We start from the raw sequence: 220,908 nt of genomic DNA, 5'->3' as shown, positions 1-220,908 counted from the left end.
AGCGCCGGAGAGGCTTCGACCTCGCCAATCATCGTTTGCCATACACCCGGTTTGCGTAATGCGCCCGATCCCGCCGCAAGAGCGGCCAGACCCAGCAGCAAGCTGCTCCAGGCGGTTGGATCCCAGATTTCCTGCATACCTTCTCCTGTTTTGTATTGTCGTTATGCTTGCCTTTTCTTTGCTCTCGATCGGGAGAAGGGGGGAGCCGGGGCCGGGGTGGGAATGCACACCCATATGGCCAGCCAGACGCTCCCTCCCTCCGCCCGGATTAACGGGTTCAGGTTCTGCGGGTCGTGGGGCGCCCCGAGCATGACGAGCCAGTGGGTCGCCGCGCACGGTACTCCCACCTCTCAGCCACGTGGCTCCCCGGGGGTTCGTCAGGCAGGTTAGGCCAAGCGTCCCGGCTTGGCAAGCGGGCGCTTGTGACAGGGCCAAAGGGGCATGGTGGGGGCGATTACAGCCCCTTGCGGCCGAATTGGCCGGGGCGGCGCAGGCTGCGGGGGATGGAGGGCATCGGGCGCGGCGGGGGGCTGGATGGGCTGCCCTCGAATTCCACGATCAGCGCGGGCGGGGCGGGGTGCTGCGCGCGCGGCGCGCGGCTGGGCCCGTGAAAACAGCGCAACGCACGATCGCTGATGTCCTGCCCGGCGGTGTCGCCATGGCCGATCACCGGGCCATGCGCGATCAAATAGCGCAGCAGGCGGCTGAGAATATCGGCCACCTGCGCCAGGTCGCTCGGCGCGTTCCATGTTTCCAGCTCGTGTCCGGCAAAGGGCAGCAGGCCAGTGGTCGACAGGCTGACCGCGTCTGTCGTCAGGCTGTGAAAGGTGGAATGGACAAACAGTTGCAGCGGCACTTCGTCGGCGTGCAGGGGGGCCAGCAGGCGCGGTAATTGATCTGCGGTAAACAGCGTGCCGCAGGCTGCGTTCATCACGCCAACCACCGCGCCTCCATGGGTCAGGACGGCCAGCGCCATGGCCATCACCTTGGCGCCTTGTCGGCGCAGGGCGGGCCAATCGTGGGCGGCGTCATCAGGCTCCATGCGCAGCGTCAGATAGGCCCCATGGTGGCGCAGTGCCTGCAATGCCGGGCCTGATTCCAGCCAGTGGCTGGCCGGCATGGCCAGTTCCAGCCCATAGGCGGGCAGGGGCGTGTCGCATGGGGTGATGGTCAGCCGTTGATGATGCGCCAAAGAGGCGATCGCGCCTTGGGTCGGCCCAGCGCCATCCACGCAGCGCCAATCGGCCAGCGCGTCAATCGCGGCAATACTCTGGCACAGCAGGGACCAGTCGATCTCGACCGGGTGCTGTAACAGGATGATCAGGCTGGGCAGGCGGTCGGGGCGCGGGGTTTCGTCCAGCACGGGCGGGTGCGGCGTGGGGGCGGCGCAGGCTTCGGCCGAGAGCGCGCGGGCCAGCGCCCTTTCGTTTTCGGCAATGGCCAGCACATCATGCCCCAGCCGGGCCGACCGGTCGGGCGGCAAGGCATCGGCCGCGCCCAAACCCGCCAGCGCGGGGGGGCTGACCGGGCTGTTGGCGGCCAGTGGCGCGGGTAGGGGGGGCGGGGAGTCGGCGCTGTTGGCCAATGTGGCGCACAGCGCGGGCAGAGCGCCGCCATCCTGCAACAGCGCGGGCAGCAATGCCGCGCCACCGGCCGACAGCCATGGGGTGTCGGGGGTGAACCGCACCCAGCCGCGCGCATCGTCGGCGGTCAGCACTTCTGCGGCAAGGATGGCGCGCAGCAGGTCGGCCTGCGCCCGATTGTCCAGCGTCGGGGGGGCAATGATCAGGTGGCTATGGTGGGGTGGGCAATCGTCATGGCCGGGGCCGTCATAGGCTCCCATGCGCCATTCCAGCGTGACGAACACGGGCGGTGGCCCCATGGCCTGATCGGCCCGGCCCATGATCACCTGTCTGGCCTGCCACATCGCCTGTCGATCGGGGCGCGAGCGGTCATCATCCTCGCCACACAGCCAGCGCCATTGCGGCAGACAGGCCTCCAGCCGCCGACGCAGCGCGCCTGCCGGAAAAACACTTGCGGTGCCCAGAAGCAGAATGGCCATGCACAAATCCCAGATCCAGCAGGCGATGCTAAGGCGCAGGGCTTAAGGAATCGCGTAAAGCCATTGATCGGGCATGGCTTGTGTCTGGTAAGGGAGAGGTGCAGGTCGGGGGCGGCCACCCTGACCTTTGGCGCAATCGCGGGGGGCATGCCTTGCCCTTGCAACGTTAAACACGTAACAGTCGAGGGGATGGCACAAGACGATTTCGATCTGGCGATCCTGGGCGCGGGACTGGCCGGCGGGCTGCTGGCGCTGGCGCTGGCGCAACGTCGCCCCGAACTGCGGGTGGTGCTGGTCGAATCCGGCGCGCAACCCGGCGGCAACCACGTATGGTCGTTTTTTTCCAGTGACATCGCGGATGCCGACCGCTGGCTGATTGATCCGCTGATCAGCGTGCAATGGCCCGCCTATACCGTGCGGTTTGACGCCTATGCGCGCCAACTGGACACCCCCTATGCCAGCGTCACCAGCGAGGCCTTGGCCGACCGGCTGGCGCAGCGTTTGCCCGCTGGCGGGCTGATGACGGGGGCGCAGGTGGTGAGCGCCCATCCGCGCGGTTTCACACTGGCCGATGGGCGTGGCTTTACCGCGGGGGCTGTGATCGACGCGCGAGGCTGTGCGGCCTTTCCGCATCTGTCGGGCGGCTGGCAGAAATTTGTCGGGTTGATGCTGCGCACCGATGCGCCCCATGGTCAGGCGATGCCGACAATCATGGACGCACAGGTGGCCCAGACCGACGGCTATCGCTTTGTCTACACCCTGCCTTTTGCCGCCGACCGCCTGTTTGTCGAAGACACCTATTACGCCGACACGCCCGATGTCGATGTGACCGGATGGCGGGCGGCGATCATGGACTATGCCGGGCGTCAGGGCCTGCGCGTTGCGGCGGTTGAGCGGGAAGAGGTGGGCTGTTTGCCGGTGGTGGGCGGTGGCGATTTCGGCGCGTTCTGGCGCGCCACTGATCAGGGGCTGCCCCGGATCGGATCGGCCGCCGCGCTGTTCCATCCGTTGACCGGCTTTTCCCTGCCCAAGGCGGTGGAGACGGCCCGCGTGATTGCCCAGATGCCCGACCTGTCGGCCGGGGCGCTGGCGCGTTTTGCCGATGATTGGGCGCGGGCGCATTGGGATCAGACCGGCTACTATCGCTTGCTGGCCAATATGGCCTTTGCGGCGGCGCTGCCCGAACAGAGGCACCGGGTGTTCCAGCATTTCTATCGGCTGGAGCGCGGGCTGGTTGAACGTTTCTATGCCGGGCGCAGCCGTGCCTATGACCGCGCGCGCATCCTGATGGGCCGCCCGCCGGTGCCGGTGGGCCGCGCGGTGCGGGCGTTGATGGGCCGGGGGCAGGCTTTGGCCCGGCTGGATATTCTGGAACATAACGGCGCGCATCGCGCCAGCAAAGGGACAGCAGCATGAAGCGTGTCGCGGTCATCGGCGCCGGGTTTGGCGGATTGGCGCTGGCCATACGGCTGCAATCATCAGGCATTGCCACCACCATTGTCGAGGCGCGGGACAAGCCCGGCGGCCGCGCCTATGTATGGGAAAAGGACGGCCACACCTTTGACGCTGGACCCACGGTGGTGACCGATCCGGCCTGTCTGGCCGAGCTATGGGCGTTAACCGGGCAGGACATCGCCAAGGACGTCGATCTGATGCCGGTGATGCCGTTTTACCGGCTGCATTGGCCCGATGGCACCCATTTCGATTATTCCAACGACGAAGGCCATCTGCGCAGCGAAATAGCCCGCGTCGCCCCCGGCGATCAACAGGGCTATGACGAATTCGCCGAATATGCCGCCGCCGTCTATGAGGAAGGCTATGTCAAGCTGGGCCATGTGCCCTTCCTTGATTTCAAAAGCATGATCCGCGCCGCCCCCGCTTTGATGAAGCAGCAGGCATGGCGCAGCGTGTATGATTGCGTGGCCGGCTATGTGAAGTCGGAAAAGCTGCGGCAGGCGCTCTCGTTCCACACGTTGTTGGTGGGCGGCAATCCGATGGCCACCAGCAGCATCTATGCCCTGATCCACAAGCTGGAAAAGGATGGCGGCGTGTGGTGGGCGCGCGGAGGCACCAACCGGCTGATCGCCGGCATGGTGGCGCTGTTTGAACGTTTGGGCGGCGAAATCCGGTTGAACGATCCGGCGGTGCGCATCCACACCATCGGCAACCGCGCGACCGAGGTGGAAACCCGCAGCGGCTGGCGCGAACGCTTTGACGCGGTGGCCAGCAATGGCGATCTGATGCACACCTATCGCGACCTGCTGGTCGACAGCCCGCGCGGCGCGGCGCAGGCCAAATCCCTGGCGCGCAAGCGGTGGTCGCCCAGCCTGTTTGTCGTCCATTTCGGGCTGGAGGGCAGCTTCCCGCAAATCCCGCAACACATGATCCTGTTCGGACCCCGGTATAAGGGGCTGCTGGACGATATTTACAACAATGGCGTGCTGCCGCGCGATTTCTCGATCTATCTGCACCATCCCAGCGTCAGCGATCCCTCGATGGCGCCAGAGGGGCGCAGCACCTTCTATGCGCTGGTGCCGGTGGCGCACCGGGGCAAGCTGTCGGTGGACTGGGACGAGGTGGGCCCCATTCTGGCCAAGCGCATTCTGGACGAGGTGGGCCTGCGCCTGATCCCCGACATCCATGACCGTGTCGTCACCAGCTTCCACTATGCCCCCACCGATTTCGAAACCGACCTGTCGGCCTATATGGGCAGCGCCTTCAGTCTGGAGCCGATCCTGACGCAAAGCGCGTTTTTCCGTGGGCATAACCGCGATGACGTGATCCCCAACCTCTATCTGGTGGGGGCTGGCACCCATCCGGGGGCGGGCATTCCCGGCGTTGTCGGCAGCGCCAAGGCGACCGCTGGCCTCATCCTTTCCGATTTGCAGGGACAACCATGAAACACATCGCCGTCTATTGCGGTTCGGCCAGCCCGGCTGATCCGCGCTATGTCGAACTGGCCCGGATGGTGGGCGACACGCTGGCCCGGCGCGGGATTGGCGTGGTCTATGGCGGTGGGCGGCTGGGCCTGATGGGGGCGGTGGCCGATGCCGCGTTGGCCGCCGGGGGTGAGGTGATCGGCGTCATTCCAGAGGCTTTGGTCAATGCCGAGGTGGCGCATCGCGGCTGTACCCAGTTGATCGAGGTGACCACGATGCACCAGCGCAAGGCCGAGTTTACCCGCCTGTGCGATGGGTTTCTGACTCTGCCGGGCGGCACGGGCACCATGGACGAATTGTGGGAGGCGATGAGCTGGGCGCAGCTGGGCTATCACGCCAAGCCGGTGGGCGTGCTCAACAGCTTTGGCTTTTACGACCATCTGATCGCGCTGTGGCGGCACATGATCGAGGTCGGCTTTGTCCGGCCCGCGCACCGTGGCCTGTTGATCGCCGAGCATGAGCTGGACCTGTTGCTGGACCGCATGGCTGCCCATGAACCGGCCGAGCCGATCACCAAGATGGATCCGGCCAGCCTGTGAGCGCGGCCGCGCCCCTGTCTGTAAAGCCCGACCGGGCAGCCCTGGTGGCGGCGGCACGGGACAGCATCGCGCGCGGTTCCAAAAGCTTTGCCGCGGCCAGCAAGCTGTTCGATCCGGTCACGCGTGAGCGGGTGTGGTTGCTGTATGCGTGGTGCCGGGCGTGCGATGATCTGGCCGACGATCAGGACCATGGCGGGGCTTTGGGAGATGGAGCGTCCGATCAGGATCGCTTTGCCCTGATCCGGTCGCTGACGGCGCGCGCGCTGGCGGGGGATGCAACGGGGCATTTCGCCTTTGACGCGCTGGGCGTGGTGGCGGCCGAATGCGGCATTACCGCCGTGCAGACAGGCGATGTGATCGCCGGTTTTGCGCTGGACGCGGCCGGTTGGCGTCCGGCCAGCGAGGTCGAGATGCTGGGCTATTGCTATCACGTTGCCGGGGCGGTCGGGGTGTTGATGGCGATGGTGATGGGGGTGGACCCACAGGACGCCGACACGCTGAACCGCGCCTGCGATCTGGGCATCGCGTTTCAATTGGGCAATATCGCCCGCGACATTGCCGAGGATCAGGCGGGCGGGCGCTGTTACCTGCCGGGCGATTGGTTGGCACAGGCGGGTGTCGCGCCGCAGGACGTGATGGCTCCACAGCACCGCGCCGCCGTGGTGGCGATGGTGGCGCGGATGTGTGATACCGCCGCCGTGTATGAGGCCAGCGCAAGGGCCGGGGCGGCGCGGTTGCCTTGGCGCTGCCGGTGGGCGGTGTTGTCCGCGGCGGGCATCTATGGCGCCATCGCGCGCAAGGTGGCGGCGCGCGGGGGCCATGCGTGGGACACGCGCGTCACCACCTCCAAACCGGAAAAGCTGGGCCATCTGTTGACCGGGCTGATGGGCGCGCTGGGTCCGGCTCCGGCGCAGGTGCCACAGGTGCCCTATCGTCGGGGCGAATTGGCGCGGGCGGTGGCGCGGGTGTGAGGTTTCAGGTGTGACCGCCTTGCCGCGCTGTGACCAAAAGCTTGCGGTGTTTCACAAATCGCGCCTTTGCCTGCCGAGCCATGGCTGACGCGGCGTTCGCTATGTGATATAGCATTCCCACGGAGCGGGCGCGGGGCAAGCCATTCCCGCCCAAGGGAGAGCGAAACATGGTGGAGATCCTGCGCGGCGATCTGATCGCCCAGCGTATCGAGGGCGAGGTGCGCGACCGCATCGTCCAATTGCAGCAACAGCACGATTGTCACCCGGCGCTGGCCGTGGTGCTGGTGGGTGAGGACCCGGCCAGCGCGATCTACGTCGGGCGCAAGAAACGGGCGGCGGCGCGGGTGGGCATCCGCTCGATCGAGCATCGCCTGCCGGCCGACACCGCCGAGAGCGATCTGATGGCGCTGATCGCCGCGTTGAACGCCGATCCTGCGGTGCATGGCATTCTGGTGCAATTGCCTTTGCCGCAGCAGATCTCGTCCGACCGGGTGCTGGGGGCGATTTCGCCGGACAAGGATGTCGATGGGTTCCATCCGGTCAATGTCGGGCGACTGTCCACGGGCACGGGCGGGCTAGTGCCCTGTACGCCGCTGGGCTGCATGATCCTGCTGGATCAGGTGTTCGACGACCTGAAGGGCATGAAGGCCGTGGTCATCGGCAAATCGAACATCGTGGGCAAGCCGGTCGCGCTGTTGCTGCTGGAGCGGGAATGCACCGTGACCGTCACCCATATCCACACGCGCGGCCTGCCCGACATTGCCCGCACCGCCGATATCATCGTCGTGGCGGCGGGGGTGCCGGGATTGGTGCGCGGCGATTGGGTAAAGCCGGGCGCGGTGGTGATTGATGTGGGGATCAACCGGGTTGTCGATGCCGATGGCGCGAAACGCGTGGTGGGCGATGCCTGTGCCGACGAAATGGACCATGCCCGCGTCATCACCCCGGTGCCCGGTGGTGTGGGGCCGATGACCATCGCCTGCCTCTTGTCAAACACGGTGCGGGCGGCAGAAATGGCGCTGGGGCTGGTGGATGCGGCCGCGTCGGACTGAACGGGGCAAAGCTTGCCCGCAGATGAACGGGCGCAAATCCCGTTAGGCATGGGCGCAAGGCTGTATTACACACCCCACTTTCCAGAATGTCAGTAAGGGAACATGCGAAGATGACCACCGCCTCTCGTCGTAAAACAATGCTGGCCCTGTCGATCGCCGTTTCGGCGGTGGGCGCGGCGGTGGCTGTGCCTTTGGCGGCGCAGGGCACGGGGGCGGCGGTGGCCAGCACCGCCAAGGCGGCGTTTGGATCGTGGGGTGTGGATCTGGGCGCGCGCGACACGGCTGTCCGTCCGGGCGATGACTTTGAACGTTACGTCAACGGCCATTGGATCGACACCACCCCGATCGAGGCGGATCGCCCGAACGCGGGCACGTTCTATGACCTGCGCGAGAATGTGCAGGGCCAGATCAAGGGCATCATCACCCAGGCCCCGGCCGGCACCCAATATGGCGCGCTGTATGCCAGCTTCATGGACGAGGCGCGGCTGGAGACGCTGGGGCTCAAGCCGTTAATGGCCGATCTGGCCGTGGTCCGCGCGATCAAGGACAAGACTGCCTTTGCCCGCCACATGGGCGGGACCATGGGGCGGTTCGGCAATTCGCTGATCGGTTTTGACGTGATGCCCGACACGGTGGACCCGACGATCAACGTGCTGGGCGTGGGGCAATCGGGGCTGGGCCTGCCCGAGCGCGACTATTACCTGAACCCGCGGTTCAAGCCGCAGCTGGATGCCTATACCGCCTATGTCGAGCGCACGTTGAAGGCCATTGGCTATGCCGACCCGGCCGCCGGGGCCAAGACCATTCTGGCGTTCGAGACGCAGATCGCCAAGCGCAGCTGGGACATCGCCAGCCGCCGCGATCTGGACAAGCTGAACAACCCGATGTCCAGCGCCGAACTGGCCGCCTATGCGCCGGGGCTGGATTGGGGGGCGCTGTTTGCCGGCGCGCATATCGCCCCGCAAAAGCGCATGATCGTGGGGGAAAAGACCGCCGTGCGCGATCTGGCCGCGCTGTATGGCGAAACGCCGCTGGCCACGCTCAAGCTGTGGCAGATGTTCCATATCGCCAATCAGGCCTCGCCCTATTTGAACAAGGCGATGGTCGACAGCCAGTTCGAATATACCAAGACCCTGTCGGGCGTGCAGCAGATCCGCCCCCGCTGGAAGCGCGGCGTCGATCTGGTCAACGGCAGTCTGGGCGAGATGGTGGGCCAGACCTATGTCGCCAAATATTTCACCCCGCAGGCCAAGGCCAAGATGGAGGTGCTGGTCGCCAATCTGAAGCTGGCGATGGGTGACCGCATCCGCGCCAACAGCTGGATGAGCGCGCCGACCAAGGCGGCCGCGCTGGACAAGCTGTCGCGCATGGATGTGATGGTGGGCTATCCGGACAAGTGGCGCAGCTATGTCGGGCTGAAGATTGTCGCGGGCGATCTGTATGGCAATGTGCAGCGGGCGGGTGCGTTCAACGCCGCCTATTACATGGCCGATCTGGGGCAAAAGGTGGACCGCAAGAAGTGGGCAATGTCGCCCCAGACGGTGAATGCCTATAATGGCGGGTTGGAGAACAAGATCGTGTTCCCCGCCGCCATCCTGCAACCGCCCTTTTTTGACCTGAACGCTGATGACGCGGTGAATTACGGCGCGATTGGCGCGGTGATCGGGCATGAAATCAGCCATGGATTTGACGATCAGGGCCGCAAGATCGACGCCACCGGGGCCGTGCGCGACTGGTGGACGGCCGAGGATGGCAAGCGTTTCGAGGCCGAGGCCAAGGCCTTTGGCGCGCAATATGCCGCCTTCGAGGTGTTGCCGGGCGTGTTCATCAATCCCGATCTGACCATGGGCGAAAACATCGCCGACTTTGCCGGGGTGCAGGTGGCGCTGGATGCCTATCGCCGGTCGCTGAATGGTCAGGCCGCGCCTGCGCTGGATGGCGTCAGCGGTGATCAGCGCTTCTTCCTGGCCTATGCGCAGGTGTGGCGGGCCAAGCGGCGCGAGGACGCACTGCGCAATCAGGTGGCAACCGATCCGCACAGCCCCTCGCGCTATCGCATTCTGGGGCCGCTGCGCAATGTCGAGGCATGGTACACCGCCTTTGGTGTGCAACCGGCGGACAAGATGTTCATCGCGCCTGAAAAGCGTGTGAAGATCTGGTGATCAGCGCGGCGTAAGGCAAAAAAGGGGGCGGGCGGCGACAGGCTGTTCCGCCCCTTTTTGCTGATACGGATCATCGACGCGGCGGATGGGCGCGCGTAGGCTGCGGGCCGCGACCAAAGGGAGGATGGGATGGCCCGGCCGGGATTGTTTGCCGCATTGTTCAGCGATGCGGCGTTGACGCGCAATGGGGTGCTGTGGGGATCGGGCGGGCTGACGCTGGCAACGGTGTTGGCGGGGCTGCACACGCGGCAATGCCTGTGGGGGCTGGTGCTGCTGTTGCCGGTGCTGGCGGTGTGCCTGTACGATCTGACCCAGCGTGAACATGCGCTGCGCCGCAATTTTCCGGGTTCGGCGCGGATGCGCTGGTTCTTTGAATGGCTGCGCCCCTATCTGCACGCCTATATCGTCGAGGGCGAGTTGGATGGCCGCCCGTTCAACCATGACGAGCGCGCGCTGATCTATGCCCGTGCGCATGGGACGGTGGACGCGCATCCCTTTGGCACCGATCTGGACGTCTATTCCGGCGAGTATGAATGGCTGGCCCATTCGATGCAGCCCAACCCTGACGCGCCCAAGGACATGCGGGTGAAGGTGGGGTCGGACCAATGCGCGCGGCCCTATATGGCCTCGCGGCTGAACATTTCGGCGATGAGTTTTGGTGCCTTGGGGGCCAATGCCATTGCCGCGCTGAATCTGGGGGCCAAGACCGCCGGATGTTATCACGACACGGGCGAGGGGGCGATGTCGCCCTATCATCTGGCGCATGGCGGCGATGTGGTGTGGCAGATCGCGTCCGGCTATTTCGGGTGTCGGGACGCGCAGGGGCGGTTTGATCCGGCGATGTTTGCCGACCATGCCGCCGCTGATTCGGTACGCATGATCGAGATCAAGCTGAGCCAGGGCGCCAAGCCGGGCCATGGCGGCATGTTGCCCGCCGCCAAGATCACGCCAGAGATCGCCGCCACGCGCGGCATCGCCATGGGGCAGGATTGCATCAGCCCGCCGGGGCATTCGGCATTCCGTACGCCGCGCGAATTGGTGGAATTTGCCGCCCGGCTGCGTGAGCTGTCAGGGGGGAAGCCCGTGGGACTGAAACTGTGCGTTGGCCTGCCGCATGAATTGTTCGCCATTGCCAAGGCGATGGTGGAAACGGGCATCACGCTGGATTTCATCGTCATCGACGGGGCCGAGGGTGGAACCGGCGCCGCGCCCAAGGAATTGTCCGACCGCATGGGGATGCCCCTGCGCGAAGGGCTGATACTGGCGCGCAACGCGCTGGTGGGGGCCGGGCTGAAGGGGCAGGTGCGGCTGGCCGCCAGTGGCAAGGTGACATCGGGGGCGTCGATCGCCATCAACGCCGCGCTGGGGGCGGATTGGTGTAATGCGGCGCGCGCCTTCATGTTCTCGCTGGGGTGCATTCAGTCGCGCCAGTGCCACACCGGCCATTGCCCCACCGGCATCGCCACACAATCGCCCGCGCGTCAGCGCGCGCTGGTGGTTGAGGAAAAGGCTGAAAGGGTGGCGCGTTTCCACCGTGCAACGGTCCACGCCTTGCACGAAATCGTGGTGGCGGCGGGGTTGGACAGCCCTTCGGATTTCCGCCCTTCGCATCTGCGCCAACGCATCAATGTCGCCGAAATGCGCCAGATGGACGAGATCTATCCCTTTGTTCAGGCGGGCGAATTGTTGAACGGCACCGGGCATGAACAATTGCGCCGGTGGTGGGAGGCGGCCGATCCCGACAGTTTCCGCCGCCGTGATGGAGACCGTCTGGCCCCGGTGCGATAGGAATGTGGCGTCATGACAGGCTTGTAAAGAGCCATATAGGTTATGTCCGTGGTTCAATCCGGTTTGGCAAAGGATTGCGCAAAACTGGCAAGGCACTGTGCCAAGGACGGACGGCAGGGGAGGGGCAGCCGTGATTCGCCGAGCTTTACCGGACTGTCGACGGAAAAACGCCACGAAACGGGCAATTTTAACCCAAATCGGAGGCTCGGTGAGATTTATTATCCTATATGGATTATTTCTTTAATTTCTCCTTGCGTGGAATGCTGCGCCGCAATAAACGGAAAAGGCCTTTCAGGCATCCTCTCCCAAAACTTTCAAAGCCCGGCTTCGGCCGGGTTTTTTTTGTCCGTTGCAGGCACCGCCGTCATGGCTTCGCCCCTGCTGGGGGCGACGGTAAATGCCCACGGCATAACCAATTTCTCAACGCTTTGCCGTTACCCCGCACTGCCAAGGGGGCTTTGGCGTGCGTCACGATTTCATCGATTCTCAGATGAGGCCAGTGGATGGGGACACCATCTATCAGCCCCGGACTCACGCCCTGCACCGCTGCCTTGCGGCGCAAGGGGTGCAACGTGCCTGGCACCAACTGGAAGTGGCCGCCTTTCTGCCAACGCAAAGCCGTCTGTTCACGCAGGCGCTGGCCCGGACAATGTTGCGCGATGTGCCAATGCATGTGGTGATGGTGCGCCGCCCCGGTGGCGTAGGCGGCGTTTTGCCATTGTGCCGCGCGCGTGGCTGGTTCGCGCGTTGGCGCATGGCGGGTGCGCGCGAAGTGTTCGAGCCCGGCGATGCCTTGTATGACAGCCCGCAATCGGCCCGCATGCTGGCCCGTGCGGTGGCGCGGCAACGCCGTCCGGTCGCATTGGACCGGGTGCCGGCCAACTCATTACTGCCAGACGCCCTGCGCGCCGAGATGAAGGGCCGCGGGCTGGTGTTGCAGCGCCCCGCCACGGGGTGTCCCACCATCGCGCTGGACGACAGTTGGCGCGATCCCGAAAGCCATTTCAACCCGGGCCGCCGATCGGATTTTCGCCGCGCCGCCCGCCGGGCACAGGCGCTGGGTCGGGTGTTTTATGAGGTGATCGCCCCCGATCCGGCCGAATTCGACACCTTGTTCGACGAGGCGATCGCGGTGGAACGCGCCGGATGGAAGGAAACGGCAGGCACCGCCATCGCCGCCGATCCGGCCAAGGAAGCATTCTTTCGTGCCTATTTCCGCGATTGCTGCAATGAGGGCACGCTGCGCATCGCGTTCATGCGGATCGATAACCGGCCGGTGGCGGTGCAACTGGCGCTGGAAATGGCCGATCGTTTCTGGCTGTTCAAGATCGGCTTTGACGAGAACTATGCCAAATGTTCGCCCGGCACATTGTTGATGCTACACACGCTGCGCTATGCCGCGCAGGCCAATCTGGCCGCGTATGAATTGATGGGCGGGATGGAGCCGTGGATTGCCGCGTTCTGGACGCGGGAGCATCATGAATGCCTGCGTTTGCGCACCTATCCATGGGGGTTGCGCGGGACGGTGGCGCTGGCGCTGGACGGGGCGGCGTGGGCGCGCGAAAGGCTGCGGCAGCGCTGGATCGGGCGGCAGGCGCGCGGCGCATGAGCCGGGCTTTGGTACAGAGCGTGTGGGCGCGGGCGCGTGATGCGCGCTATGCCCTGCCCGGCTGGATCGAGGCCCATCATGCCGGGCCGGTGGCTGCATCCACCGCCAGCCTGATCGCCCGCCTGACGCGCAGGGGAATTGCGGCCACGCCGGGGTATTTTCAGGCAACCCATGCCGATCCTCAGACAATCGCGCAGGCCAATGCGGCGATGCTGATGTGCCTGACGGGGGATGCCTATCTGTCGGTCAAGGCGCCGCCGATGCGGTTTGATCCGGGCCTGTTGGGCGGGGTGGCGATGTTGGCGCGCGATGTCGGGCGTTCGATCCTGCTGGACGCGCATGCGCCAAAGGACGCCGATGCGACATTGGGCGTGTTGCGGGCGTTGCTGCCCGATCACCCGGCCACGGGGGTGGCGCTGCCCACGCGCTGGGCGCGGACGGCGCGGGATGCGGCGGCCTTGCGCGACACTGGCGCGCGCATCCGGCTGGTGCGGGGCGAATGGGCCGATGCCGATCCGGCGCAGGACGATCCCTCGGCGCAGGCCTATCTGGCGGTGGTGCGGCTATTGGCCGGTCGCCGCGCGCCGGTGGCGGTGGCCACCCATCGCCCCGATGTGGCGCAGGCCGCGCTGCGCCTGTTGCGCGATTCCGGCACGCCGGTGGAATTGGAGCAATTGCGTGGATTGCCCCGTCGCGCGACGATGGCGGTGGCGCGGCATATGGGCGTGGGGGTGCGGGTCTATGTGCCTTTTGGCCCCGGCTGGTGGCCCTATGCCGTGGACAAGGCGCTGGCGCGGCCCGATCTGCCGCTGTGGGCGTTGCGCGATTGGCTGGGCGGGGCGCGTCTGGGACGCGCATTGGCCGCGCTGTAATCCCGTCAGGCGCTGCGGCGCGAGGCATCCGCCGGTTGGGCCAGATCGGCGATGCCCGAGGCCTGTTCGGGCTGGGCAAACAGATAGCCCTGCGCCTCGGTACAGCCTTCGGCGCGCAGGATGTCCAGCTGTTCGGGGCGTTCGACGCCCTCGGCGGTGGTGGCCATGTTCAGGGAATGCGCCAGCGCGATCACCGCCCGCACCATCGGCAAGGCGTCCTCGCGCTGGCCCAGCCCTTCGACAAAGCAGCGGTCGATCTTCATCTTGTGGAAGGGGAACGAGCGCAGGTAGTTGAGCGAGGAATGGCCGGTGCCAAAATCGTCCAGCGCGATCCGCACCCCCATGTTGCGCAGCTTGTGCAACTGGGCCACGCTGGTTTCGTTGTTGTGCAGCGTGGTGCTTTCGGTGATTTCCAGTTCCAGCCGGTGCGGGGCGACATTGCCATGGGCCAGCGCGCGCATGATCGTGCCCAGCACATGGCCGCTGCGCAACTGGCTGGGTGACAGGTTCACCGCAACGCGCAGATGGTCGGGCCAACTGGCCAGATCCTCGACGGCGCGGTTCAGGATCCAGTCGCCCAGTGGCAGGATCAGCCCGGTTTCCTCGGCCAGCGGGATGAAGGCGCCGGGGTAGAGCACGCCGCGCGTCGGGTGGTTCCAGCGCACCAGTGCCTCATACCCCACCGTCTGGCCCGAGGCGATGTCGATGGCCGGTTGGTAATGCAGCAGGAACTCGCCCCGCGTCAGGGCGGCGCGCATGTCGATCTCCATGTCGCGGCGTTCGCGCGCGGCCGCGTCCATGCCCGGTTCGAAATGGGCAAAGCAATTGCGGCCCTGCGCCTTGGCGGCATACAGCGCCAGATCCGATCGCTGCATCAGCGTGGCCGCGTCGCATTCGCCCGGGCGCGCCACCGCGATGCCAATGCTGGTCGAGGTCAACACTTGCACCCCGTCAAACACGCAAGGCTCGCGCACGGCTTCGATGATACGCTGGGCGGCGGTTTCGGCGATGGTATGCGCGGCGGGGGAACGGATGATCAGCGCGAATTCATCGCCGCCCAGACGCGCGACGATATCGTCATGGCGCACCGCCGCCTCCAGCCGCCGGGCGACTTCGCACAGCAGGCGGTCGCCGATGGGGTGGCCCAGCGTGTCGTTCACCGATTTGAACCGGTCCAGATCCAGATACAGCAGCGCCACCGCCGGATCATTTGCCCGCCGCCGTTCCAGCGCCTGGGTCAGCGTCTGGTTGAACAGCACGCGGTTGGCCAGATTGGTCAGGCTGTCATAATGCGCCATGTGGTTGACGCGCTCTTCGGCGCGTTTTTGCGCGGTGACATCGGCGGCAACGCCACGCATGCCGGGCGTATCGTCATCGTGCATCGGCCGGGCCGACAGGCTCCACCACCAGGTTTCCCCGGCAATGGTCAGCGTCAGCACCAGATCGCGGAACGGCGCCCCCGAGGCCAGATGGCGGGCCAAGGTGTCGCGTGCGGGGCCTGGATCAAACAGCGCGATCAGCGCGTGTCCCGCCAGATCGCTTTCCTTGCGCCCGGCGGCCTCGGCAAAGCGGGCGTTGGGGGCAACGATGCGCCCCTGTGCATCCACCTGCCACAACCAGTCGGCGGTCTGCGCCTCGAAATCATTGAGCAGCAATTGCACCGTCGCGGCCGTTTCCCCCAGCGCGCGGTTGGCGTCCAGACGCTGCACGAATTCGGCCTGCCGCTCGTAAGAGCCATAGGCCAGCAGCATCAGATAGGCCATCGCGCAGATCGCCCCAATGCGCACGTCGGCGGGCGGATAGGCCCACCATGCCACCACCGTCCCCAGCGCGATTGGCGTCATGAACAGTACCGCCCCGCGCGCCATGGCGCTGTATGACAGGACGGCCGCGCCCATCATCCCGCCCGACAACAGGGCAATGATGCAAAATTGGGTGGAATTGGCGATAAAGCCGGTGGCCGCGATGCCCACGCCCCAGATCAGGCCGTATATCAGGCTGAGCGTTTCGATTATCAGGCCGTCGCGGGCCGGCTCGATCGTGGTGATGCCGCCCCGGTTGCGCCGCCGCGCCAGATGCAACCGCATGCCGCACACGCCCAGAATGGCCGCATACCAGCTCAGGATCGCGCCATGATGGCCGCTGCTCCACATGGCGGCGGCGCTGGCCAGCGCGTTCATCATCCCGCCCAGCACCGCCATCGGCACATGGGCCAGATTGTCGGCAATCTGTTCTGGCGCCAAAGGACGGCTTGTCCGGTGTGGGGTGGGGGCTGCGGCGGTAGGCATCAAATGCGTGTGGTCCTGCGGGCGGGGGCCACGAGATGTGATGCCCCGCAACATGGCGCCATCAATCCCGAAATCGGCGATGACAGCGCGATATGTCTAGGCGCGGGAATTGAATTTCCGATGCGGGCGAACATCTGTAAAACTACTGATATTCCGTGGAATTCCCTGATTCGCGCCGGATCGGTTGACGCGGGGGAATTGCGCAATTTGCGTTTACCTGCCGCTTGAATGCTGTCCTGTCATGGGACGGTGGTATGGGCGGTGGGCTTTCGGGCTGGCGCTTGTCCAGAAAGGGGACATTTTGCCGGCCATCCTGCTGCCTCGCCACATTGACCGGTGGCGCGGGCTGACAAACACCGGTGGACATGACACAGAAAACCTCCATCACCCACACCGAAATCGCCATGACCCCGGCCGAATGGCGCCTGCGCATGGCTGAATTGTGCCGCGACTGCGCCGGGGCCGAACCGGCCGAGGAAGCCGCCATGCTGGAGCTGGCCCATGCCCTGTTGCTGGCCGCGCCCGGCGGCAACAGCGGGCTGCTGGACCATCTGCCGCCGCGTGCGGGCTATGACCGGCTGATCCAGGTTGGCGCGCATGACAGTGCGGCGCTCTCGCTGATGCCCGAGCTGGCCAGCTATCTGATCTCGCGCGCCGGGGATGGGGGGTGCCTCGCGTCGGTCTATCTGCCCGGCATGGACGAGGAACTGACCTCGGAAGCCGACACGCCCGCGCTGGCGCTGATCTCGGCGTTGGCCGCGGCGCTGGCCAGTGTGACCGATCTGGGCGGTTTGGTGCTGGATGGCGATGATGGGCGGCCCGTGCTGGATGATACCGCCCCCAGCGCCGCCGCGCTGCGCTGTGGCGAGCGGGGCGATGACATGACTGTCTGGCAGCGCCCGTCAGGCTCCAGCCTGCATTGATCCGATCACCGGCGGCTGTGCGCCGGACATGAAAATGCCCCAGCCGGAGGAGGGACGGGCGGCTGGGGCAAGGATCAAACCGACCCGTTTCTGGTTGGACACTTTGGGGGCGCATCCACCATGGGTCGGCGAATCATGGTATAGCAGCGATGTCTTAGCCGCATTTCGCGCTGCTCCTAGGTAGATTTCGGCAGGCCCAAGATGCCGCGCGCGGCCAGATTCAATGCGTCGGCGGCGGGGCAAAGCGAGCCTTCAAAGCCTCGACGTCGATGCTGCCGGCGGCGGCCACCGGACAGTCGGCCCGCAACAGCGTGGATAGCCAGCGCTGTTTTTGCGCGATCAGGTCAATGGACTGCAACGCCGAGATGTGTCGCGCCATAATGTCCGGATCGATGCAGAGCGCCGTGCCCAGTTCCTCGATCTCGCTGGCCAGTTCCAGCAAGATGTCGGACACCGTCAGCAGATGGGCGGCGACATGGCTGTCGGTGGTCATGCTGCCTCGCCGAATTCCGCGCCATCGCCCAAGGCGCCCAGGTTCAACACCATGACCATGCGGTCCTCGATCGCGGCCAAACCTTCCAGAAACACCACGATGCTGTCATTGGCCGTGACTGGAGGCGGTTGCAGCGCTTCTTGCTGAATGGTGACGATGTCCGACACCGAATCAACAATCAGCCCACAGGCCTGACTGCCCAATTGGGTGACGATGATCGCATGGCGAGGGGTGGGCTCGGTCGATTCCCAGCCTAGACGCGCCGCCAGATCAATCACCGGCAACACCGTCCCGCGCAGGTTGACCACACCGGCCACATAATAGGGCACGTGTGGCAGGCGCGTCGTGGGCGTCCAGGCGCGGATTTCGCGGATCGCCATGATGTCGATGCCGAACACCTGGCCACCCACCTCAAAGGTGATCAATTCACGTTGCATGGCCGATACTCCTTCGTGGATCAGAAACGGCGGCAGCCGTCGTGTTTTTAGGCGTCGTGTTTTAGTGCGAGACGCGGCGGACCGCGGCGACCAGCTTTTCCGGATCGAACGGTTTGACGATCCAGCCGGTGGCGCCTGCCTGACGCGCGCGGGCCTTCTTTTCCTCGCTGCTTTCGGTGGTCAGCACCAGAATCGGGCGGTCGCGGTGGCGATTGCCCTGGCGCAGCTTCTCGATCAGGCCAAAGCCGTCCAGACGGGGCATGTTGATGTCGGTGATGACGACATCCACCTCGTTCAGGGCCAGCCATTCAAGGGCGACTTCGCCGTCCTCGGCCTGACTTACGTCAAAACCCTGGCTGGAGAGCGCATGATTCAGCAGGGCGCGCATGCTGGCGCTGTCATCAACCGTCAGAATTCGCGTATTCTTGCTCATTTCTCGGCTCGCTTTCATCAGAACAGTTCGACATCGCCGCGGGCAACGGGCGGGCGGGTCGAAGGACGTGGTTCGGGGGCAAGGGTGTTTTCAACAGTTCGGCAACGCACCTGACCGCGCGCGGGGCGAAAATCCACGCGGCGGGCCTGTGTGCCGCCCAGATCGGCGCGCACCACCGTGATGCGCTCGCTGGCCAGAAAGGCTTTGGCGAATTCGGCATTTTTGGTGCCGATCCGGGCAAAGCCCGAATTCAGGTTCGCGCCGCCATACAGATGTGCGCGCAACCGCGATTTGGCCGCACCATGAGCCAACATCTCGTTGATCAGCAGCTCCATCAGATAGACGCCGTAATGTTCGTCAAAGTCGCCCGTGTGCGCACCGGGCGGTGGCTCCGCGAGCAGAAAATGGTTCATTCCGCCAACCTCAATCTCTGGATCAAACAGGCAGGTGGCGACACAACTGCCCAGAACCGTTGAAAATTCGACCCGAGGACCAGCCGACACGCGTGCCTGACCCTGCAAAATGTTGATTCGGGTGATGGCTGGCATAGGTGAAGGGGCTTCATAGGACATGGACGATCACCTTCAGGAAAATGCGTGTTGGGCGATGCGCCCGATGGGGGCCACAACCCCTGCCGCGCCCAGCGAGATGGCCACGCGCGGCATGCCAAAGACGGTGCAGCTGGCTTCGTCCTGGGCGATGGTGTGGGCACCAGCCTGATGCATCGCCAGCAGGCCCTTGGCACCATCGGCGCCCATGCCGGTCAGCAAAATGCCGATGGCGTTGCGGCCGATCCGCTGCGCGACCGAAAAGAACAGCGCGTCGACGCTGGGCCTGTGTCCCGAAATCGGGTCGCCGGGGCGCAGTTTGACGTGCAGCGTGTTGGTGCCTGCCACCAGCATGTGCCGGTCATCGCCCGGCGCCAGATAGACGTGGCCGCGCTTCATCGGCATGTCGGGTTCGGCCAGCATCACCTTGGCCGGCGAGACTGAATCCAGTGTGCGCGCGATGGCGGGGGCAAAGCGGGAATCGACATGCTGGACGATCATCGCGGGCGGGCAGTCCTCGGGGAAACCGCGGAGCAGCACCTGCAAGGCCTCGACCCCGCCGGTGGACGAGCCGATGGCGATCACCTGGGTGTTGACGCGCCCACCGCCCGCACTGATCGCGCGAACCGGGGCCGACATCTGTTGCAATTCGGGCGCGCGGCGGCGGATCTTGACCTGTGCTGCCTGCCGGACCAGCCCGGCCAGCTTGCCCCCGTCCTGCATCGCGTTGCCGGAAAAGTCGGTCTTGCAATAGCAATCCACCGCCCCCAGCGCCAAGGCGCGCGCCGTCACATCGCTGCCTGCCTGCGTCAGACCTGACACGATGATCACGGGCGTGGGCCGCAAGGTCATGATCTTGTCCAGAAAATCCAGACCGTTCATGCCGGGCATTTCGATGTCCAGCGTCACCACGTCAGGTTGCAATTCCTTGATTGCGGTGCGCCCTTCGTTGGCGTTGTTGGCCAGCCCCACGACTTGAATATCAGGATGCCCCGATAAGCGAGCGGCCAGCACGGCGCGCATGGTGGCAGAATCATCAATGATCAGAACACGGATCGTCACCGGGCTCTCCTGCGATAGATGGTGGGGCCAACCGGTTCCAGCAGCGCTTCGGCGGGGCCGGAGACGCGTTCGGAATGGCCAATGTACAAAAACCCGCCGGGGACGAGCGTGTGGGCAAAGCGCTCTACCAGCCGTTCCTTTGTGGGTTGGTCGAAATAGATCATCACGTTACGGCAAAAGATCACCTGAAACGGGCGTCGCATGGGCCAGTCGCCATGCAGGTTCAGCCGCTTGAACTGCACCAGATTGCGCGCTTCGGGGGCAATGGCGCCGCTTTGGCCCTGCACGTTCACCCATGCCTCGCGCAGGGGGGCAGGCAGACCCTGCATGTCGCGCAGGTCATAAACCCCCTCACTGGCTTTTTTCAGCGCGTGGTCGGCAATGTCGCTGGCCAGAATGCGGATGTCGCGGCTGGCTATCTGGCGGCCTTCGCCCTTGTTTGGGCCCAGCAGCGTCATTGTCAGCGAAAACACCTCTTCGCCGCTGGAACTGCCCGCCGACCACATCCGCACCGCTTCGCGCGCGGCCAGCATCTCCAGCAAGGTGGGGCGCACCTGCTGTTCGAAATGTTCGAAATGATGCTGCTCGCGATAGAAGAACGTGTGGTTGGTGGTCAGCGCGCAGGTGGCCTTGCGGCGTTCGTCGGGGTCTTGCTCGATCAGCTGGATATACGCCGCAAAGGTGCCCCGCCCGCTGGCGCGCACCAGCGGCGAGAGCCGGGAATAGACCAGCATCGCCTTGCCCGGCGGGAGCATGATGCCCGCCTCTTTATAGACAATTGCCGCCACGGCGCGAAAATCGCGCTCGTCATACACACCCGGGCTGATGCCTGGCATGTTGTCGGCAAAGGAGGCCGCCAGGTTCATGCCGCTTCCAGACCGTAACCGGGCGCGACGGCGCTGGCGACCAGCGTGTCGACATTCAGGATCAGCGCCACACGGCCATCACCCAGAATGGTCGCCCCCGCCACGCCATCGACGCTGCGATAATGGGTATCCAGGCTCTTGATGACGAATTGCCGTTGATCCCAGATGTTGTCGACCAGCAGGGCTGCCTGGCCCGCGCTTTCGGTGTCGACCACGATCAGCACACCTTGCGAGGGGTTGCCGACAGCGCCCTTTGCCCCGACGGAGGCGCCCACCGAAACGACCGGGATAAACCGCCCGCGCACGTTCAGCATCTGGCGGTTGGCGCCCAGACCCTGCACATCCTTGGGCTCGGGCCGCAGGCTTTCGACCACATGCGTCAGCGGCACGACCAGCGTCTGGTCACCCACCTTGACGATCATGCCGTCCGAAATCGCCAGCGTCAGCGGCAGCGTCAGGATAAAGGTGGTGCCCTTGCCTTCTTCTGTCTCGATGGTGATGCGTCCGCCCAGATCCTTGACGTTGGAGCGCACCACATCCATGCCCACGCCACGGCCCGACACATTGGTGATCGTCGCCGCGGTCGAGAAACCGGCGGCAAAGATCAGATTGTCGATCTCTTCCTTGGACAATTGGGCGTCGGGGCTGATGATGCCCTTTTCCACCGCCTTGGCAAAGACCTTGGCGCGGTTGATGCCCGCGCCATCGTCGCTGATCTTGATCAGGATGCGGCCCGAACGGTGCTCTGCCGACAGGGTCAGCGTGCCTTCGGGGCTTTTGCCGATGGCCAGGCGGTCCTCGGGCTTTTCGATGCCGTGGTCGACCGCGTTGCGGATCAGGTGCGTCAGCGGCTCGCCCAGGCGTTCGATGACCGTCTTGTCCAGCTCGGTCGTTTCACCGAACACTTGCAGGTTCACATGTTTGCCGGTGCTGGACGCCAGTTCGCGCAGGATGCGCGGCACACGGCTGAACACGCTGCCGATCGGTTGGGCGCGGATCGACATGGCGCTTTCCTGAATGTCGCGCGTCAGGCTTTCCAGCAGCGTCAGCTCTTCGGTCGACTGGACGTTTTCGTTCTGCAACCGCTGGGCCAGCATGGCCTGCGCGATCACCAATTCGCCCACGGTGTCGATCAGCCGGTCCAGCTTGACCAGATCGATGCGGATCGATTGGCCGGGCGAAGGCGCGGCCGGCGGCGCCGAACCATTGGCGGCCGCGACGGGGGCTTCTGCCACGGGTGCGGGCGCGACAGGCGCAGTGACCGCAGGGGCTGCGGCGACGATGGGCGCGGGCGTCTCGGCCACCGGCGCCAGCGGCGCGGGGGCGGGGGGGGGCGGCGCGGCCATGGGCGTGTCGATCTGCAGCGCGGGCATCGTCGCGGATGGGCCGATGGCGATCGGACAATCGTCGCCGACAAAGTCAAAGATATCGCGCACCGCGTTCTCTGACACATCGCTGGGAACAGTGAACGTCCAGCCCAGATAGCCTTGATGCGTGTCCAGATCATCCAGCGAAGGCACCGCGCCAAAGTCGCAATTGGTGCAACGCGCGCCCAGTGCCTGCAATTCGCGCAGCAGCAACAGCGGCTCACCGCCATTGCGCATGGCGCCGGCATGTGCGCGGATGTGTACCTCCCACCCATCGGACTCGTCGGCGGGCATTTCGGCGGGCGGCGCGCCGGCCAGATCGTTCAGCAGATTGTCCAGATCAAAATCGCTGGTCAGCTCGTCCTCGTCATCGCTGCTGGCATAGCTGGCGGTGGGGGCGGGCTCGGGAGCGGCGGCCACAGGCGCGGGCGGCGCGGCGTGGCCACCCCCGGCATTGGCCATGCTGGCTTCCATTTCGGCGATCAGGGCGGCGTCTTCGGGCGGGCTGCCGCCTTCGCGCGCGGCGGTGACGTGATCGGCCAGCACGTCCAGCGCGCGCAGCAACAGATCAATCAGCGTGGGCGTGATCGGCACGAGATTTTCGCGCACATCCGACAACAGCGTTTCAAACGTGTGGGTATAGGCCTGCAACGCGCCAAAACCGAATGCGCCCGCGCCTCCCTTGATCGAGTGGACACCACGGAACACGGCGTTGATCGTGTCGGCATCCTGTGTGCCAGCTTTGCATGCGGCCAGACCCTGTTCGGCGGCGGCCAGCGATTCTTCGCATTCGACGAAGAAAATGCCCTGGATCTCTTCGGGGGTCATGCCACGCTCCCATCAAACAAGGCGGCTTCCAGACCGGTCAGACGCGCGGCCTCGATCAGCGCGGGGCTGGGGTTGATATGGGCGCCATCGCCCGTGCGCCGGGCAGAGACCAGCAGTTGCAGCATCGCCTGACCGATCTGTTTGGCTTCACTGGCGTCAATCGACAGCGCGCCGGCGCCCAATGCGGCCTGAAATTCGGGCAATAGCGCTTCGGCGGCGGCCCGGTCACAGCGCGGAGGCAGTTGAATGGTGCGCATCGGCTTGGGTCCTTTTGTTGGTGGATGCGGCCAGCAGATCAGAATTCGGACCAGTCATCGCCAGAGGCGGCGAGCGGTGCGGGCGAAGGCTGGGTTTGCAAAGCGGCGTTGCCCTGCACCGCGGCCATGGGCGCGGCGGGCGCGGGCCGCGACCGGCGACCGGCGCGGGCAAAGGGCGTGGCGATTGACGCGGCGCTTGCCGCAGGGGCGGTGGCCAGGGCTGGGGTTGCCGTGGCCCCTCCGCTGGTGCGGAAACGGGCGACGATCTGCCCCAGTTCCCGCGCCTCGTCGGCCAGCGAACGGGCGGCGGCGGTCGATTCCTCGACCATGGCGGCGTTTTGCTGCGTCACGCGGTCCATGTCACCCACCGCCGAATTGACCAGTTCCAGACTGCTGGCCTGTACCTCGGCGTTTTGTGCGATTTCGGACACCAGATCGGTGATCTCGCCCACGCGCTGGACGATCTTGCCCAACAGCGCGCCGGTGGCCCGCACCAGTTCGACGCCATCGCTCACCTGTTCGGACGAGGTCGAGATCAGCGCCTTGATGTCCTTGGCCGCATCGGCCGAGCGCTGCGCCAAGGCGCGCACTTCATTGGCCACCACGGCAAAGCCCTTGCCCGCATCGCCCGCACGGGCGGCCTCGACCCCCGCGTTCAGTGCCAACAGGTTGGTCTGGAACGCGATGCCGTCGATCACGCCGATGATCTGGCTGATTTCCTGCGCGGAATGTTCGATCGCGGCCATCGCGTCGATCGCGCGGGTCACAACCTGACCGCCGTCGGTGGCTTCCTGATGGGTCTCGGTGATGGCACGCTGTACTTCGGCGGCACTTTGGGCCGATTCCTTGACGCCGTCGGTCACCTGATTCATCGCCGCGGCGGTTTCTTCCAGCGTGGCGGCTTGCTGCTCGTTGCGCTGTGACAGGTCATCGGTGGCGGTGCGGATCTCGCTGGCACCATTCAGCACCGCGTCCGAGCTGCTGCGCACGGCCATGATCACGCCCGACAGCGAATCGAGCGCGGCGTTGAAATCGCGGCGCAGCGGTTCGTACAGGCCGGACATCTGCTCATCCAGGCGACAGTCCAGCCGGCTCTGGGCCAGTTCGCGCAGCGCAGCGCTCAGCCGATCGACAATGATCTGCTGGTTGCGATGGCTGGCGTCGGCGGCGATCTTGTTGTCGCGGAACACCATCATCGCGCGGGCCATGCGGCCCACACAATCATGGTATTCGGTGCGTTCGATCTGGCTGTCGGTATCGCCGTCGGCCAATGCCTCCATCCGTACAACGGTGTTGACGTAAGGCGTCGCAATCCGGTTGCCGCTCAGATGAATGGTGGTCATCGCCAGAATCAGCGCCAGCAGCGAGACCGCAATAGCGACCGGGGGCGCGACCACAGCATAAGCCGCCAGCACCGTGGCCAGCAGTCCCAGCAAGGATACACCCGTGATCGCCATTTGGATCACCCGGAATTTGGCGCGAATGGGCGCCTGCGTTTCAAACCAATCCAGCATTCGCATCTCCATCAGCACAAAGGGCGAGATGAGGTTCGCGTCTTCATGCGACCGAAGTACCAATCGGGTTGCGACCCATGGCACCAACGGCGACTTTGGTTAATTGTAGCGCGGCAATGGCAACGGCCTGTTTGCAGCGCCCCTCGGAAGTTTGCGTAAGGTCCGGCGCGGGCTGTGGCTGGTGGCCTTGCCTTTGCGAAAAACCGCGCAAGGCACCCAGAACACAGACGCGTCAGGCCAGGCATAATGCCAAGGCAGTCAACGAAAGAATCGCATATGGGCTGTTGTTAACCAAGAATGACGAAGTGCTTGTTAGACCGGGAATAGGGTCCAATACCTAATCCGTGTCAGCCAATTACTATGACATTGGGCGTATATCGCTTTTATCGCGCCAACCGTGCGATACGTGCAAATACAGACCGGGAAGTAAGCCAAGATGAACGATGCGAGAGTGCTGGTCGTCGACGATTCCGCCGCCATGCGCGCGCTGTTTTCGGATATTCTGGATCAGTCCAAGAATGTGACTGTGGTGGGGACAGCGGCCAACGCCGATGAAGCCCGCGACCAGATCGCCGAGCTGAAGCCCAATGTGGTCACGCTGGACGTTGAAATGCCGGGCATGAGCGGCATCGAATTTCTGGCCGAAATCATGAGCACCAACCCATTGCCGGTGGTGATGCTCTCGTCGCTGACGCAAAGCGGGACCGAAACCTCGCTCAAGGCCTATGAACTGGGTGCGGTGGAGTGTTTCCCTAAGCCGCTGAAGGCCACCCCTGAACAGTTCGCCAAAACCGTGGGCAAGCTGGGCAAGATCGTGTTGGCCGCCGCCAATTCCAACGTCAAGGACCGCAAGCCCGCGCACCACCGCGAGGCGCGCACGCATGAGGTGCAATTCACCTGGAACGGCCATTATGTCGCGCTGGCCACCAGCATGGGTGGCATCGACGCGCTGACACAAATGCTGGCCGATTTCCCCGCCGATTGCCCGCCCACCGTGATCATTCTGCAAAGCGAGCCGGCGCTGGTCGACACCTTCATCAACCGCCTGTCGGGCGAGTTGAAGTGCAAGATCATCCCGGCCAAGGACGGCGCGGCGCTGACGGCGGGGACGATTCACGTCGCCGCTGACCCCGAAAAGCATGTCGTGTTCGAACCCGGCAGCCCGCCCAAGCTGCGCATGGTAATGCGTGATCCGGTGGACGGCGCGCGCCCTTCGGCCACGCTGCTGTTTGGCACGATTGCCCGCGCCGGTGTTCCAGCGGTGGGCGCGGTGTTGACCGGCATGGGCGGCGATGGGGCCAAGGGGCTGCGGCTGATGCGTGATGCGGGGTGCCGCACCTTTGTCGAAGATCCAGCCACCGCCACCGTGGGCGAAACTCCCGCCGCCGCCGTTGCGGCCAATGCCGGCGAAAAGGTCCTGCCGCTGGATCAACTGGGCGAAGCGGTCATCGGTTGCTGCAACCAGGCCTGACCCGTTCCTTCATGACGCCAAAAGGGCCGGTCATCCGCGGGGATGGCCGGCCCTTTTGCCATGGCAGATCGCAGGCCGACAATAGAAAGCCGCCCCTTCGGGTGGTATGCCCGAAGGGGCGGTACGGGCTGCCGGCATGGCCGGGCGGCCGCAGCCTGATGATCAGTCACCCGCCCGCGAGGAGGGTCGGGCAGCGTAGCGGATGAAGGCCGGGAGTTGGGCTAATTGGGGGCGATTGCAACCGCCACCTTCTTGTCTGCTCCTGGCTGGTCCGATCATCAGGGATGGACAGCGTGGCGACGCGCGGCCGCCACGCGCATGTTCAACTGACCAGTGATGCCTCAATCGCGATGCGAATCGCCTCTGACGTGTGGTTGGCGCCCATTTTGGTCAACATATTGGCGCGATGGATTTCGACCGTTCGCGGGCTGATCGACAGTTTCTCGCCGATCATCCGGTTCGACAGGCCCCCGGCCACACCGGCCAGCACCTCGCGCTCGCGCTTGGTCAGGCGGTCGACGCGGCTTCGGGCCAGCGCCTCGCGCAGCTTGGTGCTGCCAAACACCTCGGCCTTCTCCTCGGCACTGCGGATCAGGCTGGTGATCTCGTCCCCGGAAAAGGGCCAGGCGATATAGTCGATCGCCCCGTCAAGCACGGCACGCACCACCTGTCGCGTGTTGGGTTCCTGGGCAAAGCCGATGACCGGCAGCCATTGGCCCAGCCGTCCCATCTGGGTCAGCAGTGTGCCGATGGCGCGTCCGTCATCATGCACCAGCAGCAGCCCGTTCTTGGGCCAGCGGCTGATCAGTTCTGAAGCATCCTCGAACGGTTCGACGTGGATACCGCTGCCGGCAAGGCAGTGTGAGATAGCTGCGCGTCGGCGGACATCACCATCGACGAGGAAAAGGCTGGTCATGCTATTCAAGGCTTGGTCCCCCTGGTCCAATGGTTAATGCTTAGCAACAAGTGCGTAGCATTTGACCTTCAGATGTCTCCGTTTCGGGGGTACCCTGAACTGATGCGCTGACGAGATAAGAAAAGATTATGTATTAACCCGTAGTAAAAGCATCGGCGTTGCCGAGTTAGTGAAGTCTTAATAATTTATCTTGTTGTTTGCAGTAATCTTTTGTCCTTGATGAAAGGATCAATCGATTTCCCATTTTGGACCATACTTGAAAAGAAAATCGTGTTTGTCGTCGTGTTTGCGCCGACGCGCGCCGCAAAATTTCCTCAAATCGCCACGGAGTGTTGATGTAACGATTGGGGACTGCCTGCGCCTTACAGTTTGGCTTGTCACGGGCCAACGGCCGGTGCGTCTGCGGACAACAGCACGCGCCTTGCCGCAAGTTGGCGCCGGGGCGGCTGTTCAGGCCCGCGAAATGCTTTCAGCGATATCAATAAAGTCCTGCCGAACCTGTGATATCACCACGGGATCAAAGTTCAGCACCCCGTCCAGCACCGCGCGGCGGGCGGCGGTGTACATATGCAGCAATGCGTCGGCCACCGGGCCATCGCCTGACACGCCCATCTGCAACGCCGTCAGAGCCGAAAGCGCGCGGGTCAGGGCCTGGCTTTTCATCGCATTGTCGCGGCGTTCCTGGGCCAGCAGCGCGCTGCCCAGTGATCCGATCAATTGTTCGTAACATACCGCCAGCAATTCGCGGGGATTGGCGCCCGACACGCGGGCGTCAAAGTCGATGCGGCGATAGACCAGGGTGGGATTGCGCCCTGCCAGCATGGCTCAATCCTCCTTAGCTACTGGTTTTATTCCACGCCGCGATCTGGTTCTTCAGATAGGACAGCGTGGAGTTGAAGGTGGCGACGGCCGCGTTCGAGGCCGAATATTGGGTGATCAACCGTTCGCGCAATTTGGTTTCCTGTGTCGAAAGGTTGGTTTGTTGTGCCGCCACGCGTGTTTGCAGCGCGGTGTAGCGCGTGATCGATCCGGCCAGCGAACTGCTGTCCGAACTGGTGGTCAGGCTGCTGACGGTCGAGAACACCGTGGCATAGACGCCATGGATGCCCTTGGTGAACATGGCTGCGACGGCGCTGGTGTTGCTGCTCAGCGCGCTGGCCAGCTTGGCCGTATCCAGCGAGAAGCTGCCATCACGATTGGTTTTCAGTCCCAGATCGGCCAGCGTGGCCGGCTCGCCGGTGGCCGCGTTGGGCATGATCGTCGTGCCCGCCAGAGCCGAGAACGCGCGTTTCATCGTCTTGATCCCGGCGTCGCCGTTCAGATGGCCGGTGTCGGCCGATCCCACGGTGTTCATTTCGGTCACCAGACTGTTCAGCGCGCTGACCAGATTGGTCATCGTCGTGGTGATGCTGCTGGACGGGTCGGAATAGGTGACTGTCGTCGGGCTGCCGATGTTGGTGCCCGTCAGTTTCAGCGAGAGGCCGGGGGCGGCGCTATCGATCGTGTTGGTGGTGGCGGTGCGGCTGATGCCGTCCAGCTTGTAGGCGGCATCGGTCGAGCTTTGCGCCCGCGTCACCACGCCGCCGGTCGCCCCCGAATAGGCCATGGTCGCCACCGAATAGGCGCTGGTCGAGCTGCCATCATCGGTGTTGTTGGCGGTGATGGTAAAGGCCTTGGCCGCGCCCTCGGTGCCCTTCATCACGATCTGCACGCCATCAGCGTTGGTCGCCAGATAGGCGGTGACGCCCATGTTGGCGTTGTTGATCTTGCTGACGATCGAGCTGACCGTGTCGCCATCGGCAACCGTCAGCGTGTTGGTCGAGGTGGGCGTGCCCAGCGTGGCCCCCGTGAAGGTGCCAAAGCTGAAGGTCAGCGTGCCCGGTTTCAGCGTCGAGGTGGCGCTGGTGAAGGTGCCGGTGGTCAGCACCTGCGGCTTGGCCAATTGCGTCACTTCCAGCGTATAGCTGCCCTTGGTGCCCGAGCTGCCCGTAGGCAGGCTGGCGGTGGCGACATTGCTGTTGGTGACGGTGGGCGCGGGCAGCAGCCCGCCGCTGTCGATCAGACTGGAGAGCGAGGAGGAGAGCGAGAGCAGGTCGCTTTTCAACTGCCCCGCCTCGGAAATCTGCAATTTGAGGTTGGAGAGGCGGGTGGTTACCGCATCGTTCTGCGCGGCATATTCGGCCGTGGCGATGTTGGTCGCCATTTCGGTCATGTCGATGCCGGTCCCCACCCCCAGCGAGGTCAGCAGCTTCGACCCGACCGAGGCACTGCTGGTGCTGGTCGTCGTCGTGGTCGTGGTGCTCGACGTGGAGGAGGTGGTGGTGCTCATGATATCTAGGACGGCTTTCGTGGCGGGGGGTTAAGGCGGGGGCTGCGGTAAATCACGCATGGGTGTTCAGGCGAGCCCGGATGGTGGCGGGGGCGGGGGCGGCACGGTCTCGCGGTTGTCTGGATCGGGGCGGCCCTCGGCGTCAAAGCGCATCTCGGTGGGCACGTCGACATCAGGGGCGGGGCGGGCCTCGCCACGGGTCAGCGCCATGACAAAGGCCAGCACGGCGGCCACCGCCATGTAGAGTTCCTCGCGGATCTGCTGATTTTCGCGCGTGGTGTAATACAGCGCACGGGCAAGGCCGGGATATTCCAGCACCGGCAATCCCTTTTCCCCCGCCAGCTCGCGGATCGCCAGCGCGCGCTCGCCACGCCCGCGCGCCAGCACCACCGGCGCCGGGGCCAGATCGGGGTCATAGGCGATGGCGATGGCGAAATGGGTGGGGTTGGTGACGACAAATTGCGCGTTCTTCATCGCGCCGGCCACCGCGCTCATCGCCACCTGACGCATGCGGCTTTTCTGCGCGCCCTTGGCCTCGGGGCTGCCTTCCTGCTGCTTGTGCTCCTCGCGGATTTCCTCCAGCGACATGCGCAGGCGCTGCATCCGGCGGAACCACTGGATGGGAAAATCGGCCAGCGCGATCACCACCAGCCCCGCGCCCAATTGGTACAGCAGCGAGAGGAAGGCCTCCCACGCAAAGTCCAGCTGCCCGGCCAATTGCGTGCCGTTCAGCTCCATCAGCGCCTCCAGCCGTGAACGCGCCCAGGCAAAGCCGATCGAGCCTAGTAGCGCGAGTTTGAGCAGGCCCTTGCCCACCTCGATCCAGCCGTTCATGCCGAACATGCGCTGCAACCCGTTCATCGGGTTCAGCCGCCCGCCCTTGGGTATCAGATTGTGCGGCACGAACCGGCCCGGCCCGGCCATCGCCAATTGCGTGATCAGCGTGATCAGGATCACGCCAAAGCCCAGCCCCAGAATGGGGGGGGCGATTTCCGCGCCGATCGCAAACAGCAGGCGAGCGGGGTTGAAGTCCTCCAGATCGCCGCGTTCCCATTGCAGGCACAGGCGCATGGCGCGCTCCATGCTGTGGAATGTCCAAGGCCCGGCGATCTGGAAAAAGGCCGCGCCGATGAGGATGCTGCCCGCCACGCCCAGTTCGCGGCTGCGCAGGACGTCGCCTTTCTTGACGGCCTCCTCGATCCGTTTGGGGGTTGGGGCGTGGGTCTTTTCACCACCTTCGGCCATGGCGCGCTCCTATCGCACCAGCAGGCTGCCGCTGGCCGATATGGCGTCCGCGGTCAGCCCCACCATCCGGTCAGAGATCATCGGCGCGCTGACCACCAACGCGACTATGCCGCCGATGATCCCCGCCGGCAGGCCCAGCGAAAACAGGTTCAGCGCCGGGGCCGAGCGCGAGAGCACCCCCGCCAGCGTCTGGATCAGGAACAGCACCAAGACCACCGGCACCGCCATCACCACCGCCGTCACCAGCATCGAGGTGGCAAAAGAGACGATCGTCAGGAACTTGTCCGGCCCGAACGCGCCCAGCACCTGGCCGGGTGGAAAGGCGGTATAGCTTTTGACCAGCAGGCCGATCCATTGCAGATGCGCCCCCAGACCAAAGAACACCAGCGTCAGCATCACCCCGAAATATTGCCCCAGCGCGGGCGACTGGCGGCCGTTTTGCGGATCGACCGTGGCGGCCAGACTCATGCCCATGGCCCCGCCCATCAGTTCGGCCGCGATTGTTGGCGCGGCAAAGGCGAATTGCAGGACAAAGCCCAGCGCGGTGCCGATCAGCACTTCGCCCATGATGGCCAGAAAGCCGGGCAGCGAGAACAGGTTGGGCAGCGCCGGGATCGGTACCCAATTGGCCACCAGCAGCGCGATGGCGGCGGCCGTGATCACCCGGATCTGGGCCGAGACATTGGCCGTGCCGAAAAAGGGCGCGGCCACCAATGCCGCGCCGATGCGGGTCATCAGAAACACCCAGCGCCAGAATTCGGCCTCCAGCGGACCAAAGCCGAAATCAAGCGCGATCACCGCCCAGCCTCTGTGCCCAGACGGGCGATGGCGGCAAAGATGTCTTTGGTGAAATCGCCGATCAGCCCCATCATGCTGGCGCCAAACAGCACCAGCACCAGCGCCGTCACGATCAGTTTGGGGATAAAGGTCAGCGTCTGTTCATTGACCGATGTCGCCGCCTGCAACACCGAGATCACCAACCCTACTGCCAGGGTGGCCAACAGCACCGGCGCGGCGCACAGCATCGCGATCCACAGCATCCGGTCGGCCAGCGCCAGCATCGGGGTGATATCGTCCATTGCCTGTCTCCGCCTAACCGAAACTGGCCGCCAGGCTGCCCATCAACAGCGCCCAGCCATCGACCATCACAAACAGCAACAGCTTGAACGGCATCGAGACAATCGCCGGGCTCATCATCATCATGCCCAGGCTCATCAGGGTGGAGGACACCACCAGATCGATCACCAGAAACGGCAGATACAGCATGAAGCCGATCTGGAACGCGGTTTTCAACTCGGACGTGACAAAGGCGGGCAGCAGGATCGAGAAGGGCACATCCTCTGGCCGGTCAAAGCCGGGGCGTTTGGCCATGTCGACAAACATCGCCAGATCGGCCTTGCGCGTTTGGCGCATCATGAAATGGTGGAATTCCGCGCCCGCCGCGCCGATCGCCTGTTGCGAGTTGATCTGCCCGGCCGAATAGGGGGCGATGGCGGTCTGGTTCACCTTGTCCAGCGTTGGCGACATGACAAACAGCGAGAGGAACAGTGCCAGCCCGATCAGCACCTGATTGGGGGGCGATTGCTGTAAACCCATGGCTTGCCGCAGGATGGAAAACACCACCAGAATGCGGGTAAAGCTGGTCATCATCAGGATCAGGCTGGGCAGGATCGTCAGCAGACCCATCAGGATCAGGATCTGCAGTGACAGCGTCATGCCGCCGCCCGGCCCGCCGTTCATCGCGCCAAAGGCGCGGTCCAGCGCGCCCGGAATGGCCGATCCACCGGCAGGCGCGGGCGGGATCTGGGCCTGCGCCCATGCCGTGGCGGGCATGGCCCACGCCCCCAATGCCGCGATCAGTCGAAGCGGGCGGATCATTTCTGCATCGCCTTCAGTGTTTGCAAAAAGCTGGTCCTGGCGGCCGGATCGGTGGCGGGCACCTCCGGCTCACGCGGGCGGGCGGGGGCTTCGGCCAGACGGGTCAGCCCGTTGCGCCCGGTAGAGACCAGAATCTCGCGCCCGTGGAATTCCAGCACCGCCAGTTTCAGCGTGGGCGATAGCATCACCGTCTCGACAATTCGCACCGAGCGCGTCGCGCCCTGCCCCATGAAGCGGCCCTGCAGATGCTTGGACAGTTTCAGGCTGCCCCAGATCAGGCCGCCAATCAGCGGCAAGAGCACAACCAGCTTGATGATGTACCACAGCATCAGTCGATGTCGCCCAGATCCATCGCGCCTACATCGGCGGCGGCGCGGCCCTCGTCGGGGTCGTTTTCGGCACCGGCCATCTCGACGATGCGCAGGCCGAAACGGTTGCCCTGCGTGACGATCTCGCCTTTGGCGATGATCTTGCCGTTGACCATTACGTCCAGCAATTCATCGGTCAGGCGGTCCAGCATGACGATGCTCTCCTCGCCCAGGCTGAGCACATCCTTCAGCTTCATTTCGGTGCGGCCCAGTTCGACCGACAGGCGCACATCCACATCCTTCAGGAAATCGAACCCCCGCGTGGGGAAACCTGTGAAACTCATGATTGGCTCCTGCTGTTGGCAAAGGCAGAGGTGATCTGGATGGCCATGCGGTCATCCATCGTGCCGATCGCGCCATGGGCGATGGTTGCATCCCCCACCCGCAGCGGCACCTGACGCGCCACCGCCACCGGCAGGATTTGCCCCGGCGCCAGCGACGCGATCGCGGAAAAGGGAATGGTCATGTCGACCAGCACAGCCGCAACCGGGAGCGGTACATCGCCGAACGGGCGCTCCAGCGGGTTGGCCAGAGTGTGGCGGACATTGTTCAGCGTCACGCCTTCGGCATCGACATGGCCGAACAGGCGGGCCAGCGTGCCCATCGGCATGGCAAAGGTCATCAGCCAGGGCAGCACCCCGCCATCATCGACCTCCATGGTCAGCATCGCCAGCACCTGCTCGGCCGGAAAGGGGGCCAGCATCGGCAGGCTGGAATCGCGGCGCATGGCGATGATTGCGGGCACATCGCTGTTGGCCACGCGACCGCTGGTGGCGGCGCAGGCCGTGGTCAGGTGATCGCCCAGCAGCATTTCCAGCCGCGCGATCATCAATTCGGCCGCCATGGGGAATGTGTCAGGCAGGGGGGCGGGGGCCTCACCCTTGCCGCCAAAGGCGCGGTCGACAATGCGCAGCACCGGCTCGGCCTCGATCGAGACCAGCATCGGGGTCGAGGGATCCCCCACCGCCAGCAGGCTGTTGGCGGCCAGTTTGGCCGTCGAACGGGTGATCGATTCAATGTCGCTTTCGCGTGGGGTGGTGCATTGCACCACTGGCGCCTCGCCACCCAGCATCGGGGCCAGCGCGCCCGACAGGCGGCGGGCCAGACGCTCACCCATGCGGGCCAGCAGCGGCAACAGCTCGTCCTTGCCCGGCCCCTTGCGCAACAGTTCGGGGCAGTGCTGGGCCAAGGCGCGTTCGGCGATGAACTGGCGTTGGGGCTTCATGGGCGTGCTTTGCGTGCAGGAGTGGGGCGGTGGGGCGTCACTGAACGATCAGGCTCTTGAAATAGACGTTGTCGACGCCGCCAAAGCCTTCTTCCTCGGTCAGGACGTGGTTGATCGCGGCGGTCAGGCGCTTGCGCATCTTTTCCTTGCCCTCGATCGAGTGGATCTCCTCCTCGGGCGTGTCGGCCAGCACGGCCAGAATCTCGGATCGCATGGCCAGCTCGTGCTTTTTCAACCACATGATGACGCGCCCGTCGCGGCGGGTGGAACAGGCCACCGACACCTGAATCAGCGCGGTCGATTCCTTGAGGTTCGAGGTAAAGTCGTCCTTGAAGTTGAAATAGGTCGTCTTGTACGGGCTGCCGCCTTCGCCCTCGACTTCCTTGGCGCCTTCCTCGCCGCCATGGCCGCCGCCCTCGCCTTTGGGGGCATAGGGGTCTTCCTCGCCCTTCTTGATCAGCTTGGGCAGGTCGGGTTCGTGCGTCTTGGCCTCGCCCCCGCCGATCACGCCCATCTTGACCAGCGCAAAGGCGCCACCGCCGCCCACCGCCAGCATCAGCACGGCGGTAATGAGGATCATCATCATCGGGCTTTTGCCCTTTTTGGGGGCGTCTTCGGTTTCGGGCTTGTCCTTGCTCATCTGCGGTCTCTCATCATGCGGGGTGTGGGCGGCGGGTCAGACCCGCAAAAAGGGGTCAGGCAAAAATGCCGCTGTCATCCTGTGCGGTGGCCGAGGCGGCGGCGGTGCGGCCCGGATCAATCGTCGGCGCGGCAGCCTGACGGGGCTGGCCCTGCGGGTTCTGGCTCTGGCCGTTCCCGCCCTGCCCCTGCCCGGTCAATCCGGTGCCGTGCTGGCCAGAGCTGCTCTGGGGCTGGCCTTGGCTGTTGCTCTGGCCGCGCGGTTGATCGCCGGTCTGGCCGCCATTGTTCTGCCCGGCCGCTGCGCCTTCGGCCGCCGCGATGGTCTGGCCGCTGCGGTTCAGAGCGGCCTGCGCGGTGGGCGCGAAATCGGGATCGGCGCTGCGCAGGGACACGCTGACGTGGTCCTCGTCCTGCGTCAGGGCGATCGAGACGCGGCCAAATTCGGCATGGCTGATCGCGGTGTGCAGTTGCGCGGCCGTGCCGGTCCCGGCCAAAGCGGTGCGCGCGGCCGCGCGGGTTTCGACCAGCCGGTCGACCAGAGCGGCCATGTCCGGGCCGGTGTTGTCGGTCGCACTGACCGGTTGAAGGGTGGCGGCACCACTCGTCGAGCTGAGTGGGGTAGCATCGGCGAGGGTGCCAGCCGACACCGCTTGCGGGATCGGGGTGGAGTGATCCTGCGTTGCGGTGCCATCCGTGGTCGAATGGGGGACCAACGGATTCGAAGAGGTTTGTCCGGTCGGCGTGGCCGGGCGGCTGGCGGCGGCGGCGGCGCGGGCGGGGGCGGCGGGGGCCGTGTGTAGGGGCTGCGCCGGGGTGACATCTACTGGCGCGGCGCTCTCGCCATCGGTCAGCACACTAGCGGTGACGGCGGGGCCTTGGGGCGCGGGGGCGGCAGGGGCGGCATCGGCGCGCAGCGGGGCCGCGCTGCTGACCACTGGCGCGCCGCGTTGCACGATGGCGGCGGCGGGGCGCTGGGGCTGTTGGGCGGTCGCCGCGCCGGTTTGGGTCACAGCCGCCTGCGCCGCGATCATCTGCGCGGTCGAGCTTTGCACCACAGGGGGCGCGGCAGGCGCGGGTGGCGGCGTCTGGCTGGTGGCGACAAGGGCGGGCATTACCATCGCCATGTCGATCAGCGACGCGGCCGTGGTGTCGGTGCTGGCCGGGCTGAGATCGCTGGCCAGCGCGGCTTCGGCCGATGGGTCGGTGCCCTCGCTTGATGTGTCGGCGCGCGGGCCGCGTGCGGCCAAACCGGCAAGCGGCGGCAACAGCTTTGCCGGCAACGGCAAAATATTGCCGGTCTGCGGCAAATCGGCGTTGCCGTCAGGTGCGGCGGGGATCGTGGTCAGGCCGGAGTCGGCCGAGCCGCTGTCCAGCGGCGCTACCGGTGCCACGGGTGCCAAACTGCCAGCGCCCACCGGCAAAGCGGGGGGCAGCAGGGCATTGGTGGCATTGCCCTGTTGCGACAAAACCGCCAGAAATCCGGCATCCGCGCCATTGCTGGCGGGCAAGCCATCGGCCGGGCCGCCCAAACCGATCATGCCGATCACGCCCATCATGCCGCCTCCACTGGCGGCCGTCGCGGACGAGAACAGATCAGTCATGGGCTAGGCTCCGTTGCTGGCGGGTTGATCCAGTCAGAGAGGTTAAGCAGGAGCCGTGCCAAATCGGGAAGCGCGGGCCGCACATGACGAAAATCAGGCGTTTGGACCTGTGCCATCGGTCGAGCCGCCGCTCTTGGCACCATCGCGCGGGGTGCGCCCGGTCAGCGGGGCATATTGCGATTTTGCGGCGATCTGGCGGGCTTGCGCCGTGGCGCGTTCCTCGACGGCGGCGCGGCGGCGTTCGGCGGCGGCCAGATCCTGCTGGCGCTTGTCGGCGATGGCGGCGGCGCGTTCGGCATCAGCCTGTGTCGTCGCGCGAATGCCCTGCAAACCGGCGGCAAAGCGCCCCATGCGCGAGAGTTCGGCGCCTGTCGCCATGTCGGTGCGGCTGGCGTAGTCATTGGCGAGCTGGCCGGTGCGGGTGGCCAGCGTCTGCAATTGCGACAGGGTGCTTTCGGCGCGGGCGGCCTCGGTCACGGCCACCTGTTTGGCGATGGCGCGCACCTTTTCCAGCCGTTGCAGCCGCTTCAGCTTGGCGCGTTCGGCCTTCATCCTATGCGGCCGTCGGCTGCATCAGGCTGGCCAGTTGCAGGATGCTTTGTTCCAGCGTGACGATATTGCCGCCTTCCTGCGTCAGGAAACCGACCAGCGCGGGGTGCATGGCAATCGCCCGGTCCAGTTGCGGATCGGCACCCGCGCGATAGGCCCCCATCAGCACCAGATCACGGTTCGCTTCATAAGCGGCGATCAGGGCGCGGAATTCGCGGGCCAGGCGCTGGTGCTCCTTGCCGGTGATGTCGGTCATCACGCGCGACAAAGAGGCGGCGATGTCGATGGCCGGATATTGTCCGCGCTGGGCCAGATCGCGCGACAGGACGATGTGGCCGTCCAGAATCGAGCGGGCCGTGTCCACCACCGGATCATCCTGTGAATCGCCGTCGGCCAGCACGGTATACAGCCCCGTGATCGACCCGCCGCTTTGCGCCGAATTGCCCGCGCGTTCGACCAGTTTGGTGATCGTGGCCAGCGCCGAAGGGGGATAGCCGCGCGCCGCGCCCGGTTCGCCCAGCAACAGGCCGATCTCGCGCCCGGCGTGCGCCACGCGGGTCAGCGAATCCATGATCAGGCACACCTTGCGCCCCTGCGCGCGGAAATATTCGGCCATGCTGGTGGCCAGCATCGCCCCGCGAATGCGCAGGTTGGGCGCGTGGTCGGCCGGAACGGCGATGACGGCGGTGGTGGCGCGCTTCTTGCCCGCCATGTGCCGTTCGACAAAGTCGGACACTTCGCGGGCGCGTTCGCCGATCAGCCCGACGACGACGATATCCGCGCTGGCGCCATGGGCGATCATGTCCAGCAGCACCGATTTGCCCACGCCCGATCCGGCCATGATGCCAATGCGTTGCCCCACGCCAAAGGTGGTGATGGCGTTCAGCGCCCGCACGCCGGTGTCAAAGGAGTGGCGCACCGGGCTGCGGTCCAGCGCGCCCGCGCGCACGCCGCCCGCCGGCCACAGCGCGCGCGGATGCAGCGGGCCAAGGCCGTCGATCGGGTGGCCCTCGCCATCGACGGCGCGGCCCAGAAAAGCTTCGCCCACAGGCAGCATGCCGGGTTTGCCCACCGGCCGCACCCGCGCGCCGGGGCGCAGCATTACCGTATCGCCCAGCAGCATCATCAGTGTGCGTCCATTGCGGAAACCGATGACTTCGGCCGCCAGACTGCGTTCGCCCTGTCGCGCGTTGCGGCCATGGGTGATGCGGCACAAGGCACCCACCGGCACCGACAGGCCTGTTACCTCCAGCAAGCCGCCATCGCAGGCCACCACCACGCCATAGCGATGCGGGGTGATGTCAACGCGGGCCTGCGCCATATCGGTCAACAGGTCGTCAAACAGGTGCAGCATTATTCGATCCCGCCGATATCCAGCGCCTCGGCGATGGCGCGGCGCCATTGGGCGGGGCCATCCTCGACGCCGCCGCCTTCCTGTCCGCGGCTGCCGGCCTCGACGCGGATGGCGCCACGGCCCAGCGCCGGATCGGGGACATAGGTCCAGTCGGGCGGCAACAGCGCCTGTACCAGCGCGAGATCATCAGGATGCAGGCGGATCACTGTTTCATCGTCGGCGCGGGCGAACATTGCCACGGCACGTTCGACACGGGCAGCCAGCGCATCGCGGTCCAGCGCCAGCGGGGCCAGCGTGGCCTCACACAATGCCACCACCGTGTCCAGCAGGCGCTGGCGCAGCATTTCGGCCATTTCGGCATCGATCCGGGCAAAGGACAGGCGCAACTTGTCGCGCAGCGCGTCATCTTCCATCGCCTGTTGGTGCGAGGCCAGGGTCGCATCGGAAAACCCCTGCGCATAGCCTTCTTCATGCGCCTGGGTCAGAGGGTCTGGGGCGGGGGCAATGTCAGGCTGAGTCTGGGGCTCGGGCTGCGCGGCGGTGGGCGCGGCTGCGGGCGCGGTCTGTCCCATCGTCAGCGCGGCAAAGGGAATGTGCGCGTCATCGGGAGGCGGTCCAAACAAGGGCACAAACCGCGTGTCGCGGGCAAAACCGGCGGCCGGGCGATCGGTTAGCGCCGACAGGTCATTGCTGGCCCGAGGCACCGCGCCGCGCCGCGCCGGTCGGCCCGAATCGGTGGCCAGATCAGACATAATCGTCGTCGCCGCCCGCGCCGAACGCGATCACGCCTTCGGCCGCCAGGCGCCGGGCGATGGCAACGATCTGCTTTTGCGCCTCGATCACATCGGCCATCTTCAGTCGGCCACGACCGGCGATTTCGTCCTTGATGCCATCGGCGGCGCGGCTGGACATGGCGGCAAAGAACACGCCGCGCTGTTCTTCGGGCGTGCCCTTCAGGGCGTTGATCAGAATGTCGCTCTCCACTTCGCGCAGCAGCGAACCCATCGATTTGGAATCCAGCGCAAACAGGTGCTCGAACTTGAACATCTCGTTCTCGATCGCCTTGGCCAGATTCTTGTCCATCTTGGTGATCTCGGGCATGACCCGCTTCTCGACCACCTTGCCGCTGCTGTTGATAAGGTCGGCCGCCGGTTTGGCGCCGCCCATGGCCAACATGCCCTTGCCGTGGAACTGGGCGATCTTGCGGCTCAGCAGCTCTTCCAGCATGCCCATCGCTTCGGGCAGGACGGGGCCCATGGTGGCGACGCGGTGGACGACCTGCGTTTGCGCCTCGGGCGGCAGCGAGTGCAGCACCTGAGCGGCCACTTCGGGTTCCAGCTGGATCAACAGCACGGCAATCGCCTGAGGGTGTTCGCCGCGCACCAGCGGGACAATGGCCGATGGGTTTAGCCAGCGGATGATTTCCAGCCCACTGGCGGCGGGCGCATCGGGGATGATGCGCTCCATCAGGTTATCGGCCTTGACTGGTCCGATGGCGGTTTTCATCAGGGCGTGGACGCGGTCGATCCGGCCATGCGCGTTGATTCCCAGCTTTTCTGTGCGCGCGGCAAAGCCTTCGACGGCCTGCACGATGGCATCGGGGCCGATATCGCCCAGCGCGCACATCTTTTCGCCCAGCAGCTGCAATTCGGCCGGGCCCAATTGTTGCAGGACGCGGCTGGCCTGTTCATCGCCCAGCACCATCACCAGCACAGCGGCCGCATCGGCATCGCTGAGCGGCGGCAGATCATCGTCAGACGGGGTGAGGGCGTCGATTTGGCTCATGGCAGGGGCGTTTCCGTGGGGCGGGGGTTATGATGAGGCGGCCGGATCGGCGGCGGGGGGCTGCAACATTTCGCGCAGGGCAATCACCGCGTTGTCAGGCTTCTGCATGACGATCTGTTGCGCGCGGCTGACGTGTTGGCCCAACAGTTCGGCGTCGATCGGGCGCGGCGGTTCGGCCTGCGGGGTGGCGTCCGGCGCGGCGGCGTCCCCTTCGCCCTCGATCAGGGCGGGGGCGGGCGCGCCCTCGGTCTCGGCCTCGGTGGTGGCTGCGGTCGCTGCGGCGGGTTTGGGCGGGTCGCCCTTGATCGCCTTGACCACCGGGCGCACACCCAGCAACAGCACCATCAGCGTGCCCAGCAACAGCGCGCCATAATGCAGCGCCTGACCAAACCACGGGGCCTCGTAAAAGGGGATCTTTTCGGCGGGGGGCGCGTCAAAGGCGCGCACCACCACGGTCACCTGGTCACCGCGCGCGGGATCGGCCCCGACGGCCGACGAGACAAGTTGCTTGATCTGGTCGATATCGGCCTGTTTGGCCTGTGCCATGGCGGATTTGGACAGGGCGACGGCCACCGTCAGCCGCTTGATCCGGCCGGGGCTGCGGTTTGAAACCGCCACTTCGCGGCCCAGCTCGAAATTGCGTGTGGCGCTGCTTTCGGTGGCGGTGGGGACGGTGGGGCCGGGCGTTGCGCCCGGCGTGGGGGCCGCGCCCGGTGCGGCTGGCGCCGCCGGAACGGGCGTTGCGGCGGCGGGCGGAATGTTTGACGTGACGCCGGGCACGCCGGCGGGGGCGCCGGCCTGCGGCTGGCTGGACTGCGCCTGTTGTTCGCTGCGCAGCACGCCCTGTTTGTCATATGTCTCGCGGGCAGAGGTGATCTGGTCCATGTCCAGCTCCACCTGCACCTCGCTGGTGAAATTCGCTTCGCCGAGCATGGGGGATAGCAGCGCGGACACCTGCCCTTGCAGCTTTTCCTCCAGCCGGCCCTGAATTTCCAGGCGGTCATCGCCCTGCGCCGCCCCGCCCTGACTGAGCAGGCGGCCACGGTGGTCCACCACCTTGACCGCGTCAGGCGACAGGCCGGGAACCGATCCGGCAACCAGGTTGACGATCGCCTGTACCTGTCCCTGCGACAACTGGCGGCCATCGACCAACCGCACCATGACCGATGCCGAAGGCGCGATCTGTTCGCGCACGAACACCGATTTCTGCCCTTCGGCGATATGGACGCGCACCGATTGGACGCCCTCGATCTCCTTGATCGACAGCATCAATTCGCGTTCGCGCGCGGCGCGCAGACGTTCATCTTCCAGCGCGCGGCTGGCGCCGATAGGCAATTGGTTCAAACTGTCGCTGGCCGTGTCGGGCATGGTCAACGACCCGGTCTGGGCCACCACCATGCGCGCCCTGTACACATTGGCCTCGTCCACCGTCAGCGCGCCGGTGGCGGTGTCGATTGTGTAACCGATCTTGGCCTTGTCCAGCGCGTCGACCACACTGGCGCGTTCGCCATCGTCCAGACGGCCGTAAAGCACGCGTTGGGGGGCGGGGGACAGGCTGTTCCATGCCAGCGCGCCCGCGCCCAGAATGGCCACACCTGCAAACCACGGCAGCGCCTTTTTCACCGGGGGCTGTGACAGGAACGCGCCCGCGCGCGCCATGGCTGGCCCACCTGCCGGATCGGTCAGCGGCGCCAGCAGGGAGCCACGGGCGGGCTCGGCGGCGGCACCGGCGGGGACAAGCTCGGCCATCTAGATCATACCCCGAATTTCATGATGTCCTGATAGGCGGACAGCAATTTGTTGCGAACCTGAAGGGTGGCTTCAAAGCCGACAGAGGCTTCCTGACGGGCCAGCATCACCTTGGCGATGTCCTGCGTTTGCCCGGTTTCATAGGCGTTGGTCAGCGCTTCGGCCTGTTTCTGCGTGGCGTTGACCTTGTTCAGCGCGCCTTCGACCGCATTGCCAAAGCCGCCCTGCGCCGTTCCTTGCGCGGGGGCAGCTTGCGGCGCATGGACCTGTTGCAGCACTTGCGAGCGCTCGATGATCTGTTGGCGCAACTGCATGATGTCACGCATATTGCTTGCGCCACCAACGCCAAGGCCCCCAATGCCTCCCACGCTGCTCATCTACGGCCTCCTGCCGCCACGGCGATTCCGGCCTCGCGGAAGGAGGCCAGACGATAGCGCAGCGTGCGTTCCGAAATGCCCAGCGCGCGCGCGGCCGCCAGACGGTTGCCACCACAGGCGGCCAGCGTTTCCAGAATGGCCTTGGCCTCGCTCACCTGCACGATATTGGCCAGACGGCGCCCGCCAGTGGTTTCTGCGGCGGCATGCGACATCGGCGTGATCGCGGCGGGGAGGTCGGCGCCCACCAGGCGGGCGGGACTGTCAAACTGGATGTGTTCGGGGCGGATCTCGTGGCCGCTGGCGCCGGGCTGGTTTTCGGCCAGCAGCAGGGCGCGGCGGATGACATTTTCCAGCTCGCGGACATTGCCCGGCCAGCCATGCATGCGCAGCATCACCAGAGCGGCATCGCTCAGCCAGGGGATCGGCTTGCCCACGGGCGTGTGGCGCAGCACCAGCGCAAAGGCGAGCGGCGCGATATCCTCGGCCCGCTCACGCAGCGGGCGCAGCGACAGGGGGAAAACGTTCAGCCGATAGAATAGGTCGGCGCGGAAACGGCCCTCGGCGACTTCGGTCGGAAGGTCGCGGTTGGCCGCGGCAATGACGCGCACGTCGATCCGGACGGGCTGGGTCGAACCGATTGGCACCACCTCGCCCTCCTGCAGCGTGCGCAGCAGCTTGGCTTGCAGTGCCAGCGGCATTTCGGCGATCTCGTCCAGCAGCAGTGTGCCGCCATGGGCAGCGCGGAAAAAGCCTTCGTTGGCCTGTGCCGCGCCGGTGAACGCGCCCTTGGTGTGGCCGAACAGCAGCGCCTCCAGCATGGCTTCGGGCATGGCGGCGCAGTTGACCGCGACGAACGGCTCCTTGGCGCGGGGGCTGTGTTCATGGATGAAACGGCTCAGCACTTCCTTGCCGGTGCCGGTAGGGCCGCCGATCAGCACGGGAATGTCGCTGGCGGCCAGACGTTCGGCCAGCGCCAGCACCGAAAGGCTTTCGGGATCGGCCGCGATCGGATCTCCGGCGGGCGTGGCACAGGCCAGCAGGGCCGCCAGCGCGCTTTCCGATGCCGGGTCGGCATAGGTCAGGGCATAGCGGGCCGTGACCGGGCCGCGCATGGTGCCACGCGGCTGTCCCGCGTTCAGACGGCTGAGCGCGCTGGTCTCGGCGCGGGCCAGCATGATGTCGGCCAAGGGCAAAGGCGTTGCGTCGGACACAGGGCTGGCGGGATGGCGGGCGTCGCTGATGCGCACCTCGTCCTGCCGGCCCAAAGCGGCGATCACGGCCAGCGCCCGTTGGGCGAGCGGTGCGTGGGCCCGGGCCAGGGCGGTGTCGAACTCGAACTGCTGCATGGTGTCGAAACTTCCCGAAGGCTGCATTGCTTTCGAGACGATTATGGGGGGGGCACGTCAAAGGAGGCGGAAAATTAAGTCCCCGGTAAAACCCGTATTTTTGCATTCTTTTTGCGGGTGTTTGACGGGCAATCAGCAGCGAGTGGCCCGTTCCAGCGGAACATAGACGGAATATGGTAAATATCCGGTTGCTCCCGAATCAGAAGCGGCTGTTCCTCCCGCAAGCCTTATACGCGCGTGATTCGCGCCCGCTCTCGCACACGTGACGCGCAGGCGTGGCCATGCGGGGGCGGGCGGGCGTGATGCGGGGGCGCGCGCCGGGCCTGTCTGATCGGGGTGTGGCAGAGGGCGCCGGAGGACGACAGCACCACCCAATGCGGCCCATCATTGGTTAGCGCGGGTAAACCATGTTGGGTGGTTTGCGGGCGGGCGTCAGGCGTCTGGCCCGCGTCCTCCGTTTGCCCGGGCAAATGGCCCCTTGTGACGCCTTTGAAAAATTCCGCCCTTAAAAATCCCCGCCACCTTCCGCCCTAGTGGATGGCAGCCAGGTCGGATGGGCCGACAGGCTGGCACCTCGGGATTACGAACGGGAGTAGACCATGACTGTCATCAACACCAACGTGAACGCCCTCCAGGCGACCAATGCTTCGAACAGCGCCGCCAACATGACTTCGCAGGCCATGACCCGCCTGTCGACCGGCAAGCGCATCAACTCGGCTGCCGACGATGCCGCGGGCCTGGCCATCGCCACCTCGATGACCAGCCAGATCAACGGCATGAATCAGGGCATCAAGAACGCCAACGACGGCATCTCGCTGGCTCAGACGGCGCAGGGTTCGCTGGACGAAGTCACCAACATGCTGCAGCGCGTTCGTGAGCTGTCGGTCCAGTCGTCTTCGGCCACCTACCAGGATCGTGACCGCTCGGACATGAACCAGGAAGTGACCTCGCTGAAGAACCAGATCACCAGCATTTTGAGCAACACCAAGTTCAACGGCAACGCGCTGTTTGGCACTTCGGGTTCGGGTTCGTCGGGCGCCGTCAGCTTCACCATTCAGGCGGGTGCGAACGCCACCGACACCGTGACGCTGACCTCGAACGGCATTGACTGGGACAACCAGAAGACCAGCCTCGATGTTTCGGACTCGGGCAGCGCCAGCGCCGCCATCGCGGTGGTCGATACGCTGCTGCAACAGGTTTCGACGACGGCGGCCGGTTTGGGCGCAGGCCAGAACCAGTTGCAGTCGGCGGTGAACAACCTGACCGCGAACGTCACCAACCTGTCGGCCGCACGCAGCCGTATTCAGGACACCGACTATTCGGCGGAATCGACGTCCATGGCCAAGGCCCAGATCCTCTCGCAGGCATCGACCGCGATGATCGCTCAGGCCAACCAGAGCCAGCAGAACGTGCTGAGCCTGCTGAAGTAAGCCTCTCCCTCCGGTCGGGCCGCCACACAGGCAGCCCGGCCGGAACGGCCCCGGCCCGGCGCGGCAATCGCGTGTCGGGCCAGAGCCGCATCTACTGGTCACGTGTGTTTGCAGTCCCGAGGAAAGGTGGACGGGAACAGCGCGGCGCAAGGCATATGGCATCAGGGCAGCCCATGTCCGCCATCCCTGCCCCGCAGCGCCCCCGTCCACCGATCCCTCTGGTCACCGGCGACACGACCACCGCGCCTCTGGCGCGATCCGCCAACAAACCGACGACGCGCCGCAGGTGGGCCATGGTTCGCCCCTTGTCCGCAACATCATCGTTGGCTTCCTTATGATCCGTACCGCCGGTGTCGCCACCGGCACACACAGCAAACCGGGCGAAGGATCCTTCGCCCGGTTGCCTGCATTTTCACGATCTGGATCATGTGACCGGCGGGGCGGACCCCGCCACGTGTTACGCCTGTGTGCCAAAGGCCGCGACCGCCGCCGCATTGGCATCCTGCGCGCCCGCGCGCCATGTGACCGGGCGGAACACCACCAACAGCGTCATCGCCGTATTGTCCCCCCGTTCGGGCGGGTTGATCAGGGCAAAGCCGGTTTCGCGCTGGCAATGCCACAGATTGGCCGATACCTGTTCGATCCCGTCCAGAATGGGGTGCAGTGGCACTTCGCGCTGCCATGTGTCGTGCATGTTGTTCAGATGTTCGGCCGAAGGCATCGCCGACACGCTATAAATCTCCATCCAGTCGAACACCGCGCCAAACTGGATCGCGGCGGTAAAGCGGCAATCGCTGATCGGGATGCACAGCGTGTGGAAACCGTCATGTGTGGGCATGGCGTTCAGCCGGGTTTGCACCACTTCCTGACCATTGGAATAGATCGTGGGCACCATGATCCCGCCATTGATGAAATCGCTGACCGTCAGGCCCAGCGCAAAGCGGTTATAGGTCAGATGGGTCAGCCGCGTTGGCAGCCCCTGATTGGCGATTTCGGCCGACAGGAACATGCGCCGCACGCCTTTTTGGTAGAACATGCCCTGCTGGCGCAGACCGCGCTCGGCAATGGCGGAGTCAAACAGGGCGACTTTCTCGTCTGTGCCCAGATTGACGTCATGTTCAAAGCTGGAGAACACCCCCAACTCATAAGGCAGCGGCAGGAACATCAGCCGCATGATCGAGGCCGCGTTGGCGCGCCGCCATTGGGTGATTTCGTCAGGGCGCTGTGCGCGGATGATATGGCCTGCGTGGCTTTCGGCGAAATGGGCACAGCCCTGCTGGCAGGCTTCGCGCACCGCGCTTTGCGTCTGCTTGATGTCGTTGGTCTTGCGGATTGGTTTGCCGTTTTCGTAATAGTCGATGACCGAACCGATGCCGGTGGTGCACATTTGCTCGACCACGGCGATATTGCTGGTCATCGCGTTCAGCGCGCGCATGTCATAATGCGGCGTGTCGAAATAGCCCGCCTTGTCCAGCCCGCTGAATTCCGTTTCGCGCAGCACCAGATAGCGGCCCGCGACCTGCACCTTCAGCGCCTTGGCCAACAAGGCGTCGATGTTGTTCTGGACCGAGCCGTTATAGCCCAGATCGATCAGCATCAGCGTGTCGCCCGCCTCGGGTCGGACGGCCTGGCGCACATGGGTGACGATGCGGTCGGCCATGCGGCGGGCGGCTTTGTGGATGAACTTGCGCGTGGAGGGTTGGTTCAGATGGCGACGCAGCGCAACGGTGCCTTCCAGCGGCGGGACATTGGCGGTCAGGCGGCGCACGTCAGCTTCGGGCAGCATCACCTGCCGGGCCAGAACATCGGGCATCGTGCCCAGATTGACGCCGATATAGTCATCGATCGCCTTGTTGTCGGAGAAGGTGGCCGCAGTGGAGGTAAAGCGGCTGATTTCGACCTGATGTACCGTATCGTCGGGGCAGCGGGCCTGATGCACCACCATCGGCAAATAGCCATCGCGCATCAGGAACAGCCAGTGGACGCGGCCACCATGTCGGGCCTGCAACGCCTTGGCTTCCTGCTCCAGCCAGCGGTCAAAGCCGGTGAACACCGGCCCCAGCACGGCATAGCCGAAATGCTGTGCCTTATCGGTCAATTGCGGCGACCAATGCGCCACCGCCGCCCGGTGCGGCTGGGGCGAGATCAGCTCGCTGTCATTCGGGCATAGCATCGAATCGACGCAGGACTCCAGCCGCAGCTGCTGCTCGATGTCGGCGCCAAACTGTTTCAGGTGCAGCGTGTGCACGCCAAAGGGCATCACGCCCTTGACGTCGGCGCCATGGTTGTCGCCCAGATGCAGGATCGTCGTGGCCGGCAGCTTCAGCGTGTCCAGCACATGCTGATACAGCCCGGCCGCCTTGGGCTTGCGCCAGTGGGACGAGACGAACACATCATCGATCAGCGCGGCCACATCATCGCCCGCCGCCCGCGCGATCAATTCGCGCAGCATGGCTTCGTCCAGATAGGTGTCCGAGACGATGATGACCCGCATCCCCCGCGCCTTGGCCCGGCGCATCAGTTCGACCGTGGGGGCAAAGGCGAAACAGTGCTGCGCCTCGGCGTCCAGCTCGGCGCGGATGGCGGCCTGACGCTCCTGCGCATCGGCGTTGGGCATCAACAGCTGATAGATCTCGTCGATCGGCACATCTTGCCCCCGCCCGCTGAGCGAGGAGGCGCGGCGGGCGTTGTGTTCGGCCCGGCCGCGCTGCATCGTCGTCACTTGCGGCAGCACCGAGAACAGATGCACCGGCGCATGACAGTCGCGCCACAACAGCGTGTCGAAACAGTCGAGGCTGAGTACGGTGCAATCGCCAAAAGCCACCAGCGCGTCGGGCAATTGATGTGGCAACACCTCGGTCGGGCGCTGCACCGGGGGCGCGGGCGGCGGGATCAGCGCGTTGGCGGCCACGCTGCCGGGCAGGCCGGGCAACACGGTCAGCCCACTGGGCGCGGGGGTGAGGGGGGCAAAAGCGGCAGGGGCGATCGGCGCGGTCATGGTGACGATCCTGTCCAGAAAACCAAAGGGTCTGGGCGGGGACCGAACGCCCCCGACCGTTCATGGACAAGACGTAAGCAATCAAGGTGAAGGCTTGGCTGTAAGGGGTATACGTGTTTGCCGCAGGCGTTAATGATGCCCCCCACCGCCATGCGCCGCCGCCGCAGGGGCGGGCACGGGGCGTGCGGGCGGCGCTGGCGGTGGCGCGCCATGGGCGCCGGCCGGAGCGGGCTTTTCGGGCGCAGGCTTTTCCGGTTCGGGTTTTTCGCCGGGGCGCGGCGGCGGCGGGCCGCCATCGGTGTTCATCAGGATCGACATGCGCCGGTTGCGCGCGTCGGCCGGATCATCGCCCACCAGCGGCTCGCGGTCGGCCACGCCCTCGATCCGCTTGAACCTGGTTTCCCCCACGCCCGAACGGATCAGCGCCTGCCGCGTGGCCTCTGCCCGGCCGGCCGAGAGTGACCAGTTGTTGACGCCTGCCCCCGTCGCGCCGTCGCCGCCACGGTATTTCAGCCCGTCGGTGTGGCCGCGGATCACCAGATCGCCTTGCTCGTCCCTGATCACCGCGCCGATGGCGTGCATCAGTTCGACTGCATCAGGCGTCAATACCGTCGTGCCCAGTTGGAACATCGAGAAATTCGCGTCATCCACCATGTCGATGCGGATGCCATCAGGGGTGGCGGTAATCTTCAGGATGCGGGCCAGACGCTTCAGCCGCTCGCTGGCGCTCATGCGCTGTTGCAGCTTTTGCGTCACGGTCGAGACCTTCTTGACGTTGCTGCCGCCTTCCTTGGGCCCGCCGGTGGTGTCGCGCGGAATGGTCATGGCGCGGGTGCCGGTTTGCCCGGCACGGTGCGGATATTTGTCGGCATCGGTCAGCGAGCTGCCGCCCAGCATGCCATTGGACCCGGCGCTTTCCTGGCGCATCTTGACCAGTGTCGGGGTGAAATAGTCGGCGATGCCCTTGCGCTGTTTTTCGGTCGTGGCGCCCAGCAGCCACATCAGCAGAAAGAACGCCATCATTGCCGTCACAAAGTCGGCATAGGCCACCTTCCACGCGCCGCCATGGTGGCCGGCGGCGACCACGGTGATCTTCTTGACGATGATCGGCGCAGGGATCTCCTGCTTGCCGGCCTTTTTCGGCGGAGCCATGGCGATGTGTCCCCGTTACCGGCCGCGCAATGCGTCAAGCAGTTCGGACAGGCCGGGGCGGTAATCGTGGCTCAGCCCGGAACGCGCGCTTTCGACCACCAGCGGCTGGGGCCAGCCGTGCAGCGAGGCGATGATCACCTGCTTGACGCAGTGAAAGATCTGCGCGTCGGCCTCGTTCACCTGTTGCAGGCGGCTGGCCATGGGGCCCACGATGCCATAGGCCATCATCACGCCCATGAACGTGCCCACCAGCGCCGAACCGATCATCGCACCCAGCACGCTGGGCGGCTTGTCGATCGAGCCCATGGTCTTGATCACGCCCAACACCGCAGCCACGATGCCCAGCGCGGGCAAGGCATCCCCCAGCCCCTGGATCGCATGCTGTGGGTGTTCCAGCGCGGTCATGTGGGTCTTGATGGCATTGTCCATCACATCCTCGACGGCGGTCACTTCCAACGTGCCCGACGACACCACGATCAGCGTCAGCGTGTCACAGATCAGGTCGATCAGCTCGTGATTGGCCAGCAGGCGCGGATATTCGGCAAAGATGGGCGAGGACTTGGGGTCTTGCACATGGCTTTCCATCGCCACCGGGCCTTCGGTGCGCAGCAGCTTCATCAGCTTGGTGGTCAGGGCGATGACGTCGATGTGGTCCTGCTTGTTGTGCTTGGGGCCCTTGAACACCTTGCCGAAACCGCCGCCCAGCGCCTTTAGCCCGTGCATGTCGTTGCCGATGATCAGCGCGGCGATGCCCGCCCCGCCGATGGTGGCCATTTCATGCGGGATCGCCTCGAACACCGGGCCGAGCGCGCCGCCGGTCATGGCGAACACGCCAAACACCGCGACGAAAAGGACGACCATGCCAATACCAGCAAACATCTGTACAAATCCCCCGGAACGCCGCTTTGGCGGATTTCCTCATCCATGTGCTCTGCCTGCCGCTCCCGTCGCGGCGGGGCAGGGTGTTTAGTTCAACATCGAAAACAGGCTGAGGTTGGCCAGTTTGACAAAGCTGGACTGGCTGGCCTCGAGCACGGTCATCGTTTCCTGCAGGCGGGCGATGGCGCTGGTCATGTCGGTGCCGCCAATGTCGCTCTGCTGATTTTCGCGCAGGGTTTTCATCTGGGTCTGCATCGTTTCGGTGGTGTTCACCCATGCCAGCCGCGCGCCGATGACCGTTTGTGCGGTGGTGATGGAATCCATCCCGCTGTTCAGTTGTGTCAGCGCTGCATTTGCCGCGCTTGCCAGCGCGCTGGTGCCGGTGGTGGACCCGCCACTGCCCGCCGCCAGCGTGTCGCCCAGTGCCTTGATCGCGTTGAGGAGGTTGGTCGACGAGCTGCCAGATCCTGTCGTGAGGAATTCGGGCCCGGTGATCCCGGCCGTAACCGACAGCCCCGGCCCCAGTGTCAGGTCGGGCGCGCTGCCGGTGCCGTCATACTTGACCGTTCCGTCGGCGTTGTAGCTATAGGCCTGTCCGGTGCCCTGACCGCCAAACAGCGCGTGGCCGTAACTGTCGGTGGTGTTGGCCAGATTGACCAAATTTTGGTAATAGCCCTTCAGTTGGGTGCCGATCGCGGCGCGCTGGGTATCGTTCAGCGTGGCACTGGCGGCCTGCGTCGTCAGCGTCTGCACCTGCGAGAGGATGTCGGCAAATTCGCTCAGCACATCATCGGTCTGGGTCAGCTGCGTCTTGGCGACGGTGATGTTCGACGTGTCGGCCTCCGCCATGGTGTTGGCCAGCGAAAGCGTGCGCAACTGGGCGGCGGCTACCGCGTTTTCATAGGAATGCTGGACCTTCTCGCCGGTCGCGATCTGCGCCTGCAGCGTCTCGCTCTGCTTGCGCAGCGTGGTGAGATTGTTGATCGCCCTTTCGTAAAAGGCGCCCGTGCTCAGCGCGGTCATCGTACAGCTTCCTTCGTCACAGGTTCAGCAACTGGTCAAACAGGGACGAGGCGATCTGGATCACCTTGCCCGAAGCCTGAAAGGCCTGTTGATAGCGCACCAGATTGGCCGCTTCGGTATCCAGGTCGACGCCAGCCTCCTCGCTCAGCGCGGCTTTGGCGTTGGACGCGATCGAGCTGAGCGCGTCACGGGTGGTCGTGTTGCTGGCCACCGCTGCCGACAGGCTGAACAGCAAGTCGTTGGTGTCGCCCGCGATATTGGCGTCCGACAGCGCGGATTGCAGCGCGGTCAGGTTCGACACGTCCTTGCTGCCGGCCAGCGCCGTATTGGGCGCGGTGGCAATGCTGTCGCCAGATGTCATGGCGATGGTCATGCCGCCCGCACCAGAACCGCTGAACATGGCGGCGGCCGGCGTGTTGCCATTCAGATCGACACCGGCGGCCTGTTGGTCGTTGACGGTTTCCATCAACGTGTCGGCGATCGTGTCCAGCTTGGCGCGTGCGCTGGCCGCGGTGGTCAGCGCCTGTTGCTGCCCCGCAAGTGATCCGCCCGACAGCGTCAGCGTCTTGCCGCCCAGCGCATAGGTGATCGTGCCATCCGCGGCCGTCGCCATCGAGACTGTGTTGGCCCCGTTATTGTCCACCAGCATCTGTCCGGTGGCGCCGCCAATCTGCACCTGCACGGTGTTGTCCGATGCCACGGTGGTGGTAATGTCGGCATATTCGCTCATCTGCTGCAGGATCTTGTCCCGCTCGTCCAGCAAGGTGGCGTGGTTCGATTGCGGATCGTTGTCGGCGCGGATGCGGGTGTTCAGCACGGCCAGGCTTTGGGCCAGATCGTTCAAGCTGGTGACGTTGCCATCGGCCGAGAATTGCAGCCCTTGCGTGGCCGCATCCAGCGACTTGCTGGCCGTGTTGAAGCTTTGCGCCATGGTGCGCGCCGATTCCAGCAGGTTGGCCCGCAGCGAGGAATCGGTGGGATTGGCAGTCAGTTTTTGCGCGGCGGCCATGAAGCTGCTGATCGAATTGTAAACGTTCGACTGATCCAGCGCATCGCTGACATTGGTCAGGCCCGAAACCAGCGTGTCGGCGCGGGCCGAATCCGATCCGGTACGGCGCACTTCGGATTGCAGAAAGGCACTGACGTTGCGCGTGATGCCGGTGACGCGCACGCCATATTGCGACACCTCGCCAAAGGAGGCCCCCATGCCGGTCGAGGACAATTCGGACAGGTTGACCGAGCGCCGCACATAGCCGGTGGTATTGGCATTGGCGATATTCTGCGCGGTCACATCCAGCATCGCGCGGGCGGCGCGCGTGCCGCTGGCGGCGATGGTGATCATGTCCGTCGACATGGCTTAGCCTCCCTGACCGGTGCTGGTGGCGCCGCTGGTGGCGGCAGGATCAGCGCTGGCCGTGCCGGTTTGGCGTGCCAGTCGCGCTTCGATGATACGCGCCAGACCAAAAGCATCCGATTGCGATGCTACCTCGGCAAAATGCGCATCCTGCATGTCGCGAAAGGTCTGCGCGCCCGAATCGGTGAACAGCCCATTGTCGAAATGCGTCTTGCGCGCCTCGGCCAGCATCTTGCGCAAAAAGATCGCTTCGAACTGTTCTGCGGCCTGGCGGGCATCGGACTTGTTGGTCGCGGTGGCGCGGGCTGTCCCGTTGGTACCGCTGATCGCGGTGTTGGCGGCGTCAGAGGCGGCGGACAGGGGGCTGGTCATATCACCACCATCTCGGCTTTCAGGGCGCCAGCCTGTTTCAAGGCTTCCAGAATGGCGACCAGATCCGAGGGCGTCACGCCCAGCAGGTTGAGAGCATCGACGATCTTGGACAGCGACGCGCCGCCCTTCATCAAGGCGATGTGGGCCTGATCTTCCTGTGCGGAGATCTGGCTGTTGGGGGTGACGGTGGTCTGTCCGCCCGCCAGCGGGTTGGGCTGGCTGACGCGGGGTTTTTCGTTGATGCGCACGGTCAGTTTGCCGTGGCTGACGGCGGCGGGCAACAGACGCACCGCGCTGTTGATCACCACCGTGCCGGTGCGGCTGTTGATGATGACGCGGGCGGGGGCTTCGGCGGGGACAACATCGATCATCTCGATCGAGGCCAGCAGGCTGGAGCGCGTGTCCGAACCGGGCGGCAGGCGCAGGGCGATGGTCACCGCGTCTTCGGCCACGGCCATGCCGGGGAAACGGGTGTTGATCGCGTCGCGCACGCGCTGCGCCGTCAGGAAATCGGCCGCGTGCAGGTTATAGCGCAGCACATCGCCATTTTCGAAACCGGTGGCAACGGCGCGTTCCACACTGGCCCCTTCGGCAATGCGGCCAACGGTGGGAATGTTGACCGACAATTGCGATCCGTCCTTGGCCGCAACGCCCAGACCGCCCACCGCCAGATTGCCCTGCGCCATGGCATAGATCTGCCCGTCGGCGCCATACAGCGGCGTCAGGATCAGCGCGCCTCCGCGCAGGGACTTGGCCTTGCCGATGGCGGACACGGTGATGTCGATCCGCTGCCCCGGCTTGGCAAAGGCGGGCAGGTCGGCCGTTACCAGCACGGCGGCGGCGTTTTTCAGCGCGGGCGTGACACCGGCGGGCAATTGCAGCCCCATCCGGCCCGACACGCCCTTCATTGCCTGAGTCAGATATTCCAGACTGTCATCGCCCGACCCGTCCAGACCCACGACAATGCCATAGCCGGTCAGCTGGTTTGATCGCACGCCCTGAAACGCGCCAATGTCGCGCACGCGTTCGGCCTGGGCCGGGGCGGTGGCCCCCGCGATCCACGCGATCAGCGCCAGCGCGGCCACAATGCGCCGCCACAGCGGGGCGACCCGCCCGCGCATGGACCGGCGGCGGCGGATGGTGACGGGATAGGCGGTCATCTGGGTTCTCCTGTCCATCAGAACGGGCTGATCATGGTGAAGAACTTGGACAGCCAGCCTTCACGCGCGCTGCGCATGATGGTGCCATTGCCGCCATAGTTGATATGCGCGTCAGCCACCTGCGAGGACAGGACGGAGTTGGTCTGGTCGATGTCGGTCAGGCGGACAATTCCTGAGAATTGCAGCCATTCCTCACCTTGCACCAGTTTCATCCGCTTTTCTCCTCTGACCAAAGCGGTGCCGTTGGGGCGCACTTCGGCGATGGTGACGGCCAGCGTGCCGACAAAGCTGCTGGTCTGGGCGGTATTGCCCTGACCATTGAACGACCCGGAGGCCGAAGCATTAAGGGCATTGGGATCAATCACGAACGGACCGGCCGTTGGCGGGGTGATCTGGCCATTGCCGGTGCGGGTGGTTTTGGTGGCGGCGGTGCGGCTGGTCGATGTGCTTTCGGCCAGAATGATCGTCACCATGTCGCCCACGCCGCGCGCCCGCGCGCCGGTGAACAGCGGGGCATATCCGGCCGCGGCAAAGATCGATCCGTTGGCCTGCGCCGTGGGCAGTGCCGGCGGCGCGCTGGCGGCAAAGCCTGCGGGGGGGCGTCCGGCCTGCGCGGGGCAGGACAGCGCCAGCAGGGCAATGGCCACGATTGGGCGAAGCGATGGGGTGATGCGCGTCATGGCGGATCTCACAGCGTCTGGTTCGCGTTCTTCAGCATCTCGTCGACCGAAGAGATCATCTTGGAGTTGATCTCATAGGCGCGCTGGCATTCGATCATGTCGACCAGCTCGGTCACGATGTTGACGTTCGAGGATTCCAGGAACCCCTGTTTCAGCGTGCCGCGCCCGGTGGTGCCGGGGACCCCGACCTGTGCCACGCCACTGGCGGCGGTTTCCTGATACAGGTTGTTGCCCAGCGCCTGTAGCGCGGTGGGGTTGGCAAAGCTGGCCGTGTTGATCTGGCCCACCTGCGTCGCGGCGGTCTGCCCCTGCAACATGGCCGACACGGTGCCATCGGCCGCAATGGTGATCGCGGTGGCCCCGGTCGGCACAGTGATCGCCGGCTGGATGGGATAGCCATCGGAATTGACCAATTGCCCTTCGGCCGACAGGCTGAAATTGCCCGCGCGGGTATAGGAGGTCTGGCCGTTGGGCATCAGCACCTGATAATATCCATTGCCCGAAATCGCCACGTCCAGCCCGTTGCCGGTGTTCTCCAGCGAGCCTTGCTCATCGATGCGGGTGGTGGAGGAGACGCCAACGCCCGTGCCCAGATTGAGCCCTGTGGCAAACTGGCTTTGCGCCGAGGACAATTGCCCCGCCACGCGCGCATCCTGATAGGCCAGCGTCGAGAAATTGGTGCGGTCGCGCTTGAACGCGGTGGTCGACACGTTGGCCAGATTGTTGGCGATCACCTGCATGCGGGTGTCTTGGGCCGAAAGACCGGTGCGGGCGACCTGAAGGGCAGAGGAGCTCATGGGGCGTTACCTTTGGCTGGGATCAGCGTGTGTGGGGTGGGGGCGATCAACTGCTGCCGGACATGCGCATCAGCGCGGTGCCGGACTGGTCCACTTCCTTGGCGGTGGCGATCAGCTTGGTGCGGATGTCGAACAGGCGCTGGGCCTGCACCATCTGCACCAGCACCTCGCCCGGATCGACGTTGGACTGTTCAACCGAGCCGGGGATGACCTTGGCATCGGCATTGGCGGGCAGGGTGCCGCCGCCAGCGATGCGGAACAGCCCGTCCAGCCCCTTTTGCACCTGCGTGCCGGCGGGGCTGGCCAGCTTGATCCGGTCGACGGGCTGCGGCGGCAGGCCGGGCTGGCCGTCCTGCGCCACCAGCACCGATCCATCCGGGCCAATGCTGACGGTGGCGTCCACCGGCACGGTGATCGGGCCGCCATTGCCGATGACGGGGCGGCCTTCGCCGTTTTCCAATACGCCGGTGGCCGAAATGCTCAGGTCGCCGCGGCGGGTATAGACCTCTGATCCGTCCTGCGCCTGCACCGCGATCAGGTCATTGCCATCCACGGCAATGTCCAGCTTGCGGCCGGTGGGGGTGATGGTGCCGCCGGTCATGTTGACGCCGCGTACTTCGGAATCGGCCATGGCGCGGGCCTCCAGCGGCCCGCCGCGCAGCGTCACGGGGGTGGCATAGATCACCTCGGACCGGAAACCGATGGTTTGCGCGTTGGCCATGTTCGACGCGATCACCCTTTCGCGGGTCATCGAATCGGTCATGCCCGATACGGCGGTGTAGATCAGCCGGTCCATGACCTATTACGACCGCAGGTTGATCACGGCGTCGGCCACCGCGGTCGAGGTATCGATCGCTTTGGCGTTGGCCTGGAAAAAGCGCTGGGCGGTGATCAGGCTGACCATTTCCTCGGACATGTCGACGTTGGACTGTTCCAGACTGCCCGACAGGATGTTGCCCAGCCCGTTGGCGTCCGGCGCGGCATAGGTGGCCGCGCCCGACAGGCCGGTGGCCTGCCAGTCCTGATTGCCCACCTGCAACAGCCCACCTGGCGAGACAAAGCTGGCCAGCGCCACCTTGCCCACGGTGCTGACCGTGCCGTCTGAATAGGAGGCGATGATCGTCCCGTCGGTCTTGATCTGCACCGCAGAGTAATTGCCGCCATTGCCATTGGTGGGCGAAAGCACGCCATCGGACACCGTGGTGGCAAAGCTGCCGCCGCTATAGGCCAGAATTTGCAGCCGGTTGCCGTTCTGGTCGACGATGTTGCCCAAATTGTCGGTGGTGAAATTGCCGTTGCGGGTGTACAGCGTGTCGCCACTGACCGGGGAGGTGACGGCAAAGAAGCCCTCGCCATTGACCGCCAGATCCAGCGCCGAACCGGTCGACATGATCGCGCCCGAGGCAAAGTTCTGGTCGATGGTTTTGACCATCGAGCCGATGCCCTGCACCAGTTTCGGGTTCGAATAGGCCGAACCGGCGACAATGTCCGAGAAGTTCACGCGGCTTTTCTTGAAGCCGGTGGTTTCGGCATTGGCCAGGTTGTTCGAGATCGTGTTGAGTTCGGTCTGGGCGTTGCGCAGGCCGTTGAGCGAGGTGTAAAAGGCCATGGGTGTGTGGTCCTGTGTGGGGGCGGTCTAGGGGAAGGGGCGGATCAGGCGGTGGTGCCGCTGCTGCTGCTGGCGGCCTGTTGCGACGCGATGATCGAATCCAGCTTGGTCGAGATGCCCGACAGGCTGTCATTCAGGCTGGTCAGCGTGGCCAGTTTTGACGCGATGCCGGTGGCCGTGGTGTTCAGGTCCGAAATCCCCGACAGCGTCGAGAATTGCGCCATCTGCGCCACCATCTGGGTGTTGTCGGTCGGCTGGGTCGGATCCTGATACTTCAGCTGCGTGGTCAGCAGGCTGATGTAATCCTTGAACCCCAGCGAGCTGCTGCCGCTCGTGGTGGCGGTGGTGGTGGACGATGTGGTGGTCCCGGTCGTGCCGGTGGTGCTGGTCGAGGTGACGGTGGTCATTATTTCATCCTCACGGTATCGAGCATGAGCTGCTTGGCGGTGGAGAGGGCTTCGACGACGTTCTGGTACTGGCGCGAGCTTTCGAGCATCTCGACCATCTCGGCGTTTTCATCGACAGGGGCGGCCCAGATATCGCCATTGGCATCGGCCAGCGGGTGTCCGGGGCTGTGTTCGCGCACCGCCGCCGCGCCCGATTGCACGACGCGGCTGACGTTGACGGTGGCAAGGCCTGTCGCCTGGTCATATTGGGTGGCAAACACCGCCTTGATCGGGCGATAGGTGTCCTGCGGGTTGCCCGACACCGATCCGGCATTGGCCAGATTGGAGGCGGCCGTGTTCATCCGCACGGTCTGCGCCGACAAAGCGCGCCCGGCGACGTCAAACAGGCTGAGCGGTCTGGCGGAGGTGGTCCCGGCCATTGTCATTCTCCCTTCAGCGAGCGGCGGATGGAATTGACCTTGTCCGTCAGGAAGGTCAGGCTGGACGAATAGGCGACCGCGTTTTGCGAAAAGGCGATCTGTTCGGTGCCCATTTCGACCGTGTTGCCATCCATCGAGGGCAGCACCGGCACGCGGTACACAGTGGCAGCCGTGGAAGCCTGATCGGCGCCGGTACCATTCATCCGCGCCTTTAACGCGGCGGCGAAATCCAGATCGCGCGCCTTGTAATTGGGCGTGGCGGCATTGGCGATGTTCGACGACAACAGCCCCATGCGCTGCGAACGCAATTCCAGCGCCATGCCATGAATGCCAAACAGGCTTCGGTTGCTTGCAGGATCGCTCACGTGTTGCTCCATGCCGCATGGCGGTCTTGTGGACTCCACGACAAAGCAATGGGCGTGCCAGATTGGCGACAAGGGCGAGCAGCGGCGCGGTTTCGCGCGCTTTTGCCCGGTGGGCGCGGGCCAATCCGGCAAGCGGGCGGCAAACCGGCGGCAAGCCCTTGCCGGCAGGCGGCAAATGTTGGCCATGGGGTGAAATTGCGCGCGGCTCTTCCGTTCTGACGGGCTGGAAGGAACCCGATGGCGATGACACTCAGCGGATTTTGGGACGGCACCACCTTTGCCATTGTCGTGGGGGGCACCATGCTGGCGACACTGCTGCGTTGCGGCTGGGGAGATGTGCGCGCAACGCTGGGGGCGCTGGGGCACCTGTTGCCGGGGCGGCCGGCCTTTGACGCGGATGACGTGCGTGCGCGGCTGGCCCGCCAGTTGCAACTGATCGCTCGCGATGGCCTGTTGCGCGCCCGTCCCCATGCGATCGGTGATCCAGAGTTTGACACCGCGCTGGATGTGCTGGTGACGCAACGTTCGGTCCCGGCTGCGCGCGATGTATTGGCGCAGGCCCGCGCGCGGCGGATGCGCCCCATCGAGCAGGCGATCCGCACCCTGTCCCAATCGGTTGAGCTGGCCCCCGTCTTTGGTCTGGCGGGGACGTTGATTTCGCTTTCGTGGCTGCCGCAAAATGGGGTGGACCGGGGGGCATATATGGCGGCAATCGGCATGGCGGTGCATTCCACGCTATATGGCCTGGCATTGGCCAATCTGGTGCTCGCGCCGCTGTACCGCGCCATCGAACGCCACGCCCTGGCCGAGGAAGACCGCCGCCGCGAGATCAGCGAATGGTTCGAGCAGGAACTGGGTCAGGCGTTCCCCACGCGCGCGGGCCATCGCGCGCCAGTGGTGCATCACGGCCCGGTGGCGGCCGATTTCGATCCCGTTTTGCCCGATGTCTTGCCCATCACGGCGCATGAAAGCGGGCCCGGCGGCGCCGCGCCCTCGGTGTCATGAGCATCCGCACCTCGATCGGCTGGCAGACGATGCTGGCCGATTTGTCCCTGATCCTGTTCATGGTGACGGCGGCGGCCATGGCCGATCAGCCGCCACCGCCCAAACCGGCTGCCCCGCCGCCCAAACCCGCGCTGGTTGATCCGGCCCGGGCCGAGCCGCTCGCGCTGTGGCGCGAGGCGGCCGGCGCGCCCTCGATCGCGGCGTGGCTGACCAGCCAGCAGCCCGATCCGCGTCAGCAACTGACCATCACTTTGCATTACGCGCCCGGCGCCGAACAGGCCGCGATGCGCCATGCCATCGCTTTGGCCGGGGATGCGGCGCGTGCGGGCGGGGTGGGTGCGCGCGCGCGCCTGTTGCTGGAGCCATCGGCCAGCCCCGGCACACAACAGGCGGTGGCAACGCTGGCCTATGACCGCGCGCCCGCGCCCTGACGGCGGGCATCTGGCACGGGTTTTGCGTTAATGACCCCGATACCTGCCGCCTCCTTTGGGGATGCGGCCAACGGGACACCGCCTATGCCTTTTGCCTTTGCCACCCTTCGCCCGATGGCGGTGCTGTTGCCGCTGGCGCTGATCGCGCCTATCGCCCATGCGCAGGCCGCCTTTACCGATCTGACCACCATCGACCGCGAAGTCGCCACCTTTACCGGCAAGAGCATCGGACAGGCGGGCGGCGCGACATTGCCGGTCGACCGCCGGCTGCGTCTGGCGGCCTGTCTGGCACCCTTGTCGGTCAATTGGCGCAGCGCCAGCCGCGATACGGTGGTGGTGTCTTGTCCCGATCCGGGCAGTTGGCGGCTGTTCGTCCCGGTGCGCGCGGTCGAAGGCGCGGCGGTTTCGGTCGCCCGGGGCGAGGTCGTCTCGATCGCGGTGGTGGGCGAGGGCTTTACCGTCAGCCAGTCGGGCGAGGCCATGGATTCCGGAGCGATTGGCGACTGGATTCGCGTGCGCGGCCTGCGCGACGGCACGCCCAAGGGTGAACCGATCCGCGCCCGCATCACGCGCCCCGGCGAGGTGGAAGTCCCTTTGCGTGAATGATTTACGCGGATATCGCGGCACCAGGTTGCCGTTTACCGGCAAGGCGGCACAGCGTTTTCTGCAAAATTTTGCCGTTTCGCCGCAAAAAAATGCGTCCAGCCTCTTAAAGCTTCCTTGCCAGAGCCGTTCTTGACCTTGGAAACCCAAGGAGCGGTACCATGGCAAGCATCGGACCCGGCCCTGGCATTGGTAAAGGGCCACAAATCGAAGTAGGTGCGGCGCGGGCGATCAGCTCGACCGATACGCGCGCCGTTTCGACCGATACCCAAGAAACGGCAAAGGCCAGTTCGGCCCCAGCCCAGTCGCAGGCGATGGTCACCACCACCGCGCTGTCGGCCGGTCAGGCGCCGGTGGATTCGGAACGTGTCGCCACGATCCGTAAAGCCATCGAGTCTGGCAATTACCCCGTGATCCCCACCAAGATCAGCGACGCGATGATCGCCGCTGGCATGATCCTGCGAGGCAAAACCGCATGATGCACCCCGGTTCGAGCGCCAACCTGCGCGAGACGCTGCGCCAGATGGTGGATGTCCTGCAAAGCGAGCGTGACGCGCTGGCTGGCATGGATCTGGAGGCGATCATGGGCTGTGCTTATGACAAGTACGAGCTGTGCGGGCGCATGGATGACACCGGCGCCAGCGAGATCGACGAGGAATGCCGCGGGCTGCTGGATGCGGCGCGCCGGTTGAACGAAGTCAATCGCCAGCTGCGCAACCTGATCGCGGCCAATGTCTCGGCCCGGCTCGAGGCGTTGACCGGCAGCCCGGCGTTGTATCGCGCCCGTTCTGCCGCGCCCGCCTATGCCTATACCGGCGCACGCGGCTGACACGGCCCTTGCCGGTTGTCCGGCGCCCCAGCGATGGCGGCGACGGGCGATGGAGCCTGGCGCGCCGCATATGGCCGCTTGGCAGGATGACGCGCCGGGTGACGGCGCTTTGTGCAAAACACGCTGCACCTCTTTTGGCACAGCCTTTGCTTATTCGCTTGCTCACCCCCAACGTGGGAGCAAGGATTGACCACCCCTGACGCTTCGTCGGCCAATTGGCTGGCCGCCATGACCAACCTGACCGGGCCTGCCGCTGGGGCAAGCCCGGCTGCTGGCGTTTTGGCGACGGGCGGTGCGGGATCGCGCGCCGACATCCGCGGCACGGTGGCCCGTGCGGCGCAAACGCAGGGGGTGGATTTCTCCTATCTGCTGGCACAGGCGCGGCTGGAATCGGGCTTTAACCCACAGGCGCGGGCGGCCACGTCGTCGGCCACTGGGTTGTTTCAATTCACCGATTCCACGTGGCTGGGCATGTTGCGCCGCCATGGGGCCGATATGGGCCTGATCGACGGCGCCTCGGCCGGGGCTGGGGGCATGATGGCGGCGCTGGCTGATCCGGCGGCGCGGGCGCGGCTGATGGCGCTGCGTCAGGACCCGCAGGTGTCGGCCATGATGGCCGCGCGTTTGGCCAGCGATAACAAGGAACTGATGACCGCGCGTCTGGGCCGTGCGCCCGATTCCGCCGAACTCTATCTGGCCCATTTTCTGGGCACCGAAGGTGCGATCAAATTCCTTGCCGCGATGAGCAGCGACCCATCGCAAAGCGCGGCCGCGCTGATGCCGGCGGCTGCGGCGGCCAATCGCTCGATCTTCTATAACGCCGATGGCGGCGCCCGCAGCCTGTCCGAGGTGATGGGCCTGATGCGCCAAAAGATCACAGGCGCGATGGCCGCCGAAGGACAGGCCGATCCCACCTTGACCAGTGACGGTCTGCCGCTGCCGGGTGCCTATCTGGCAGGCGCCGCGTCGCTGTCTGGCCCGATGACGTCTGCGCCGGCTCCCGACCCCAACGCCCATCTGGGGCCGATCGCGCGGCAGTTCGCTGCCGCATCGGGGCAGCATCTTGCCGTTGCCGGCAATGGCGGGGGCGACACCACCGCCGCTCTGTCCGACAGTTTCGCCCGCATGGCCGAGGCCACCGGCGCCACCACCCCCGATTATGTGCGCGCGGCCTATGGCCGGTTGCGCGCCATGGGCTTGTAAGGAGCGCGGCGCGTGAAGGGTCTGTTTTCCAAATCCGGTCCGGGCGCGCTGGCGCTGCCGGTGGGTATCCTGACCATCATCGTGTTGATGGTGGTGCCGATCCCGGCGGTGATGCTGGACGTGTTCTTTGTCTTCAACATTGCCCTGTCGGTGGCGGTGCTGATGGCCTCGATGAATGCGGCCCGCCCGCTCGACTTTTCGTCCTTCCCGACGGTGCTGCTGTTTGCCACGCTGCTGCGTCTGGCGCTAAACGTGGCGTCGACCCGCGTCGTGCTGGTCCATGGCCACGAAGGCACCGCCGCCGCCGGTCATGTGATCGAGGCATTTGGCGCGTTTCTGATCGGCGGCAATTTCGCGGTTGGTCTGTTCGTGTTCATGATCCTGATGATCATCAACATGGTGGTGATCACCAAGGGCGCGGGCCGTGTGTCCGAAGTGTCGGCCCGTTTCACGCTGGACGCGATGCCGGGCAAGCAGATGGCGATCGACGCCGACATGGCGGGCGGCCTGATTACCGCCGAGGAAGCCAAGACCCGCCGCCGCGAAGTCTCGACCGAGGCGGATTTCTATGGTTCGATGGATGGCGCCAGCAAGTTTGTGAAGGGCGACGCGGTGGCCGCGTTGCTGATTCTGGGCGTCAACATCATCGCCGGTTTCTGTCTGGGCATGATCAGCCATGGGCTGACCGCCAGCCAGGCTGCCAGCCAATATATCAGCCTGGCCATCGGCGACGCGCTGGTGGCGCAGGTGCCCGCGCTGTTGCTTTCGATTGCAGCCGCCGTGATCGTCACCCGCGTGTCCGATCCGCGCGACCTGTCGGGCCAGATCGGCGGTCAGTTTGCCGATCCGCGCACATGGTTGCCAGTCGGGTTGATCATGGGCGCGATCGGCATGATCCCGGCCATGCCGCAAAGCGTGTTTCTGCCCGCCGCCGGCCTGTCGCTGTGGCTGTGGAAGTCATTGCGCGACCGGGCCAACCGCCAAAAGGTGGTCGAGGATACGCCCGCGCCGCCGCCGCCCGTTGATCCGGGCAAGATCACGCTGGAAGAGGTGTCCGATCACACGCTGGTGACGATCGAGCTGGGCTATGGTCTGGTGCAGATGGTGGATGAAAAGCGCGGCGCGCCGCTGGTCGCCCGCGTCACCGGTGTGCGCAAACAGCTGTCGCAGGCCTTTGGCTTTGTCGTGCCACAGTTCCGGGTGCGCGATTCGCTGGATGTCGGGCCCAATGATTACCGCGTGCTGCTGGGCGGGGTGCCGCTGGGCGGGGCCGGCGTGCGGATGGATCGCGTTTTGGCGATCGACGCCGGAGAGGCCAGCTCGCAGCACAATCTGCGCGGCGAGCCGACCACCGATCCCTCGTTTGGCTGCCCGGCCTTGTGGATTGACCCGGCGCACCGCGATTACGCCATCGCCGAAGGGTTCCTGACCGTGGACGCGGCGACCGTGATCGCCACCCATCTGAACCAGATGCTGTCGGAACGGGCGCAACTGCTGTTGGGCCCGGACGAGGTCAAGGCCTTGATCGAGGGCGTGAAAAACCGCGCGGCCGGGCTGGTCGAGACGGTCTATCCCGCACCCATGTCGCTGGCCGCGATGACGCGCCTGCTGCGCAATCTGCTGGAAGACGGCATCCCCATTGGCCATCCGCTGCCCATTCTGGCCAGCCTGAGCCAAGCCGTGCAGCAAACGCAGGAGCACGACCGGCTGATCGACCTGATGCGGGTGGATCTGGGCGGGTTGATCGTTGGGCGCATCTGTTCGCCCAATGACCGCCTGCCTGTCATCACGCTGGACGCCGCGCTGGAGGCGATGATCGCGCAAGGGATGGTCGATCCCATGACCGGCCAGCCTTTGATCGAGCCGGATCTGGCCCGCACCATCGGCGAGCGCGTCGGCGCGATCATGGCCGAGCGCGGCAATCAGTCTGGCGTCGCGTTGATCGTCCAGCCGCGCCTGCGCCGGTCGCTGGCCTCGCTGTTGCGGCTGCGTGCGCCCGGCTGTGTGGTGATGTCCATAGCCGAATTGCCCGAAACACAACCTGTCGAAGTGATCGCCGTTGTCGGCGGCGAGCCCGCTCCGATGGCTGCCTTGCCTGCCCCTGACGGGGTTTCGCCCAATGTTCAATCCTCTGCCGAGAGCATGGCCGCATGATCCACGATCAGAGACCTTTCACTCCAAAAAATCAAACATCCGCGCCGCGTCCGCGTGGTGGGGCGATACGCTCTGCCGCGGCGGCCTATGGCACGGACCCGGCCGAACGCGTGCGCCGTTTCATGCCGATGGTGCGCCGTCTGGCGTGGCATCTGCAGGGCGGGCGCGACGGTATCGAGGTCGAGGACCTGATGCAGGCGGGGCTGGTCGCACTGACCGAATGTGCCCAGCGTCACAATGGCCCGGGCGAGGACGGCTTTGCCGCCTATGCCAAGATGCGCGTGCGGGGGGCGATGGTCGATCTGATCCGCCGCCACGTGCCGCTGTCACGCGGGGCGGTCGAACGCCGCCGCCTGATGCGCGAAAAGGCGCATGAATTGACCGGCCAGTTAGGGCGCGAGCCCAATGACACCGAATTGGCACAAGCGATGGGTGTGACACTGGCTGAATTGGAGGCCTTGCGCGCCTCTTCCGAACCGTTGCGGTTTGAAACGCTGGACGATGCCTATTCCGACAGCGACATGGCCTTTGCCGATGACACGCCTGACAGTCTGGCTTTGTTGCAGGATCAGGAATTGCGCGGCGCGGTGGCGGCCGCCATCGGCGACTTGCCGGAGCGGCTACAGATGGTCATCCAGCTCTATTTCGTCGAGGAGTTGAATCTGGCCGAAATCGCGCAGGTGCTCTCGGTTTCGATCCCGCGCGTGCATCAGTTGAAGGCGCAGGCCATCGACCGCCTGCGCAGCGCGCTGAAGGACGTGGCCGAGATCATGTAAATCTCCACCTTGCGGCCAAAGTGCTGTTGCCATGCCGTTAAATCAGGGGCTTGGCGCGGTGCCTGTCTTGGGGATGAGACGCTTTGCCCTGTTTTCGCACAGGATCAGGCATTGCCCCAATGCGCATTGCCTGCTAGGCGCTTGCGCATGTCAGCTTGCGACACTTGCTTGGTTCGAAACAGAGCCATCTGCTCCGCCTTGGACAAGGAAGAGATCGGCGCGCTCAACGCGATTGGGCGGCGGCGATCGTTGGTCTCCGGGGAATCCCTGATCTGGGAGGGCGAGGATTCGGTCCTCGTCGCCAATGTGATCGAGGGTGTGCTCAAACTGTCGACCGGCACCGAAGATGGGCGCGAGCAGATCGTCGGTGTGGTTTATCCGTCTGATTTCATTGGGCGTCCTTTTGGTGGCACGACCAACCATGGCGTTACCGCGCTGACCGATGCGCGGGTTTGCGTGTTCAGCCGCAGCGATTTTGACGCCTTTGCGCGTGAGCATCCGGGGCTGGAGCACAAGCTGTTGCAGCGCACCCTTACCGAACTGGACCGCACGCGCCGCTGGATGCTGTTGCTGGGCCGCAAGTCTGCCAGTGAAAAGGTCGCCAGTTTCCTGATGGAGCTGTCGGATCGTCTGTCGCCGATCACTTGCGAGTCGGACGGCAGCAGCAATGCCACCCGTTTCGTCCTGCCGTTCTCGCGTCAGCAGATCGCCGATGTTCTGGGCCTGACGATCGAGACGGTGAGCCGTCAGTTCACCCGGCTCAAGTCGGAAGGGATCATCGACCTGCCCTCGCGCCGTGAGGTGGTGATCCAGGATCGCTTTGCGCTGGTCGCCGAAGCGGGCTGATCCAGATTTTTCCAAAGAGAAGTGCCTGATCGCCCGCCCACTGTTGGGGGGGGGCATGGGCCGCCGCGCGATGGCGCTGCGCCACAAAATGCGGCAGGCAGGAAGCGCCTTCCCGCCCCTGCCTGCCTACGCCCAATCTGACGATATCGAGTGTCTGACGACACCCGGTTTTCCGTGAAGAGCGCCTACGGGCCAGAGCCAATGAACCGGTGGTCACTCTTCACGGAAAGGGTCTATCTTCAGAAGCGATAGGTCACGCCGGCGCTCAGCACCCAGGGATCGATCTTGTGGCGGGTGCTCAGCACTTCGGTGCCGCCGGCATAGAACTTGGCGTTGGTGCCGACCCAGTACTTCTTGGCGTCCAGCGAGATGCCATAGCCATGGCCGATCGCGACATCGACGCCAGCCTGCACGGCCACGCCCAGTTCGCTCGACAGGTGGGTGCGGGTCACGCCCAGACCGCGGACGGCGCTGCTGGGTTCGTCAGCCAGCATGATGAACAGCGTCGGGCCAGCGCCGACATAGGGCTTGATGCCGCCGGGCAGGGGCAGGTGATACTTGGCCGTGAAGGTGGCGGGCACGATCACGACATTGCTGACGGCCTCGGTGCCGGCAAAAGTGCCCGACGAGATGGTGACGTGGTGGCCAGTAGCGCAGCAGATCGTCTCGATCGAGATGTTGGGCGTCACGAAATATTCGATCGCAACGGTCGGCACGACGTTGTCGCTGGCGACAGTGTCACGCACCGCGCCCGAGCTGACCAGGCCTGCAACGTCGCTGTTGACGCGCTTGACGGCGCCATCGGGCAGAACGGCGGTGGCCAGCACTTTGACCTGGATCTTGCCCTCGGGGTTGCCGGCCGCGTGTGCGGTGCCAGCCAGAGCGGTAGTGGCGGCAAAAGCGGTCAGCACGGCCGCAAGCTTCGAGATCTTGACCATATTCCCTCATCCTGCGCCGCGCCGTTCACCCGATGTGAACCAGTCCTGCGCGGCGTTGAGGCTCAATTGCGACGGATAGGGCGGTGCAGCATTGATCATGCGCAAGCGAAGTTTTGCGCGGAATCAAAATAGCGCTTTTGTGGTGACACTGTGTGGCGCTTTTGCATCAAGTTTGCGCACGTACCTGCGAAATCCGTAGTAGCGGATGGGCGCGATCACCGGGGAGCGATTCTGTGCCCCGAGTCGCGCAGGGTGCTTGCTGCCGGCGATTCCTGCGCGCCGTCATCTGCGTCAATGCGTTGCCGCTGGTCTGGAGGCCCGGCGGATGGGCCATATGGCCCCATAATAGGGGCACACCGCCGCATACCCGGCCTCATACCGAAGGATTAAGAGGATTTTGACGGGAATCAATGTGGTTTCCGGGGGCTGGGCCCATGGGCAGCCTAGTGACATCACGTCATGAGAGGGAAGGCTCATGGTTACCGTACTCTCACGAGCCAGCATCTGGCTTGTGCTTTTGCTTGCATCCGTCGTGGCTGTCGTGGTCGCCAAGGATACCGGCTTTGCCATTCAAATGGGCACTGTCGGCCTTGCGTGCCTCGTCGGCCTTTGGTTTTCCATTTCAAAGCCGAACTATAGCCTGCTGGCCAAGGGCCAGTCGGAACCGGCGCCGTCGGAGTCGAAATACTACGACGACGTCATCCGTTGGGGCGTTATCGCCATGGTGTTCTGGGGCTTTGCCGGTTTTCTGGTCGGCGTGCTGATCGCGTTTCAGCTCGCATTTCCCGACCTGAATCTCGAGCCCTGGTTCAACTTTGGCCGTATGCGCCCGCTGCATACTTCGGCGGTCATCTTCGCTTTCGGAGGCAATGTGCTGATCGGGACGTCATTTTACGTCGTTCAGCGCACCTGCCGGGCGAGGCTGGCCTTCCCCGGCCTCGCCCGTTTCGTATTCTGGGGCTACCAGCTGTTTATCGTGCTGGCCGCCACCGGGTACCTGCTGGGCATCAGCCAGGGCAAGGAATATGCCGAGCCTGAATGGTATGTCGACCTGTGGCTCACCGTGGTCTGGGTGGCCTATCTGATCGTTTTTGGGGGCACGATCCTCAAGCGTTCGGAGCCGCACATCTATGTGGCCAACTGGTTCTACCTGTCGATGATCCTGACCGTTGCGCTGCTGCATCTGGTCAATAACGCCGCCATCCCCGTCAGCTTCCTTGGCTCGCAGTCGATCAGCGTTTTCGCTGGCGTTCAAGGTGCCATGGTGCAGTGGTGGTATGGTCATAACGCCGTGGGTTTCTTCCTGACGGCGGGCTTCCTTGGCATGATGTATTACTTTGTGCCCAAGCAGGCCCAGCGTCCGGTCTATTCCTACCGTCTGTCGATCATCCACTTCTGGGCGCTGATCTTCCTGTACATCTGGGCAGGTCCGCACCACTTGCACTATACCGCGCTGCCCGACTGGGCGCAGACGCTGGGCATGGTGTTCTCGGTCATGCTGTGGATGCCCAGCTGGGGCGGCATGATCAACGGCCTGATGACGCTGAATGGCGCCTGGGACAAGCTGCGCACCGATCCGATCCTGCGCATGTTCGTGATGTCCATCGCCTTCTACGGCATGTCGACCTTTGAAGGTCCGATGATGTCGGTGAAGTCGGTGAACTCGCTCTCGCACTACACCAACTGGACGATCGGCCACGTGCACTCGGGTGCGCTGGGTTGGAACGGCATGGTTTCGTTCGGCGCCATCTACTACCTGGTGCCGCGCCTGTGGAACCGCGAGCGCATGTACAGCCTGCGCATGATCAACTGGCACTTCTGGACCGCTACTGTGGGCATCGTGTTCTATGCCGCCAGCATGTGGGTGGCCGGTATCACGCAGGGCCTGATGTGGCGTGAATATGGCGCCACCGGCTATCTGGTGAACAGCTTTGCCGACTCGGTGGCTGCCATCCATCCCATGTATGTTCTGCGTGGTCTGGGCGGTGTGCTGTACCTGTCGGGTGCGGTGTTCATGGTGATCAACGTCTGGAAGACGATCGCCGGCAGCCCGCTGCGTGACGAAGCGCCGATGTACAATGTGGAATACAACCCCGCCGCCGACCAGCCTGTGGTCGCCGCCAACGCAGCGTGAGGGGAAACGCCATGTCTGCTCAAACCAAGCAACCTTTCGCCTGGCACGGTACGCTGGAACGAAATGTCATTATCCTGGGCGTGTGCGCCTTCATCGCGGTGCTGTTTGGCGGTATTGTGGAAATCGCGCCGCTGTTCTGGATCCAGAACACGATCGAGAAGGTGAAAGGGGTTCGCCCCTACACCCCGCTCGAACAGGCGGGCCGCGACATCTACGTCCGCGAGGGCTGTTATCTGTGCCACAGCCAGATGATCCGTCCCTTCCGTGACGAGGTCGAGCGCTATGGCCACTACAGTCTGGCGGCCGAGTCGATGTACGACCACCCCTTCCAGTGGGGTTCGGAACGTACCGGCCCGGATCTGGCCCGCGTGGGCGGCAAATATTCGGATGCCTGGCATGTCCAGCATCTGATGGCGCCGCGCAGCGTTGTGCCTGAATCGATCATGCCCAACTACTCGTTCCTGGCAAAGAAGGATCTGGCCATCGGTGACCGTTCGGCGCAGCTCAAGTCGCTCTTCCTGACCGGCGTGCCTTATACCAAGACCGACATCACCCGCGCCAATGATGATCTCAAGGCGCAGGCGGGCATGGGTGACACGGGCGATCTGGCCACCCGCTATCCCAAGGCGAGCATCCGCGACTTTGACGGCAATCCCAAGCGGTTGACCGAAATGGACGCGCTGGTTGCCTATCTGCAGGTGCTGGGCACGATGGTCGATGTCGACAGCGCGGCTGCGCAGGAACATCTCGCACGGGAGAAGGGTCGATGAATGACGGCGCCCAAACCTATGCGCTCCTGCGCAACTTCGCCGACAGCTGGGGGCTGGTTGGCATGCTGATCAGCTTCACCTTGGCATGCGTGTGGCCGTTCCTGCCCGGCGGTCGCAAGACCGCCGACCACGCCGCCAACATGATTTTCGAGGACGACGAAAATGGCCAATAAGCGTATCGACGAGCCCACCGGCACCGAGACCATGGGCCATGAGTGGGACGGCATCGAGGAACTGAACACGCCCTTGCCGGGGTGGTGGCTCTGGACCTTCTATGCCTGCATCATCTTCGCGATTGCCTACTGCGTGGTTTACCCATCGTGGCCGGGCATGAAGGAAGGGTCGCACGGCGTGTTCGGCTGGACCAGCCGTGGGCAACTGGCGCAGGAAATGGCCGCCGCCAAGGCTGACCGTCAGGTCACGCTGGACGCGATTGCCGCGACCTCGCTGGAGGATCTGCCCGCCAACAAGGACTTGATGGCCAAGGCCGTCGAGGGTGGCAAGGCCGCGTTCAAGGTGAACTGCGTGCCCTGCCATGGTTCGGGCGCGGCTGGCTCCAAGGGCTACCCCAACCTGAACGACAACGACTGGCTGTGGGGCGGTAGCCTGACCGACATCCACACCACCCTGCTGCACGGCATCCGTCAGCCGGGCGATGCGGCCACGCGCATGAGCGCCATGCCTGCCTTTGGCCGGGATGGCATGCTGCAACCGGCGGCGGTGGCCGATGTGGTCAGCTATGTCCGCAGCCTGTCGGGTCTGGAACCTGCCAGCGCCGCCAGCCAGCGCGGTAACGCGGTGTTTGCCGCCAACTGCGTGGCCTGCCACGGTCCTGACGCCAAGGGCGGTCGCATGTTCGGTGCGCCCAATCTGGCTGACAAGATCTGGCTGTATGGCTCCACCCGTGAGGACGTGACCGAAACGGTCACCAACGCACATGCCGGCGTGATGCCTGCGTGGGGTGGACGACTTGACCCAGTGACGATCAAGATGCTCGCGGTGTATGTGCACTCGCTGGGTGGCGGCGAAAAGTTTGCGCAGCCCGCCCCGGCCGGTGCCGCCCCTGCGCCCGCCGGCGCGGCATCTGGAGCGACCAATGGTCAACCTTGACCCCAAAGGTCAACCGAACGCGGGGCAGCCAAAAGCTGCCCCGCAAGGGTTGCATGAAGCACGCAAAGCGGTTTTCCCGCGACAGATTGATGGCAAGTTCCGTCGTCTGAAATGGGCCATCATGGCCTTTTGCCTGGCGGTCTATTACATCACGCCGTGGCTGCGCTGGCACCGTGGGCCTTATTCGCCCGATCAGGCGGTGCTGATCGATCTGGCGCACCGGCGCTTCTACATGTTCTCGATCGAGATCTGGCCGCAGGAGTTCTACTTCGTCGCGGGCCTGCTGATCATGGCCGGTATCGGCCTGTTCCTGATTACATCGGCGGTGGGCCGCGCATGGTGTGGTTACGCCTGCCCGCAAACCGTCTGGACCGACCTGTTCCAGCATGTTGACCGCTGGATCGATGGTGACCGCAACGCGCAGTTCCGTTTGGCCAAACAGCCTTGGAACGTCGAAAAGATCACCAAGCGTCTGAGCAAATGGACGGTCTACCTTCTCATCAGTTTTTCGACTGGTGGCGCGTGGATCCTGTATTTTGCCGATGCGCCGACCCTGTTTGGCGATTTCTTCGCCGGCAAGGCCGCCTCGATCGCCTATTCCACGGTGTTTGTGCTGACTTGCACCACGCTGTGGCTGGGTGCGTTCATGCGCGAACAGGTGTGCATTTACATGTGCCCGTGGCCGCGTGTGCAGTCGGCGATGCTGGATGAAAAGTCGCTGATCGTCACCTACAAGGACTGGCGCGGTGAGCCGCGTGGCAAGAAGGCGGCGCCCGGTGCCGCACCGCTGGGCGATTGCGTCGATTGCGGGCTGTGTACCGCCGTTTGCCCCACCGGCATCGACATCCGCGAAGGGCCGCAGCTGGGTTGTATCACCTGCGCGTTGTGCATTGACGCCTGCGATCAGGTGATGGTCAAGACCGGCCGCCCGCGCGGCCTGATCGACTATGCCACGCTGGAGGACGCCGAGCGCGAAAAGGCCGGCCAGCCCGCCACCGCGCATGCCAAGCTGATCTGGCACCCGCGCACGCTGGTCTATCTGGGCGTGTGGTCGGCGATTGGCCTGGGCCTGCTGTTCATGCTGGGCACCCGTCAGCATATCTCGGTGGCGGTGTCCAAGGACCGCAACCCACCCTATATGCTGCTCTCCGCTGGCGAAGTGCGCAACGCCTATGCCGTCCGGTGGAAGAACATGGAGGGGCGCCCGCGCAAGATGGAGCTGTCGCTGGACGGCGTGCCGGGGGCGAAGATGTGGGCCGAGGACATGCCGATGGCATCGGCTTCGGGCAAGATCATCCGCATCGTGCCTGCCGACAGCACCGATCCGGTGCGCGTCTATGTGCTTGCGCCGCCCACGACCACGGGTGAGCACAAGGTAACCTTTACCCTGCGCGCGCTGGATGCTGATGGCGGTTCGGTCTCTTATGCCGCCCGCTTTGACGCGCCCGAGGCGCAGCCATAAGCCAGGGTGGGGGCTTGGCGGTTCCCATCGCGTAACCCCGATTGATGCCGGTGTTCAGGGCGCATACCCCTGAATGCCGGCATCGGCGTATTTACGGATTTGTGGCTGAATTGATTCTGCGCAAAGCATAAGGCGCCAAGACAGGGCAATCGGGCCCGAACTCAAACGACACGGAGCCCCCGCCATGTCATCCATTGCGCCGATCCCCACTGCCCCGACCGCACCCCATGTCATGGGGGCAAAGCCGCCGTTCCGCTTTACCGGGCGGCATATGGCGATCATCATGGTCGCCTTTTTCGGCGTGGTGATCGCGGTCAATGTCTACATGGCGTCTCTGGCAACCAGCACCTTTTCGGGCGTGGTAGTCAAGAATGCCTATGATGCCAGCCAGGAATTCAACGTCTGGCTGGATGAGGCGGCCAAGGAAAAGGCGCTGGGCTGGTCGGCCAAGGTGGAGCGCCGCGCCGATGGTCGCGTGGCTGTTACGCTAAAGGGCAGCGATGCCGCCGCCATCCCCTCTGACGCCGCACTCAGCGGCGAGGCCTGGCATCCGTTGGGGCAGGAGGCCGATCGCGTCGTCAGTTTCCGCCGTCAGGCCGATGGCAGCTTTGTCTCGTTTGACGCCCTGCCTGCGGGCCGCTGGCGGCTGCGTCTGCGGCTGGATGGCGCTGATGCCAATGGCCGCCATGTGTGGCGGGCGCAGGAATTCCTGTAATGGCCACCCGCGCCCCGCTTGCCACGGCTGAACAGGCATCGGCCTCCACCGTGCTGGTGGTGCCGGGGATGCATTGCGCGGGCTGTCTGGGCAAGGTGGAGCGGGCGCTGACCTCGCGCGCAGGCGTGCAATCGGCGCGCGTCAACCTGTCGGCGCGGCAGGTCAGTGTGACGCATGATCCGGCGCTGGGCGTGCCCGATCTGGTGGCGGCGCTGTCTGACATCGGCTTTGCCAGCCAGCCGCGCGCCGATGATCTGGCGCCGCCCACCAGCGCGGTAAAGCCTTTGCTGGCGCCGCTGGCGGTGGCCGGTTTTGCCTGCATGAACGTCATGCTGCTGTCAGTGTCGATCTGGTCCGGTGCCGAGGGCGCGACAAAGGATCTGTTCCACTGGCTTTCGGCGATGATCGGCGTGCCCGCGATCCTGTATGCCGGACGGGTGTTCTTTGCCTCGGCGTGGCGGGTGCTGCGCCGGGGGACGACCAATATGGACGTGCCGATCTCGATCGGCGTCATTCTGGCCACCGGCCTGTCGATGTATGAAACGCTGACCCATGGCGAGGAAGCGTGGTTCGACGGGACGCTGATGCTGTTGCTGTTCCTGCTGGCGGGCCGGGTGCTGGACGCGCTGATGCGCGATCGCGCGCGCGCCGGGGTGGACGCTTTGCTGCGTCAGGCGGCCACGGGCGCGATGGTGGTGGGCCGCGACGGCAGCGTCGAATGGCTGGCCGCGCGCGATCTGTTGCCTGGCATGATGATGCGTGTGGCGGCAGGTGAACGTTTGGCCGCCGATGGCCAGATCACCACCGGCGAGAGCCGTTTTGACCGCAGCCTGTTGACGGGCGAAAGCGCGGCCGTGACGGGCGCCGTGGGCGATGATGTGCATGCGGGCATGCTGAACATCGACGCGCCGGTGGACGTGCGCGTGACGGCGGCGGGCAAGGACACGACCCTTGCCGAGATCGCTCGTCTGATGGATGCGGCGGGCCAGCATCGCAGCGCCTATGTCCGCATCGCCGACCGCGCCAGCCGCTTGTATGCGCCCGCCGTGCACACACTGGCGGCGTTGTCCTTTGCCGGGTGGATGATCGCCGGTGCGGGGGTGTATACCAGCCTGAAGATCGCCATCGCGGTACTGATCATCACCTGCCCCTGCGCATTGGGGCTGGCGGTGCCGGTGGCGCAGGTGGTGGCCTGTGGCGCGCTGATGCGCAGCGGCATAATGGTCAAGGATGGCGGAGCGTTGGAGCGCATGGCGATGATCAACCGCGCGCTGCTGGACAAGACGGGGTCGCTGACCATGGGGCGGCCTTTGCCCGATCCGGTGGTGATCGCGGCATTGCCGGGCGAGGCGGCGGGCGTGGCGCTGGCGCTGGCCAGCCACAGCCGCCACCCGCTCTCGCGCGCCTTGGTCGAGGCATTGGTGGCGCGCGGCGCAACGGCGGTGGCCGTCGAACAGGTGGAAGAGATCGCGGGATTTGGTCTGCGCGGGGTGTGGCAGGGGCAGGCGGTTGCCTTGCGCCGCCCGGACAGGCCCGCGCGCCAGATCCCGGCACAGAACGGGTTCGGTTCCGGGGGCGGAGCCGATACCCTGGCCGGCAATGGCGGTACCACTGGCAGCGGGGGTATGGCCAGTGTACTCGACATTGCCGGCCATCCCATTTGGCTGATTCCCTTTGCCGACCGTTTGCGGCCGGACGCGCGCGCCGCGATTGGCTGGCTGGGCGCGCTGGGGGTGGAATCCAGCATCCTGTCGGGCGACAATGCCGTGGCCGTGGCCGAAGCCGCCACCGCGCTGAACCTGACGGCGCAATCCAGCGCCAGCCCCACGGACAAGCAGGACGCCATCGCCCGCCTGCAGGGCGCGGGGCGCAAGGTGTTGATGGTGGGCGATGGGCTGAACGATGGCCCGGCGCTGGCGGCGGCGGATGCCTCGGTCGCGCCGGGGACGGCCAGCGATGTCGGACGGCAAGCGGCCGATTTCGTGTTCCTGTCCGATTCGCTGTTGGCCATTCCGCGCAGCATTGCCGGCGCGCGCGACACGATGCGCGTTGTGCGGCAGAATTTCGTGCTGGCGATTGGCTATAATCTGCTGGCGGTGCCGCTGGCGATCATGGGGGTGGTGACGCCCTTGCTGGCGGCGGTGGCGATGTCCACCAGCTCGCTGATCGTGATCGGCAATTCGCTGCGTCTGGCGATGATGGTGCCGGCGCGTCCGCCGCGCGGGACAGAGGCCGCACAATGACCGGCCTTGCCTTTCTGATCCCGGTGGCGTTGGGCATGGGGCTGCTGGGGCTGTTCGCGTTCTTCTGGTCGTTGCGCAATGGCCAGTTCGAGGATTTGGACGGCGCGGCCGCCCGCATTCTGATCGATGACGAGGGCGATGATTTGCCGCCCGTCCTGCCCACCAGCGCGCCCGGCGAATGAGGGGGATCAGCCTGTTTGGCCTGCTGGCGATGATGCCCGCCGCGTTCAACGTCGCGCCGGCCGCCGCGCGCGGCGCGCTGACGGTGGCTCTGTGCACGGGCGATGGCGTGGCGCGCACCGTGCAGGTGCCATCGGGCGCGCAGGATATTCCCGGTGCGCGCGTCCCCGGCTGCTGTGCCAAGGGTTGTCACACCGGGCAATCGCGCAAGCGCAACCGTCGATCACGCGATGTTGATCCGGCGCAATGAACTGATGGCCTGAAAACTTCTACGACAAGCACCATGTGGCCTTATCATCCAGACCTCTTGTCCAAGCCGGTGCCCCGTTACACCAGCTATCCGACCGCAGCCGAATTCACCCCGGCGGTGGGGGCGGGGGCGTTGGATGCGGCGCTGCGCCGGACCAGCGGCGATGTCTCGCTGTATGTCCACATCCCGTTTTGTGAACAGATCTGCTGGTATTGCGGGTGCAACACGGCGGCCAACAACAAGCGCGCCCGCCTGACCAGCTATCTGGAGGCGCTGACGCGCGAGATCGCGATTGTCGGGCCCAAGCTGGACGGGCGGATCAAGGTTAAGCGGATCGCTTTTGGCGGGGGCAGCCCCAATGCCATCACGCCGCTGGATTTTGTCCGGCTGGTCGATGCGATCACCGTGCATTTCAGCCTGGATGACCCGGTGTGGTCGATCGAGCTGGACCCGCGTACCATGACGCCTGAATGGGCCGAGGTGATGCGTTTTGTCGGGATCAGCCGCGCCAGTCTGGGCGTGCAGACGTTCGAGACCGCGTTGCAGGAGCGCATCGGCCGCGTCCAGCCCACGCAGGATATCGAGCGTTGCACCACGCTGTTGCGTGATGCCGGGGTGCGCTCGCTGAATTACGATCTGATGTATGGTCTGCCGGGGCAGGATTGGGCCATGCTGGAGCACAGCCTGTCCGAAGCGCTGCGGCTGGGGGCTGATCGCATCGCGCTGTTCGGCTATGCCCATGTGCCGCATATGTTGCCGCGCCAGCGCCGGATCGACGCCACCGCCCTGCCTGGACAGGACGAGCGGTTCATGATGGCCGCGCGCGGGCATGATTATCTGGTCAATGCCGGCTATGTGCCGGTGGGGTTTGACCATTTCGCCCGACCGGGCGATGCCATCGCACAGGCCACCGTTGCCGGCCGTCTGGGCCGCAATTTTCAGGGCTTTACCGAGGATCAGGCGCCTGTGCTGGTGGGCCTTGGCGCCTCGTCGATCTCGTGTTTTCCCGATGTGATCGTCCAGAACGAGAAGAACGCCGGGCGCTATCGCATGATGATCTCGCAGGATCAGTTGGCCGGCGCTGTGGGCATTGTGCGCAGTGACGAGGACCAGCGCACCGGCCGGATCATCAACGATCTGTTGTGCAAGGGCCATGCCGATATCGGCGGGGCGCTGGCCCTGACGCTGGCCGAAGCGCTGTCGCCTTTCCTGCATCACGGGCTGGCTGAACTTGATTCGGGCCGGTTGACCATCCTGCCGGGCGGCCTGCCCTATGCGCGCACGATTGCCGCGCTGTTTGACCCCTATCGTCAGGATTCGGTGCGCCGTTTCAGCTCGGCGGTGTGATCGGGCGGGGCGGCGTGGGCGCGCCACTGTGGCGCGCGCGCCGCACCCTGTGCCCTTGCGTGCATTCCTGATTATCCGCCTGACGAAGGGGCATTGACCTTTGCCGCGTTTCTGGCACAGTCAAAAAAATGGACGGCTGCCCAAAGGATCAGCCGCCCTAGGTGGGGAGAAAGTTCCACAAACCCAAAACGATGCCACCGGTGAGGATCGGGGCCTCGTTGAGTAAGACGGAAGGGCGAAACCGCTACCGCCTTGCTTGAAGGTGTTTTTATGTGGGATTCCGCCTTCAGACCTTGACCGAAGTCAAATGTCGGCAGGTTTGTTTTCAAAGCGTACAAATTATTTCGCCTGCCCGTCTGGGTGGGCGTTTTTGTGCGAAAAATGGCCGCTTGTGCCCCGCCCGCCAGGGCGCGGGGCTTAACGCCCCTGCGCCAACTGGCTTAAGGAATCGGCAGTCAACACCTGAGGCAGGGGCCGTGCCGCGCCACCACCGGCCGGATACCACAGATACAGCGGCACACCGGCCGCGCCCTGCGCCGTCAGGAACCGGGTGATGACCGGATCGCGCCGGGTCCAATCGCCCTTCAACACCACCACGCCCGCCTTGGCAAAGGCGTCGCGGGTCGATTCGCGCTCGATCGCGACGCGTTCGTTCACCTTGCACGACAGGCACCAGTCGGCGGTAAAATACAGGAACACCGGCTTGCCCCGGCTACGCGCCTGATCTAGCGCGTCTTGTGAAAAAGGCTGCGCATTCAACAGGTCAGGGGTGGAATCCGCGCCGGGCGCGCGCACCGTGCGGGGCAGGATCACCGCCGCGCATACCGCGACTGCCGCCAGCATCCCCAGCGCCAATCGCCCGCGCGCCAGCCCGCGCCGCTGCCCATCGCCCAGCATCGCCAGCACCGCCAGCACGACAATGCCCAGCACCACACTGGCCCCGGCAAACGACATGCCCCCCAATCGCGAGGCCAGCCATGCCAGCGCCAGCGCCGTCAGCCCCATCGGCACGGCCATGATCCGGCGGAACCAACCCATCCAGGCGCCGGGCCTGGGCATCCGGCGGCGCAGTGCGGGCACCACCGCAATTGCCAGAAAAGGCAGGGAAATTCCCAGCCCCAGCGCGACAAACAGCGCCATTGCCTGACCCACCGGCAGCAGCAGGGCGGCGCCCATCGCACTGGCCATGAATGGGCCGGTGCAGGGGGTGGCGACAAAGGCGGCCAACAGCCCCGTGGCAAAGGCGCCATTGACCCCGCCGCGCCCTCCGCCGCCCACCCGGGACACAAATCCCGGCACAGAAAACTCAAACAATCCCAGCAGGTTGGCGGTGATCGCCAGCGCCAGCAGGAACAGCGCGGCGACCACGCCGGGTTCCTGCAATTGGAACGCCCAGCCCACCTGTTCGCCCCCCGCCCGCAGCGCCAGCAGCCCCGCGCCCAGCGCGCTGCACGCCACCACCACGCCTGCCGTATAGGCCAGCCCCTCGGCCCTTGCCTGAGCCTCGGACTCACCCGCGCGGGCCAGAGACAGCGCCTTCAACGACAGGATGGGAAAGACGCAAGGCATGATATTCAACAATAATCCGCCCGCCAGCGCCATCGCCAACAGCACCGGCAGCGGTGGCAGGCTGGCCGCATCGCCCCCCTTGGGCGCGACATCCACCGGCACCCCATCAGGCGGCACCACCCCCGGTTTCAGCGCGAACACCAGCCCGTCCCCGGCCTCGTTCAAACGCAGCACCGCGCCCTTTGGATTGTTGTCAGTGACTACATTATGGGCGCGTTTAAGTGTCACGATCAGCGTGTCACCATTGCGGCTGAAGCTTTGCGGCGCGGCATAGTCCACGACGCGTTCGCCGGCGATGAACAGATGCGCCGCCCCAACCGGCGCGCTGGCCGGATAGGGCACCGCGATCCGCAGTCGGTCGCCCGCCATGGCATAGGTCGCATCGCGGTCCAGCGGGGCGGGCAGGCGGGCGCGCCACCCTTCGAAGCGGGGGTCGGCCGGGCCACTGCCAATGCGGATCGCCACCTGCAGATTTGCCTGTTCGGGCACGCAGGTGGTGTCGGTGCAGGCCAGCCATTCGGCATGCAACCGCAATGGCACGACGCCTTGCCCGCCATCGGGCACCTGGAACGGCACCAGCACCGCATATTCGTGGTTATAGACGTGGTTCATCAGCCCGCCGACCACCAGCGTTTCGGGCACGGGATATTGTTCGGGCCCCGCCGCCCGCACGGCCACATCGAATACCGACCATTCCAGCCGCATGCCAAACCCCGCGTCGCCCGGATTGACCCAATAGCCATGCCAGCCCGGCTGCGGCGTGAAATGCAGCGCCAGCCAGACGATCTCGCCCGGTTTGGCGGGCCTTTCCGCGACCAGTTCGGCGTGGATATGGTTGCGCGCCTGCCCCGGCGCGGGGGTCATCACCTCGCCTTGCGCATGGGCCATCTGCGCTGCCGTCACGCCCGCCAGCATCAGCCCGGCCAGTGCCGCCATCAGCCCATGCCACAAATTTGCAACCGCAACGCGGTAACCGCCGGGGATCAACGTCATGCAGCTTCTGGCCTTTTTGTTCGTGGCAAGTGCGGGTGGGGGCGATCCTACCGGCCTCTTGCGCCGGCAAGGCGGGCTTGCCATGACAGGCTGTGCCGCCGCTGCGGCGATTTTGCAAGGATAGCTACGTGGTCAAGACCAATGCCATTGCCCGACACGCTCTTTCGCGCATGACCGCATTGGCGCTGGGAGGCGCGGTGGCGGCGCTGATCGCCGCGCCGCTGGCCGCCGCCCCGGCCAAGGGCAAACCCGCGCCCGCCGCCAAACCCGCCCCCGCCGCCCAGCCCGCGCCCAAGGGGCCGCCCAAGCTGCTGGTGGCAATCTCGATTGATCAGTTCAGCGCCGATCTGTTTGCCCAATACCGCACGCGTTATACCGGCGGTCTGGCGCGGTTGCAGACCGGCGCGGTGTTTCCCAGCGGATTTCAAAGCCATGCCGCGACCGAAACCTGCCCCGGCCATTCCACCATCCTGACCGGTGCCCATCCCGCGCGCACCGGGATCATCGCCAACACATGGTATGACATGACGCAGGCGCGCGGGGACAAGCGCGTCTATTGCGCCGAAAACGAGCGCGACCCCGACAGCAGCCCCAAGAATCCGGTCGTCTCGCCGCTCCACCTCAAGGTGCCGACGCTGGGCGAGATGATGAAGCAGCAATGGCCCGAAAGCCGCAATGTCGCCGTGTCGTTCAAGGACCGTGCGGTGATGATGATGGGCGGGCACAAGACCGACGCGGCGTTCTGGTATGACGCGCAGGGGTTCTATTCGTATAATGGCACCGCGCTGCCGCCTGCGGTGATGGATGCCAACATGCGCCTGTTGAACCTGATCCGCAAGGGCGCGCCGCCGATGGCCGTGCCCGCGTGGTGCGCCCCGCGCGCCCGTGCGATCAAGGCGGGTGAACGCACCGTGGGTACCGGGCGGTTTCCGATCAATCTGAACGATTACGAGACCAAGCCTGCCGATCAGATGAAATACAGCCCGCGCGCCGATGCCGAAACACTGACGCTGGCGCTGCAACTGGCCAAGGACATGAAGCTGGGCCGCAACGCCAGCGGCGCCCCCGACATGCTCTCGGTCAGCCTGTCGGCAACCGACTATATCGGCCATGCCTATGGCACCGAAGGCTTGGAAATGTGCATCCAGATGCAGCAGCTGGACGAAAAGCTGGGCGTGTTTCTGGCGGGGCTGGACGCGTTGGGGCTGGACTATGCGGTGGTGTTGACCGCCGACCATGGCGGCATCGATACGCCCGAGCGTCTGCGCGAACAGGGCGCGCCGCATGCCGCCCGCCCGCGTGAGATCCACCATGACCATGATCTGGCCGAAGTGCCGCTGGCGCCTGAAACGCTGGGCCGTGCCATCGCGGCCGATCTGAAACTGACACAGTTGTTGCCGCCCTGTTTTGGCAGTGACGCGCCTGCTGCGGCCAATATCGTGTGCAGCGATGGCGTGGGCGGCGACTATTGGATCAGCCCGGCGCTGCCCCCCGAGACCCGTGCCGCGGTTTCGGCCGAATTGGTCAAGCGGTTGAGCGCCGATCCGCAGGTGGAAGCCGTGTTTACCCGCGCGCAGATCATGGCGACGTCGGTTCCGGTCGGGGCGCCACAGGACTGGAGCCTGTTGCAGCGCGCGCGCGCATCATTCGATCCGCAGCGGTCGGGCGATGTCTATGTGGCGCTGAAGCGGGCGGTGGTCGCGGTGCTGACGCCGCGTGCCGATACGGTCACGATTACCGGCCACGGCAGCGTGTGGGATTATGACCGGCGCGTGCCGATGCTGTTCTGGCGCCGGGGCGTGACCGGCATGGAGCAGCCTCAGCCGGTCGAAACGGTGGATATTGCCCCGACGCTGGCAGCGCTGATCGGGCTGAAGACCGCGCCGGGCCAGTTCGACGGGCGCTGTCTGGACGTTGATGGTGGCCCTGCGGACAGTTGCGGGAAATAAGCCATCGGCGTAAGCCGCCCTGCATGAACGACTCTGTGCAGGGCAATGTGGCGGCCGACCGCCGGGATCTGGTGATTCTGGGCGGCGGTCTGGTGGGAATGACGCTGGCGCTGGCGGCGGCGCGGCATGGCATGTCATCGCATGTCGTGGAACGCGCCGACCCCGCCGATCTGACCGCCGATGGCGTCGATGGCCGGGCCAGCGCGATCAGCGCGGCCAGCTGGAACCTGTTCACCAATATTGGCTTGGCCGAGGCGCTGGCCCCGCTGGGCTGCCCGATTGACTCGATTGCCGTGACCGACGGGATGAAGCCGGGGCGGATCGATTTCAAACCGGACGCGGGCGATGGCTCGCTGGGGATGATGTTTGCCAACCGCGACATCCGTCTGGCCCTGTTCGAGGCGGCGCGCAACCAGCCCCTGATCGCGTGGCACACACAGGCCGATGTGGTTAAGCGCGAGCGTGACGCCCATGGCGTGGCGGCGACTTTGGCCGATGGCCGCGTGCTGACCGGCAGCCTGATGGTGGGCGCCGAAGGCCGCCGCAGCCCCACCCGCGACGAGGAAGGCATTGGGCTGGTGGCATGGGATTACCACCACCATGCCATCGTCACCGCGCTGGCCCATGAAAAGCCGCATGATGGCGTGGCATGGGAGATCTTCTATTCCGCCGGGCCGTTCGCGCTGTTGCCCTTGCGCGATTTGCCTGATGGCCGCCACCGCAGCGCGCTGGTCTGGACCGTCCCGGCAAAGGACGGGCCGGGCGTCATGGCGCTGTCGGACGCGGCCTTTCTGGCCGAGGTCGCCAAGCGGATGGACGGGTTGTATGGCGGGCTGGAACTGATCGCTCAGCGCATGTGCTATCCCCTGACCTATCAGAACGCGACGCGCATTGTGGGTGACCGGCTGGCGCTGGTGGGGGACGCCGCGCATGGCATGCATCCCATCGCCGGGCAGGGCCTGAACCTGGGCCTGCGCGATGTGGGCGCCTTGGTCGAGGTGTTGATCGAGGGGATGCGGCTGGGGCTGGAGCCGGGGGACGCGCAATTGCTGACCCGTTATGAACGCTGGCGCGCGCTGGACACCTTTACCGTGATGAGCGTGATGGATGGCATCGTGCGCCTGTTTGGCGTGCCGGGCCGCACCGCCAGCGCGGTGCGCCGCATCGGCATGGGCGCGGTGCAGCGGATGCCGGGCCTGAAACGCTTTTTCATGAACGAGGCGCGCGGCACCAGCGGCCGGTTGCCGCAATTGCTACAGGCGCAATAACGGCGCTCAGGGCGTGGTGCTGACCACCGCCGCGGCTGGGGCCGGGGCGGGCTGCGCCACGCGGGCGGCCTCGGCCTGCTCGGCAGGGGTCAACAGGGCGGTGGTTTCGATGATGTCCAGCGCGTGCTGGATCTCGCCATAGCGGTGGGCGTCGGCGATCCATTGCTCGGCCGCCTTGGCCCCTGGCATCAGGCGGATATCGGCGATGGCGTCATCCACCCGCCCTTCCTGCAGGCATTGGCGCGCATGGGCCAGACGGATGCGCGGATCAGGCGCGGGCCCGCCCACATCCTTGCGCAGGACAAACATGCCCGACAGGTCGCGGCGGATCTTGCTCCATGTCGATTCGGCCGCGCCCTGATCGATCAGGCCCGGGCCCAGCGCGTCCAGCCGCGCGATCAGCCGGTCGCGGGTGATGGGCTGATGCGCGGCGTTGATCAGGGTGGACACCGCCACGCCCTGCGTGTCGCCAAAGCGGTGCTTCAACTGCGCCTCGAGATAGCCCAGCGGCGCGCCGCGATCGATCTGCCGCCGCGTGGCAAAGGCGATCAGCAGCGATTCGGCTCGGCCCGCATTGTCGGCCGCTGTTGCCGCCGTCATGGTGATCTGCGTCAGCTTGGCCTCCAGCGTGGCCAGCCGCGTTTCCAGCCCGGCCTGACGCGCCATGGCGCCATCGCCCACCGGGGCCGCCACCGGAGCGGGGGTGGGCGCGGGCAGGTGGCCGCGCAGCCACAGGACCCCGCCGTTCCAATAGGCCAGCCCCAGACAGCCGCCCAGAATCGCACCCAGACACAACAGGCCCACACCTGTGCGCCGCAAGCAGCCCGATCGGGCCTGCGCGCGCGGCTGGTTGGGGAATTCCTCGATCATGCGCGTTATTGTCCTGAACCCGGATCAGAAGGGAAAACCGATTGCAGTGTCTGGCACATTTGCGCCGCCAGTGCCAGCATCGCCTGATCGGCGGCCACGGGCGCGGTGGCCAGCGCGGCCCAGTCGGCGGGATCGCCACAGGCGGCGGTGACGCGCGGCGCGATGGCGATGGCGGCGATGCGGTGGCGCGGAATATGCAGCCGTTCACATTGCGCGATGAAATGCCGCGCCGCCGCCGCCGAATGCAGCAACAGGACAAAGCCGGGCAAGGCATGGGTCTGCAACAGCCGCCCCAGCGTGTCGGGCATCGGAACGGGGGCGCTGGCATAGACGATCCGCTCGGCAATGGAGACGCCGGGGGGCGGGGTCAGATCCACCCGGTCGCGCGCGGCCAGCCGCAACAGGCGCGGGGTCTCGCCCGCGATCCGCAGGGCATGCGCGTCGATCAGCGGTTGCAGCCCGCCCGCGCCCACGCCCGCCACGCTTAACCCGGCGGCGCGGGCGGCGGCGGCGGTGGCATCGCCCACGCACCATGCCGGTTTCAGTCGCAGCCCATCCAGCCCGTCCCCCGCCAGCCGCACCGCGTTGGCACTGCCCAGCAACAGCGCGTCGCAGGTGTCGGGCGCGGGGGGCGTCCACGCCACGGGCGCGGCCTGAAACAGCGGAAAGGCAAAGGCATCCAGCCCCAGCGCATCGGCGGCGGCCAGACTGGCCGCGTCACCCGGCGCGGGGCGGATGATGATGACCGGCGCGCGCATCACGCCGATGGCGGAGCGAAATGGCGCGTGATGCTGACCGGCGCGCGGGCCAGCAGATCGGCGGCCAGCGCGGAGACGGGGGCGTGGTCAGGCCCGGTGACCTGCGCGCTGCCCTCGACCATGTCGGCGCCATCGGGGCTGAACAGGCGGGCGCGTAGCGTCATGGTGTCACCATCGGCCACCGTATGCACCGCAATCGCGCTGTGGCAATTGCCGCCCAGCGCCGCCAGCAAGGCGCGCTCGGCCAGCACGGCGGCGCGGGTGGGGGTGTCATCAATCGCGGCCAACAGGGCGCGGGTGGCCGCGTCATCGCTGCGGCACTCGATGGCGATGGCCCCCTGTGCCGGCGCGGGCAGCCAGACATCGGCATCCAGCGCCGTCCCCACCGCCGCATTGTCCAGCCGGTTCAGCCCCGCCAGCGCCAGCAGCGTGGCATCCGCCTCTCCGGCCGCCAGCTTGCCCAGACGGGTGGCGACATTGCCGCGAAACGGCACGATGGTCAGATCGGGGCGGGCGTGCAGCATTTGCGCCGCGCGGCGCGGGGCGCAGGTGCCGATGCGCGCGCCGGGGGGCAGATCGGCAATGCTGGCCGCGCCCACCAGCGCGTCACGCACATCCTCGCGCGGGAGGAAAGCGGCGATGGTCAGCCAGTCGGGGCGGATCGTCTCGACATCCTTGCAACTGTGCACCGCCAGATCGATCTCGCCATGGTACAGCCACCCGTCCAACTCCTTGGTCCATAGCGCCTTGCCGCCGATTTCGGCCAGCGGGCGGTCCAGCACCTTGTCCCCGCCGGCCACCACCGGCACCAGCGTGATCGCGTCCTGCGACCAGCCATGCGCGGCGCACAACCGGTCGCGGGTTTCGTGGGCCTGCGCCATCGCAAGCGGCGAATTACGGGTGCCAAGGCGCAACGGCCGGGCAGGGAATACAGGTGAATCAGCCATGGCCGCTTGTGCTAGACGGCAATCTCGTTAAGGGGAAGCGCTTGAAACACCTGAAGGACGCAGGCCGCATCCGTTGAAGATCGTAATGGGCATCGAATCGTCGTGCGACGAAACGGCGGTGGCACTGGTCACCGACGACCGGCAGGTGCTTGCCCAGCGCATCGCCAGTCAGGATGACGAGCATCGCCCGTTTGGCGGTGTGGTGCCCGAAATCGCCGCCCGCGCCCATGCCGATCGTCTGGCGCCGATGGTGCGCGCGGTGCTGGATGATGCGGGGCTGACGCTGGATGCGGTGGACGCGATTGCCGCTACTGCCGGGCCGGGCCTGATCGGCGGGGTGATGGTCGGTCTGGTGACGGGCAAGGCGCTGGCCATGGCCTCGGGCAAGCCTTTGCTGGCGGTCAACCATCTGGAAGGCCATGCCTTGTCGCCCCGGTTGGCCGATGCCTCGCTGGCCTATCCGTACCTGTTGCTGCTGGTGTCGGGCGGGCATTGCCAATTGCTCAAGGTGACGGGCGTGGGGCAATACACTCGCCTTGGCACCACCATCGATGATGCGCTGGGCGAGGCCTTTGACAAGACGGCCAAGATCTTGGGCCTGGGCTATCCGGGCGGGCCGGCGGTTGAACGGCTGGCGGCGCAGGGCAACCCCAAGGCGGTGCCTTTGCCGCGCCCGCTGCTCGGCACGGCCGAGCCGCATTTCTCCTTTGCCGGGCTGAAAAGCGCGGTGCTGCGCGCGCATGAGGCGGGCGTCCATGCCCCCGCCGACATCGCCGCCGGTTTTCAACAGGCGGCCATTGATTGCGTGATCGACCGCACGCGCCGCGCCCTTGCCGCCGCCGGAGAGGTGGGCGCGCTGGTGGTGGCAGGCGGGGTGGCCGCGAACAAGGCGGTGCGCGCCGCGCTGGAGGATCTTGCTGCCGCGCATGGGCTTCGCTTTGTCGCGCCGCCGCTGGCGCTGTGCACCGACAATGCCGCGATGATCGCATGGGCGGGCTGTGAAAAGCTGGCCGCGGGCCATGCGCCCGATCCGCTGGATGTGGCCGCGCGCCCGCGCTGGCCGCTGGACCCGGCGGCAGAGGCCGTGCGCGGCGCGGGGGTCAAGGCATGAGCGGCGGGCAGAACGCAACCATCGGCGCGGGGGCGCCTTTGGCGCCGGTCGGGGTGATCGGCGCAGGCGCTTGGGGCACGGCCCTTGCCTGTATGCTGGCCAGCGATGGCACACCTGTCCGCCTCTGGGCGCGCGAGGGCGCGTTAGTCGACGAGATCAACCAGACCCGCCGCAACACCCCCTATTTGCCTGACGCCACCATCCCGCCCAGCGTCACCGCCACCACCGCCATGGCGGATCTGGCCGATCTGGCCACCGTGCTGGTGGTGTGCCCGGCGCAACATGTGGGATCGGTGTTGGCGCAATTGCCGCCGCGCGCCGGTGGAGCCCCGCGCGATCTGGTGCTGTGCGCCAAGGGGATCGAGGCGGGCACCGGCCGGTTGATGGCCGATGTTGCCCGCGCCGCCGTGCCCGATGCGCGAATCGCGGTGGCCTCTGGCCCGACCTTTGCGCGTGAGGTTGCGCTGGGCATGCCCACGGCGATCACGCTGGCTTGCTCTGGCGGGCAGGACCAATGGCAGCGCCTTGCGCCAGTCATCGCCCGTCCAGCTTTCCGTCCCTATTACTCCGATGATGTGGTGGGTGCCGAGATCGGAGGGGCGGTGAAAAACGTGTTGGCCATCGCTTGTGGCGTGGTCGAGGGGCTGGGGCTGGGCGAGAATGCCCGTGCCGCCCTGATCGCGCGCGGCTTTGCCGAAATGTCGCGTTTTGGCCTGTCGCGCGGCGGCCGGGCAGAGACATTTGCGGGCCTGTGCGGGATGGGGGATCTGGTGCTGACCTGCGCCAGCACGGCCAGCCGCAACTATTCATTGGGTCGCGCCTTGGGACAGGGGCAAAGCGCGCAGCAGGCGCTGGCCGGCAAGGCGACCGTGGCCGAGGGCGCGCATACCGCGCCGGTGCTGCGTGATCTGGCGCGGGCCGCGGGGCTGGCCATGCCGATTGTCGAGGCGGTGTGCAGCCTGCTGGAAGGCAGCGCGCCTGCCCATGCGGTGGTGGCGCAATTGCTGGCGCGGCCGTTGCGCGCCGAAACGGGTATGGCCGGAGGCGCCGCATGACCGAGGCGATCCCCTTGCCGCAGACCCCGCCGCCCGCCGCCGATCGCGGGTCAGAACGCGATATTGCGGCTCTGGCCAAGGGCGGGCGCACCAATTTCTTTGGCTTTCTGCTGCGTCTGGCGGCGCGATTGCCGTTCCTGTTCATTGCCGGGCGGCTGTATGGCGCGGACGCCTTGGGGCGGTTTGCCTCGGCGCTGGTGGTGATCGAACTGGCGGCGCAATTATGCACGCTGGGGCAAAAGCGCGGCATCGCTCAGCGCCTGTCCGAGGATGACCGCGATGCGGCCCATATCATCGCTGACGCGCTGGTGCTGACGCTGTTGATCGCGGTGCCGGTGTCGCTGGGGCTTTATCTGTTCCCCTATCCCATGTTCCCCAGCGATGAGTTCACCGCGCTGGACCGGCTGCTGGTGCTGGCGATCTTCCCCATCGCGCTGACCGATATCGCGCTGGCGGCGCTGGCCTATCGGTTTGACGTGGGGGCAACGGTGCGGGCGCGCTCGGTGGTGGAGCCCTGGACGCTCTCGATCGCGGCCGGGGTGTTCTTTGCCGCCGGCAGCATCGGCTGGACCACGGTGGGGGATAGCGGGTTGTCGCTCTCGTTCATCGCCTCGATCTTTGCGGCGGCGGTGGCAGCGCTGGTGCCGCTGTGGCGCTCGTATGGGCTGCCGCGCCGCTGGACGCCGCATCCGCTGCGCATCGGGCGGCTGGCGCTGGACAACATGCCGCTGGCCGTGGCCGATGCGGTGGAATGGGGCACCCGCCGCATCGACATCGCCATTCTGGGCCAGTTTGCCACCACGACATCGGTGGGCGTCTATTACGTGGCGCAACAGGTGGCCAGCCTGCCGCAAAAGCTGAAAACCAGTTTCGAGCCGATTCTGGGCCCCGTCATCACCCGCAACCTGAAAGAGGGCAAGCTGGCCGCGATCGCCCGCCAGGTCAGCCAGGTGGGGTTCTGGATCACCGCCGCGCAGGCGGGCATCGCGCTGGCGCTGGGCATTCCGGGCGATGGCGTGCTGGGGCTGGTCGGGCCGCAATTTACCGGCGGGATTCTGGCGCTGGCATTCCTGCTGGGCGCCGAAGTGGGCGCGGCCACCGCCGTCGTATCCGAAGCCGCGCTGGTCTATACCGCGCCGATGCGCAATCTGTGGGTGTCGATCGCCACCATCGCCTTGCAGGCGGTGCTGACCTTTGCCGGGATGCTGATCGCGGGCGGTTTCGGCTTTAACGAGATGGATCAGGCGGCATCGGCCGCGGGGGCGCTGATGGTGACGCTGTCCATCGCTTCCTTTGTCAAATCGCGCCTGCTGGCGTGGCAGTTGAAACAGCCGGTCAATACATGGCGCTGGTCGTTGCTGTTGGCGGCGGCGGTGGCCAGCGCGGTCGGCTGGGTGGTGATGCAGTTCCCCGCCGAATGGCAGCGCGTGGGGTTGGGCGTACCGCTGATTCTGGCGGTTTATTGTCTGGTCATCTGGCGCTTTGGCTTTGGCCCCGAGGACCGGGTGTTGTTCCGCAAACAGCCCAAGGCCGAGAGCCAGGCATGACGACGCAACGCGCCGCAACGCATCGGGCAAGGGTGCTGGCGGTGGTGGTGGCAAGCGCTGTTCTGGCCAGTGGCGCGGGGACAGCGGCGGCGATGCGCTGGCGCGCGCCCGCGATGATCGCCCAATTGCAGGAGCAGACGCAGGCCGCGCTGGTGACCGTTGGCGGTCGGGGTGTTGTGGCGCGCTTTACCGATGCGGCCGGGCAGGCGACGCGCCATCCGTTGTTGCTGGGCGGAGCGGGGTTGAGCAACGCGCGCCGGGTGGCGGTGGCTGGGGCCGTGGCGGCGGTGCCGGGCATGGGCGGCGTGCATTGGGCCCCGCGCGCGGGCGTCGTGGCGGCCGAAAACGCCGATCCCCTGCGCGCCTGTCAGGCACAGGTCGAGGGCTTGCTGAAAACCCGCTCCATCCGTTTTGCCGAGGCGAGCGCGGCGATTGACCCGGGCAGCCATGGCCTGATTGCCGAGGTGGCCAATGGCCTGCGCCCCTGTGGCGGGGCGATTATCGCGGTGATCGGCCATACCGATGCCAAGGGTGACGAGGCGGCCAATCTGACGCTTTCGCGTGAGCGGGCTTTGGCGGTGCGCAATGCGCTGGGGCGGCAGGGAATCGATCTGGCGCAGATCCGCGCAAAGGGGCTGGGATCGGCGCGGCCGGTGCCGGGGCTGGCGGCCGATGACCCCGCCAACCGCCGGATCGAATTCGCGCTGATCGCGCCCGTCAGCCCGCAGCCCACGGTGATCGACACCCCCGATCCTGCCGGCAGCCCCGACAGTCCGGGCCAATCCATGCCGCTGTGGCTGGAGATTGCTGTGCTGCTGGGCTTGACCTATGGGCTGGGGATCAGCATCGGTTATGGCGTGTGGGGCGGCAGGCTCCGCGCGGGTGAACAGGTTTCTGCGCAGGATTGATACCGCGATGATGACGATGGTAGAGGCCAATTGGCCGGTGTTCGGGGTGGTGCTGATGGCCGCCCTGCTGGTGGCGTGGCTGATCTGGGGGCGGCGTGGCGCTGCGCGTCAGCGCGCCCATGCCCCCGACATGCTGGACGAGGGCGTTGGCCCCACCCGCCGCAATCAGGCGTTGATCGACGCGCCCAGCGCCGCCGCGCAGGTTTCGTTGAACGAGGCGGCCGTTACGGCCGCAGGTCTGGCTGACAGCGGCCCGGCCGAGATCGTGGGCGGCCTGGGCGCGGTGGTGGCCGCCGGCGCATCTGCCGAAGTCGCGGCCGAAGTGGCAGCGGAAGTGACCGCTCCGCCTGCGGTAGAGGGGCCCGCCGCCGATGGCGATGACCTGACGCGGATCAAGGGGCTGGGGCCGAAACTGCGCGCCCGTCTGGCCGAATTGGGCGTGACGCGTTTTGCCCAGATCGCCGCCTGGACCGAGGCGGACATTGCCACGATCGACGCGCAGTTGGGCAGCTTTGCCGGGCGGGCGACGCGTGACCAGTGGGTGGCGCAGGCCGGTTTTCTGGCCAGTGGTGACACCGCCGGGTATGAGGCGAAATTCGGCAAGTTGTAAGGCCGCGCCGATCCGTATTTTCGCATGAAAAAGGGCGGCGGGGCATATGCCCTGCCGCCCAAATCATGTGCCGGGGTCACGCCCGGCGCAACGGCGCGAATTACTGCGCGTCGTCGAGGTGCTGGACCTCGTGCAGGTCAAAGGCCACCGGCTGGCGGTTGAAGCTGCCCGACACGCCGGTCTTGGTCACGCGCAGTTCAAACGGCACCTTGCCGTTATAGGCCGAGCCGCGCAGGATCTTGGTGCCGTTCTGCACTTCGGTGGTGTAGGTATAGGTCACGCCCTGATAGACGAAGGACTGCTTCGGGGCTTCCTCGGCCGAGGCAACGGCGGGAATGGCGAACAGGGCGGCGGCGGCAAACAGAGTCTTGAACATGGCAATAATCCCTTTGGAAGGAGGAAAGATTGCCTCGGGCACCTCTTATTGTTGTTGACGACAGAAATGCCGGGTGGGCGGATGGGGCGCAATTGCATTCCTGCGGGCGACGATTGCGTTATTCGCAACTGCAAAATTTGACTGTCGAGAAGCTCCGGGTAACTCCCTAAAATACGGCGGAAAATGGCGGTTTTGGGTCAGGCCTCTCCAATATTGCGATGCACCATTTCGGGACACACTGCGCGCATGTATTCGTATGTCGGACAAACAATCGCGCTGCTTGGGCCTGGAATCACGGCATGGAGCGCTCTGGCAATCCATTACACGTTCGGGTAAATGCCGGACCAAAGCGGCACGCCACACCAACGCGCGGGCCGACGGAGGGGGCTAATGAGAATCGCTTATCACGCCAGCCGGATCATCTTTGGTCTGTGGTTCCTGTTTTCGGGATGTGAATATTTCCTGCCGCAATTGGGGCTGCAACCGCTGGGCCATACCGCGCTGGCACAGGAGTTCACGCTGGCGATGATCCATTCGGGCCTGTTCACCGTGGTCAAGATTGCCGAGGTGGTGATCGGTATCGCCTGCCTTGCCAATCGCGCCATGCCGTTGATGATGGCGGCGACCGCCCCGCTCAGCTTTGTCATCGTGTGGTGGAATGTGGTGCTGGATCCGGGCGTGATCGAATGGATCTTTGCCGTGCTGACAGGCGGCATGAACGCGCTGATGCTGTGGGTGCTGCGCGCCTATTACCTGCCGATGTTCGTCTGGCTCAGCCCGGTTCCCAGCCCGGCGCGGCCAGCGTAAACCCGGCAAAGTCAAACCCCGGCGCCACCACGCAACTGACCAGCGCCCAGCCCGCATCGGCGCGGGCGGCCTGCCAGTGGTGCGCCGGGATGACGGCCTGTGCGCATTGCCCGGCCAGAATGTCGTTGCCCAGTGCCAGCGTTTCCACCGGCCCGGCGTCGGATGCGGCGCGTTGCAGGCGCAACGGATGGCCTGCATGCCACAGCCAGATTTCGGCCGCATCCACCTTGTGCCAGTGCGAGGCTTGGGCCCCCTCCAGCAGGAAATAGATGGCGGTTGATCCGGCCCGTTCGCCATCATCGGCAGGCGCGCGCCAAGTTTCCACGTACCAGCCGCCTTCGGGGTGGGGCGCCATGCCCAGTCGTTCGATCAGGGCCACCGCCGCCGGATCGCGGCTCATCGCACATCGCCCAGCGCGGACCATGTGTAGCGCATGGCGTCAGGGTGGGCCAGATCGGTGCCGGGGTTCAGCACTGCGGCCGTGCCCGCCGCCATGCCCCAGCGGAAGGCGCCGGCCGCATCCTCGCCGCGCAGGAAACCATGCACCATGCCGGCGACAAAGCTGTCACCCGCCCCGGTCGCGCTTTTGACCGGGACCTGCAAAGCGGGGCGGATGATCACCCCGCCCGCATGGGCCAGCACCGCGCCCTCGTGCCCCATGGTCACCGCGATATGGGCGGCGCGGCCATCGCGCACCCATTGCATCGCGGCCTCGCCCACGGCGGCGGGGGTGTCCAGCTTCTCGCCGATCAGCGCCTCGAACTCGCCCTGGCTGGGCTTGACCAGATAGAGCCCGCCCGCCTCGAGCGCTGCGGCCAGCGCCGGGCCGCTGGTGTCCACCACCAGCTTCATGTCGCGGTCGGGCATGGCGCGGGCAAGGCGGGCGTAAAAGTCCACCGGCACGCCGCGCGGCAGCGATCCCGATGCCACCAGCCAGCCATGGTCCAGCGTCAGGCAATGGTCATAGGCGGCGCGCCACTCGTCCTCGGCCACCAAGGGGCCTTCCGGGACAAAGCGGAATTCCTTGCCGGTGGAACGTTCAAACACGGCCAGCGACTGGCGCGTGTGGTCGTGGATGGCGATGCGGTGGCGCTCCAGCCCGTTCTGGTCCAGCAATTCGTCCAGCAAGGCGCCGGTTGCCCCGCCCGCCAGATAGACCACCTCGACCACCTCGCCCAATCGGGCCAGCACGCGCGCGACATTGATTCCCCCGCCGCCCGGATCATAGCGTTCGGCGCGGGTGCGGATCTTGTGGGTGGGGAAAACGGCCTCTGCCTCACAGGCGCCGTCGATGGCCGGGTTCAGCGTCAGCGTGGCAACGCGGTGCATGCAGGGCGCCCCTGTGTCAGGAGGCGGGCCGACACATCATCGGCCCGCCACAGTCGGATCAACGCTTCTTCACAAATTCCGCGCGCAAAACCAAGCCCTTGATGCCGTCATAGCGGCAGTCGATTTCCTGCGCATCGCCGGTCAGGCGGATCGACTTGATCAACGTCCCACGCTTCAATGTCTGGCCCGCGCCCTTGACCTCCAGATCCTTGATCAAGGTCACCTGATCGCCATCGGCCAGCAGATTGCCCACCGCGTCGCGCACTTCCACCGCGCCCGCGGCCGCCTGCTTGGCCGCCAGTTCAGAGGCGGCCATCCATTCGCCGCTCTCTTCGTCATACACATAATCTTCGTCGGAACCGCTCATCGGGTATGTCCTGTTGGCGCGCGCCGGGGGCGGATCTGCGCACGCGGGGAAAGGGGATTGCCGCCGCCTTGGCACGGATGGCGGCGCGATGCCAGCCTGTATGCGCCGGGGCGCGCGCGTCAGCTTGTGTTCACACGGGATGTGGCACAGGATGGGCGCAACAGATTGATGAAGGAGCGTGGCATGGTCGAGCGGCGGGACAAGAACGCGGGTATGGCGGGCATGGGCCGGTGGGCGATGGCGGCCGGTGGTCTGGCGATGATCGCCGCCACGCTGGCGCCGGTGGCCGCGCAGGCTCAGATCCGCGATCCCGATGCGATGCCCTATGGCTCTGGTCAGGGAGGCGCGCCGGCCGGGGGCGATTATCGCACCCTGACGCCGCCGCCCGAACCGCAGGCGCCCGCCGGCTATGACGGGTCGCAATTGCCGCCCCCGCCGCCCGGCTATGCGCCGTCGGATCAGGATCAGGCGCAGCGCGCGATGGACCTGCAATACGCGCGTGAGGCACAGCGGTGGGCGCGGGACAATTGCGTCAAGTCCAAGGGCGACACGGCGGCAGGCGCACTGGTTGGCGGCATTCTGGGCGCGATCGTGGGCGGCGGCCTTGCCGGTCGTGGCGACCGTGGCGGCGGCATGGCGGCCGGCGCGGTGATTGGCGCGGTGGGCGGCGCGGCGGTGGCCAGCTCGTCCGGGCGCGAGACCAGCCCTGGCTGTCCTCCCGGCTATGTCACGCGGCGCGATGCGCCCGAATATGCCTATGAACCGGCCGGCTATTACTATGCCGCGCCCAGCTGGTATCGCCCGTGGGTGTTTGTGGATGGCTATTGGTCGTACCGGCCCTATCCCTACCACGCCTATTACTATCGCACGTGGCGTGGCCCGGCCTATGGCGGCCCGGTGTATGAGGGGCCGCGCGGAGGCTATTACGCGCCGCCGCCGCCGCCCCGCCCCGCGCCCTATTACGGCGGAGGCTATCGCGGGCATCGCCACTGAGCGGCATTCAGGTGATGGCACAAGGCCCGGAGGGGGAAACCTTTCCGGGCCTTGTGCTGTTCAGTGGCGTGCCTAGGGGGCTTGGCGAAAGGGTGGGCATGGGCCATGTATCCCCGCCATGAGCCAGACTCCCCACCCGACCATCGCGCCCAAGTGGCTGTTTTTGCTGATCGCCGCAGGGCTGTTCGCCACACTGATGGCGCTGTTGCCGCATCCGCCCGAAATGCCCTCCGACCGGCTGGGCGACAAGTTCAACCATATGGGCGCCTTTGCCACGCTGGCGGTGCTCTCGCGGCTGGCGTTCCCCACGGCGGGGCGCTGGCGGATCGTTGAACGCCTGTCCTTCTTTGGCGCGCTGATCGAGGTGTTTCAGGCCATCCCCGAACTGCACCGCGATTGCCAATGGAGCGACTGGGTGGCTGATACGCTGGCCGCCGGGGTCGCGGTGGTGCTGGCCGAGGCGGCGCTGCGGTGGTGGCGCGCGCGGCGGGGGTGATTGTTTAGGTTCGGGGCGCTTTATGCCTCCGGCGGGTTAAGGGCGTTACGCCCTTAACAATCCCGATAATGGAAGCGTTGACGCGCTGTTCCGGCGTTGTGTGTGGTGGCCGGATTTTAAGGCCTGCGGCGCTGGGTAGTGCTTTGCGGCGCAGCCGCCTTTTCCCGCAATCCTTGCTATCTGGCGCCACCGTTCAGTGCAGGGCGCAAGGCTGACAGTATGGGGAGCGCGAGGGACGAGTCCCTCGCATTTACTTCCGCTTGTTGATCTGTAACCCCAGACCAATCCCTCCCATCACGGCGGCGGTGACGAGCGAGACAAGGGCAATGGTGGCTTCTGGGGTCATATGGCTGCGCTCCGAATCGTGTGGCAGCTATCCAATAAGAGGCTGTCTAAACTCTGCGCAACAGCGGTGGCGACAAAATAGTTAGACGACGCGAATTGCAGCAAATTGAAAATAAATTTTTTCCTTGGTGAGGGAAAGTTGCGTCGCGGCGCAATCGGTTTTCCACACCTCTCCCTCACTTCCCCCACTTCTTCGTCTGCTTCCCATACCGCATCTTGCGCGTTCCCGGCTTGCCTTCGTTCGACCGCCCCACGATTGGCGCTTTGCGATCACCTTCGGGCAGGCCCAGTTCGGTGGCTTCCAGCCGGCGGATTTCGTCGCGGATGCGGCCGGCTTCCTCGAATTCCAGATCGGCGGCGGCGGCGCGCATTTTCTTTTCCAGTTCCTCGATATGGCTGCGCAGGTTGTGTCCGACGAGGTTGTTGCTGCCTTCGGCGTCCACCTCGACCAGCACGCCATCGCGGCTGGCGGTGTCGGCGATGATGTCGGCGATCTGTTTCTTGACGCTGGCGGGGGTGATGCCGTGTTCTTCGTTATAGGCCTGTTGCTTGGCGCGGCGGCGGTCGGTTTCGGCGATGGCGCGTTCCATGCTGCCGGTCATGCGGTCGGCGTACAGGATCACCCGGCCATCGACATTGCGCGCCGCGCGGCCGATGGTTTGTACCAGTGACGTTTCGGACCGCAGGAACCCTTCCTTGTCCGCGTCCAGAATGCAGACCAGCCCGCATTCGGGGATGTCCAGCCCTTCGCGCAGCAGGTTGATGCCGATCAGCACGTCATACACGCCCAATCGCAGGTCGCGGATCAGTTCGATGCGTTCCAGCGTTTCAACGTCACTGTGCATGTAGCGCACCCGCACGCCCGCCTCGTGCATGAATTCGGTCAGGTCCTCGGCCATGCGCTTGGTCAGCGTGGTGACCAGCGTGCGGTATCCGGCCTCGGCCGTCTTGCGGCATTCGTTGATGGCGTCCTGCACCTGATCCTCGACGGGGCGGATTTCCACCGGCGGGTCGATCAGGCCGGTGGGGCGGATCACCTGTTCGGCAAAGACGCCGCCCGATTGCTCCATTTCCCAATTGCCGGGGGTGGCCGATACCGCCACCGTCTGGGGCCGCATCGCGTCCCATTCGTTGAACCGCAGCGGGCGGTTGTCGATGCAGCTGGGCAGGCGAAAGCCATATTCGGCCAGCGTGATTTTCCGCCGGTGGTCGCCACGCGCCATCGCGCCGATCTGCGGCACGGTCTGGTGGCTTTCGTCCACAAACAACAGGGCGTTGTCGGGCAGATATTCGAACAATGTCGGCGGCGGTTCGCCCGGCAGGCGGCCGGTCAGAAAGCGGCTGTAGTTCTCGATCCCCGCGCAAGAGCCGGTGGCCGCGATCATCTCCAGATCGAAATTGGTGCGCTGCTCCAGCCGCTGCGCCTCCAGCAATTTGCCCTCGGCCTGCAATTCCTCCAGCCGCACCTGCAACTCGAAGCGGATGGCTTCCATCGCCTGCTTCATGGTGGGGCCGGGGGTGACGTGGTGGCTGTTGGCATAGACGCGGATCTTGTCCAGCTTGGCGCCCGCCTTGCCGGTCAGCGGGTCAAACTCGCTGATCGCCTCGACCTCGTCCCCGAAAAAGCTGATGCGCCAGGCGATGTCCTCATAGTGGCTGGGAAAGATTTCCAGATTGTCGCCCCGCACGCGGAAGGTGCCGCGCGCGAACGCCACCTCGTTGCGCTTGTACTGCATGGCGACCAGCTTGCGGATGATTTCGCCCTGATCCTGATCCTGCCCGACGGTCAGGTCAAAGATCATCGCCGAATAGGTCTCCACCGAGCCGATGCCATAGAGGCACGAGACCGAGGCGACGATGATCACGTCCTCGCGTTCCAGCAGTGAGCGGGTGGCCGCGTGGCGCATCCGGTCGATGGCCTCGTTCACGCTCGATTCCTTTTCGATATAGGTATCGGAGCGCGCCACATAGGCTTCGGGCTGGTAATAGTCGTAATAGGAGACGAAATATTCCACCGCGTTCTCGGGGAAAAAGCTTTTCATCTCGGCGTATAGCTGCGCGGCCAGGATCTTGTTGGGCGCCAGGATCAGCGCCGGGCGCTGGGTTGCCTGAATGACCTGCGCCATGGTGAAGGTCTTGCCCGAACCAGTCACGCCCAGCAGCACCTGCGTCTTGTCGCCCGCCTGTATGCCTTCGACCAGATCGGCAATCGCGGTCGGCTGATCGCCAGCGGGCGTATAGTCGCTGATGATGCGCAAGGGGGGGCTGTCCGCCACCTTGGCCGGGCGGGCGGGGCGATGCGGGGTAAAGCTGGCGTCGGTTTCGGGCTCGTCCAGCCCTCTGCGGATGATCAGTTCGGCCATCGCGGCTGTATGGCCGTTCGCCAATCGTTCCGCAAGGGTGGCCAAAGGGCATGGGGCCGGGGCGATCTGGGCAGGCGGGCTGATGGTAGAAATTCTGCCTCTTGGCGTCTTATGCGGGTGTAAGGTACACCATGCCTTCGACGCCCGCGCCACGCGGGCAGCACCCGCCAGACCGGCGTCAGACCGGCAGGCGATGGGACAGGGAACAGCGCATGACCAATCTGGATCAGCCCTTAGGCCCGGCCGTGGCCGAGGAATCGGACTTCTCCCCGCGCAAGCTGCGCATTTCGGCCGCGATCATTCTGGGCACGCTGTTTGGATCAACGGTGCTGCCGATGATGGCGATTGGCCTGTTGCTGTTGCCGATGACCGGCGAATTTGGCTGGAGCCGCACGCAATTCTCGCTGGGGATGACGGCGATGATGCTGGGGGGCGCGTGTTCGTCATGGTGGCTGGGCTGGCTGGTCGACCGGCTGGGCGTGCGGGTGATGGTGATCGGCGGCACGGTGTGTGTCGGGCTGATGACGATGGCGCTGTCTTTGCAGAATGGCGCGCTGTGGCAGTTCATCACCGGCTTTGCCGTGTTGGGCGGGCTGGGCTCGACCGCGATCGGCTATCAAAAGGTGCTCTCCAGCCTGTTCACCAAGCACCGGGGCAAGGCGCTGGCGATCTTTGGGGTGGAAAGCTCGCTGGCAGGCGCGGTGTCGATCCCGCTGATCCAGTGGTTGCTGGTTAACCATGGCTGGCGGGGGGTGTTTGTGGGAATGGGCGCGATCATTCTGGCGACGGTCCCGGTCTCGCTGTTGTGGCTGGCCGAGCCGGACGCGCCCGCGCCCGGACCAGAGGCCGGAGCCGATCCGCAGGACATCCCCGGCACGCCGCTGGCACAGGCGCTCAAAACGCGGCAGTTCTGGTTCATCACGCTGGCGGGGGTATTGGCGATCATCCCGGCGATTGGCCTTTCGCCCCATCTGGTACCCTATCTGATCGACCGGGGCGTGCCGATGGGATCGGCGCTGGGCGTGGTGACGGCGATGAGCGTGGCGATGGCGGTGGGGACGCTGGCGGGGGGCTGGTCGCTGGACCATTCGCGCGGGGCGTGGATCGCCGCGCCCTTCAGCCTGATTTCCACGCTGGCGCTGGTGGGGCTGTTGTTCCTGTCGGGCAGCGGTCTTGGGCAGATGGTGATGGTTGCCTCTTTCGTTGCCATGGGCTTTGCCGCCGGGGCGAAACGGCCGATGGCCACCTATTTTCAGCTGCGCTTTTTCGGGCTGCGGGCCTTTGGCGGGATCAGCGGCGCACAGGCCCCGTTTCTGGCGATCGGCATGGGGGTTGCCCCGCCCCTGGTCGGGCTGTGCTTTGACCGGTTTGGCACCTATGTCCCGGCGCTGTGGGCGATGGTGGGGTTGATGGGGCTGACCGTGGCGCTCTATCTGGTGCTGGGGCCGTACCGCTATGACCGGCAATTGGCGCCGATCGCTCGGCCTGACTGATTGGTGCCTCGACTGGACGCGCGCAGATGACACAATTGTAAAAATATCTTCGCACGTGCAGCAAGCCCCCCTTGGCAAGGGCTGCGTATTGTTGCAGCTTTGATTCGCCGGGCCATGATCCAGCGGCCCGGCACCGCAAAGGAGGGGCACGGCTGATGACGTCAACCGCGATCTCGTCATTTGACGAGATGATCGATGACCAGGGAAATGTTCGCCCAGCCTATGCCGGTTATCGCCAGTGGTATGACGCGCAGGATCCGAAATGGATGTCTCGTCAGGGAAAGGAAGCGGAGAGCTTCTTTCGGCGGACCGGAATTACTTTCAACGTCTATGGTGAGGCGGCGGGCGAGGAGCGGTTGATCCCGTTCGACATGATCCCGCGCATTATCACCGCCGATGAATGGAAAAAGCTGTCGCGCGGGATCGAGCAGCGGGTACGCGCGATCAACGCGTTCCTGCACGACCTGTATCACAAGCGCGAGATCATCAAGGCCGGCAAGCTACCTGAGCGGGTGTTGGCGCATAACGACGCCTATCTAAAGCAAATGGTCGGGTTCACGCCGCCGGGCGGGGTCTATACCCATATCGTCGGCATCGATCTGGTACGCACCGGGGCGGATGACTTCATGGTGCTGGAGGACAATGCCCGCACCCCCAGCGGTGTTTCCTATATGCTGGAAAACCGCGAGACGATGATGGCCATGTTCCCCGAACTGTTCACGCGGGTGCAGGTACAGCCGGTCTCGGACTATCCGCGCGCGCTGGCCCGCAGTCTGGCGGCCTGCGCGCCGCCCGCCTTTGCCGGGGACCGGCCAACGGTGGCGGTGCTGACGCCGGGGATCTACAATTCGGCCTATTTCGAACACGCCTTTCTGGCCGACCAGATGGGCGCGCAATTGGTCGAAAGCGGCGATTTGCGCGTGGTCGATGGCCGGGTGTGCATGCGCACCACGCGCGGGTTCAAGGCGATCGATGTGCTGTATCGCCGGGTGGACGATGATTTCCTGGACCCGTTGACCTTCAACCCGGATTCGATGCTGGGCGTGGCTGGGATCATGGATGTGTACCGCAGCGGCGGTATCACCATCGCCAATGCGCCGGGGACCGGGATTGCCGATGACAAGGCGATCTATAGCTTCATGCCCGAGATCGTCGAATTCTATACCGGCGAGAAACCGATCCTGAAGAACGTGCCGACATGGCGTTGTGCCGAGGCGGACAGTCTGGCCTATGTGCTGGACAATCTGGCCGATCTGGTGGTCAAGGAAGTCCATGGTTCGGGCGGCTATGGCATGTTGATCGGCCCGACCAGCAGCAAGGCGGAAATCGCCGCCTTTGAGCGCAAATTGCGCGCCAAGCCCGACAATTACATCGCCCAGCCCACGCTCTCGCTGTCCACCGTGCCGATCTTTACCAAGGCGGGGCTGGCGCCGCGTCACGTCGATCTGCGCCCGTTCGTGCTGGTGTCGCCCGGCGGCATCAACATCACGCCGGGCGGCCTGACGCGCGTTGCGCTGAAAAAGGGATCGCTGGTGGTCAACTCGTCGCAGGGCGGCGGGACCAAGGATAGCTGGGTGCTGGCCGAATGAGGGCCTGCGGGGATCGCGGTACACGCGGCGCGGGCAAGGAAGGATTGCAAGTATGATGCTGGGCCGGTCCGCCTGGGGGGTATTCTGGATGGCGCGCTATCTGGAGCGCGCCGAAAACACCGCGCGCATGCTGGACGCGGGGTTCCGCATGGCGCTGACGCGCGGCAACACTGCCGCCAGTGACGAATGGCGCAGCGTGCTGATCACGTTGGGGCTGGACGATGCCTATGCCGCGCTGGGGGGCGATTACACCGGGCCGGCGGTCACCAATTACATTTTGCGCGGGCATAACAATCTGGGCAGCGTGCTGGCCATGATGGAGGCCGCCCGCACCAACGCGCGCATGGTGCGCACCGCCCTGACGCGCGAGGTATGGGAGGCCACCAACGAGAGCTGGATGATGATCCGCGACATGCTGGCCCGCCCGGTCAGGGAATCGGATCTGGGGCATGTGCTGGATTCGATCCGGCGGCAGGCCAGCCTGGTGCGCGGCGCCATGGAAGGCACGATGCTGCGCAATGACATCTTCAACTTTGCCCGCATCGGCACCCATCTGGAGCGTGCCGACAACACGGCGCGCATTCTGGACGTCAAATACCACGTTCTGCTGCCTTCGCTGGCATGGGTGGGGTCGCGGCTGGACAATGCGCAATGGGAAATGGTGCTGCGCTCGGTTTCGGGCGAACGGGCGTTCCGTTGGCTGAACGCGGGCGCGCTGGACCCGCGCGGCATTGCCCAATTCCTGATTCTGGATGGGCGTTTCCCGCGCTCGCTGGCCTATTGTTATAACAAGCTGGCCTCGAACGTGGTGGCGCTGGCCCGTGAATATGGCGAAACCACCTCGGCCTGCCATCTGGTCGGCGAGGCCGCCGAGAAGCTGGGGCGCACCACGATCGCCGAAATCTTTGACTATGGTCTGCATGAATTCCTGACCGATTCGCTGAACGGCAATTTCCGCATCGCCGACGCCATCGCCACCGATTACCGTTTTACCGAATAAGGCCGGGCCGCCGCGCCCGACGCAACACAGGGACATCAAACCGATGCGCATCGCCATCGAGCACCAGACCCGCTACTGCTTTGACCAGCCGGTGTGGCATGGGGTGAAGCGGTTGCGGCTGCGGCCGCGAAATTGCGCCGTGCAGTCCGTGGTGGATTGGGACATGCAGGTGGAGGGCGGCCTGATCGAGGCCGCCTATGAGGACCACAATCTGAACGCCACCGCGCTGGTGTCATTCGGCAACGGCGAGGGTGAGATCACCATCACCTGTCGCGGCACGGTGGACACGCGCGATGCGGCCGGGGTGGTGGGGGCGCATACCGGCTTTATGCCGCTGTGGCTGCTGTCCAACCACACCGAACTGACCGCGCCGGGGCCGAAACTGCGCGCGCTGGCCAGCCGTTTTGAGCGTCATGCCGGGCGGGAGGACAATCTGATTGGCATGTTGCACGACCTGTCGGCGGCGGTGGCCGATGCTGTGGCATATGCGCCGGGCCACACCAGCGCCACCACCACGGCCGAGCAGGCGCTGGTCGCCGGGCGGGGCGTGTGTCAGGATCATGCGCATGTGTTCATCGGCGCGGCGCGCGAATTGGGGCTGCCGGCGCGCTATGTCTCGGGCTATTTGCTGATGCCTGACCGGGTGGCGCAGGACGCCGGCCATGGCTGGGCCGAGGTTTATGTCGCCGGGTTGGGCTGGCTGGCGTTTGACGTGTCGAACGCGATCTGTCCCAACGACCTGTATGTGCGGCTGGCGGTGGGGGCCGATTACCGCGATGCCGCGCCCGTCACCAGCCTGTCGCAGGGCGGGGGCGATGCGACGTTGAGCGTGACGCTGAATGTGGCCGCCGAGCAGCAGATCCAGCAACAGGCGCAGCAGCAGATGATGTAACGGGCGGCGCGAATCGCGCCGTGGCGGGGTGGTCGCCTGTCTGAAGGGCGGTAAATTGCTATCCAATGGGTGGGGGAGCGGGGGTTTGCCTTGACGGCTCTTCGCAATTTGCTCACTCGCGCCGCATAGATTCGGCGGGCATGGCTGCCACCATGGCAGGGCCGCTCGACAGGGGGCAAAGAGCGTGACGTATTGCGTGGGCATGTTGATGGATGCGGGGCTGGTGTTGATGAGCGACACCCGCACCAATTCGGGCGTCGACAATATCTCCACCTTCCGCAAGATGAACCACTGGGAAGTGCCGGGCGAACGGATCGTCGCGCTGATGAGCAGCGGCAATCTGGCAACGACGCAGGCCGTGGTCTCCAAGCTGGAGGAGCGCACCAAGGCCCCGTCAGAACGGCATAATTGCGTGCTGGAAGCGCCCACCATGTTCCAGATCGCCAGCATCGTGGGCAAGGCGTTGCGCGAAACCATCGCCGAGCGGGACCAGTCGAACGGGTTGCAGGCATCGGGCACCTTTTCGGCCACGCTGATTCTGGCCGGGCAGATCAAGGGGATGGAGCCGCGCCTGTTCCTGATCTACCCCGAAGGCAATTTCATCGAGGCCACGCCCGACACGCCCTTTTTTCAGATCGGCGAGACGAAATATGGCCGCCCCATCCTGATTCGCGGCTATGACCCGGCGATGAGTTTCGAGGATGCGATCAAGCTGTTGATGGTCAGCTTTGATTCGACGTTGAAGGCGAATCTGTCGGTTGGCATGCCGCTGGATCTGCTGGTGATCGAGCGCGACCGGCTGGAGCCCACGCTGGAAACCCGCATCACCGCCACCGACCCGTGGTATCGGGTGATTTCCGCCAGTTGGAGCGACAGTTTGCGCGCCGCGCTGGACGGCTTGCCCGATTTTCCGATGCAGACGCGTCAATCCAAGGCCTGAGGCGCAGCGTTCGGGCGGTCAGTGGCAGATGCCATTGCTGGACAGTTCGACATGGAAATGGTCGCGGTGGGCGGCGTTGTATTCCGGCCCCAGCACTGTCCCGAACCGGCGGCACGCGCTGGTGAATACCGTGCGCAGGAATTGCCGTTCCGCCGGGGTGCCTGCGCTCCAATGCGTCATCAGCGTCAACCGCCGCCCATCGGCCAACACAAAGCCCGAGACGTCAATGGCATTGCCGGTCGAATGGGCGCTGCGTTTGGCAGTGCCCGCGATGTTGCGGCAGTTATAGCTGCCCATGGTCTCGATCCGGGCAACCGGGCTGCCCAGGATTTCGCGCGCGGCGCGGTCGATGCCAAACCGCGCCCATCCGGCAAAGCTGTTGGCCAGCGGGCAGGTCACTGGCCCCAGATGGCTGACCCCCAGCGGCGCGTCGTCGCTGGACAGGCTGATCAGGCGTACCGTGTTAATGGTTGAACAACCCGCGCCGTAGAACTGGTCGGGCAGGGGGGTAAAGTTGGCGGCACGGGCACCTAGATCGTTAATGCATTGTCCGCCGGCAATCGGTGGCTGATAGGCGGGGGCAGCACGATAGGCTGCGCCACCACTTTGGTCATAGGGTGCCGCCGCGCCGCGCCATACCGGGCGATAGCTGGCCTGCCGTTCGGCCTGCGGAATGACGCTACAGCCCGTTGCCAGCAGGCAAAGCAGGGCGATGCCCGCGCTCAACCGCTTTGGGTGGGCGCCTGCGCCATGGGGTCGGCCAAAAGGGATCGCCATACTTGCCTCGGTAAAAGTTCGTATGGCAAGATTTTGCCGCTTTGGGGTGAATATGGCGCTGCGGCAATTGGTTAAGGTGGATTTAATGCCGATTTACGGCGTCCTGCCGCAGGCCTGCGCATTTGTGCGGGGCGGCAAATCGGTGCTTGACATGGCGGCCGCGATGTATAGGGCGGCCGGCGGGCCACGCGGTCCCAACGCCGCGCGTGCTCTCTGTGAGGAGAGTCTACATGACTGTTACTGTTCCGGCTACCAAGCCTGCCCGTCCCTTTTTCTCGTCGGGCCCCTGCGCCAAAGCGCCCACCTTCTCTGCTGACAAGCTGGCTACCGAATCCTTGGGCCGCTCGCACCGCGCCAAGATCGGCAAGACGCGTCTGCAGTACTGCATCGACCTGATGCGCGACATTCTTCAGCTGCCCGAAACGCACCGCATCGGCATCGTGCCCGGTTCGGACACGGGCGCGTTCGAAATGGCCATGTGGACGATGCTGGGCGCGCGCCCCGTCACCACGCTGGCTTGGGAATCCTTTGGCGAAGGCTGGGTGACGGACGTTGCCAAGCAGCTCAAGCTGGACCCCACCATCAGCCGCGCTGACTATGGCCAGATCGCCGATCTGAACGCGATCGATTTCAGCCATGACGTGCTGTTCACCTGGAACGGCACCACCAGCGGTGTGCGCGTTCCCAATGCCGATTTCATCCCGGCCGACCGCGAAGGCCTGACCTTTGCTGACGCCACCTCGGCGGTGTTCGCCTATGACATCGACTGGTCGAAGATCGACGTTGCCACCTTCTCCTGGCAGAAGGTGCTGGGCGGTGAGGGCGGCCATGGCGTGCTGATCCTGGGCCCCCGCGCGGTGGAGCGTCTGGAAACCTATACCCCCGCTTGGCCGCTGCCCAAGGTGTTCCGCCTTGTGTCGAAGGGCAAGCTGGCCGAGGGCGTGTTCAAGGGCGAGACCATCAACACCCCGTCGATGCTGGCGGTCGAGGACGCGATCTTTGCGCTGGAATGGGCCAAGGATCTGGGCGGTCTGAAGGGCTTGCAGGCCCGCAGCGACGCCAATGCCGCGGCGCTGAACAAGATCGTTGAAGAGCGCGACTGGCTCTCGCATCTGTGCGAGGACGAGGCGATCCGCTCCAAGACTTCGGTCTGCCTGAGCGTTGCCGGCGCCGATGCCGACTTCATCAAGAAGTTTGCCGCTCTGCTGGAAAAGGAAGACGCCGCCTATGACATCGCGGGCTATCGCGATGCCCCGGCTGGCCTGCGCATCTGGTGCGGCGCGACCGTCAATGTCGAGGACATTGAGGCGCTCGGCCCGTGGCTGGACTATGCCTACGCCACGCTGAACGCGGCCTGATCCACGTTTGATATTCCGGGCGGGCGCGCAATGTCTCGCGCCCGCCCCACTCCCCCACATGACTGCCGATTTCGGCACGCAAGGAAGGCTTTATCATGACCAAGCCCCGCGTACTCATTTCCGACAAGATGGACCCCAATGCCGCCCGCATCTTTGCCGACATGGGCTGTGATGTGGATGTGATCACCGGCGAAACCCCGGAACAGCTGATCGCCCGCATCGGCGATTATGATGGTCTGGCGATCCGTTCGTCGACCAAGGTGACCAAGGAAATCCTGGCCGCCGCGACCCGCCTGAAGGTGATCGGCCGCGCCGGCATCGGCGTCGACAACGTCGACATCCCCGCCGCTTCGGCGCAGGGCGTGGTGGTGATGAACACCCCGTTCGGCAATTCGATCACCACGGCTGAACACGCCATCGCGCTGATGTTTGCCGTCGCCCGCCAGATCCCCGAAGCCAACGCCCAGACACAGGCTGGCCTGTGGCCCAAGAACGGCTTCATGGGCGTGGAAGTCACCGGCAAGACGCTGGGCCTGATCGGCGCTGGCAACATCGGTTCGATCGTTGCTGCCCGCGCGCTGGGCCTGCGCATGAAGGTTGTCGCATTCGACCCCTTCCTGACGCCGGAACGCGCCGTGGAAATGGGCGTCGAGAAGGCCGATCTGGACACGCTGCTGGCCAAGGCGGACTTTATCACGCTGCACACGCCGCTGACGTCCGAGACCAAGAACATCCTGAGCCGCGAAAATCTGGCCAAGACCAAGAAGGGCGTGCGCATCGTCAACTGCGCGCGCGGTGGTCTGGTGGACGAGGCCGCGCTGAAGGACATGCTGGACTCGGGCCATGTGGCCGGCGCCGCGCTGGACGTGTTCGCCACCGAACCGGCCAAGGAATCGCCGCTGTTTGGCACGCCCAACTTCATCTGCACCCCGCATCTGGGCGCATCGACCACCGAAGCGCAGGTCAACGTGGCCTTGCAGGTGGCCGAGCAGATGGCCGAATTCCTGACCACCGGCGGCGTCACCAACGCGCTGAACATGCCCAGCCTGTCGGCCGAGGAAGCCCCCAAGCTGAAGCCGTATATGGCGCTGGCTGAAAAGCTGGGTTCGCTGGTGGGCCAGCTGGCCCATGACAACCTGACCAAGATCGCCATCGAGGTCGAGGGTGCTGCTGCCCAGCTCAACCCCAAGCCGATCACCGGCGCTGTGCTGGCTGGTCTGATGAAGGTCTATTCGCAGACCGTGAACATGGTCAACGCGCCCTTCCTGGCCAAGGAGCGCGGGCTGGACGTGCGCGAAATCCGCCACGACCGCGAAGGCGACTATCACACGCTGATCCGCGTCACCGTCCACACCTCGCAGGGTGACCGCTCGGTCGCCGGCACGCTGTTCGGCAACGCTCAGCCGCGTCTGGTCGAACTGTTCGGCATCAAGGTCGAGGCCGAGCTGGACGGCGACATGATGTATATCGTCAACGAGGACGCCCCCGGCTTTATCGGCCGCATCGGCACCCTGCTGGGCGAAAACGGCATCAACATCGGCACCTTCAACCTGGGCCGTCGTGAAGCCGGTGGCGAAGCCGTGCTGCTGCTCTCGGTCGACAACCCGGTCGAAGGCCCGGTTCTGGACACCGCGCGCAAGCTGCCGGGCGTCAAGACCGTCAAGGCTCTGGCGTTCTGATCCATCAGGACCAGACGGAAACAAACGGGGCGGGAAGGCAGATGCTTTCCCGCCCTTTCCTTATCGTGCAACGCTCGCTAAAGGGCCGCCATGACCAATCCGACCCGCGATCTGCTGCCCGAAGGCCTTGAAGACCGGCTGCCCAGCGCCACGGCTGCCGCCACGCGCATGACGCGCGCGATCATGGATGTGCTGGATGTGCACGGGTACGACCGTGTGCAGCCCCCCGGAATCGAGTTCGAGGAATCGCTGGCCAGCCGCATGGCCGGGATCAGTTCGCGCCGGATGTTCCGCTTTGTCGATCCCGCGTCCTTGCGCATGATGGCGCTGCGCAGTGATATTACGCCGCAGGTGGGGCGCATTGCCGTCACCCGTCTGGCGGCGGCCGCGCGGCCTTTGCGTCTGGCCTATGCCGGGCAGGTGGTGACGATCAAGGGTGACGGGCTGGACCCCACCCGCGAACGGTTGCAAATCGGTGCCGAACTGATCGGCCATGATGGCGTTGTCGCCGCCGGTGAACTGGTGGCCATCGCGGTCGAAGCCTTGCAGGCGGCGGGCGCCACGGGGATCAGCGTTGATTTCACCCTGCCCGATCTGATCGACACGCTGGCCACTGGCCCTTGGCCTTTGGCCGCCGATGCGGTGGACGCGGTGCGCCGCGAACTGGATGCGAAGGACGCGGGCGCATTGGTTGCTGCGGGCGGCGAGGCCTATTTGCCGCTGATCCACGCCACCGGCCCGTTCGCCGCCGCGATTGACCGTCTGGCGGCGCTGGAGGTCGGCGGCGTGCTGGATGGCCGCATCGCCGCCCTGCGTCAGATCGCCGATCATCTGGCCGCCAACGGACTGGCCGATGTGGCGCGCCTGACGCTGGACCCGACTGAGCGGCATGGCTTTGAATATCAAAGCTGGTTTGGCTTCACCATCTTTGCCGACGGAGTGCGCGGCGCGGTGGCCCGTGGCGGATCCTATCGCATTGTTGGTGCCGATGATGGGGCGGGTGAACCGGCGGTGGGCTTCTCGCTCTATCCCGATCCGTTGATCGACGCGCTGGCCGCGCAGGAACCGGCGCGTGATGCGGTGTTCCTGCCGGTGGGGCATGACGTGGCCGCCGCCGCCCGCCTGCGCGCCATCGGCATGCGTACTGTCGCGGCGCTGGGCGATTGCTGTGACGCGGCCCGGCTGGGTTGCACCCATGTGTTGCAGAATGGCGAGGCGGTGCGGATCTGATCCGCACCCGCGCGGTTTATTGCCCGAACACCTGTTTCAACCAGCCATCGACGATGGGCGTGGCGGCATAGGCCGGATCGCCCATGCGCCGGTTGATCTCCATATGGCCGGTCAGCCCTTCGCCCGGAATGCTGGCCAGATCGACCTGGCTGCCCGCCGTGCGCAAGGCCTTGGCCAGTGCTTCGCTTTGGGCGATGCCATCGGGGCGTTGCACATGCGGGATCAGGAAACGCGCCGCGTTGGGCGCCGCGGCCTGTAGCGTGGGCGACAATGCCGCCTGCCGCGCTGGATCATCGCCAAAAGCCTGCGCATAGACCTTTTGCATCATCTGCGGTCCGTCACGCATCTGTAGCGGCACGTCATAGGCCGCGCCATCCACCGGGATCACGCCCGCCACATCGGCAAAGCGCAACCCCGCCGCCTTCAGATAGCGCTCATCCGTGCCGACCAGCGCCACCAGATGCGCGCCCGCCGAATGGCCCATCAGCACGATGCGCCGCCGGTCAATCTTCAGCGTGTCGGCCTGCGCGATGATCCGGGCCAGCGCGGCGGCGACATCGGCGGCCTGATCCTCGACGCGGGCCTGTGGCACCAGCCGGTAATTGATGCTGGCAAAGGCATAGCCCTGCCCCAGATAATGCGTGGGTTTCCAATTGCCGGTGGCGTTGTCCTTGTTCCCCTGTTGCCAGCCGCCGCCATGGACAAACAGCACCAGCGGCACTGGGGCCGTGGCGCCGGGCTGGGGCCATACATCCATCACCTGCGCCGGATCGTTGCCATAGGTTATTGTGGTGGGCGCGGGTGCGCGCGGGGCGTCCCGATCCATCGCCGCCATGCGTTGCGCCATCCGTTCGCGCAGCATCTGGCGCAATGGCCCTTCGGCCTGCGCGCTGCTGGCCAGTGTCACGGCGGCCAGCGCGGCCCCCGCGATTGCATATCCTGTTCGCACCACCTGATCTCCTGACGGCCTTCAGACGGGGGAAGGGTAGCGCGGGAAAGCTGTGCGGGCGATGAACCGATGGGTGGTCAGGGGCGTGCCGCGCTGGTGCGGCGCTGCAATCCGGCTTGACGCGCGGGGCAGGCGTGGCTAACGCGCCCGGCGCAAACACGGGGCCTGTGCGCCCTATCTGTCCCATCCGCTGCGCCGAGTCCTGTCGAAGGGCGCTTCTGGATTTACTTGGCAGGGTGAGGGATTCTATCCATGGCAAATGTGACCGTTGTCGGCGCTCAGTGGGGCGACGAGGGCAAGGGCAAGATCGTCGACTGGCTGGCCAGCCGCGCCGATGTGGTGGTACGTTTTCAGGGCGGCCACAACGCTGGCCACACGCTGGTCGTGGGCGAAAAGGTGTACAAGCTCTCGCTGCTGCCCAGCGGCATTGTCACCGGCACGCTCTCGATCATCGGCAATGGCGTGGTGCTGGACCCGTGGGCGCTGAAGGCCGAGATCGAGAAGCTGGAAGGTCAGGGCGTCACCATCAACCGCGAGAACTTCGCGATTGCCGAGAATTGCCCGCTGATCCTGCCGGTGCACCGCGATCTGGATGGCCTGCGTGAGGCGGCCGCTGGCGCTGGCAAGATCGGCACCACCGGGCGCGGCATCGGCCCGGCCTATGAGGACAAGGTTGGCCGCCGCGCGATCCGCGTGTGCGATCTGGCCCGTCTGGACGAGATCGGCCCCCAACTGGACCGCCTGTGCGCCCATCACGACGCCCTGCGCGCCGGTTTTGGCCAGCCGCCGGTCGACCGCGCCGCACTGATCGCCGAGCTGCGCGAGATCGCCCCCTTTGTCCTGCAATTTGCCGAGCCGGTGTGGAAACGTCTGAACACGGTGAAGAAGGCGGGCGCCCGCGTATTGTTCGAAGGCGCGCAGGGCGTGCTGCTCGACGTCGATCACGGCACCTATCCGTTCGTCACCTCGTCGAACACCGTCAGCGGCACCGCGGCCTCGGGTTCGGGCCTTGGTCCGTCCTCGACCGGTTTCGTGCTGGGCATCGTCAAGGCCTATACCACCCGCGTTGGTTCGGGTCCGTTCCCGACCGAGCTGGAGGATGAAACCGGCCAGCGTCTGGGCGAGCGTGGGCATGAATTTGGCACCGTCACGGGCCGCAAGCGCCGTTGTGGCTGGTTTGACGCGGTGATCGTGCGCCAGTCCTGCGCCATTTCGGGCGTGACCGGCATCGCTTTGACCAAGCTGGACGTGCTGGACGGCTTTGACAAGGTGAAGATCTGCACCGGCTATCGCCTGAATGGCAAGGTGCTGGACTACTTCCCCAGCCATGCCGCCGATCAGGCCGAGGTCGAGCCGATCTATGAGGAAATGGACGGCTGGCAGGGCACGACCGCTGGCGCGCGTTCGTGGGCCGATCTGCCCGCGCAGGCGATCAAATATATCCAGCGCGTGCAGGAACTGATCGAAACGCCGGTGGCATTGGTCAGCACCAGCCCGGAACGCGAAGACACCATTCTGGTGCGCGATCCGTTTCAGGACTGATCGAAAACCGGTCTGATCCGTTCCCGGCGCGAATCACGCCGGGCGATATAGGGCACCCGCCGTTCCGCATGTGGACGGCGGGTGCTTCCGTTTTGGATCAATTCTGGTGGGGTTGTGGGTGCGGACGAGGCATTTGTTACGGAAAATCACGTAAAATCCGCAGGATCGCCTTTCGTCCGATGCGGAGTGAAACTTCGACAAATGCACACTCTATGTTTAATGTTTGTTCCCCGTCTGTATTGACGCGAACGCGTTTTGTTCTATCCTTTACGCATATTCACGGAGCAATCGCCGGGAGGGCTACGCCGATGTCGAATGTTCAATTCGCCGCTTTTTCAGAAAACACTGCTGACTTTTCTTATGGTGGCGCGGGTCATGACGTGTCGGGGATGCGTTTGACCGCATCTGTATTTGCCGACAGGGCACATCAACGCCATGAACTGCGCGAGGATGGTGAGGGCGCGGGCCTGCGCATCCTGGGCGATGATCCGGTGGCGGCGCTGCTGACGAATGAGGCCCATCCGCTGGGCGACGTGGTGTTGCTGGATTGCCCGCAGGTGGATGGCGGGGCGATGGCGGCGCTCTCGCGGCTGGATATGCGCGCGGCGCGGGCCGGGGCGCAGCTGATCGTGTCGACCAGCGTGGACGCGCTGGATGATGTGTTTGGCTGTCTGGATCAGTGCGAGCCGCAGATTCTGGTAGCGCCCAGCCGGGCGGAACGGTTGGTCGCGCTGGGTCAGGTGATGACGCGGATGCCCGGGCGCAAGGTGCGCGAATTGTCCGATCAGGACCGCATCATGCTGCTGCGCCTGACCGAGCAGGTGACCCAGATGGCCGAGCGGATGGACCGCATCGGTGGCACGCCGGCCAGCACGGCCGCGCCTGTCGCGCCTGCGCCGGCCCCCGCGCAGGCACCTTCGGCGTTCCGCTTTGATGGCGCGCGCGCCGGCACGGAGCTGGCGGAAAAGGCCGCCCGCCCGCAATTGCCCGACCCGCGCATGGTGCGCAAACTGATCCGTCAGCGCCAGATGCGCGCCCGCTTTTTCGAGGTCGACCTGTTTGCCGATCCGGCATGGGACATGCTGCTGGACCTGACCGCCGCCAAGGCCGAGAACGCGAAGGTGTCGGTCACCAGCCTGTGCATCGCATCGGGTGTGCCGCCCACGACCGCGCTGCGCTGGATCGGCCAGATGACCGAGGCGGGCCTGCTGCGCCGGATCGAGGATGAGACCGACCGCCGCCGCGCCTTTATCACGCTGACGGACAAGGCCGCCGATGCCATGTCGGCCTATTTCGCCGAACTGGGGGCCAATGCGCGGGTGATTTGATCCGCGTCCCACGGCTCCGATGGCCGCGTTGATGCCCATGATGGCCTCGACGCGGCCAGTCTTTGTATGGACATGGTGGGGGCATGCGAAATGGCGTTTGGGAATTCAGTGGCGGTTCAGCCGGGTGGGCCCTAATGTCAGGCATCAGGCCGGGCTGCAGTGCGACAGCATGCCCGGCAGCGGTTGCCACAGGTTTCGGGCGGATATCATGCCGCGCGGGCCAGAGGCGCCGTGGTCAGGCCTGTCGCGCGGCGTCCGGCCCCCAATGCCGGGCGTTTGAGCACCGGACACAGGGGGAGCGGAAGAGATGCGGGCAGTGGTTCAGGCACGGCCGGGTTTTACGGCCCAGCGCAGGGCGCGTGGTGCTTTTGCGGCGGCGCTGGCGATCGGGTTTGGCAGTGGCGCGGCGCAGGCTGCCGCGCGCGACGTGCCGGTGGTGGCTACGCCGCAGGGCGATGTGGCGATTACCATCTATAACAACGATCTGGCGCTGATTCAGGACCGCCGCCCGTTGAACCTGTCGGGCGGGATCAGCGTGGCCGAATTTGCCGATGTTTCGGCCCAGATCCGGCCGGAGACGGTGACGCTCTCGGTGCCGGGCGCGGGCGTGGTGGAACAGAATTTTGATTATGACCTGCTCTCGCCCGAGCGGTTGGTGGACAAGGGCGTGGGGCAGGACGTGACGATCATCCGCACCAATCCCGGTACCGGCGCCGAAACGGTGGAGCGGGGACGGATCCTTGCCAACAACAACGGCACGCTGGTGCAGATCGGCAGCCGGATCGAGGTGTTGGGCGACATGCATGCGCGGCTGGTGTTCGACCGTCTGCCTGACGGGCTCAAGGCGCGGCCGACACTCTCGGTGCGGCTGAACGCAGCGGCAAGCGGATCGCGGCCCGCCACGCTCAGCTATCTCTCGCGGGGGTTCAGTTGGAAGGCGGATTACGTCGCGCTGTATGACGAGACGCAGGGCAAGCTGGACCTGCAAGGCTGGGTCACGCTGAACAACACCACCGGCACGAGTTTTGCCGATGCGCGGCTGATGCTGGTGGCCGGATCGGTGGGGGAGGAGGCGCAGCCCATGCGCTATGGCCCGCGCCGCCCGGCGGGCGTGGTGGGCACCGGCGGCGGCGATGGTGAGCAATTGGGCGATTTCCACATCTACCCCATCGCGGGCCGCACCACGCTGGCCAATGCGCAGCAAAAGCAGATCGCCTTTCTGGACGCCAAAGCGGTCAGTGCGGCCAAAACCTATTGGTATCGCAATGCGGGGCTGGGCGGGCTGGACGAAGCGGCCAGCTTTGCCAGCGTGCTGCGGTTTGACAATGCGGTGGGCGGGGCGCTGGGCAACGCGCTGCCGGCGGGCGCGGTGCGGGTCTATATGCGCGATGCCAGCGGTCAGCCGCAGTTCATCGGTGAGGACAACATTGCCCACACCCCCGCCGGATCGACTCTAGTGCTGAAAACGGGCGATGCGTTTGACGTCAAGATCCAGCCGGTGGTGGACAAGCGCGAGCGGATCGACAGTGCCGAGTGGGAGCGAGTGGGCCAATATCGCATCACCCGCGATGGCGTGGCGCGACAGGTGACGGTGGAAAAGACGCGCGTGTTCTGGCGCACGCAGATGCGGTACAAGCTGACCAATGCCCGCAGTCAGCCGGTAACGGTTGAGGTGGTGCAGGCAGGCCTTGGCGGGATGTGGAACGACACCCGCGTCTCGGCCGAAAGCGTGCCGGGCAAGCAGCAGAGCCTGGACGAGCGCGTGTGGAAGGTGACCGTCCCCGCCCATGGCGAGGTGAGCCTGACCGCGCAGATCGACACCTCGTTCTGAGGGTGGGGATGATGCGCGCGCCGGGCTGGACCGCAATGGCCCTGTTGGCGGGGCTGGGGCAGGGGGTGGCGTGGGCCGATACGCCCCGCGAAGCACCCACGGCGATGGGGGCGGCTGGGCCGGTGGTGACCAGCGCCGCGCCCGACAGTGTGGCTGTCAGCGTGTATCGTGACACGGACCGGGGCGCGGATGCGGCGATGGAGCTGTCGTTTCTGGGCGGCTATGCGTTGATCACTGAAACGCGGGTGGTGGATATCCCTGCTGGTCGCTCGGTTCTGCGGTTCGAAGGCGTGGCCGCGGGCATGTTGCCCGAAAGCGCGCTGGTCGCGGGCCTGCCGGCGGGTGTGCGGGAAAAGAATCTGGATGCGGCGCTGCTGTCCCCCCACAGCTTGTATGGCGGGGCGTTTGGCCGTCCGGTGACATTGCGCCGGATCGATCCCAAGACCGGCGCCACGCGTGAAGAGCCCGCGATTATCCGCAGCGCGCCCGATGGTGCGGCGATTGTCCAGACCCGCGCCGGGTTTGAAATCGCCGATTGCGGGCCGCAGAAGGATCAACTGGTATATGACGGCTTGCCGCAGGGGCTGAACGCGCGGCCCACCTTGTCGGTGGCGGTCGATGCGCCCCGTGCGGCGCGGGCGCGGGTGAGCCTGTCCTATCTGGCGTGGGGTTTTGACTGGCAGGCGCATTATGTCCTGAAGCTGGCCCCCGGCGCGCGCAGCGCCGAAATGACGGCGTGGGTGACGCTGGCCAGCAGCGATTCCACCAGCTTTCCGGCTGCGCAGACGGTGGTGATCGGCGGGCGGCCCAACATGGAGACCCAGCGGGGCGCGCAGGTGGAAACGCCCGATCTGGTGATGCGCTGCGGGATCTATCCGGTGCGTGGCGGGCGGCCCGAACTGGTCCCTGTACCGCCGCCGCCGCCCGTCCCGGTGATGGCGATGCCCGCGCCGATGATGGCCGACATCATGGTGACGGCTACCGCGCGCAAAAGGGTGGAGCCCGTGACGGTCCGTCAGGAGGCCTTGGGCGATCTCAAGCTGTATCGCGTGCCGATGCCCACCACGGTGGCCGCCCATGCGCAAAAGCAGGTGGCGTTGATAGCGGCGCGGCCGGTAAAGCTGCAATTGCTGTACAAGGCCGATGTGTTTGGCGACACACAATTGCACCCGCGCGTGGCCGTGCGGCTGCACAACCGCAAGGCGGACGGGCTGGGCATGGCGCTGCCAGCGGGCAAGGTCAGCGTGTGGCAGCCGGTGCGTGGGGCGACTTTCCCGGCAGGTGAAGGCAGCATGGCCGACAAGGCGCAGGGCGAGGAAATCGATGTCGAGGTGGCCGATGGCCAGAAGGTGACGTTGCAGGTACGTGCGGCCGAGCCTGCGCCGGGCCGCCGCGATGTGCGGGCGGAATTGACCAATGCCAACCCTTGGCCGATTCGGTTTGAGGGGCGCGTGCCCCTGTTTGCCGGAGAGCGGATCGTCACCAGTTCGGCCCGGCTGGGGCGCAAGAATGGCCTGCCTTTGTGGGTGGTGACGGTGCCAGCACATGGCCGGGTGCAACTGCGTTTTGCCGCGCGTGCGCCCAGCTGATCGGTGGCGCAATGCAGGGGCAAGGGCTAAGCTTCTGTAACTATGTAAATTTGCAGTGGCAACGTTTGCATCAATCGCGATAACCCCGGATTTGCGGGCGTTACGCGGGGTGAAACTATGTGCCGGAGCGGTGGCGATTTCGCTTGCGCAAAAAGGTGTGAACGTGCAGGCACCAAACAGGTATCGCTGATAATAGTTTTTTTGCACAAGGTATAGGAGCTGAAACTGGACACGCGGGTGACAACCATGGCCGGGCTGAGCGGGGTCGGCGTACTGGATGCGGCCCCCGATCCGGTAGAGGGCAGCGATTGCGGCCAGATCAACATGAATGGTCTGGACATGCTGCTGGGCTATAACCTTGGCACGGCCTATGCCGCGCTCTCGTTCGACCTGGACCCCGCGCTGCGGCTGATCGAACTGACGCCCAAGCAGACCTCGATCCTGTGGCTGGTTGAGGTGAACCCCGGCATCACGCAAAGCCAGTTGGCCCGCATGTTCCGCATGCGCCGCGCCACCATCCACCAGATGATCGCCAGCCTGACGCGCAAGGATTTGCTGCGGCTGGAAAGCATCGAGAGTGACCGCCGCGCGCAGGGCCTGTTCATCACCGACGCCGGCCTGCAAAAGCTGGCCGAGGCGCGGGCCTGTGTGTTCAGCATGGAAAACGCGTTCAGCAATGTGCTGACCGATGCCGAATTCCGCATGGCGTTGCAGATCTTGCAGAAGCTGCAAGGGGCAATGCGTGGGGGATAATGGGCGCGGGGGATAACTGCCGCCGCGCTTGACGGTGGTGCCCCGATTTGCGCTATCACGCGGCGATGCAATATTGGAATGCCCGCCGCGAAAGCTGGAACCCGCAAGCCGAAGACGCCCGCGACATTGGTGATGTCGATTACGCCCGTGTAATCCATTCGGCCAGTTTCCGCCGGTTGCAGGGCAAGACGCAGATCCTGAATCTGGGCGACAGCGATTTCTATCGCACCCGTCTGACCCATAGTCTGGAGGTGGCGCAGATCGCTGGCGGGATCGTTCGGCAATTGGCGCAAAACTGTCCCGACCATCCCGCCACCGCGCTGCTGCCTGATCGCGGGACGATCCATGCCATTGGTTGCGCCCATGATTTTGGCCACCCGCCGTTTGGTCATGGGGGCGAGATCGCGCTGAACTACTGCATGCGCGACCACGATGGGTTCGAGGGCAACGGCCAGACCTTGCGCATTCTGGCCCGGCTGGAAAAGTTTTCGGCGCGGGCGGGCGCCAATCTGGCGCGGCGCACGATGCTGGGCGTGCTGAAATATCCGGCGGCCTATGGCGCGGTGCGCAACCCTGCAATTACCCCCGCGCTGATGACCGGCCCCACCACCATCCGGGTGATTGATCCCCACGCCTGCAAACCGCCCAAATGCTATCTGGATGGCGAAGGCGATGTGGTGGACTGGATCCTTGATCCGCTGTCGCCGGCTGATCGTGACGCCTTTACCGCGATCACCCCGCGCGCGGGCCATCACGCGCGCACGCGGCATAAATCGCTGGATTGCGCGATCATGGATGCGGCCGATGACATCGCCTATGGCGTGCATGATCTGGAGGACGCCATCGCGTTGGGGCTGGTCACGCGTGAGGCGTTCGCGGCGGCGTTGCAGGACAAATGCCCTTCGTTTCTGGATGCGATGAAGGCCAAATATCCGGGCGAGAGCGCCAATGATGTCGCCGCCCACATGATCGACGGCCTGTTTGGCGATGAAGGCACGCGCAAACGCTATATCGGGCGGTTGGTGCACCATTTCCTGACCGCCATCACCTATGTGGAACATCCCGAATTTGCCGAGCCATTGTTGCGCTACCGCGTGGCCGTGGCCCAGCCGCAGCGGGCGTTTCTGGATGTGTTGCAGGGCTTTGTCGTGGATCAGGTGATCACCAGCCCAGAGGTGCAGCATCTGGAGTTCAAGGGGCAGGCGATGGTCGTCTCGGTGTTCGAGGCGCTGGCCGCCGATCCGGTGCGCCTGTTGCCGCGCGATGTGCAGGCGCGCTATGATGGCCACCCGCGTGTGCTGTGCGACACGATCGCGGCGATGACGGATGCCCACCTGCTCAAAACCTATGAGCGGTTGTTCAGCCCGCGCATGGGATCGGTGTTTGACCGGTTGTAATTGTGAAAAATGGTGGGCGGTAACGGGCTCGAACCGCTGACCCTCTCGGTGTAAACGAGATGCTCTACCAACTGAGCTAACCGCCCAATCCCATGATATACCGCCATTTATCCGGAGGATTGGAGGCCGGATAAATGGTGTGGGGCGCCTCGGTCTTGGCCATGCGCCCGGTGGTTCGGGGCCTTTGCCTCGAAACGTCCGGATTGGCAATAGGCAATCGGGCACCCGCCAAGAAGAAGGGCCGGTATCGGCCCAGCCCGGCCCGTGTCGCGGGACAGCGGCGGCGACACGCCGCATGTCCCGTCACCACGAGGTCAGAGCCCGCCCACCGCCTTGCCCAGCACCGGATGGGCATAGTGCATTTCCAGATTCTGGCGATAGGGCCAGGTCTGGCGGTGGTTCTCGATCAGTTCGTCCGGGCCCAGCGGGTCCTCGGGAAAGCATGTGGTCAGCGGCTGCAGATGCGCTACCGTGCCGTACCAGCCCTTTTCGTAATCGGCCTGCCACTGCACGACATAGTCCAGCCGTTTGATCTTCCACACGCCGTCTTCGCGCACATAGTCATTCTCGTACATGCCCGCCTCATAGAACTGGTTGGGCAGGCCCGGAGGCGCATATTCGCGGCTCTCGTGGTTGCCACCAAACAGCACGGCGCGGAAACGGCCCTTGGCGGTTTGGCGGTCGGGGGCGACGGTGATGATGTCCTGCATCTGGAAATGGTCCAGCAAAAAGCCATAGACCGGCCCGACCTGCCCCTGGGTAAAGAACTGCTGGAACCAGTCGCCATACAGGCGCCGCGCGCCTTCCTTGCCGCGATAGATGCCCGAGAGGAAGATGATCTCGGCATCATCGGCAAACAGATTGGCCAGATCCTCGGCCCGGTTATAGTCGGTGTAATAGCCATAGGCATAATGCAGACGGCGGATCGCGTTGTGATCCTCCAGCATGCCCACCCGGTCGCGCAATTGCGCCAGTTCGGCCTTCAGTTCGTCGATGTCGGACATGATCCTCTCCTTGTTCTAGCCCTTGTTCAGGAAATCGGCCGCGCGTTCGGCGACCATGATCACCGGCAGGTTGGTGTTGCCGCCCGGCAGGCAGGGAAAGACCGAGGCATCGGCCACGCGCAGGCCATCGACCCCGCGCACGCGCAATTGCCCATCCACCACCGATCCGGCATCGCCCCCCATGCGACAGGTGCCCGACGGGTGATAGGCTGTCGCCCCGGTGGCGCGGACATGGGCCAAAATCGCCGCGTCGCTGTTCAGCGGACCATGGGGGCGGCGCATTGGACCCACCACCTGCGCCAGCGCGGGCTGTTCCAGCAGGCGCAGCAGCGTGCGGCAGCCATGCACCATCGCTGCCCGGTCATCGGGATGTGACAACAGGTTGAACGCGATGCGCGGATGCGCCGCCGGATCAGCGTTGCGCAACGACAGGCGGCCCCGGCTTTTGGGATAGTTCAATGACCACATCGCCCCCATCCGCGCGCCAAACGGGCGGACAAAGGGCGGCATCCACACGCGCGATTCCATCGCCAGCGGCACCAGCAGGAAATGCAGATCGACCTGCGGATTGCCCGGCAGCGACGCAACATTGGCCGAAATGCCCAGCGGCGGCGCGCCCAGAATGCTGTTTTTGCGGGCAAACCAGCGCATCGCCCAACCCAGCAGGCGGTCCAGCCGCAACTGGTTCTCAAACGCCAGATGCGGGGCCAGATCAAACTCCATCCCCGCGCCGGGGTGATCCTGCAAATGTGCCCCCACATCGGGGCTGTCCACCTGCACCGCCACGCCCATGTCGGCCAGATGCGCCCCCGGCCCAATGCCCGACAGCATCAGCAGTTGCGGCGAGTTGATCGCTCCGCCCGCCAGCACCACTTCACGCGCGGCCTGCACGGTGTGCTCGGCCCCATGCTGGCGATAGGCGATGCCGGTGGCGCGCCCATCGGTCATGAGGATGCGCGTGGCCAGCGCGCCGGTGCGCACCTCCAGATTGGGCCGACCCATTGCCGGGCGCAAATAGGCATCCGCCGTGCTGTGGCGCCGCCCGTCGCGGATGGTGAAATCGGGCATGCCAAAGCCATCGGTGCGTTCGCCGTTGAAATCCTGCGTGATCGGGAAACCCATGGCGCGGGCTGCTTGCACGGCGTGGTCATACAGCGGGCTGGGCGCGGGATGCGCCTGCACCGACAGCGGCCCGCTGCCCCCGTGCTGGGGCGTATCGCCGCGCCAATGGCTTTCCAGACGGCGGAACCAGGGCAGCACATCGTCCCAGCCCCAGCCCGGCAGGCCCATGTCGCGCCAGCCGTCATAATCCGCCGCATGGCCGCGAATGGCCATCATCCCGTTAAGCGAGGACGTGCCCCCCAGCATCCGTCCGCGCGCCACCGGCAAACAGCGCCCGTCCAGTTCGGCCTCTGGTTCGGACAGGAAACCCCATGTCAGATCGGGATTGGGCCAGAGTTTTGATACGGCCAGCGGGATCTGCACATCCATCCGCCGGTCGCTGCCGCCCGCTTCCAGCAACAGCACGCGGGTTTGCGGATTTTCGGACAGGCGCGCGGCCAGCACGCAACCGGCCGAACCCGCACCCACGATGACATAGTCGAACCTTTCCATCACACCACTTTCCAGAAACGGAATATCGAGCCTTCGGGATTGCGCTGCCCCACGCCGACAAACAGCGTCTCGTTCATCCAGCCATAGGGGCCTTCGGGCGCCTCGAAACGGGGGGTCATGCGCATGTAATAGCTTTGCGGATCGACCGGCTGTTTGGCCAGCAGGGCGGCCACCACGTTGGGCGGGGCATGACGCACGCCGGTGCTGCGTTTCAGGATCATCGCGCCATCGTCGGTCTGCATCAGATATTGCGATTCAAACCGGCCGCCGCCATCGGGACGAACCATCGGAAAATCACCCCCGCTGCCCGGCACCAGCCGCCCGCGCAGGCCCGGCCCTTCGAAACTGCCGCCTGAAATCAGCACTGCCCCGCGGGTATAGCCATCGGCCACATGGATATGGTGGCGCTCGCCCAGCGACAGGCGCATTTCCATGGCAAATTCCAGACGCATCAGTCGATCCTGTGGATGGAGAGGGTGTCATCGCCATCGGCCTGTTCGGCGACAAAGGCGCGGGTGGCCAGATGGGCCAGCGGGCCATCCTGCGCGGCCTCGAACAACAGCGAGAGGCGCAGGCCGGAAAAGTCCTCCGCGCTTTTGCGGAAACCGGTGCCAAAGGCGCGCAGCAGCGTGCCGCCGCAATCCAGCACATAGCTGGCCTCGACGATGGTCAGGCCGTTGGCGCGGGTCAGCTCGGTCTCGCTGCCGCTGACCAGGCGCGCGTCCAGCCCGTCGCCTGACAGATGTCCGTCGCGCATGGTGGTGATGCGGCGCAGGCCTCCGGTGGCGATGGTGCCGATGGTGGCGGGGGCGGCGCGATCCAGCCACAGCCTATAGGCCGGGGTCAGGAACGGGGTGGGGGCGGTGCAATCGGTCATGGCGGTCTCGCGCATCAGGCCAACATGGCCACGGATTTGAGTTCGGTATAGGCCTCGATGCCCGCGCGGCCGTTTTCGCGGCCAAAACCCGACATCTTCATGCCGCCCGAGGGTAGCGCCATGTCACCGCCGCCGCCCGCGTTGATCCGCACGCTGCCCGCCCGGATGCGCCGTGCCATCCCTTGCGCCCATGCCAGATTGCCTGTCCAGACATAGGCGGCCAGGCCATATGGCGTGTCATTGGCCATGGCCGCGATGGCGTCCAGATCGGTCGAGGCAAAGCTTTGGACGGTCAGCACCGGGCCAAAGATCTCCTCGCGCAGGGCGCTCATGTCGGGGGTGACATCGCACAGCACCGTGGGGGGATAGTAATAGCCGGGCCCATCCGGGACCACCCCGCCGCACAGCGCCCGCGCGCCCGCCGCCAGCGCCGCGTCGACATGGCCCGCGATGCGCCCGCGCTGGATGGCCGAAATCACCGGGCCCAGCCGCGTATCGGGATCATCCACCGGCCCCATGCGCATCGATGCGCCGATATGTGCCACGCGGCGGGCCAGATCATCGGCCACGCTTTCATGCGCGATCAGGCGCGATCCGGCCGAACAGGTCTGGCCGCAATGTGAAAAGATGTTCATGGCAATCGCCATCGCCGCCCGGTCCAGATCCGCATCGGGCATGACGATCACCGGCGATTTGCCGCCCAGTTCCACCGTCACCCGTTTGCAGGCGCCTGCCGCCTGCGCGGCGATCTGGCGACCCACGGCGGTTGACCCGGTAAAGCTGATCTTGGCCACGTCCGGGTGCGCCACCAGCGCCGCGCCCGCCTGTGCGCCGGTGCCGGTAACGATGTTGACATAGCCCGCGGGCACGCCACAGCGCTCCAGACTGCGCGCCAGCCACAGCGCCGACAGCGAGGTCAGTTCGGACGGTTTGAGCACGCAGGCGCAGCCCGTGGCCAGCGCCGGGCCGATCTTGAACGCCACGCCCATCAACGGATAGTTCCAGGGGATGATCTGGCCCACCACGCCCACCGGTTCACGCAGGACATAGCCGACACCGTCACCCGGCCCCGCCAGCTCCACCGTTTCGCCCGTCAACCGCGCGGCCCAGCCGGCGTAATAGCGCAGCACGGCAGCGGCGGCGGGGATGTCGATGTGGCTGGTGGCAAAGATCGGCTTGCCCGCGTCGCGCGATTCCAGCACCGTCAGGATCGCGGCCTGTTCCTCGATCGCGCGGGCCAGCGCCAACAGCGCGTCCTGCCTTTGCGCCGGACCCCAGCGGCGCGGGGCCATGGCGTCTGTCGCGGCCCGCACGGCCATGTCCACCGCCTGCGCGTCGCCCGCACCGATCTGGCCGATCTGGCCTCCGGTCGAGGGATCCTCGACCGTCAAAGTCGAGCTCGCACGCACCCATTCGCCGCCGATGAATTGCGCAGGCGCGCAGGACATGTCGTCCAGAAATTTCTCGATGTCGCGCATGGCGTTGACGGGCCCTTTTTCAGAAGCAGGCCCGAAATCTAACGCCAGAGCGCCACCGCTTCTTGCCTGACAGTGCACCAAGGGGGATCGGCGCGCATGGCTGGGCCTTGGGCTGCTTGCGTCCGCCTTGCCAAGGCGGGCAAGCAAGGATAGCCTTGGCGAAACAAGGAGCGGGGGACGCGAGACCCTGCGGCGAGAGAGGCTATGCTGACAGTCTTTACCACGCGCGCGGCCACCCGTCGCGAGCGCAGCCGTCAATGGAGCGCGCTGACACGGGCCCCGCTGGTCGAGTTCACCGACGACCGCGAGGCCTCGATGCGGGGCGGGACCTTTGGTCCGGCCATGCTGTGTCTGGTCTCGATGGGCAGTCACCGGGTCGAGCAGCGCCACAATGCGCGTGAACATGCGCCCGCCGCGCTGAAATTCCTGTTTCAGGAGGATGGCTGTACGACCGTGCATCAAGCTGGCCACACCCAGACCTTGCAGCCCGGCCAGTGGTGCGCCGTGCGCAAGGACATGGATTTTGTGCTGGATGCGCCGCGCCATTCGCGCCAGTTGACGCTGACACTGCCGTGCAGCGTGCTGTCGCGGCCCGATCATCCGGTGGAATGGTGGCGGATGTCGCGCCCGTTCACGCGGGGGCTGGCGCATGTCCTGCACGCGACCTCGTCGGCGGCCATTCACGCGGGCGGCGTTCTGGTCGAGGCCGAGCGGGCGCAGATCGGCAGCCATGTCGTGCAACAGGCCGACATGCTGATCCGTGCGGTTCTGGCCGATGATCTGCGCGACCAGCGCGAGGAGCGCCGCGCCGAGGTGATGGCCTATATCGACCGTCATCTGGCCGATTTCGATCTGGGGGTGGAGAGCATCGCGCGCGCCTTTGGTTTTTCCAAACGCACCATTCACAAATTGTTCGAGGGGGAGGCGCAGACCGTTGCGCGCCTGATCTGGGACCGGCGGCTGGAGGCGTGTCGATCCGACATGACCGATCCGGCGCTCGCGGGGCGGTCATTGACGGAAATCGCGCATATGTGGGCCTTTGCCGACTCCCAGCATTTCAGCCGCGCGTTCAAGGCGCGCTTTGGCCAGACCCCGCGTGAGTACCGCCAACACGCCCATTCTCCCGCAGCGATTGCGCGGTCAGTCACAAATCTGCGCTGACCGACAATTCCGGCGCCTTTGCTGTGGCTATGAACGGGCACATGTCGCGCCGCCATCGCCGTCGCAAAAGGAGAGGATCCCATGACCACCACCCAACGCCGCGTCGCGGTGTTGCTGCTGGCGCTGCTCAATGCGTTTGGCTTTATCGACCGTGTGCTGGTCGCGCTGGTGGCTGAACGGATCAAGGCGGACTATCTGCTCAACGATTTCCAGATCGGCCTGTTGGGCGGAACGGCCTTTGCGATTGTCAATGCCATGGCCAGCGTGCCGATCGCCCGCATGGCCGAGCGCACCAACCGCGCCCGGCTGACGGCGCTGTTTCTGCTGGTGGGGTCGGGCTTTACCGCGTTGTTGGGGCAGGCGGGCAGTTTTGCGCAACTGCTGGCGTGCCGATTGGGCATGGCGGTGGGCAGCGCCGCGACCGAGGCGCCGCCCCATTCGATGATCTCGGACATGTATCCGCCTGAACGGCGCGCCTCGGCCATTTCCCTGTTCATGCTGGGCGTGCCGCTGGCGGCGCTGTTTGGCTCGTTTGCGGGCGGGGCGATTGCGCAGGCCTATGGCTGGCGGGCGACGTTCCATGCCTTTGGCCTGGTGGGGGGGGGAATCGGGGTGATCTGCCTGTTGTGGCTGAAAGAGCCCGCGCGCATGGCCCCCGAAACCGCCGCGCGTCCCGGCACGCTGGCCGTGCTGCGCCTGATGGGCAGCAGCCGGGTGCTGTCGCTGATCGTGGCGGGCGTCGCCTGCATCTCGCTGGGCAGCTATGGGGTGAACACTTTCCTGCCCGCGTTCTTTTCACGACATTTCGGCATGGATACCGCGCAGGCCGGGCTGATGTTCGGGCTGATCTCGGGCGTGGCCTCGATGGTGGGGACGCTGGCGGGGGGCTATGGCGCGCAATGGGCCGCGCGGCGTGGCGCTGGGCGGATGCTGTGGGTGCCGGCGGCCGGGGTGTGGCTGGGGGTGCCTTTGTTCCTGCTGGGCATGGCTTCGGGCGTGCTGCCGGTGGCGGTGGGACTGATGCTGGTGGGCTCTTGCGGGTTCTACATGGCGATGGGCCCGGCGATCGCCACATTGCACGGCCATCTGGACAGCTATAGCCGCGCTACGGGATCGGCGCTGTTTCTGGTGATCATCCATATGGTCGGTCAGGGCTTTGGCCCGCCGATGGTGGGGCGGCTCAGCGATGTGCTGTCACAGGCGCTGTATGGCGGGGTGGGCGGTTTTGCCGCCGATTGCGCGCGCGGTGTGGCGGCCAGTCCGGCCTGCGCGGCGGCCTCTGCGGGTGGTTTGCAATGGTCGATCGCGGCCTTTTCGCTGTTCTTTGTGGTGGGTGGCGTGTTGCTGGCGATGGCCACGCGCGGCACGTCGGCAATGCGGGAGGCAGCCCATGCGTAAACCATTGACCCTGTTGGCGCTGGTGCTGGCGCTGGGCGGTTGCCAGAAGAGTGCGCCCGATGTCGAATGGCAAAGCCACAGCGGCCCCGATGCTCAGCGCTATTCCACGCTGGCCGATATCGACCGGGGCAATGTTGGGCGGCTGGGGCTGGCCTTTGCGCATGATCTGGAAACCGATCGCGGGCAGGAGGCCACGCCGATCATGGTGGGTGGCGTGCTGTATGTGGTGTCGGCCTATGACGTGGTCGAGGCGCTGGATGCGCGCGATGGCCACCGGCTGTGGCGCTATGACCCTGATGTGCGCGCGGCAACGGCGCGGGGCTGTTGCGGCCCGGTGTCGCGCGGCGTGGCGGTGGCCGATGGCAAGGTCTATCTGGGCGCGATCGATGGCCGCCTGATCGCGCTGGACGCGCGCAGCGGGCAGGTCTTGTGGCAGACGCAGACGGTCGATCAGGCCGATCCGCTGGCGGTGAATTACACGATCACCGGCGCGCCCCGCGTGGTCAAGGACATGGTGCTGATCGGCAATGGCGGGGCCGAATTCGGCGCGCGCGGCTATGTCAGTGCCTATGACCGCAGCAGCGGGCGGCTGCGCTGGCGGTTCTATACCGTTCCGCCAAAGCCGGGCAGGGTGGACCATGCCGCCTCTGATCCGGTGATGGCGCGCGCGGCGCAGACATGGGCGGGGCAATGGTGGCGCTATGGCGGGGGCGGCACCGTCTGGGACGCGATCGAGTATGACCCGAAAAGCGATCTGATCTATATCGGCACCGGCAATGGCTCCCCGTGGAACCACGGGATGCGGTCGGCCGGGCAGGGCGACAATCTCTTCCTCTCGTCAATTGTCGCCCTGCGGGCCGATACCGGGCGCTATGTCTGGCACTATCAGGAAGTGCCGGGCGACAGCTGGGACTATACCGCCACGCAAAACATGGTGATGGCGCGCCTGACGATCAACGGCACGCCGCGCGATGTGTTGATGCAGGCGCCCAAGAACGGCTATTTCTATGTGCTGGACCGGCGGACGGGGCAGTTCCTGTCGGGTAAGCCGTTCATGCCGATGAACTGGTCGCGCGGGATCGATCCGCACAGCGGGCGGCCCGATATCGATCCGCAGGCGCGCTATTACCAGACCGGACAGGCGCGGTTCCAGTTCCCCAGTTCGGGGGGCGCGCATAACTGGCCGCCGATGGCCTTCAGCCCGCAGACCGGGCTGGTCTATATTCCGGCACAGGATGTGGGCATGGTCTATGCCCCGGCCAATGCGGAAAAGCAGGTGGTGGGCGCCTATACCTCGGGCGTGGCGATGGCGGGCGGCGGGCATATGGACGCGGCGGCGACACGCGCGCTCTATTCGGGCATGAAGGGCTATCTGATCGCGTGGGACCCGGTGGCCCAGCGCGAACGATGGCGGGTCAAACAGGTCGCGCCGTTTAACGGCGGCGTGCTGGCGACGGGCGGGCATCTGGTGTTTGCCGGCAATACGGCCGGGCAATTGCAGGCCTTTGACGACACCACGGGCCGGGTGCTGTGGTCGTTCCCGGCGCAAACGGGCGTGCTGGCCCCGCCGATCACCTATCGGTTGCAGGGCACGCAATATGTGGCGGTTATGGCCGGTTGGGGCGGCGGCTGGCCGCTGACGGGCGGCGTCATGGCGTTGCAGGCGGGCAAAACGATCGGCCCCAACCGCCTGCTGGTGTTCGCGCTGGATGGTAAGGCCAAGCTGCCGCCGCTGGTGGCGCCCTCTGGCCCGCCGCCGCGCGCGATCATTGATGTCGCGCCCGCCATCAACGCCCAATATGCGCGCGGCGACGGGCTGTATGGCCGGTTCTGCCTGCGTTGCCACGGGGCGGGCGCGGTCAGCGCGGGGGCCTATCCCGATTTGCGCCAGTCGCCGCTGGTGATGAGCGATGCCTTTCCGCAGATCGTGCTGAACGGGGCGCTGGCGCCGCGCGGCATGCCTTCCTTTGCGGGCCAGCTGACGCGCGCCGATCTGGACGCGATCCGCATCTATCTGGCCCGCCGCAGCTATGAGGATTTGGCAGGAGCACCGCAGAAATGAGACGCCACGCCTTTTGTCTTGCGTTGATGGTCTGGGCCATGACGGCCACGGCCCCCACCTTTGCACAGGATCGACCCATGCCCGACCAATCCCCGCCGCCCATGCCGCCCAGCGCGGCCGTCACCACGCGTGAGGCGCAATTGCGCCTGCTGGACAGCCCCGATCCCCGGCTGGCCGCAAACAAGCGATTGGTGTGGGACATGTACCGCGAGATCGTGCAGGGCGGCCATGCCGACCGGGTGGAGGCCTATTTCACCCCCGAATATATCCAGCATAATCCCAATGTTGCCTCTGGGCGGGATTCGCTGGCGGCGTTCCTGCGCGGATCGCGCCCGGCGCGCCCGCTGGAAGACCGTATCGTGTTGCCGATGCTGAACATCATTGCCGAGGGCAACCATGTGCTGGTGATGTCCGAGCGCCCGATGCGCGACGAGGCCGGGCATCCCTATCGCACCACATGGTTCGACATGTACCGCATCGAGAACGGCAAAATCGCCGAACATTGGGATCCCGCGCTCAAAAGCGCGGCCATGCAGCATTTCGATCCCAACCGCATGGAAAAGTAGGCGCTGTGCGGGGGCGCTCATGCCGCCCCCGCATGGCCCTTTCACACCTTGTCGTAGTGATAGGGGGCGATCACCGGTTCGGGATAGGCCTCATACTGCATCGTGGGGGGTAGATCGGCCTGCAACCCATCGATCGAGCGCAGCAGTTTAACCCCGCCCTTGTTCCAGCCCTGATCGAATTCGGTATAGATGTTCATATAGCCGTGCAGCAGCGCGATGCGCCATTGGCCATCGACCAGCTTATATTCATTCTCATAGGTGGCCTCGCCCCAGCGGGCTTCGGCGTTCAGCGCCCCTACCATCATGAAGCTGCGCCAGCGGCCCTTGGCGGTGCCGGCGTCCACATCGATATGGATCACGGGCTGCAATTGCATGTGGTTGTAGAGCACGCCGTGGCCATAGGGCGGCAGGTGGTGCAAATAGGCGCGCACGCGCTCTTGCCCGACATAGACCCCGCGCCCGGCCAGTTCCAGCGTCGCGTCCGGCGCGAACAGGTCGGCCGCGTCATCCCACCGGCCCTTGTCGATGTAATAGCCATAGGCCGCCTGCAGGTTGCAGATCTCGACATAATGGTCGGCCTTGGCGGCGGCGCGCTGGGCGGTGGCCAGTTGCGCGCGCAGGTCGGCCACCGCCTGCGCCAATTGATCGATCCTCTCGTCCATATCTCTCCCCTATGTTCGCTTCGAACCGGCAGCTTACCCCCTTCCGTCGTGCATCGGCTTGTCTGAGCCTGCATGCGCGGCCGGAGAGTATATAGCCTTTGGGCTATTACGTATAACGCTTCACGGCGTTGCTTGTCGCGGCGGAAGGCGGGCAATCACGGGCCAAATCAGATGCATTCCGGGAGAAGACCATGCACCAGCCGGCAGTTCGCCGCCGATCATCCGCCATTTTGCGCCTGTCTTGTGGGCTGGGTTTGGGAAAAGTGGCCGTTGGTTCGGCCCTGACGATGGCAATGATGGTGCATGCGGCGTGGGGCTGGGCCGCGCAACCGGCGCAGCCATCCGTCCCGCCATCGGCGTCACCGCAGGCACCCAAGGTATGGCGGCACTATCCCCGCGTGCCCACCGCACCGGCGGGGGCCCCCAATGTGCTGCTGGTGTTGACCGATGATGTCGGCTTTGGGGCGTCCAGCACCTTTGGGGGGCCGATCCCCACGCCCACATTCGACACGCTGGCGGCGATGGGCCTGCGCTATACGCAGTTCCACACCACCGCCATGTGTTCCCCCACCCGCGCCGCGCTGCTGACCGGGCGCAACCATCACGCTGTAGGCTCCGGCTCGATCGCGGATGTGTCGGTGGATGAAGCGGGCTATACCTCGGTGATGCCGGCCAGCGCGGCCACACTGGGCCGGGTCTTGCACGGCAATGGCTATAACACCGCCTTTTTCGGGAAAAACCACAATACGCCCCCGTGGGAAGGTGGGCCGATGGGGCCATTCGAACATTGGCCCAACGGCATGGGCTTTGACTATTTCTATGGCTTCAACGCGGCGGCCACCGATCAGTTCAATCCCGATCTGATCGAGAACCGCAATCCCGTCCGGCGCGATCCGGCCGACAGCAGCTATCATTTCGACCGCGATCTGGCCGATCACATGCTGTCATGGTTGCGCAGCCAGCATGCCGTCCAGCCGGACAAGCCGTTCTTTCTGTATTACGCGCCGGGCGCCATGCATGATCCACAACAGGCGCCGCAGGCGTGGATCGAGCGGTTCCGTGGGCAGTTTGATGGCGGCTGGGACGCGATGCGTGAACAGACCTTTGCCAGGCAAAAGGCGATGGGGCTGATCCCGGCTTCAGCGCAATTGCCCGCCATGCCCGCTGGCGTGCCCCGCTGGAACAGCCTGAGCGCAGACCAGAAGCGCCTGTATGCCCGCATGATGGAAGTGGCCGCCGCGCAATTGGCCTATATGGATGACCAGTTTGGCAGGGTGATTGCGCATCTGCGCGAGAGCGGGCAGTTGGACAACACCTTGGTGATCTTCATCCAGGGGGACAATGGTGCCGCGCTGCACACATATGCAGGCAGCATCAATGCCTATGCCACCTTTGCGGGCATTCAGGAAAATGACGCGGATACCATGCCGCGCCTTAACGAGATTGGCTCGGAAAACACTTTCGGCAATTATCCGGTGGGCTGGGCGCTGGCCACCAACACGCCCTATCCCTGGGGCAAGACGGTGGCCTCGCAATTGGGCGGCCTGCGCGATGGCATGGTGATTTCCTGGCCGCGCCGCATCCGCGACCGGGGGGCGATGCGCAGCCAGTTCGGTCATGTGATCGATATCGCGCCGACCATTTATCAGGCCATTGGCATCACCCCGCCCGCACAGGTGGACGGGGTACGGCAACAGCCGATCGATGGCATTTCGCTGACCTATACCTTTGACCATCCCAGCGCGCCCAGCCGCCACCGCGAGCAATATTTCGAGATGCTGGGCAGCCGGGCCTATTATCGCGATGGCTGGCTGGCGGGGACAGCGGTGAACTGGAACCCGTGGGAGCCCAACCATACCAACCCGATGCAAACGCCATGGGAGCTGTATGATCTGCGGTCTGATCCAACCCAGACCCGGAATGTTGCCGCGCAATTCCCGGCAAAGCTGGCGCAATTGCGTGCCGCCTTTGACGTGGCGGCGCGGCGAAACCATGTCTATCCCCTGTCGGCGGATTTCTTTGCCCGTATCAATCCGCATCTGCGCCCGGCCGGGCTGGGCGCGGCGCGCAGCCGCACCTATTATCCGGGCGAGACGCGCTTGCCCGCGCAGCAATGGCCCGATCTGGTGCCCGGATGGCAAGCCCGCGTGAGCCTGAATGTCGCGGCGGGCGCTGCCAGCGGCCCGGTCTTCGCGCAGGGCACGCGCTTTGCCGGATATGGGCTGGCGCTGGAGAACGGCGTGCCGGTCTTCACCTATAACCCCACCGGCCGGGAGCAGGAGCGCCGGATCCTGCGGGCGCCTGCCGCACTGGCTCCGGGCAGCCATGTGCTGGAGGTGGCCTTTGCCCCCGCCACGCAAGGCGCGCAAATCCGCCTGAGTGTCGATGGCACGGTGGTGGCCACGCAGGAGACGCCGCGCGTGATCCGGATCATGGCGGGGCAGGCCTTTGTCGGGCAGCCAGCAATTGACGATCGCAGCGGGCCGCGCGCCTGTGGCTGCACCATTGCCCATGTGACGATTGCCACTCCTTGATGGCGGCCAGCATGGGGCGGGGCGGATGCCGGTCTGCCCCATTGTCGCGGGGGGGGGCTAATCCGCCCGGCGCGAGGGGGAAAGTAACGCATTGCGAACATGCGCGACAGCCCCCTTGGCGCGCGGATCGCGAAAGCCCCGACGTGTCAGCATGACGCGGAAGCCGGGGTCGAACTCCAGCGGCAGGCGCACTAGCCGCCCTGCTTCGGCCAGCGGCAACCCTTCCTCGTCGAACAGTAGGCCCAGACCCACACCCTGCACCACCAGTTCGGTCAGCACATCGACGAATTGCGCGCGCGCGGCCACCAGCCGGGGATAGATGCCCGCGTTGGTCAGCGTGTTGAGCATCCAGTCGTTCGCGGGCGCACTCACGGGCAGCATGATGATCGGCGCGGCGCTGATGCGCGCGATATCGGCCTCCAGCGGCGCGACCAGCGCCGGGGTGCCATACAGCCCCACCGACACCCGCCGCAGCACTTCACAATCCACGTCGGGAAACGAGATCGGCCGTCCGGTATAGCAGGCCAGATCAACCCGGCCGCTGCGCAACAGCGAGACCATCTCGTTGCCGGGGAAGGCGGGTATCAGCTCGATGTTGGGCAGGTTACCGGCGGCGTAATATTGCGCCAGCGACGGGCGGATGCAGTAATCGACAAGATAGGCTCCAGCCGCCACCCGCAGCGTATAGGAGGGGTCCTGCCGCTGGCCATGGTCGGGCATCTTGCGCGACTCGCGCAGCAGCATCCGTGCCTGATCCAGCATATCGCGGCCAAAGGGCGAGAGCCGCGCCGCCGACCCGCGCCTCCGCTCGAACAACTGGCCGCCGGCCTTGTTCTCCAGCGCGGTGATGTGATTGCTGACGGATGGCTGGCTGATGCCCAGACGCTCGGCCGTGATGCGGAAATTCTCATCCGCAGCGGCTTCCACAAAGATTTCGAGCTGGCGAAAGGTGAATGTCATATATAGCCTATTGCCTATATCGTATAAACGGTTGGTGCGTTGCTTTGCAAGGCCCCTGCGCCGCATCCTGCTCCCGCAAAACATGTTTTGGGAGAGTAGCATGCCAATTCGCGTCAAGCGCGTCCGACAGCGATTGTCGGCATCATCGATTGGGCGCGTCATGGCGGTCTGTCTGGCGCTGGCGGCGCCCGGATTGGGCAGGTCCCAGTCGCCGCAGACCACAGGAGCGGTCACGGTTGCCGCGCCTGCGCCACTCCCAGGCAGATGGAACCATTTTCCCGCGCCCGTGCGGGCCCCTGCTGGCGCGCCCAATGTCCTGCTGATTCTGACGGACGATGTGGGCTTTGGCGCTTCGTCCGCCTTTGGCGGGCCGATCCCCACGCCCGCGCTGGACGGGCTGGCGGCGCAAGGCCTGCGCTATACCGAATTCTACGTCACCGCCATGTGTTCCCCCACCCGCGCGGCGCTGTTGACCGGGCGCAACCATCATGCCGTGGGCAATGGCTCGATCAGCGATGTGGGCGTAGACGAGGAAGGCTATACCTCGATCATCCCGCGCAGCGCCGCCACGGTTGGGCGGGTGTTGCGCGACAATGGCTATGCCACCGGTTTTTTTGGCAAGAACCACAATACGCCGACATGGGAAAGCGGGCCGCTGGGCCCCTATGACCGCTGGCCGCTGGGCTTGGGGTTCGACTATTTCTACGGCTTCAACGGCGCGGCTACTGACCAGTTCCACCCCGAACTGATCGAGAACCTCAATCCGGTGCGCCGCGATCCGCGCGACGCCAGCTATTTCTTTGAGCGCGATGTCGCCGATCACCTGATCCACTGGCTGGATGTGCAACACAGCCTCCAGCCCGACCAACCGTTCATGGCCTATTACGCGCCGGCCGCGATGCACGGGCCGCAACAGGCCCCTGCCGAGTGGATCGCCCGGTTTCGCGGGCGGTTTGATGGCGGCTGGGACCAGATGCGTGCGGAAATCTTTGCCCGGCAAAAGCGCATGGGGATCATTCCGGAGAAGGCGACACTGGCGCCGCCCCCGCCCGGCGTTCCGACATGGGCCAGCCTGAGCCCCGACCAGAAGCGTCTGGCCGCGCGGATGATGGAGGTGGCCGCCGCGCAATTGGCCTATCTGGACGATCAGGTGGCGCGGATCATCGCCCGGCTCAAGGCAACTGGCCAGTATGACAACACGCTGATTGTCTTTGTTCAGGGGGACAATGGCGCGGCTATGCACAATCTGGAAGGTACGCTGAACGTCTATTCCGGCTTTGCCGATGTGCATACCAGCGCGGCTGAGAACCTGAGTCGGATCGACAGTGTGGGCGGGCCTGATACCGCCGGACTCTATCCCGTTGGCTGGGCCAGCGCGATGAACACGCCCTTTCCATGGGGCAAGACGATGGCCTCGCATTTGGGGGGCATCCGCAACGGCATGGTGATCAGCTGGCCGCGCCGCATTCAGGACCGTGGCGCAATCCGCCGCCAGTTCGGCCATGTGGTCGACATCGCGCCCACGCTGTATGAAGCGATTGGCATCACCCCGCCGCAACAGGTGGACGGCACGGCGCAGCAACCCATCGACGGCACATCGCTGGTCTACAGCTTTGCCGACGCTCGCGCGCCCAGCCGCCACCGCGAGCAATATTTCGAAATGCTGGGCAATCGCAGCTTTTACCGTGATGGCTGGCTGGCCTCGACGGTGCCTGCGGTAGCGCCTTGGGTGTTCAACACTGGCGATCCCAACCAGTTGCGCTGGGAACTGTATGACCTGACGCATGATTACGCCCAAACGCGCAATGTGGCCGCGCAGCACCCTGACAAGCTGGCCGAATTGCAGGCCGGTTTCGATGCGGCGGCGCGGGCCAATCATGTCTATCCGCTGGCCAGCAATTTCATCAGCCGTCTGGCGCCGGGGCTGCGCCCGCAAGCCATTCCACCGCGTGGCGAGATTGTCTTCCGCCCGGGCGATACGCGCTATCCCATCGCTGCATGGGCCAATGTGACGCGCAACTGGCAGGCGGCGTCCCGGTTATCGGTGTCCAGCGACCATGACAGCGGGCCGGTGTTCAACGCGGGCACCAGTTTCTCGGGCTATGGTTTGCAGCTGGAGCGCGGGGTGCCGGTGTTTGATTACAACCCGACCGGCCGCACGCAAGAGCGGCGCAGCCTGCGCGGGCGCGCGCCGCTCTCGGTGGGGGCGCATGAGGTCACGGTCACATTCGTGCCGATGGCGCAAGGCGTGGACATGACCCTTTCGGTCGATGGCGTTGAGCAGGCGCGGGCGCATGCCGATCGCTTTGACCGCGTGGTCAATGGCTATGCGATGATTGGCCAGGCGGCGCTGGGCGACACAAGCGGGCCGCAGGGCTGTGGCTGCACCATCCAGTCGGTGACGATTACCATTCCATAATGGCCGCCACGCGCGGCCCGAAAATCTTACGAATATACAAGGGGGGAGAGACATGAAAACATATGCCTACGCGGTGTCCATCGCAGCCATGGCGGCTGGTTTGGGGACAAGTGCCCACGCAGCAGAGGTGCCTGCCGCGCCTGCCGCGCCTGCTGCGCCCACGGCCGAGGAGATCGTGGTGACCGCGCAGTTCCGGTCGCAGAATTTGCAGAAGACACCCATTTCGATCACCGCCATTTCGGGCGACATGCTGACCGCGCGCAGCCAGTCGAACGTGTCGCAGATCGCCGCGCAAGCGCCGGGCCTGAACCTGCAACCGGGTAACCAGAGCTTTGGTCCCTCGATGGCGGCCTCGATCCGCGGGGTGGGTCAGTTCGACTTCAGCCCGGCGGTGGAGCCGGGCGTGGGCATGTATGTTGATGATGTCTATTACCCCTCGTTGATGGGGGCGATGTTTGATCTGCTGGATCTGGACCGCATCGAAATCCTGCGCGGGCCGCAGGGCACGCTGGCCGGGCGCAATTCGATCGGCGGCGCGCTCAAGCTCTATTCGCGGCGCCCGACGGGCAGCAACATCGGCATGGTGCAGGCTGGCTATGGCAGCCGTAACCGTCTGGACCTGCGCGCCAGTGGCGATTTTGGCATCACCGACAATCTGAGCGCGCGCATTTCTGGGGCGGCCAAGCGGCAGCAGGGCTATGTCGATGTCTATGACTTCGGCTGCGTCAACCAACAAGGCAGCGCGATCAACCCGACCAGCGGGGGCATCCCGGCCACTCGGCCCACGGGTCAATGCCTGACGGGGCGTGACGGCAATGTTGACTATCAGGCGGTGCGCGCCCAGTTGCGCTATCACCCCGGCGCGGCGCTCGATATCCTGCTGTCGGCGGACTATGTCAGCGACAACCATTCGCCCGCGCCCACGGTCCTGTTGACGGCTAACAACGCCGCCGCCGGAGCGGTGCGCGGGTCCTATAGCGGCGTGGCGCTGGATTCGCGTTTTGTCTGCGGGCCTTATTGCAATTACGAAAACGGGCAGATGCCCGCCGATACGGCCAATGGCATCCCCTATGCCACGACGCGCCCGCTGGGCACCAGCTATGAAGGCTATGGCTTTTCCGGTCAGGGCGATGTCCAGATTTCGCCCAGCCTGAAACTGACCTCGATCACCGGCTATCGCTATTTCCACACCGTCTATGCGATCGACGGCGATCTGACGCCCTTGCCCGCCAATGGCGCCAACACCGACATGCGCACGCGCTTTTTCAGTCAGGAAGTGCGCCTGAACGGCAAGGCGCTGCATGACCGGCTGAACTATACGCTGGGCGGCTATTACAGCGATCAGAACACGGTCTATGCCAATGTGCAGGATCTGCGCACGTCGGGCCTGCAATTCGCCAGCTTGGGCGATACGGTGCCGGCCAAATCCTTTGCCCTGTTCGCCCAGACATCGTGGGAGGTGCTGCCGCATCTGACGTTGAACGGGGGCATCCGCCGTACGCATGAGCAAAAGGATTACACCTTCTCCCGCCGCTTTGCCAATGGCGCGACCGGACAGCCGCGCGTGGGATCGCTGGATGAGCAGACCGGGGCTTATGCCGAAACGCGCTATGACTATCGGGCGAATATCCAGTACGAATGGTCGCCGCGCGTGATGACCTATGCCCAGTTCTCCACCGGCTACAAGGGCGGCGGCATCAACCCGCGCCCGTTCTTCCCCTCGCAGGTGCAGCCTTTCAGCTCGGAATCGCTTAAAGCCTGGGAAATTGGTCTGAAGAGCGAACTGTTCGACCGGCGGGTGCGCTTCAATGCCTCGGCGTTTTTCAACCAATACAGCAATATCCAGCTGGTGCTGACATCATGCCCGCTGTTCACGCCCGGTGGCGCGGCGGCGCCCTGTGCGATGACCGCCAATGCCGGCGATGCCGAGGTCAAGGGCTTTGAAATCGAGACCACCTTGCGGCCGGTCGCGCATCTGAGCATTGATGCCTCGCTCAGCTATCTGGATTTCCAGTACAAGAGCATCGCAGCCGCGGCGGCGGCAGGCGCCAATGGGGTGCGCCTGACCGACATCACGCCTTATACCAGCCCGTGGAAATGGAGCATCGGCGGGCAGTATGAGATCGAACTGCCCGGCGGGAGTTCGCTGACCCCGCGCTTTGACGTTGCCTATCAGTCCACCTTCTATACCCAGCCGCGCAATGTGCCGACATCGGCCGTGCCTGCCTATACGGTGATGAACGGGCGGGTGACGTGGCGCAATGCGGCGCGCAATCTGGATGTCACGGCTGAAGTGACCAACATCGCCAATCGCTATTATCTGGTCAACGTATTCGATCAGACGACAGCGGGTGGTTTCTCCAGCGGGCAGCCGGCCCGTCCGCGCGAATGGGCCTTGATCGTCACCAAACGTTTTTGATTGCGCGGCCTCCATGGCGTTGCGGCGTCATGGAGGCTGGTTCGCCGCCGTTCCCCGCCAGCCGTGTCCGGGACCTGCCATCTTTCACGGTTGTCACCCCCGCCGCCCCCATGCTTCAAGGGCGCACAGAACAGCCAACACGGGGAAGGAGCCGACAACATGGCGCAGGACACGCAAGTGGTGAAACTGGTGACTTTGCTGCGGCGCAAGCCGGGCATGACCATGGCCCAGTTTGTCGAGCGGTACGAGACGGTCCATGCCCGGCTGGGCGCGCGGGTGCTCTCGGGCTATGCCACGCGCTATGTCCGGCGGTTCATGTACCCGTTGGCGGGTGATGTGGATGCGACCGATCGCCCGCATGATGTGGTGATGGAGATCTGGTTCCCCGACCGCGCCACGCTGGACCGCTGCATGGCCTATTTGACGCAGGCAGACATCGCGGCGGAAATCGCGGCCGACGAGGAGCAGGTGTTTGACCGCGCGGCCACGGTTTGCGCCATCGTGGACGAGCACGAGACCGCCTTGCCGCCGGTGGCGTGATCCGGCGGTGATTGGGGGAGGCGGCGGAAAAGGGACTTGCCGCGCGGCGCGTTTGCCCGCAGCCTGCCTGCCATGCCAGCCTTCACAGGCGCGACGTGGAGAGGACAATGATCGCAGCAGGAAAGACCTATGCCGGCGGGTGCCTTTGTGGCGATGTACGCTATGCGCTGACCGGCCCCAGCCTGTTCGAGCAACAGTGCTGTTGCAAGGATTGCCAAAAGGCCACCGGAACCGGCCACACCACAATCATCGGCGTCCATCAAAGCCAGCTGGCCGTGACCGGCACGCCCGCCACCTATACCACCCATGGGGAAAGCGGCGGTACGGTGACGCGCCATTTCTGCGGGCGCTGCGGCGGGCGGCTCTATACCTCGGGGTCGCTGCCCGGAGAGGTGGTGATGGTGCAGGCCGGATCGCTGGATGATCCCGATGACGTCAGCCCGCAGGCGGTGATCTATCTGAAGCAGGCGGTGGGCTGGGACCATTTCGATCCGGCCGTGCCGCAATTTGATCACTATGCCCCGATGAGTCAGGAAACGCTGGACGCGATGGTGGGCAAGCTGCCGGGCTGATCCCGCCGCCGCGTTACGCGCCATCGCGTAGGACCACGCACAGCTTCGTCCAACCATGTCCTTTCGTGCCTTCGTAGCCACTGGCCCGGTATGGTCGGCGGCTGGCATTGCGAAAGGACGCTCGTGGCACTGACTGATCATCTGCTGGGCAAGGGGCGGGGCCTGAACAGCATCCCTGTACGCTTTGCATTGATGGCTCTGGTCATGTCGGCGCTGGTGGCCTGGCTGGTGTCGGGCTGGTGGGTCAACCTGCAAGGTCCGGCGCGCTGGGCGGTGCTGGTAGGCATTCTGGCGCTGCCGGTGGCGGTCAACTTTGCCGCGGCGTCCAAGCTGGCGGGCATGATCCGCGCCCTGCGCAACAGCACACAGGCGCTGGTGTCAGGCGATTTTGATCGTCCGGTCGATATAGACTGTGCCTGCGAGGTGGGCGGTCTGGCTGACAGTTTCCGCGCCATGGTCGGGCGGTTGAACAGCAATATCCTGCGCATGAACGTGCTGGCCTATACTGATGCGGTGACGGGCCTGCCCAACCGCGCGGTGATTTCGCACATCCTGTCGGTGGCACAGCGCGACCAGACCGATGCCTGCGCCGGGGCGATGGTGTTCATCGATCTGGACGGGTTCAAGCGGGTGAACGACACGCTGGGCCATGACGCGGGCGATGAATTGCTGCGGCAGGTGGCCGGGCGCGTGGTCGAACGCGGTCTGGGCCTGACGATGCAGGATCTGGACAATTGCACCACTACCTTTGGCGAATTGTGCCAGAGCTGTCCCACCCGCCCGGTCTTTGCCCGCTTTGCCGGGGACGAGTTCCTTTTGCTGCTCCCTGGCCACCATGAGCGCGCCGCGCTGGACGCCATCGCGCGTTCGATCGGTGCGGCGCTGGCCGAAAGCTTCAACGTGTTCAACAACGAGGTACATATCAGCGCCAGCATGGGGATCGCGCGCTTGCCCGAGGATGCGGCCACGCCCGACCAGTTGCTGGCCTATGCCGACATCGCGATGTATCGCGCCAAGGAAGGCGGCAAGAACGCCCATGTATTCTTTGACGCCTCGTTGAAAGGCAAGGTCGAGGAACGCGCCCTGATCGAGCGCGAATTGCATCAGGCGGTTGAGCGCGACACACTGGAATTGCATTATCAGCCCAAGTTTGACGCCGACACCATGGCGGTCACCGGAGTAGAGGCGCTGGCGCGCTGGACCTGCCCGGGGCTGGGCCCGGTCTCGCCCGAGGTGTTCGTGGGCATTGCCGAACAATGCGGGCTGATGGTGCCAATGGGTGGATCAATCCTGCGCATGGCGATCCGTCAGGCGCGCGCGTGGCAGGACGCTGGACAGCCTATGCGCGTGGCGGTCAATGTTTCGCCGGTACAGTTCGAACGCCCCGGCTTTGTCGAGCTGACGCTGGAACTGCTGGCTGAATACGACCTGCCGCCCGCCTTGCTGGAACTGGAAATCACCGAGACCATCGCCATGGCCGATTTCGTCCGCACACGTGAGCGGGTGGATGCATTGCGGTCGGCGGGGATTGCCATTTCGATTGATGATTTCGGCATCGGCTATTCCAACCTGTCGCAACTGGCGCGGCTGGAATATGATGCGCTCAAGGTGGACCGGTCGCTGGTGGCCAGCATCGGCGCCCATGGCAAGACCGAGAGCATGTTGGCCGCGATCATCACCGTGTCACAGGTGCTGGGCCACAAGGTCATCGCCGAAGGGATCGAGCGCCCTGAACAGATCGCCTATTTGCGCGCGCGCGGCTGTCAGGAATTTCAGGGCTATTTGTTGGCGCGCCCCATGCCTGCGGCGGAACTGGAACGCTGGCTGGCCACGCGCGGCGAGAGCCCGGTGCATGCGCTGAACCAACGGGTGGCCGACGCGCTGAAGCTGGCGGGGTAGATCAGGCGGGGTAAGGCTGACGGGGCAGGGGCGCTCGCTGGCCTGTTTCATTCCACGCACAACCCTCTTGACCAAGGCTTTGGAATTGTGCATTCGCCCCTCCTCGGACGCGGCAGCGACACGGTCTGCGGACCCAGGCGATGCGGGTGTAGCTCAATGGTAGAGCAGCAGCTTCCCAAGCTGAATACGAGGGTTCGATTCCCTTCACCCGCTCCACTTACAGCATACATGGCTGACGTTTGCGGCCCCAAGGTTTGAAATGGGGCTTCACCCTCGTCCGTGGCGAGAGTGAGCAGGCGTGGCTTGCCAGATGCGCCCCGGCTCAGGGTTATGCTCGGTGAATGTGTGCCAGCCTTCACATCGCTGTGATCGCGCTGGCCGGCTTGGCGCGATGCCCAAGAGCGCCGTGTATGGCGCCGCCTAGAACAGCTCGATCGCTGCCCCGCCATCGCAAGCGCCCGGGCCGGTATGCGCAGCTCTCTGCTCTTCCATCACATAGTTTTCGAGGATTAGCGTCAGGCAGCGCGCAATCGAACTGTCGGGCGGCGCCTCGCCATTAATGATTGCCTGGCTCAGCGAGACGAAATGGTCCGATATCATGTTCAACGCCTGGCCTACCAGCTCGATCTGCTGGCGCGCGACATCCTGGAACTGGATCGAGCCAACCAGATTCATCAGCGGTTCGTCCATTTCATGGGCACGGCTGCGCACGGCCTCGATCAAGCCGCCCTGCATGGCGATCATGCGCTGCATATTCTCTTGCAGCCGGTCAAAAGTGGTCTGGAGATGATTGATGCTGTCGTTGTCGCGCGTTTCCTGCTCGTTGAAGTCCTGCACCAGCCGGCTGCGGATCAGCTCGTCCATTTCCTTGAGTTCGCCGCGCAGGTTCTGCGCCAGATCGCCGGTCTGGGTTGCCAGCCCGCGGATCTCCTGCGCGATCACATCAAGCCCGGTCTGTTGACCGAGGCTGGCGATGCGGATTCGGGCATTGATCGCCAACAGGTCGGTCTGGCGGCGGATCTTTTCGATGTCCTCGAGGTGATCCTTCATGCGTACCGACACACGGTTGACCTCCGAGAGATTGTCCCGGATGCGGCATTGCGTCGCGAGGTGATGGCGCACCAGATCGCGGATCATCGTGTGGCCTTCGCCGATGCTGTTAATCACAGCATCGCTCGCGTGGAGAAACTCGCTGCTGTTCACCGTGTGGGTGACGTATTGGACTAGACCACTCAGGTCGCCCTCGATGTGGAGCACCTGCCCCATGATCTCCTCGGCAGCGCGCTCGGTGCCCGAGCAGACATTGTCAAGATGACGCTGCATAATTTCGACAAAGTTGGCGTAGCTGCCCATTTCCTGGATCAGCGACAGCGTTTCGGGGCGCAGGCCCAGGCTCAGCGCATGCGCGGCCATTTGCGGCAGGTCGCTCATTTGCCCCTGCGCCAGCCATTCCGGATTGGGGGCGGGCGCGAGCGTTGCTTCTGGCTCAGGCGGAAGCGCAACGGCCTCCTCCACCTCATATGTGGACTTAGCCGGGCTGGCCCATGCGCTCAGCGATTTCCACCAGGCCCCCACCTCATGCCCCCGGCATGACTTGGCGCACCACGCCAAGCAGGTCATTGGGCTGAACCGGTTTAACCAGCCAGCCGGTCGCCCCAGCGCTGCGCGCCTCCTGGCGCTTGTCCTGGGCGCTTTCGGTGGTCAGCATCAGCACAGGCGTAAAGCGGGTGGCGCTATTGGCGCGGATCGCCTTGATCACATCGATGCCGTTCATGCCGCGCATGTTCAGGTCGGTAATCACCAGGTTGGGCCGCACGCCGTTTTGCAGCGCGCGCACTGCATCCTCGCCGCTCGGCGCCTTTGACACCTGGAACCCCGCGCGGCTGAGGACGCCTTCCATACTCATCAGAATTGTGGGGGAATCATCAACAATCAGAATGTGCTTCATGCCAGCACCTGTTCAATGGAAGGCTTGGTGCGTTTGCGCGAAGCGATACGCGTGGCGGAAGCCACAGGCGCCGGCAACAGAGGTGAGATCCAGCGGGCCAGCCTCTCCTCCTTGGGCAGCGCCTTTATCGCTGGGGCCAGCACCAGCAAAGGCTGCAAAAGCGCGGTGTGCAGATTGCGGCATTGCGCCAGATCGACCTTGCGCGCGGGCTTGGCCAGCAGCCATTCGGTCAGCTCGCTGGCATCTTCAATACTGCATTCGCCCACGAATTTGGCCGTGGTCGTCGAATAGCTGATGGGCATCACAGCAGCTCCTTGAGGTTGAGGACAAGCAGCACGCGCCCGTCACCCAGTACCGCTGTGCCGGCAAATCCACCCATGTGCATGAGGATGCCAGCAAAAGGTTTTAGGATAATGTCCATGCCTGTGCCAAAATCATCTATAATCAGCCCTACAGTCGAATTGCCAATTTTAAGGATTAGGATCGACTCGAGTGCCTTATCGCCTGGATCCATGCCCAGAATCTTGCGTAACCGCACGATAGGGATGACCGTGTCGCGCAGCACAACCGCCTCGGCTTCCTTCATCCGGCGGATCGAGTGGCTACCAATGCGCACTGTCTCGACCACCAGATCCATCGGCACGCCATAGAGCTGGCCTGCCAGTTCTATGGTGAGCACACGGGTAATCGCCATGGACAGTGGCAGCTTGAGGACCACTTTCGTGCCCTCGCCCGCATAAGAGCTGAGCAGGACATTGCCGCCATGTCGCTCGACCACCGTGCGTACGGCGTCCATGCCCACGCCCCGGCCGGACAGATCGGACACTTGCTCGGCGGTCGAAAAGCCGGGCAGGAACACCAACTGTACCGCCTGATCGTCGGTGAGGCCGCCGGCGCGTTCGGCATCAAGCAGGCCGCGTTCGACCGCTTTTGCCCGCACCCGGCCAGCGTCAATGCCGCGCCCATCGTCGCTGACCTCGATCACAACGCTGTCGCCCTCCTGGAAGGCGCGCAGGCGCAAGGTTGCCGTTTCGTCCTTGCCCAGCCGCGCCCGTTCCGCCGGCAACTCGATGCCATGATCGAGGCTATTGCGCAGCACATGGGTTAGCGGCTCGGCCAGTGCCTCGATGATGTTCTTGTCGGCCTCCGTCGCCTCGCCTTCGATGACCAGTTGCACTTTTTTGTCGAGTTTGCGCGCCACATCGCGCACCAGCCTCGGGAAGCGGCGGAACAGGTCGGACACCGGCATCATCCGAATGTCCATCACCGAGTTCTGCATCTGGCGGGCGATGCGGTCGATCACCGCATATTTGTCCTTGATCTCGCGGGCGAGTTCACGGCAGCCGAACTTCATCTCGGCATCGCGCGCCAGGAAGGGCAGCGCATTCTTGGCCACGACCAACTCGCCCACCAGATTCATCAACGTGTCGACTTTGACCTGCTCGACCCGCAAGGTCTTGTCGGTACTCGGTTCGACCCGCTCGACCGCGAGGTCGGCCGCGCGCGGGACAGGCGCGAACTGGGCGGCACTGTCTTCATCGGGGGGACCTGCGGGCGCGTCGGGTTTAAGCAGCGCGTCGATCGCTTGTGCCACATCCTGAGAGGTGGCGCCCTGATCCACCAGCGGGGAAGGCAGGCCTTGTGAACTGCACAGATTGCGCAAGGTGACGGCGATGTCGTCAACCTGTCCGTGGCGGCCGGGCATGGAAAGGGCGCGGCGTTGCGCTTCGAGCAATTCCACCGCCAGCGCGGTGAGCTTGCGCTTGGTTGGTGCGCTGGGCCCAGATGCTGATGCCTGCTCTGGCACCGTGTCGCGGGGCAGCGTTTGCAAGGCGACTTCAACCAGTTCGATGCAGTCGGGCACATAGCGGTAGTGCATTTCGACTTCGGCCCTTGTGGCCGCCGAAGCGATCAGGAACATCAGATTGCAGGCGTAGGGGTCAAACCGCGAAGGGTCGGGCCAGGGTTCGCGCGGCTGAATGTCGAGCCAGGCCATCTGTGGGGTTTGCAAGACCGTAAACAGCGGGTCATCGCCCGAAAAGAAGCAGCCTTCCTCGGGCGTGTAGCGCAGCAGAACCAGCGCATCTACGCCCATGGCCGCCGCGGTGATCGCCTCGCGCGCGGGCTCGGCCCAAGCGGGCCACGCGTCATAGGCGATGTCCCCGCTAGCCTGCGCCGCCGCGCGTTCGCCGCCCAGCCGCGCGCGATAGAGTGCTGCAAACTGGCGGGCAATGCCCATGGTATCGGGCGCGAGCTTGCCATCGCGGTGGAATTGGTCGAGCCAGCCGTTGACATGGTCGAGCCCGGCCAGCAGCTCATCGGTCGCCGCGCCATCCATGCGCAGCTTGCCATCGCGCATTGCGCCCAGCAGATCCTCGCCGGCATGGACCAGATGGATCAGCGCGGGCAGGTCAAACAAGCCAGCAGCACCCTTGATCGAATGGACGCAACGGAACAGATTGTTGATCGCTTCCTGATCCTCGGGCTTGCGTTCGAGCGCGAGCAACGCACTGTTCGCCTCGTCAAGCAATTCGCGCGTTTCGGCCACGAAGCTGGCTGCCAATTCGGCGTTTTCGGCCTTGTTGTCCATTTGGTCGCTCATCGCGGGGCTACTCCCGTCATCAGCTGCACCGTCTCGATGAAGCGCGTCGGATCGATAGGCTTGGTCAGATAGAAATTGGCGCCCGAAGCATAGGCGCGGGCAATGTCCTCACTGCCTTGTTCCGTGCTCATCATCACCGCAGGCGTATGGCGCAGATCGGAGCGGCGCCGCACCTCGGCCAGAAAGGCATAGCCGTCCATCTTCTGCATGTTGATGTCGACGACGAACAGGTCAAACGCCTGCCCCAGCGCGACTTCCAGCCCTTCGAGCCCGTTGATCGCCTCAAACGCCTCATAGCCGGCGCGTTTCAGCAATTGCGAGCAGTAGAGGCGTACGGTCAGCGTGTCATCGACCACCAGAACCCGACCCTTGGGCGCAGGCGCATCCTCCGGGGCGCAGGCCGTGGCCCCTGACGGCGTGCTCGTAGACGCAGGACCGCTCGGCGCGGGGCTCATGGTGTGTTGCGGCTGGGTCATGACACAGGCCTTTGATGGACAATCGCCTCGGGGAATTTGCGGGGGTTGAAGATATTGGATATGCGGCTCATGCTTTCCGAATGGCCAAGCGCCACAAAGCCGCCCGGATTGAGCGCCTCGTAGAAATGCTCGGCGGCCCGGCGGCGCGAGAGGTCGTCGAAATAGATCAGCAGATTGCGACAGAAGATCACGTCGATGCCGCGCATCCGTGCCATCTGGGTCGGGTTGCAAACATTGACGAGGCTGAAATCGACCGACTCGCGTAAGTCATCAATCACCTGCCAGCGGTCATTATCCAGCTTGCGGAAATAGGTGTCGCGGACCTTGGTTGGCACCCGATGGAGCGCCCGGGCCTCGTAAATGCCCTCTTGCGCGCGGCCCAGCACCCTGCTGTCGATGTCGCTCGCCAGAATCTCGATGTCGAAGTCATTGGCCCGGCCCCAGTTCTCCAGGATCGAGATCGCGATTGTGTAGGGCTCCTCGCCGGTTGAACAGGGCACCGACCAGATGCGGATCGGCGCGCGATTGTTGCCGCGCCTGTCGGCGATTTCGTCGAGCATATGCCGCGTAAGGCATTGGAACTGGTAGTCTTCGCGGAAGAAATAGGTCTCGTTGACCGTCATCTCGTTGATCAACGCCTGCATCTCGCCGCCGCCAGGCTGGAATTTGACCAGAGCAAGGTATTCGCGGAACGTCTTGCAGTCATTGGCCGCCATGCGCTCTTCGAGCCTGCGGTCGATGAAATAGCGCCGGCTGGCATCCATGCTTATGCCAGTCTTCTTGTAGAAGAAGTCGCAAAAGCTCACGACATCTTCGGCAGATATCTTGGGAGGGGCCGCCACGGGCGGTCGGCTCATGTCATTCACCGCTTCAACCCTCCCGGATCCGGGTCATGGCGGTTTCAGCAGCAAAGGCCAGATAGGGTTCGCGAGGGAAACGTTCGATGATCGCCTGCAGCACTGGCAACGCATCGCGGCGCCCAGTGCCGCCTATTGCCTCGGCAAGGTTGGAGCAGACATTGGCGTCCTGCTCCTTTGCGGCGAGCGCGATGAGCCAGTCGGCGGTGCGCTCAGAGGGGAGTTCGTTCGCCATCATCACCGCAAAGATCCGCACATCGGGGTCATCGCAAAAGGCGAGCGGCGCCAGCAGCCCCATCGCCTGCTCGGGCATGGCCACCAAGGCTTCCAGCGCGCCATTGCGCAGCGCCGGGTCGGCGTTGGAAAGCAGTTCGGCCAAGCCTTGCGCCGCTTCGCTGGTGCCCAGCGCTGCCAGTTCGGTAAAGGCCGCCTGCCGCACGATGTTCTCATGCTCCTCGCGCAACAGGCCCAGCAGTGCGGCGACCGGATTGGGCTCCTCGACGCATTGTTGCACCGCGCGGCGCCGTTCCATCGGATCGTCCGAATCCAGGCTTGCTGGGGAGACACCGGATTGAGACGCCGGATTGGCAACATTTTCTGCGGCTTTGGCTTTGAGCAGGGCCATCGTCAGTTGCTCCTAATCTTGTCGTCGATACGCGAGCGGGTGAAAGCAACACGTTCCAATTTTGCGGCCATGTCACTGGCGTCCAGCACGTCGCAGGCCCCGCCAGCTTCGATCAACGCCCGCGGCATGCCATAGACCACGCAGCTCTCCTCGCTTTCGGCCATGGTGTAGCCGCCAGCTTTGCGAAGCGCGGTCATCTCGGCGGCGCCATCATCGCCCATGCCGGTCATCAGCACGCCGATCAGGCTATCGGCGGTCACGCATTTCATAGCGCTTTCAACCAGCCGGTTCACGCTCGGGTGCCAGCTATAGTTGCGAGAGGGCGGCACGATGGTGGCCACCAGCTTGTCATTGCGGATCATCACGATCATGTCGGCGTCACCGCGCGCCACATAGATCGTGCCGGCCTCCAACTCGGTCTGTTTGCGCAGCTCGACCACAGGCATCGGGCAGATGCGGTTGAGCCGCTCGGCAAAATGGCGGGTGACGCTGGAGGGCATATGCTGGCAGACCAGCACCGGCATCGGGTAGTCGGCGCTCAGGCAGGACAGCAATTCTTCCAGCACTGCCGGCCCGCCGGTGCTGGCGCCCACCAGTGTCAGCGCTTCGACGCTCGTGGACGGCTGGCGACGGCGCAGAGGCTGCCCCAGGATCGTTTCGCGCCGCGCCAGCAGTCGCTGGCGCAGATTGGCGGTGCGGCGCGGGCGCGCTCTGGCCGCAGCCGTCACCTTTTCGAGGATGATCTCCTCGCAGCTGCGCAAATTGGCAGAAACCGTGCCGCCCGGCTTTTGCATGAAATCGACCGCGCCCAGCGCAATCGCCTCCAGCGTGGCCAACGCGCCATCCTCGGTCAGCGAGGAGATCATTACCACCGGCGTCGGGTGCTCGGTCATGATCCGCGACAAACAGGTCAGCCCGTCCATTTCAGGCATGTTGATGTCGAGCGTCACAACATCGGGCTTCTCGATCGGCAGTCGTTCGATGGCCTCTGCCCCGGTGCGGGCGCTTGCCACATCAAACCCCCCGCGCGTCAGAATGTCGCCAATCTGGCGGCGCATCAGAGCGGAGTCATCAACAACAAGAGCCTTCATCGCACGGTGCCTACCGATAATTTATGGCAGCTCAGGCGGCTGCCGCTGCCACGGCCTCGATCTCGCTTGCATCAAGCATCCGATCGGCATCGAGCAACAGGATCATCCGCTTTGCCTCGGGCAGGTTGGCTACACGGCGGATCACCTTGCGCTGCCCTTCCGACATTGCGGGCGTGGGTTTGATACGGTCGCGGCGAATCCGCATCACTTCGGACACGCTATCGACGATGAAGCCGGTCTGTACCCCACCCAGCCTGAACACCATGATCCGCTGGCGGTCATTGGCTTCGAGTGCGGGCAGGCCAAAGCGGGCGCGCTGATCGATCAAGGGGATGACCGAGCCGCGCAAATTCATCACGCCGCGGATGAAATCCTTGGTGCGGGGGATCTTGGCCACGTCCTCGGGCACGCGCACGATTTCCTGTACGCTCTCGATGCCAACGCCAAATTCCTCGTTGATCAGGCGGAAGACGACGAATTGCTCTTCCTCCACCTTGGATGCCGCTGCACGATTGCGCGAAGCCTCGCCCTTCATGTTCACATCGCCACCTGCTTGCTTGAGGGTGTCCTCGATCGCTTCGGGATCAAACATCGCCTCGGCTGAAAGGATGGACACCAGACGCTTGCCACCATTCAACCGGCACAGCGCAGTGATCTCGGAGATATCGCCATTGGCGGCCATGACGCCCGGCATGGCGTCAATCCCGGAGGAACGCACCCGCAGCACCTCGTTGACCTTGTCGAGCACGAGGCCCACCAGTGTCTGGCGAGGCCCCACCGACACCACCGCGACCCGCTGGTGCTCTTCGCATTCGGCAGGCTCGAGCCGGAACTGGCGGCGCAAGGACACCACCGGCAGCAGCCTTTCGCGCAAGGTGATCACCCCCATTACGCTGCTCGCCGCCTTGGGCACCTTGGTCACTTTTTCGGGTAGCTGCACGATCTCGCGCACGCTGGCGATCGGCAAGGCATATTCCTGTCCTGCCACTTCAAAGCTGACAAGCTGGATTTCTTCATCGTCCGATGTGGGTTCGTCACGGGTCGCGCTCACCGCGCTATCCTCGGCCAGCTTCGAGACATGCTCCCGCGCCTGAGCGGCAAGCAGTTCGAATTCCTGGGCGATCAAGCGGCGGGTTTCGAGCACCATCACCAACCCCATGCCGTCCTGATCGCGGATCATGCCGCGCAGCAGATCGGAACGAATACTGGTTTCCACCTCGCTCGCCGACTCTATCCGATCGGGTTCGACCGTCACCACACTGGCCACCTTGTCGACGACAATACCGATCGGATGGCCATGGTCGAGAATGACCACGCGGGTGGCATCGTCCGCATCACGGCGCGGCAGGTCGAACAACAGGCGGGCATTGACAATCGGCAGTACCGTGCCTCGCAAATTCGCCAGCCCCTCAAGGCTGGGCGGCGCCAGCGGTACCCGCACCACGTCAGGCATGCGGATGATTTCCTTCACTTCATCCAGGCTGACCGCGAAATTCTCGCCGTCCACCGCAAAGATGGTGAATTGCTGCGACACAGTCTCCAGCGCCACGACGCCTTCGGCATTTGGGTCAATATGAGAATGCAACATCGTCAGCCTCCCTCGGCTGTTGCGTGGGGGCACTAAGGCCCCCCGCACGAGCTGAGGATCAGGCGGACTGCAGTTCGTCTGCCATCGAGGCGATTTCCTCGATAGCGCCGGCCAGTTCCTCGGCGCCCTGGCTCTGCTGACGCGCAGCCGAAGCGGCTTGCGTAGAGGCCTGCGAGGCTTGCGTCGCGGCCGAGGCGATCTGGTTGATACCAGTTTGCACCTCGCCTACCTGCCGCAGCATCTCGGCGGTGTTTTCGCGGATCGATGTGTTGCCGGCCATCACCTCGGCCATGTCGTCCGTCACGCGGGTCAGGTCGGCGGTGATGACCTTGTTCTTTTCCACTTCGTCCAGCGCGGCGCGGTTGATATCGTCGAGGTCGCGCGAGACATCGCCGATCTGCTCCTGGATGGTGCGGACCATATCCTTGATGCGGTCGGCATTCTCCGAGGATTCCTCCGCCAGATTGCGGATGTCATTGGAAACCACCGCAAAGCCCTGGCCAAAATCGCCTGCGCGTGCGGCTTCGACCGAGCCATTGACCGCAAGCATGTTGGTCTTGATGCCAACCGTGGTAATCGCGTCGACAATCTTGTCGATCCGGCGCGAAACGCTGCTCAATTGCGCCACTTGCTGGCGTAGTCGGGCATTGCTTTCGACCGATTGGGCGACCCCCTCGATCATGCCTTCGACCGCCGAGCGGCTGTCGGCAATGAGTTGCGAAATCTGTGTGCCCCTGTCGATCGCCAGGGAGGCAGCTTCTGCCGAACGATCGGCCCCCTTGCGGATCTGCTCGATCGCTGCGCTGGACTGATTGGCAGCAGCCGCGGCCGCCTCGGCGCCATTGCCGATCTGACTGATCGCCACCATGATCTGGCTGGCCGAACGGTTGATTTCCTCGACCGCGCTGGACAATTCCTCGGCAGCGCTGGCCACTTCCTCGGCGCTCTTGCGCACATCAGTGGCGTTTTTCAGGTCCTCTGTCAGTTCCGAGAGCATTTGGGCCGTGGCGTCGGATTCGCGCAGAGCTGCGCCTTGCTGTTCGAGCGTTGCGAGCGCTTCCTCGCAAGCGGCAGATTGTTCGGCCGCAGCGCTGCTGACGGCTTCAGAGCCTTTCTGCGCTTCGCCGATGGCGGTTTCCGATTCTGCGTTGAGTCGCGCGATTTCCTCGGCGCCGGTCAGCACAGCGGTCATTTCGACACGGATGTGGGAAAGGCGCTCGGTCACTTCGGCGCCTTTCTGGGCTTCGCTGCGAGCGCCCTCGGCCGAGGACAGGATGCCTTCAGCAATCACCTTCACCTCGCCCTGGATCTGCCCGACCAGATCCTGAATTTCGGTGGCGCTCTTCTCGCTGATTTCAGCCAGCGTGCGGACCTCGTCGGCCACCACCGCAAACCCCTTGCCATGCTCGCCTGCGCGGGCCGCCTCGATGGCGGCGTTTAGCGCGAGTAGGTTGGTCTGGTCGGCAATACGGGCCACAGCCTTGACGATATCGCCAATATTGGCCGCCTGGGTCTCGAGCTCGTTGACGATCTGCACCGAACGCGTCTGGCGCTCCGAGGCGGTTTCGAGCGCGCGCACCGAGGCCGCGATCTGCGCGCGGTTGTCTTCGATCAGATTTTGCAGCGAGCGGGTCTTGTCAAGGCTGACATCAGCGGCCTTTCGGCAATCGCGGATCAGGCCATTGATGATGGTGACATTGCGTAGCGACTGGGCGGCCGCGCTGGAGGCTTCCTCAGCACCGGACGCCACTTGCTGCATGGCCGTCTGGAGCAGATCAAGCGCTTCACTGGCCTCGCTCACGCCGCCTGACAGTTCGGTGGTGGCTGCCGCGATGCGCTCCGCGGCTTGCTGCTGGCGGGCATAGGTGCGGGCCTGACGCTTGTGGGCCTCGGCATCGCGATCCGTTTTTGCGGCGACAGGGCGGCTTGCTGTCTTGGCACCTTTTAGCGCATTGGTGGCAAGTACGCCCTTATCGATAGCGTTGGCGCCGATCTGTTCCTTTTTAATCAATGCCATGAACTGAAACTCCCGTCAGTCGCGGCAAATAATGTCAATTAGTACGAATCGATTGGCCGCTTGCCAAACTTGATGCAATGCAACCCGTTTTATTATTGAAGACAATCGCATGTGTAATTATGTTTACGTAAGTTCACTAGGTCGTGGACTCATGAACGCGCAGCCACAGCCGCATTGAAACGAGCTGGATCATGGCGAGGAAGTTTTCGGCAAGCTTGTCGTAACGGGACGCGCCCCGGCGGAAGTGCGTCCGCCATCGTGCAACGCGATTGTAGCAGGCAGTGCGCGGGCCACAGCGTTCCGGCAGGTCGCGCCACGGCGCAGCGGAACGCAGAACCCAGAACCCATAAGATGCCGTTCAGCACGCGGCGATCGTCAATGCGGGGCGCACCTCAACAGGTGGGGATCAAACCGCCGGGCACATGGCTACCTAGCCAAAGTGCGCGTTCTCAATGCAGGGCTCCTCTTTGTATAACATTGTTACGAAATAAGGCGTAGCGCGCAAGCAGCCACCCTGCTGCCAGGAGAGGACACCATGACGGACGTAGGCAGCCATGCCGCCGGCTCCCACGGGGCCGATGCCGACATATTGCATTTTCGCGGAATTACGCCCGCGGAGATCGCCCACTACAAACAGCATGGATGGGCCCGGTTGGACAAGTTCCTCCCGCCCGGGGTAACCGCAAGGATGCTGGCCTATGCCAAGGCGCGCATGGGTGAGGACGGGACCATCAGCGCAACGCCTGGCAAGTTCGACTATTTCAACGCTCTGCCTGTCATGGGGCTTGGCAAGCCGGTCTTCGACGACGTGCTGCGGCATTTTGCCCGGACGGCGGTTGATGTCCGCAATTTGCGCAAGACCGCAGGGGCCCGCTATTTTCTGGATTTCTTTGGCGTCAAGCTGCCGGTAGCGCAGACCGAAGGACACGGTAAATCCGACTGGCATCAGGACTTTGCGGCGCAAGTGTCCGATCGGTCCGGTGGTATGGTGTTCTGGACGGCGCTAGTGGACCTTACCCCTGAACATGGCACGATGGCCTATCTCAGTGGGTCGCATCGCGAAGGTGTGATGGGCGACTACCGTACCTATGGCAACGGCAATCTGCTGGATGTCTATCCCGAACTGGCCGACACCTGCCCGTCTTCGGGGCTTCAGACACTCGCAGCGGGCGATGTTGTCATCCATTCAGACCTGACCGTGCACATGGCTGGTCCCAATACCTCTGGTGAACCGCGCTGGACCTACCTTGCCATCATGAACCCCGCAGATGCCCGGTGGACAGGCGGACCGGCGGTGTCGTTCGACACGGCTGGGCTGACACATCTTGGCATGCTGGACGAAGAGCGTTTTCCCCGGTTGGCCTGAGCAATCTGCGCATCACACTTGGCAGACAGCCTCGTCCGTTGCCCCGCGCGACAGGATAACACGTCCGTCCCCGAGGCCGCAACGCCAGGAGCCTTGCGCATCATGACCACCAAGGGGAAGTAACCGTATGCGCTTCGAGGGAAAAGTTGCCGCAGTCACCGGGGGCGGATCGGGCATTGGCGCGAATGTGGCACTGGCATTGGCAGAGGCGGGCGCTGATGTCGCCGTTATCGACCGCAACGCTGATTGTGCCCAAGACATCGCCCGGCGCATTCGTGAAATGGGCCGCAAGGCCACAGCTTGCGCGGTAGATGTCAGCAACATGGCGGAAGTGGACAGCGCTTTCGCACTGATAGGCGCGCAGTTGGGCGGGCTTCATCTGGCCGTGAACAGTGCCGGGATCGGCGGCGGTGACAAATCGCTGATCGATCTGGACGAAGCGCAATTCGACAGGGTGATCGCGGTCAATCTGAAGGGCGTGTGGACCTGTTTGAAAGCCGAACTGCGCATGATGCTTCAGTCCGGCGAAGGGGCCGTGGTCAACGTGGCATCTGCCCTGGGTTTGATCGGCCTGCCCAACTGCACGGATTATGCCGCTGCAAAGCACGGTGTTGTTGGCCTGACGAAGTCCGCCGCGCTGGAAGTCGCCGAGAAGAACATCCGTGTCAATGCGATCTGCCCCGGTATCGTGCGTACACCTTTGGTCAGCCATGTGGTCGACACCGATGCAGCCGCGGCCCTGGCGGCGATCCACCCCATGAACCGTTTCGCCGAACCGAGCGAGATCGCCCAAGCCATCCTTTGGCTGCTTTCTCCACATGCCTCATTCGTAACCGGGACGGCCATGCCCGTTGACGGCGGCTGGACCACGCGTTGATGCACAGTGGGGGCGGTCAGGCTTCCTAACAGTTTGTTCAGCGGTGTCATTCAGCGAATGACACCTGCAAAATCTTTCGGCAAAAGCCCGGTTTCCAGCAAAAGGGTGACAGCCGACCATGCCGCGCATTGTCGATCATGAGCAACGACGGATCGAGATCGCAAAGGTGGTATCCAACCTTGTCGTAAAGGGCGGCGCAGAGGCCGTCACGATCCGCGCCGTGGCTGAAGTATGCGGTTACAGCACGACGATCGTCTGCCACTATTTCCGCAGCAAGCACGAAATGCTGGCCTATACCCAGCGCCGGGCGTGGGAACGTGGCCTGTCACGCATCCGGAAAGCCGCACGGATGGGCAAGGACTTGCCCAGTTGCCTTGACCATGCGCTGCCCAACACCAGCCAGCGTTGGCAGGACTGGCTGTGCTGGTTGGCGTTCTGGGGCCAATCACCCTCCACCGAGGGGGTCGAGGCCGCTTGGGCGGAAAGCGTGGCCACGAGCCACGCTGTGTTCGTCGAACTGATTGAGGCGGCTCAGGCGCGCGGCGAATTCATCACCGCCGAGGACCCAGGCGAAATCGCAACCGAAATTCAGCTGGCAGTAAACGGTATCGCCACACTCGTGGCCCAAGTCCGCTCCGACTGGCCAGCCGACCGCCAGCGCGCGTTCCTGCGCAAGCAGTTGCGGCGTCTCGGCTACCGGCCGGCCACAGAGACTGCCTGAGCGGCTTCTACCCGCAACGCATCTGACCCAAACCGGCCAGCAATTGCCGGGAGCGAGCGACAGCTTCGCGTGCATGGCCTGCGGGCGAAATGCAGGCGGCGATCCGGGACGCGGAGGGCACCTCCACATCGACGGCGACCGTTGTGGGCAGGGCGGCAACGAATGCGGCGAGCGGAAAATCGCCATCCCCCGGCAGCTTGCGCTCCAAGGCTTCGTGCAGATAATCACCGGTGACCTGCAGGCCGGTGGCATCGCAGATTTGGGCATAGGTGAACAATTCGGGGGCGATGCGGGCCACATCAGCCGGTGTGCCGCCGGTGCGCACCAGATGCAGCGCATCCGCACCGATGCCGGCCACCCGTGTGCCAACCTGCTCCACGAACCAGGCCGCCCGTTCGATCGAGGCGCAGGCCGGGGTGAGGCCCATGAATTCCAGCCCCAGGCGCAAACCATGCTCGGCGGCCAGCGATCCCAGTCGTCCAAGCGTGTCGACCGCCCTGGCGTCGTTGCCGTCATGGATATGCGTGACGGCGCGCTGCGCGCCGATGGCGGCGGCAACTTCAAAACCCTCGCGGTAGATGTCGATGTCGAGACCGGCGGTCACCGGGAAGAATTCCACGTTCCCCACCCCGACACCTTTTGCGGCAAGCACAGATTTCAGCTCATCCACGTCAGCACGCGTGACCACCGGAAACAGCGTTGGCGCATCGTCTCCCGGCAGCGCAGCTGCGGGGATGTGTGTAAAGAGGCATACCTCTTCGCACCCCACTTGCGCCGCCAGCTTGACCAGATCAACCGGCGCAAGTTCGTTGGCCGTAATCTGATGCAGACCCAGTTTCATGCTGCCACCTCTTCTATTGCACCGCCCGCAAGCGCTGCGGCCATTTCCTCACGCGCGCGATGTCGACATGCAGCGCGCGTGCCGATTTCGTCAGCAAGGCGCCGCAGTTCGGACATCTTGCGCCCGGTCGATCAAAGCGACAGCCCTTCACCGCGGAACCAGCGTGCAAACACCGGCTGCAGGGTTTCGGAGACCACTTCAACGGCCATTCCCCCCTGCGCCGGTCGCAGATAGGTGAACAGCCCCCAGCCATCCTCGGGAGCGGCACCGGCTGCGATGACCTCCCAACCTTGTGCGATCAGGCCTTCCACCGTTGCTGGCACATCACTGACCCAAAGGCCGATGTGATCCCCGCGCGATGCCGCCGGATCATAGAAGCTGCCGGGTTCCCCGCCCTGAAGCTCGAGATGGATCGGGCCTTCCACCGAATAGGTGAACCGGTTGCGGACATGGTGCAGCCCGCGTTCCGGCGTCCAGATCGGCAAGGCGTCAAATTCGTAAGGCTCGGCGAAAGTGATGCCGAATGCCTGCGAATAGAAAGCGCAGGCAGCCTCCAGATCATCGGTCAGAACGCCAGTGTGGAATACGCGCGTGTAATCAAGCATCTGCCATCTCCCGGTAGTATTGTTGCCATCGCCAAAAGGTTACGAGACGCTGGCGTCCGCCATGCGCAGGACGGTGCGCTCTTGCGCCAGCAGCACCTGCTCGCCAGCAGTCAGGTCTGTATCCCGGCCCAGCCACGCCGCCGCGGCCGCATCTGCATCGGGCCACCATGAACTTTCTATTCCAAAGTAGGCGGCTGGATCGGTGCCCTCGGCCTCGGCTGACACGATGGTCGAGCGGACAATACGCGATGGCGATTGACCAGCCATGCCCAGTGGTCGGGGGGATTGGGTCCACGCCTCGATCAGGCATTCAGCCTGAGCCGGGCTGGGCGCGGGGATCAGGCGCAGCAGCTTGGCCCCCCGCGCCGGGCCATCGACAACAACCGTGTCCTTCACAAAGAAGCTGATCGCGGGCATTGTAATGAACAGCGGACTGTCAACGGCATAGGCGTATTGGAAGCGTTCAGCCGCAAACAGTTCCGCCAACGCTTGTTCGCTGCGGATCCACAGTTCGGGCGCGCCGTCGAAACTGTTCGCAAACCCCGCCGGCAGGCTCTCGAAGCTCACATCCTGAATGTACTGAAGAATGGGGCCGGGATCGGCGAAGCCCATCACCAGATCGCGATGGACAGTTCCCCAATGCGTCGAGAAATCCGCATGGGACATGCCCGCCCGCCGCCGGATAAAGCCGACGTAGTGAATGGTCTGATCGTTCATCCGCACTCTCCCGAGGTGCGCGGCACTTGCATGACAAGGTTTGGCCGCAGGCGCGTCACGCTTCGTTTATTTGATAACATTGTTGCATTAAAAGCGCGCCGGCACCTAGCTTTTACGAGAGGCGCAAACGCTCGCGGGGCGTAGCATCATTTTGTAACGACCGTCGCAAAACAATGACCGCGGCGGATGCCCGGCACACAAGAGGATGCATCGTCATGGCCCTGCGGCACATTCTGACCCCGTTCAAGGTCGGCCCCGTCACCTTGCCCAACCGTGTGGTGCGTACCGGTCACGGTACCGGGCTGGGTCTTGGGACGATGAATGACACGCTCATCGACTACCACGTTGCGCGCGCCAGGGGCGGCGTAGGCCTGACGATCATTGAACTGCTCTCGGTGGCATCGTCGGCCTATCCGTTTTTCAACCAGCACGGCGCCGATATGGTCTCGGGATATCGGCGTCTGATGGACCGCGTTGCGCCGTTCGGGATGAAAGTGTTCCAGCAGATCGGCCACCTCGGCAACGAGATCCCTCAGGCTGACGGCAGCCCGCCGTGGTCATCTTCGGACACTGTTGGCGCTCTTTTGGGCGTACAGGCAGAACCGATGGGCGCGCGCGAGATCGAGGAGCTGAAGGAAGGCTATCGGACCGCGGTGCGCCTTGTCATCGAAGGGGGGCTGGACGGCGTCGAACTGCATATGGCGCATGGCTATTTGATGCAGCAGTTCCTCTCGCCGCTGCACAACCATCGCACCGATGCCTATGGCGGCAGCTTCGAGAACCGACTGCGCCTGCCGCTGGAAATTCTGGAAATGGTGCGCGCCATGCTGCCGCCGACGATGGCGCTGGGCGTCCGGCTTTCGCCCGAACTGTTGCCCGGCGGCATGACCGAAGACGATGTGGCCATGATCGCGGCCGAATTCCGCAGGCGCGGCCTGATCGACTTTGTGAACCTCACGCTGGGTACGGACTATAACCCGCACAAGATCATCGGCGCCATGCATGAGGCGGCGGGCTATGAAGTCCCCCATGCCGCCCCGGTGCGCGCGGCGCTCGATCTGCCCATCCTTGTTACGGGGCGGTTCCGCACTCTGGAGGAAGCCGATCAGGTCATTCACGAGGGCGCGGCCGATCTGGTCGCGTTGACCCGCGCGCATATTGCCGACCCTGATCTTGTGGCAAAGACCGTGGCGGGCGCGCCGGAATCCGTGCGTCCCTGCATCGGCTGCAACCATGGCTGTATTGGCGGTCTGGGCACCGTGGGGCGGATGGGCTGTACGGTGAATGTCGCCGTCGGGGCCGAGGCCACCCTGTCCGAAGACCTGATACAGCCAACCGACAATCCCAAGCGGGTGCTGGTGGTCGGCGGTGGCCCTGCCGGGTTGGAAGCGGCCCGGATCGCCGCGAAGAAAGGGCACAAGGTCATCCTGGCGGAGGCATCGGGGGCGCTGGGCGGCGCGATCAATGCGGCCCGGCGGGCCCCGCGCCGCGCCGGCATCGGCGACATTACCGAATGGCTTGAACGCGAAGTCTATCGATTGGGCGTGGACGTAAGATTGGGCACCTATGTTGAAGCGGACGACGTGACCGATATCGCGCCCGATGCGGTTATCATCGCCACCGGATCGTTGCCGCGTGTCGATGGTCAACAGCACCGCTCGCCGGGGCGGATCGCGTCCGGCATGGAGCGCCGCCAGGTCATTTCCAGTCACGATTTGCTTTTGGAGAACAGCAATCGCGATTGGGGGAGCCGCGCGCTGGTTTACGATGATACCGGCCATTATGAAGGCGTTGCCGCGGCCGAATTCCTGATCGAGCGCGGCGTTGCGGTGACATTCGCCACAGGCCTGTCCAGTTTCGCCCCGGGACTGGAAGCGAGCCTGTCTGCCGAACCTGCTCTGGAGCGTCTGGCACGCGGTGATTTCCGCCTGATGACCTACGCTCGCCTTGATGCCGTGCAGGAGGGCCAAGCCATTGTCTCAACGCGCTTTGGCGGCGCGCCCGAAACAGTGGCGGCAGACACGGTGGTGTTCGTATCGCACAACAAGTCGAACCGAGATCTGGTTGAGGCACTGGCCGGTTGGCCGGGGCAGGTTGCGGTGGTGGGCGATGCACGCTCACCGCGTTACCTGCAAACAGCCATTCGGGAAGGGCATCTGGCTGCGCGTGCGATCTAGCGCGAAGGCGTTGCGATCGAATGGATCGCGCGTTCCGTCACGCGGCGGCCCAAGGGCAGGGGAGCATATCGTGTCTCCCGGCGGTTGTGATGCCGCCGGGAGCCATGCGATCAGGCGTCTTGCGCCGTGTTCTTGTCGGTGGTGACACCGCGTGGGGACGGCTCGATCAGTTCGTGCCCCTTTGGGCTGAGCAGTATGCCGATCAGCGCGCCCAGAGGGCCGCCATGAGCGCCTTTGCCGCCTTCGCCACGTGTGCTGAACTGGATGCGGGGCACGATGTCGACGCCCGATTTCTCCAGCGCCTCGGCCAGACGTTTGACGATCTGGCGCGGCAACTGGTTCTTCGCGCCGCCTGATGCCTCGGCCTCACACAGGTTCTCGTCGAATTTGTGCTGGCCGATCGTGTCGCTTTCCCACTTCAGGACGAAATTGGTGGTGGGCACGATCACAATCTTGCCGGCATAGGCGCCCTCGCACAGGATGGTGCGCCGCGGGCCTTTCTGCCCGCCCTTGGACAAACCGGCGCGCACGTCCAGAAAGTCGGCGGTGGCCGCGTTGCAGGCCAGCGCTTGTCCGTGGGCGCGCGATTGTGGCGGAAATGCCGGATTTTTGCGGGGCGGGGGCGTGCTGACAGCATCGCCCCCATGCCGCTGTTCAGGGCGCGCCATGGCCCTGTTCGGCATCGATCAGCGCATACAGCATGTTGCGCGCCCGCGCGCCTGCGGCATCGCCCGGCAACCAGCCCAACTTTGCCTCGCGCAGAGATTGGCCATTCAGGTTGCGCTGCTGCTCCTCCAGCATCGGCAGGTCTTCCTCGCGGAAGGGTGCGCTCAGGAATTCAACCTGCGCGTCGGCGATCGCCTGTGCCTGCGGCCCCATCGCGCGGGGAAAGGCGATGGAATAGAAATAATGCGAGCTGGTGGCCGTTTCGGGCGTGAAGAAATGGCCGGTGGGGGTGGCGCGGCCTTCGGATTGGGGGCGGCCGGCGGGCACAGCACCTGCCCAGATCACCATATTGGCGGGCGCGGTCCAGCGTGTGTGGATCCAGCGGTCGCTGGGCGTGCCGGGCGCCATGCCCATGGCTTGGGCCAACCCTTCGGTCATGATCTCGCCAAACACGTCGCGCTTGGACCAGATGGCCTCGCCCTCCTGCGACCATTCATATTTGGCGTTCGACACCTGCCCGCTGCCCAGCGTGGTGGGGTGCAGGAACTGGATGTGGCTCAGGTCCAGAATATTGTCGATCTCCAGCTCATAGCTTGCCTCGACCCGCAAATAGCCCTGACCCACCGCATTGTCGGCCGGATCGTTGCAGGCAAAATCGCCGATCATTGCGGGATCGGCCTGTTCGGCATCGCCCATCCAGATCCAGATCGCGGCAAAGCGTTCGACCACCGGGTAGCGCGTCAGGCGCATCGTCTTGGCCGGCGCGCCGAAGGGGTTGTGGACACAGGCCCCGCTCCCGTCAAAGCCCAGCCCGTGATAGCCGCAATGCAGCACGCCATCGGCCACCCGTCCCATCCCCAGCGAGGCATGGCGGTGCGGGCACACGCCTGACACGGCCTGCGCCACGCCATCGGCATCGCGGAACAGCACGACGGCCTCGTCCAGAATGCGGCGTTGCAGGGGGGCATCGGCACGCACTTCGCTGTCCCATGCGGCCACGTACCAGGCATTGCGCAGATAGGTCATTTTGCTCTCCCCCGAATCATGTGTACCATCGGTACATATTATCACGACAGGGGCAGCGTCAAGCCATCAGCCCTGCGCGGCAATGATCCCCGGCAGGCATAGCGCGAGCGTGTGGGCCACCTGCGCGGCAATGGCGGCATCGGCCACCGGCAAAGGCTCCAGCCCCAACAGGGCGCGTTCGTACACACCGGCGCGAATGGCGTGGGTAAGGGTGTCGGCCATGGCACGGGCGGCATCGGGCGACAGGGCGGCGGGCGGGGAGGTCAGCACATGGGCGATGGCGTCCACCACCGCGCCATGCCCCGCCGCATAAAAGCCAGCGGCCGCCGCATGCTCGGTCTGATCGGCCATGGCGATCACCGCGCGGTACAGTGCCAAGGCGCCCGGTTGCAGGTAAAACCGCAGGACACCGGCCAGCAGTTGCTGCAATGTCTGTTCCAGCGATTGCCCCCGCGCGGGCTCGACCGGCACCAATGCGGCCATCGCCTCGCGCGCTTCCTCGCCGATGGCGGCGGCGATCAGCCCGGTCTTGTCGCCAAAATATTTGGCCAGCGTGGCCTTGGATCCGCCCGCTTCGCGCAGCACCGCGTTCAGGTTGAACCGCTGTACCCCCACGGCCATGATCTGCGCGCGGGCGTGTGCGACCATCGCGGCGCAGCGCGCCTGCGCGGCCAGTTGTTTGGCCGTGGGCGGGACGGCGTCGGTCATTGCGCGCGCGCCCGGCGCAGCGCCTCCAGCACCACGCGAAAGGCGGGCGAGAGGTTGTGCCGGTCGGGGTAATACAGGTGGTGCCCGGCAAAGGGTTCGCACCAATCCTCCAGCACGCGCACCAGCCGCCCGGCCCGCACATGTGCTTCCAACGTGTCGGTTTCCAGCGCACAGGCCAGCCCCCGCCCGTCCAGCGCGGCGCGGATCGCCATGTCGCCATTGTTGACGATCAGGCTGCCTTCGACCCGCACGTTCAGCGCGTGGCCGTTTTGTTCAAACTCCCACGCATACAGGTTGCCGCGCGTGGCCATGCGCAGGTTGATGCAATCATGGCCCGTCAGGTCGCGCGGGGTTTGTGGCGCGGGACGCTGCGCGAAATAGGCGGGCGATCCCACCACCGCCATCCGCAGATCCGGTCCGATACGCAGCGCGACCATGTCTTTCTCGACGCTTTCGCCCAGCCGCACCCCCGCGTCAAAGCGATCGGTGACGATATTGGTCAGCGCGCCATCGACCGACAGTTCGACCTGAATGTCGGGATATTCGGCCATCACCTGACTGATCACCGGCCACAGGATGGTGTCGGCCGCATGCAGGCTGGTGGTGATGCGCACCAATCCGGCGGGGCGGTCGCGCAGGTGGTTCAGCGCGGTCAGGCTGCGGTCGATCTCGCCCAGCGCGGGGCGCAGCGTGGCCAGCAATTGCTCGCCCGCCTCGGTCGGGCTGACGCTGCGGGTGGTGCGTGAAAGCAGCTTGATCCCCAACCGCTCCTCCAGCCGCCGCAAGGCATGGCTGAGCGCCGATTGCGAGGTGGCAAGGCGCGCGGCCGCGCGGGTAAAGCTGCGCTCTTCGGCAACGGCCACGAATGCCGCCAGATCGCCCAGGTCATCGCGTAACATTGATGCATTCCCGATATCAGTGCCCGCCCATTTACCACGTCCCCGCACCAATGGCGAGGGCGGCGGCATCCTCCGTCAGTCACGGGCATATACCGATGCCTGTGGTGCGATGGCCTTTACCCTGCGGCGTTAACCTTAATGACAATCGCATTAACCCAAGGGACGCAAAGCCATGTTCTGGCGCAAGAATCACGAACCCTCGTTGGACAGTCTGGTCGCGCAGGCGGTGTTCGAGAGCTCGCCCGATGGCATGTTGCTGATTCAGGATGGTGTCTTTACCGCCTGCAACCGCGCCTGCGAGGCGCTGTATGACCACCCGCGCAGCCAGATCATCGGGCGCACGCCAGCCGATTTTTCCGCGCCGACCCAGTCCGATGGCCGCCCCACCGCCGTCCATGTGCCCGAACGCCTGCAAGAGGCGATGGCCAAGGGTTTCTCGCGCTTTGAATGGCTGAACCTCAACCGCCGGGGCGAGGTGGTGCGCATTCTGGTGACGCTGATCCCTACCCATATCCATGGCAATGGCGAAGTGCTGGTGCTGATCCAGAGTCTGGCCGAAACGGCCGGGGTGATCGAGGAATTGCGCCATGGGCTGGACCAATTGTCGGCGGGCAACCTGACCTGCCATCTGACGCGCCCGTTCCGCGCCGATTACGAAGGGTTGCGCGACGCGTTCAACACCGCGGTCGATGCCTTTGCCGGATCGATGGGCAAGGTGATGCAGACCGCGCAAATGGTGTCCAACGGCGCCGAGGAAATCCAGCAGGCCGCCCAAGACCTGTCGAACCGTACCGAGCAGCAGGCTGCCAAGCTGGAATCCACCGCCAGCCAGTTGAGCGAGATCGGCCACGCCATGGAGGACAGCGTCAGCGCGGCCACATCGGCCAACACGCTGGTCGCCGAAACGCGCCGCCGGGCGCAGGAATCGGGCGCGGTTGTCACCCGCGCGGTGGACGCCATGGCCGCGATCGAGGCCTCTTCGCGGGAGATTTCGAATATCATCAGCGTGATCGACGGCATCGCGTTTCAGACCAACCTGCTGGCACTGAACGCCGGGGTCGAGGCGGCGCGTGCCGGTGACGCCGGGCGCGGCTTTGCCGTGGTGGCTTCCGAAGTGCGCGCGCTGGCGCAGCGCAGCGCGGACGCGGCCAAGGATATCAAGACCCGCATCGAGGGATCGACCCGGCATGTGTCGAGCGGCGTGGCACTGGTGACCGAAACCGGCTCCACCCTGTCCCGCATCGCCGAGGGCATCACGCAGGTGTCCGATGTCATCAGCCAGATTGCTCAAGACATCACTGAGCGCACCAATGGCTTGCGTCAGGCCAATGCGATGGTGGGCGACATCAACCGCCTGACGCAAAGCAACGCGGCCATGTCCGAACAGGCCAGCGCCGCCGCGCGCGGGCTGGCGACACAATCGGCCACGCTGATGGACGAATTGCAGCGGTTCCGCATGAGCGGCAGCATGACCCAGCGCGGAGGCGGGGGCATCACCTATGCCAGCGCCAGTGTTGCGCCCGAACAGGTGGTGCCGTTTGCCTCACGCCGGGCGGGGCGGCGGGCGGCCTAATCGGCGATCCACAGGTTGTGGCTGTCGATCCGCAGACAATTGATCGCCCGGTGCGCCTGCGCGCGGGTGTCGGCCTCGGTGCGAAAGGCGGCGTGGGTCAGGCGTTCGCCCTGTAACACATCGGCCAGGTCCACCGCGTTCAGGCTCAGCCCCCGGCGTAGCTTGGCCAGCGCGGCCATTTGCGCCTCCAGTGCCGCGCGGGCGCTGACCCATGCCGCATAGGCAGAGCGGGCGCGGGCAACGTCGCCCTCGGCCATTTCGCGCAAGGATTGCCGCACCAGCGCCAGTTCGGCCTGTGCCACGCTGGCCTGCGCCGCGCCGCGATCGGCCGCCGCCCGCCGCGCCCCACCGCCCAAGGGAATCGAGAAGGTCACCCCCGCTCCGCGTTCGGCCCCGCCGCGTTCGCTGAACAGGCGCAGGCCCACGCTGGGATCGGCGATGCGATCCTGTCGCGCGCGCTCGGCCAGCGCGGCGCTGCGGCCGGCCTCGGCCTGGGCGGCGGCGATTTCGTGGCTGCGTTCCAGCACCTGGTCGCGCATGGTCAGCAATGTGGCGTCGGCCAACACCGGTTCGGGCGCAACCGGCGCGCTATCGGGCAGGGGCAGGGCGGGGAATTGCGCGGCCAGACGCACCCGTGCCAAGGCGGCCTGCCCGCGCGACTGGGCGGCCACCACCTGCGCATCGGCTAATGCGGCGGCGGCCTGATCGGCCTCCATCTGGGCGGTATCGCGCAAGGACACGCGGCGTTTCAGCGCGTCCAGCGTGCGCTGATAATTGGCCACGCTTTGCGCATCGACGGCGGCCTGCGCGCTGGCGCCGATCCATTCCCACCACAGGTCGTTCAACAGCCGCGCGGCCTGATGGCGGGCGTCCTCGGCATTGTTGCGGGCGGCCTCGACGCCCAAAGCGCCCGCCTGCGCGTCCAGCCGCGCTTTGCCGGGCAGGCGGAAGGCGCGCGACAGCGTGGCGTCATATTCGTTGAACTGCCCTTCGCGGTCGATGGTGCGGCGTGCATAGCTGCCGGTAAAGGTGAACTCGTGCGGGCCGGCGTTCAGCGCCCGCTGGTCGGCGCGGGCGCTGTCCACGCGGGCCTCGGCGCCCTGCACGGCGGGGTGGGCGTCCAGCGCGGCCTGCACCGCCGCGTCCGGGGGCAGCGTTTGCGCCCCCGCCACCGATGCGCCACACGCGATCAGCGCGGCCCCGATCATCATGGTCCGGGTCATGCGGCATCTCCATTCAGGGGTGTGTTCAACGATCCGGCCGCGCGTTCGGCCGCGCTTTCGCCAAAGCGTTCGTACAGGATCGGCAACAGGATCAGCGTCAGCAGCGTGGCCGTGACCAAGCCGCCGATCACCACGATGGCCAATGGCCGCTGGATTTCCGATCCCGGCCCGCTGGCAAACAACAGCGGCACCAGACCAAAGGCGGCGATGCTGGCCGTCATCAGCACGGGCCGCAACCGGCGCGCCGCGCCCAGCCGCACCGCGCTGGCCAGATCCATGCCGCCTTCGCGCAATTGCCGGAAATAGCTGACCATCACCAATCCGTTCAGCACCGCAATGCCCAACAGCGCGATGAACCCGACCGAAGCGGGCACCGAGAGATATTCCCCCGACACCGCCAGCGCCACCATGCCGCCCACCGCGGCAAAGGGGATGTTGACCAGAATCAGCGCGGAGGCCCGCACCGAACGCAACGTCAGATACAGCACCGCAAAGATCAGCAGCACCGCTACCGGCAGCACCAGCATCAAACGGGTCGATGCGCGCTGCTGGTTTTCAAACTGCCCGCCCCAGACGATGCGATAGCCCGGCGGCAGTTTGACATGGGCGCCAATGTCGGCCTTGGCCTGTGTGACATAGCCCACCAGATCGCGGCCCGAGACAAACGCCTGTACCATGGCATAGCGCGAGCCGTTCTCGTGCTCCAGCTTGACCGGGCCCTCGACCCGCTGGACGGTGGCAATGTCGCTGGCGCGGACCAGCGCCCCGGCGGGGCTGCGATAGGCCTGATCGGCAAAGGCCTGTGGCCCCATGCCATCGCCGCCATCGCCCCGGATCACCAGCGGCACGCGGCGCATGCCATCGGCCACCACACCGGCCCGCACGCCCTCGACGCTGGCGCGCATCTGGTCCTGCAAATGGCCCACCGGCATCCCGGCGCGCCCCGCCGCCACGCGGTCGATGTCGATCTGCAAATAATCCACGCGGTCATTGGCGACCGTGATCGCCTCGCTGGTGCCGGGGATCTGTTGCAGCCGGGTCTGGATCTGCCCGGCCAGCCGCGACAATTCGTTCAGGTCCGGCCCGAACAGCTTGATCGCCAGATCGCCGCGCGCGCCGGTCAGCATTTCGGAAATGCGCATCTCGATCGGCTGGGTAAAGCTGAACTCGAAACCGGGCAGGTCCTCCAGCGCCTTGCGGATGGCCGCGATCAGGCCATCGCGGTCAGCCATGCGCCATTGCTCGCGCGGTTTCAGTTGCAGGAAGCTGTCGGTTTCGTTGGGGCTCATCGGGTCCAGCCCCAATTCGTCCGACCCCACGCGCGCGATGACGGATGTGATCTCGGGCACCTTGTCCATCAGCACGCGCTGGACCTTCAGGTCGCCCTCGACCGAATGGGCGATGCTGATGCTGGGGGCCTTGGTCACCTGCACCAGTGTTGCGCCCTCGTCCATGGTGGGCAAAAAGGTCTTGCCCGTGACGGCATAGGCCACCCCCGCCACCACCAGCGCGCCGCCTGCAATGCCCGCCACCATCCGCCGGTTGGCAAAGGCCCAGTCCAGCGCGGCGGCATGGCGCGGGGCGATCTGGCGCATCAGCCAAGGCTCGTGATGGGCGCCCACCTTCATCTTCAGCACGAAATAGGCCAGCACCGGCACCAGCGTCAGCGAGAGCACCAGCGCCGCCAGCAGCGCCAGCACGATGGTCAACGCAACGGGGGCAAACAGCTTGCCCTCCAGCCCCTGCAGCGTCAGCAAAGGCAGGAACACCAGCGCGATGATGAACAGGCCCGATGCCACCGGCACGGCCACCTCACTGGCGGCGATAAACACATTGTGCAGCTTGCCCGCCTTGGCGTGGCGCGGGTCGGACAGGCGTTCGACCACATTTTCCACCACCACCACCGCGCCATCGACCAAGATGCCGACCGCAATCGCCAGCCCGCCCAGACTCATCAGATTGGCGGTCAGGCCGATGCCCTTCATCAGGATGAAGGTCAGCAGCGCGGCCATCGGCAAGGCCACCGCGACGATCACGCTGGCGCGCACATCGCCCAGAAACAGCAGCAACAGCACCACCACCAGCACGGTCGCCTCGACCAGTGCCTTTTCCACCGTGCCCACCGCCTTGCCGATCAGGTCCGACCGGTCATAGAACACGTTGACCTGCATGCCCGTGGGCAGGCTGGGCTTGATCTCCTCCATCCGCGCCTTGACGCCCGCAACCACCTTGGACGCGTCCGCGCCGCGCAGGGCGATCACCAGACCTTGCACGCCCTCGGCCTTGCCATCCTTGGTCACCGCGCCATAGCGGGTCAGATGGCCCATGCGCACGGTGGCCACATCGCCCACCCGCACCACCGCATTGCCCGTTGTGCGCACCACCACCGAGGCCAGATCCGACAGGTTGCGCACCGCCCCTACCGAGCGCACGATCAGCGCTTCCTCGCCCACGCTCAGGCGGCCCGCGCCATCGTTGCGGTTGGACAGTTCGATGGCGGTTTTCAGGTCGTCGACCGTCAGCCCCGCCGCCGCCAGCGCTGCCGCATCGGGCTTGACCTCGAATGTCTGCGCATAGCCGCCCAGCGCGTTGACATCGGCCACACCGGGCACCGTGCGCAGGGCCGGGCGGATGATCCAGTCCAGCACTCGCCGCTTTTCCGCCAGATCCTGCGGCCCTTCCAGTGTGAACATGTACATGTCCGACAGCGGGGTCGAGATCGGCGCCATCCCGCCCTCGACCGTGTCGGGCAGATCGGCCTGCACATTGGCCAGCCGTTCGGCCACCTGGCTGCGCGCCCAGTAAATGTCGGTGCCATCGGCAAAGTCGATCGTCACATCGGCGATCGCATATTTCGCCACAGAGCGCAGATTGGCCTGATGCGGGATGCCCAGCATCTCCATCTCGATCGGGGTGATGACGCGGCTTTCGACCTCCTCGGGGGTCATGCCGGGGGCCTTCAGAATGATCTTGACCTGCGTCGAACTGATATCGGGAAAGGCGTCAATCGGCAGCGTCATGAACGACCAGCCGCCCCACGCCGCCAAAGCCAGCGCCAGCGCCAGCACCGCCATGCGCAGGCTCAGCGCTTTTTCCACCAGACGGGTCAGCATCGCTTATTCTCCACCCAGCAGGGTTTTCAATTCGGCAATGCCGGTGATGGCCACGCGCTCGCCCGGTTTCAGTCCGGACAGGACGGTGGCCATGTCGCCGCCCGCCCCCGCCAAACGCACCGCCCGCCGGGTAAAGCCGGTGGAGGTGGCGACAAACACCACATCCTGATCGCCCATTCGCGCCACGGCGGTGGCCGGGATGGTGGCGGCCGGCGCGGTGGTGCGGCCCTGCAACGCGGCCATCACCGATTTGCCCGCCACCAGCGCGGGATCGCTGGCGATGCGGGCGCGGGCGACCAATGCGCGCGTTGCCGGATCGATCGAGCCGCCCACCGACACGATGGTGCCCGCCACGCTGCGCCCCGGCGCCACCGTCACGCGCAGGGCGGTGCCGGGCGTCACGCTGCCGGCCAAACGCTCGGGGATTTGCAGGTCCAGCATCAGGGCGCTGGTGTTCTCGACCACAAAGGGCGCGGTCTGCGGGTCCACCGGCCCGCCGGTCTGGACAGTGACCGCGGCCAGACGCCCGCTGATCGGCGCGCGCAGGGTGATCGTGCCATTGCCGCCCGCGCCCCCTTGCGTCAGGATGCGGGCGTTGGCGGCGACCTCGGCCTGCGCCTGCGCCAGGGCGGCCTGAGCCTCGTCGGCGCGGGCCCCGGCGATGATGCCTTCGCGCGCCAGTTGCGCGGTGCGCGCGGCATTGGCCCGCGCCACGGCCAGTTGCGCCTGACCGCGCGCCAGCGCCGCGCCATATTGCACCGCTTCGACCGATCGCACCGTGGCCAGTGGCTGGCCCGCGCGCACGTCCTGTCCGTTCACTACAAACACACGCTCGACCTGTCCGCCCAGCGGCGAGGCCACCGCCACCCGCGCCTCTGGTGGCAGGGTGACCAGCGCGGGCACGCTGCCCAGCTCGCTGCTGTTGGCCGGTTGCGCGGCGGCGGTCTGGATCCCCATGCGCTGTTGCTGTTGCAGGGTCAGCGTGCCGGGCGCGGGGGCGGCGGCGGGCTGGGCCTGGGGGGCAGAGGAACCGCCCCGCCACCACAGGCCACCAGCGGCCAACAGCGACAGGGCAAGGGCGGAAGCGATCGTGGCGTTTCGGGTCATGGTCTGACCCCTGCCAGACCAAGCTGACATCAGCCTGACAATCTGTCAGGATGGCGTCAGCCCTGCGCGCTACGGCCGGGGCAAAGGAGACCGCCCCCTTGCGCGTATTGCTGGTCGAGGATGACGCCGAACTGCGCCGCCGCCTGTCCGAAAGGCTGGCGGGGGTGGGGCTGGCGGTGGATTGCGCCGCCAATGCCGCCGATGCGCGCGACTGGCCCGATGTGGATCAGATGGCGGCGGTGATTCTGGATCTGGGCCTGCCCGATGGCGACGGGCTGGACCTGCTGCGCGACTGGCGGCGGCGGGGCATTCTGGTGCCGATCCTGATCCTGACGGCGCGCGGCAACTGGCGCGACAAGGTCGAGGGGCTGAACGCGGGGGCGGACGACTTTATCGTCAAGCCCGTGCGGTTCGAGGAATTGCAGGCCCGGTTGCACGCGCTGTGGCGGCGCGGGGCCGGGCGCAGCGCCACGGTGCTGACCGCCGGCCGCGTGGCGGTGGACCCGGCGGCGCAGACCGCCACGCTGGATGGCGCGCTGCTGGACCTCTCGCGCAAGGAATTTGCCCTGTTGCACCTGTTCGTCCGCCGCCCCGGCCATATCATCGCCCAGGACGAGATTTTGGAACAACTCTATGCGTTGGACGAGGAGCGCGACCGCAACGCCGTCGAGGCGCTGGTCAGCCGCCTGCGCCGCAAGATCGGCCGTGAGGCGATCCGCACCCTGCGCGGGCTGGGCTATCGGCTGGAGGTGACCCCATGACCAGCCTGCGCGCCCGTTTCATGCTCTCCATCCTGCTGTGGGTGGGGCTGGGGATCGCGGCGATCTGGTATTCCTCGGTCCGCCTGTTCACCACCCATGTCGAGGCGCAATACCACGAGGAGCTGGAGGTCCATGTTCGCGAGCTGGGCGAACTGACCCGGCTGGATCGTGCCGGGCGGCCCTATCTGATCCGCCCGGTGTCCGATCCGCGCTATGGCGTGCCGCTGTCGGGCTATTACTGGCAGGTGACGCGGCCCGGTTTCGGCTCGATCACCTCGCCGTCGATGACGCGCGGCGCGCTGGATTATGACATCGCCCATTCGCCCCACATCCTGCACCGGGTGGAAAACGGCCCCACGGGCGATGCCATCGTCTATGGCTTTATCCGCCAGGCTGCGCCCGGCACGCCGCTGCATTTCGTCATGGCCACCGACGAGCGCCACATGCTGCGCAATATCCGCCTGTTCACGCGTGAACTGACGCTGTGGCTGGGGCTGTTGGCGGCGGCGCTGCTGGCCAGCGGAATGGCGATCATCACGCTGGGGCTGCGTCCTTTTCGGCGGTTGGGGGCGGCGGTGGATGCTCTGCGCAATGGGCGGGCGGCGCGTGTCGATGGCGATTGGCCGGACGAGATCGCCCCGCTGGTGCAGGACCTGAACGCCTATGCCGCGCGCAACGCCCAGATTGTGGCGCGCGGGCGGGTGGCGGCGGGCGCGCTGGCGCACAGCTTGCGCACGCCGCTGGCGATCATGGTGGACGAGGCCGAGCGTCTGGCCGAGGGCACAGCGCCCGAGGCCGCCCGCACCCTGCTGGACGAAAGCGAGCGGATGCTGCGCCAGATCGACTATCATCTGGCCCGTGCCCGGTCGGGCGGGTCGCGGGTGGGTGTGGCGCCGCTGGCCGATCCGGGCACGGTGCTGGCCCCGCTGGTGGCGGCGATGGGGCGGTGCCATCCGGCCTGTGCCTTTGTGGTGCTGGCGCCGCCGGGCGGTTTTGCCCCCGTGGCGATGGACGGCGATGACCTGAGCGAGATCCTGTCCAACCTGCTGGACAATGCGGGCAAATGGGCGCGCGGGCGGGTGACCGTGTCCGAACGGCGCGCGGGTGGGGCCCATGCTCTGATCGTGGCCGACGATGGTCCCGGCCTGCCGCCCGACCGGCACGAGGCGATGTTTGCCGTGGGCGCAACAGGGGACACGGGCGGGCGGTCTGGATCGGGGCTGGGGCTGGCGATCGCGCGGGATCTGGCGCGCGACTATGGCCATGACCTGTTGATGGAGCCCGCGCCGGGCGGAGGGCTGCAATTGGTGCTGCATTTCGCCGAGGGCAATGCTTTGGATGTCTAATTCAGAATTTACCAAAAGTGGTAACGGCCAATACATGCTAAATATGATATGAATATCATCATCGAAGTTGGAAAGTCATCCGACAGTCGTTAAAGGATTTGTTCAGACGTTCTGCTGTAAACCTCTGTGTGTAAGGAGGTGCCGCCATGTGGCCAGAACGACGCAAGCATACGCGCAGTCATGCCGAGATCCACGCCGCCTATCATCACGAAGGCGCGCGCCATGGGGCGATGGTGGTGAATGTGTCGCCCATGGGGTGTTGTGTTGATCTGTTCGGCGGCAATGTGCAGCCGGGGGAGCGCATCGCCCTGCATCTGGGCGAGGCGCTGGTCTTGCCCGCCACGGTGCGTTGGCGGCGCGATCATCGCGTGGGGCTGGAATTTGCCGTGCCGCTGATGGGGGCGATGATGCGCCAATATGGCGATGCCGATATGGCCTGCCAGCCCACTTACCACTGAGCGTTAACGATTATTGCCCATCCCGCCACGCAACAGGGCGGTGGTGGCTGACACGATCTCCTCGATCGACCTGTCCTGCGCCCACACGCCAAAGCGCAGGCCCAGAAACACATTCATCCCCATGATCGCCCAGGCGCGCACCTCGTTGTCGCCGGGGGCCAATGTGCCGGCCGCGACGCTGTCGTCCATGCGGCGGGTGATGCGCTTTGCGGTGCCTTCGTAATGGGCCCGCCATGCGGCCGGGTCGGCAAATTCGGCCTCGTCGATGATGCGATAGATCTCCTTGTGCTCCCGCGCAAAGCCCAGAAAGGCGGCCAATGCCTCGCCCTCGCGCGTGATGCCACTGCTGCCGGGGGTGATCTTGGCGGCGGCGGCCTTGGCAACTTGCGCGCTCATGTCGCGGACCAGCGCGGCAAAGATCGCGTCCTTGCTGTCGAAATAGGTGTAGAAACTGCCCAGTGCCGTCCCCGCCCGCCGGGTGATCCCGCTGATCGAGGCATCGTGAAAGCCGCTTTCGGCAAATTCCTGCGCCGCCGCATCCAGCAATCGGCGCATGGTGGCCCGCCCGCGCGCGGTGCGGGGCGTTTTGCCGGGGCTGGCGCCGGGGTGGGTATCGGCGCTGTTGCGGGCATCCTCGGGTGGTTCTGTTGCCATATCGTCACGCACTTACGCCTGATCGCCGCCCGCGCGCAATCAAAAGTTGAAAGGTGGTTCAACTTTCAATATCCATGCCTCACGGACCCGACGCCATAGGTCGGGAGAGGAGCAGGACATGGCCAAGTTGCAGAATGATGTGCGCCGCGTGATGGCTGTCGCGCTGGCGGCAGGGTTGGGGCTGGGTGGCTGGGCTGGCCCGGCGATGGCTGACACGGCGGCGCCGACCGCCTCTGAAGCGGAAATCGTCGTCATCGCCCGCAAGCGCGAGGAGCGGTTGAGCGATGTGCCGATCGCCATCACCGCGATCAACACGGCATCACTGGCCAAGATGGGGGCAAATGACCTGTCGGGCGTGCAGGGGGCGGTGCCCAACGTCAACATCGTGCAGGGGCGCGGCTCGTCCTCCAGCGCCAATTTCTATATCCGCGGCATTGGTCAGCCCGACGCGCTGGGCACGTTTGACCCGGCGGTGGGCGTTTATGTCGATGGCGTCTATCTGGCGCGCATCCAGGGCGCGTTGCTGAACCTGTTCGATGTCGAGCGGGTCGAGGTGCTGCGCGGCCCCCAGGGCACGCTCTATGGCAAGAACACCATCGGCGGCGCGGTCAATGTCGTCTCGCGCAAGCCCGACCTGACCCGGCTGAAGGGTGAGGGCGCGCTGTCCTATGGCGACTATAACGAGACCACGGCCAAGGGCTATGTCTCGGCGCCGATCGTGTCGGATGTGATGGCGCTGTCGGTGGCGGGGATCTATGACCACCGCGATGGGCTGGTGACCGATCCGCGCAATGGCCGGTTGTACAATGACCGCGACAACACCTCGGTCCGGGCGATCCTGCGGATCAAGCCCAGCGACAAGCTGGACATCCAGATCAGCGGCGATTTCACCCATCAGCGCACCGCGCCCACGCTGGGCTATCTGACCGCGCCGCTGCTGCAAACCAACTTTCTGGGCTATGTCACCACGCTGGCCCCGGCCGATCCCTATGGTCCGTACAGCTATCGGGCCTCGTCCAGTCTGGGCGCGGACAAGGGCCAGCGGCTGAACCATTGGGGCCTGTCGGGCACGATCAATTATGAACTGAGCCCGGCGGTCACGCTGGTGTCGGTCACGGCTTGGCGCAAATTGCGTACCGATTTCTATGTCGACATCGACGGCACGCAATATCAGGTGGGCGATGTGTTCGTTGGCCAGCGCCAGCGCCAGTTCAGTCAGGAACTGCAACTGAAATACAATTCGGCCAAGCTGAAGGGCGTGTTTGGCCTCTATTACATGAACGAACAGGTCGATTCGCATCAGGAGGCCTATGCCAATGACCTGTTCGCCTTTGGCACCACGCCGATCACCTTTACCCGCTATATCGATGACGCCCAGAACACCAAGTCATACGCCGCCTTTGGTCAGGCGACATACGAGTTCACGCCCGCGTTGTCGCTGACGGCGGGGCTGCGCTATACCAAGGAAATCAAGCATTACGACCGCTGCACCGTTACGGCGTCCAATCTGGGGGCGCTCAACGGCATCGCCTATTGCTTCCCGCAGAACCTGCCCGCGCCCTATACCGGCAATGACCGCGCCAGCTTTGACGCCTGGACGCCCACCGTCACCCTGTCGTACAAGCCGACCGGCGACACGCTGCTCTATGCCTCGGCCGCGCGCGGGTTCAAATCGGGCGGGTTCAACGGCCGCGTCAATTCCAATGGCGACATTTCGGTGACGCGCAGCGGCGTGACGACGATCTATCCCAGCTTTGCCCCGGAAAAGGTCTGGACCTATGAGGCCGGCGCCAAGGGCAGCTTTGCCAATAACCGGGTGATGCTGTCGGGGGCGGTGTTCTATTCCGACTATCGCGATTTTCAGGCGCGGGTGGGCAATGGCACCAATGTCGGGCTGGGGGGCAGTTTCCCGGTGCTGAACGCGGGTAAGCTGCGCATCTGGGGGATCGAGTTCGAGGCGATGGTCCGCCCGGTCCAGGGCCTGACGCTGTCAGCCTCGGTGGGCTATCTCAACGCCAAATATCTGCAATTCGACGATCCGCGCCGCACGGCGGCGGGCGGCGGCGCGGCGGCGTTCAGCTGCAACCCCACCGGCAGCGCGATCACCTGCCAGCCCGCTTTTGCCCCGCCGCTGACGCTGCGGCTGGGGGCCGATTACCGCTTTGCCGTGGGGGCGGACACCACGCTGACGCTGGGCGGGGAACTGCGCCATGTGGGCAAGCAGTGGCTGTCGGTCGACAATCGTGACGGGCTGAAGGAGCCGGGCTATTTCCTTGGCAACCTCTATGCCCAGATCGATTTCGATCAGCGCTATTACCTGCGCGGCGCGGTCAAGAACGTGACCAACACGCTCTATCGCACCGATGGTCAGGAGTTCAGCTCGGTCGGGAACATCCAGACCGTCTATTACGGCGACCCGCGCACATGGACGGTGACGGTGGGGATGAAGTTCTAAGGCACCCCTATGCTGTAATGCCGATCCCCCCGCTGGCGTTTTGCGGCGGGGGGTGTCTGTAGTTCAGGCATATTGCCATGATTGTCCAATTTTGTATTATTTGGCGTTGGACATAAGTAAAAATGCATGAATATTCGCCGCCAAACACGTGGTGTGGGGGCGATAATGGGTAATATTGCATCAAAATCTGTGCGTGGGACGGTTGGTCTTGGCTTGCTGGCGACGGTTGGTCTGTGGCCCGCCTGCGCCGCCGCCGAAGAGGGCGGGGGTGAGGCGCGTTTGGCTGCGATGGTGATGACGCCGCTGACCGGCGTGCAGCGTGGGGACCCGCGCTATTACATCCCGCCGGAAACCTATACGCGACTGGTTGTTTGCTCTGATTTTCTAAGCGGCGATGACTGTTCCAAGGCGCGCGGCGGGGATGCGTCCGCTTTGTCGTCGGATTTGCAATATTGTAGTGACAAATCTGTCACCAATCGTTTGGATGCCAAGTGCAATCCCGAAGTTTTTATCTATAAGACCAGAGATGTTTTTTCCCGTTTTTTTGAGGGCAAGAAGTACCAGCAGGCGACGACGTTGAAAGTTTCGGCTGGGCAATTTGTGGCTTCTGTGGTGCTTTCGACCTTCACCCACACCAGCAACCGCGAGGTGGGTGAAGTGTTCGTTCGGGGCAATTACTACAAGGCCATGAATTACCCGCTTTTTCTGGTTGGCCGGGGGCAGGCGGCCGAAGTGGCCGCCGCCGAGGTGCGCACCGCCGCATCGCGTGAGGTACAGTCGCGCGCGGTGGCCCAGACCGTCAACGCTGTGGTCGCCGCGACCAAGCTGTTGGCGTCTCCGCCACCGTTGCTGACGCAATTGTCCAGCGAGAGCAGTCGCGCGGTCGCCGATTCGATTGACCGCACCATTTCACAGTTTTCCGCCGCCAGTATTCAGGAAGATTCGAATATTGATGAACGGATTTCCTTGTGGCGCAACATGACCGTGACTTTGCGCATGCCCCGCCACGAAGGGAAATGGTTCCGCAAGAAGGAGGCCAAGCCCGGCGAAAGCGTCAATCTGAACGATCTGGATTATGTCGTTATCGGGCGCTGGCACATCTTTTTTGACGCGCCGCGTGTTTCGGCATTCACCAGCCAGACGGTGGAATGTGCCTATAAAGAAGGCACCCGTTTCATCGATTCCGAACAGAATGATGCTTTGAGTGCGTCAAGTCTGACGAGAATCTGCGAAAACAAGTTGAATGCGGCGCGTAAGGCCGCGTTTGCCTCTGCGTCGCTTATGCCGAATACGGTATTGGAATTTCCTGTTCTGACCAATTATTCGAACCCGGTGACGATTTCGAAATTCTTGCGCCAGCACGAACAATGGGCGACGCTGCTCGCTGCGCTCAAGACGGCGGCCAAGGATACCAGCGCCAACGCCGCCACGATACAGGATGGCGCGGCTGGGGATTTCTGCCGCTTTGTGCGTGATCAGATGAGCGGGCAGGGGTTCAACACGCTGGACGGATTGATCGTCACCAACGCCCTGTCGCAATCCTCGCTGTTGGGCGAGGCCGAGCGTCGGCTGTTGTTGGCCAATGCCGCGACAAAGGGGGGCAGCTGTGGCCGTGGCTTTGACCAACCCTTTGTCACGCCCGCCCCGGTTGCGCCTGCCAAGGTCACGCCTGCCAAAGTCGCCCCCAAGCCCGTGACCGCAGAGCCGTTCAGCGCGCCCACGGCGGCCACCGTGTCCGGGCAGTAATCCCGCACATAACAAAACGCCCCGCCCGGAACACTCCCGGCGGGGCGTTTTTGTTGGGGCGGGCGCCGGGCCTTAGCTGGCCAGACGCAGGCCCTCGGCTTCGACGTCGGGCTTGGGCTGGTCGGGCCAGATGCCGCGCGTGTCATACACCACCTTGGTGGCGCGTTCGGCCAGCGGCACGTGGCGGAAGACGTCGTGGTCGACCAGCACGATCAACAGCTCGCATTCCTCCAGCGCCTCGTCCAGATCGATGGCCTGCGCGCCGGTGCCCTCAAACTCGCGCGGCAACTGGCTGGCATAGGGTTCAACGATGCTGACGCGTTCGCCGTACTTGCGAGCCAAGGTGGCGGCCACCAGACGGGCGGGCGATTCGCGGAAATCGTCGATGTTGGCCTTGAACGCCAGCCCCAGACACGCGATGCGGGCGGCGGGATGGGCGGCGATCAGCGCATCGGCCTTGGCGATGGTGTGGTGGATCTTGCCATCGTTCACGCCGCGCGCGGTACGGATCAGCGGCGTTTCCTGCGGCGCGGATGCCACGATGAACCACGGGTCGACCGCGATGCAATGGCCGCCGACACCGGGGCCGGGCGACAGGATGTTGACGCGCGGGTGGCGGTTAGCCAGCTTGATGACCTCCCACACATCCAGCCCCATCTTGTCCGCCACGATCGACAGCTCGTTGGCAAAGGCGATGTTGACGTCGCGATAGGCGTTCTCGACCAGCTTGGTCATTTCGGCGCTGCGGGCATCGGTGGGGATGCACTGGCCGCGCACGAACAGCTTGTAGAAGGCGATCGCCTTGCGGGCGCAGCGCGGGGTGATCCCGCCGATCGAGCGGTCATTCTCGGTCAGTTCATGCAGGATGCGGCCGGGCAGCACGCGCTCGGGGCAGTACGCAATCGAGATGTCGGGGGTTTGGGCACACAGGCCCGGCACCTTCAGGTCGGGGCGCATTTGCGCGATCAGGTCGCGGATGGCCTCGGTCGTGCCGACAGGGCTGGTCGATTCCAGAATGATGCAGTCGCCCGCCTTCAGCACCGGGGCAACCGAACGCGCGGCGGCCAGCACATAGCTGATGTCGGGCTGGTGATCCTTGTCAAAGGGGGTGGGGACGGCAATGACGAACACGTCCGACGCGCCCACGCTCAGGCTGGCCGAGAGCAGGCCACGCTGCACCACGCCGCGCACCAGGCCGTCCAGATCGACTTCCTCGATATGGATTTCGCCACGGTTGATCGTGTCCACGACATGCTGCGTCACGTCCACGCCCAGCACCTTGCACCCGCTGCGCGCAATAATCGCCGCCGTCGGCAGGCCGATATAGCCCAAACCCACCACGCAGACGTTCGGCTTGTTGTCCGATTTCATGCCCCGATGTCTCCAGCAATCAGATCGACGATGCGCCCCGCGGACTGGCCATCCCCAAATGGATTGTGCGCCCGCGCCATCGCCTCATAGGCGGCCTTATCGTCCAGAAGGCTGAAGATTTCGGTAACGATACGGGCAGAATCGGTGCCCACCAGCCGCGCCGTGCCGGCCTCGACGCCCTCGGGGCGCTCGGTCGTTTCGCGCATGACCAGAACCGGTTTGCCCAGCGCGGGGGCTTCCTCCTGCACGCCGCCCGAATCGGTCAGCATGATCTCGGCAATCGACAGCAGCCGGGCGAAATGCGGGTAGTCCAGCGGCTCGATCAGCGCGACATTGTCGAGTCCCGCCAGCCGTTCGTTCATCACCGCCCGCACATTGGGGTTCAGGTGAACGGGGAAGATGATCGCCGTGTCGGGCCGCTGTGCAATGGTGCGGATGGCGGTGGCGATGTTCTCCATGCCGTCGCCAAAATTCTCGCGGCGGTGGCTGGTGACGCCGATGATCCGTTTTCCGGCAAAACGCGCCTCCAGATCGGCCAAGCCGCCCGCCAGAGCCGGATTTTCGGCAATGCGCGCGCCCACCCAGTGCAGCGCGTCGATCACCGTGTTGCCGGTGACGTGGATCTGCGCGTCGGGTACGTTTTCGCGCAGCAATGCGGCGCGGCTGACCTGCGTCGGCGCGAAATGCAGGCGGGCGATGGCGCCGATGATCTTGCGGTTCACCTCTTCGGGCCAGGGGTGATAGATGTTGCCCGACCGCAGGCCGGCCTCGACATGGTCCACCGGGATCTTGCGGTAATAGGCGGCCAGAGCGCCGGCCATGGCGGTGGCGGTGTCGCCTTGCACCATGACGCGGGCGGGCTGTTCTGCGTCCATGACGCGGCCCAGTTCGGTGATCAGCGCGGCGGTCAGCCCGTCCAGCGTCTGATTCGGGCGCATCAGGTCCAGATCGTGATCGGGCGTGATTCCCGCGATCTCCAGCACCTGATCCAGCATCCCGCGATGCTGCGCCGAGACGCAGACGCGGGCGTCGAATCGCGGATCAGCCTTTAGCGCGGCCACCACGGGAAACAGCTTGATTGCCTCTGGGCGGGTGCCAAAAATCACCAGAATGCGGGCGGGATTGGTCGATGTCTCAGTCATGTCGCATAGGGTCCGGATGTGTGCGGATCAGACCTTTGCATTACATTCGCAGGTGTTAACCACGAATTATCACGACCCCGCAGAAAACCGGGAGTTTTGTGAATATGTCCGGGAAAAATGCGCTCAACGAATCCAATACGATAGGAGGTGGCGGGAAAACGCCTGCGCCCCTGCCCGACCACATTCTGACCACCGCCGAAGCCATCGCCGCCGCGTGGTGGAGTGGCGGCAAGGCCAAGGCTGGCGCTGTGCTGGCTGGGTGTCTGGGCGAGGTTGCGCAGGCTGCTCTCTCCCGCGCCGAACGCGCCGTGACTGCCGCGCAATTCAGCCCTGCCCCGTGGTGCGATGGCGCTGCGAACGTGCGGGCGATCACGCCGGATCAGGTCTTGCGGGAAGGGGTTGGGGGATGAGTAGTGCCAAGCTCAAGATCGTGCAGATCGTGGTGGAAGTGGATGGTGGCGAATTGTGCGCTGTCAGCCTGCCGGAAGACCGCCGCGAGATCCTTTTGTGCCTCATCGCAACTCTGTCCGAGGAGCCGATCAAGATAGCCCGCCTGCCGGGGGTGAAGATGATCCCGATTAGCGAACTGGAAGGGGTCGGGGGATGAGCCAAAACCCTTTTCATTCGTGGTGGTGGAAAGCGGCCAAGCGGTTCGACCCACTGCTTAATGTGTTCGGATTTGGCCTCTGCTTACGTCGCTGCAATTGGACGAAAGCGCATTGCCGCCTTGCAATCATCTGGATTGGATTTTCGCATGACGATTGAACCGACAGACGCGCAACGAGCCGAAGTTGCGGCCATGTGCACCATGCGCGGGCTTGACCCTGTGCCTAGCTGGCTGGTCGATGAACTCGCCCGCACCCTAGCCGAGCGCGATATGCTGGTGGAGGCGCTGGAGAAAATCGAGCGCTTCGATGGCTTTGGTGGGGCAGATGCAGAAGTACAAATGTCGCACTTTGCCAGTCACGCCCTCGCCCACATCAGGAGCAAGAGCAATGACTGACAAGCACATGAGAGACGGCGATCTTGAGCAGATGCTTGTCGAAATGACAGACGAACTTCTTGCTCAAGCTAAATTCACAGGCCCAGACTTTGCTGTCGCCCGTGAGGTCGAAATGGAGGACGGGACCGTGCTGGTTTATGCCGTGAGTATCAGAGGGGGTGGCAATGACTGACGTGACTGTGACGCAGGCGATGCACAAGGACGCCGAAGCGCTGGCTGACCTCATTTGCGGATGCGCAACGAAAAGCCAGCATCGGGCCGATGTGCAAGCGATCATCGGCGTTCTCGCCCGCCACGCCGCCCAAGCGCGGGCCGAGGCGCTGGCAGAGGGCAAGCTGATCGGCGCGAGGTTGATGCAGGAGGCGGCGAAAAAAGGAGTGTCATGTCCTAGCGATAACCCCGATTGGGCGAAGCGTGTCAATCTTTCGCGTGGTGATTATGTCTGTGCATGGGAAGATGGCCACGCAGATCACAACAATTACATCCGCGCCCTTGACCTCGCCGAAGTCGTGAAGGGAGGGGCGTGATGGAATGGGAGTATACCGCAGCCAAAGCCGCCGAGATCAAGCAGTTGCGGGCGGTGGTGGGCGAGGGTGAAGAACTGCTGGCGCGCCAATGCGTCCACCCGGAGCAACTGGTTTGCGGCGAGTATGGGATGCCCGAATGCGGGTTGCGCGCCCAGCTTGCCGAGGCGGTGGCGATTATTGGTGCCATAAATCAACACGATCAGTCGAACTTCCACGGTGCAAATGGCGATAAGAACGCCCGTGCAGCATGGCGCGGCGTTGTCCGCAAAGCCCGCGCTTTTCTTGCCAAGCAGGCCGGTTGACAATCTCACCAGCATCGCGATTTTTCTGCGAATGGGTGTTGACGTTATACACGGATGGTGTATATTGAGCGCATCAAGAGCGGAGGGATGGCCCACCGCGATAGGTAAGGAGACCTCAAATGATCAAGTTGACCGCCAAACAAGAACGCGCTCTGGCCCGCATGGCACCTAATGTCGCCGCCCGCCGCCGCAAGACTATGATGGCAGAGCGTGAACTTGTTCTGGCATCTCGCCATGACGATGCAGTGATTGCAGCGGGTCTCGGCAGCGAATTCATGCTGAACGGATTTCGTGCAAGCCTTCGCGCTGGCGTGGGTAAATGAGAACCCTCTATGCCGCTTGCCTGTCCCGCCTCGGCCTATCGCAAGCCGAGGCGGCAACGCTGCACGGGGTGCGTTTGGATACGGTCAAGTCATGGTCGGCGGGCCGCAATCCAGTGCCGCAGGGCGCGTGGGATCAATTGCGGCAGGCAGAGGCCGCAATCATCGAGCGCGCCGAGACAATCCGCGAGGCATGGGAGTTAAATGGCTCGCCGCCGATCGAGATCAACACGGACGGCGCAGACGCCTCCAGCCTAATGGCCGCTGCTGATTTTGTGCTGGGCAGTACCGGGCCGGTGCATGTGGGTGAGACGGCTGCCACCCGCACGGCGCGACAGGCGCGCAGGCCGGTTGACGACCGCCAAACCCCCATCCGCTAACATCAACCCCGCTTGACGCTCACAGACGATCAGCAAAGGGCCGCCCGGTGAGAGCGGCCCGTGTTGTGTCACGGCAAATACGGGGACAGCGCGGTCATAATGCCCGCCGCGTAACGGTCGGACAGATGCGCCGTGCCCCGGTCAATGGGATGGCCGTCACCGCCGAGATAGCGCCCGTTGTTCGACCCCCAAATGCCGGACGCGCTGTTGTAGCCCCATGTGATGATCGGCGGAACAGCGCTGGACGCAGGCACCCAGCCGTGGGGGTACTGGTCGGTCGCGGCGAACACATCGTACCCCGCCTTGATCGCCGTCTCCGCCGTTGTCAGGTCGCTGTTGTCGATCAGCGGAAACACGCCGCCGCGCAGGATGACGCCGGTATTCCCACCCGCCCGAATGGCCTGCATCGTGGCTGTAGTTGCCGCCGTCAATTGCGCGGACGTGTATCCATTGCCGGTGCGATCATTGACCGAACCTGCGATAAACCACAACGCCGGATTGAGCGCCAGCGCTTCGGCAATCCGCTCACCGTACTTGTAATAGGACGATCCACCGGGATTCAGCTCACCCGTCCCGCCAGTCGAGAACGACCACATATCCTGAACGCCCAGCGTCATCGCCAAGCGGTTGCACACGTCATTTCCGGCCAGCCACGGCCCCCAGCCAGACCCAGCAACGGTGCTGTCAGAGATAACCACCCCGCGCATGACCTTACCCGGCTCGGTCCAAACCTGCGCCTGAGCGTCGATCTCAACCCGGTTGAATGCGTCATACCCCTGTGCCGACAGAAAGATGACATACCGCCGCCGCTTCATCGCGGGCCAGGTCAGCGAAATATACGGGCTGGCGAGCGGAAAGCCTCCCGGCTTGATGAACCGCAGCCCTTGGCCGTCATACTGGTCAACGGCGATCCGCCAAGAGGACGTTGAGGTAGATCCAGCCGCGTCAATGACAACCCGCGAACTGTCGCAATGGAACTCGATGCGCCGCCCCGGCGTGTAGGACGGTGTTGCGGCCTTGGCGTTAAAGCCGGTGGGGATCAGTCGGTTCGCACCGTCATAAGCCGCATACGCCCCGAATAGCGAAAACGCAGACGGAATGTCCTTGTATTTCCACGAGTAATTGCCATAGGCCGGGTCGCTTGTGGTCTGCGCGACAGTCGGCGCGGTGGCGTCATTCGTGCTGATTTGTGCGGGTCCGACATAGGACCACAGAACGGTGCCATCGCTGGCATAGTTCGTTACGAACGAGGGGCCGCTGCCACTTGAAGCAGTCGTTCCAGCCTGTATCGCAGCGTACCAGTAGCCGTTCGCGGCCACCATATCGCCACGCGCAACGGTCATGCTGGTGGTCCACGCGGGCGGCGCAATCAGCGGGGGGCGCGTATAGACATTGCCCGACTGCGACTGACGAAACGCAGCGGCGATCTGACCGAACTGGTCGCGGTACGCCCCCACGCCTTGCGCATTCAGCGCCAAAGCGCGGGCAGCCTCCGCCTCGTCCCGCGCATCAAAGTCCATGGTCATTGATACACCTCATAGGTCAGGGCGCCGGAGGTAAGGGTGGCCTCAAGGCGGTAGATGGCTCGGGAGCAGGTTTCCTCGGTGATCTGGGCATTGACGCTGCCCGTCCAAACACCCTTCACCGTTCCACTCCCGGTCGTGATCGCCTGCCATGTCGAGCCGCCATTGATCGAGCGTTTCAGCTGGACGCTGCCGGCCCACGACCCTGACAGGGTGACCCAGATCGGACGCGCCAGTTGCGGCGTAAACTCCCCGCTGTTGCCGGAAGCCGAAAGCGTGCCACTGACCGGCTGACTGGTGGCGGCGAAGGCATCCATACCCACAACCGAGACGAGCTGAATAAACACGCCATCGCCCAAATCCTTGTATGTGCGATCTGCGCCAGCAAGGGCGGAAACTTGAGATACCATCGGTCAATCCTCCACTTTGGCGACACCAGCCGCGATCATCCCTGCGGCCCAGGCACGCAGTTTGATGAGGTCTGCGGTGTTGGCGGTGCAGCCGGTAACGTCGGCGGCTGGGACGGCCACCAGCTCGGCAGATAGGTCTGCGCCACCGCCACGCGGGGCAGCGTGATCGGCTCCGCGCAGATCGGCCGCGCCGTGGCCACCGACAGCGCCGGGTGAGCGCAGCCCGCCAGCGCCACCGCCAGCCCGGCCAATGCCAGCGCTGAGGCCCACCACGCACTGTCCAGCAGGATGCGCAGCCGCATAGCGGCGGGCGGCGGCGGTGACGGCGGCGTCAAATTCGGCTGATCCATGATCGATCCCTTTGGCCAAGGCCGCACTGATCGCGGCGGGACGGTGGTTTTCGGTGGCCTGCGCGGTGGCGGCGGACTTTTGCGCGGCGGTGATTTCGGCGATGGTCGCCTCGGCCGTCAGCGCGCGAGGCCGCCACCCCTCCACGCTGACAATCGGCACGCGCCACCAGATCAACGGCAGGCTGATATGCAAACCGTCAATGCGGACCGTCTGGACGCCACACAGCGCGAACAACGCCAGCACCAGCCAACCCCCCGCCCGGTCCAGACATTCGCGCCACAGGCCGCCCAGCGCGGCCCACAGCCGCCACGCGCGCACGGCGGCCCAGATCGCGGTGGCGGTCATGCCGCGTTGCCCGCCAGAACAGCCGCGAACAGCCACCCGGCCTTGCAGACCACATGGATGGCCTGATCCTGATTAAATGACAGTCGGCCCCGGCATTTGGCATCATCAGTGATCCAGTGGATGCAGCCCTCGGCCAATGCCAGCCACCACAGGCCGGTGATGATCGCGACAGCCGCGCCATGGATGGCGCAATGGGCCGCCATCGCCTGCTGCCATGGCACACCGGGGATAGGCGCAACCCGGCTTTTCGCCTTGGCCAGAAAATCGCCCTGCAGCGGATAGTCGCAGATGAAATGTGCGCCGATCAACAGCACGGCCATCATCGCGGCGCTCATTCGCCCGCCCCCGTCTGGCCCACTCCGGTCAATTTGGGCTGTTGCACCACCCGCGCCACCGCGATCGACACGGCGGCCACGATGGCAAAAATCTGGACATATTCGGGCGGCAACGCGGCGCGCACATCATCCGGGATCACCGGCCACACGATGCCGGGCAGCGCCACCAGATAGGCGATCCGCACCGACCACGCGGCCCACAGATGCCGCGCCCAATTTTCGATCAGGGTCAAACGCATGTCGGCCTCCTATGCCTGACTGATGGAAACAACGCCCCCGGCGGCCACCTGATAGGGGCGGACGCTGGCGGGCTGTTGATGATAGGGCGGGCGGCGGCGGTCGATGCAGCGCCATTTGGGGATCGTTTCGATCGCCACCCGGTTGCCCTGATTGCCGCCCAGGACGTGGTATTGCTGGGCATCTTCGGCCACATACAGGCCGACATGGCCGCCACCGCCCTTGCGGCTGAACACCAGCACATCGCCCAGCGACACGCGGTCGGCGCGGGTCCCGAATTTGCTCCAGTTGCGCGCCCACAGGGGATCGGCCACCACCGGCTTTCCCGCGCGGTGCGCGCAAAGGGCCACGAACAGCCCGCACCACGGCACGTCATCGTCGGAAAGTCCGGCCACGTTCACCCCGGAGGCGGCCAGCTCGTCGCGCCAGCTGATGATGGTGGCGTTCGATCCATGCCCCACCACCTCGGCCACGCCCAACAGGGGCACGGCCACCGCGATCATGCGCGGGGCATCGGGCGCGGTCAGATGGGGGTATGCGGCCAGAGAATTGCTCATTGCTTTTCCGCTCCGAAATACTTGTCCGCCGCGCGCGCGACCAAGCGGTCGAGCGTGTAGGGACCAAGGTAACTGGCGATGATCGCGGCGGTGACAGTGGGTTGCAGGTCAAGATGCCACCACGCGCAGCAGCCATAGGCGACCCAGCCCATGCCCAGCGCGATGGGCAGATCGAACAGCAACGCCGCAGACCATGGCTTGCGATTGCCGCGCTGGACCTCGCGCGCGTGGAACATCAGGCGGCCCAGCATTCCCGCGCCGCCTGTCCAGACATAGGCGTCCGGGATGATCGCCGGATCGCTCATGCCGGCGCCTTCACGCGCCACGTGATTTTATGCAGCGTGCTTCCAGCCGTTCCGCCGCTCCACTGCACACGCACCTGAAAACCAGCAGCAGTGATCGTGCCATCAATAAGCTGAGGCCAAGTGTCGTAATCACCATTCGATGGGATCACGCCTGTCAGTTGAATATCGCCTATGCTTGGCACATGCGAATATTCAACCGGGAAAGATACCGTGAACGGCCCCTCGCTCCCACCGGGGACATAGCCCCACTGTTCAAGGAAATAGCCGCCAGAGCCATCCGGAAATTTATGCCATCGACTACTTGTTCCACTGCCACTGGTTATCGCGCTGGCCGCCACAAAATAGCCCGTGTCCCGTGTGGATGCCGTCCCTAGCCCCAACGCACTGCGCCCCGCAGCAGCATCCGCCGCCGTGCGAATCTCCTCGCCAACGGTCGTTTCATCAGCGTGATAGCCGTTCAGCGCGGCGATTGACGTGGTGTGGCCAGCCACGGTGGTCGAAAGACCATCAACAGTCGCGTCAAGCGCAGCCAAGTCAGCGGTTTCGGCGAACTGCCCGTCAAATGCCTCCAGCGCCGCATAAACCGCGTGCGAAGTCGGGACGCGCCGCGCGTTGTCCGTCAGCGTGTTGCTGATCAGATACGGCTCCTGCGCCTGCGCGATCAAGCCCTGCGCGTCGATATAGGCCCGCACAGCCGCCCGCACCGCCGCATGGCCAGCGTCGTTCCAATGGGTATGGTCGCCGCTGTCATAGGTGGCATTCAGCGCCGTTCCAGTGCCCACCAGCACGGCGTAAATGTCGATCACCGGCCACGCCTGCGCCTTGAGCCACGCGTTGAACGTGGGCACGTTGGCGTTGCCGATGGGCGGCGCGGTCAGGCAGATCGGCGTGATACCGCCCGCGATCAACTGGCCAATCAGCGTGGTATAGTCCGCCTCGATAGCCGAGAGCGTGCGGCCCGCGATGAAATCATTCGTGCCCAGTTCGACAAAGGCATACTTCGGAGCCATCGCCACCACCGACGTGACCGCATGGTTGCTGATCCAATCGGAGGTTTTCGAGGACGGGGCACCGAAAATCAGCACATCGCCCGGATAATCAGCCCGCAGCAGCGAGGCCCAGCCATTGGCATAGGACGCCGCCTCCCGGCCCTGCGTCAGGCTGTTGCCCAGACACGCGAAGGTGGCACCGGCGTAAGGCGCACTGACCTTGAGCGCGGTCAGAGACATCGCGCCCGACACAAAGCGCACGCCCAGCGTCGAGAACATCCGTGGCATTTCGTCAGAGGTATGCGCAAACACCTGCGTCTCGGTCAGAACGTGGTCGGCGGTCGCGGGATAGGTCCATGTCGCGGTGACCTGATTGCCGACATAGGCATAGCGCACGCGGATCGATGCGCCCGCCGAGAAAGCATAATAGCTGCTGTCGCTCGCCCGGATGGCCCCAGCATTCCACAACCGGGCAAAGGCGCGAGTGGCCGCGCTGGGGTGCGCCTTCAGCTCGGCCGCATACAGCCCCAGCGTATTGTTCACAGCGCCCACCAGTGCGCCCGTGCGATCGGCGGCAGGGAAGCTGGTCAATGTGAACGTGGCGTCCACAGTCACCGCATCGCCGCACCATTGCAGCAGGTTCCCGTCCGGGCCCTTGATCATGCAGTCCAGCGCCTTGTCGGTGCTGGCATTGGCGAATGCGATCGATCCGCTCGCCACCGTCAGCGCGGCATCAGCCGGATAGGACAGGGCCGTCATCAGATCACCGCCCGCGCTGTCAAACAGCACCCCGTCAGCCGCCGGGACCGGCGCGCCATCGGTCGAAGCCTGAACATGGACCGTGCCAGCCAGCGTCCCGGTCACAGCGGTAAGCGATGACACCGGCGCAGTCTCATATGCCTCAGCCGAAACAGGCACATCAGTGGCGATGGACACCGCCACGAACTCATAGCCAGGTGCCGCCGAGATCCGGCGATAGGCTGCCATCCGGCCCAGCGCGTCAGTCGTGAAACCCTCGCCCACCGCAAAATCAGCCAGCGCGGCGGCGAAGGTGGCACGGTAGTTTGCCGCCCCAGAAGCCAGCGCGGCAGAGGTCTGCGCGTCATTGGCGCTACCTTGCGCCGCCGTTGCCAAGCCGGATGCCGCCGTGAGAAAAGGCGTCAACGCATCGGCGCCGAACGGCTGAACGATGGCAGCGCCATCCGAAACGGTGATCGTCACATCGGCCATTATACAGTCACCCCCGCGCGCACCGTGAATTTGCCCTCCAGCCAGCGGACCTTGCCCACACCGCCGCCGGTGATGACCAGATCATAGGCCAGCACCAGATCGCCCCCGCGCGGCGCGGTGAACGGCAGCGCCTCGATATCGGCCTCGGCAAAGGTCAGGGTCAAAGTGGAGGTGGAGAGGCCATCAACAGACGCCACCGAAATTGCGATGCCATCACCCACCGACAGAGACAGCAGCGGGTCGCCGCCAGCGTCCTTGTAGGCCCGGACATGCAGCGCAGCCGCCGCGCCCGTGAAATCAAAGCCGGTGAACGCGATAGCCAGCGTGGCGGGCGACCAGCGATTGACCGCGATGTCGTATTGCGCGCCAAGGATCATGTGTAGCTCCCCCGGAAATCCTCGACAAAGCGCACCTTGTCGCTGGAGGTGAACCCGATTTCTGACGGCGAGGTCATATCTCCGTCCAGCCGACAGACGCAGCGCGGGTCGATCATCTCGACCGGATCGCCAGCGGTGGCCGCTTCGCGCAGGGGGTGCGACAAGGTGACGCTCGCGGTGGTCGCCGTCTGGCTGACAACGCGCGCAATGCGATAGGCCCGGTGCCGCATCGTGGCATGGTCGATGGACAGCCACATGCCAGCTTCCATCGGGCCGGGCAGATAGGCGATGGCAAGGTCCAGAGTGGTCGCGCGCAAGGCCGCGTCTGCCGCCAGAGTGACGCCCGTGTCGGTGCTGATGGCCTCTGCTTCGGTCCAGAAGGGCAGGGTGGTCGGCACGCGAATGTCTTGATTGAACTGGTGGCGCAGGTCCGCGATGGGCACGATTACCGCCGTCACACCGCCTGCTAATTCAGCCGACCATGCGCGCCATGCCCGCGCGATTGCGATTTCATCCAGATATGGCGCGGAAAATTCGACCGCAAACCGTCCGCCGCCGTCGGTCGAAACCACGTCCTCTTGCCCGGATAGCGACGTGCCGCCAGACGTGACGCGACGTTCGATGTCGGCATTCATGCCGCTGAACGAAAAGGCGTAGGTCGGAAAAACAAGCATGTGGCTTGCCTATGCCCGACCATGCGCCCGCTTTACCGCCGTCAGGTGATGACCGCCGATACCGGACCGGACAGCGTTCCGGCCACACCCGCGCTGCTGTAGGGCCGGGCCCAGAAATAATGCGTGCCCGCCGCGCCGCTGTAGGTCGCCGACATGACCTCGCCAAGGCCGCCGGATACATCGCCGCCGATCTGCGCTGCGCCGGAGAACGACGACGTTGCAGAGCGGTAGAGCCTGACATAACCGAGGTTCGATGACGTGGGGTTGCGCCAAGAAATCCCCGCCGACCCTGTGCCGCCGGTTGCGGCCAGAGAGGTGACATTCGATGGCGCGAGAGCCGACAGGGCCGTGCTGACCGTCGTGGTGCTCGACCATTCTGAGCGCCGCCCATCGCCAACCAGATAGGCCACCTGCACCTCGACAGAGGCATTGGACGGGACGACAGAGGTGTTCAGGATGATCGCGGAGCCATCATCGGCGTCAGAATATGCCTCGTCAGCGCCCCAGACAGACGCCCCGGCCAAGCGCCAGTGCGCATACCATGTCAGGTCGCTGCGGTCAGGGCCATTGACCTGCACCTGCAAGCGAACGGATGCCCCGTCATAGATCGCCGCAGCGCTGTCGATGGTTGGCGTTGCCAGAGATTCGAGCGCCACTTCACTGCCGACCGCCGCCGGTTCACCTTCTTCTGTCGCCGGGTTCCAATTGTCGATGTTAGGATCAGCCTGCACCCACTCGAACGTGACGCCGCCGCTCAGTGTGCGGCTGAGCGCGGTGATTTCGGCCGGGCCATCGTAAAACACGGCATTGCCCTCGGCCAGATGCAGCCAGATGAACCGCTGCCCGCGCGCGATGCGCCCCGCGATATTCGTGGTGACGGTCCCCCGATTGACCGCGTTTCGCCGCGCCATGACGCGCTTGGCCAGATAACGGGCCTGCGCATGGCTGGGCACGGCCGGGTCGAAGCTCTCCGACAGCTCCTGCCCGCGATTGCCGATATCAGTATCATCGCGCCACGGGTCGCACTCGACAGTCGCATAGGCATGGAGCGATGACACGTAAGAGCACACCAGATGGTTGACCGCCTCGTCGTCGTCAACGCCGCCGCCCTGCCAAGTGTAGGACACGATTTCGTCAGGCCCAATGGTGACGGTCGGCGCGTAATAGCGGCCCGAATAGATCACATAGGCCCCGTCTGCACGGGTCGCCATCCAGCCGTCGAACGTGGCAAGAATGGCGGCCTTGGTGGCCTGGTGCTTGTCCGTGTGCTTGTGCGAGACGCATGAGCGATAGCGGGCTTCTGTCCCGCCGTCACTCAAGGCGCGCTCAAGTTCGCAGTCCTGTGCAGCGGCAATCCAGTATTCCAGCGTCGGCGCGATTTTGCGTGCCCACCATTCCTCGCGCATCGCGCGCAACGCGGCGGCATATCCCGCATCGGCCTTGGGCAGTTCCGGCCGAAATTCGCGCACCATCATGTAATGCAGCAGGTGGCGGACTGGGTTCTCCGTCCACGTCCACCCGCTTTCATCTAGCGGGTCTTCTGCCTCAGGATCAGGGCAAGCCTGCCAGCGCGCCACCAGCGACGGCGTCGGCGGGACGCCCTGCGGATAGATCTCGCTGAACTTTTCGTTGCTGACAGGGGCCGAAAACAAGGCCAGCGCCACCACGCCATCGCCGCGATGGCTGGAGGTCCAGACGCCGGGCAACATGCCGACAGCAGTTCCGAATGCTGTCCCCGGCGCACTGCCATCCGTGGTGTATAGGCTAACCTTGTAATCGCTGTATCGGCCATCGCCACCGCCACCGACGAAATCGCCCAGCATTTCCATGGCATCGTCGCCCAAATACCGGGTCTCGATCCCATCCAGCTTTCCATCATGGATGGCGTAGATATCAATCGCCGTGCCGTTGCTGGAGGTCACATAGAGGACATAGGCTCCGTAAAGCCGAGACCGGCCATAAGCAGACACACGCGGCGGGCGCTGGTTCTTGATGCTGCCCTCGGTCGTCTCAGGCTTCTGCGCAGATCCGCCCAATAGCGAGTTGGCGACATAACCGACCACGGAGGCCGCGATGCCTGCGCCAATAGGGCCGATGAACGGAACCAGCACCAGAAAGGTGATGATCGACAGGATCGCGCCGAGAACTTTACCCATAAACCACCCGCCAAATTCCGATGACATATTCAGGTGCGACACTGGCCACCGCCAGCCCACGCGGCGCGACAAATGCCCACCGTCGCCCGGTCCAGATTGCGCCCGCATGTTGGCCGGCCACCTCGATCAGGCCCACATCGCCGGATAGCGGTTCGGCGGCGAGTGAAAGCCCTGCGCGCTCCATGCCGGTGAGAAACGCCTCCTCGATGCCGCCGCGCGTGTCCGCCGCTGCTTCGCTGGCGTATGTTCCGCGCCAATCGGCCATCGGGTCTGGATAGCCGTTAGCCACCACCCAATCGGCGGGAAAGATGCAGCAGTCCCAGATACCGACCTGATGGTGCCGCATAGCCGCCTGGGCGAGGTAAGAGCCGAGGTCCATCAGACGGGCCCCCAGCGCCGCACGACGCCTCGGCTGATTTGCGCGACATGGCTAAAGAAGGTGTCGCCCGGGTAGTCACGCTGCTGGTCAGCATCGGTGAAATAGGCGTTGGGCGCACGTCGGCGCGATGTTTCGCCAGCGGCCACGGTCAACTTGATCGATCGCACGCGGTCGCCGTTACTGCCGTCGCTATCGACCGTCAGCTTGACGCCTTCGCCGCACCATTCCCACTCCACGGCTGAAACCTGCCACGCATCATCGAACTGCACGCGCCCGATCCACACCAGCGCGCCGGGGATCTGCAACGCCTCCTCTGTGGCGAAAACGATGGTTTCCTCGTTCACACCCGACAGGCTCACGTCCAACCGCTGTGCCGTGCCGTTGATGATCTGCTGGAGGTCTGGAATCTCGACCAACTGCCCCATGCCGGAGAAAATCGTGTTCTCAGGCAAGACAGCATCGGCGGGGAGCAACAGGGGGCCGTGGCCGGTCCAGAATGACGCCGGATCGTCCGTCTCGATGCGGAAAACATAGCTCTCGCGGTATGCGGGCATCAGTATCCGTCCCGCTGATAGCCATTCATCCGCGTCGGGACGCTGCGCGTGACGGCCTTTGCGGTCTGCACGTCCATTTGCTGGGCCTGCGCCAGAATGTCCTTGGACAGCGATTGGGCAAACCCGGCAGGCGTGACAGAGTTGCGGGCGTCAACCGAAATGTTGAACACGCGCCCGTTAGCGCCGCCACCGCCGCCAAGGGCATTCACGCGCCCCAGAGGGATGATCTGCCCAGACACGTCCGGCCGGAAATACTCGACCCGGCCAGAAGACGCGCCCTCGTTTACCCGATAGGTCTGCCCTGCCTGCACCGAACCGCCCGACGCACGACCAAACATGCCTGTAATGGAGCCAAGCAGCCCAGAGAAGAAATCGCCGCCACCCGTGCCGCTGGTGGCGCCCTGCAAGGCGTTGGCAATGGGCTTCAGCAGGATTTGCTCGATCAGCATGTTCAGCAGGCCGGTAATCAATGGATCATCGGTGCCGATAGCCTTGGTGATCGCCGAGGTGATGCCGTCGCGGACGTGGTTCAGCTCGTCCACCACATAGCCCTCGACCTGATCGGTGATCGCACCGCCGCTCTTGTTCAGGCCGCGCGCATAGGTGGCAAGGGGGCTTTCGTTTGACCGTTCAGCGGCGGTGACTTTCCCGGCCCGCTGATCATCAAGCGCCTTTATCGCGATAGCGGCCCGTTGCTTTTCCGCCGCCGTCGCTGTCCCTGACGCCAAAATCGCTTGCTGAATGCTCTTCTGATACTGGTATTCCAGATCGACCAACGCCAGCGCGATCCGCCGCCGCTCGCTCGTGCTGTCGGCCAAGTCCAACTGCTGCTGCAAAGCGTCTCGCTGGGCGTCATACTGCGCCCGCGCCAGATCGGAGGCTTCCTGTTCAAGCTGGCGCTGCTCATCATTCTTGATCGCCTGCCGCATCGGGGTTGGCTTGCCGCTCACCACAATATTGCCCTGCGCGTCCAGACCGCTGGTGCCGTAAAGCTTGTTCAGCGCGGCGATCTGGGCCTGCTTCTGCGCCTGCGTGTAGTGCTTGTCGGCCTCGATTTGGGCGCGGCGCTCGCGGTATTCGGCATCAAGCAGATCGCGGCTGATGCTGGCCCGCTGCCCCGCATCAGTGGTGATGTCCAGTTCGGCGCGAAGCTGCTCTTGAGCGAGGCGCTGCATTTCCTCTTCATGACGGGCGGCAGTTTCAGCGACGGTTGGGCCGGTCTTTTTCGGCGTCGAACCACCACCCATTTTCCCGGCGGTTATCGGCTTTTCCGCCGCCGCGATTGCGGAGGACAGTTGGGTGATCTGCGCTTCGTAGTTTTTCACTCGGCCACTGGCCGCCCTGACATTGGCCTGCGCCTGCCCCTCCTGATCCAAGAGCACGCTGTTTGACGTTTCGGCGCCGGTGAGCGCGCCAGCATCCATCGCTGCCATATACGCCTGCGCCTTTTTCAGGGCAGCTTGCGCGGCAATGAGATCGGTTTTGGCCGTCTTGAGGTTCTGCTCTGCCAGCTTCTTCGACTCACGGGCTGCCGAAATCGCTGCATCACGCGCTGCGCCGTGGGCATTCGACAGCTTCATGGCGAGGTCTGCCGCGTTCTTGCTGGACAACGCCGACTGATCCAGTGCGACCTGATAGGCCTTGGTGGCCGGGGTAACCTCATTGGTCTTGATCGCGATATAGACAAGGCCAGCCGCTAGAGCCGCCAACGCGATACCCCAAGGCCCGCCCATCGCCGCCGCCAGTGCGCTGCCACCCCGCATCGCCACGCCCTGCGCCACGCTCAGCCCCGTCACAGCCGCCGAGGCCCGCGCTGCCGCCATGGCTTCCGCGTTCATCATCCCGGCAACCTCAGCCTGCGCGATAGCCAGAGCCGATGCCGTCTGCGTTGCTCGCACGTCAGCCGCCGCCTTGACCACGTTTGCCCCAGCCGCCGCCAGAGCCGACGCCACATACTTCACGCCCACCAGCGCCGCGATGGTGGCCAGCGCCGGGATGATCGTGTCCAGATTGTTCGCCAGACCAGTGATCGCCTGCGTCATAGCCGCTGTCGCGCCGTTGGCTTTGTCAGCCTCGCCGACATAGCGCGTCAGGTTGTTGCTCAAGACGGTGAATGCGCCGGAAATCGTGCCACTGGCTTTGGCGGCCCTGCTTTCCAGATCAGCGACGCTCGCGGTGATGGCTTGGAAAAGCTGGACGTTGGACACGCCCGCGCCCTTCATGTCCTGCATCTTGTTTTTCAGACCCGCGAGAGTCCCGCCGGTGCCATCGATATGCTTGGCTGCCTCCTGCAGGACAGGGTAAAGCCCCCCCTCCATCATCTGATTAAATTCTTCGGTTGATACGCGGCTCTGCCCCAGAGCCTGACCAAGTCCAAGGAACGCCCCCTGCGCCGCCACCGCTGACGTGCCACTGATCTTCAGCGATGCAGAGGTGGCAGTTGTCAGGCCCACAAGCTGCGCCTGCGATGCCCCCAGCGCATCAGCATTCTGCGCCGCTCGGCCATACAGGCCGCCCACGCTCTCAAGCTGCGTCTGATACTTGTTGGCGATCTGGAATAGGTTTTCCTGCACAGCGGCAAGGCTCTGGCCTTCCAGACCGGCCACCTTCAGGCTGTTTTGGAACCGGGTGAAGCTGTCGGCCATCTCGACAACCTTGTTCACCGAAAAACCCGCCGCCAGCGCTCCCGCGATGCCTGCCAAATGCCCCTTGATCGACCCGCTGGTGCGGCTGAACTCCTGCTCTAGCTGCCGCGCCCGCGCCTCTTGGCGTCCGAGCTGCTGATCAACCGTTGTGGTCGCATTGCGAATGCCCGTCAGATAACCGTTCAGGTCTGCCCGCAGTTGCAGGATAAGGGGGTCGATTTCAGCCACGGCAGCCTCCGCAAATAACGGAGACTGCTATCGCTCAAGGGTGGGCGGGCGTTACCGCCGTCAGGGGCGTGGCTCTCGGCGCTCCCCACCCGCCCGCGCATTCAGCAACCGCTTGAGCCTATCCTTGTCCGCCGTGACCTGCGGCTCGGGCTTGTAATCCGGGTCGTGGGCCTCGTTGTGGGCCTCCAGCGCCTCCAGATACCCGCTCAGCGACAAGCTGCGCCAATCCAGCCCCATTGCGCCGCAATTCGACAGCACCTGCCCCTTTCGGTAAGGCTCAGGCGCGCGCGCTACCCGGTCGCGCTTTCCATCGCTTTTTTTTTGAGCCGCACACCAAAGATCGCCGCGCTCAGAATGCGCCAAGCCAGCGCCGCGCTCTCGGCGAGCGGGCGGGCCGGATAGGCATAGCCGCGCACCAGCTCGGCCGCGCGCAGCGGGCCAACCTCGGCTTCGGAGCCATCCACCATTGCCCGATTGCCGCCGATCAGGCCCAGCCGGATTGTCTCGCGGATCTCACTCACCGTCGCGCCGCCGCCTCCAGCAAAAACGATGTTGCCGTCCTTGTCCTGACCGATCCCGGCGCGCAGCTTTTCCTCGATTGTCAGGATAGAGGCACCAGCGGCGCGCTCCAGCTCGATGACCTGCGGCATGGGCAGCCAGAACACATACTGCCCATCCGCAAAATCAGCCTCGACCCGCGTTTCCATCGTCAGGCCGCCGTGTAGGTCCATGCCCCATCGCTGACCAGCGTGATTTCGCACGAACTGTTGCCGTCGCGCGGGCCAGTGATGTTCAGGGCCGTGATGCCCATCTTGCAGGCGAGAGTGCCCAGCAGCACGCCGCCGTCGGTGCCGTTTTCGGCGCAATACTCGACCTTCACATTGACCTTGGTGCCGACCAGATCGATTTCATCCGCATAGGTGTCAGCATTCGTCAGGCCACTTGCGGTCACGTCCAGCTTCTTGCCCGAGAAGCGAACCTTGCGCGCCGGCACCGCGCCGGGCTTTGCGCAATCACGGACATAGTGGTCGCTGCTATCGGCACTGACGTTGATGTTAACGTCCGCCTTGCCGCACGAAATCGTGAATGTCTCGGACGGGCTACCCCCGTCGCCAATCTTCAGCACGAAGAAGTCAAATTCGGTCGGGAAGGTCATTTTCGCGGCTCCTCGGTAGCGTGCCGAGGGCTTAGGCCGCGCTACCCCTCGCTTTTACCGCCGTCAGCGGGCCGGATTGCGTGAATGCTGGCGCGGCGGCGTTCCGGGTCGCCCAGCATGTCGGAGAGCAGCACGCTATCGATCGCATCGGCCACCTCTTCGTCGCCACCGTCGATCAGCCGGCCCTTCATCATGTCGAAATCCTCTGGCGACAGCACCTTGTTGCGGGAGAGCTGCGCGATCAGCACGGCCATCAGCGAGCCGAGTTGTTCTTTCGAGAGATAATCCATGCCCGAAGGCTATCACGCCTGCGTCAGGCCGCCAACACCCGGCAGTTGATCTGGGCAAACCAGTGGTAATGGTCGCGGTCGCCATCCTCAAGCAGGCGGATATCGGACAACCGGACACGCACCCGCCCGCCGTCTTCCAGATCGATCCAGCGCGGCGACAGGGCCGTCTCAATGGCGCCGCCGATGCTACCGGCGTGATCCTCTGCCGTCTCGGCCACAGCCCCGGCGCTTTCGCGCGGCCCGGCGAAGGCATGAACATCCCACGACACTTCTGCCCCCTCGACCGCAGCGGCGTAGAACGGGCGCGTCAGCGGCGCGCGTAGCAGGATATGCGGCCATGTGGGCACGCCAGCAGGATTGATCGAGCCAGCGGGCACGAGGTCCGTCAGGCCAGTGTCAGCCTTTAGGTGCGCGAGCAGTGCGCGGCGCACGAGGCGTTGCAGGGTGGTCGCCATCAACGGCCTCCAGTTCAAGTTCAGGTTCGGGCAGCGGCGGCGCGGCGGCGGCGATGGCCTCATCCACCTCATGCGCACCGGCGGGGAAATCGATGGTCACCAGCGGCGTGCGATAGGTCCACGGTTGTGCGAGGGTGATCTTGGTCATTTCGCGCCTTTCAGGATTTTGCCCAACTCCTGGGCGAACAGCTTGCGGATGACCGGCGCCATTTTATCGCGGGCAGGGCGCATGTAGGGCCGGGCTGCTACCTTGGATGTGCCGGTCTCTAGCCCGAGCGCATAGGGCGCATCGGATCGCACCTCAGCGGAGAGCGCGCCAGTCTTGGTATTGGTGATGTGAGCCTGCAAAACGCCGGTGTCGCGGTTTGGCGGCTCACCGGGTTTCGATGGCACATGGCCCTTGCCAGACACTGCTCCGGCCGAGATTGAGCGGAATGCCTCTGCGCGCACCATGTCGGAGCCGACGAATACGACCTTGCCAGCCGCATCGATCGCGCCCGTCCTCAGCCCGCGCAACCGCCGCAGATGCCGATCCTTGCCCTTGAACCCCATATCAGGCCACCTTTCGCGCGCGGCATTCGTATCCGATGCCCAGAGGGTCCAGATCGACCGATTGCAATTGCCAGACGCCCGCGTTCGCGCCGGTGGCCACGATCAAGCGGCAAGCGGTGGTGAGCGCTCCAGCTAGCGTGGAAGCCAGCACCTCCACCCGCATGTCGCGCTCGACAAAGCCGGGGTCGCTGCGCATTTTCTCGGTCGGCGCATCAAACATCGCCTGACAGGTCAGCGTTTGCCCAGCCGCAGGCGTCACAATAGACCCGCCAGCGTCAAAGGTGGGCGAGCCGGGGATATAGACCTGCACGTCCGCAAATGGGCCGCCACAGGCCGCCGAGAAGCCGCGCGCGATGGCAGCAAAGGCCCCGGCGAACATCAGCAGTCCATCCCGGCAGGAGGCGTCCACGCGAGGCGCGGGCCAGCGAACGCACGGCGGCGCAGGGTGATGAACTCCTGACCGTAGGCCGTGGCGGCAAAGCCAGTGCGCGATGCCGCAGCGTCTGCAACGGTGGCCGAGAAGGTGCCGGACTTGAACGAGGTGACGCCCGCAGGGACGGCCCCGGCCACAACACCGACCTCGACCAGACGATGTGCGGCATAGGCCATTTCAGCGCGCGCCCGGATCGCTTCGGGGAACGTAGCGCAATCCACCGCCGCTTCCGCCAGCCACAACGTGACGGCCTCGTCAGACGCGGCAGACAAGGCTGGATACCTGGTCTTTAGGTCGGTCGGGGTGGGCGCGGTGTATGCCATGGCGCTGGAATGGCGCAGACAGGGCAGGGGCGTTACCGCCGTCACAGCAAAAAGGCCGCCGGTGTGAACCGACGGCCAGTTGCCCCAGAGTGGTCGCAGGGGGGATCAGTTGGCGGCGTTGCGCGCTTCCAACGCCAATTCAATGGCGGCCAGAATATCCGCCTTCTTCGTTTCCTCGCCAAGGTCGATGCCTTCGTGCGCGGCAAAGTCCTTGAGCTGGGCGACAGTCAGCTTGGCCAGTTCGGGCGCGGCGTCGGCGGTGTCGTCAGCGTCAATGACCTCGAACCATTCCGGCGCGAAATCGTCAGCCATGGCCGAGGCGCCCACCTCGACCATGACCAGCTTGCCGCCATGCCAGACACCACGCGAGCCGGTGCTGATGTTACGGACCAGCGTCATCAGAAGCTATCCCGATACACGATGGCCTTGGGCAGGCGCGCTTCAAAGCCGCCCACGTTCATGATGCCCGCCACCTCATAGACCATGCTGGACTTCTGGAACGGCTGCAGGAAGGTGTGCGGACCGGGCAGGTGGAACTTCAGCACCTGACGGTTGCGATCATAGGCGATCAGGCGCGTGGTGCCGCCGGTGCCCGCCGTTTCGAGCGCGCGGCTCTTGAGGATGGTCAGCGATTCGCCCGCCGTGTTGTTCGCCTTGAGATAGGACAGGATCGTCATATCCGAGCCGGTCGAGCGCGGCGTGGTTGCAATGTAGTTGTAGACGCTGGTCGGCAGAACCAGCGTATTCGCCACATGGGTCTCGCCGGTGCCGGTTTCGACAGCGGTGATCGCCTCATTGATGTCGGCCAAGATTTGGTCCGGCGTCTTGCTCGTCCACAGGCGCGACGAACCAGTGCCATTCGCCGCCACCTGCGCCGACGGCGACGAACCGTTGTTCACGAACCCGGTCCAGCCCTTCTCGCTAACACCGCCGGGCGTCTTGCCGGTCATGGCGATCCCGTAGATAAAGCGATCAGCGGCCATGCCAGCGGCCAATGCCTTGTCCGACGACAGGGCGCGTCCCATCTTGGCAGCGCGCTGCATTTCCTGCGTGTTCCATTCGTAGCCGATACCGGCCAGATGGAAGTTGCGGGTAGCCTGCGCCATCTTGGTCGAGGCATAGGGCATATCAAACGCCCCGGCAGCGAGGAACTCGGCATTGCCGACTTGATCCATGGACAGGACCAGCGTGCCCACGTCCCACATGTCGCCCGACGAATCCACGTCCATGAAGCGCATGATGTCGAACGAGGGATACTCGGCCATGTAGACCTCGGCCTCGATGCGGTGCAACTGCGGCGTCAGGAAGGCATAGCCCACCTGCGCGTCCGAGAAGAACGCATCGATCTTGTCAGCGAAGGTCGATGCGTGGCGGGCGTTGTCGTTCGTCCACAGAGCAATGACCTGCCGCTTCAGATCGGCGTCGGCCAGCATGAACATCTGCGGGTCGGTGATGCGGCCCGAGGCGGAGTCATAGAAATTGGCAATCGCGTTCATGTCCGCCTCCTCAGCGCTTCACAATCTTGACCAGCGCGTCATCGGCGCCCGTCGTGTCAAAAGTCCAATCGGTCAGCGGAATGCCGCCGCTGGCGACGAAATCACCGGCGCTGTCCACGAACACTGCCGCGCCATCGGTCACCGAACCGCCAGCCGTGACCCAAATCGGGGTGCCGCCGGTCAAAATCGCCACGTTGTCGTACTGCTGATATTCGTCAGCATCGGCACCCGGCATCAGGGGCAGGTCGCTGGTCGCGATGGAGATGCCCAGGAACGCGTTGCCCGCCACGGTGAGCGAGAAGCCATCGCCCGAGGCAAAGTCGGTCGCGCCATCAGCCAGCGTGAATGCCAGCCCGCCAGCGCTGAACGCTGCCGCAACGGCTCCGGTGCCGACCACAACGCCGTCGGGGTCGGTCAGGGTGAACTTGCCCGCGTTGGTGCCGGGCTCAATCACCACCAGCGAGTAGACGCCGATTTTGGCCCCGGCCGAGACAGTGACGGTCCCCATGGCGCCGTTGCCGGTGTTGCCCGAGAACGCCGCCGAGGTCGCGGTGAGCGTCTGGGTCAGCACGCAGCCATGGTCGCCAGAGCCACGGAACACGGCCTTGCCGAAGCCGATGCCAGCGGAGGTTTCGCAGGTGCGCGAGATGCGGTTGCCACTCTCGCCATTGGCGATCATACCCGGATAGGCGGCAGCAATCGTGTCGGTGTAGGTGGTCTGCAATTCAGCCATGATCTATCTCCTCAGCGGGCGTAGCGCATGGCGCGCAGGCCAGCGACGGCGGTGGCGTTGTCAGTCAGGACAGCGGGTGCGCCGATGGGAACAATGGTCTGGGCCACGGGCTTGGCATCGGCGGCGAGAACCGCAAATGCGCCAGCGACCGCAGCATCCTCGACCGGGCACTTGTCGCCCAGCTTGGCCGAGACCACGGCACGGCGGATTTCCTCGGCCGTCTTGCCGTCGGTGACGATGGTCGGAACCACCGCCTTTGCCTGCGCGATCAGCGCCGAACGGTCAGCGACCAGCTTGTCGATGGCGGCAGGGGCAGTCGCAGCCTTGGCGTCGGCAAGCTGGGTCTCCAGCGCGGCGATCTTGCCATCGCGGGCGGCCAGTTCGGCCTTGGCATCGGTCAGGGCTTTGGCACTGTCAGCCAGCGCCGCGTCCTTCTTGTCGAACACGGCACGCACCGCGTTCTCATCGGCCAGCGACACGGGCAGGCCGTCCACAACAATACTCGCCATCGCTGGCTTCCTTTCGTCTTGGGAGAAAATGGCCTTGAGCCGGTTCAGCTCGTCGGCGGTTACAGCATCGCAGATCGCGTGATCGGCAATGCGGCATTCGGGGCCTGCGCGGCCATGATCGACAATCGCGACATGATTGCCCCGGATCGTCGTCTGCCGCGCTACGCATTTGGTGCCATCCGGGGCGGTAAAGTCGCCAAACTCGATCCCGGCGGCATAGCCATTCGACAGCTCGCCCTTACCGCCCCGCACCTCTCGAATGATCGCCGCGTCAGTCAGCAGCAGGTCGAACGCCAGATATTGGCCATCGCGCATTGCGCCCATGACCACCCCTCGCGCATGGTCGCGCCAGTTTTCAGCGGTGACGGGGACGGGCGGATGGTTGTCGGTGATGGGCTTGCCGATGAAGCTGCGTGCAGCGGCTTCGTCAAACACGGCGCTCTCATCGCGCAGCACCTTGACCAACCCCCGATCACGCAGGCCATGCGCGTTCTGCGGGTCGATCTCGGAGCCGAGGTAATCATAGACGCCGGTGCGCGCGACCTTGGCACGAACGGCCATATACCCGCCAGCGGTTTGGCGCTTCACATCCAGAATGAGGGTGTCAGAGAACAGCATGAACGACGGATAGGCCCGGCAATGCGCAGGTTTTACCGCCGTCAGAAGGCGGACAAATGGCGGAAAACAGCGGCGCGCTTTTCCTGCCGCTTTTCCTGCCGCTTTTTGCCGTGGCTAAAACTCACCATCTAGCGTCAACACCGCCCGGCTGGTGCAGCCGCAGTGAATAAGCTGCCCCGGCCTGTCCTGCGGCGGCTTGTGCGGGCCGGATTTGGCCTTGTCGTCATACCGTTTGCCGTCGCGTGCAGCGTGTTCTGCGCGCGGGTGGGCCTTGTGGCTCGACACCCACTCCCACGTTGACAGTCCCGCCTCGGCACGGCGCTGGTCGTTCAGCGTTTCGGCGGCCTTGCTCAACTGATCACTGGCGATGTTCAGGGCGCGGCGGCGTCCCATGGCCACAGCCTCGCGGATCTGCGCGGCCACCTCACGGGCGGGGCGCTTTTCGGTCAGGCCGCGAAACACGGCATCACTGATCCGGCTGCGGGCCTGATCGGAGACCGATCGCACCAGCTCAACATTGCGCTCGATCACCGTGCCCAGCGTGGCGCGCATGTCGCCCGGCCCGATCATCATGCCCGCATCGATGCCAGTGGCCCGGTTGATCGATGCCAGCCACTTGCTCCTGTGCGCGGCCTCGACCATCGCGGCCCAGCGCTCCAGCCGCACCCGCAGGGTAACCAGCAGGGCGGCAGTCGCGGCATCGGTCGATGTGATGACGCCAGACAGCTCAGGCGCGGCGTCGGTGGTGATCTCGGACAGGCTGCGCTGGTATTCGTCAATCAACGGGGCGATAGCCTTGCCCCATACGTCCAGCACCGGGGCATAGATCGCCGCGTACAGGTCACTGGCGAGGGTCCCCGGCAGCCGAACCTCGCGGAATACGATTTCCCGGCGGCGCGTGCGGCCTGCGCGCTGCACCAGCCCGGCCAGATCGTAGCGCATCAATCGCCGCCGCCGTTAAACTCCGCGAACACCTCGGGGCCCAGCTTGATCGGCCCGCGATACGGCTCAACGCCCGCCAGATCGACCGGCGCACCCGTCAGGCTCACATGCGGCTGGTAGGCCTCGAAATCCCACGATGCCCCCGCCTCGCGGATTTGTTCATGTCGCCACGACAGGCGCGACGAGGTGAACAGCAGCACGGCGGTGCGATTGCCCAGCGGTTCGACAATGCGGACGCCACCGGGCGGGATGGTCAGCGAACCATCATCCGCTTGGCTCCACTCCTCGCTGATCGTCATCCAATCGACCGGCGCGCGCGAGGCGGCAATGGTGACATGCAGGTCCGGCTGCAATTCGCCCAGGCCCTGCTCGGTTGCCCAGCGTTGCAGATCGGCGCGGTTCAGGACGGGCCGGGAAACGTATAGGCTGCGCGGCGCGGCGTCGGTGAGGGGTGTGCCATCCGGGCCTAGCGCAGGCGGGTTGGCGGCGGCAGGCGGCGAGGTGATGCCAAAGCGCTGTGCCTCAGGGATACCGTCAAGGGCCTGCCCAAGCCCCGGCATCCATCCGCCCTCAACAATGGCGTTCTGCGCGGCCTGAGCGAATGCCTGATCTGGCATGGCGTGCAGATTGGCGACGACGTTGAGCGCGTCGGCGGTGGTCTTGAAGCGCGTGGCTGCCTTGTCCTCGTCCGGCATCTCCAGCGGGGCAAAGTCGTAATCCACCTTGTCGGGCACCGAGCCGAGGGCAGACGGCACAAGGTAGCGGTCGAGATTATCAAGGCAGGGCCCAAGCTCAAGTGTCTGCTTGGCGCGGATTTTCTTCGACCAGTCCTTCTGCTGACTGTCACCGCTGCTGTTCATGCCTTCCGGTGCACGGCCCAGCAGGCGCGTGGCCGGAATGTCCGAGATGGCGCAGGCGAACTCGTTGTAGGCGTTCAGTACGTCTTTTGCGCCCGCGAAATTGTATACCACGTCGGTGATCGCCTCGCCGGGCATGTCAGGGCCACCAGCGTCATAGATCGCCATGTTGTAGATCGACTCCGCCATGGCCATGGTTTTCAGCCGTGCCGCCATGGCATTCTCGCCGTCCGGCGTAGAGACCAGCTCGCTCAGGCCGGGAATGCCAATGCGCGTCAGGCGGGCCTTGTGCAGCAGCGCCGCGAAGGAAGCGCGCGCCGTGTCGCTGTCCCGCACCGCGTCAAGCACCTGCTCGACCGTGCTTTCGCCCCAATACTGGTCGGCCATGCCCGCGACGGATGACGATGCCAGCGCGGCGGTCGTGTCGGCGCGAAACGGAATGACGCGGCTTGGGTGGATGGTGATCTGACCGCGCTTTGCCGTGTTCATCCGCCACATGGCAGGCTGACCAAAGCCGGGCTTGGTTGGGTCATCGGCCAATTCGGTGAAGCTCAGATGCCAGCGCGAGACGACGTTCACAAATGCCAGCCCGCCCTTGCTGACCGTGGCCGGGGCAGGGTCTTGAGGCAGGCCCGGCAGGCCCAGCACAAGCGCACCGCCGCCCAGCGCACGCAACACCTCGGCCGCCAGCAGCTTCTGCGCCAGCCCGTGCCGCTTTTCCTCGGCTTCCAGCGCCTCGATCTGATCGCGCTCCATCTCCCAGCACCGGCCTTCGCGGATCATGTCCAACGCCGGGATGGTGATGATCTTGCGCATCAGGCCGGAGCCGGAATAGGCCGCGTAAATCTGCTGCTGGCTCAGCCGCGCGCGCTGGTGGTATTGGCCTGCTTGGCGGGCGTCGCGTGAAGTGCCAGCGCCGGTGATGGCGTTGCGCAGGCTGTCGGCGAAGTTGGCAAGGATACGCATGGTTGCGGCCTATCTGACGGGCGATAGAGGCGTTACCGCCGTCAACTCAGCGCGCCGATGTTGTAGCGTGGGCCGCCCAGCGCGATCTCGTTGAACGCGCGGGAGGTGGCGTCGGCATCATCGTCATGTTTGGCGGCAGGGAAATTCTCAAGCGCGGAAAACCATCGATCGTTCCACTCGCCGCGCAGAATGTCCACGTTCCCAGCCTCAGCCTGTGCGCTGAATGCCCCGAACCGGGTCACCTTGTCACCAGTCTCAGTGCTGGAGCGCGCGATATAGCCCGCGAGCTCGAGTTTGATGCTTTGCACTTGGCTCTTGCCCGCCTGCCCCGGATCTTGCGGCAAGGAAATGACGCAGGCCTTTCCATCGGCGCTGGCGTTGTTTTTGATGATCGTGCGGACACCAGATGGGCCCACACAGTCATTTGTGCTGTGCACCACGATGAACCGGCCACTTGGCGTTTTGCCGATCTTGACGGACGCTGTTGCATCGGGGTCTGGATTTTCAGCACTTCGCGGGGTGGCAGCCAAGTCATATCCGCGACAGAACACGGTGCCAACCGGGATCGCATCGACCACCGGACACCATGCCCGCTGGAAATACAGGCCCGCCGCCGGGCGGATTTTCCAGTTGCCGCCCAAAAGGCGCTCACGTTCGACCAATGGCAAAGCCAACAGTGAGGCCATATAGCCGGGGTCTGCTGCCATAAGTGCCTTGTTGTCGGTCAGCTTGGCGGGGATGAATGTAAGAGACTTGGCCGGGATCGGCACCGCCTTTCCCGCCTCATCCAGCATCGTAAAGCAGGCTAGATCCGCCGGATCATCGGCCCACTTCAGTTCTTCACCAACGCGGACAAACCATCGCAACTTTCCGGCGCGTTCCGGGATCGGCAGGCCGGTATCCTGATCAATCCACCATGCAATCAACTCGGCCACCCAGCTATCAGCATCTGGGTTGCACGTCGCACGGATGTAGGGTCGCACCCCGCACATCGATCGGTTGCGGCTAACCATGTACCAGAACTGCACCGCGCTGAAATGGGTCAGCTCGTCAAAGCAGATCAGCGGGATCTGCGACCCCTGCCAATTGAACCGCGTCTTGTCGTGTTCGAGGTGCGCAAAGCTGACCGACGCGCCGGATGGGAATGCCCAGGACAGGGTATGCTCTTTGGGATCGGCGCCAATCTGCGGATACAGCACGGCGCTTTCGTCCCACAGGCCGCCCTCGTTGCGGATCTGGACAGTGGATCGGCGAAAAAACACAGCGCCAAAGCCGGAGTTGCCAATGTGACGCAGGGGCTCCATCAGCAGCCCCCACGTCTTACCGCCACCCGCGCCGCCGCCGTAAATGGCTATGTCGGCAGGTGATGAAAGGAACACGGTTTGCGGGCCGGGCTGCGGCTTGATCGTCTCATCGGTAATCGCAGGGCCGCCATTATGGCCCATGCCAGCAGGTGGTTTCATCCGTTGCGCCCGTTGTCAGGAAGCGCGAAAATGGCCACAGCCGGACTGGTGGGCAGATCCTTCCCGTCCTTGCCGGTATGTTCGTGCCTGTCCTTCAGGTGCCCATAGAGCTTTGCCAGTCCCATCGTGGCCGACACTGCGGCGGCGGGCGTTTCACACTTGCGCGCGAACTCCCTATCCTCGCGGAGCATGGCGGCGATATCATCGACGGTAACGCCATGGCGCTCGGCGTGCTGGGCCTTCAACTCATCGACCCTTGCCGTGATCTTGCCGTTATCAAGAAGCTCCTTGGCCTTGCGGTTAACCGTCGCGTCTTTCATCTTTGCGGCGTCATAGGTGCGGCGATAGGCCTCTGACGCATTGCCAGTTTCGATATAGGCCAGAGCGAATGCCTCCTGCTTAGGCGTCAGCGTCATTCCCCCCTCCCGCTCAACGTCTGCCCCAGCACATACCGCCTGCGACGACGCTGCCTGTCAGCGAGGCATTGATCCACCGACGTGACATGCAGATTCTTACGCCCAAGGCGCGCGACCTCAGTGGCCCGGTCCTTCACCAATTGCTCCCTTCCAGTTTCGTCAACCCAGCGGCGCACACAGCGCCAATTCGCACGGTAGTGATGGCAGATGCCCTCCCAGCCCAACTCGATGAACCGTTCGCGGAAATCCGGCGGGCAGGGCCGGATCGGCTTAATCAACCCCGTGTCATGTGGGCGGCCATCAGCGCGCCGCTTCCTCTCCTCTATTGGGCGATTCCCCGACCATCCGAACAATGGCAGGTCATCCACCGAAAGAACGAGGCGGCAGCGGCGGCGCTGGTGGTCAACCATCATCATCGCGCTCCAGATCAAATCGGGCCATGGATAGACGGTGCGGCGACATGTCGGACGGCAGAACGGTGACGACGGCGCCAGCGCGAATGACAACCCGCTGCCCCGTCCCCAGCTTCACGATTGGCGCACCAAACGTCATGGCGGAAGCAATGGCCGGTGAACGAAGCGCGCGCATAGCGCGGACGGGATGCACCGCCTCAACGCGCTCGATATAGCGCTGGATAGCGTGACGGGTGATGTGCAGCCCAGCAGGCATCACGCCACCGCGCATTCGGCATTGGCCGGGCAGATCATGCCCACCACCAGCCGGATCAGAAACGGGCAAGCGCGGTGCTTGGCGGCGATGGCGTCAGGGTCCAGCCGCGCGAGACTGCCAGGGCCGTTCGCCAGCGCGTAATCGGCCATGGCGCGCAGGCAGGTCAGGTTGGCGCGGGCTTCGGCGTCATTCATGCGGCCTGCTCCTGCACCGCGGTGTTTCGCGCACGCAGCTCGGCGGCGTAGATCCATCCCCCCGGCGCATCGGCATCGGGGTAGATATGCCCGTAGGTGTGGGCCGCGCGCAGCCATGCCTCGGGGAGCGCGGCAATCGCGTCCGGCGCCAGTTCGCGGGCGCGCAGGGCGGCCATGGTATCATCGAAAACCCTCTGCCGCTCCCAGAACAGCGCGGTTTCGGCGCGGCGGTATTCGCGTAGGGCTTCGTCGTCGCGCTGCCACTCAGCGGCGATGGTCAGGCATTCCGCGATCGTCGGGAACCATTCGCACCGCTCAAGCACCTGGTCGGCCAGCCAGTTGACTTGCGCCACCGGCATATGCCCCAGCTTGCGCCGATAGGCGGCCACCAGCAGCTCGCCCGAGAGGTCATCCTGATTGCGCTTGGGCAAAGCGGCCAGCAGCACCCGCAGGCATTTGGCAAAATGGTCGGGATTGGTCGGTTCCAGCGCGGGCAGGCCAGCCGCAATCACCGCCTCGCAGGCTATCAGATCAGCGCCATTCATCCGGGATTGCGCCGGTGCGGTGCAGCTCGCGGTCAAGGGCTGCGATTGCACCGTCAACCCGCTGAGGTCGGGCAGGGATTCCGCGATGGGCTTGGGGTCGTTGGTCATTTGCGGGTGTCCAGATTTTGGCGTTTCGTATCCAAGTGCGGAAGGCGGCCTGCCAATCCTTCGACATCCGCCCCTTGTCGGCGGCGTGGTCGCGGAAGGCGGCGAGCTGCTTGTCGAACATGCCGGGGGGCCATCCATCCACGGTGGTCTGCGCATCCAGCGTCAGGATCGGCTGCCAGTCGGCGGGCAGGGGGTGATCGACACCGGCAGTTCGCTTGATGGGCGGCTTGCGCTTGGGCTTGGCCGGGATTTCGTCAGAATGGGCATCAGGCAGCGGCGCGCGCTCTAAATCCTGAGGATACGAAGTATCCGAAGGATTATTGTTCCCTTGTTTCCCTTGTTCTTTTGTTGTCCGGTTTCTGTCCGATTTCTGTCCGGTTTGCTGTCCGGACAGTTGTTCGGTTTCCGCCCCGAAATCCTGATATTTGTCGTAATTGCAGATGGTTATGATGGTCTTTCCCTGTCCGGTTTCCCGTTCGATCATCTGTTCGGTTTCGAGACGTGTCAAAAACCGCTCGACAGCGCTTGGCGACCACTTCCATTCCTTCGCCAGATGCTCACGCCCGGCGCAGATTTGGCCGCGCTCCACGGTGATGGTGCGCCCGCGTGCATCGTGCCGCGTGGGCTTCCATGCTGCGTGCGCAACCAGCCAGAACCACGCGCGGAAGCGGTCCGCGTCCTTGAGGACGGGATGACTGAATGCCTCGCGGTGCAGGGCGATGAAACCGCTCACAGGGGACGCTCTCCCCGCCATGTGGCGATGCGGTCGGCGTGCAGGGCCGTCCGAGTGGCGCCGCGCACACCGATGCACAGGAAGCCGGGTAGGGCGCCGCAGGTCGGGCAAATCACCTGCGCGGCCTGACGGCGGCGGCTATCGTGCTGGGCAGAATTGCGCCTCACACCAATCTCCCCGCATTGCGCAGCACCTCAAGCCCTGCGGCTGCGCTGCGCACCAAATGAAACGGCACACCCATCAGGGCGCACCACTCGCTGAAATCGCTCTGCCCGTCCGTCAGGCGGTTGCTGCCTGCCTTGAACTCCATCGCCAGCGCGCCGCTGTCCCACAGGAACAGGTAATCGCTGGTGCCGGTAATCAGGCCAAGCGCGCGGGCCAGCGCCACCTGTGGCGGCACGGCGACGCCACCACGCGGGCTTTTGCGCACCATGCCGGCCAGTTCGTTGGCAGGGTGCGTCCAGACAGCCCGAAGCCTGCCTTCCAGCGTGGCCACGCGCAGCTCGGTCACAAAGGCCAAGCATTCGCAATCCTCCGGCCCGGTCTTGATCCGGTCGGAGAGCTTGCGATACGCCATCAGGCGCACAAGGAAGGCAGGCGTGGGCATAGGGGTTAGTCGATGCCCAGCGCGTTCTTATAGACCTCGGTGAGCGCTTCCAGCTCCCTGCGGTCATCGGGCTTCATCTTGCGGATACGCACCACCTGGCGCATCGCCTTGGGGTCATAGCCGGTGGCCTTGCCCTCTAGATAGACGTCCTTGATATCGTCGCCGATACCCTTCTTCTCTTCTTCCAGACGCTCAATCCGTTCGATCAGCAGGCGCAGGCGTTCATCGGCTTCGCTCATGTCTTATTTCTCCAGTGGTGCAGGAACAGGGTAATTGTTGATGCGGCACAGTTCGCGGCATGTGGCGCGGTAGAATGCCCGGTCTTTATCGCGGCCATGCTGGGCCAGCGTGCGGGCGGCATCGGAAGGGGTCGGCGCGGCGGGCGCGGCGGCGGGCTTGGTCCAAGGCAGGCGCATCACAGGCCCTCCCGGCGCGCCAGTTCATCGCGCAGAACATCAGTCGGCAGTTTGGACGCGGCCTTGATCGTGGCTCGAAATGCGGCCTCACGCTCTTCACGCGCGCGGACGGCGGCCTGCCGGTCAAATGCCGCATCCTGAATGCGCATGATGGTCCGCAGGCGCTCAGCAGAGGGGCGTTGGATGCCGCGCGTTTCCAGCGCGTGGGGCAACCCCTTCAGCCCATTCGCCGGACGCCGAACCATGCGGCAAAACGCCTCCATAGTCAGGTCGTGGCGCTCACAAAAGGCCGCGATGTCGCGCTCCAGAACCTCGATCTCGCCAACCGGCATCACGTTCGACGAATCGCTTGTCGTCCGGGTGTCCGCGATGTCGGCGCTAGGCGGCACCCACGGCAACTGGTGATCGCAGCCGCGTCCGCCGGGAATGCCGCAACCCCGGCATGGGCTGTTGTCCATCGCCTGCCGCTTAGGCTTAGCCTGTCGGGGCTGACGCTGCGCAACGGGCTTGGCGCGATAGGCCGCAACAATGCGGGCCGTGTCGATCTGCGATGCCGGGATGACCGCACCGGCGGGCGTGACGTAATCGTACATCATGCCGCCAGCCTCCATCCACCAGACGGAATCTCTTTACCGCCCATTAACTCTTGGCTGGTATCTGTCTCACAATGGGAGACTTCGATCTTCGTCATTGCCATCCCCAAAAAAAGGCCCATGCCGTCAGCATGAGCGGTGAACGATCAGCGTGTGGCGATGGCGCGCTCTGCGCGGTCCAGCCACTTGGCGCGCTTGGCGCCGGTCACACTGTCAAAACTGGTTCCGGGATACCGGGCCGCGTATATGCGCTGCGCCATCTCCTCACGGGTGATGTGGGGCAGGCTTTCACCCGCCTCACCGGCCATGTCGGTCAGAGCCGCGCGTATCGCAGCAGCCAGTTGGTCGGCGGTAAAATTGACGATCACAGGGCCGACTTCCATCATGCAGCCCTTGGTTTTGCTGTATTCAGGAGTCGGAATTGACCAATGATCCGTTTTTGCCGGGGATTGTCCTGCACCTGCTGAACATTGCGGACATTCAGGCGCGGGCGCTTCACCAACAGGGCATTCTGACCGATCAGCATTCGTCACGCTATGCAGCTGAATTGCGATCCCTTGCGGCGCTTCTTGATCGCATGTTGCAGCAGACGCACGGCGATGACGTGCCGCCAACAACTCTTGCCTCGCAGCTTCATGCAACCGCGCTTCTTCTGGAGAGCAGGGAGTGAAGGCGGGGGCAGCCAGCAAGGCTTTGGCCATGTCCTCTGCGAACGCCATTTATGCGGCCTCCGGGGATTTGCGGGCGCGGCGGGGCTTGGATGCCAGAGCGCGGACGGCAATCAGCGTCCGCTTGTCCGGGATCAGGTCGCCCCGCTCAAAGCGGGAGATGGTCGATTGATGCAGGCCGAGCTGCTCAGCCATCTCGGCTTGCGACAGCCCAAGCTGGCTTCGGATTGTCTGAATATCGCTCATGCCATGCTTATATGCGCATGCGCATATGGAGATCAAGCATGATATGCGTTGGCGAGTTGGATTTCTTCAAGCCGCCGGTTTATGCGGGGCGCATGGCTGGCGAACTTAAAGACAAGATCAGGAAAATCAGGCTATCGCTTGGCCTGAAGCAGGATGAGTTCGGTCAGCGCCTTCAGACGAACCAAAGCACGGTGTCGCGTTGGGAGCGTGGCGCATTGCCCGATGGGGTTATGCTTCACCGTATCGCCGAATTGGCCAACACAACGGTCGAAATGCTGATCGGCACCGATGATATTGCCGTTCGGCCAGCCGATAGCATCCCGGTTGTCGGGTTCGTTGGCGCTGGATCGGCAATCTACCCATACGATGATTACCCGCGCGGAGACGGAATGGATTTTGTGGAGCGCCCGCCTTTTGTTACCGGGCAGGCCGTGGCTGTCGAAGTGCGTGGTGATAGCCTTTTCCCTGTTGCGGAAGATGGCTGGCGGCTTGTTTATGCTGGGCAGCAAGCCGTTGTTGAGGAGGAAATCCTCAATCGCCTTTGCGTCGTCCAGCTCGCTGATGGGAGAATGCTGGTCAAGCGTGTCATTCGCGGCACCGCACCGCAACGCTATCATCTGGCCTCGACAAATGCGCCGTTGATTGAAGATGTCGAAATCACCTGGGCAGCGCGGGTGAAGGCGATCATTCCGGATTGATGGATTTCAGGGCGGAGGCTGTATTGATGATTCGGATGTGCCTTGTCGTAGGGGTGTTAGCCCTAACAGGCTGTGAGGCCCTTAGCCCGGAATACAAGCTGAAGAGCGAGGCGCATAAGGCTGTGACGGCTTTATTGCGCGATCCTGAGTCTGCTGATTTTGACGATTCTACGTTGCAGATATACGCGGCGGCAGGTCTTGTTTGTGACGGCAAGGTAAACGCCCGCAATGGGTATGGCGGCTACACTGGATTTCAAAACTATGTCTATTCTCGAGCCGGTGGAGTCGCGTTCGAGAATGATGATTCAACGCTCTATATTCAGCTTTTGACAAAGTGCACGGCAGAAGTTGTCAAAGAAACTGAGCGGCTAACACGCCAAATGGCTGCATCCCCATCGAAAGGTGATGGGCGGAAATGACAATGCGAAGAGAGGCAAATCTCCGGGCTGCTGAGGAGGCGAGGGCCAAGGCCTTTGTCCAGCAAAAACGCGACATTGCCAGCATGGGCCTGCGAGCAATATTCCATCCATCAAATGCACTTGCGGGACCATGCCCGGCAGCTCACGCGATGCCAAAGCGCAAACTGGCGGCTGGTGATATGCAGCCAGTCCCATTGCCTGACTGCACCCACCCCGACCAGTGCGCTTGCCTGTATCAGGCGGTGTTGATCTAGCGCGCCGAGATAAGCGCGAACGGCAAGAATTGATGTGCCACCCCCCCCCGCTGGACAGCCCCGGCGGGGTTTTTTGCGTGCCGTGACTGCGTGCGCTAAAAATGCGCCAACGCATATTTTTTCCTTGACGATATGCGCATGCGCATTTATTCAGGGTCCAACAGCCGGTGAGCTTTCGCGCAGACCCGGCAAGGTTGGAGACCTTCGATGCCCAAGACCGCACACCTGACCGACACCGTCTACTTCACCGCCGATTGCTGGCGTGGCCGCGAGATCGAATGCGCTGTTGAAGTTGAATTCAGCTTTGACGGCGATGAGGAATTGCAGATCACCAAGGCGGTGTGGGTCGAGGGCAATCCCGAGCTGATCCCTAATGCCGACGATGCCCTGTGGGACGCGGTGTGGGACATTGCGCAGGGTGCCTATGACGACTGGCGCACCGAATACGAGGCCGACCGCGCCGACCACGCGCTGGGCATGGTGGAGGCCGCGTGATGGGCTTCCACCGCTTCATTGAACCGCGTGAACCGCTGGGCGTTTTGTTCGCCCCGGTTTCCGCCCCGGCAGATGTGACCGATGCCACGCGCTTTCCAAACATCGCCGCCGCCCGCGCTGAGCTCGCCGCCATGGACGCGGTCAAGCGCGCCCGCCTGATTGCTGAATGGGAGGCCTGACATGGCTCACAACAACTTTTGGATGACCAGTGTCGCCAAGGAGCGCGGCGTTAAGGCTGTGTGCCTCCAGTCGCTTGGCGGTCTGTGGCAGGGATTTGCCGCCATCAGTTCCGCCCGTGAAACCGCCATCATCAGCGGTCACTTCGGCTTCTGGCGCGTCAAGCAGCCGGAAGGGGGTGCGAAGTGACCGCCACCATCCTGACCATCGCCGCAATCATCCTGATCGCCGCTGGCAGCCTCGCATGGGCCTGCTGCGCGATGTCCGGCATCGCACAGGCTGCGACTAACGCCGTGGAGAACAACAATGGCTGACAAGATCGAGTGGCATCCGCAGGGGACGCCGGGGCCTTGGCAGGCGACATATCAGGAAAAGAGGGAGAACCACGTTATCGAAACCGCATACGGCGGTTGGCGTGAGGCTCCGGTCGCATTTACTGCCAACCATTTTGTTGGCGGCAATGAACCTGCCAACGCCCGCGCCATCGCACAAGTCCCCGCCATGGTCGCGGTGATGCGGTCGATGACTGAGAACGGCATCACCAAGGCCGATCACGACACCATGCGCGCCATCCTCGCCCGCATTGACGGAGCCGACCAGTGAAGGCCGCTATCGCGCTGTTCACCAGCCAGCCCGCCTCGGAGCATCTGTCCGCCGCCGCCGGTGTGTTTAGCGTGATGTTCGTCATCCCCATGGCGATTGGTTTTGTAGCCCTGATCGCTTCCTAACCCCCTTCAGGCTGGCGACTGCGACCCGGCCAGCCTGAACGCCGGTGGGCGGTTTCCCTCCCATCCCCCCGTCCACCGGCACCCATTCAGGAGTTTGAGCCATGATTGCTTACGAACTTCGCTCACCGCGTGGCCGTCAGATGATGGCCTTTGACAGCATCCACCGGGCCAAGGCCGAGCGCGATGCGCACGCCCGCCGCACCGGCATCAACCTCCGCCTGTTTGAGATCAAGCGCGAGGAAAGGGAAATTCAATGAACGCTCCCGCCCGCATCCAGCTTGGCGACGGCGACGACAAGTTCCGCGAAACGGTCGTGGGCGGCTCTGAGGTGTCGGCGCTGTTTGATGCAAATTCGTGGCTGACACATTTCGAGCTGTGGCACCGCAAGAACGGCACCATTGCCACGCCTGACTTTGGTGGCGACGAGCGGATCGAGGCGGGCATTCGGCTTGAAGGCGCGATTATTGATTGGGCCTGCGACAAGTGGGGATACCGCAAGATGCCGACCCCCAAGCGCCTGGACAATGGGCGCGGGCTGGGCGGCCATCCCGACCAGAGCGTGATTTGCCCCCAACGCGGCGAAGGCATCCTTGAGGTCAAGACGGTCGATTGGCTGCAAGCGAAGTCGTGGGGCGACGAGCCGCCGCTGCAATACCAGTTGCAGGTGATGGCTTACATGGGCCTGTCCGGCGTCCGCTGGGGCGACATTGTGATTTTGGTCGGCGGGAACGAACTGCGCCGGTTTGAGATCGACTTCCGCCCCAAGCTCTATGCCGAGATCGAGCGCCGCGTTGCCGCGTTCTGGCAATCCGTGCGCGCCGGGACGCCACCGCCCGCCAACTACGCCCGCGACCTTGAGCCGATCAAGGAGCTTTACGGCGTGGGCATGGACGAGGTTGCCGATCTGACGGCCGACAATTTGGCGGCCATTGCGGCGGCTGAATATCTGGCGGCTGACGAGGCCGTGAAGGCAGCGCAGGCGCGCAAGGATGCCGCGCAGGCCGAGTTGATGGACAAGATCAAAACCGCGTCCGTCGGGCTGCTGAACGGCTTCACGCTGCGCACCACCACCATCAAGGCCACGCCCGACCGTGAGGCTGTGGCGGGCGAAATCATCAAGGGGCGCAAGGGATACCGACGCCTGACCATCAAGGAGATCGCATAATGGCTTCGCAGCCGAACAACCCCGTCGCCGTCATCAAGGATTCGGTGGCGAAACTGGCCCCGGAATTTCGCGCCGCGCTTCCGCCGCACATCCCTGTCGAGAAGTTCGTTCGCGTGGCGCAGACCGCCATTCTCACCTCGCCTGACCTGCAAAATGCTGACCGTGGTTCGCTGTTCGCCGCCTGCACCAAACTGGCGCAGGATGGCCTGCTGCCTGATGGCCGCGAGGCGGCGCTGGTGATCTTCAACGCCAAGCAGGGCAACGGCTGGACCAAGAAGGTTCAGGCCATGCCGATGATTGCCGGTGTCCTGAAGAAGATCCGTCAATCCGGCGAGGTGGCATCGATCGATTGCCATGTGGTGCATCAGAACGACAAGTTCACCTATCGCCCCGGCATCGATATGCAGCCGGTGTTTGAGCCGGATTGGTTCGGTAATCGCGGCGAACCCATCGGGGCCTATGCCATTGCCGTTCTGAAATCGGGGGAGATTGTCCCGCCTGAAATCATGAACGTCGAGCAGATCGAGCGCGTCCGCAATGTCAGCCGGGCCAAGGACAGCGGCCCTTGGAAAGACTGGTGGAGCGAAATGGCGCGCAAGACCGTGATGCGCCGGTACGCAAAGCGCTTGCCGTCCAGCACCGATCTTGAAGACCAGATTTTCGCCAAAGACCCCACGATGGATACGCGGCCTGAGCTGGTAACGGTGCAGGTCGAAGCTCCGCAAGCTGAAGCCCCGCGCCTGTCGCGCCTCGAAGCACTTGAAAGCGAGGTCATCGAGGACGCCGAAACCACCGAGGCCGAGGCCGAGCCGGAATATGGCCGCGCCGATGCTGACCACGGCGACCAGTTTGACGGGGCCGAGGATGAGCCGGCCTATGCCGCGCTGGTGCGCCGCCTGCTGGGCGGGATCGAGGCCGCAAAGAACCCGGCGTATCTCAAGGTCATCGACGACGAGTTCGTCCAGCACCGGGCCGGTCTGCCTGACGATGTGGCGGCGCAGATTGATGCCGCGTTGACGGCCAAGCGTAAGGCTATGTCGTAATGGCAGGCAGCGTGAACAAGGTGATTTTGGTCGGCAATCTTGGCGCAGACCCCGAGGTGAAGTCCTTCCAGAACGGCGGGCGCATTGCGACCCTGCGCATCGCCACGTCCGAAAGCTGGAAGGACCGCCAGACCGGCGAGCGCAAGGAGCGCACCGAATGGCACAGCGTCGTGCTGTCGGGCGATGGCCTGACCGGCGTTGCCGAACGCTACCTGCGCAAGGGGAGCAAGGTCTACGTCGAGGGCCAACTGCGCACCCGCAAGTGGCAGGACCAAAGCGGGGCCGACCGATACACCACTGAGGTTGTGCTTGGGCCGCGTGGTGTCCTGACCATGCTGGACGGGCCGCAGGGCAACGGCACCGGGCAGGCGGGCGGCAACGCTGGCGGCCATCGGCAGGACACCCGGACGCAGGGCGGCGCACAGGCCAGCAATGGCGATTGGGGCGCTGATGACCTCAACGACGAAATTCCGTTTTAACCCCCCAAGGGACCGGGCGGCCAGCCTAAGAAGCGCGCCCGTTTAATTCCATGCGCACCTATTTCCCCGGCCTAGCGTCAATTGCGCTGGCCATTGCATCGGCCTTCGTGCCGAACGTTCACGTCTCCGGGCTGATGCTGCTGGCGTCCGGCCTGCTGCTGCTGTGGTTCATTTTCGGCGATGCGCTGATGCTGAAAGACGCGCCGACAGCCACTTTGCGCGACCAATTTGCAATGGCGGCGCTGACGGGGCTGATCGCACAGTCTGCTTATGGGACATCAGCAGAATTTGCACGACAGGCTGGCTCCATGGCCGATGCCATGATGGCCGAGCGCCAGAAGGGTGGTGCGGCATGACGCCGATCGAACGCATTGAGGCCGCGACGGGGCCGGATCGGGAGTTGGATTGCCTGATTGCTGCTGAAATCGGGTTACACATAGACGGGTGCCGACACTCAATATCAGAAATGCTTACAATGTTTGGGATCGGCAGTCTGGTTGAAACGAGCATGTCTAACAATTCGGTCCTGAAAACCATTCCCAGCTACACCGTCTCCATCGACGCAGCCCTGACGCTGTTGCCGGAGGGATGGGCAATTGATCGGCTGAACATGTGGCCGGGTGCGCCAAGTTGTTGTGATGTTGTCGGGACGCATGACCATAATGGTGGGCGCTGGCACAACTTCTCGGATGGTGAGGCTAGAGGTAAAGCCGCCACACCGGCCCTTGCCCTGTGTGCCGCCGCCCTTCGCGCGAGGGAGGTGGCCAATGGCTGACCGACTGCCCATGACCCCCTCCGACCTGATCGCCCCCAGCCTGACGCACCCCGGCCTTGCGCGTCTGCTGGACGAGCCGACCACCACGCTTGCCGAACTGCGCATTGACGCCATCGCCCGGCTGGAGATTGGGCTGCGGATTGAAGACGCAACCGGCGTTGACCTGCTGGACGAGCACGAGGGGTGGAGCACCGTCGCTGATGTGATGGCCTGCTATGCCGAATGCAGCCGCCGTGGTGCGCTGGACGCGCTGATGGCGGGGGAAGGGGAGGTGGTGTTGTGAGCAAGGAACTCATCACCGTCACCGAACGCGAATTGCAGGGATGGCCGGGGGCAAGCATGACCCTCGCGCCACAGGGCAAGCATTCGAAAATGGTTCTGCAATTCAAGGACCAGACGCGAATGGTCGTGATTGCCACAACGCCAAGCGATTGTCGGGCAGTACCGAACCATCTGGCAGTCGTTCGCCGGGAACTGCGGGCGATGGGGGCGGAACGGCATCACCCCACGCCAGCCAAGCCAAAGCCCGAGCGCGCATTCAAGCCTCATATCCCTGCGTACCAGACACCATTCAAGGAATTGGACCAGACCATGACCCAACAGAACGCCAAGCCCGTCAAAAAGATCGAGGCCATTTTCGCTGCTATTGCCGACCTGCGATATGCTGAAATGCTGGAATTTTCCGGCCTGTTGTCAAGCGCGGCAGTCAGCACAGACCTAAAGCGCCGTGACGTGCATGGCTGGGCCAAGATGCTGCAAAGCGCGATTGATGGGGTGGCCGCATGACCGCAGACGTCATCACCCTTAAGCGCTGGACCGCGCACATCACCTATCGCCACGATGCGCGGAATGAGGTTCGCATGGCCTCGTTTGAAGAACTGTTCGAGCTGCATGACATCATTGAGGCGGGGCCGAACTTCTACGCAATCGAAAGCATTGTGATTCGTCCCGGCGGGCGGTGCGCACCGACCACCGTTGAAAAGGGGGACTTGTTCGCATGACCACCCCAGACCCCATCACCATCCGCGCGCGTGAACTGTTCATTGCCGCCCAGCCGCGTGGCCTTGTGGTCGAACGCGCCGCACGCAACGGGGCCTATGACGGTGGCTCCTACATCCGCGACTACATGGACGAGGCCCGCCGCCAGATCGAGGCCGAGGCGAAAGGAGGCAGGGGGAAATGAGCTGGCCCGCAGCAATGCTGCGCAAGACCGCAGCGGCCTATGTCGATATGAGCGAAGCCGCTTTCCTACGGGACGTGGCAGCCGGTAGGCTTCCCTCGCCGCAACGGTGGGGGGATGGCAAAGAGCGGTGGCTCAAGGATGCCATCGACCGCGCCATTACCGGCGAAAACGATCCTCTCCCCGCGCATCGAGTAAGGTTCAACCAGCACTATGGCAACGCCGCGTAAGCTCCCGCACGTAAAGTTTGTCCGCCGGAAATTCGGCGGCAAGGTGCATGTTTACGCCTATTTCAACACCGGTCAGACGGTGAGTGGCAAGCCCGTTTATGCCCGCCTGCCCGATCCATCTGCGCCGGAATTTTACGCCAGCTATGCGGCTTATCTGGCGGGGCGCACGAAGCGCGCAAAAGCAGGGCCGACCGTCTCCAGCCTGATTGGCGAATATTTGTCCAGCGCGGATCTGGCGGGGAAGGCCACCGCGACACAGAACCTCTATCGCATCCAACTCGCCAAAGCCGAAAAGGCCTTCGGTGACTTTCCGGTCGATGACCTGCACCCGCATGACGTTCAAAGGGTGATCGATTCGGAAGGCTGGGGCGGTGGGACGATCAACGCATTTACCGCGGCGATCAGCACCATGTATCGTTGGGCAAAGAAGCGCGGGAAGGCCACCGTCACGCCGACAGACGGCATCGACAAGGCCAAGATGGGGCAACATGAGCCATGGCCAGACGATATGCTGGAGGCTGGGCTAAAGGCGGATGATGCGACCATTCGCCTTGCCGTGCGCCTGCTCTATTACACCGGCCAGCGGATCGGCGATGTCTGCAAGATGCGCTGGGGGCAAGTGCGCGCCGGGGAGGTTTCCTTCGTCCAGCAAAAGACCAAGATCGAACTAGTGTTCCCGCTCCATAGCGAGCTGGCCACCGAGCTGGATCAAACCCCCAAGCGCGGGATCTACATCCTGTTGACGGAATCGGGCGCGCCAATGCAGCCCGCCCGCCTGCGCGATCTGATCGATGCCTTCACCACCGGGCTTGGTCGAAAATGTGTCCCCCACGGCCTGCGCAAAAACGCGGTGAATGCGCTCCTGGAGTCGGGCTGCACACTGCATGAGGTTTCATCGATCACCGGGCAGAGCATCCAGATGGTCGAGCATTACGCCGCCCGCGTGAATCGCCGGAAGCTAGGCACGGCGGCTATGCTGAAATTCGACACTGGCGGCAAAAAGTCCGCTTCCTGATAGTGGAATTCCGCGCTATAGTGCGGACATGGATTGGAAGAAATACCTCCGCGCCGACGAGAAGGACAGGCTGTCCGAGATCGCGGCGCTCCGCCTTTCCTTGGCCGCCGAAGCCCGCCGCATTTACGACCGCTGCTTGAAGCGTTCAAAGCGGGAACGGGAAAAGCGCCGGGAAAACGATTTGTAAACCATTGTGGGAAAAGCGGTAATTTGGCCTTGGTGTTAACCACGAAATAAGAGCCTGATGCCTAAATGCGCTGGATTGACCGATTGCCGAGCCACCAGAGGGGGCCAATTTGACCTATATGTACAGCAATGCCGCGTGCGAGAACGCGACCCCGGTTTCGCTTGATTCGGTGCTGCCGGACGCAGTTGCTGCGCGAGTCGTTGTGGTGGGACTTGGCTATGTGGGGCTGCCTTTGGCGGTGGCTTTGGCCGGGCGGTTCGAGACGGTGGGGCTGGATATTGACGCGCGCCGCATTGACGAACTGGCCAAGGGGTATGACCGCACCAATGAAATCAGCGCGGAGCGGCTGGAGGCCAGCACGCTGGCGTTGAGCGCGGACCCGGCGATCTGCCCGCCGGCCGATTTCTATATCGTCACGGTGCCAACGCCGATTGACGGCGCCAACCGCCCCGATCTGCGCATGGTTGAGGCCGCGTCACGAACCGTATCGGCGATGCTGGTCGCGGCCGTGGCCGAAGGGCGCACGCCGGTAGTGGTGTATGAATCGACCGTCTATCCCGGCGTCACCGAGGAGGTCTGCGCCCCCATTCTGGAGGCAGGATCGGGCCTGAAATGCGGACGGGATTTCTATCTGGGCTATTCGCCTGAACGCATCAACCCCGGCGACCGCGAGCACACGATCGACAAAATCACCAAAGTGGTTTCCGGACAGACGCCCGAAGTGCTGGAGCGTGTCGCCGCCCTGTATGACGCGATCACCAGCGGGGGCGTGTTCCGCGCCGCCAGCATCAAGGCCGCCGAGGCGGCCAAGGTGATCGAAAACGCACAGCGCG

The 220,908-nt window shown here is 64.7% G+C and carries 234 protein-coding genes, 2 tRNA genes and 1 pseudogene (1 of these 237 only partly in view); 106 read left to right on the top strand and 131 right to left on the bottom strand.

What is annotated here, in order from left to right; genetic code table 11:
• Both GTZ99_RS13410 and GTZ99_RS13405 read right to left on the bottom strand, forming a co-directional pair.
• On the bottom strand, positions 1 to 137 hold the beginning of the coding sequence (locus tag GTZ99_RS13410) for a hypothetical protein (RefSeq protein ID WP_161719694.1). It extends 265 nt beyond the left edge of the window; the window shows 137 of its 402 coding nt (coding positions 1-137); the start codon lies at positions 135 to 137; its stop codon lies beyond the left edge, outside the window.
• Positions 138 to 454: 317 nt separating this feature from the next.
• Positions 455 to 2,062 carry a DUF4261 domain-containing protein gene (locus tag GTZ99_RS13405; protein ID WP_161719692.1) on the bottom strand — a complete coding sequence of 536 codons (1,608 nt, stop codon included), beginning with the start codon at positions 2,060 to 2,062 and terminating at the stop codon, positions 455 to 457.
• A 189-nt stretch (positions 2,063 to 2,251) separates the two neighbouring features.
• On the opposite strand from GTZ99_RS13405, the gene crtY reads away from it, so the two are divergent.
• The 9 genes from crtY (at position 2,252) to GTZ99_RS13360 (ending at position 13,994) form a co-directional block, all read left to right on the top strand.
• On the top strand, positions 2,252 to 3,478 hold the full coding sequence (gene crtY, locus GTZ99_RS13400; RefSeq protein ID WP_161719690.1) for a lycopene beta-cyclase CrtY: 1,227 nt from the start codon (positions 2,252 to 2,254) through the stop codon (positions 3,476 to 3,478).
• A complete protein-coding gene (locus GTZ99_RS13395; RefSeq protein ID WP_161719688.1) occupies positions 3,475 to 4,962 on the top strand; it encodes a phytoene desaturase in 1,488 nt (495 codons plus the stop codon). The genes crtY and GTZ99_RS13395 overlap by 4 nt, the downstream gene beginning before the upstream one ends.
• Positions 4,959 to 5,540 (top strand): LOG family protein, encoded by a 582-nt coding sequence (locus GTZ99_RS13390; RefSeq protein WP_161719686.1) that lies wholly within the window; start codon positions 4,959 to 4,961, stop codon positions 5,538 to 5,540. Before GTZ99_RS13395 ends, GTZ99_RS13390 begins: the two co-directional genes overlap by 4 nt.
• Positions 5,537 to 6,511 (top strand): phytoene/squalene synthase family protein, encoded by a 975-nt coding sequence (locus GTZ99_RS13385; RefSeq protein ID WP_161719684.1) that lies wholly within the window; start codon positions 5,537 to 5,539, stop codon positions 6,509 to 6,511. The genes GTZ99_RS13390 and GTZ99_RS13385 overlap by 4 nt, the downstream gene beginning before the upstream one ends.
• A gap of 167 nt (positions 6,512 to 6,678) precedes the next feature.
• Complete coding sequence (locus GTZ99_RS13380) at positions 6,679 to 7,563, top strand: bifunctional 5,10-methylenetetrahydrofolate dehydrogenase/5,10-methenyltetrahydrofolate cyclohydrolase (RefSeq protein ID WP_161719682.1); 885 nt, start codon at positions 6,679 to 6,681, stop codon at positions 7,561 to 7,563.
• 110 nt (positions 7,564 to 7,673) lie between these two features.
• On the top strand, positions 7,674 to 9,725 hold the full coding sequence (locus GTZ99_RS13375) for a M13 family metallopeptidase (protein WP_227711342.1): 2,052 nt from the start codon (positions 7,674 to 7,676) through the stop codon (positions 9,723 to 9,725).
• 129 nt (positions 9,726 to 9,854) lie between these two features.
• Positions 9,855 to 11,513, top strand: a complete 1,659-nt coding sequence (locus tag GTZ99_RS13370; protein ID WP_161719681.1) for an FMN-binding glutamate synthase family protein — start codon at positions 9,855 to 9,857, stop codon at positions 11,511 to 11,513.
• A 565-nt stretch (positions 11,514 to 12,078) separates the two neighbouring features.
• Positions 12,079 to 13,122 carry a GNAT family N-acetyltransferase gene (locus GTZ99_RS13365; RefSeq protein WP_161719679.1) on the top strand — a complete coding sequence of 348 codons (1,044 nt, stop codon included), beginning with the start codon at positions 12,079 to 12,081 and terminating at the stop codon, positions 13,120 to 13,122.
• On the top strand, positions 13,119 to 13,994 hold the full coding sequence (locus GTZ99_RS13360) for a proline dehydrogenase family protein (RefSeq protein ID WP_161719677.1): 876 nt from the start codon (positions 13,119 to 13,121) through the stop codon (positions 13,992 to 13,994). Before GTZ99_RS13365 ends, GTZ99_RS13360 begins: the two co-directional genes overlap by 4 nt.
• A 5-nt stretch (positions 13,995 to 13,999) precedes the next feature.
• Here GTZ99_RS13360 and GTZ99_RS13355 read toward each other — a convergent pair whose 3' ends face one another.
• Positions 14,000 to 16,237 carry a putative bifunctional diguanylate cyclase/phosphodiesterase gene (locus tag GTZ99_RS13355; RefSeq protein ID WP_161719675.1) on the bottom strand — a complete coding sequence of 746 codons (2,238 nt, stop codon included), beginning with the start codon at positions 16,235 to 16,237 and terminating at the stop codon, positions 14,000 to 14,002.
• A 410-nt stretch (positions 16,238 to 16,647) separates the two neighbouring features.
• On the opposite strand from GTZ99_RS13355, the gene GTZ99_RS13350 reads away from it, so the two are divergent.
• On the top strand, positions 16,648 to 17,205 hold the full coding sequence (locus GTZ99_RS13350; protein WP_161719673.1) for a hypothetical protein: 558 nt from the start codon (positions 16,648 to 16,650) through the stop codon (positions 17,203 to 17,205).
• 220 nt (positions 17,206 to 17,425) lie between these two features.
• On the opposite strand, the gene GTZ99_RS13345 is transcribed toward GTZ99_RS13350, so the two are convergent.
• The 9 genes from GTZ99_RS13345 to GTZ99_RS13305 all read right to left on the bottom strand — a co-directional run bounded on the left by GTZ99_RS13345 (position 17,426) and on the right by GTZ99_RS13305 (position 25,010).
• Positions 17,426 to 17,698, bottom strand: a complete 273-nt coding sequence (locus tag GTZ99_RS13345; protein ID WP_201742530.1) for a hypothetical protein — start codon at positions 17,696 to 17,698, stop codon at positions 17,426 to 17,428.
• The gene (locus tag GTZ99_RS13340) at positions 17,695 to 18,135 is read right to left on the bottom strand and encodes a chemotaxis protein CheW (protein ID WP_161719671.1); all 441 of its coding nucleotides are present in this window, start codon (positions 18,133 to 18,135) and stop codon (positions 17,695 to 17,697) included. The genes GTZ99_RS13345 and GTZ99_RS13340 overlap by 4 nt, the downstream gene beginning before the upstream one ends.
• Before the next feature lie 61 nt (positions 18,136 to 18,196).
• On the bottom strand, positions 18,197 to 18,568 hold the full coding sequence (locus GTZ99_RS13335; protein WP_161719669.1) for a response regulator: 372 nt from the start codon (positions 18,566 to 18,568) through the stop codon (positions 18,197 to 18,199).
• 17 nt (positions 18,569 to 18,585) lie between these two features.
• Positions 18,586 to 19,140: a chemotaxis protein CheD gene (locus GTZ99_RS13330; protein WP_406818599.1), complete on the bottom strand. Its 555-nt coding sequence runs from the start codon at positions 19,138 to 19,140 to the stop codon at positions 18,586 to 18,588.
• A 12-nt stretch (positions 19,141 to 19,152) separates the two neighbouring features.
• Entirely contained in the window at positions 19,153 to 20,178 is a 1,026-nt protein-coding gene (locus GTZ99_RS13325; RefSeq protein ID WP_161719667.1) for a protein-glutamate methylesterase/protein-glutamine glutaminase, read from the bottom strand.
• Positions 20,175 to 21,044: a CheR family methyltransferase gene (locus tag GTZ99_RS13320; RefSeq protein ID WP_161719666.1), complete on the bottom strand. Its 870-nt coding sequence runs from the start codon at positions 21,042 to 21,044 to the stop codon at positions 20,175 to 20,177. Before GTZ99_RS13320 ends, GTZ99_RS13325 begins: the two co-directional genes overlap by 4 nt.
• Complete coding sequence (locus GTZ99_RS13315; RefSeq protein ID WP_161719664.1) at positions 21,041 to 23,239, bottom strand: chemotaxis protein CheA; 2,199 nt, start codon at positions 23,237 to 23,239, stop codon at positions 21,041 to 21,043. The genes GTZ99_RS13320 and GTZ99_RS13315 overlap by 4 nt, the downstream gene beginning before the upstream one ends.
• Positions 23,236 to 23,496, bottom strand: coding sequence for an STAS domain-containing protein (locus tag GTZ99_RS13310; protein ID WP_161719662.1), 261 nt, complete (start codon positions 23,494 to 23,496; stop codon positions 23,236 to 23,238). The genes GTZ99_RS13315 and GTZ99_RS13310 overlap by 4 nt, the downstream gene beginning before the upstream one ends.
• Positions 23,497 to 23,534: 38 nt before the next feature.
• The gene (locus tag GTZ99_RS13305) at positions 23,535 to 25,010 is read right to left on the bottom strand and encodes a methyl-accepting chemotaxis protein (protein WP_161719660.1); all 1,476 of its coding nucleotides are present in this window, start codon (positions 25,008 to 25,010) and stop codon (positions 23,535 to 23,537) included.
• A 436-nt stretch (positions 25,011 to 25,446) separates the two neighbouring features.
• On the opposite strand from GTZ99_RS13305, the gene GTZ99_RS13300 reads away from it, so the two are divergent.
• Positions 25,447 to 26,481, top strand: coding sequence for a chemotaxis protein CheB (locus tag GTZ99_RS13300; RefSeq protein ID WP_161719658.1), 1,035 nt, complete (start codon positions 25,447 to 25,449; stop codon positions 26,479 to 26,481).
• Between the two features lie 322 nt (positions 26,482 to 26,803).
• Here the strand turns inward: GTZ99_RS13300 and GTZ99_RS13295 are convergent, their stop codons facing one another.
• The 19 genes from GTZ99_RS13295 to GTZ99_RS13205 form a co-directional block, all read right to left on the bottom strand.
• The gene (locus tag GTZ99_RS13295) at positions 26,804 to 27,397 is read right to left on the bottom strand and encodes a response regulator transcription factor (protein WP_227711340.1); all 594 of its coding nucleotides are present in this window, start codon (positions 27,395 to 27,397) and stop codon (positions 26,804 to 26,806) included.
• 450 nt (positions 27,398 to 27,847) lie between these two features.
• Positions 27,848 to 28,219 carry a flagellar protein FliS gene (locus GTZ99_RS13290; protein ID WP_161719654.1) on the bottom strand — a complete coding sequence of 124 codons (372 nt, stop codon included), beginning with the start codon at positions 28,217 to 28,219 and terminating at the stop codon, positions 27,848 to 27,850.
• Between the two features lie 13 nt (positions 28,220 to 28,232).
• Entirely contained in the window at positions 28,233 to 29,726 is a 1,494-nt protein-coding gene (gene fliD / locus GTZ99_RS13285; RefSeq protein WP_161719652.1) for a flagellar filament capping protein FliD, read from the bottom strand.
• Positions 29,727 to 29,792: 66 nt separating this feature from the next.
• Positions 29,793 to 30,971, bottom strand: a complete 1,179-nt coding sequence (locus tag GTZ99_RS13280) for an EscU/YscU/HrcU family type III secretion system export apparatus switch protein (protein ID WP_161719650.1) — start codon at positions 30,969 to 30,971, stop codon at positions 29,793 to 29,795.
• Between the two features lie 9 nt (positions 30,972 to 30,980).
• Positions 30,981 to 31,769 (bottom strand): flagellar biosynthetic protein FliR, encoded by a 789-nt coding sequence (locus GTZ99_RS13275; protein ID WP_161719648.1) that lies wholly within the window; start codon positions 31,767 to 31,769, stop codon positions 30,981 to 30,983.
• Entirely contained in the window at positions 31,766 to 32,050 is a 285-nt protein-coding gene (gene fliQ / locus GTZ99_RS13270; protein WP_161719646.1) for a flagellar biosynthesis protein FliQ, read from the bottom strand. Before fliQ ends, GTZ99_RS13275 begins: the two co-directional genes overlap by 4 nt.
• 13 nt (positions 32,051 to 32,063) lie before the next feature.
• A complete protein-coding gene (gene fliP, locus GTZ99_RS13265) occupies positions 32,064 to 32,849 on the bottom strand; it encodes a flagellar type III secretion system pore protein FliP (protein ID WP_161719644.1) in 786 nt (261 codons plus the stop codon).
• The gene (locus GTZ99_RS13260; RefSeq protein WP_161719642.1) at positions 32,846 to 33,178 is read right to left on the bottom strand and encodes a flagellar biosynthetic protein FliO; all 333 of its coding nucleotides are present in this window, start codon (positions 33,176 to 33,178) and stop codon (positions 32,846 to 32,848) included. Before GTZ99_RS13260 ends, fliP begins: the two co-directional genes overlap by 4 nt.
• Positions 33,178 to 33,501, bottom strand: a complete 324-nt coding sequence (fliN, locus tag GTZ99_RS13255; RefSeq protein ID WP_161719640.1) for a flagellar motor switch protein FliN — start codon at positions 33,499 to 33,501, stop codon at positions 33,178 to 33,180. Before fliN ends, GTZ99_RS13260 begins: the two co-directional genes overlap by 1 nt.
• Positions 33,498 to 34,442: a FliM/FliN family flagellar motor switch protein gene (locus GTZ99_RS13250; RefSeq protein WP_161719638.1), complete on the bottom strand. Its 945-nt coding sequence runs from the start codon at positions 34,440 to 34,442 to the stop codon at positions 33,498 to 33,500. Before GTZ99_RS13250 ends, fliN begins: the two co-directional genes overlap by 4 nt.
• Positions 34,443 to 34,479: 37 nt before the next feature.
• Complete coding sequence (locus GTZ99_RS13245) at positions 34,480 to 35,082, bottom strand: flagellar basal body-associated FliL family protein (protein WP_161719636.1); 603 nt, start codon at positions 35,080 to 35,082, stop codon at positions 34,480 to 34,482.
• Between the two features lie 55 nt (positions 35,083 to 35,137).
• Entirely contained in the window at positions 35,138 to 36,685 is a 1,548-nt protein-coding gene (locus GTZ99_RS13240; protein ID WP_161719634.1) for a hypothetical protein, read from the bottom strand.
• Positions 36,686 to 36,778: 93 nt separating this feature from the next.
• Entirely contained in the window at positions 36,779 to 37,237 is a 459-nt protein-coding gene (locus GTZ99_RS13235; RefSeq protein ID WP_161719633.1) for a hypothetical protein, read from the bottom strand.
• Position 37,238: 1 nt separating this feature from the next.
• Complete coding sequence (locus tag GTZ99_RS13230; protein ID WP_161719631.1) at positions 37,239 to 38,588, bottom strand: FliI/YscN family ATPase; 1,350 nt, start codon at positions 38,586 to 38,588, stop codon at positions 37,239 to 37,241.
• Positions 38,588 to 39,340, bottom strand: a complete 753-nt coding sequence (locus GTZ99_RS13225) for a FliH/SctL family protein (protein WP_161719629.1) — start codon at positions 39,338 to 39,340, stop codon at positions 38,588 to 38,590. The genes GTZ99_RS13230 and GTZ99_RS13225 overlap by 1 nt, the downstream gene beginning before the upstream one ends.
• Positions 39,333 to 40,373 carry a flagellar motor switch protein FliG gene (gene fliG, locus GTZ99_RS13220; protein WP_161719626.1) on the bottom strand — a complete coding sequence of 347 codons (1,041 nt, stop codon included), beginning with the start codon at positions 40,371 to 40,373 and terminating at the stop codon, positions 39,333 to 39,335. Before fliG ends, GTZ99_RS13225 begins: the two co-directional genes overlap by 8 nt.
• A 27-nt stretch (positions 40,374 to 40,400) precedes the next feature.
• On the bottom strand, positions 40,401 to 42,122 hold the full coding sequence (gene fliF / locus GTZ99_RS13215; protein WP_161719625.1) for a flagellar basal-body MS-ring/collar protein FliF: 1,722 nt from the start codon (positions 42,120 to 42,122) through the stop codon (positions 40,401 to 40,403).
• 5 nt (positions 42,123 to 42,127) lie between these two features.
• A complete protein-coding gene (gene fliE, locus GTZ99_RS13210; RefSeq protein ID WP_161719623.1) occupies positions 42,128 to 42,499 on the bottom strand; it encodes a flagellar hook-basal body complex protein FliE in 372 nt (123 codons plus the stop codon).
• A complete protein-coding gene (locus GTZ99_RS13205) occupies positions 42,496 to 43,872 on the bottom strand; it encodes a sigma-54 interaction domain-containing protein (protein WP_227711339.1) in 1,377 nt (458 codons plus the stop codon). Before GTZ99_RS13205 ends, fliE begins: the two co-directional genes overlap by 4 nt.
• Before the next feature lie 572 nt (positions 43,873 to 44,444).
• Between GTZ99_RS13205 and GTZ99_RS13200 the strand changes: the two genes are divergently transcribed.
• Entirely contained in the window at positions 44,445 to 45,275 is an 831-nt protein-coding gene (locus tag GTZ99_RS13200; protein ID WP_161719621.1) for a flagellin N-terminal helical domain-containing protein, read from the top strand.
• Between the two features lie 457 nt (positions 45,276 to 45,732).
• Here the strand turns inward: GTZ99_RS13200 and GTZ99_RS13195 are convergent, their stop codons facing one another.
• The 14 genes from GTZ99_RS13195 to flgB form a co-directional block, all read right to left on the bottom strand.
• Positions 45,733 to 48,273 carry an HAD family hydrolase gene (locus tag GTZ99_RS13195; RefSeq protein WP_161719619.1) on the bottom strand — a complete coding sequence of 847 codons (2,541 nt, stop codon included), beginning with the start codon at positions 48,271 to 48,273 and terminating at the stop codon, positions 45,733 to 45,735.
• Between the two features lie 129 nt (positions 48,274 to 48,402).
• A complete protein-coding gene (locus GTZ99_RS13190; RefSeq protein ID WP_161719617.1) occupies positions 48,403 to 49,425 on the bottom strand; it encodes a flagellar motor protein MotB in 1,023 nt (340 codons plus the stop codon).
• 15 nt (positions 49,426 to 49,440) lie between these two features.
• On the bottom strand, positions 49,441 to 50,304 hold the full coding sequence (gene motA / locus GTZ99_RS13185) for a flagellar motor stator protein MotA (RefSeq protein ID WP_161719615.1): 864 nt from the start codon (positions 50,302 to 50,304) through the stop codon (positions 49,441 to 49,443).
• A gap of 87 nt (positions 50,305 to 50,391) precedes the next feature.
• Positions 50,392 to 51,327 carry a flagellin N-terminal helical domain-containing protein gene (locus GTZ99_RS13180; protein WP_161719613.1) on the bottom strand — a complete coding sequence of 312 codons (936 nt, stop codon included), beginning with the start codon at positions 51,325 to 51,327 and terminating at the stop codon, positions 50,392 to 50,394.
• A gap of 16 nt (positions 51,328 to 51,343) precedes the next feature.
• Positions 51,344 to 52,681: a flagellar hook-associated protein FlgK gene (flgK, locus tag GTZ99_RS13175; protein WP_161719611.1), complete on the bottom strand. Its 1,338-nt coding sequence runs from the start codon at positions 52,679 to 52,681 to the stop codon at positions 51,344 to 51,346.
• Positions 52,682 to 52,684: 3 nt separating this feature from the next.
• A complete protein-coding gene (locus tag GTZ99_RS13170) occupies positions 52,685 to 53,053 on the bottom strand; it encodes a rod-binding protein (protein ID WP_161719609.1) in 369 nt (122 codons plus the stop codon).
• On the bottom strand, positions 53,050 to 54,174 hold the full coding sequence (locus GTZ99_RS13165; RefSeq protein WP_161720047.1) for a flagellar basal body P-ring protein FlgI: 1,125 nt from the start codon (positions 54,172 to 54,174) through the stop codon (positions 53,050 to 53,052). The genes GTZ99_RS13170 and GTZ99_RS13165 overlap by 4 nt, the downstream gene beginning before the upstream one ends.
• Positions 54,175 to 54,230: 56 nt before the next feature.
• A complete protein-coding gene (locus GTZ99_RS13160) occupies positions 54,231 to 54,893 on the bottom strand; it encodes a flagellar basal body L-ring protein FlgH (protein ID WP_161719607.1) in 663 nt (220 codons plus the stop codon).
• Between the two features lie 8 nt (positions 54,894 to 54,901).
• Positions 54,902 to 55,690, bottom strand: a complete 789-nt coding sequence (gene flgG / locus GTZ99_RS13155; RefSeq protein ID WP_161719606.1) for a flagellar basal-body rod protein FlgG — start codon at positions 55,688 to 55,690, stop codon at positions 54,902 to 54,904.
• Positions 55,691 to 55,736: 46 nt separating this feature from the next.
• Entirely contained in the window at positions 55,737 to 56,486 is a 750-nt protein-coding gene (locus tag GTZ99_RS13150) for a flagellar basal body rod protein FlgF (protein WP_161719604.1), read from the bottom strand.
• 6 nt (positions 56,487 to 56,492) lie between these two features.
• Positions 56,493 to 57,299 carry a flagellar hook-basal body protein gene (locus tag GTZ99_RS13145; RefSeq protein ID WP_161719602.1) on the bottom strand — a complete coding sequence of 269 codons (807 nt, stop codon included), beginning with the start codon at positions 57,297 to 57,299 and terminating at the stop codon, positions 56,493 to 56,495.
• Between the two features lie 44 nt (positions 57,300 to 57,343).
• On the bottom strand, positions 57,344 to 57,706 hold the full coding sequence (locus tag GTZ99_RS13140) for a flagellar hook assembly protein FlgD (RefSeq protein WP_161719600.1): 363 nt from the start codon (positions 57,704 to 57,706) through the stop codon (positions 57,344 to 57,346).
• Positions 57,706 to 58,131 (bottom strand): flagellar basal body rod protein FlgC, encoded by a 426-nt coding sequence (flgC, locus tag GTZ99_RS13135; protein ID WP_406818598.1) that lies wholly within the window; start codon positions 58,129 to 58,131, stop codon positions 57,706 to 57,708. The genes GTZ99_RS13140 and flgC overlap by 1 nt, the downstream gene beginning before the upstream one ends.
• A complete protein-coding gene (gene flgB / locus GTZ99_RS13130) occupies positions 58,128 to 58,490 on the bottom strand; it encodes a flagellar basal body rod protein FlgB (RefSeq protein ID WP_320076685.1) in 363 nt (120 codons plus the stop codon). The genes flgC and flgB overlap by 4 nt, the downstream gene beginning before the upstream one ends.
• Positions 58,491 to 58,727: 237 nt before the next feature.
• Between flgB and GTZ99_RS13125 the strand changes: the two genes are divergently transcribed.
• The 9 genes from GTZ99_RS13125 to GTZ99_RS13085 all read left to right on the top strand — a co-directional run bounded on the left by GTZ99_RS13125 (position 58,728) and on the right by GTZ99_RS13085 (position 66,337).
• Positions 58,728 to 59,495, top strand: a complete 768-nt coding sequence (locus tag GTZ99_RS13125; protein ID WP_227711337.1) for a MotA/TolQ/ExbB proton channel family protein — start codon at positions 58,728 to 58,730, stop codon at positions 59,493 to 59,495.
• Positions 59,492 to 59,926: a hypothetical protein gene (locus tag GTZ99_RS13120; RefSeq protein WP_161719592.1), complete on the top strand. Its 435-nt coding sequence runs from the start codon at positions 59,492 to 59,494 to the stop codon at positions 59,924 to 59,926. The genes GTZ99_RS13125 and GTZ99_RS13120 overlap by 4 nt, the downstream gene beginning before the upstream one ends.
• Positions 59,927 to 60,010: 84 nt before the next feature.
• Positions 60,011 to 60,532: a flagella basal body P-ring formation protein FlgA gene (locus GTZ99_RS13115; RefSeq protein ID WP_201742529.1), complete on the top strand. Its 522-nt coding sequence runs from the start codon at positions 60,011 to 60,013 to the stop codon at positions 60,530 to 60,532.
• Positions 60,533 to 60,690: 158 nt separating this feature from the next.
• The gene (gene flgM / locus GTZ99_RS13110) at positions 60,691 to 61,008 is read left to right on the top strand and encodes a flagellar biosynthesis anti-sigma factor FlgM (RefSeq protein ID WP_161719590.1); all 318 of its coding nucleotides are present in this window, start codon (positions 60,691 to 60,693) and stop codon (positions 61,006 to 61,008) included.
• Positions 61,005 to 61,358: a flagellar protein FlgN gene (locus GTZ99_RS13105; protein ID WP_320076684.1), complete on the top strand. Its 354-nt coding sequence runs from the start codon at positions 61,005 to 61,007 to the stop codon at positions 61,356 to 61,358. Before flgM ends, GTZ99_RS13105 begins: the two co-directional genes overlap by 4 nt.
• Before the next feature lie 186 nt (positions 61,359 to 61,544).
• Entirely contained in the window at positions 61,545 to 62,561 is a 1,017-nt protein-coding gene (locus tag GTZ99_RS13100) for a transglycosylase SLT domain-containing protein (RefSeq protein WP_227711336.1), read from the top strand.
• Positions 62,562 to 62,648: 87 nt separating this feature from the next.
• A complete protein-coding gene (locus GTZ99_RS13095) occupies positions 62,649 to 64,715 on the top strand; it encodes a flagellar biosynthesis protein FlhA (protein ID WP_161720039.1) in 2,067 nt (688 codons plus the stop codon).
• 110 nt (positions 64,716 to 64,825) lie between these two features.
• Positions 64,826 to 65,491: a sigma-70 family RNA polymerase sigma factor gene (locus GTZ99_RS13090; RefSeq protein WP_320076683.1), complete on the top strand. Its 666-nt coding sequence runs from the start codon at positions 64,826 to 64,828 to the stop codon at positions 65,489 to 65,491.
• A 147-nt stretch (positions 65,492 to 65,638) separates the two neighbouring features.
• Positions 65,639 to 66,337, top strand: a complete 699-nt coding sequence (locus tag GTZ99_RS13085; protein WP_161719585.1) for a Crp/Fnr family transcriptional regulator — start codon at positions 65,639 to 65,641, stop codon at positions 66,335 to 66,337.
• A gap of 239 nt (positions 66,338 to 66,576) precedes the next feature.
• Here GTZ99_RS13085 and GTZ99_RS13080 read toward each other — a convergent pair whose 3' ends face one another.
• Complete coding sequence (locus tag GTZ99_RS13080) at positions 66,577 to 67,275, bottom strand: OmpW/AlkL family protein (RefSeq protein WP_161719583.1); 699 nt, start codon at positions 67,273 to 67,275, stop codon at positions 66,577 to 66,579.
• Between the two features lie 475 nt (positions 67,276 to 67,750).
• Between GTZ99_RS13080 and ccoN the strand changes: the two genes are divergently transcribed.
• The 10 genes from ccoN (at position 67,751) to GTZ99_RS13030 (ending at position 77,486) form a co-directional block, all read left to right on the top strand.
• Positions 67,751 to 69,409, top strand: a complete 1,659-nt coding sequence (gene ccoN, locus GTZ99_RS13075) for a cytochrome-c oxidase, cbb3-type subunit I (RefSeq protein WP_161719581.1) — start codon at positions 67,751 to 67,753, stop codon at positions 69,407 to 69,409.
• An 11-nt stretch (positions 69,410 to 69,420) separates the two neighbouring features.
• Entirely contained in the window at positions 69,421 to 70,179 is a 759-nt protein-coding gene (gene ccoO / locus GTZ99_RS13070) for a cytochrome-c oxidase, cbb3-type subunit II (protein WP_161719579.1), read from the top strand.
• Positions 70,176 to 70,352 carry a cbb3-type cytochrome c oxidase subunit 3 gene (locus GTZ99_RS13065; protein ID WP_161719577.1) on the top strand — a complete coding sequence of 59 codons (177 nt, stop codon included), beginning with the start codon at positions 70,176 to 70,178 and terminating at the stop codon, positions 70,350 to 70,352. The genes ccoO and GTZ99_RS13065 overlap by 4 nt, the downstream gene beginning before the upstream one ends.
• Positions 70,342 to 71,289, top strand: a complete 948-nt coding sequence (ccoP, locus tag GTZ99_RS13060) for a cytochrome-c oxidase, cbb3-type subunit III (protein WP_161719576.1) — start codon at positions 70,342 to 70,344, stop codon at positions 71,287 to 71,289. The genes GTZ99_RS13065 and ccoP overlap by 11 nt, the downstream gene beginning before the upstream one ends.
• Positions 71,276 to 72,751 carry a cytochrome c oxidase accessory protein CcoG gene (gene ccoG, locus GTZ99_RS13055; protein WP_161719574.1) on the top strand — a complete coding sequence of 492 codons (1,476 nt, stop codon included), beginning with the start codon at positions 71,276 to 71,278 and terminating at the stop codon, positions 72,749 to 72,751. Before ccoP ends, ccoG begins: the two co-directional genes overlap by 14 nt.
• 184 nt (positions 72,752 to 72,935) lie before the next feature.
• Positions 72,936 to 73,466 carry a FixH family protein gene (locus tag GTZ99_RS13050; protein ID WP_227711335.1) on the top strand — a complete coding sequence of 177 codons (531 nt, stop codon included), beginning with the start codon at positions 72,936 to 72,938 and terminating at the stop codon, positions 73,464 to 73,466.
• A complete protein-coding gene (locus tag GTZ99_RS13045) occupies positions 73,466 to 75,709 on the top strand; it encodes a heavy metal translocating P-type ATPase (RefSeq protein ID WP_161719572.1) in 2,244 nt (747 codons plus the stop codon). The genes GTZ99_RS13050 and GTZ99_RS13045 overlap by 1 nt, the downstream gene beginning before the upstream one ends.
• A complete protein-coding gene (gene ccoS / locus GTZ99_RS13040) occupies positions 75,706 to 75,891 on the top strand; it encodes a cbb3-type cytochrome oxidase assembly protein CcoS (RefSeq protein ID WP_161719570.1) in 186 nt (61 codons plus the stop codon). Before GTZ99_RS13045 ends, ccoS begins: the two co-directional genes overlap by 4 nt.
• Positions 75,888 to 76,139 carry a hypothetical protein gene (locus tag GTZ99_RS13035; RefSeq protein WP_161719568.1) on the top strand — a complete coding sequence of 84 codons (252 nt, stop codon included), beginning with the start codon at positions 75,888 to 75,890 and terminating at the stop codon, positions 76,137 to 76,139. Before ccoS ends, GTZ99_RS13035 begins: the two co-directional genes overlap by 4 nt.
• Positions 76,140 to 76,172: 33 nt before the next feature.
• Entirely contained in the window at positions 76,173 to 77,486 is a 1,314-nt protein-coding gene (locus GTZ99_RS13030) for a radical SAM protein (protein ID WP_161719566.1), read from the top strand.
• Positions 77,487 to 77,903: 417 nt separating this feature from the next.
• Here the strand turns inward: GTZ99_RS13030 and GTZ99_RS13025 are convergent, their stop codons facing one another.
• The gene (locus GTZ99_RS13025; RefSeq protein WP_227711334.1) at positions 77,904 to 80,048 is read right to left on the bottom strand and encodes a protein-disulfide reductase DsbD family protein; all 2,145 of its coding nucleotides are present in this window, start codon (positions 80,046 to 80,048) and stop codon (positions 77,904 to 77,906) included.
• A gap of 170 nt (positions 80,049 to 80,218) precedes the next feature.
• On the opposite strand from GTZ99_RS13025, the gene GTZ99_RS13020 reads away from it, so the two are divergent.
• Both GTZ99_RS13020 and GTZ99_RS13015 read left to right on the top strand, forming a co-directional pair.
• Positions 80,219 to 81,997 (top strand): alkaline phosphatase family protein, encoded by a 1,779-nt coding sequence (locus GTZ99_RS13020; protein ID WP_161719564.1) that lies wholly within the window; start codon positions 80,219 to 80,221, stop codon positions 81,995 to 81,997.
• Positions 81,998 to 82,020: 23 nt separating this feature from the next.
• Complete coding sequence (locus GTZ99_RS13015) at positions 82,021 to 83,265, top strand: UbiH/UbiF/VisC/COQ6 family ubiquinone biosynthesis hydroxylase (RefSeq protein WP_161719562.1); 1,245 nt, start codon at positions 82,021 to 82,023, stop codon at positions 83,263 to 83,265.
• A 6-nt stretch (positions 83,266 to 83,271) separates the two neighbouring features.
• On the opposite strand, the gene GTZ99_RS13010 is transcribed toward GTZ99_RS13015, so the two are convergent.
• Genes GTZ99_RS13010 through hemC form a run of 3 tightly spaced genes read right to left on the bottom strand, consistent with a single transcriptional unit; the run spans position 83,272 to position 85,840 of the window.
• Positions 83,272 to 84,135 carry an MICOS complex subunit MIC60 gene (locus GTZ99_RS13010; protein ID WP_161719560.1) on the bottom strand — a complete coding sequence of 288 codons (864 nt, stop codon included), beginning with the start codon at positions 84,133 to 84,135 and terminating at the stop codon, positions 83,272 to 83,274.
• A gap of 5 nt (positions 84,136 to 84,140) precedes the next feature.
• Positions 84,141 to 84,893 (bottom strand): uroporphyrinogen-III synthase, encoded by a 753-nt coding sequence (locus GTZ99_RS13005; protein ID WP_161720033.1) that lies wholly within the window; start codon positions 84,891 to 84,893, stop codon positions 84,141 to 84,143.
• Positions 84,893 to 85,840: a hydroxymethylbilane synthase gene (gene hemC / locus GTZ99_RS13000; RefSeq protein ID WP_161719558.1), complete on the bottom strand. Its 948-nt coding sequence runs from the start codon at positions 85,838 to 85,840 to the stop codon at positions 84,893 to 84,895. The genes GTZ99_RS13005 and hemC overlap by 1 nt, the downstream gene beginning before the upstream one ends.
• A gap of 85 nt (positions 85,841 to 85,925) precedes the next feature.
• On the opposite strand from hemC, the gene tsaD reads away from it, so the two are divergent.
• Genes tsaD through GTZ99_RS12975 form a run of 5 tightly spaced genes read left to right on the top strand, consistent with a single transcriptional unit; the run spans position 85,926 to position 91,071 of the window.
• Complete coding sequence (gene tsaD / locus GTZ99_RS12995) at positions 85,926 to 86,951, top strand: tRNA (adenosine(37)-N6)-threonylcarbamoyltransferase complex transferase subunit TsaD (RefSeq protein WP_406818597.1); 1,026 nt, start codon at positions 85,926 to 85,928, stop codon at positions 86,949 to 86,951.
• Entirely contained in the window at positions 86,948 to 88,006 is a 1,059-nt protein-coding gene (locus GTZ99_RS12990; protein WP_161719554.1) for an NAD(P)H-dependent glycerol-3-phosphate dehydrogenase, read from the top strand. Before tsaD ends, GTZ99_RS12990 begins: the two co-directional genes overlap by 4 nt.
• Positions 88,003 to 89,553 carry a lipopolysaccharide biosynthesis protein gene (locus GTZ99_RS12985; RefSeq protein WP_161719553.1) on the top strand — a complete coding sequence of 517 codons (1,551 nt, stop codon included), beginning with the start codon at positions 88,003 to 88,005 and terminating at the stop codon, positions 89,551 to 89,553. Before GTZ99_RS12990 ends, GTZ99_RS12985 begins: the two co-directional genes overlap by 4 nt.
• The gene (locus tag GTZ99_RS12980) at positions 89,550 to 90,461 is read left to right on the top strand and encodes an OmpA family protein (protein ID WP_161719551.1); all 912 of its coding nucleotides are present in this window, start codon (positions 89,550 to 89,552) and stop codon (positions 90,459 to 90,461) included. Before GTZ99_RS12985 ends, GTZ99_RS12980 begins: the two co-directional genes overlap by 4 nt.
• Before the next feature lie 7 nt (positions 90,462 to 90,468).
• Complete coding sequence (locus GTZ99_RS12975) at positions 90,469 to 91,071, top strand: hypothetical protein (RefSeq protein ID WP_161719549.1); 603 nt, start codon at positions 90,469 to 90,471, stop codon at positions 91,069 to 91,071.
• A 100-nt stretch (positions 91,072 to 91,171) separates the two neighbouring features.
• On the opposite strand, the gene GTZ99_RS12970 is transcribed toward GTZ99_RS12975, so the two are convergent.
• The gene (locus tag GTZ99_RS12970) at positions 91,172 to 91,447 is read right to left on the bottom strand and encodes a hypothetical protein (RefSeq protein WP_161719547.1); all 276 of its coding nucleotides are present in this window, start codon (positions 91,445 to 91,447) and stop codon (positions 91,172 to 91,174) included.
• A gap of 390 nt (positions 91,448 to 91,837) precedes the next feature.
• Between GTZ99_RS12970 and GTZ99_RS12965 the strand changes: the two genes are divergently transcribed.
• Positions 91,838 to 92,254 (top strand): hypothetical protein, encoded by a 417-nt coding sequence (locus GTZ99_RS12965; RefSeq protein ID WP_201742528.1) that lies wholly within the window; start codon positions 91,838 to 91,840, stop codon positions 92,252 to 92,254.
• Here GTZ99_RS12965 and GTZ99_RS12960 read toward each other — a convergent pair.
• From GTZ99_RS12960 to GTZ99_RS12950, 3 genes are read right to left on the bottom strand one after another with little or no spacing between them, the layout of a single operon-like run.
• The gene (locus GTZ99_RS12960; protein WP_161719545.1) at positions 92,220 to 92,654 is read right to left on the bottom strand and encodes a cupin domain-containing protein; all 435 of its coding nucleotides are present in this window, start codon (positions 92,652 to 92,654) and stop codon (positions 92,220 to 92,222) included. The genes GTZ99_RS12965 and GTZ99_RS12960 overlap by 35 nt on opposite strands.
• Positions 92,651 to 93,583: a 1-phosphofructokinase family hexose kinase gene (locus GTZ99_RS12955; protein ID WP_161719543.1), complete on the bottom strand. Its 933-nt coding sequence runs from the start codon at positions 93,581 to 93,583 to the stop codon at positions 92,651 to 92,653. Before GTZ99_RS12955 ends, GTZ99_RS12960 begins: the two co-directional genes overlap by 4 nt.
• A 58-nt stretch (positions 93,584 to 93,641) precedes the next feature.
• Positions 93,642 to 93,950, bottom strand: a complete 309-nt coding sequence (locus GTZ99_RS12950) for an alkylphosphonate utilization protein (RefSeq protein ID WP_161719541.1) — start codon at positions 93,948 to 93,950, stop codon at positions 93,642 to 93,644.
• Between the two features lie 183 nt (positions 93,951 to 94,133).
• Here GTZ99_RS12950 and GTZ99_RS12945 point away from each other — a divergent pair, with 183 nt between their 5' ends.
• Positions 94,134 to 94,943, top strand: a complete 810-nt coding sequence (locus tag GTZ99_RS12945; RefSeq protein WP_161719539.1) for a hypothetical protein — start codon at positions 94,134 to 94,136, stop codon at positions 94,941 to 94,943.
• Between the two features lie 118 nt (positions 94,944 to 95,061).
• Positions 95,062 to 95,439, top strand: coding sequence for a VanZ family protein (locus tag GTZ99_RS12940; protein ID WP_161719537.1), 378 nt, complete (start codon positions 95,062 to 95,064; stop codon positions 95,437 to 95,439).
• A 521-nt stretch (positions 95,440 to 95,960) separates the two neighbouring features.
• Here the strand turns inward: GTZ99_RS12940 and uvrB are convergent.
• Positions 95,961 to 98,147 (bottom strand): excinuclease ABC subunit UvrB, encoded by a 2,187-nt coding sequence (uvrB, locus tag GTZ99_RS12935; RefSeq protein WP_161719535.1) that lies wholly within the window; start codon positions 98,145 to 98,147, stop codon positions 95,961 to 95,963.
• Between the two features lie 212 nt (positions 98,148 to 98,359).
• On the opposite strand from uvrB, the gene GTZ99_RS12930 reads away from it, so the two are divergent.
• The 5 genes from GTZ99_RS12930 to GTZ99_RS12910 all read left to right on the top strand — a co-directional run bounded on the left by GTZ99_RS12930 (position 98,360) and on the right by GTZ99_RS12910 (position 104,061).
• The gene (locus GTZ99_RS12930) at positions 98,360 to 99,640 is read left to right on the top strand and encodes an MFS transporter (protein WP_161719533.1); all 1,281 of its coding nucleotides are present in this window, start codon (positions 98,360 to 98,362) and stop codon (positions 99,638 to 99,640) included.
• Positions 99,641 to 99,795: 155 nt separating this feature from the next.
• A complete protein-coding gene (locus tag GTZ99_RS12925; protein WP_161719531.1) occupies positions 99,796 to 101,229 on the top strand; it encodes a circularly permuted type 2 ATP-grasp protein in 1,434 nt (477 codons plus the stop codon).
• A gap of 55 nt (positions 101,230 to 101,284) precedes the next feature.
• Positions 101,285 to 102,229 carry an alpha-E domain-containing protein gene (locus GTZ99_RS12920; RefSeq protein WP_161720031.1) on the top strand — a complete coding sequence of 315 codons (945 nt, stop codon included), beginning with the start codon at positions 101,285 to 101,287 and terminating at the stop codon, positions 102,227 to 102,229.
• A 43-nt stretch (positions 102,230 to 102,272) separates the two neighbouring features.
• The gene (locus GTZ99_RS12915) at positions 102,273 to 103,121 is read left to right on the top strand and encodes a transglutaminase family protein (protein WP_161719529.1); all 849 of its coding nucleotides are present in this window, start codon (positions 102,273 to 102,275) and stop codon (positions 103,119 to 103,121) included.
• Positions 103,122 to 103,305: 184 nt separating this feature from the next.
• Positions 103,306 to 104,061 (top strand): proteasome-type protease, encoded by a 756-nt coding sequence (locus GTZ99_RS12910; RefSeq protein WP_161719527.1) that lies wholly within the window; start codon positions 103,306 to 103,308, stop codon positions 104,059 to 104,061.
• An 18-nt stretch (positions 104,062 to 104,079) separates the two neighbouring features.
• Here GTZ99_RS12910 and GTZ99_RS12905 read toward each other — a convergent pair whose 3' ends face one another.
• Entirely contained in the window at positions 104,080 to 104,838 is a 759-nt protein-coding gene (locus GTZ99_RS12905; protein ID WP_161719525.1) for an extensin family protein, read from the bottom strand.
• A gap of 230 nt (positions 104,839 to 105,068) precedes the next feature.
• On the opposite strand from GTZ99_RS12905, the gene GTZ99_RS12900 reads away from it, so the two are divergent.
• The 3 genes from GTZ99_RS12900 to GTZ99_RS12890 all read left to right on the top strand — a co-directional run bounded on the left by GTZ99_RS12900 (position 105,069) and on the right by GTZ99_RS12890 (position 109,105).
• On the top strand, positions 105,069 to 106,196 hold the full coding sequence (locus GTZ99_RS12900; RefSeq protein WP_161719523.1) for a phosphoserine transaminase: 1,128 nt from the start codon (positions 105,069 to 105,071) through the stop codon (positions 106,194 to 106,196).
• Positions 106,197 to 106,291: 95 nt separating this feature from the next.
• Positions 106,292 to 107,875: a phosphoglycerate dehydrogenase gene (gene serA / locus GTZ99_RS12895; protein WP_161719521.1), complete on the top strand. Its 1,584-nt coding sequence runs from the start codon at positions 106,292 to 106,294 to the stop codon at positions 107,873 to 107,875.
• 90 nt (positions 107,876 to 107,965) lie between these two features.
• Complete coding sequence (locus tag GTZ99_RS12890; RefSeq protein ID WP_161719519.1) at positions 107,966 to 109,105, top strand: ATP phosphoribosyltransferase regulatory subunit; 1,140 nt, start codon at positions 107,966 to 107,968, stop codon at positions 109,103 to 109,105.
• Positions 109,106 to 109,121: 16 nt separating this feature from the next.
• Here GTZ99_RS12890 and GTZ99_RS12885 read toward each other — a convergent pair whose 3' ends face one another.
• The gene (locus tag GTZ99_RS12885; protein WP_161720029.1) at positions 109,122 to 109,967 is read right to left on the bottom strand and encodes an alpha/beta hydrolase; all 846 of its coding nucleotides are present in this window, start codon (positions 109,965 to 109,967) and stop codon (positions 109,122 to 109,124) included.
• A 339-nt stretch (positions 109,968 to 110,306) separates the two neighbouring features.
• On the opposite strand from GTZ99_RS12885, the gene GTZ99_RS12880 reads away from it, so the two are divergent.
• The 6 genes from GTZ99_RS12880 to GTZ99_RS12855 all read left to right on the top strand — a co-directional run bounded on the left by GTZ99_RS12880 (position 110,307) and on the right by GTZ99_RS12855 (position 118,494).
• The gene (locus GTZ99_RS12880) at positions 110,307 to 111,596 is read left to right on the top strand and encodes an adenylosuccinate synthase (RefSeq protein WP_161719517.1); all 1,290 of its coding nucleotides are present in this window, start codon (positions 110,307 to 110,309) and stop codon (positions 111,594 to 111,596) included.
• Positions 111,597 to 111,985: 389 nt separating this feature from the next.
• The gene (locus tag GTZ99_RS12875; protein WP_227711333.1) at positions 111,986 to 112,924 is read left to right on the top strand and encodes a winged helix DNA-binding protein; all 939 of its coding nucleotides are present in this window, start codon (positions 111,986 to 111,988) and stop codon (positions 112,922 to 112,924) included.
• Between the two features lie 307 nt (positions 112,925 to 113,231).
• Positions 113,232 to 114,755: a DUF4139 domain-containing protein gene (locus GTZ99_RS12870; protein ID WP_227711332.1), complete on the top strand. Its 1,524-nt coding sequence runs from the start codon at positions 113,232 to 113,234 to the stop codon at positions 114,753 to 114,755.
• A gap of 11 nt (positions 114,756 to 114,766) precedes the next feature.
• Positions 114,767 to 116,344, top strand: a complete 1,578-nt coding sequence (locus GTZ99_RS12865; protein ID WP_227711331.1) for a DUF4139 domain-containing protein — start codon at positions 114,767 to 114,769, stop codon at positions 116,342 to 116,344.
• Positions 116,345 to 116,590: 246 nt separating this feature from the next.
• On the top strand, positions 116,591 to 117,097 hold the full coding sequence (locus GTZ99_RS12860; RefSeq protein WP_227711367.1) for a MarR family winged helix-turn-helix transcriptional regulator: 507 nt from the start codon (positions 116,591 to 116,593) through the stop codon (positions 117,095 to 117,097).
• 65 nt (positions 117,098 to 117,162) lie between these two features.
• Positions 117,163 to 118,494, top strand: a complete 1,332-nt coding sequence (locus GTZ99_RS12855) for an anti-phage deoxyguanosine triphosphatase (RefSeq protein WP_161719512.1) — start codon at positions 117,163 to 117,165, stop codon at positions 118,492 to 118,494.
• A gap of 10 nt (positions 118,495 to 118,504) precedes the next feature.
• Here the strand turns inward: GTZ99_RS12855 and GTZ99_RS12850 are convergent.
• The 6 genes from GTZ99_RS12850 to GTZ99_RS12825 form a co-directional block, all read right to left on the bottom strand.
• Positions 118,505 to 118,580 (bottom strand) — tRNA-Val (locus tag GTZ99_RS12850).
• Between the two features lie 228 nt (positions 118,581 to 118,808).
• A complete protein-coding gene (locus tag GTZ99_RS12845; protein ID WP_161719510.1) occupies positions 118,809 to 119,498 on the bottom strand; it encodes a nuclear transport factor 2 family protein in 690 nt (229 codons plus the stop codon).
• A gap of 15 nt (positions 119,499 to 119,513) precedes the next feature.
• On the bottom strand, positions 119,514 to 121,112 hold the full coding sequence (locus GTZ99_RS12840; protein ID WP_161719508.1) for a GMC family oxidoreductase: 1,599 nt from the start codon (positions 121,110 to 121,112) through the stop codon (positions 119,514 to 119,516).
• Positions 121,112 to 121,564, bottom strand: a complete 453-nt coding sequence (locus tag GTZ99_RS12835; protein WP_161719506.1) for a DUF3237 domain-containing protein — start codon at positions 121,562 to 121,564, stop codon at positions 121,112 to 121,114. The genes GTZ99_RS12840 and GTZ99_RS12835 overlap by 1 nt, the downstream gene beginning before the upstream one ends.
• Positions 121,564 to 122,004 (bottom strand): DUF3237 family protein, encoded by a 441-nt coding sequence (locus GTZ99_RS12830; RefSeq protein WP_161719504.1) that lies wholly within the window; start codon positions 122,002 to 122,004, stop codon positions 121,564 to 121,566. Before GTZ99_RS12830 ends, GTZ99_RS12835 begins: the two co-directional genes overlap by 1 nt.
• Positions 122,004 to 123,467: an aldehyde dehydrogenase family protein gene (locus tag GTZ99_RS12825; RefSeq protein ID WP_227711330.1), complete on the bottom strand. Its 1,464-nt coding sequence runs from the start codon at positions 123,465 to 123,467 to the stop codon at positions 122,004 to 122,006. The genes GTZ99_RS12830 and GTZ99_RS12825 overlap by 1 nt, the downstream gene beginning before the upstream one ends.
• Before the next feature lie 204 nt (positions 123,468 to 123,671).
• Between GTZ99_RS12825 and GTZ99_RS12820 the strand changes: the two genes are divergently transcribed.
• The 4 genes from GTZ99_RS12820 to GTZ99_RS12805 all read left to right on the top strand — a co-directional run bounded on the left by GTZ99_RS12820 (position 123,672) and on the right by GTZ99_RS12805 (position 128,654).
• On the top strand, positions 123,672 to 124,628 hold the full coding sequence (locus GTZ99_RS12820; RefSeq protein WP_161719502.1) for a helix-turn-helix domain-containing protein: 957 nt from the start codon (positions 123,672 to 123,674) through the stop codon (positions 124,626 to 124,628).
• A gap of 81 nt (positions 124,629 to 124,709) precedes the next feature.
• Complete coding sequence (locus GTZ99_RS12815) at positions 124,710 to 126,026, top strand: MFS transporter (RefSeq protein WP_161719500.1); 1,317 nt, start codon at positions 124,710 to 124,712, stop codon at positions 126,024 to 126,026.
• Positions 126,019 to 128,088 carry a PQQ-dependent dehydrogenase, methanol/ethanol family gene (locus GTZ99_RS12810; protein ID WP_161719498.1) on the top strand — a complete coding sequence of 690 codons (2,070 nt, stop codon included), beginning with the start codon at positions 126,019 to 126,021 and terminating at the stop codon, positions 128,086 to 128,088. The genes GTZ99_RS12815 and GTZ99_RS12810 overlap by 8 nt, the downstream gene beginning before the upstream one ends.
• A gap of 77 nt (positions 128,089 to 128,165) precedes the next feature.
• Positions 128,166 to 128,654 (top strand): nuclear transport factor 2 family protein, encoded by a 489-nt coding sequence (locus tag GTZ99_RS12805; RefSeq protein WP_161719496.1) that lies wholly within the window; start codon positions 128,166 to 128,168, stop codon positions 128,652 to 128,654.
• Positions 128,655 to 128,695: 41 nt separating this feature from the next.
• On the opposite strand, the gene GTZ99_RS12800 is transcribed toward GTZ99_RS12805, so the two are convergent.
• Positions 128,696 to 129,316, bottom strand: coding sequence for a nuclear transport factor 2 family protein (locus GTZ99_RS12800; protein WP_161719494.1), 621 nt, complete (start codon positions 129,314 to 129,316; stop codon positions 128,696 to 128,698).
• Positions 129,317 to 129,579: 263 nt separating this feature from the next.
• On the opposite strand from GTZ99_RS12800, the gene GTZ99_RS12795 reads away from it, so the two are divergent.
• Positions 129,580 to 131,850: an arylsulfatase gene (locus GTZ99_RS12795; RefSeq protein WP_320076682.1), complete on the top strand. Its 2,271-nt coding sequence runs from the start codon at positions 129,580 to 129,582 to the stop codon at positions 131,848 to 131,850.
• Between the two features lie 57 nt (positions 131,851 to 131,907).
• Here GTZ99_RS12795 and GTZ99_RS12790 read toward each other — a convergent pair whose 3' ends face one another.
• Positions 131,908 to 132,810: a LysR family transcriptional regulator gene (locus tag GTZ99_RS12790; protein ID WP_161719490.1), complete on the bottom strand. Its 903-nt coding sequence runs from the start codon at positions 132,808 to 132,810 to the stop codon at positions 131,908 to 131,910.
• Positions 132,811 to 133,096: 286 nt separating this feature from the next.
• Between GTZ99_RS12790 and GTZ99_RS12785 the strand changes: the two genes are divergently transcribed.
• From GTZ99_RS12785 to GTZ99_RS12760, 6 genes are all read left to right on the top strand, one after another.
• Entirely contained in the window at positions 133,097 to 135,229 is a 2,133-nt protein-coding gene (locus tag GTZ99_RS12785; protein ID WP_320076681.1) for an arylsulfatase, read from the top strand.
• A gap of 52 nt (positions 135,230 to 135,281) precedes the next feature.
• Positions 135,282 to 137,648, top strand: coding sequence for a TonB-dependent receptor (locus tag GTZ99_RS12780; RefSeq protein ID WP_227711329.1), 2,367 nt, complete (start codon positions 135,282 to 135,284; stop codon positions 137,646 to 137,648).
• 159 nt (positions 137,649 to 137,807) lie between these two features.
• Complete coding sequence (locus GTZ99_RS12775) at positions 137,808 to 138,188, top strand: EthD domain-containing protein (protein WP_161719486.1); 381 nt, start codon at positions 137,808 to 137,810, stop codon at positions 138,186 to 138,188.
• A gap of 107 nt (positions 138,189 to 138,295) precedes the next feature.
• Positions 138,296 to 138,760, top strand: a complete 465-nt coding sequence (locus GTZ99_RS12770) for a GFA family protein (protein ID WP_161719484.1) — start codon at positions 138,296 to 138,298, stop codon at positions 138,758 to 138,760.
• 123 nt (positions 138,761 to 138,883) lie between these two features.
• Positions 138,884 to 140,659 carry a putative bifunctional diguanylate cyclase/phosphodiesterase gene (locus GTZ99_RS12765; protein WP_161719482.1) on the top strand — a complete coding sequence of 592 codons (1,776 nt, stop codon included), beginning with the start codon at positions 138,884 to 138,886 and terminating at the stop codon, positions 140,657 to 140,659.
• A gap of 142 nt (positions 140,660 to 140,801) precedes the next feature.
• Positions 140,802 to 140,875 (top strand) — tRNA-Gly (locus tag GTZ99_RS12760).
• A gap of 204 nt (positions 140,876 to 141,079) precedes the next feature.
• Here GTZ99_RS12760 and GTZ99_RS12755 read toward each other — a convergent pair.
• From GTZ99_RS12755 to GTZ99_RS17115, 11 genes and pseudogenes are all read right to left on the bottom strand, one after another.
• On the bottom strand, positions 141,080 to 142,174 hold the full coding sequence (locus GTZ99_RS12755) for a methyl-accepting chemotaxis protein (RefSeq protein ID WP_161719480.1): 1,095 nt from the start codon (positions 142,172 to 142,174) through the stop codon (positions 141,080 to 141,082).
• Between the two features lie 61 nt (positions 142,175 to 142,235).
• Positions 142,236 to 142,607 (bottom strand): response regulator, encoded by a 372-nt coding sequence (locus GTZ99_RS12750; protein ID WP_161719478.1) that lies wholly within the window; start codon positions 142,605 to 142,607, stop codon positions 142,236 to 142,238.
• Entirely contained in the window at positions 142,604 to 142,909 is a 306-nt protein-coding gene (locus GTZ99_RS12745; RefSeq protein WP_201742527.1) for a hypothetical protein, read from the bottom strand. The genes GTZ99_RS12750 and GTZ99_RS12745 overlap by 4 nt, the downstream gene beginning before the upstream one ends.
• Complete coding sequence (locus tag GTZ99_RS12740) at positions 142,909 to 145,209, bottom strand: chemotaxis protein CheA (RefSeq protein WP_161719476.1); 2,301 nt, start codon at positions 145,207 to 145,209, stop codon at positions 142,909 to 142,911. The genes GTZ99_RS12745 and GTZ99_RS12740 overlap by 1 nt, the downstream gene beginning before the upstream one ends.
• The gene (locus GTZ99_RS12735; protein WP_201742526.1) at positions 145,206 to 145,565 is read right to left on the bottom strand and encodes a response regulator; all 360 of its coding nucleotides are present in this window, start codon (positions 145,563 to 145,565) and stop codon (positions 145,206 to 145,208) included. Before GTZ99_RS12735 ends, GTZ99_RS12740 begins: the two co-directional genes overlap by 4 nt.
• Positions 145,566 to 145,681: 116 nt before the next feature.
• Positions 145,682 to 146,542, bottom strand: a complete 861-nt coding sequence (locus GTZ99_RS12730) for a CheR family methyltransferase (RefSeq protein WP_161719474.1) — start codon at positions 146,540 to 146,542, stop codon at positions 145,682 to 145,684.
• Positions 146,543 to 146,555: 13 nt separating this feature from the next.
• Positions 146,556 to 147,167, bottom strand: a complete 612-nt coding sequence (locus GTZ99_RS12725; RefSeq protein WP_161719472.1) for a HEAT repeat domain-containing protein — start codon at positions 147,165 to 147,167, stop codon at positions 146,556 to 146,558.
• Positions 147,168 to 147,169: 2 nt separating this feature from the next.
• Positions 147,170 to 148,258: a chemotaxis-specific protein-glutamate methyltransferase CheB gene (gene cheB / locus GTZ99_RS12720; protein ID WP_161719470.1), complete on the bottom strand. Its 1,089-nt coding sequence runs from the start codon at positions 148,256 to 148,258 to the stop codon at positions 147,170 to 147,172.
• Between the two features lie 31 nt (positions 148,259 to 148,289).
• Positions 148,290 to 149,846 carry a chemotaxis protein CheW gene (locus GTZ99_RS12715; protein ID WP_161719468.1) on the bottom strand — a complete coding sequence of 519 codons (1,557 nt, stop codon included), beginning with the start codon at positions 149,844 to 149,846 and terminating at the stop codon, positions 148,290 to 148,292.
• Positions 149,847 to 149,904: 58 nt separating this feature from the next.
• Positions 149,905 to 151,863 (bottom strand): methyl-accepting chemotaxis protein, encoded by a 1,959-nt coding sequence (locus GTZ99_RS12710; protein ID WP_161719467.1) that lies wholly within the window; start codon positions 151,861 to 151,863, stop codon positions 149,905 to 149,907.
• A 253-nt stretch (positions 151,864 to 152,116) separates the two neighbouring features.
• A pseudogene (locus GTZ99_RS17115) lies at positions 152,117 to 152,206 on the bottom strand (transposase); the annotation flags it as partial.
• Positions 152,207 to 152,398: 192 nt separating this feature from the next.
• Here GTZ99_RS17115 and GTZ99_RS12700 point away from each other — a divergent pair.
• The 3 genes from GTZ99_RS12700 to GTZ99_RS12690 all read left to right on the top strand — a co-directional run bounded on the left by GTZ99_RS12700 (position 152,399) and on the right by GTZ99_RS12690 (position 154,827).
• Positions 152,399 to 153,229: a phytanoyl-CoA dioxygenase family protein gene (locus GTZ99_RS12700; protein ID WP_161719465.1), complete on the top strand. Its 831-nt coding sequence runs from the start codon at positions 152,399 to 152,401 to the stop codon at positions 153,227 to 153,229.
• A 127-nt stretch (positions 153,230 to 153,356) separates the two neighbouring features.
• Positions 153,357 to 154,106 carry an SDR family NAD(P)-dependent oxidoreductase gene (locus tag GTZ99_RS12695; protein WP_161719463.1) on the top strand — a complete coding sequence of 250 codons (750 nt, stop codon included), beginning with the start codon at positions 153,357 to 153,359 and terminating at the stop codon, positions 154,104 to 154,106.
• 118 nt (positions 154,107 to 154,224) lie between these two features.
• Positions 154,225 to 154,827 carry a TetR/AcrR family transcriptional regulator gene (locus tag GTZ99_RS12690; protein WP_161719461.1) on the top strand — a complete coding sequence of 201 codons (603 nt, stop codon included), beginning with the start codon at positions 154,225 to 154,227 and terminating at the stop codon, positions 154,825 to 154,827.
• A gap of 7 nt (positions 154,828 to 154,834) precedes the next feature.
• Here the strand turns inward: GTZ99_RS12690 and GTZ99_RS12685 are convergent, their stop codons facing one another.
• The 3 genes from GTZ99_RS12685 to GTZ99_RS12675 form a co-directional block, all read right to left on the bottom strand.
• Positions 154,835 to 155,668, bottom strand: coding sequence for a sugar phosphate isomerase/epimerase family protein (locus GTZ99_RS12685; RefSeq protein WP_161719460.1), 834 nt, complete (start codon positions 155,666 to 155,668; stop codon positions 154,835 to 154,837).
• A 131-nt stretch (positions 155,669 to 155,799) separates the two neighbouring features.
• Complete coding sequence (locus tag GTZ99_RS12680; protein ID WP_161719458.1) at positions 155,800 to 156,273, bottom strand: VOC family protein; 474 nt, start codon at positions 156,271 to 156,273, stop codon at positions 155,800 to 155,802.
• Between the two features lie 39 nt (positions 156,274 to 156,312).
• On the bottom strand, positions 156,313 to 156,990 hold the full coding sequence (locus GTZ99_RS12675) for an EthD domain-containing protein (RefSeq protein ID WP_161719456.1): 678 nt from the start codon (positions 156,988 to 156,990) through the stop codon (positions 156,313 to 156,315).
• A gap of 215 nt (positions 156,991 to 157,205) precedes the next feature.
• Between GTZ99_RS12675 and GTZ99_RS12670 the strand changes: the two genes are divergently transcribed.
• On the top strand, positions 157,206 to 159,167 hold the full coding sequence (locus GTZ99_RS12670) for an oxidoreductase (protein WP_161719454.1): 1,962 nt from the start codon (positions 157,206 to 157,208) through the stop codon (positions 159,165 to 159,167).
• A 110-nt stretch (positions 159,168 to 159,277) separates the two neighbouring features.
• Here the strand turns inward: GTZ99_RS12670 and GTZ99_RS12665 are convergent, their stop codons facing one another.
• The 4 genes from GTZ99_RS12665 to GTZ99_RS12650 all read right to left on the bottom strand — a co-directional run bounded on the left by GTZ99_RS12665 (position 159,278) and on the right by GTZ99_RS12650 (position 162,466).
• Positions 159,278 to 159,835 carry a hypothetical protein gene (locus tag GTZ99_RS12665; protein WP_161719452.1) on the bottom strand — a complete coding sequence of 186 codons (558 nt, stop codon included), beginning with the start codon at positions 159,833 to 159,835 and terminating at the stop codon, positions 159,278 to 159,280.
• Entirely contained in the window at positions 159,822 to 160,859 is a 1,038-nt protein-coding gene (locus GTZ99_RS12660) for an aromatic ring-hydroxylating dioxygenase subunit alpha (RefSeq protein ID WP_161719450.1), read from the bottom strand. The genes GTZ99_RS12665 and GTZ99_RS12660 overlap by 14 nt, the downstream gene beginning before the upstream one ends.
• Before the next feature lie 66 nt (positions 160,860 to 160,925).
• A complete protein-coding gene (locus tag GTZ99_RS12655; protein ID WP_161719448.1) occupies positions 160,926 to 161,567 on the bottom strand; it encodes a TetR/AcrR family transcriptional regulator in 642 nt (213 codons plus the stop codon).
• The gene (locus GTZ99_RS12650; RefSeq protein ID WP_161719446.1) at positions 161,564 to 162,466 is read right to left on the bottom strand and encodes a LysR family transcriptional regulator; all 903 of its coding nucleotides are present in this window, start codon (positions 162,464 to 162,466) and stop codon (positions 161,564 to 161,566) included. The genes GTZ99_RS12655 and GTZ99_RS12650 overlap by 4 nt, the downstream gene beginning before the upstream one ends.
• A gap of 172 nt (positions 162,467 to 162,638) precedes the next feature.
• On the opposite strand from GTZ99_RS12650, the gene GTZ99_RS12645 reads away from it, so the two are divergent.
• The gene (locus GTZ99_RS12645) at positions 162,639 to 164,039 is read left to right on the top strand and encodes a methyl-accepting chemotaxis protein (RefSeq protein ID WP_161719444.1); all 1,401 of its coding nucleotides are present in this window, start codon (positions 162,639 to 162,641) and stop codon (positions 164,037 to 164,039) included.
• Here the strand turns inward: GTZ99_RS12645 and GTZ99_RS12640 are convergent.
• From GTZ99_RS12640 to GTZ99_RS12630, 3 genes are read right to left on the bottom strand one after another with little or no spacing between them, the layout of a single operon-like run.
• The gene (locus tag GTZ99_RS12640; protein ID WP_201742525.1) at positions 164,036 to 165,262 is read right to left on the bottom strand and encodes a TolC family protein; all 1,227 of its coding nucleotides are present in this window, start codon (positions 165,260 to 165,262) and stop codon (positions 164,036 to 164,038) included. The genes GTZ99_RS12645 and GTZ99_RS12640 overlap by 4 nt on opposite strands.
• A complete protein-coding gene (locus GTZ99_RS12635; RefSeq protein WP_161719442.1) occupies positions 165,259 to 168,375 on the bottom strand; it encodes an efflux RND transporter permease subunit in 3,117 nt (1,038 codons plus the stop codon). The genes GTZ99_RS12640 and GTZ99_RS12635 overlap by 4 nt, the downstream gene beginning before the upstream one ends.
• Positions 168,376 to 168,378: 3 nt before the next feature.
• On the bottom strand, positions 168,379 to 169,482 hold the full coding sequence (locus tag GTZ99_RS12630; protein WP_161719440.1) for an efflux RND transporter periplasmic adaptor subunit: 1,104 nt from the start codon (positions 169,480 to 169,482) through the stop codon (positions 168,379 to 168,381).
• A 98-nt stretch (positions 169,483 to 169,580) separates the two neighbouring features.
• Here GTZ99_RS12630 and GTZ99_RS12625 point away from each other — a divergent pair, with 98 nt between their 5' ends.
• From GTZ99_RS12625 to GTZ99_RS12615, 3 genes are all read left to right on the top strand, one after another.
• Complete coding sequence (locus GTZ99_RS12625) at positions 169,581 to 170,243, top strand: response regulator (RefSeq protein WP_161719438.1); 663 nt, start codon at positions 169,581 to 169,583, stop codon at positions 170,241 to 170,243.
• The gene (locus tag GTZ99_RS12620) at positions 170,240 to 171,589 is read left to right on the top strand and encodes a sensor histidine kinase (protein ID WP_161719436.1); all 1,350 of its coding nucleotides are present in this window, start codon (positions 170,240 to 170,242) and stop codon (positions 171,587 to 171,589) included. Before GTZ99_RS12625 ends, GTZ99_RS12620 begins: the two co-directional genes overlap by 4 nt.
• Before the next feature lie 146 nt (positions 171,590 to 171,735).
• Positions 171,736 to 172,047 (top strand): PilZ domain-containing protein, encoded by a 312-nt coding sequence (locus tag GTZ99_RS12615; RefSeq protein ID WP_161719434.1) that lies wholly within the window; start codon positions 171,736 to 171,738, stop codon positions 172,045 to 172,047.
• Positions 172,048 to 172,050: 3 nt separating this feature from the next.
• On the opposite strand, the gene GTZ99_RS12610 is transcribed toward GTZ99_RS12615, so the two are convergent.
• The gene (locus GTZ99_RS12610; RefSeq protein ID WP_161719432.1) at positions 172,051 to 172,701 is read right to left on the bottom strand and encodes a TetR/AcrR family transcriptional regulator; all 651 of its coding nucleotides are present in this window, start codon (positions 172,699 to 172,701) and stop codon (positions 172,051 to 172,053) included.
• A 118-nt stretch (positions 172,702 to 172,819) separates the two neighbouring features.
• Here GTZ99_RS12610 and GTZ99_RS12605 point away from each other — a divergent pair, with 118 nt between their 5' ends.
• Positions 172,820 to 175,156: a TonB-dependent receptor gene (locus tag GTZ99_RS12605; RefSeq protein WP_227711328.1), complete on the top strand. Its 2,337-nt coding sequence runs from the start codon at positions 172,820 to 172,822 to the stop codon at positions 175,154 to 175,156.
• 189 nt (positions 175,157 to 175,345) lie between these two features.
• Complete coding sequence (locus GTZ99_RS12600) at positions 175,346 to 176,902, top strand: hypothetical protein (RefSeq protein WP_161719430.1); 1,557 nt, start codon at positions 175,346 to 175,348, stop codon at positions 176,900 to 176,902.
• A gap of 72 nt (positions 176,903 to 176,974) precedes the next feature.
• Here GTZ99_RS12600 and wecC read toward each other — a convergent pair whose 3' ends face one another.
• Entirely contained in the window at positions 176,975 to 178,273 is a 1,299-nt protein-coding gene (gene wecC / locus GTZ99_RS12595) for a UDP-N-acetyl-D-mannosamine dehydrogenase (protein ID WP_161719428.1), read from the bottom strand.
• A complete protein-coding gene (gene wecB / locus GTZ99_RS12590) occupies positions 178,270 to 179,415 on the bottom strand; it encodes a non-hydrolyzing UDP-N-acetylglucosamine 2-epimerase (protein ID WP_161719426.1) in 1,146 nt (381 codons plus the stop codon). Before wecB ends, wecC begins: the two co-directional genes overlap by 4 nt.
• Before the next feature lie 104 nt (positions 179,416 to 179,519).
• Here wecB and GTZ99_RS12585 point away from each other — a divergent pair, with 104 nt between their 5' ends.
• The 8 genes from GTZ99_RS12585 to GTZ99_RS12550 all read left to right on the top strand — a co-directional run bounded on the left by GTZ99_RS12585 (position 179,520) and on the right by GTZ99_RS12550 (position 181,947).
• Positions 179,520 to 179,825, top strand: coding sequence for a hypothetical protein (locus tag GTZ99_RS12585; RefSeq protein WP_161719424.1), 306 nt, complete (start codon positions 179,520 to 179,522; stop codon positions 179,823 to 179,825).
• Positions 179,822 to 180,022 (top strand): hypothetical protein, encoded by a 201-nt coding sequence (locus GTZ99_RS12580; protein ID WP_161719422.1) that lies wholly within the window; start codon positions 179,822 to 179,824, stop codon positions 180,020 to 180,022. The genes GTZ99_RS12585 and GTZ99_RS12580 overlap by 4 nt, the downstream gene beginning before the upstream one ends.
• A gap of 147 nt (positions 180,023 to 180,169) precedes the next feature.
• Positions 180,170 to 180,418 carry a hypothetical protein gene (locus GTZ99_RS12575; protein WP_161719420.1) on the top strand — a complete coding sequence of 83 codons (249 nt, stop codon included), beginning with the start codon at positions 180,170 to 180,172 and terminating at the stop codon, positions 180,416 to 180,418.
• A complete protein-coding gene (locus GTZ99_RS12570; protein WP_161719418.1) occupies positions 180,411 to 180,590 on the top strand; it encodes a hypothetical protein in 180 nt (59 codons plus the stop codon). Before GTZ99_RS12575 ends, GTZ99_RS12570 begins: the two co-directional genes overlap by 8 nt.
• Positions 180,583 to 180,945, top strand: a complete 363-nt coding sequence (locus tag GTZ99_RS12565; RefSeq protein WP_161719416.1) for a hypothetical protein — start codon at positions 180,583 to 180,585, stop codon at positions 180,943 to 180,945. The genes GTZ99_RS12570 and GTZ99_RS12565 overlap by 8 nt, the downstream gene beginning before the upstream one ends.
• Positions 180,945 to 181,247: a hypothetical protein gene (locus GTZ99_RS12560; protein WP_161719414.1), complete on the top strand. Its 303-nt coding sequence runs from the start codon at positions 180,945 to 180,947 to the stop codon at positions 181,245 to 181,247. Before GTZ99_RS12565 ends, GTZ99_RS12560 begins: the two co-directional genes overlap by 1 nt.
• A 119-nt stretch (positions 181,248 to 181,366) precedes the next feature.
• Positions 181,367 to 181,570 carry a hypothetical protein gene (locus GTZ99_RS12555; protein WP_161719412.1) on the top strand — a complete coding sequence of 68 codons (204 nt, stop codon included), beginning with the start codon at positions 181,367 to 181,369 and terminating at the stop codon, positions 181,568 to 181,570.
• Positions 181,567 to 181,947, top strand: a complete 381-nt coding sequence (locus GTZ99_RS12550; protein ID WP_161719410.1) for a helix-turn-helix domain-containing protein — start codon at positions 181,567 to 181,569, stop codon at positions 181,945 to 181,947. The genes GTZ99_RS12555 and GTZ99_RS12550 overlap by 4 nt, the downstream gene beginning before the upstream one ends.
• 68 nt (positions 181,948 to 182,015) lie before the next feature.
• Here the strand turns inward: GTZ99_RS12550 and GTZ99_RS12545 are convergent, their stop codons facing one another.
• The 41 genes from GTZ99_RS12545 to GTZ99_RS12350 all read right to left on the bottom strand — a co-directional run bounded on the left by GTZ99_RS12545 (position 182,016) and on the right by GTZ99_RS12350 (position 210,699).
• A complete protein-coding gene (locus tag GTZ99_RS12545) occupies positions 182,016 to 183,473 on the bottom strand; it encodes a hypothetical protein (protein WP_161719408.1) in 1,458 nt (485 codons plus the stop codon).
• Entirely contained in the window at positions 183,470 to 183,880 is a 411-nt protein-coding gene (locus tag GTZ99_RS12540) for a hypothetical protein (protein WP_161719406.1), read from the bottom strand. The genes GTZ99_RS12545 and GTZ99_RS12540 overlap by 4 nt, the downstream gene beginning before the upstream one ends.
• A gap of 3 nt (positions 183,881 to 183,883) precedes the next feature.
• Positions 183,884 to 184,576 carry a hypothetical protein gene (locus GTZ99_RS12535; protein WP_161719404.1) on the bottom strand — a complete coding sequence of 231 codons (693 nt, stop codon included), beginning with the start codon at positions 184,574 to 184,576 and terminating at the stop codon, positions 183,884 to 183,886.
• On the bottom strand, positions 184,573 to 184,911 hold the full coding sequence (locus GTZ99_RS12530) for a DUF3307 domain-containing protein (protein WP_161719402.1): 339 nt from the start codon (positions 184,909 to 184,911) through the stop codon (positions 184,573 to 184,575). Before GTZ99_RS12530 ends, GTZ99_RS12535 begins: the two co-directional genes overlap by 4 nt.
• Positions 184,908 to 185,150, bottom strand: coding sequence for a DUF7940 domain-containing protein (locus GTZ99_RS12525; RefSeq protein ID WP_161719400.1), 243 nt, complete (start codon positions 185,148 to 185,150; stop codon positions 184,908 to 184,910). The genes GTZ99_RS12530 and GTZ99_RS12525 overlap by 4 nt, the downstream gene beginning before the upstream one ends.
• A gap of 9 nt (positions 185,151 to 185,159) precedes the next feature.
• A complete protein-coding gene (locus GTZ99_RS12520; protein WP_161719398.1) occupies positions 185,160 to 185,705 on the bottom strand; it encodes a TIGR02594 family protein in 546 nt (181 codons plus the stop codon).
• Positions 185,702 to 186,010 carry a phage holin family protein gene (locus GTZ99_RS12515; RefSeq protein ID WP_161719396.1) on the bottom strand — a complete coding sequence of 103 codons (309 nt, stop codon included), beginning with the start codon at positions 186,008 to 186,010 and terminating at the stop codon, positions 185,702 to 185,704. Before GTZ99_RS12515 ends, GTZ99_RS12520 begins: the two co-directional genes overlap by 4 nt.
• On the bottom strand, positions 186,007 to 188,229 hold the full coding sequence (locus GTZ99_RS12510; protein WP_161719394.1) for an SGNH/GDSL hydrolase family protein: 2,223 nt from the start codon (positions 188,227 to 188,229) through the stop codon (positions 186,007 to 186,009). Before GTZ99_RS12510 ends, GTZ99_RS12515 begins: the two co-directional genes overlap by 4 nt.
• A complete protein-coding gene (locus GTZ99_RS12505; protein WP_161719392.1) occupies positions 188,229 to 188,606 on the bottom strand; it encodes a hypothetical protein in 378 nt (125 codons plus the stop codon). Before GTZ99_RS12505 ends, GTZ99_RS12510 begins: the two co-directional genes overlap by 1 nt.
• Positions 188,603 to 189,280, bottom strand: coding sequence for a hypothetical protein (locus GTZ99_RS12500; protein ID WP_161719390.1), 678 nt, complete (start codon positions 189,278 to 189,280; stop codon positions 188,603 to 188,605). Before GTZ99_RS12500 ends, GTZ99_RS12505 begins: the two co-directional genes overlap by 4 nt.
• 41 nt (positions 189,281 to 189,321) lie before the next feature.
• The gene (locus GTZ99_RS12495) at positions 189,322 to 191,436 is read right to left on the bottom strand and encodes a hypothetical protein (protein WP_161719388.1); all 2,115 of its coding nucleotides are present in this window, start codon (positions 191,434 to 191,436) and stop codon (positions 189,322 to 189,324) included.
• Positions 191,429 to 191,815, bottom strand: a complete 387-nt coding sequence (locus GTZ99_RS12490; RefSeq protein ID WP_161719386.1) for a DUF6950 family protein — start codon at positions 191,813 to 191,815, stop codon at positions 191,429 to 191,431. The genes GTZ99_RS12495 and GTZ99_RS12490 overlap by 8 nt, the downstream gene beginning before the upstream one ends.
• Entirely contained in the window at positions 191,815 to 192,369 is a 555-nt protein-coding gene (locus GTZ99_RS12485) for a hypothetical protein (RefSeq protein ID WP_161719384.1), read from the bottom strand. Before GTZ99_RS12485 ends, GTZ99_RS12490 begins: the two co-directional genes overlap by 1 nt.
• On the bottom strand, positions 192,369 to 195,242 hold the full coding sequence (locus tag GTZ99_RS12480) for a tape measure protein (RefSeq protein WP_161719382.1): 2,874 nt from the start codon (positions 195,240 to 195,242) through the stop codon (positions 192,369 to 192,371). Before GTZ99_RS12480 ends, GTZ99_RS12485 begins: the two co-directional genes overlap by 1 nt.
• A 60-nt stretch (positions 195,243 to 195,302) precedes the next feature.
• Positions 195,303 to 195,479: a hypothetical protein gene (locus tag GTZ99_RS12475; RefSeq protein WP_161719380.1), complete on the bottom strand. Its 177-nt coding sequence runs from the start codon at positions 195,477 to 195,479 to the stop codon at positions 195,303 to 195,305.
• 53 nt (positions 195,480 to 195,532) lie between these two features.
• Positions 195,533 to 195,973 (bottom strand): GTA-gp10 family protein, encoded by a 441-nt coding sequence (locus tag GTZ99_RS12470; RefSeq protein ID WP_161719378.1) that lies wholly within the window; start codon positions 195,971 to 195,973, stop codon positions 195,533 to 195,535.
• Entirely contained in the window at positions 195,952 to 196,398 is a 447-nt protein-coding gene (locus tag GTZ99_RS12465) for a phage tail tube protein (protein ID WP_161719376.1), read from the bottom strand. The genes GTZ99_RS12470 and GTZ99_RS12465 overlap by 22 nt, the downstream gene beginning before the upstream one ends.
• Before the next feature lie 41 nt (positions 196,399 to 196,439).
• Positions 196,440 to 196,688, bottom strand: a complete 249-nt coding sequence (locus tag GTZ99_RS12460) for a hypothetical protein (RefSeq protein ID WP_161719374.1) — start codon at positions 196,686 to 196,688, stop codon at positions 196,440 to 196,442.
• Between the two features lie 23 nt (positions 196,689 to 196,711).
• The gene (locus tag GTZ99_RS12455; RefSeq protein WP_161719372.1) at positions 196,712 to 197,143 is read right to left on the bottom strand and encodes a DUF3168 domain-containing protein; all 432 of its coding nucleotides are present in this window, start codon (positions 197,141 to 197,143) and stop codon (positions 196,712 to 196,714) included.
• A complete protein-coding gene (locus tag GTZ99_RS12450; protein WP_161719370.1) occupies positions 197,085 to 197,291 on the bottom strand; it encodes a hypothetical protein in 207 nt (68 codons plus the stop codon). Before GTZ99_RS12450 ends, GTZ99_RS12455 begins: the two co-directional genes overlap by 59 nt.
• A complete protein-coding gene (locus GTZ99_RS12445; protein ID WP_161719368.1) occupies positions 197,288 to 197,695 on the bottom strand; it encodes an HK97-gp10 family putative phage morphogenesis protein in 408 nt (135 codons plus the stop codon). The genes GTZ99_RS12450 and GTZ99_RS12445 overlap by 4 nt, the downstream gene beginning before the upstream one ends.
• Position 197,696: 1 nt before the next feature.
• Positions 197,697 to 198,074 (bottom strand): hypothetical protein, encoded by a 378-nt coding sequence (locus tag GTZ99_RS12440; protein WP_161719366.1) that lies wholly within the window; start codon positions 198,072 to 198,074, stop codon positions 197,697 to 197,699.
• Positions 198,074 to 198,451, bottom strand: coding sequence for a DUF4054 domain-containing protein (locus GTZ99_RS12435; protein ID WP_227711363.1), 378 nt, complete (start codon positions 198,449 to 198,451; stop codon positions 198,074 to 198,076). Before GTZ99_RS12435 ends, GTZ99_RS12440 begins: the two co-directional genes overlap by 1 nt.
• A 105-nt stretch (positions 198,452 to 198,556) precedes the next feature.
• Positions 198,557 to 198,850, bottom strand: coding sequence for a hypothetical protein (locus GTZ99_RS12430; protein WP_161719362.1), 294 nt, complete (start codon positions 198,848 to 198,850; stop codon positions 198,557 to 198,559).
• Positions 198,850 to 199,947 carry a DUF2184 domain-containing protein gene (locus tag GTZ99_RS12425; RefSeq protein ID WP_161719360.1) on the bottom strand — a complete coding sequence of 366 codons (1,098 nt, stop codon included), beginning with the start codon at positions 199,945 to 199,947 and terminating at the stop codon, positions 198,850 to 198,852. The genes GTZ99_RS12430 and GTZ99_RS12425 overlap by 1 nt, the downstream gene beginning before the upstream one ends.
• 10 nt (positions 199,948 to 199,957) lie before the next feature.
• Positions 199,958 to 200,680 carry a structural cement protein Gp24 gene (locus GTZ99_RS12420; RefSeq protein ID WP_161719358.1) on the bottom strand — a complete coding sequence of 241 codons (723 nt, stop codon included), beginning with the start codon at positions 200,678 to 200,680 and terminating at the stop codon, positions 199,958 to 199,960.
• Positions 200,681 to 200,691: 11 nt separating this feature from the next.
• Complete coding sequence (locus GTZ99_RS12415) at positions 200,692 to 201,807, bottom strand: DUF2213 domain-containing protein (protein WP_161719356.1); 1,116 nt, start codon at positions 201,805 to 201,807, stop codon at positions 200,692 to 200,694.
• Positions 201,808 to 201,921: 114 nt separating this feature from the next.
• On the bottom strand, positions 201,922 to 202,749 hold the full coding sequence (locus tag GTZ99_RS12410; RefSeq protein ID WP_161719353.1) for a phage minor head protein: 828 nt from the start codon (positions 202,747 to 202,749) through the stop codon (positions 201,922 to 201,924).
• On the bottom strand, positions 202,749 to 204,572 hold the full coding sequence (locus tag GTZ99_RS12405) for a phage portal protein (RefSeq protein ID WP_227711327.1): 1,824 nt from the start codon (positions 204,570 to 204,572) through the stop codon (positions 202,749 to 202,751). The genes GTZ99_RS12410 and GTZ99_RS12405 overlap by 1 nt, the downstream gene beginning before the upstream one ends.
• A 41-nt stretch (positions 204,573 to 204,613) precedes the next feature.
• Positions 204,614 to 206,035 (bottom strand): phage terminase large subunit, encoded by a 1,422-nt coding sequence (gene terL / locus GTZ99_RS12400; protein ID WP_201742524.1) that lies wholly within the window; start codon positions 206,033 to 206,035, stop codon positions 204,614 to 204,616.
• Positions 206,032 to 206,451 carry a terminase small subunit gene (locus GTZ99_RS12395; RefSeq protein ID WP_161719349.1) on the bottom strand — a complete coding sequence of 140 codons (420 nt, stop codon included), beginning with the start codon at positions 206,449 to 206,451 and terminating at the stop codon, positions 206,032 to 206,034. Before GTZ99_RS12395 ends, terL begins: the two co-directional genes overlap by 4 nt.
• Before the next feature lie 402 nt (positions 206,452 to 206,853).
• On the bottom strand, positions 206,854 to 207,120 hold the full coding sequence (locus GTZ99_RS12390; RefSeq protein ID WP_161719347.1) for a hypothetical protein: 267 nt from the start codon (positions 207,118 to 207,120) through the stop codon (positions 206,854 to 206,856).
• Positions 207,120 to 207,314 (bottom strand): hypothetical protein, encoded by a 195-nt coding sequence (locus tag GTZ99_RS12385; RefSeq protein ID WP_161719345.1) that lies wholly within the window; start codon positions 207,312 to 207,314, stop codon positions 207,120 to 207,122. The genes GTZ99_RS12390 and GTZ99_RS12385 overlap by 1 nt, the downstream gene beginning before the upstream one ends.
• A complete protein-coding gene (locus GTZ99_RS12380; protein WP_161719343.1) occupies positions 207,311 to 207,859 on the bottom strand; it encodes a hypothetical protein in 549 nt (182 codons plus the stop codon). Before GTZ99_RS12380 ends, GTZ99_RS12385 begins: the two co-directional genes overlap by 4 nt.
• Entirely contained in the window at positions 207,846 to 208,700 is an 855-nt protein-coding gene (locus GTZ99_RS12375) for a hypothetical protein (protein WP_161719341.1), read from the bottom strand. Before GTZ99_RS12375 ends, GTZ99_RS12380 begins: the two co-directional genes overlap by 14 nt.
• Positions 208,697 to 208,867, bottom strand: a complete 171-nt coding sequence (locus tag GTZ99_RS17140; protein WP_455233738.1) for a zinc finger domain-containing protein — start codon at positions 208,865 to 208,867, stop codon at positions 208,697 to 208,699. Before GTZ99_RS17140 ends, GTZ99_RS12375 begins: the two co-directional genes overlap by 4 nt.
• On the bottom strand, positions 208,864 to 209,277 hold the full coding sequence (locus GTZ99_RS12370) for a hypothetical protein (protein WP_161719339.1): 414 nt from the start codon (positions 209,275 to 209,277) through the stop codon (positions 208,864 to 208,866). Before GTZ99_RS12370 ends, GTZ99_RS17140 begins: the two co-directional genes overlap by 4 nt.
• Before the next feature lie 35 nt (positions 209,278 to 209,312).
• Positions 209,313 to 209,546, bottom strand: a complete 234-nt coding sequence (locus GTZ99_RS12365; protein WP_161719337.1) for a DUF2312 domain-containing protein — start codon at positions 209,544 to 209,546, stop codon at positions 209,313 to 209,315.
• A 3-nt stretch (positions 209,547 to 209,549) separates the two neighbouring features.
• Positions 209,550 to 209,723 carry a hypothetical protein gene (locus GTZ99_RS12360; protein WP_161719335.1) on the bottom strand — a complete coding sequence of 58 codons (174 nt, stop codon included), beginning with the start codon at positions 209,721 to 209,723 and terminating at the stop codon, positions 209,550 to 209,552.
• Positions 209,723 to 210,319, bottom strand: a complete 597-nt coding sequence (locus GTZ99_RS12355; protein ID WP_161719333.1) for a hypothetical protein — start codon at positions 210,317 to 210,319, stop codon at positions 209,723 to 209,725. The genes GTZ99_RS12360 and GTZ99_RS12355 overlap by 1 nt, the downstream gene beginning before the upstream one ends.
• Before the next feature lie 143 nt (positions 210,320 to 210,462).
• Positions 210,463 to 210,699, bottom strand: coding sequence for a hypothetical protein (locus GTZ99_RS12350; RefSeq protein WP_161719331.1), 237 nt, complete (start codon positions 210,697 to 210,699; stop codon positions 210,463 to 210,465).
• A 38-nt stretch (positions 210,700 to 210,737) separates the two neighbouring features.
• Between GTZ99_RS12350 and GTZ99_RS12345 the strand changes: the two genes are divergently transcribed.
• A complete protein-coding gene (locus tag GTZ99_RS12345; RefSeq protein ID WP_161719330.1) occupies positions 210,738 to 210,986 on the top strand; it encodes a hypothetical protein in 249 nt (82 codons plus the stop codon).
• A gap of 49 nt (positions 210,987 to 211,035) precedes the next feature.
• Here GTZ99_RS12345 and GTZ99_RS12340 read toward each other — a convergent pair whose 3' ends face one another.
• Positions 211,036 to 211,230 (bottom strand): helix-turn-helix domain-containing protein, encoded by a 195-nt coding sequence (locus tag GTZ99_RS12340; protein WP_161719328.1) that lies wholly within the window; start codon positions 211,228 to 211,230, stop codon positions 211,036 to 211,038.
• Between the two features lie 38 nt (positions 211,231 to 211,268).
• Here GTZ99_RS12340 and GTZ99_RS12335 point away from each other — a divergent pair, with 38 nt between their 5' ends.
• From GTZ99_RS12335 to GTZ99_RS12245, 21 genes are all read left to right on the top strand, one after another.
• Entirely contained in the window at positions 211,269 to 211,928 is a 660-nt protein-coding gene (locus tag GTZ99_RS12335) for an XRE family transcriptional regulator (protein ID WP_227711326.1), read from the top strand.
• A complete protein-coding gene (locus tag GTZ99_RS12330) occupies positions 211,928 to 212,347 on the top strand; it encodes a hypothetical protein (RefSeq protein WP_161719324.1) in 420 nt (139 codons plus the stop codon). Before GTZ99_RS12335 ends, GTZ99_RS12330 begins: the two co-directional genes overlap by 1 nt.
• A 461-nt stretch (positions 212,348 to 212,808) precedes the next feature.
• Entirely contained in the window at positions 212,809 to 213,096 is a 288-nt protein-coding gene (locus GTZ99_RS12325; protein WP_161719322.1) for a hypothetical protein, read from the top strand.
• Positions 213,096 to 213,275 (top strand): hypothetical protein, encoded by a 180-nt coding sequence (locus GTZ99_RS12320; RefSeq protein ID WP_161719320.1) that lies wholly within the window; start codon positions 213,096 to 213,098, stop codon positions 213,273 to 213,275. Before GTZ99_RS12325 ends, GTZ99_RS12320 begins: the two co-directional genes overlap by 1 nt.
• Before the next feature lies 1 nt (position 213,276).
• Positions 213,277 to 213,462: a hypothetical protein gene (locus GTZ99_RS12315; RefSeq protein WP_161719318.1), complete on the top strand. Its 186-nt coding sequence runs from the start codon at positions 213,277 to 213,279 to the stop codon at positions 213,460 to 213,462.
• Positions 213,459 to 213,587: a hypothetical protein gene (locus GTZ99_RS16980; RefSeq protein WP_264960546.1), complete on the top strand. Its 129-nt coding sequence runs from the start codon at positions 213,459 to 213,461 to the stop codon at positions 213,585 to 213,587. Before GTZ99_RS12315 ends, GTZ99_RS16980 begins: the two co-directional genes overlap by 4 nt.
• Positions 213,580 to 213,876 (top strand): hypothetical protein, encoded by a 297-nt coding sequence (locus GTZ99_RS12310; RefSeq protein ID WP_161719316.1) that lies wholly within the window; start codon positions 213,580 to 213,582, stop codon positions 213,874 to 213,876. Before GTZ99_RS16980 ends, GTZ99_RS12310 begins: the two co-directional genes overlap by 8 nt.
• Positions 213,873 to 214,001, top strand: coding sequence for a hypothetical protein (locus GTZ99_RS16975; RefSeq protein ID WP_264960545.1), 129 nt, complete (start codon positions 213,873 to 213,875; stop codon positions 213,999 to 214,001). The genes GTZ99_RS12310 and GTZ99_RS16975 overlap by 4 nt, the downstream gene beginning before the upstream one ends.
• Positions 214,002 to 214,254: 253 nt before the next feature.
• The gene (locus GTZ99_RS12305; protein WP_161719314.1) at positions 214,255 to 215,166 is read left to right on the top strand and encodes a YqaJ viral recombinase family protein; all 912 of its coding nucleotides are present in this window, start codon (positions 214,255 to 214,257) and stop codon (positions 215,164 to 215,166) included.
• Positions 215,166 to 216,209: a recombinase RecT gene (locus tag GTZ99_RS12300; RefSeq protein WP_161719312.1), complete on the top strand. Its 1,044-nt coding sequence runs from the start codon at positions 215,166 to 215,168 to the stop codon at positions 216,207 to 216,209. Before GTZ99_RS12305 ends, GTZ99_RS12300 begins: the two co-directional genes overlap by 1 nt.
• Complete coding sequence (gene ssb / locus GTZ99_RS12295) at positions 216,209 to 216,688, top strand: single-stranded DNA-binding protein (protein WP_161719310.1); 480 nt, start codon at positions 216,209 to 216,211, stop codon at positions 216,686 to 216,688. The genes GTZ99_RS12300 and ssb overlap by 1 nt, the downstream gene beginning before the upstream one ends.
• A 50-nt stretch (positions 216,689 to 216,738) precedes the next feature.
• A complete protein-coding gene (locus GTZ99_RS12290) occupies positions 216,739 to 217,044 on the top strand; it encodes a hypothetical protein (protein ID WP_161719308.1) in 306 nt (101 codons plus the stop codon).
• Entirely contained in the window at positions 217,041 to 217,463 is a 423-nt protein-coding gene (locus GTZ99_RS12285) for a hypothetical protein (RefSeq protein ID WP_161719306.1), read from the top strand. The genes GTZ99_RS12290 and GTZ99_RS12285 overlap by 4 nt, the downstream gene beginning before the upstream one ends.
• A complete protein-coding gene (locus GTZ99_RS12280; RefSeq protein WP_161719304.1) occupies positions 217,456 to 217,746 on the top strand; it encodes a hypothetical protein in 291 nt (96 codons plus the stop codon). Before GTZ99_RS12285 ends, GTZ99_RS12280 begins: the two co-directional genes overlap by 8 nt.
• The gene (locus GTZ99_RS12275) at positions 217,743 to 218,249 is read left to right on the top strand and encodes a hypothetical protein (protein WP_161719302.1); all 507 of its coding nucleotides are present in this window, start codon (positions 217,743 to 217,745) and stop codon (positions 218,247 to 218,249) included. The genes GTZ99_RS12280 and GTZ99_RS12275 overlap by 4 nt, the downstream gene beginning before the upstream one ends.
• On the top strand, positions 218,246 to 218,464 hold the full coding sequence (locus GTZ99_RS12270; RefSeq protein WP_161719300.1) for a hypothetical protein: 219 nt from the start codon (positions 218,246 to 218,248) through the stop codon (positions 218,462 to 218,464). Before GTZ99_RS12275 ends, GTZ99_RS12270 begins: the two co-directional genes overlap by 4 nt.
• On the top strand, positions 218,461 to 218,646 hold the full coding sequence (locus GTZ99_RS12265; protein ID WP_161719298.1) for a hypothetical protein: 186 nt from the start codon (positions 218,461 to 218,463) through the stop codon (positions 218,644 to 218,646). The genes GTZ99_RS12270 and GTZ99_RS12265 overlap by 4 nt, the downstream gene beginning before the upstream one ends.
• The gene (locus tag GTZ99_RS12260; RefSeq protein ID WP_161719296.1) at positions 218,643 to 218,873 is read left to right on the top strand and encodes a hypothetical protein; all 231 of its coding nucleotides are present in this window, start codon (positions 218,643 to 218,645) and stop codon (positions 218,871 to 218,873) included. Before GTZ99_RS12265 ends, GTZ99_RS12260 begins: the two co-directional genes overlap by 4 nt.
• Positions 218,857 to 219,888, top strand: coding sequence for a site-specific integrase (locus GTZ99_RS12255; protein WP_161719294.1), 1,032 nt, complete (start codon positions 218,857 to 218,859; stop codon positions 219,886 to 219,888). Before GTZ99_RS12260 ends, GTZ99_RS12255 begins: the two co-directional genes overlap by 17 nt.
• Before the next feature lie 28 nt (positions 219,889 to 219,916).
• On the top strand, positions 219,917 to 220,075 hold the full coding sequence (locus tag GTZ99_RS12250; RefSeq protein WP_161719292.1) for a hypothetical protein: 159 nt from the start codon (positions 219,917 to 219,919) through the stop codon (positions 220,073 to 220,075).
• Positions 220,076 to 220,193: 118 nt separating this feature from the next.
• Positions 220,194 to 220,908, top strand: a 715-nt coding sequence (locus tag GTZ99_RS12245; RefSeq protein WP_161719290.1) for a nucleotide sugar dehydrogenase, incomplete at its 3' end; no start/stop codon positions are given.

It is taken from the genome of Novosphingobium ovatum (genome assembly GCF_009909235.1).
Classification (GTDB): domain Bacteria; phylum Pseudomonadota; class Alphaproteobacteria; order Sphingomonadales; family Sphingomonadaceae; genus Novosphingobium; species Novosphingobium ovatum.
The sequence above is the reverse complement of the archived record's forward strand: the minus strand, read 5'-3'. Positions and strand labels throughout refer to the sequence as shown.

Coding starts and splice junctions, on each gene's coding strand:
- GTZ99_RS13405 (WP_161719692.1), bottom strand. CDS start 2,062: ATGGCCATTCTGCTTCTGGGCACCGCAAGTGTTTTTCCGGCAGGCGCG.
- crtY (WP_161719690.1), top strand. CDS start 2,252: ATGGCACAAGACGATTTCGATCTGGCGATCCTGGGCGCGGGACTGGCC.
- GTZ99_RS13395 (WP_161719688.1), top strand. CDS start 3,475: ATGAAGCGTGTCGCGGTCATCGGCGCCGGGTTTGGCGGATTGGCGCTG.
- GTZ99_RS13390 (WP_161719686.1), top strand. CDS start 4,959: ATGAAACACATCGCCGTCTATTGCGGTTCGGCCAGCCCGGCTGATCCG.
- GTZ99_RS13380 (WP_161719682.1), top strand. CDS start 6,679: ATGGTGGAGATCCTGCGCGGCGATCTGATCGCCCAGCGTATCGAGGGC.
- GTZ99_RS13375 (WP_227711342.1), top strand. CDS start 7,674: ATGACCACCGCCTCTCGTCGTAAAACAATGCTGGCCCTGTCGATCGCC.
- GTZ99_RS13370 (WP_161719681.1), top strand. CDS start 9,855: ATGGCCCGGCCGGGATTGTTTGCCGCATTGTTCAGCGATGCGGCGTTG.
- GTZ99_RS13360 (WP_161719677.1), top strand. CDS start 13,119: ATGAGCCGGGCTTTGGTACAGAGCGTGTGGGCGCGGGCGCGTGATGCG.
- GTZ99_RS13350 (WP_161719673.1), top strand. CDS start 16,648: ATGACACAGAAAACCTCCATCACCCACACCGAAATCGCCATGACCCCG.
- GTZ99_RS13345 (WP_201742530.1), bottom strand. CDS start 17,698: ATGACCACCGACAGCCATGTCGCCGCCCATCTGCTGACGGTGTCCGAC.
- GTZ99_RS13340 (WP_161719671.1), bottom strand. CDS start 18,135: ATGCAACGTGAATTGATCACCTTTGAGGTGGGTGGCCAGGTGTTCGGC.
- GTZ99_RS13335 (WP_161719669.1), bottom strand. CDS start 18,568: ATGAGCAAGAATACGCGAATTCTGACGGTTGATGACAGCGCCAGCATG.
- GTZ99_RS13330 (WP_406818599.1), bottom strand. CDS start 19,140: ATGTCCTATGAAGCCCCTTCACCTATGCCAGCCATCACCCGAATCAAC.
- GTZ99_RS13320 (WP_161719666.1), bottom strand. CDS start 21,044: ATGAACCTGGCGGCCTCCTTTGCCGACAACATGCCAGGCATCAGCCCG.
- GTZ99_RS13315 (WP_161719664.1), bottom strand. CDS start 23,239: ATGACCCCCGAAGAGATCCAGGGCATTTTCTTCGTCGAATGCGAAGAA.
- GTZ99_RS13310 (WP_161719662.1), bottom strand. CDS start 23,496: ATGCGCACCATTCAACTGCCTCCGCGCTGTGACCGGGCCGCCGCCGAA.
- GTZ99_RS13305 (WP_161719660.1), bottom strand. CDS start 25,010: ATGCTGGATTGGTTTGAAACGCAGGCGCCCATTCGCGCCAAATTCCGG.
- GTZ99_RS13300 (WP_161719658.1), top strand. CDS start 25,447: ATGAACGATGCGAGAGTGCTGGTCGTCGACGATTCCGCCGCCATGCGC.
- GTZ99_RS13295 (WP_227711340.1), bottom strand. CDS start 27,397: ATGACCAGCCTTTTCCTCGTCGATGGTGATGTCCGCCGACGCGCAGCT.
- GTZ99_RS13290 (WP_161719654.1), bottom strand. CDS start 28,219: ATGCTGGCAGGGCGCAATCCCACCCTGGTCTATCGCCGCATCGACTTT.
- fliD (WP_161719652.1), bottom strand. CDS start 29,726: ATGAGCACCACCACCTCCTCCACGTCGAGCACCACGACCACGACGACG.
- GTZ99_RS13280 (WP_161719650.1), bottom strand. CDS start 30,971: ATGGCCGAAGGTGGTGAAAAGACCCACGCCCCAACCCCCAAACGGATC.
- fliQ (WP_161719646.1), bottom strand. CDS start 32,050: ATGGACGATATCACCCCGATGCTGGCGCTGGCCGACCGGATGCTGTGG.
- fliP (WP_161719644.1), bottom strand. CDS start 32,849: ATGATCCGCCCGCTTCGACTGATCGCGGCATTGGGGGCGTGGGCCATG.
- GTZ99_RS13260 (WP_161719642.1), bottom strand. CDS start 33,178: ATGCTGTGGTACATCATCAAGCTGGTTGTGCTCTTGCCGCTGATTGGC.
- fliN (WP_161719640.1), bottom strand. CDS start 33,501: ATGAGTTTCACAGGTTTCCCCACGCGGGGGTTCGATTTCCTGAAGGAT.
- GTZ99_RS13250 (WP_161719638.1), bottom strand. CDS start 34,442: ATGAAGCCCCAACGCCAGTTCATCGCCGAACGCGCCTTGGCCCAGCAC.
- GTZ99_RS13245 (WP_161719636.1), bottom strand. CDS start 35,082: ATGAGCAAGGACAAGCCCGAAACCGAAGACGCCCCCAAAAAGGGCAAA.
- GTZ99_RS13240 (WP_161719634.1), bottom strand. CDS start 36,685: ATGACTGATCTGTTCTCGTCCGCGACGGCCGCCAGTGGAGGCGGCATG.
- GTZ99_RS13235 (WP_161719633.1), bottom strand. CDS start 37,237: ATGAAGGCCGAACGCGCCAAGCTGAAGCGGCTGCAACGGCTGGAAAAG.
- GTZ99_RS13230 (WP_161719631.1), bottom strand. CDS start 38,588: ATGCTGCACCTGTTTGACGACCTGTTGACCGATATGGCGCAGGCCCGC.
- GTZ99_RS13225 (WP_161719629.1), bottom strand. CDS start 39,340: ATGTCTGATCTGGCCACCGATTCGGGCCGACCGGCGCGGCGCGGCGCG.
- fliG (WP_161719626.1), bottom strand. CDS start 40,373: ATGAGCCAAATCGACGCCCTCACCCCGTCTGACGATGATCTGCCGCCG.
- fliF (WP_161719625.1), bottom strand. CDS start 42,122: ATGGCCGAGCTTGTCCCCGCCGGTGCCGCCGCCGAGCCCGCCCGTGGC.
- fliE (WP_161719623.1), bottom strand. CDS start 42,499: ATGAGCAGCGTGGGAGGCATTGGGGGCCTTGGCGTTGGTGGCGCAAGC.
- GTZ99_RS13205 (WP_227711339.1), bottom strand. CDS start 43,872: ATGCAGCCTTCGGGAAGTTTCGACACCATGCAGCAGTTCGAGTTCGAC.
- GTZ99_RS13200 (WP_161719621.1), top strand. CDS start 44,445: ATGACTGTCATCAACACCAACGTGAACGCCCTCCAGGCGACCAATGCT.
- GTZ99_RS13195 (WP_161719619.1), bottom strand. CDS start 48,273: ATGACCGCGCCGATCGCCCCTGCCGCTTTTGCCCCCCTCACCCCCGCG.
- GTZ99_RS13190 (WP_161719617.1), bottom strand. CDS start 49,425: ATGGCTCCGCCGAAAAAGGCCGGCAAGCAGGAGATCCCTGCGCCGATC.
- motA (WP_161719615.1), bottom strand. CDS start 50,304: ATGTTTGCTGGTATTGGCATGGTCGTCCTTTTCGTCGCGGTGTTTGGC.
- GTZ99_RS13180 (WP_161719613.1), bottom strand. CDS start 51,327: ATGACCGCGCTGAGCACGGGCGCCTTTTACGAAAGGGCGATCAACAAT.
- flgK (WP_161719611.1), bottom strand. CDS start 52,681: ATGTCGACGGACATGATCACCATCGCCGCCAGCGGCACGCGCGCCGCC.
- GTZ99_RS13170 (WP_161719609.1), bottom strand. CDS start 53,053: ATGACCAGCCCCCTGTCCGCCGCCTCTGACGCCGCCAACACCGCGATC.
- GTZ99_RS13165 (WP_161720047.1), bottom strand. CDS start 54,174: ATGCGCGGGCGGGTCGCCCCGCTGTGGCGGCGCATTGTGGCCGCGCTG.
- GTZ99_RS13160 (WP_161719607.1), bottom strand. CDS start 54,893: ATGACGCGCATCACCCCATCGCTTCGCCCAATCGTGGCCATTGCCCTG.
- flgG (WP_161719606.1), bottom strand. CDS start 55,690: ATGAGCTCCTCTGCCCTTCAGGTCGCCCGCACCGGTCTTTCGGCCCAA.
- GTZ99_RS13150 (WP_161719604.1), bottom strand. CDS start 56,486: ATGGACCGGCTGATCTACACCGCCGTATCGGGCATGACCGATTCGATG.
- GTZ99_RS13145 (WP_161719602.1), bottom strand. CDS start 57,299: ATGGCCTTTTACACCTCGCTCAACGGCCTGCGCAACGCCCAGACCGAA.
- GTZ99_RS13140 (WP_161719600.1), bottom strand. CDS start 57,706: ATGACCACCGTCACCTCGACCAGCACCACCGGCACGACCGGGACCACC.
- flgC (WP_406818598.1), bottom strand. CDS start 58,131: ATGACAATGGCCGGGACCACCTCCGCCAGACCGCTCAGCCTGTTTGAC.
- GTZ99_RS13125 (WP_227711337.1), top strand. CDS start 58,728: ATGGCGATGACACTCAGCGGATTTTGGGACGGCACCACCTTTGCCATT.
- GTZ99_RS13120 (WP_161719592.1), top strand. CDS start 59,492: ATGAGCATCCGCACCTCGATCGGCTGGCAGACGATGCTGGCCGATTTG.
- GTZ99_RS13115 (WP_201742529.1), top strand. CDS start 60,011: ATGCCTTTTGCCTTTGCCACCCTTCGCCCGATGGCGGTGCTGTTGCCG.
- flgM (WP_161719590.1), top strand. CDS start 60,691: ATGGCAAGCATCGGACCCGGCCCTGGCATTGGTAAAGGGCCACAAATC.
- GTZ99_RS13105 (WP_320076684.1), top strand. CDS start 61,005: ATGATGCACCCCGGTTCGAGCGCCAACCTGCGCGAGACGCTGCGCCAG.
- GTZ99_RS13095 (WP_161720039.1), top strand. CDS start 62,649: ATGGTGGTGCCGATCCCGGCGGTGATGCTGGACGTGTTCTTTGTCTTC.
- GTZ99_RS13085 (WP_161719585.1), top strand. CDS start 65,639: ATGTCAGCTTGCGACACTTGCTTGGTTCGAAACAGAGCCATCTGCTCC.
- GTZ99_RS13080 (WP_161719583.1), bottom strand. CDS start 67,275: ATGGTCAAGATCTCGAAGCTTGCGGCCGTGCTGACCGCTTTTGCCGCC.
- ccoN (WP_161719581.1), top strand. CDS start 67,751: ATGGTTACCGTACTCTCACGAGCCAGCATCTGGCTTGTGCTTTTGCTT.
- ccoO (WP_161719579.1), top strand. CDS start 69,421: ATGTCTGCTCAAACCAAGCAACCTTTCGCCTGGCACGGTACGCTGGAA.
- GTZ99_RS13065 (WP_161719577.1), top strand. CDS start 70,176: ATGAATGACGGCGCCCAAACCTATGCGCTCCTGCGCAACTTCGCCGAC.
- ccoP (WP_161719576.1), top strand. CDS start 70,342: ATGGCCAATAAGCGTATCGACGAGCCCACCGGCACCGAGACCATGGGC.
- ccoG (WP_161719574.1), top strand. CDS start 71,276: ATGGTCAACCTTGACCCCAAAGGTCAACCGAACGCGGGGCAGCCAAAA.
- GTZ99_RS13050 (WP_227711335.1), top strand. CDS start 72,936: ATGTCATCCATTGCGCCGATCCCCACTGCCCCGACCGCACCCCATGTC.
- GTZ99_RS13045 (WP_161719572.1), top strand. CDS start 73,466: ATGGCCACCCGCGCCCCGCTTGCCACGGCTGAACAGGCATCGGCCTCC.
- ccoS (WP_161719570.1), top strand. CDS start 75,706: ATGACCGGCCTTGCCTTTCTGATCCCGGTGGCGTTGGGCATGGGGCTG.
- GTZ99_RS13035 (WP_161719568.1), top strand. CDS start 75,888: ATGAGGGGGATCAGCCTGTTTGGCCTGCTGGCGATGATGCCCGCCGCG.
- GTZ99_RS13030 (WP_161719566.1), top strand. CDS start 76,173: ATGTGGCCTTATCATCCAGACCTCTTGTCCAAGCCGGTGCCCCGTTAC.
- GTZ99_RS13025 (WP_227711334.1), bottom strand. CDS start 80,048: ATGACGTTGATCCCCGGCGGTTACCGCGTTGCGGTTGCAAATTTGTGG.
- GTZ99_RS13020 (WP_161719564.1), top strand. CDS start 80,219: ATGACCGCATTGGCGCTGGGAGGCGCGGTGGCGGCGCTGATCGCCGCG.
- GTZ99_RS13015 (WP_161719562.1), top strand. CDS start 82,021: ATGAACGACTCTGTGCAGGGCAATGTGGCGGCCGACCGCCGGGATCTG.
- GTZ99_RS13010 (WP_161719560.1), bottom strand. CDS start 84,135: ATGATCGAGGAATTCCCCAACCAGCCGCGCGCGCAGGCCCGATCGGGC.
- GTZ99_RS13005 (WP_161720033.1), bottom strand. CDS start 84,893: ATGCGCGCGCCGGTCATCATCATCCGCCCCGCGCCGGGTGACGCGGCC.
- hemC (WP_161719558.1), bottom strand. CDS start 85,840: ATGGCTGATTCACCTGTATTCCCTGCCCGGCCGTTGCGCCTTGGCACC.
- tsaD (WP_406818597.1), top strand. CDS start 85,926: ATGGGCATCGAATCGTCGTGCGACGAAACGGCGGTGGCACTGGTCACC.
- GTZ99_RS12990 (WP_161719554.1), top strand. CDS start 86,948: ATGAGCGGCGGGCAGAACGCAACCATCGGCGCGGGGGCGCCTTTGGCG.
- GTZ99_RS12985 (WP_161719553.1), top strand. CDS start 88,003: ATGACCGAGGCGATCCCCTTGCCGCAGACCCCGCCGCCCGCCGCCGAT.
- GTZ99_RS12980 (WP_161719551.1), top strand. CDS start 89,550: ATGACGACGCAACGCGCCGCAACGCATCGGGCAAGGGTGCTGGCGGTG.
- GTZ99_RS12975 (WP_161719549.1), top strand. CDS start 90,469: ATGATGACGATGGTAGAGGCCAATTGGCCGGTGTTCGGGGTGGTGCTG.
- GTZ99_RS12970 (WP_161719547.1), bottom strand. CDS start 91,447: ATGTTCAAGACTCTGTTTGCCGCCGCCGCCCTGTTCGCCATTCCCGCC.
- GTZ99_RS12965 (WP_201742528.1), top strand. CDS start 91,838: ATGAGAATCGCTTATCACGCCAGCCGGATCATCTTTGGTCTGTGGTTC.
- GTZ99_RS12960 (WP_161719545.1), bottom strand. CDS start 92,654: ATGAGCCGCGATCCGGCGGCGGTGGCCCTGATCGAACGACTGGGCATG.
- GTZ99_RS12955 (WP_161719543.1), bottom strand. CDS start 93,583: ATGCACCGCGTTGCCACGCTGACGCTGAACCCGGCCATCGACGGCGCC.
- GTZ99_RS12950 (WP_161719541.1), bottom strand. CDS start 93,950: ATGAGCGGTTCCGACGAAGATTATGTGTATGACGAAGAGAGCGGCGAA.
- GTZ99_RS12945 (WP_161719539.1), top strand. CDS start 94,134: ATGGTCGAGCGGCGGGACAAGAACGCGGGTATGGCGGGCATGGGCCGG.
- GTZ99_RS12940 (WP_161719537.1), top strand. CDS start 95,062: ATGAGCCAGACTCCCCACCCGACCATCGCGCCCAAGTGGCTGTTTTTG.
- uvrB (WP_161719535.1), bottom strand. CDS start 98,147: ATGGCCGAACTGATCATCCGCAGAGGGCTGGACGAGCCCGAAACCGAC.
- GTZ99_RS12930 (WP_161719533.1), top strand. CDS start 98,360: ATGACCAATCTGGATCAGCCCTTAGGCCCGGCCGTGGCCGAGGAATCG.
- GTZ99_RS12925 (WP_161719531.1), top strand. CDS start 99,796: ATGACGTCAACCGCGATCTCGTCATTTGACGAGATGATCGATGACCAG.
- GTZ99_RS12920 (WP_161720031.1), top strand. CDS start 101,285: ATGCTGGGCCGGTCCGCCTGGGGGGTATTCTGGATGGCGCGCTATCTG.
- GTZ99_RS12915 (WP_161719529.1), top strand. CDS start 102,273: ATGCGCATCGCCATCGAGCACCAGACCCGCTACTGCTTTGACCAGCCG.
- GTZ99_RS12905 (WP_161719525.1), bottom strand. CDS start 104,838: ATGGCGATCCCTTTTGGCCGACCCCATGGCGCAGGCGCCCACCCAAAG.
- GTZ99_RS12900 (WP_161719523.1), top strand. CDS start 105,069: ATGACTGTTACTGTTCCGGCTACCAAGCCTGCCCGTCCCTTTTTCTCG.
- serA (WP_161719521.1), top strand. CDS start 106,292: ATGACCAAGCCCCGCGTACTCATTTCCGACAAGATGGACCCCAATGCC.
- GTZ99_RS12890 (WP_161719519.1), top strand. CDS start 107,966: ATGACCAATCCGACCCGCGATCTGCTGCCCGAAGGCCTTGAAGACCGG.
- GTZ99_RS12885 (WP_161720029.1), bottom strand. CDS start 109,967: ATGCTGCGCGAACGGATGGCGCAACGCATGGCGGCGATGGATCGGGAC.
- GTZ99_RS12880 (WP_161719517.1), top strand. CDS start 110,307: ATGGCAAATGTGACCGTTGTCGGCGCTCAGTGGGGCGACGAGGGCAAG.
- GTZ99_RS12875 (WP_227711333.1), top strand. CDS start 111,986: ATGCGTTTGACCGCATCTGTATTTGCCGACAGGGCACATCAACGCCAT.
- GTZ99_RS12870 (WP_227711332.1), top strand. CDS start 113,232: ATGCGGGCAGTGGTTCAGGCACGGCCGGGTTTTACGGCCCAGCGCAGG.
- GTZ99_RS12865 (WP_227711331.1), top strand. CDS start 114,767: ATGCGCGCGCCGGGCTGGACCGCAATGGCCCTGTTGGCGGGGCTGGGG.
- GTZ99_RS12860 (WP_227711367.1), top strand. CDS start 116,591: ATGGCCGGGCTGAGCGGGGTCGGCGTACTGGATGCGGCCCCCGATCCG.
- GTZ99_RS12855 (WP_161719512.1), top strand. CDS start 117,163: ATGCAATATTGGAATGCCCGCCGCGAAAGCTGGAACCCGCAAGCCGAA.
- GTZ99_RS12845 (WP_161719510.1), bottom strand. CDS start 119,498: ATGTCCGACATCGACGAACTGAAGGCCGAACTGGCGCAATTGCGCGAC.
- GTZ99_RS12840 (WP_161719508.1), bottom strand. CDS start 121,112: ATGGAAAGGTTCGACTATGTCATCGTGGGTGCGGGTTCGGCCGGTTGC.
- GTZ99_RS12835 (WP_161719506.1), bottom strand. CDS start 121,564: ATGCGTCTGGAATTTGCCATGGAAATGCGCCTGTCGCTGGGCGAGCGC.
- GTZ99_RS12830 (WP_161719504.1), bottom strand. CDS start 122,004: ATGCGCGAGACCGCCATGACCGATTGCACCGCCCCCACCCCGTTCCTG.
- GTZ99_RS12825 (WP_227711330.1), bottom strand. CDS start 123,467: ATGCGCGACATCGAGAAATTTCTGGACGACATGTCCTGCGCGCCTGCG.
- GTZ99_RS12820 (WP_161719502.1), top strand. CDS start 123,672: ATGCTGACAGTCTTTACCACGCGCGCGGCCACCCGTCGCGAGCGCAGC.
- GTZ99_RS12815 (WP_161719500.1), top strand. CDS start 124,710: ATGACCACCACCCAACGCCGCGTCGCGGTGTTGCTGCTGGCGCTGCTC.
- GTZ99_RS12810 (WP_161719498.1), top strand. CDS start 126,019: ATGCGTAAACCATTGACCCTGTTGGCGCTGGTGCTGGCGCTGGGCGGT.
- GTZ99_RS12805 (WP_161719496.1), top strand. CDS start 128,166: ATGCCCGACCAATCCCCGCCGCCCATGCCGCCCAGCGCGGCCGTCACC.
- GTZ99_RS12800 (WP_161719494.1), bottom strand. CDS start 129,316: ATGGACGAGAGGATCGATCAATTGGCGCAGGCGGTGGCCGACCTGCGC.
- GTZ99_RS12790 (WP_161719490.1), bottom strand. CDS start 132,810: ATGACATTCACCTTTCGCCAGCTCGAAATCTTTGTGGAAGCCGCTGCG.
- GTZ99_RS12780 (WP_227711329.1), top strand. CDS start 135,282: ATGAAAACATATGCCTACGCGGTGTCCATCGCAGCCATGGCGGCTGGT.
- GTZ99_RS12775 (WP_161719486.1), top strand. CDS start 137,808: ATGGCGCAGGACACGCAAGTGGTGAAACTGGTGACTTTGCTGCGGCGC.
- GTZ99_RS12770 (WP_161719484.1), top strand. CDS start 138,296: ATGATCGCAGCAGGAAAGACCTATGCCGGCGGGTGCCTTTGTGGCGAT.
- GTZ99_RS12750 (WP_161719478.1), bottom strand. CDS start 142,607: ATGAAGCACATTCTGATTGTTGATGATTCCCCCACAATTCTGATGAGT.
- GTZ99_RS12745 (WP_201742527.1), bottom strand. CDS start 142,909: ATGCCCATCAGCTATTCGACGACCACGGCCAAATTCGTGGGCGAATGC.
- GTZ99_RS12740 (WP_161719476.1), bottom strand. CDS start 145,209: ATGAGCGACCAAATGGACAACAAGGCCGAAAACGCCGAATTGGCAGCC.
- GTZ99_RS12730 (WP_161719474.1), bottom strand. CDS start 146,542: ATGAGCCGACCGCCCGTGGCGGCCCCTCCCAAGATATCTGCCGAAGAT.
- GTZ99_RS12725 (WP_161719472.1), bottom strand. CDS start 147,167: ATGGCCCTGCTCAAAGCCAAAGCCGCAGAAAATGTTGCCAATCCGGCG.
- cheB (WP_161719470.1), bottom strand. CDS start 148,258: ATGAAGGCTCTTGTTGTTGATGACTCCGCTCTGATGCGCCGCCAGATT.
- GTZ99_RS12715 (WP_161719468.1), bottom strand. CDS start 149,846: ATGTTGCATTCTCATATTGACCCAAATGCCGAAGGCGTCGTGGCGCTG.
- GTZ99_RS12710 (WP_161719467.1), bottom strand. CDS start 151,863: ATGGCATTGATTAAAAAGGAACAGATCGGCGCCAACGCTATCGATAAG.
- GTZ99_RS12700 (WP_161719465.1), top strand. CDS start 152,399: ATGACGGACGTAGGCAGCCATGCCGCCGGCTCCCACGGGGCCGATGCC.
- GTZ99_RS12695 (WP_161719463.1), top strand. CDS start 153,357: ATGCGCTTCGAGGGAAAAGTTGCCGCAGTCACCGGGGGCGGATCGGGC.
- GTZ99_RS12690 (WP_161719461.1), top strand. CDS start 154,225: ATGCCGCGCATTGTCGATCATGAGCAACGACGGATCGAGATCGCAAAG.
- GTZ99_RS12685 (WP_161719460.1), bottom strand. CDS start 155,668: ATGAAACTGGGTCTGCATCAGATTACGGCCAACGAACTTGCGCCGGTT.
- GTZ99_RS12680 (WP_161719458.1), bottom strand. CDS start 156,273: ATGCTTGATTACACGCGCGTATTCCACACTGGCGTTCTGACCGATGAT.
- GTZ99_RS12675 (WP_161719456.1), bottom strand. CDS start 156,990: ATGAACGATCAGACCATTCACTACGTCGGCTTTATCCGGCGGCGGGCG.
- GTZ99_RS12670 (WP_161719454.1), top strand. CDS start 157,206: ATGGCCCTGCGGCACATTCTGACCCCGTTCAAGGTCGGCCCCGTCACC.
- GTZ99_RS12665 (WP_161719452.1), bottom strand. CDS start 159,835: ATGGCGCGCCCTGAACAGCGGCATGGGGGCGATGCTGTCAGCACGCCC.
- GTZ99_RS12660 (WP_161719450.1), bottom strand. CDS start 160,859: ATGACCTATCTGCGCAATGCCTGGTACGTGGCCGCATGGGACAGCGAA.
- GTZ99_RS12655 (WP_161719448.1), bottom strand. CDS start 161,567: ATGACCGACGCCGTCCCGCCCACGGCCAAACAACTGGCCGCGCAGGCG.
- GTZ99_RS12650 (WP_161719446.1), bottom strand. CDS start 162,466: ATGTTACGCGATGACCTGGGCGATCTGGCGGCATTCGTGGCCGTTGCC.
- GTZ99_RS12645 (WP_161719444.1), top strand. CDS start 162,639: ATGTTCTGGCGCAAGAATCACGAACCCTCGTTGGACAGTCTGGTCGCG.
- GTZ99_RS12640 (WP_201742525.1), bottom strand. CDS start 165,262: ATGACCCGGACCATGATGATCGGGGCCGCGCTGATCGCGTGTGGCGCA.
- GTZ99_RS12635 (WP_161719442.1), bottom strand. CDS start 168,375: ATGCTGACCCGTCTGGTGGAAAAAGCGCTGAGCCTGCGCATGGCGGTG.
- GTZ99_RS12630 (WP_161719440.1), bottom strand. CDS start 169,482: ATGACCCGAAACGCCACGATCGCTTCCGCCCTTGCCCTGTCGCTGTTG.
- GTZ99_RS12620 (WP_161719436.1), top strand. CDS start 170,240: ATGACCAGCCTGCGCGCCCGTTTCATGCTCTCCATCCTGCTGTGGGTG.
- GTZ99_RS12615 (WP_161719434.1), top strand. CDS start 171,736: ATGTGGCCAGAACGACGCAAGCATACGCGCAGTCATGCCGAGATCCAC.
- GTZ99_RS12610 (WP_161719432.1), bottom strand. CDS start 172,701: ATGGCAACAGAACCACCCGAGGATGCCCGCAACAGCGCCGATACCCAC.
- GTZ99_RS12605 (WP_227711328.1), top strand. CDS start 172,820: ATGGCCAAGTTGCAGAATGATGTGCGCCGCGTGATGGCTGTCGCGCTG.
- wecC (WP_161719428.1), bottom strand. CDS start 178,273: ATGAAATCGGACAACAAGCCGAACGTCTGCGTGGTGGGTTTGGGCTAT.
- wecB (WP_161719426.1), bottom strand. CDS start 179,415: ATGACTGAGACATCGACCAATCCCGCCCGCATTCTGGTGATTTTTGGC.
- GTZ99_RS12585 (WP_161719424.1), top strand. CDS start 179,520: ATGTCCGGGAAAAATGCGCTCAACGAATCCAATACGATAGGAGGTGGC.
- GTZ99_RS12580 (WP_161719422.1), top strand. CDS start 179,822: ATGAGTAGTGCCAAGCTCAAGATCGTGCAGATCGTGGTGGAAGTGGAT.
- GTZ99_RS12575 (WP_161719420.1), top strand. CDS start 180,170: ATGACGATTGAACCGACAGACGCGCAACGAGCCGAAGTTGCGGCCATG.
- GTZ99_RS12570 (WP_161719418.1), top strand. CDS start 180,411: ATGACTGACAAGCACATGAGAGACGGCGATCTTGAGCAGATGCTTGTC.
- GTZ99_RS12565 (WP_161719416.1), top strand. CDS start 180,583: ATGACTGACGTGACTGTGACGCAGGCGATGCACAAGGACGCCGAAGCG.
- GTZ99_RS12560 (WP_161719414.1), top strand. CDS start 180,945: ATGGAATGGGAGTATACCGCAGCCAAAGCCGCCGAGATCAAGCAGTTG.
- GTZ99_RS12555 (WP_161719412.1), top strand. CDS start 181,367: ATGATCAAGTTGACCGCCAAACAAGAACGCGCTCTGGCCCGCATGGCA.
- GTZ99_RS12550 (WP_161719410.1), top strand. CDS start 181,567: ATGAGAACCCTCTATGCCGCTTGCCTGTCCCGCCTCGGCCTATCGCAA.
- GTZ99_RS12545 (WP_161719408.1), bottom strand. CDS start 183,473: ATGACCATGGACTTTGATGCGCGGGACGAGGCGGAGGCTGCCCGCGCT.
- GTZ99_RS12540 (WP_161719406.1), bottom strand. CDS start 183,880: ATGGTATCTCAAGTTTCCGCCCTTGCTGGCGCAGATCGCACATACAAG.
- GTZ99_RS12535 (WP_161719404.1), bottom strand. CDS start 184,576: ATGACCGCCACCGCGATCTGGGCCGCCGTGCGCGCGTGGCGGCTGTGG.
- GTZ99_RS12530 (WP_161719402.1), bottom strand. CDS start 184,911: ATGAGCGCCGCGATGATGGCCGTGCTGTTGATCGGCGCACATTTCATC.
- GTZ99_RS12525 (WP_161719400.1), bottom strand. CDS start 185,150: ATGCGTTTGACCCTGATCGAAAATTGGGCGCGGCATCTGTGGGCCGCG.
- GTZ99_RS12520 (WP_161719398.1), bottom strand. CDS start 185,705: ATGAGCAATTCTCTGGCCGCATACCCCCATCTGACCGCGCCCGATGCC.
- GTZ99_RS12515 (WP_161719396.1), bottom strand. CDS start 186,010: ATGAGCGATCCGGCGATCATCCCGGACGCCTATGTCTGGACAGGCGGC.
- GTZ99_RS12510 (WP_161719394.1), bottom strand. CDS start 188,229: ATGGCCGATGTGACGATCACCGTTTCGGATGGCGCTGCCATCGTTCAG.
- GTZ99_RS12505 (WP_161719392.1), bottom strand. CDS start 188,606: ATGATCCTTGGCGCGCAATACGACATCGCGGTCAATCGCTGGTCGCCC.
- GTZ99_RS12500 (WP_161719390.1), bottom strand. CDS start 189,280: ATGCTTGTTTTTCCGACCTACGCCTTTTCGTTCAGCGGCATGAATGCC.
- GTZ99_RS12495 (WP_161719388.1), bottom strand. CDS start 191,436: ATGGGTAAAGTTCTCGGCGCGATCCTGTCGATCATCACCTTTCTGGTG.
- GTZ99_RS12490 (WP_161719386.1), bottom strand. CDS start 191,815: ATGGACCTCGGCTCTTACCTCGCCCAGGCGGCTATGCGGCACCATCAG.
- GTZ99_RS12485 (WP_161719384.1), bottom strand. CDS start 192,369: ATGCCCGCATACCGCGAGAGCTATGTTTTCCGCATCGAGACGGACGAT.
- GTZ99_RS12475 (WP_161719380.1), bottom strand. CDS start 195,479: ATGGGGCTGGATTGGCGCAGCTTGTCGCTGAGCGGGTATCTGGAGGCG.
- GTZ99_RS12470 (WP_161719378.1), bottom strand. CDS start 195,973: ATGGACCTACACGGCGGCCTGACGATGGAAACGCGGGTCGAGGCTGAT.
- GTZ99_RS12465 (WP_161719376.1), bottom strand. CDS start 196,398: ATGACCTTCCCGACCGAATTTGACTTCTTCGTGCTGAAGATTGGCGAC.
- GTZ99_RS12460 (WP_161719374.1), bottom strand. CDS start 196,688: ATGGATTATCTCTCGAAAGAACAACTCGGCTCGCTGATGGCCGTGCTG.
- GTZ99_RS12455 (WP_161719372.1), bottom strand. CDS start 197,143: ATGGCGACCACCCTGCAACGCCTCGTGCGCCGCGCACTGCTCGCGCAC.
- GTZ99_RS12450 (WP_161719370.1), bottom strand. CDS start 197,291: ATGACCAAGATCACCCTCGCACAACCGTGGACCTATCGCACGCCGCTG.
- GTZ99_RS12445 (WP_161719368.1), bottom strand. CDS start 197,695: ATGGGGTTCAAGGGCAAGGATCGGCATCTGCGGCGGTTGCGCGGGCTG.
- GTZ99_RS12440 (WP_161719366.1), bottom strand. CDS start 198,074: ATGTTCGCCGGGGCCTTTGCTGCCATCGCGCGCGGCTTCTCGGCGGCC.
- GTZ99_RS12435 (WP_227711363.1), bottom strand. CDS start 198,451: ATGGCATACACCGCGCCCACCCCGACCGACCTAAAGACCAGGTATCCA.
- GTZ99_RS12430 (WP_161719362.1), bottom strand. CDS start 198,850: ATGACGCTGGTCCGTAACATCAGCACCGGCTCGCGTGGTGTCTGGCAT.
- GTZ99_RS12425 (WP_161719360.1), bottom strand. CDS start 199,947: ATGAACGCGATTGCCAATTTCTATGACTCCGCCTCGGGCCGCATCACC.
- GTZ99_RS12420 (WP_161719358.1), bottom strand. CDS start 200,680: ATGGCTGAATTGCAGACCACCTACACCGACACGATTGCTGCCGCCTAT.
- GTZ99_RS12415 (WP_161719356.1), bottom strand. CDS start 201,807: ATGCTGTTCTCTGACACCCTCATTCTGGATGTGAAGCGCCAAACCGCT.
- GTZ99_RS12410 (WP_161719353.1), bottom strand. CDS start 202,749: ATGCGCTACGATCTGGCCGGGCTGGTGCAGCGCGCAGGCCGCACGCGC.
- GTZ99_RS12405 (WP_227711327.1), bottom strand. CDS start 204,572: ATGCGTATCCTTGCCAACTTCGCCGACAGCCTGCGCAACGCCATCACC.
- terL (WP_201742524.1), bottom strand. CDS start 206,035: ATGAAACCACCTGCTGGCATGGGCCATAATGGCGGCCCTGCGATTACC.
- GTZ99_RS12395 (WP_161719349.1), bottom strand. CDS start 206,451: ATGACGCTGACGCCTAAGCAGGAGGCATTCGCTCTGGCCTATATCGAA.
- GTZ99_RS12390 (WP_161719347.1), bottom strand. CDS start 207,120: ATGCCTGCTGGGCTGCACATCACCCGTCACGCTATCCAGCGCTATATC.
- GTZ99_RS12385 (WP_161719345.1), bottom strand. CDS start 207,314: ATGAATGACGCCGAAGCCCGCGCCAACCTGACCTGCCTGCGCGCCATG.
- GTZ99_RS12380 (WP_161719343.1), bottom strand. CDS start 207,859: ATGAATGGCGCTGATCTGATAGCCTGCGAGGCGGTGATTGCGGCTGGC.
- GTZ99_RS12370 (WP_161719339.1), bottom strand. CDS start 209,277: ATGGCGTATCGCAAGCTCTCCGACCGGATCAAGACCGGGCCGGAGGAT.
- GTZ99_RS12365 (WP_161719337.1), bottom strand. CDS start 209,546: ATGAGCGAAGCCGATGAACGCCTGCGCCTGCTGATCGAACGGATTGAG.
- GTZ99_RS12360 (WP_161719335.1), bottom strand. CDS start 209,723: ATGCGCCTGCCTTGGACCAAGCCCGCCGCCGCGCCCGCCGCGCCGACC.
- GTZ99_RS12355 (WP_161719333.1), bottom strand. CDS start 210,319: ATGATGTACGATTACGTCACGCCCGCCGGTGCGGTCATCCCGGCATCG.
- GTZ99_RS12350 (WP_161719331.1), bottom strand. CDS start 210,699: ATGGAAGTCGGCCCTGTGATCGTCAATTTTACCGCCGACCAACTGGCT.
- GTZ99_RS12340 (WP_161719328.1), bottom strand. CDS start 211,230: ATGAGCGATATTCAGACAATCCGAAGCCAGCTTGGGCTGTCGCAAGCC.
- GTZ99_RS12335 (WP_227711326.1), top strand. CDS start 211,269: ATGATATGCGTTGGCGAGTTGGATTTCTTCAAGCCGCCGGTTTATGCG.
- GTZ99_RS12330 (WP_161719324.1), top strand. CDS start 211,928: ATGGATTTCAGGGCGGAGGCTGTATTGATGATTCGGATGTGCCTTGTC.
- GTZ99_RS12325 (WP_161719322.1), top strand. CDS start 212,809: ATGCCCAAGACCGCACACCTGACCGACACCGTCTACTTCACCGCCGAT.
- GTZ99_RS12320 (WP_161719320.1), top strand. CDS start 213,096: ATGGGCTTCCACCGCTTCATTGAACCGCGTGAACCGCTGGGCGTTTTG.
- GTZ99_RS12315 (WP_161719318.1), top strand. CDS start 213,277: ATGGCTCACAACAACTTTTGGATGACCAGTGTCGCCAAGGAGCGCGGC.
- GTZ99_RS12310 (WP_161719316.1), top strand. CDS start 213,580: ATGGCTGACAAGATCGAGTGGCATCCGCAGGGGACGCCGGGGCCTTGG.
- GTZ99_RS12305 (WP_161719314.1), top strand. CDS start 214,255: ATGAACGCTCCCGCCCGCATCCAGCTTGGCGACGGCGACGACAAGTTC.
- GTZ99_RS12300 (WP_161719312.1), top strand. CDS start 215,166: ATGGCTTCGCAGCCGAACAACCCCGTCGCCGTCATCAAGGATTCGGTG.
- ssb (WP_161719310.1), top strand. CDS start 216,209: ATGGCAGGCAGCGTGAACAAGGTGATTTTGGTCGGCAATCTTGGCGCA.
- GTZ99_RS12290 (WP_161719308.1), top strand. CDS start 216,739: ATGCGCACCTATTTCCCCGGCCTAGCGTCAATTGCGCTGGCCATTGCA.
- GTZ99_RS12285 (WP_161719306.1), top strand. CDS start 217,041: ATGACGCCGATCGAACGCATTGAGGCCGCGACGGGGCCGGATCGGGAG.
- GTZ99_RS12280 (WP_161719304.1), top strand. CDS start 217,456: ATGGCTGACCGACTGCCCATGACCCCCTCCGACCTGATCGCCCCCAGC.
- GTZ99_RS12270 (WP_161719300.1), top strand. CDS start 218,246: ATGACCGCAGACGTCATCACCCTTAAGCGCTGGACCGCGCACATCACC.
- GTZ99_RS12265 (WP_161719298.1), top strand. CDS start 218,461: ATGACCACCCCAGACCCCATCACCATCCGCGCGCGTGAACTGTTCATT.
- GTZ99_RS12260 (WP_161719296.1), top strand. CDS start 218,643: ATGAGCTGGCCCGCAGCAATGCTGCGCAAGACCGCAGCGGCCTATGTC.
- GTZ99_RS12255 (WP_161719294.1), top strand. CDS start 218,857: ATGGCAACGCCGCGTAAGCTCCCGCACGTAAAGTTTGTCCGCCGGAAA.
- GTZ99_RS12250 (WP_161719292.1), top strand. CDS start 219,917: ATGGATTGGAAGAAATACCTCCGCGCCGACGAGAAGGACAGGCTGTCC.